This is a genomic window from Polynucleobacter sp. 30F-ANTBAC (assembly GCF_018882385.1).
Lineage (GTDB): Bacteria > Pseudomonadota > Gammaproteobacteria > Burkholderiales > Burkholderiaceae > Polynucleobacter.
The window spans coordinates 519,044-749,729 of record NZ_JACVON010000002.1 but is presented as its reverse complement, the minus strand read 5'-3'; the positions used below and the strand labels follow the sequence as shown (position 1 = coordinate 749,729).

Sequence of the window (230,686 nt, the reverse complement as noted above, 5' to 3'; positions counted from 1 at the left end):
CTAGCTCCCCAATTAAGCCAAACCATTTTTTTGACATTTAAATCGATAAGCATATTTTTGTCACTTCTATATACCCAGCAGGAAAACTCGTGTAATATATACGCAAGTTGCGTATACTAATTGGATGCACGCAACCTTTATAGAACTACCAATTTTCAGCAAGTATCGTAAAGAGTCCAGATGAAAAAACGTGAGTTATTTGCAGAACTATCAGAAGGCATGACAGCCCTAAAAAAAGAAAGGGATGGCAAGCTAACACTTAAAAAATATAAAGTCACATCCAAGCCTGCACCAGAGGTTACCGTTGATGAATTGACCTCACTTAGAGAAAAGCTTGGTCTTTCAAGACCCGTCTTTGCAGACTTTATTCGGACGAACCCAAGAACAGTGGAGAATTGGGAACAAGGTCGAGCCAAACCAAATGCACAAGCTGCTTTAATCATCAAACTGATTAGCAAGTATCCTCAAACATTCAAAATGCTTGCTAGCATCTAGCTTGATAGCCACTCAAGGACAATTCTTGGACCTTGATGGGTAAATCAGTCAGCACTGATGCCAATACCTACGAAGAAGGTTTAATAAGTATTTCTGCAGGGATCCCTAAACCCCTGTGTAAATTCCAGATCATTCGGAGCGTCAAAGGTCGCTTTTTGTTAAGAACCTCATAAACTCGATTTAACTGTCCGATCATTGGCTGCAGGTCTTTCGCCACCAAACCCATTTGCTCCATCCTAAAATGAATAGCTGCAACTGGATCCGGCAACTCAACAACGAGGGTTTTTCTCTCATAAGCCTCAACTAAAGTAACCAAAACATCCAATCGATCTCCCTCAAGAGTACCCTTCTTTGCAAGCATGAGACCCTCGATTTCTCTGAGAGTTGCCTTGTAATCTTTTTTAGTTTTAATGGGTCTAATGTTCATTTTTTCTTAAATAAGTTGTGCATTGATCGTGTCATAAGTTTGATGAGTTCCTATAAAGCGAATATAGACAACTTGATAGCTGGGATTTAACCAAAACTTTTTAATCGTAGCTAAAGCAATTATTCTCATGTAGTTTAGTCCCAAAATGGGACTATTGAAAAGTTAATGTGAATTAAATTTTCAATGCCATGCCCGTTCACCTAAGCAGTATTCTGCTGTAGGAAACATCAGATTTTGATAATTAGAAAGACAAGCTGTTCGCTTGGAGAAAGATCGCTATTGCCACTCTGGGCTAATTCTTGGACCTTGATGGGTAAGCCAATCAGCACTGATGCCAATACCTGCGACGGCCACTAGCTCTGTACCGATATAAAGCAAGGGTAAATCTCTTTGCCACGGCGGGATACCAGCCTCTTGGTAAAGGTTTTTGAGAGTTTTACGGGGCCTTTGCGGATGCACCTTGAACTTCTCGCCCCCATCGCGCGCCATCGTATTGATTAAACCTTTTTTCTTGGCTTCATCAAAGCGCTCTTTTGCAATACCTGGTTTTTGACTGTTACTTGGCAACCTTTTGAAAACCCACTCGCCTGCCTGCTCAGTGTTCGTTTTAGTTTTAGTTTTAGTTTTAGTTTTAGCTTTAGTTTCAGCTTCTGTTTTAACTTCAGCTTCTGTTTCTTTATTTTTCTTCTCTTGAATGGGTTCCTGCGGGGTGATCGTTAATACACCTCGCCAAAGACGGATCAAGCAATCATCATGCTGCCATTGCAGTTGCGCATCCGTTCTAACTTCTAATAAATCTTGCCACCAGGAGGCAAGGCGCTCCGTACTTGGGTAACTCAATTGATGTTGCTGCAACCAACGGCGCAAAGCATTGGACGCTCTCGCTTGATTGGTTTTATAGAGTCTGACTAAATTGGTTTTAGATAAGCCCTCTTTAGTCACAATCAAGCCCAAATCAATGTCCGCCAATTGATGAAGCAACTCTTGGGCTTCAGCGATATGTTTGGCACCTCTAGCCAAGTTAACAATGGCGCCCTGTTGTGTTTTTTCTAACTGAGGCAATAAGGTTTTTCTGACAGCATTTCTGCGATAACTCTCATCCTGATTGCTCGGATCTTCTATCCACTTCAAACGGTGCTTCTTAGCGTAGGCCTCAAGATCCTCTCGACGCATCTCCAGAAATGGTCGCCATACATGGATATGGCTAGAGGTATTTTTTTTGGTTTTTTTAGTGCTTGCACTACTTTTGTTAGCAGGCATACCCGATAAGCCAGCTAAGCCAGCACCACGCATCAACTGAATCAAAACAGTCTCCGCCTGATCATCCAAATGATGCGCCACCAAAAGATCTTCTATTTTGTACTTATGACACATCTCATAAAGAGCTTGATATCTGAGATCTCTTGCTTGAGATTCGATGTTCGAAGCATGCTCAAGTTCCACATTGATGGTGTCGAAATGACAGCCCCATTTTTTAGCAAGCTGTTGGCAATGCTTTTGCCATTGATCCGCCTCTTTTTGAATCCCGTGGTGAACATGGAAAGCATGGACATGCTCGGGACCATGCGCTTGAATCGTTGCATGCAACAAGACAGCAGAATCCAAGCCCCCACTAAAAGCGACAGCCAAACGAGTTGGCTGTTTTGTGGTCGCTTTTTTAGTGGATTTTGTTTTACTTTTCTTTGCTGGTGTCTTTGAATTTGCCATAGCTCATTAAGCGCTGATGACGACGCTCGAGAAGTTCATCCACGCCCATGGTTTGGAATTGGCGAAGCGAATCGGCCAAAGCGCGCTTTAATAAAGCAGCCATTCCAGCATGATCGCGATGAGCGCCACCCAAAGGCTCGCTCACAATCTTGTCAATTAAACCTAACGCTTTCAAACGCAATGCGGTTAAAGCCAATTGCTCAGCTGCTTCCGGTGCTTTTTCAGCCGTTTTCCAAAGGATGGATGCGCAACCCTCTGGAGAAATCACAGAATAGGTGGAGAACTGAAGCATCTGCACCATATCGCCCATAGCAATCGCTAAAGCACCACCGGAGCCACCTTCACCAATGATGGTAGAAATGATAGGTACCCTGAGTTCAGCCTGAACATACAAGTTATGACCAATGGCTTCTGACTGATTGCGCTCTTCTGCATCAATACCCGGGAAAGCACCTGGCGTATCCACAAATGTAAATACTGGAATATTGAATTTTTCTGCCAAACGCATCAAACGTTTGGCTTTTCTGTAGCCTTCTGGGCGACTCATACCAAAGTTACGCATCGCACGCTCTTTCGTATCACGACCTTTTTGATGGCCGATCACCATGCAAGGCATACCGTTAAAGCGCGCCAAACCACCAATCATCGATTGATCATCGGCAAAGTTTCTATCGCCATGCAACTCATGAAAATCTGTGAAGATGTGATTCACATAATCCATCGTGTAAGGACGTTGCGGGTGGCGTGCAATTTGCGCAACCTGCCAAGGAGTCAGGCGAGAGTAAAGGTCTTTCGTGAGTAACTGGCTTTTTTCAGAGAGCTTGCCGATCTCTTCTGAGATATCGACTACAGACTCATCTTGTACAAAACGTAACTCTTCAATCTTTTGTTCGAGCTCAGCGATTGGCTGTTCGAATTCTAGGAAAGTGATTTTCATGGGCTCTATTCTAATATCTCTTAGGGCTTCTACCTAATATTTTGATACTCCAGTGACCGGAAACTCTAAAAACATAAAAAAGGGGCTTTTCAGGTGATTTCTGCCGTTTTTACAGTGTTTTTGTGATTTTTGATGCCTTTTGATACTTTTTTTGATGCTGAGAGGCTTTTTAAGTCGATTAATGGGCTCGGAAGCGCACATTTGAACCTGAGCGATCAATACTCCACCGGAATCGGATCCAAACTGCGCCACATATACCAAGTGGCAATGGTTCGGTAAGGCTCCCAATTTGCCGCAACCTCTTTAGCCTCATTCCTTGAAACAGGCTCGCCACTGAAGTAGGCTTGCGAAATAGCTTTAATCAAACCTACATCATCCAAAGGCAGAACGTTGGGTCTCATGAGGTAGAAGATCAGAAACATTTCAGCCGTCCAGCGACCAATACCGCGAATCGCTGTTAACTGAGCAATCACCGTTTCATCGTCCAATGCATCCCATTGAGCACAATGCAACCCACCGTTCTCAAAGTGATTGGCTAAATCTTGGATGTACTCTACTTTTCTGAGGGAAAGACCCGCATCTCTTAATTCCATCAACTCCAACTTGAGGATGGCTTGAGGCGTGAATTTTCGGCTTTTCTTTTTTGTTGCTAGCAGTACCCGATCCCAAACTGACTGGGCAGCTTTGACTGAAATTTGCTGTCCCACGATCGCTCTAGCCAAGGTCTGGAACGCATCGCCACGAGTGGTTAAAAATCCAACATTGGGATACTTGGGAATGATTTTCCGCAGAATTCGATCTTGCTTCATCAAAGCCGCACAACCAGCCTCCCAGTAGTCCGGAGCCACCAAATCCTCTACCGGCGGCATCACCGGCTCTACGGGCTTGGGTGGTTTGAGCGGCTTAGCTGGCTTAGCTGCTTTTGAGCTAAAAGGCATTAAGCCCGTCTCCAAAGAGTCACGCCACCTGGCTTGTCTTCTAGGACAACACCTTGAGCGAGTAAATCTTGGCGAATTTGATCCGCTTTTGCAAAGTCTTTGGCCTGCTTGGCATCGGCTCGCGCTTGGATAGCCGCTTCGACAGCTACGGTATCGGTCGCCTCTGCATCACGACCACCACTGGCTTGTAAGAAGTCTTGAGGTGCTCGCTCCAAAAGACCTAACAATTTGGCTAATTGTTTAAGCTCTCTCGCCAAATCACGCTGGGTGTCACCTTCTGATTTATTAATCTCATTGGCTAGCTCAAACAGAATCGCAACGGCTTCAGGGGTATTGAAGTCATCGTTCATCACGTTCACAAAGCGGGTACGCCATTCACTTTGTTTGCCGTAATTAGGAATATCGTCAACACTTGAAAGCGCGTTATACAAACGAGTTAGACCCTGCTTCGCCTCTTCCAAATGGGCATCCGAGTAATTCAATGGGCTACGGTAATGGGCTTTGAGGATGAAGAATCGCACGACCTCAGGATCAAACTCTTTCAATACCTCTCGAATGGTGAAGAAGTTACCCAATGACTTGGACATTTTTTCTTCATTCACCCTCACAAAGCCGTTGTGCATCCACGTGTTCACAAACGGCTTGCCTGTTTCTTCTGAGAAAGCACCCTCACTTTGAGCAATCTCATTTTCATGATGCGGGAACTGAAGATCAGCGCCACCACCGTGGATATCAAAATGATGGCCGAGCAATTGGCAGCTCATAGCAGAACACTCGATGTGCCACCCAGGTCGCCCCACACCCCAAGGGGACTGCCACTTGGTATCTTCTGGCTCATCGGCTTTGGCAGACTTCCATAAGACAAAATCCAACGGATCTTGTTTGCTGGTGGCTACCGCCACACGTTCACCCGCTCGCAAGTCATCCAAGGTCTTGCCAGATAAGCGACCATAGTTCTTAAAGTTTCTGACGGCGTAATTCACATCCCCATCATGGGCCTGATAGGCATAGTTGTTTTTAATCAAGCGGGTGATGATGTCTTGCATCTGCGGGACAAACTCAGTGGCTCTTGGCTCATAAGTGGGTCTTTCAATACCTAGCGCATCCGCATCCTCGTGCATGGCGTCAATAAAACGCTGGGTTAACTCTTTAATCGTTTCTTTGTTTTCAACTGCGCGCTTGATGATCTTGTCATCAATATCCGTGATGTTTCGAACATAGGTCACCTCAAAACCAGAGGCTCTCAACCAACGCTGCACCATATCAAATACCACCATCACGCGTGCATGACCTATGTGGCAATAGTCATAAACGGTCATGCCGCACACATAAAGCTTGACCTTGCCAGGCTCTATTGGGGTAAATGGCTCTTTTTGACGCGTTAGGGTATTAAAAATTTGCAACATAGGGGCTTGGTAGATTGTTTATTTTGGGAACTAATTGAGCTGCTTCTGTGAAACCTTCGGACGAGTTAGCAGCTAACTTTGACCTCCGTTTGACCTTGGTTTAAGCCAAGTTTCAAGTAATGAAGCATCATTTGTTAGACTGAAGGTGAAGTATAGCTAATTCAGCACCCATCAAATCAATCATTACCCTTAAAATTATGCTTTTACTGAACCCACTAGCGAGACCCAAACATATGCCATTGAACAACCTTGGTAAAGCGATCCAAGCCAGCATCCTCTCTCTCGCTTGCTTCTATTCAGTAGGCGCCTTATCTCAAACAACAACAGGCCCTCAAAAAGTCACTCGAGAGAGCATTGCCGCCAAAGCAGACCCCTCTCCTTTTGAGTTCAGCCCCAATGCCGTTCAGTCTGCTCAAATGCAGCCGTCCTTAGCCACACCTTTTATTGTTTTGCAAAAGGTGCCAGAGCCTAAGAATAAAAATGCCATTCCTGAAGCCATTTACAAATTAATCAGCGATAAAAAGTACCCCGAAGCCATTTCAGCCATCGAAGCGGAGTTAAAGGTCAATCCTCGCAATGTACAACTCCGATTTGTACGCTCCAGAATTGAAATCGAAATGGGTAATTTGCCAGCAGCCAAAGCAGCCCTTTTAGAGATCACCCAACAATTCCCGGAAATTCCAGAGCCTTACAACAACCTAGCAGTGCTTGAAGCTGAAACCGGTCGCTTAGATGAGGCTAAAGAGTATTTGGAGTTAGCCCTAAAGGTGCAACCGAACTTTGCAACCGCTTACGAGAACCTCGGAGACGTCTACACGCGTCTCGCAGCGAGAGCTTATGGCAAAGCGTTGACGCTGGATAAAAAACTAATTCAAAATCGTCGCAAGATGAAATTAGCTGAAGACATCTTAAAGCCCGTAACCAACTAAAGCAGTTATATCGTTTTATCCATTTTTTAGAGTTGTTTTATTTTTTTACATTGCAATTTATTTCATTGAAAGAAGAAGGAGCTAGCATGGCCAAGGTACAACTACAAACCAGCATGGGCAACATCACGTTAACCTTAAACGATGAGTTAGCGCCAAAGTCCACTGAGAATTTTTTAGCCTATGTGCGCTCAGGCCATTACGACGGCACTATTTTCCACCGTGTGATTGCTAATTTTATGATCCAAGGCGGCGGCATGACTGCAGGCTTGAAACAAAAGCCAACCATGGCAGCGATTGAAAATGAAGCGGACAACGGTCTTAAAAATACCAAAGGTTCTGTTGCTATGGCTAGAACAGGTGACCCTCACTCAGCCACCGCACAGTTCTTTATTAATACAGTTGATAACGACTTTCTTAATTTCTCAGCACCCACTTCTCAAGGTTGGGGTTATGCGGTTTTCGGTGAAGTGACCGAAGGCATGGATGTAGTTGAATTGATTCGCAAGGTCAAGACTGGTAGCTCAGGCTTTCATCAAGACGTTCCTCAAGAAGATGTCACGATTGTTCAAGCTACTATTATTGAAGAGTAATTCATGCACGCGAGCGCCATTCTTATTTCTGATTTACATCTAACACCCTCTATGCCGAGAACGGCAGAGAGGTTTTTTGAGTTTTTAGAAAAAGAAGCTCGCTCGCACGAAGCCTTGATTATCTTAGGTGATCTGTTTGAGTTTTGGGTAGGGGATGATGCCAAAGCACGATCCCCTTTCCATCAAGCAGTCGCTAAAGCGATTAAAGCGTTGAGTCAATCTGGCACGAAGGTTTACTTTATGCCAGGTAATCGGGATTTCTTATTGGGTCAGCAGTATGCTCAAAAAGCACAGATGTCTATTTTGAATGACCCACAAGTCATGGTGATTGCTGAGCAAGCTTGGTTACTCACTCACGGTGATGCGTTATGTACAGCTGATAGCAACTACCAGCTATTTAGAAAAGTCGTGCGCAGCCAATTTGTACAAAAATTATTTTTATTACTTCCAACATTCTTGCGTGTCCGCATTGCCAGCTCTTTGCGCAGCAAGAGTACAGCCAAATACCAGCGAACTCAGAAGTTCACACCAGAAATCAACCAAGTGAAAGGTGATGTCACTTTGAACGCTACAGCAGCGTTGGTCGCATCGCTAGAGTGTCCCAGAATGATCCATGGTCATACGCACCGCCCTGCTTACCATCAAGAGAAATCAGATGGTCAATCATGGGAGCGTTGGGTTTTATCCGACTGGGATTTTGATCACCCAGAAACGGTGTTGCCCAAAGGTAATGCTTTAAGCATCACCTCCGAGGGTATCCGTTCTTTAGATTTGGTTAGAGCTTAGTTAGTTCTAAGTTAGCGCTGGTTATTTAACTTGAGAGTGACCACGTAACTGGGTCACCAATTGCGCAAATAAACGCGGATTACCAGCCATGATCTCACCTGTGTGAAGGTAAGACTCTTCGCCCGCATAGTTACCAACCAAACCACCTGCTTCTGTGATCAATAAAGCACCCGCTGCCATATCCCACGGCTTTAAACCTTGCTCAAAAAAGGCATCTAAACGGCCAGCAGCCACATAAGCCAAATCCAAAGCAGCAGCACCAGGGCGACGTAAACCAGCACATTGGCGTGTCATTTTGGCAAATATCTCCAAGTACGCATCAACATCTTGGTCTTCACGGTAAGGGAAACCTGTACCGATCAAGGCTTCAGACATTTTGAGGCGCCCCGCCACACGCAAGCGACGGTTATTGGCATAAGCACCTGCACCACGTGTTGCTGTGAAAAGTTCATCACGGTTTGGATCGTAAATCACGGCTTGTTGAGTGACACCATCCACCGCCAAGGCAATGGATACAGCGTAATGAGGGAAACCATGAATAAAGTTAGTGGTGCCGTCCAATGGATCGATGATCCATACATGACTCGGTTGACCTTCAAGAGCAGTCCCTTGGATCTCACCGCCCTCTTCAGCTAAAAAGCCGTGATCAGGGAAGGCATCTTTTAAAGTATCGATAATGGCAGATTCAGCAGCCTGATCGACTTCAGTGACAAAATCGTTGTGTTGTTTACGGGTAACCTGAATACGCTCGCTATTCAACGAGGCTCGGTTGATAATATTTCCTGCGCGACGGGCGGCCTTGATGGCCACATTAAGCATGGGGTGCATAGTATTTTTTAAGTAACACAACGAATTGGAGAAGAGCAATGTCCAGCGATCAAGCTGTACGACGAAAACAGATTTTAGCTCGAAATGAGGAATCCTTGGGGCTTTTGAAGAAAAACTGGCCTGTTCGGTGGGTCATGGTTCGCACCAGCCACCCCGGCAATGTGGGATCAGCCGCCAGGGCTATCAAAACCATGGGCTTCTCCAGCCTGCATTTGGTGAATCCTGCCTACCAATATATGGCCAAAAAGGCCGAAGCGATCTCCTTATCCAGCGGCGCATTTGATGTTCTCGAGGGCGCACAAAATCATGAGTCTTTAGTCGATGCAGCCGGAGCCAGTCAATTGGTCTTTGGTTTAACGACCCGTGATCGAGAATTTGGCCCTCCAGCAATTCCCCTCAATGAAGCGATTGACTTAGCTAGTCAGGCACTTTTGATGGATAAACCGGTGGCTTTTGTATTTGGAACAGAACGAACCGGCTTGGATAACGATGATCTTAAGCACTGCACCCACCGAGTTTGGATTGATGCTAACCCAGAGTACCCTTCACTCAATCTAGCCCAAGCCATGATGATTGTGGCCTACTCGATGAGGCAGGGTCTCATGAGAGGACTAGAGATTGACTCAAAGACCACTTACTCAGAAATGTCTTCCGCCAGCCATGTGGAGCTAGCCGATCAAGCAGCGATTACAGCCATGCTCGATCATTGGCAGCAAGGCCTTGAAGCAATTGGGTATCTTGATCCTCAGAACCCTAAAAAGCTCATGCCCAGACTCCAAAGCTTATTTGCCAGGGCCTCTTTGCAAAAAGAAGAAATTGATCTTTTGCGCGGCATTGCAAAACAAATGCTTCAACACGGTAAAATCAAATAATGTCTTTATTCGAACACGTTGATTCCATCATTGCCCGCGATCCGGCGGCCCGCACTCGCTTAGAAGTGATTCTGTGCTACCCGGGCTTGCATGCCGTTTGGTTGCATCGCATCGCGCATTTTCTGTGGCATATTGAGTTGAAATTAGTTGCACGCTTGGTATCCCATACAGCTCGCTTCATCACAGGTATTGAGATACATCCCGCTGTTGTGGTGGGCAAACGCGTGTTCATTGATCACGGCTTAGGCGTAGTGATTGGTGAAACCACCGTGATTGGCGATGATTGCACCATCTATCAAGGTGTTACCTTGGGAGGCACATCACTCTACAAAGGCACCAAGCGTCACCCGACTCTCGAGTCAGGCGTGGTGGTGAGTGCTGGCGCCAAAGTTCTGGGTGGCTTCACTGTTGGTCAAGATGCGCGCATTGGTTCGAATGCAGTTGTTCTTAAAGCTGTTCCAGCAGGTGCTACTGCAGTTGGCATCCCAGCCAGAATTGTTGAAACTTCCGATTCTCAACATTCGTTCACGGCTTATGGCATCACCCCTGAAGATATCGGTAACTGATGAACCCAATTGAGTTGGCCAAGCACACGCCTGCGATGCAGCAGTTTTTGGGCATTAAGGCGGAGCACCCCCACTCTTTAGTTTTCTTTCGGATGGGTGATTTTTACGAGCTCTTCTTTGACGATGCCGAAAAAGCTGCCAAGATTTTAGATATCACTCTCACGCAACGTGGTCAGTCAGCCGGCAACCCTATCAAGATGGCAGGTATTCCATACCACGCTGCCGAGCAATACTTAGCCAAACTCATTCAAGCAGGACAGTCCGTTGCTATTGCAGAGCAAGTCGGTGACCCTGCCACATCCAAAGGCCCTGTTGAGCGACGCGTGATGCGTGTGATCACACCTGGAACGCTCACTGACTCAGCGTTGATGAGCGACCGAGAAGATGCGCCTTTATTAGCGATCGTGCCGTCCACCAAAAAGAGTGCCTGGGGTTTAGCTTGGTTAACCATCACCAGCGGCGATCTAAAACTCACTCAGTGCGCCCCTGAAGAATTGCCGCAATATTTAGCGCGCATCCAACCGGTTGAAATACTTTGTTTACCGGGCTCTGAAAATCAAATCAAAGAGCTTCTCTTAGAATCAAGTGGTAGTGACATCAACTTATCCGGTCACACGATTCCAGATTGGGTATGGACACCCGATGAAGGGCATCGTCGCTTAACCGATATTTTCCAGATGAGCAGTTTGCAAGGTCTTGGCATTGATAACCAAGAACTACAAGCATCTGCCTTAACTGCAGCTGCAGCGGTACTGGCTTATGGTGCCAATACTCAAGGTCTCGGTTGGCACGGCAAGTTACCGCATATTCAGAAATGCCAATTTGAAGAGGATCAAAACTATATTGGGATTGATGCAGCAACCAGACGTAATTTAGAAATCACAGAAACATTACGTGGTGAATCGGATCCTACCCTATTCTCATTATTAGATAACTGCTCCAGCGCGATGGGCAGCCGTCGAATGCGCCATTGGTTGCATCATCCTCTACGTCAACAAGCTGTTGTTATCGAGCGTCACCAAGCCATTGAAACTTTTCTGGCACACCCCTTTGTTCTTCAGGACATCCAACAGATTTTGAAGCAAGTGGCCGATGTCGAACGCATCAGCGCGCGCCTAGCATTAGGCAGTGCTCGCCCAAGAGATTTAAGTAGCTTGCGTGATACTTTAAAAGCGCTACCGGATTTAGCCGCCAAGCTAAATCCTTTGAGTGCAGCCAGTACCTTATTAAAAAAATTAGCTGAAGTTTTAGCATCAGCCCCACCCGTTTTAGATTTACTAGAGCGAGCGATCGCACCAGAACCCTCCGTTGTAATTCGAGAAGGTGGCGTGATTGCGGATGGCTACCATCCAGAGCTCGATGAGTTGAGGCGTTTGGGAGACGACTGTGGCGCGTTTTTACTTGAACTTGAGGCTCGCGAGCGTGAACGCACAGGCATTGCTAATCTCCGTGTTGAATTCAATCGCGTCCATGGCTTCTTCATTGAAGTCACCAATGGTCAAACCGATAAAGTTCCTGAGGACTACCGCCGCCGACAAACACTTAAGAATGCCGAGCGCTACATTACGCCCGAACTCAAGGCGTTTGAAGACAAAGCATTGTCTGCCAAAGAGCGAAGCTTTGCGCTTGAGAAACAATTGTATGAGGCTTTGTTAGCGGAGCTGCAGTCTCACGTGACCGCCTGCCAAACTACAGCTCAAGCATTGGCAGAAACAGATGTCTTATCCTGCTTAGCAGAAAGAGCTCAAACATTAGGCTGGGTGCGTCCACTCCTTCATGAAACCGCCGGCCTTGAAATCAAGGCGGGTCGTCATCCTGTGGTTGAGGGTCAGTTAGCCAAACGCTCAGAGTCCTTTGCTCCAAACGATGCGCAATTTGATAATGCTCGACGCATGCTTCTCATCACCGGTCCGAACATGGGTGGTAAATCAACTTACATGCGTCAAATCGCATTAATTGTTTTACTCGCTTACGTGGGATCTTATGTGCCCGCAGCAAACGCTAAGATGGGGCCGATTGATCGCATCTTTACCCGCATTGGCGCTGCCGATGATTTGGCGAGTGGTCGCTCCACCTTCATGGTGGAGATGACCGAGGCAGCTGCTATCTTGCATCGTGCTACTCCACAGTCTTTGGTACTCATGGATGAGATTGGACGCGGCACATCAACTTTTGATGGTCTGGCATTGGCGTGGGCGATTGCCCAACAATTACTGAGCAAGAATCGATCTTGGACTTTATTTGCGACACACTATTTAGAATTAGCTAGCTTACCTGGCAAGTATCCACAGTGCGCGAATGTTCACTTGAGCGCTGTTGAAAAAGGTCATGGGATTGTTTTCTTACACACGGTTCAAGCTGGTCACGCTAACCAAAGTTACGGCTTGCAGGTCGCTCAGCTAGCAGGCGTTCCTCAAGAGGTGATCAAAGAAGCTCGTAAACACTTGGTTCGTTTAGAAGAAACAGCGAATCAAGAAAGTCGAGCTACTCAGCAATCGGATCTATTTACTCAAACAACTCCGGTTGAGATAGAGATGGATCCTTTGACTGAAAAAGCGTTAGCGCTCCACAAAGAAATAGAGGCCATCCAATTGGATAGCCTCAGTCCGAAAGACGCACTCGACTTACTGTATCAATTAAAAAATAAATAGTTTTTAAGTTAATTTATTTTTTCGATTAATGGAGCGTTGGGCGCTGTTCCTGGTCACGAATAATTTCTTCAAGCTCAGCTTCGTCATCTTCAATATCGGATCCAAAAGCACCCAACGGATGCCCATCTTCCAATTCTTCTTCGGTTGCTTCGCGCACATCAGCAATCTGCAACCAGAACTTTAAAGCTAAACCGGCTAGTGGATGATTGCCATCTAACACCACTTTGTCTTCAGCCAAGTCGGTAACGGTATAAATAAGGGGCTCCTCATCATCGTCATCCGCCTTGATATCTGGATCTAATTCCGCATCAGCCACAGGTGCTTCATCATCCAATAAGCCCTCAAACTGCATACCAACCTCAATGGGCTCCGGAAATCGTGAGCGAGCTTCAATTTTGAGCAAGTCAGGATCATAGTCACCAAAGGCGTCGGTCGGTTCCAATTGAATCGTGGTTTCATAACCCACATCATGGCCATCCACCGCTTCCTCAATCTTCGGGAAAGTGCCTTCGTAGCCACCGTGTAAATAAACCATCGGACCTGCAGATTCTTCGATAAGATTGTCTTGAGCATCCGTCAGACGGTATCTTAGAGAAACAATAGTATTCTTTTGTACTTTCATAATGATGTTATTTTACGTGAGTCTTTACGAAAGCCTACTGAAGTGAGTTTAATCCAGCCATGAAGCCAATATTAACCAATAGTTATATACCGCCCAAAGTACCTCAGCCATTGCCAATTGACGAGCCTTGGGCACTTTTAGGGGGCATCAGTCCCAAGCGCTTCATGAAAGACTATTGGCAGAAAAAACCGCTTCTTGTCAGAGGTGCCATTCCTGCTTTTAAGTTAGCCAAAGCCGCTGGATCCCCCCTCACCAGCCCCCTTTCATTTTCCGATCTGAAAAAGTTGGCTGGACAAAATAATGTGGAGTCTCGTTTAGTTAAGAGCCACCCATGGTCTCTCACGCATGGCCCTCAAAAGACTTCAGCTATCCCATCTCTTCAACAGCCCGATTGGACCATGTTGGTTCAGAGTGTGAATGCCCATCACCCTGCGGCAGAGACCGTGATGTCATGGTTTAGATTTATTCCAGAAGCGCGCTTAGATGATTTGATGATCAGCATCGCTGGAGAAAAAGGTGGCGTTGGTCCTCATATTGATTCTTATGATGTGTTTCTTTTGCAAATGGAGGGACGCCGTCATTGGAAGATTTCCTCACAAAAAGATCTTTCTCTCAAAGAAAACCTTCCGCTCAAAATCTTAAAAAACTTTAAAGCGACGGATGATTGGGTTTTAGAGCCTGGGGATATGCTCTACTTGCCACCCAATATTGCACATGATGGCATCGCACTCGATGCAGGCTGCCAAACGTGGTCGATTGGATTTAGGGCTCCAACTTATAAAGAGCTCATGAATGAAATCTTATGGCGCACAACCGAGGCTCTTGAGAACAATCTAGCCTTGTCAGAGCTTTACAACGATCCCGACCAACAGGCAACCCTCGATCCAGCATTGATCCCTGCTCAACTGATTGATGCTGTTCAACAGCACCTCAATCAACTGAAATGGAGCAAAAGTGACGTCTCTTGTACTTTGGCTAGCATCTTGAGTGAGCCAAAACCACAAGCTGTTTTCAGCCCGCCAAGAGTGTTACTTGATTTATCAAGCTTCAAAAAAGCGATTTCTCAAGCAGGTATTAGATTAGCGCCATCATCTAAGTCACTGTATGACAAGGATTTTTTCTATTTAAATGGCGAAAGTATGAGTGATTCTGATGAGCCGGATTGGTCCTACTGGTGCCAGCTGAGTCAACACAAGCAACTATCAGCTCTACAGTGTATAGATCTTTGTTACTGGATTACCGATGAAGATAGCCCTTGGTTTGAGGCTTACCAATCGGGTTGGTTATGCATCAATTCATCTAAGATCGATAAGGGTTAACTCTAGTATTTTTTATAAATCTATTTATAATCTCCCTCTGATCCCAAAGTGAACTCACCCAAGGATCCGGTCTAAATCACCGTTAGATGATTAGCTAATCTTTTAAGGAAATAAAAAATGAAAAAATCACTATTAGTAGCATCTTTGTTAGCAATTTCTTTGGCAGCTTGTGGCAAAAAAGAAGCTCCAGCTCCAGTAGCTCCAGCAGCAGCTCCAGCTGATGCAGCAGCTCCAGCAGCAGCACCTGCAGCTCCAGCAGCTCCAGCAGCAGCTGAGCCAGCTAAGAAGTAATTCTTACTGAAATAAAAAAGACCACCTTCGGGTGGTCTTTTTTTTACCTGCTGTTTACTTCTTGTTGCTTACTTGCCAACTTGAAGGTCTAAAAGACTTAAGATTTGTTCAGAAACACCGCCTGCTTCAGCAGCACCATTTTCATCTTGAACAGTTACTGTAACTGTGCCAGCAGTATCTTTAACAAGTACACGGTAACGCTTAGCCTTTTTCATATCATCATCGGACTTCTTACTGAACATTTTGTCAAAGAAACCACGTTCATTTGATAACTCTTGCGTATTAACAAAGCGTACATAGTAGATACCTTTGCTGCGATCGCGATCATCCACAGTGAAATTCGAACGATCAAGACCCACACCAACTTCTCGCCAAGCACGATCAAAATTACCAGCAAACTCCAAACGAGGCGTTGGAGTTTTCTTCAAATTAGAAACCTTTGTTGTGCCCGATGCTGTTTTGGCAGCAGCCAATGAAGCTTTAGTAGACTCTTCAGCATAACCCAAACGTTGCATCAAGCGAGCCAAAAACTCGGCTTCAAGCTCAGGATCATTAGCTCGAGTTGTCCACATGGCTTGGTTCTTATCTGAACCAGTCAACTCCTCAGTTGCACCACGATGCGTAATAAATACCTCTGTCTCACCCTTACTATTGACCTCTAAACGTGTACGGAATTTATCACGCTCACCCGTTGAGTAAATAGAATCTAAAACCTTACCAATTGTTCTTCTAATAAAGTCCTGAGGAATCTTGGCACGATTCTCCGCCCAATCAGTTTCCATAATTCCCGTCTCAGGAGAGTCGACCATCAAGATAAAACCAGTCTCCTGCCAGAAATCACGAATGCTTGGATAAAGCTCTTTAGCCGGCTTATTGATAACCAACCAACGACGGCTACCATCACGCTCCACTCTAATACCAGCAACAGTGGGTAAAACAGCTTCTTTACTGGTTGGTTTGGTTTGTACAGCATTGCTGTAACCGGACAACGTAGCGCCACCATCAGGCACCACATAGCGCTTATCACCACCAGCCACTGCCATATCAGGAGGAAACGCCAAATTAGGACCTTTTTTCTCACCGGCTGATTTGTAATCAATGGTGTCACCTGAAAAGGTGCTGGAGCAAGCAGTTAACAAGAGACTAAGAGTTCCAATAAGAACCAATCTTGACTGTGAGGGTAAGCGACGCATATGTTTTCCTAAGTTGTCGAACTGTTAACTATTCTGAGTGTTGCTATCTAAAAATTGAATAAAAATTTACTTAAAACTTTTTACTTCTTAACTAATCCAGCGCCTTTAAGCGCTAGTAGCACCTGTTCTTGAGCGCTAGGCGTTAAAGTGGTGAGAGGCAAACGAATGCCTTCAGCCATTAAACCCATCGCATGAAGAGCCCATTTCACAGGAATTGGATTCGCTTCAATGAACATGGCTTTATGAACTGCTAATAATTGGTACTGAATCTCTCTAGCTTTTGACGCATCACCTGCCATAGCAGCGACACACAACTCGTGCATCAATCGAGGCGCTACGTTAGCTGTCACTGAAATATTGCCATGACCACCCATCAACATAAGTAGCAAGGCAGTTAAATCATCACCTGAATAAACTGCAAAATCCGAACAGCCCGTTGCATTTAAACCAGCAATCAATTGCATGCCACGCTCTAAATTACCGGTTGCATCTTTAACACCTACCACGCCTGGAACTTTTGCCAAACGCAGAATGGTTTCATTACTCATATCGGCAACGGTACGACCCGGCACGTTATACAAAATCACAGGCAGGTCTACTTTTTCTGCAATCGTTTTGAAATGCAAGTACATACCTTCTTGCGTCGGCTTGTTGTAATAAGGCACCACTTGCAAGCTAGCATCTGCACCGACTTTTTTAGCAAAGGCTGTTAACTCAATCGCTTCACTGGTTGAATTACCCCCGGTGCCAGCAATAATAGGAATGCGCTTGGCAGTATGTTCCACTGTGACACGAATCAGTTCGCAATGCTCTTCAACGGAAACAGTCGGAGATTCCCCCGTTGTTCCAACGATCACAATGCCATCCGTACCTTCAGCAATATGCCAGTCGATCAGTTGACGCAAACCCGGCAAATCAAGGCTGCCATCAGGGTGCATGGGCGTGACGATCGCCACTAAACTTCCAGTGATTTTTTTAGCTAATTTAGTCATGTTTTTGATTGTAGCGGAACAGCACAGAGTCTTTGAACACAGGCTGGTTTAGGAATTTGAACAATGAGGTCCTCGTAAGCCAATATTTGCATGTTTTCAGAGAAGCTCAAGAGCTCATTGGGTTTTAATAAAAAGTTAGGATTGCTGGGCTTACCGAATACTTCGTTGCCAACAGCAAAGGTCTCGTAAACCAAAAAACCATTATTATTCAATAGTTTATTTAATTTATGGAGGTGTGGTCGATACAAATAATTGGTGACGACGACGGCATCAAATAAGCCTAAAGAGGATAAATCCCACTGCTCACCCTCAAGATCCAAACAAACGGTCTGGATTGACCCTTGAGGTAAGTTTTGAGCTTTTATCTGGAGGTGCTGGAGTGCCTCTTGATCACGATCAATAGCAACCACCTCAAAGCCCTGCTCAGCCAACCACATAGCATGTCGCCCACTACCGCATGCGTAATCCAATACGCGTGCGCCAGATTTGAATTGATTAGCATGCGCAACAACCCAAGGAGAAGGCGGCACAGTCACTAAATCAAGATGAGATTTAGCTGTAATCAAGCCCCATCGCCTCACGAACGTCACGCATGGTTTCTTGTGCTGACTTACGAGCCTTGTCGCAACCATCTGCAATGATCGCGCGCAATAAACTAGGGTCATCTAAATAGGTTTGAGCTCTTTCCATCATCGGCTGTTGTTCTTTTAGAATGCCATCGATCACGGGTTGTTTACACTCAATACAACCAATGCCAGCACTCTTACAGCCTTTTTCTGCCCAAGCACGAGTCTCTTCACTCGAATAAACCTCATGCAATTGCCATACAGGACAACGAGCCGGGTTACCGGGATCTGTTTTACGAACTCGCGCTGGATCGGTTGGCATTGTGCGAACCTTCTTTTCAACGGACGCAGCATCTTCTCTTAGGGCAATTGTGTTGCCATAAGATTTAGACATTTTTTGACCATCCAAGCCTGGCATTTTGCTTTGCGCAGTTAACAATGCTTGTGGCTCAGCAAGAATAATTTTTCTTGAGCCCTCTAAGTAACCGAATAAACGCTCACGATCGCCCATCGACAAACTTTGAGCATCTGCTAACACCGCTCTAGCTTGCTCTAGGGCCTCGTCATGACCTTTTTCTTGATACTCGGTACGAAGCTCTAGATATAGCTTTGTACGCTTGCTACCCAGCTTCTTAGCAGCTTCTAGAGCTTTCTCTTCAAAGCCTGGCTCACGACCATATAAATGATTGAAGCGGCGAGCCACTTCACGCGTCATTTCCACGTGAGGAATCTGATCTTCACCGACTGGTACGTGCTGTGCACGATAGATCAAGATATCTGCGGCTTGGAGTAAGGGGTAACCCAAGAAACCATAAGTCTGTAAATCTTTTTCTTTGAGTTTTTCAATCTGATCTTTATAGGTTGGTACACGCTCTAACCAACCTAAAGGCGTTCCCATCGAGAGCAATAGAAATAGTTCTGCATGCTCAGGTACTTTACTTTGAATAAATAGTGTCGCTTGGGTTGGATCAATACCAGCCGCCAACCAGTCGATCACCATATCCCAAACAGATTCTTCAATAACCCCAGGTGTCTCATAATGGGTGGTTAGCGCATGCCAGTCAGCCACAAAAAAGTAACACGGGTACTCGGCTTGAAGCTTAACCCAATTCTTAAGTACACCATGGTAGTGACCTAAGTGCAGAGCGCCAGTTGGGCGCATACCTGATAAAACGCGTTCAGAAAACATATATCTCTTATTGAAACACCGACCAAACAGGTCGTAATTGTGTAGGTAAATCTGGCAACTGCCCCAGATCCACATGACTCTCTATAGGATCATGAAAATCAGACCCGCGAGAAGCCATAAAACCATACTGTAACGCTACTTTAGCAAATGTTTGATACTCGGATGAACTATGGCTCCCGGTGACCACTTCAATACCCTCACCACCTAGGTCTTTAAACTGCTCATAAAGCTGTGTCAACTGCAAGGATGTATAGCGATAACGGCCTGGATGGGCAATTACAGCAACCCCTCCGGCACTTTTAATCCACCCCACAGCATTGGCTAAAGAAGCCCACTCATGAGCAACAAAGCCCGGTTTTCCATCAACAAGGTAGTTGGCAAAAACTTCGTTGGTATCTTTGCAAACACCTGATTCCACTAGAAAACGAGCAAAGTGCGTTCTGGAAATTAATTCGGGGTTACCCACGAACTGAAGAGCGCCCTCATAGGCACCCTTGATGCCAGCTTGGTCCAACTGATCCGACATGGCTTTTGCCCGATTGGTTCGACCGTTACGAGTCTGATACAAACCCTCAAGGAGCTCAGGATTCTGAGGGTCAATACCCAATCCAACAATATGAACCGTTTGTTGACACCAAGTGACCGATATCTCGACACCACTGATATAGCGCATACCCAAGTCTTGAGCAGCTTTCTGAGCTCGCTCCTGACCACCCAATTCATCATGATCAGTTAAAGACCAAATCTCAACACCATTTGAATGGGCGCGCTGAGCGAGAACCTCAGGGGTCAAAGTTCCATCAGAAACAACGGAGTGGCAATGCAAGTCGGCATTGATTGTATGCATGACCCTATTTTACTTGGCAATGACCCTCAGTGCTTGAGGATTTATTGCTGCAATTAACCATAAAAGCCAGTCGCTCAAATATTAAATGGAGGTACTTCAACCAAGTTATCCTTTTCAGCGTCATCATTGTTTTGAGATTTTTTTAAATGCCGATCCTTGGCTGCCTTTTGCACTTCTCTGTACTCCATGTATTTGGCAAAGCCAAAAAAGGCCACATAGAATCCTCCAACACACATCAGCTGAATATTAGCTTTTGAAAAAAAATCGCCAGACACCTGTTCCATATTTTTCCCTTTTAAAAATAACTCACCTTAAAACAACCAGTTATAAATTCTATTTCTCTTGTTTTTGCTTATTTTTAAGTTGATAGTATTCAAGACATCTTGCTAAAAATACAAAAACCACAATGAACACTCCAACAATCGTTAACCTAATTTGCTCTTCAGTAAGAGGATCCATTATTTGCCCTTTGGTTTAAGTGAAAAACTCGTTAATAAAATTAAAAATATACTTATAGAAAGTATAAGTGTTATAGCGTACCAATCACGAAAACCTTTAAAAAAATAAGATAAAAATATTTCAGCCAACATGACAGAGCTCATAGCTCTAAAAACAAGTAAAAAATTTACCCAATCAATCACCATCTCATTTCCCCCGTAAAGAGATAGATTAATGATTCAGGAAATACTTGTATGTCAGCCGTACGCTGAAAATTTTGTCAGAGAGTTCTGATTATTTTTAGGTTAAGCGGGTATCAACGATTCGACGAGGCGCATCCAAATACTCTTTGGATTGCATCTCAACAATACGAGAAACCGTGCGATGGAATTCGTTAGCCATCGGACCTTCGGTATAAAGCATTTCAGGCTCTACTTCTGCTGAAATGATCAATTTGACTTTGTGATCATAAAAAACATCAATCAACCAAGTAAAGCGTCTCGCTTCACTTGCAAACTTAGGTGGCATATATGGCACATCTGATAACAACACAGTATGGAATAACTGAGAAATCTCTAAATAATCATTCTGAGACCTTGGGCCACCGCACATGGTTTTAAAATCAAACCAAGCAACTCCACCCGCACGTCGGATCGCTTTAATCTCGCGAGCTTCAATATGTAGCGTTGGATCTTCCGCATCATGTGCTTCAGCTACCGTGTTAAAGACATTGCCCATGATGGCATCCGTCTCTGGACCTAACGGTGTGTAATACGCCTGAACCTGCTCCATCGCTTTCTGACGATAGTCGATACCTGCATCAACATTCATCACATCTAGCTTCTCTTGCAAGAGCGCAATCGCCGGTAAGATGCGATCACGATGCAACCCATCTGGATACAAAAGATCAGGACGGTAGTTAGAAGTCATCACAAACTGCACGCGGTTTTTAAATAGCGCATCCAATAATTTGTACAAAATCATGGCATCCGCCACATCGCTCACATGAAACTCATCAAAACAAATGAGGCGATATTTCTTGGCAATATTTTTACCCAGAATATCTAAAGGATCTGCCTTGCCTCGTAAGTCTTGGAGCTCACGATGCACTTCACGCATGAACTCATGAAAATGCAATCGGGTCTTTTTTTCAACAGGAGAAGCTTCGTAAAAGCAATCCATTAAAAATGATTTGCCACGCCCTACGCCACCCCACATATACACGCCACGTGGCAGCTCAGGGAAGCGCATCATCTTGGCTAATTTGCCACTGCGCACTTCTTTATAAGATAGCCACTGATCTTGGCAAAGTTGCAGACGGTCGATAGCAGCGTTTTGAGCAGCATCACTGCCGTAGCCGCGCTTCACCAACTCTTGCTTGTAAAACTCTGTAACTTTCATGGGACCATCTATATAAAGAATTTGGGGACCTCAAAACATCTGGTGTTTATCGATCCCCAATTTTATTACTGAAAAAAACAAACTTACATGTTCAATGCACGTTTATCCGTAGCTAAAGCAGCTTCTCTCATAACTTCCGATAAGCTAGGATGTGGATGACAAACGCGACCGATATCTTCAGCCGCAGCTTTGAATTCCATCGCAACTGCTGCTTCAGCAATCAAATCAGACGCCGCTGAACCAACAATGTGCACACCAAGAATCTCATCTGTCTGAGCATCTGCCAAGACCTTCACAAAACCATCTGACTGCCCCATGCCTAATGCACGACCATTAGCCGCAAATGGGAACTGACCTGGCTTGTAAGCACGACCCTCAGCCTTAAGCTGTTGCTCTGTTTTACCAACCCATGCAATCTCTGGAGAGGTGTAGATAACCCAAGGAATGCAGTTGTAATCGATGTGAGGCTTTTGACCAGCAATCACTTCAGCAACCAAGACACCCTCATCTTCTGCTTTGTGAGCCAACATCGGACCACGTACCACATCACCGACCGCATAAACGCCAGGAGCAGATGTTGCACAAGTGTGATCATCAATAGGAATAAAGCCGCGCTCATCGGTCTTAAGACCAATCGCTTCAAGGTTTAAACGATCTGTATTAGGTACACGACCAACCGACACGATCAAGCGATCGCAATCAAGCGTCTGAGCAGCACCCGTGCTGTCGGTGTAAGCAACGGATACACCCTTTTTGGTTGTTTTAACATCACCAATTTTTACACCAAGATTGATCTTGAGACCTTGCTTCGTAAACAATTTGTGAGCTTCTTTAGCCGTACCTTCATCACATGCACCAAGGAAAGTGGGCAATGCTTCTAGGATCGTTACTTCCGCACCTAGACGACGCCAAACAGAGCCTAACTCTAAGCCGATAACGCCAGCACCAATCACACCAAGCTTCTTGGGTGTCGCACCAAACTTCAAGGCACCTTCGTTGTCGCAAATTAATTCGTTATCAACGGGCATGCTTGGTAAATGACGTGCTTTAGAACCGGTAGCAATAATGACATTCTTAGCTGTCACAGTGCCGGCATCTTTTCCATCAATCTTTAATTGATAGCCATCAGCACCTTTACCAACAAATGAGGCATGACCTTTTAATAAAGTGACTTTGTTTTTACGGAACAAGAAACCAATACCGCCAGTCATCTTTGTCACGATGTCATCTTTACGAGCAATCATCTTCTTCACATCAATCGTCGCGTCTTTCACAGTAATGCCGTGATCAGATACGTGATGTGCAATATTTTCAAACTCTTCAGATGTTGCCAATAGCGCTTTAGATGGAATACAACCCACGTTCAAACAAGTGCCCCCTAAACGTGGCTCACCTTTAGGATCATCGTAAGCAGCGCTCTCAGCACAAGCCACTTTAAAACCTAACTGAGCAGCACGAATCGCAGCGATATAGCCACCAGGACCACCACCAATAACTACTACGTCAAAATTTTGACTCATATTTTTTCCTTTAGCCGTGTCTCAGGTTAGATATCTAATAAAAGACGTGCTGGATCTTCCAACGCTTCTTTCATTGCCACTAAACCTAACACTGCTTCGCGACCATCAATGATGCGGTGATCGTAAGACATTGCCAAATAGTTAATTGGACGCACAACCACTTGACCGTTTTCAACTACTGCACGATCTTTCGTTGCATGGATGCCCAAGATAGCTGACTGCGGCGGGTTAATGATCGGTGTTGACAACATAGAACCGAAAATGCCGCCGTTAGAGATGGAGAATGTGCCACCAGACAGATCATCCAAGGTCAACTTACCATCACGTGCCTTAGCACCAAACTCAGCAATCTTCTTCTCAATATCTGCCAAGCTCATTTGATCGGCATCACGAAGAATAGGCACAACCAAACCACGTGGTGAACCCACAGCGATACCAATATCAAAGTAACCGTGATAAACGATGTCATTGCCATCGACTGAAGCATTGAGGATTGGATATTTCTTCAAAGCATGCACTGCTGCCTTAACGAAGAAAGACATGAAACCAAGCTTTGTGCCGTGCTCTTTTTCAAACTGATCTTTGTATTTATTACGCATAGCCATCACTGGCGCCATGTTCACTTCATTGAACGTTGTCAAAATGGCATTCGTTTGTTGAGACTGCAATAAACGCTCAGCAATACGCGCACGCAAACGACTCATTGGCACGCGCTCTTCCGGACGACCGCCCAAATTAACTTGAGGTGCTGCTACAGGCGCTGATTTAGTAACAGGCGCAGTACCTGACAAGGTTGCCAATACATCACCCTTTGTCACGCGACCATCTTTACCTGAACCACCAACTTGAGCGGCTGATAAATTGTTCTCAGCCATTAACTTTGCTGCTGAAGGCATAGCCTTGCCACCAGCTGCTGGAGTCGCTACTGGAGCTGGTGTAGGTGCAGGTGCAGCCGCCTCTGCTTTAGCTGCTGGCGCTGGTGCCGCTGCTGCTTTAGCTGCGCTATCAATTTTGGCAATCACCTGATCAGAAACAACCGTACCACCATCGCCAACAACGATTTCTGCCAATACACCTGCTGAAGGTGCAGGTACTTCTAGCACCACTTTGTCTGTTTCGATCTCAATCAAGATTTCATCTTGAGCAACTGCTTCGCCTGCTTTTTTCTTCCAAGTTAGCATGGTTGCTTCAGCAACTGATTCTGATAGTTGTGGAACTTTAACGTCTACGATAGCCATGTTCTTTTCCCTTATTTCTCTTAAATGTGAGTAAATTTATTTTTTCGTTATTAATTTAATCTTGGACTGTTATTTCGTCAGCACAAAACCTTTGAGTTTGGCAAACGCTCCATCAACCAATGATTTTTGTTGATCTTGGTGTAGGTGCGCATAACCACAAGCTGGCGATGCTGAAGCTGGACGACCGGAGTAACCCAACTTTTGACCTTCAGTCATGTTCTCGTGGATATTGTGTTGAATGAAGAACCATGAGCCTTGGTTTTGTGGCTCATCTTGACACCAAACAATCTCCGTAGCATTTGGATACTTTTTCATTTCAGCAGCAAATGCCTTGTGTGGGAACGGATACAACTGCTCAACACGAATCAAAGCAACATCATCTTGCTTCTTCGTTTCACGAGCTTTAACAAGGTCGTAATAAACCTTGCCTGAACATGCCACCACACGAGTAACTTTCTTCGCCTCAATTTTGCTATCCAACTCACCAATCACTGTTTTAAATTCACCTTTAGTAAATTCAGAAACAGGTGATGTGGCATCTTTATTTCTCAATAATGACTTCGGCGTCATGATGATCAGCGGCTTACGGAACTGACGAATCATTTGACGGCGTAACAAGTGGAAAATTTGAGATGCAGTCGTTGGTTGAACCACTTGCATGTTCATATCAGCACATAGCTGCATAAAACGCTCCGGACGGGCTGATGAGTGCTCAGGGCCTTGACCTTCATAGCCGTGAGGCAACATCAACACAAGACCGTTCGCACGACCCCACTTCACTTCACCGGATGCGATAAATTGGTCAATGACCACTTGCGCACCGTTCACGAAGTCACCGAACTGAGCTTCCCAAATAGTTAAGGTATTTGGTTCAGCTGCGGCATAACCGTATTCAAAACCAAGAACAGCTTCTTCTGAAAGAATGGAGTCGATCACAGTAAACGGTGCTTGATTCTCAGCAACATTCTCCAAAGGAATGTAAGTGCCAATATCCCACTTCTCACGGTTTTGATCATGAATCACAGCATGACGGTGCGTAAAAGTACCGCGGCCTGAATCTTCACCAGATAAACGAATCGGGTAACCGCTCGCCACCAATGAAGCAAATGCCATGTGCTCGCCCATACCCCAGTCAACGTTGACCTCACCACGACCCATCGCAGCACGGTTATTTAAAACGTTATCCACCAAGTTATGCGGCTTGAATCCTTCAGGAACTTTGGTAATGCGCTCAGCCAAACGCTTCCACTCAGCTAGTGGAATCGCTGTATCAGCAGAGTCGGTCCATTTCTTATTTAAGAATGGTGACCAATCAACTGCAAACTTACCTTTGAAGTTGGAGATCACTGGATCAACCGTATGCTTACCCTCATCCATCGCAGCGCGATAAGCCTTCGACATCTCATCACCACCACCTGCTGTCAATACACCTTGCGCTTCCAATTTATCAGCGTATAACTTGCGAGTGCCGGGGTGTTGAGCAATCTTTTTGTACATCAATGGTTGCGTTAAAGCAGGCGTATCTTGTTCGTTGTGACCTAACTTACGGAAACAAATAATGTCGATCGCCACATCTTTCTTAAAGGTGTTGCGATATTCAACCGCTAATTGAGTTGCAAAAACAACTGCCTCAGGATCATCACCATTTACGTGAAGAACTGGAGCTTCAATTGTTTTTAAGATATCTGTACAGTAAAGCGTTGAACGTAAGTCACGAGGATCGGATGTTGTAAAACCAATTTGGTTATTGATCACAATGTGGATTGTGCCGCCAGTGTAATAACCACGAACCTCTGCCATGGCTAAAGTTTCTTGAACCACACCTTGACCAGCAATCGCCGCATCACCGTGAACCAAAATAGGCATCACTTGATCACCAGCAACGTCACCACGACGATCCATACGAGCGCGAACAGAACCTTCAACAACTGGGTTAACGATCTCTAAGTGAGATGGGTTAAATGCCAATGACAAATGAACCGGACCGCCTGGGGTTGTGACATCGCTTGAGAAACCTTGGTGATACTTCACATCACCAGCAGGTAGATCCTCTGGCGCTGTGTGATCAAACTCAGCAAACAAGTCTTTAGGCATTTTGCCTAGCGTGTTGACAAGCACATTGAGACGGCCACGGTGAGCCATACCAATCACAATTTCTTGAACACCAGCAGTTCCGGCAGTACGTACCACTTCATCCATGGAAGCGATAAAACTCTCACCACCTTCTAAAGAGAAGCGTTTTTGACCCACATACTTAGTATGCAAATACCGCTCCAAGCCTTCAGCAGCAGTTAAGCGCTCAAGTACCTGTTTCTTTTTCTCAGGAGTGAATGCTGGAGTAGATCTCGCAGCTTCTAACTTTTCTTGCCACCAACGCTTGATCTTTTGATCCGTGATGTACATGAACTCAGCACCAATCGTACCGGAATAGGTTTGACGCAAGTTTTGCAACAACTCACGCAAAGGCATACTGTCTTTACCGAAGAAGGTGTTGCTTGTATTAAAGATGATATCCATATCCGCATCACCCAAACCATAGAAGGCAGGATCTAGCTCAGGAATATCTGGGCGCTCGGTGCGCTTGAGTGGGTCTAAATCAGCCCAACGGTTACCAACGTTTCGGTGAGCAGCAATTAATTGCTGTACAGCCACACGCTTACGGCCTAACTCAGAATCCGCTGAATCATTCACGACACGGATCGGACCTTGCTTCGCACGCTCAGCAAAGGCATTGACTACTGGGGCATGGGGCACATCCTGCTTCGTGCTTCCATCAACAGCTGGTACTAGCTGAACATTATCAAAATAGTCACGCCAATAATCTGAAACAGAACTTGGATTTTCTAAATAGGCTTCGTAGAGTTCTTCTACGTAAGGGGCGTTTCCGCCAAAGAGATAAGAGCTACCTCTGTAGGACTGCATCATATTGCTCACCTTTCATCGGGTATCCCGAGTTTGTAGTGGGTTAAGACCTTCCGCGACACGGCTTCACCGATTAGCGGATTGCGAACGAGTTGTAACTGCAACGAAAAAATTCTCCGTAAACAGAAGCTTAACACGCCTAAACCCTGATTTACCTTACTTTTTCACTAAAAAACACTGTATTCCAAAGCTTTAGACAGCACAGTTAGGTTTTTCCCCTAAAAATCCAAAGGGTAATTACCTCATTTTGTAGGAAATTTCCTACAAGAAAATCTGAATTGTCTGATATTCAAGACGAGAAATCCTATTTACGATTTGATCTCCTTAGATAACTTAACAGGAAATAATGATGAAAATCAAAAATTTAGAAAATCCTAAGGATTTCTTGAGTACTCGCCAAAGCGCGCGTCACCTTCAAGTATCACTGGGTACCGTCCAAAAGATGGTTGAAACTGGCGAATTATTGGCTTGGAAAACCCAAGGCGGTCATCGTCGGATCCTCATGTCCTCACTGGAGCAACTTCTGAAAAGAAGGCGCTTAGGTATTCGTGAGCGATGCGGGGCGCAATTTCTCCTGCTAGCCGTATTTAGGCGTCAGGAAAGTTTTGAGGAATTTAAAAGCCTCTCTGCCCCCTGGAAATCGGAAGTAGACCTCCATCTTTGCTCAGATACCTTGGAAGCATTGATGCAATCAGTTTCGTTGGCTCCGGATGTTATTTACCTAGATTTCGCGATCTCGCCGGTAGAACAGGTGCATTTACTTCATTACCTGAGTAAAAATACGCACACCAAACATATTCCTGTTTTAGTGGAGTCGAACTTCTTAAAACTTCACCCACAGGTTCTTAAAATGGCTTCGGATGATTTCTCTGATAACAAGACTCGCACAGGAAGAAAGCCGTCTCATAACCCAATGATTAGACCCTACCAAAAGGAAGTCTTGTTATTAGAGAATGGGGAGGTTAATCAGAGATTCTCAGAGAAACTTGAGAATCTCATATTAGACTGTATGGCCAAGAAATGCGAAAGGACCTGATCAACAGGCCCTTACATCAAACTAGTTAGTCAATGAATTATTATTAAATAGTAAATTGACTACGGTCTTGACCTTCTATCCATTTAGGAGCTTTACCGCGTCCAGTCCAAGTTTCACCAGTGGCTGGATTGCGGTATTTTGCAGCTACCTTACCGCCAGGTGAGCCAGCCAAACCTTTACGGGCAAAAATATCGGCTGCGGTTAACTTATATTGTTCAATAATTGCTTTTGCTTTAGCAACGCCTTCAGCTTTCTCGCGTGCTTTTGCTTCAATAATTTGCTTTTCTAAAGCTTCTTTTTGAGCCATTAACTCTTGATATGTCGCCATTTTATTTGCCTTATTGAGTAATTTATTCTTAGAGTAGATTAAATAATAATCTTCATATAACCAGTCATATTATATACAAGTATTATTAGTTAATAATATTCTATTTTAATTTTAATTTAAATACCGATCATTAATATTATTTATATATTTTATATAGTCTTTCCATTCCTAAATTCAATCTAAGAATCATTAACCCTAGAGTGACTAACTATTAAAAGGGCATTTTGGTAGCATCCATCATTATTTTTAATCAGGTTAAAAGCGAGTATTTATGGCCCATAGAATTCATTACGCCCCCTTCCGAATTTTAATGAGCACCTTAGCTTTTACCTTATTAGGGGGCATCAGCACCAGCAGCATAGCTCAATCAGGGGCCGATGATTTAGCTAAAAAACTAGCCAATCCCATAGCTGCACTAATTAGCGTTCCCTTTGAATACACCTGGGATACGAAGGCCGGCGTGAATGAGTCGGGCGATAAGAATTATTTAACGCTAAAACCCGTTGTACCAATGAGCATTCATCAGGACTGGAATCTGATTTCAAGAACCGTCATGCCTTTGGTCAAGCAAACAGATATCTCCCCAGGCACACGCCAATCAGGCGTTGCCGATATTACGCAAAGCTTTTTCTTTTCTCCTAAAGCACCTACCAGCGATGGTCTGATTTGGGGTGCGGGTCCGATCCTGAATATTCCTACAGATGTGAATGGCCTCTCAAGCAAGCAATGGGGTGCTGGGCCTACAGGTGTTGTCTTAAAGCAAGATGGTGCCTATACCTACGGCATGTTGGCATTCAATCTATTTGGCATGGGCAACCCTGATCCAGGGATGACCAAGCTAAATAATTTATTTTTGCAACCCTTCCTAACCAAGCAACTGGGTAAAGGCTTATCGGTTTCAAGCAACATCGAATCGAGCTATGACTGGACAAACGATCAATGGAATGTGCCACTCAATTTAAGTGTGGCTCAAGTCATGAAAATAGGAGATCAACCTATCTCATTCTCTCTTGGCGCTCGTTACTATCTTGAGAAATCACCCATGGCCCCTCAGTGGGGAATCAGAGCGGCAGCAACTTTTTTGTTTCCAAAATAAATATTTGATGGCTCATTTTGAGGGATTGCTCCGCAATAACTGATCGAAGAACAACTAGGAATAAACAGTAACTAGTAATGTGTGAGCAAGCATCAAGGCCCAAGATAGCGCCTAAATCAGTCAGTACATATTTCAATATATTTTAAGGATCATCATGAAAAAGCTACTCATTTTGGGCATCAGCATGTTTGCCAGCCAATTGGTATTTGCTCAAGCAGCTACCATCGCCCCAGGCACCCCACTCAACATTTTTGAAGGTAAAAAAGAAGTGGTTGTTCAAACCAGCAATGGCCCAGTGACCATCACACGCGTGATGACAAGTTGCGCTAAGAACGGCGGCACACTACAACCCCTCATACCTCTTCCAGGTGTGACACCTGTTAGCGAAGCTGAAATCATGACTGCATTGGGTGATAAGAATTCTTTGGTGGTAGACATGCGTGATTCAAACGATCGCATCAAGGGTACGATTCCAGGATCTATCAGTATTCCCTACACTGAAGTTGCTATGCGCATGGATGAGCTTGGTTGCAAAAAATTGCCAGCTGGCGGAAAGAAACCATGGGACTGCAGCCAAGCCAAGAAAGTCTATAGCTTCTGCAATGGACCTGTTTGCCCTCAAAGCCCCTTTGCGATGAAAGCAATGGTACGCGACGGTTTCCCAGCAACTAAGATTTATTACTACCGTGGCGGCATGCTTGATTGGGATGCTTTAGGCCTAACAAGTGTCAAAGGTGAGTTTTAATTATTGTTTTTAATTCATTGCAATAAGTTGGCTTAAGTGATTCATCAAAAAAACTATTAGCTTATTTTGATGGTTTCATTTAATCCAACTTTATCTATAGGTAATGAATATGCTGATGAATCCGCTTTAGAAGATCGTCAAAGCTAGGTTGTCCACTGTAATAAAGACTAACAACCTTTTGATATTCAGATTTAAATAAATTTCTATCGCTGACATCACCCAAGATGAAAGCATCATTTTGAGCAATGATCAAATTATCTGCGCTTGAAAATCGCTTTATTTTTCTGCTGTGGTATTTATCTGACTTAATAAAATTAAGTACGGGTTCACAATTCAAAAGACAATAAATATCGTAGTAGTGTCTCAAGAAATTCCTGGGGAATCCAATACCTTGTTTATATTGTCTAAATTTTGTGGAAATAGCTTGGAGCTTTTCTACAAAGGTATATTCTGGCAAGTAGCACAAAACATTTTTAGCACGGTTGTCATCAATACCTGTGACAAACTTGATGGCATGATCATATGCCCAAGAAGATATGTCCACAGACTGATTAGGCGAAGTGTCGTCAAATCCTAATTCTAATAAAACACCGTCTTTTAACCCATTTAAAAATGGCGCTTTAGACAAGTAGTTGATGCGAACCCCACCACTACGCATTTTCTCTTGATCATCAAATGAGTGATCTCTTTGAATATTTTGCACACCAGGAATACTAAGAGCGCTTGCAAACCAGTCATAAAATTCAGATCTTGATTTGATGTGTGATTCTTTGTTTTGATTTTTACCAATCTTAACGTTTAAGCCGACTGGGGGTTCAATTCTAATATCTATGTCTTCGGAGAAACGATAGATTAAGCCAAAGCCCTTAGATAGTGAAGTACCACCTTTTAGTTCAAATTTGAATTTCTGCTGCTGCAAACCCCAAAGAGAATGCATGATCCAATAGTCTTTTTCAACCAGGCTAGGGTCAATCCGCATACTGTCTGATACAGTTGCAATCAACCCATTAAAATCCTTATGTTCATGAAGAAGCATCAAACTCTTTCCAATTGGGCGTGCGATAACCAAGATGAGACTCGTTTCTTGGTTCTTACCGCACCATAAGTCTTGACTGTCCTTTCTAGCGTCGCAATTTCAAACTTACCCAACTGCCTCTCTGCATTAGTCAATACATCATTCTTATCTTCAGCAAGAGACTCAAGATTGTTTAATAGGTCCACGAATAAAAACTCTTTATTTAATTTTTTAGGGTAACTGGGTTTCACTCGAAAATCGAAACTTCGATTTCCAAGCTTGAATAAACCATGACGCTTGTGGTTGTAGACCACAGTCTTGTTATATAACTGCGTGGTTCCTACGCCTAATGAGTTGTAACTATTTGGCGACAATAACAAAAAGTCCCGGTCTTTTAAAAAGGCTGCCACCAAGTCCTCATCTTTAGGCGGCAATTTGCCGAATGTCGAGGTTTTAGGTGAGTAATATAAACCTTGGGCAAGTTTTTCTAAAACACCAGCATTCACCAATTGTTTTAGATGACGATCAATTGCATTTGTTTCACCCAGTAAATCCTCTCTCCTATACACGCACCCCCTCTTTATCTGTGAGCGCAACTTTTCCAAGGCTCCTTCTCGAACCGTGGCTTCTAAACTTGAGGATACTTTAACTGACCTATTTTGCATGAAATTTTTATAAAGTTTCATGCATACTAACATAAAAAATGTAGGCGGGGCTTATTTAGAGGAGCCTCTTTAGACCTGTAGTAATAAAAATGAGGTTTGAAAATGTAAACTATCTACTAGGGACATTTAGTGCACTTGACGGAATAACGTCACTGCATTTTTATTGGCAAAATAATCAATGTAGATCAATTATTTACACTTTTATCTACACCCTAGGTTTACACGCAATTAAAATGTGCATGAAGACTATCAAGTATGCGCTTGGTGTATTGTGCAAATGATGTATGCGACACGTAATAAGTTGAGTGATCGAAAATCCTGATTTCCACCGAGCGCCGATTAGTGTCCAATTAGTGTCCAAAGCAGAAATTTGAAAATTTGTTAGCGGACGCTTTCGCTAGAATATTTTGTTTAATGGTCGGGACGAGAGGATTTAAACCTCCGACCACTTGCACCCCATGTACTGCAAACGCTGTGTTGACGTGGGGTGTTACGACCTTATTAATACTTAACTAAGAAAACTACTTACTTAAGTTAATTGATTTATAAGCACTTTTAATCAATTAAGAGGGTCTCAACTTTGGCGGTCATCAATATTTTGCCAATAGCAGTCATGACTTCTTTTTCTTTACCTTTAAAGCCATGTTCAGTTTGAGCTCTGCACGCAGCACCAGTGAAACCGCTGCCACCAACAACAGTTACCAATGGAATTTGATATTTATCTGAGATAGATTTGGCACCAGAATAGGTGGTGATATGACATGGATCATCACGATGATGAATGAATACCTGTGGAATATTTAACTTTTTATAGTCAAAGTCACCCAGCTCTCGATAAGAATTTCTACCATATGGTTCAGTGATTGAAGCTGTATGAATTGCCCCAGCATAAATATTGGCCTCATGCGTAGGCATAAAAGCAGAAGATACAGTTCCCATGCTGGTTCCCACCAACCAAACTTGATCAATACTTGGCAGTTGCTTCTTCGCTTCTTGAATTAATTTCAAAACATCCTGATGGCGCTTTAATGATGACTGATAAGAGCTTGAACAATATTCACCACTATCAGAACGGCAATCCACAATTAATGAAGCAACAGAATCATTAACTAGATATCTTCTGGCTCTGATTAAAAAGTTACCGGACAACTGAGAGGAAGTCATCACCGAGCCCTCAACAACTGGCCTAACAACAGATGGATGCCCAGGCAAGATAACAGCTAATCGCGTCGGCTTTTTACTGCCGACCTTAAGAGATAAAACACCCTCTTGCTTGACTCCACTACCCAGATCAACGGATATCAATTGTTCATGCAAACCCTCTGCATGAAAAGGAATAGATTGCGCAAAGATACTTGATGTTAGCGAGAAAAAAACTATTAGCAAGAGGGTTTTCATGATGAGCTCACCAGTTAGGTTGGTCGGGACGAGAGGATTTGAACCTCCGACCACTTGCACCCCATGCAAGTACGCTACCAGGCTGCGCTACGTCCCGACGAAATCTTTGATTATTGTATCAACTGGATAGGATCTGAAGCACTGCTTCTAACTCATCCCGTAAGGAGGAGTCACTCGCTGGCTGGGCACTGCTCTCACCCAAGCGAATCCTGGCACCACTGATCGTAAAACCCTCTTCATATAACAGCTCACGGATTCTACGAATGAGAACCACTTCATGATGCTGATAGTAGCGGCGGTTACCGCGACGCTTTTGAGGTTTTAATTGATTAAATTCTTGTTCCCAATAACGCAGCACATGCGGCTTGACGTCACACAACTCCCCTACTTCACCAATTGTGAAGTAGCGTTTAGCCGGAATTGGAGGGAGGGATTCCCCGGCAGTGATGCCGTTAACATGCTTGTCCATAATTGCAACTCGTTAGAGTTTTGGATCGACCTTGTCTTTCAGCTTTTGACTCGCATGGAATGTCACCACACGTCGTGCTGAAATTGGAACTAACTCACCCGTCTTCGGGTTGCGTCCTGGTCTAGCTGATTTTTCACGTAACTGAAAGTTACCGAAACCTGAAATTTTGACATCCACACCAGAATCTAAAGATGAACTGACCGTTTCAAAAAATGCGTCGATCAAATCCTTCGCTTCACGCTTATTTAAACCAACCTGGTCAAATAAGGCGTCTGATAATTCCGCTTTAGTAATCGTGCCCGCTTCACTCATATCAGGTCTCCGCTTTTCTTTAGATTCTTTATAGAATATTAACTGAGTCAATTAACGAATTCTAGCTTGGCATTTTACGCTCATGGCGTCAAGCAAGCTAGAAATCACCGGTTCAATCTGTGCATCCTGTAATGTACCTGATTCATCTGACAATGTGACACGGAATGCCAAACTCTTCTCGGTTACAGCCATACCACCCATACGACCTTCGGAAGGTTTGAACTCGTCAAACAAATCAATTTTCTTAATCAAAGGCTGCTTGGAAGACTTCATAGCATCCATTAATTGTGCGGCCGAAATAGATTGCTGCACCACAACAGCCAAGTCACGAGTTACTTCAGGGAACTTGCTAATCGGCGCAATGCTTGGCAATCCAATTTCTTGGATAGCCGCCCAATCAATTTCAAACATGACCGGTGCACTTGGCAAGCTATAAGCCTGTTGCCACTTTGGATGTAACTCACCCACAAAACCCAGTGAGATTTCTTTACCGCGTCGTTTGATAGTCAGTTCTGCACTGCGACCCGGATGAAGCGCCGGGTGTTCCAATGGCTGAGCTTTAATTTCTAAAGGCGCCAAAAGTGCTTCAACATCGCCTTTAACGTCAAAGTAATCCACTGGGCGATTGGCAATACCCCATTGCTCAGGATTAGCTGAACCATACGCTAAACCAGCGATACGAACAGGCTGATCGTAACCAGCAATACTTAGCTCACCAACTGCAGCATCAGGATTACGTAAAAATACACGGCCCACTTCAAACAAACGAACACGTGTCGCTTTACGATTTAAGTTCTGACGTAAATTTTGTACCAAGCCACCAATCAAGTTGCTGCGCATCACTGAATACTGGCTAGCGATTGGATTAAGCACTTTAATAGGATTGGTATTGCCAGCTAACTGAACTTCTGTGTCCACATCAATAAAGCCAAAGTTCATGACTTCTTGATAGGATCTAGCAGCAACCGCATGACGTAAGCCATGGATGCCACGTTTGGCTTCTTTTGTCCCCAACATGCATTGAGCAGCTATCGGTGGATTGGCTGGAATATTTTCAAAGCCGTAGAGACGCGCCACTTCTTCTATCAGATCTTCTTCAATCTCAATATCAAAGCGATAACTTGGTGCATTAACTAAGAATGCCTCATCACCTTCACGCTGATACGTTAAGCCAATGCGATCAAATAAAGATGCAATCACATCGGCTGTTAAAGGGACACCAATCACACGCACAGCTCTTGCAACTCGCAAGCGCACAGGCTTGCGCTCAGGCAACTGAATCACTTGATCATCAATGGGTGAGAGCTGACCCCCACAAATTTCTGTAATCAAGCCCGATAACATTTCAAGAGCTTGAACAGTTCCCTCTGGATCAACACCACGCTCAAAACGATGGGCTGCATCCGTCGAAAAATTAAAACGACGTGAACGACCTTGGATAGCACTTGGCCACCAAAAGGCAGATTCAACATAAACATCTTGAGTATCTAAACTGACTGATGTGGGGTTACCACCCATGATGCCCGCAAGACTCTCTAAGCCTTGCTCATCCGCAATCACACCAACCGCTTGACCATTGATAGGCGCTACTGAAACAGTTTGGCCGTTCAATAACTCAAGCTCTTCACCCTCACGACCCCAACGAACAGTTAGTCCGCCCTTGAGTTTTTGCAAATCAAAAACATGTGTGGGTTGGCCAATCGCCAACATCACATAATTAGATATATCGACTAAAGCTGAAATGCTTCGTTGGCCAGCCCCTTCTAAACAACGAACCATCCAATCAGGGGTTTTGGCTTTGGCGTTAACGCCTTTAATCACTCGACCTGCAAAGCGACCACACAAATCAGACGCTTCCACTTTAACGGCTACTTTGTCAGCAATGCTTGTTGCTTGAGTTTTGATGGGAGGCACACACAATTTGGCACCAGTAATTGCAGCCACTTCACGCGCCACACCCAAAATCGATAAACAGTCAGCCTTATTTGGCGTTAATTTGATGATAAAAATCGTGTCATCTAATTTCAAGTAGTCACGAATATCTTGGCCAATCGGTGCATCAGCCGGTAACTCCATGATGCCATCGGCTTCTTGAGGAACACCCAACTCGTTACCAGAGCAAAGCATGCCTTGAGACTCGACACCACGTAACTTACCTAATTTAATAGCAAAAGGCTTGCCACCTTCTTCAGATGGTGGCAGCTGCGCACCAACTAGTGCACACGGAATCTTGATGCCAACTCTTGCATTAGGCGCACCACAAACTATTTGCAAAGTCTCGCCACCGGCATTAACTTTGCAAACACGTAAACGATCAGCATCAGGATGCTGCGTAGCTTCTAAGATTTCGGCAACCACCACTTGTGAAAAAGGCGGCGCTAAAGGGCGCGTCTCTTCTACTTCAAGACCCGCCATGGTTAAAGCATGCGACAACTCTTCAGTCGTTAAATTTGGATTAACGTATTGTCTGAGCCAAGATTCTGAAAATTGCATAGTGTTTGCTCAGTCTTAATTAAGCTGGAAATTGAGATAAGAAACGAATGTCGTTTTCGAAGAACAAACGTAGATCATCAATGCCATAACGCAACATCGTGAGACGCTCTAAGCCAGAACCAAAAGCAAAACCAATGTAACGCTCTGGATCCAAGCCCATGTTGCGAAGCACAGTAGGATGAACCTGACCTGCACCAGAAATTTCTAACCACTTACCTGCTAGCTTGCCAGAGCCAAAGGCCATGTCAATTTCAGCTGAAGGTTCTGTGAATGGGAAATAAGATGGACGGAAACGAACTTGAATGGCATCCGTCTCAAAGAAGGTTTTTAAGAAGTCGGTGTAAACACCTTTGAGGTCTGCAAAAGAAACATTCTCCGCAATCCATAAACCTTCTACTTGATTGAACATCGGTGAATGCGTGGCATCACTATCGACACGATAGGTTCTACCTGGAGCAATCACTTTGATCGGCGGCATCACCGCATCTTTGGCATGACGTGCTACGTGAGAACTGGCATAACGAACCTGCATCGGACTTGTATGCGTACGCAACAATAGAGGTTTGTTTTTTTCATCCACACCTTCTACATAGAAGGTATCTTGCATGGATCTAGCTGGATGATTTTCTGGACTATTGAGAGCTGTGAAATTGAACCAATCGTTTTCAATTTCCGGACCATCCGCCACATCAAAGCCAATCGATCGGAAAATTTGCTCAACACGTTCCCAGCTTCGCATTACAGGATGCAAGCTACCCACATCTTGACCACGACCAGGTAAGGTCACATCGATCGCTTCAGCACTTAAACGAGCTTCTAGAACGGCATCCGCTAAAGCTTGACGACGCTCATTGAGCGCAGCCTCTACAGCAGCTTTAACTTGATTGATTTGTGCACCGGCAGCTTTACGAGCCTCAGGCTCTAACGCACCTAGCGACTTAAGACGCTCTGTGAGTAATCCGGATTTACCGAGGTAACGTGCCTTGGCGTCTTCGAGGGCCGCCGAATCGGCGGCACCATCGAAGTCCCGCTTGGCATCCTCGACAACTTGGTCGAGTGAAACCATATGCGGGCCCTACTTACGCAGCTACTACTGTTTTGATACGAGCGACTAAAGCAGCAAAAGCTGGCTTGTCGTTGATCGCCATGTCAGATAGAACCTTACGGTCTAACTCAACACCGGATCTCTTCATACCATTCATGAATACGCTGTATGTAACATCGTACTGACGAACAGCAGCATTGATACGTGCAATCCACAAAGCACGGAATACGCGCTTCTTATTGCGACGGTCACGGTAAGCGTACTGACCTGCACGCATAACCGCTTGCTTAGCAATACGGAATACATTCTTACGACGGCCACGGTAACCCTTGGCAGCATCGATAACTTTTTTATGACGGGCTCTAGCTGTAACCCCGCGTTTGACTCTTGGCATGTGATTCTCCTATTCGTCTGAGGTTAAGCGTAAGGCATCATAGTGCGTACTGATTTCACATCTGAATCATGTACAGCAACTGCACCGCGAAGGTGACGTTTGTTCTTCGTCGTCTTCTTGGTAAGAATATGGCGCTTGAACGCTTGACCACGTTTGATAGAACCGCTTGCGCGAACTCTAAAACGCTTAGCTGCACCGCTTTTCGTTTTCATCTTGGGCATAACTGCTCCCTTTTCACTCATTTGTACGACTTAGGTGGCAATCGACGATTGCACTTCTATTACCCAGACATACTTCTTAATAAGACTTTCGTCTTTCTCCGGTCAAACTTGCATCTGCCGGGTTGCTACAAATTACTGTTGCCAGTAATTATTTCTTCTTGATGGGGGAGAGAACCATCACCATCTGGCGCCCCTCCATCTTTGGAAACTGCTCCACAGTGCCAAACGGCTCTAGGTCAGCTTTCAATCGTTCTAACATGCGCACACCAATTTCTTGGTGGGCTAATTCTCTACCTCGGAAACGCAAAGTGATTTTAGTTTTATCACCCTCTTCTAAGAACTTCGTTAGATTGCGCAACTTAACGTTGTAGTCACCATCATCTGTACCCGGACGGAATTTAACTTCCTTCACCTGGATGACCTTTTGCTTTAACTTCGCTTCGTGAGCTTTCTTAGCTTCTTGGTATTTGAATTTGCCGTAATCCATCACACGACAAACTGGAGGCACTGCCGTAGGGGCAATCTCCACCAAATCTAATTCACTCTCTTCAGCCAGTTTTAAAGCTTCGGGCAGTGAAACAACACCTAATGGTTCACTGTCGTTGCCAATCAATCGTATCTCGGAGGCAGTAATTTCCCGATTGATACGATGTGTTTTCTCAGTAGCTATTTCGCGTTTCCTTTAAAAATTTATAAAAAACCTTACACACCTCAGGCTAGCTGGGGTCCGACCTTCTGGGAAACATCCTGTTGGAGTCGGGCAATGAAGTCGTCGATCGGCATTACACCTAGATCAACACCACCTCTGGCGCGTACGGCCACCGCATTTGCTTCACACTCTTTATCACCTACAACCACGAGATAAGGAACCTTCTGCATAGCGTGCTCCCGGATTTTAAGCGTTATTTTCTCGTTACGCAAATCAGACTCAGCCCTAAATCCTTGTTTTTTGAGGATTTGCTGAACTTTTTGAGCGTATTCCGCTGAATTTCCTGAAATATTCATGATTACGCACTGAGTTGGTGCAAGCCAGGTTGGCATCGCGCCAGCGTGGTTTTCGATCAAAATACCAATAAATCGCTCTAAAGAGCCCACAATCGCCCGGTGCAACATAACAGGTACTTTGCGATCGTTATCCGCTGAAACATACTCAGCACCCAAGCGAAGAGGCATTGAAAAGTCGACTTGCATCGTGCCACATTGCCATGAACGACCGATAGAATCCTTTAAATGGTATTCAATCTTAGGACCATAGAAAGCACCCTCGCCTGGCAACTCTTCCCACTCTTGATTCGATGCTTTCAGAGCATTTCTAAGAGCTGTCTCAGCCTTATCCCAAATTGCATCATCACCCACGCGCTTAGCGGGGCGTAAAGCCAACTTCACAGCAACTTCCGTAAAACCAAAATCTTTATAAACTTCACGAACTGCTTTATCAAAAGCAGCTACTTCGGATTGAATTTGATCCTCAGTACAGAAAATATGACCGTCATCTTGTGTGAAACCACGCACACGCATCAAACCGTGCAAGGCGCCCGATGATTCATTACGGTGGCATTGGCCAAATTCACCAAAGCGCAACGGCAACTCACGGTAACTATGCAAACCGGCGTTGTAAATCTGAACGTGGCCAGGACAGTTCATCGGCTTAAGAGCATAAGCGCGATTCTCTGACTCCGTTGTAAACATATTGTCTTTGTAGTTTTCCCAGTGACCTGATCTTTCCCACAAACCACGATCCAGAATTTGCGGTGCTTTTACTTCTTGGTAATCGTTGTCTTGGTAAACACGGCGCATGTACTGCTCAACTTGCTGCCAGATCGTCCAACCTTTAGGATGCCAGAAGATCAAGCCTGGGGCTTCTTCTTGGAAATGGAATAAATCCAACTGCTTGCCTAATTTACGGTGGTCGCGCTTTTCAGCCTCTTCCAACATATGCAAATAAGCTTCTTGATCTTCTTTCTTTGTCCAAGCTGTTCCATAAATACGCTGGAGCATCTCATTATTACTGTCGCCGCGCCAATAGGCACCAGCCACCTTCATGAGTTTGAAAACTTTTAACTTACCTGTTGAAGGCACGTGGGGGCCACGGCAGAGATCTGTAAAGCCACCTTCCGAATAAAGCGATACATCTTCATTAGAAGGAATACTTTCGATCAACTCTGCTTTATATGTTTCGCCCAAGCCTTTGAAATATTGAACCGCTTCATCACGGCTCACAACACGGCGCTCTACCTTTTCATCTTTTTTGGCAAGCTCAGCCATGCGTTTCTCAATAGCCGCCAAGTCATCGGGTGTAAAAGGACGGCTATAAGAGAAGTCATAGTAAAAACCAGACTCAATCACAGGTCCAATAGTCACTTGCGCTTCTGGGTAAAGCTCCTTAACCGCATAAGCCAATAAGTGAGCTGTTGAATGGCGGATTACTTCAAGGCCCTCAGGGTCTTTATCAGTAACGATCGCTAGATTGATATCGGAGTTGATGAGATAACTGGTGTCAACCAACTGACCATTGACCTTGCCTGCCAAAGCCGCTTTAGCTAAACCAGCGCCAATGCTTTGCGCCACGTCAGAAACGGTTAACGGAGCGGGATACTCGCGCTTCGATCCATCAGGTAATGTGACAACAACCATATCAACTCCAAAAAAGAAGGCACGGTGCTCTGGGATCTTTTTGGAACCTAGGGCTTTCCGCGCCTATATATCGTTACATCGAATTCATTGGTAGGCTCGACTGAATTCGAATCAGCGACCTCTTCCATGTCAAGGAAGCGCTCTAACCAACTGAGCTACGAGCCTAATGAGTCCAATAGTTTATCACTGGTTGCTTATTTTCTTCTTGCTTCTGTCACACCCTTCACCTCAAGCAAAGCGGTCATAGCCGCTTGCAAGCCATCGGTAGAGGGGATTTCAATAGTGAACTGCATACTGGCTAAGCTTTTGCGCGACTGGGTCTTCACACCTGTGACATTGATTTTCAAACGAGAAAACACCTCAGAGATGTCCCGCAGCAGCCCCTGGCGATCCAATGCCATCAGAGCGATATCGACTGGGAATAAAGCCTTGCTTGCGCCATCAGCCGGTTGACCCCACTCGGTTAAGACTACCCGTTCCGGTGCTCTAGCTAATAATTGTTTAAAGGTGCTGCAATCAGTTCGATGGATCGACACACCTCTTCCACGTGTCACAAAACCACTGATGGGATCGGGTGGTACAGGGCGACAACAACGAGACAACTGCGTCAATAACGAATCAACCCCCACCACCAAAACTCCACCATGGGTGGTCTTCGCCTTACTTTTACGCAAAATAATGTCAGGCAACTCCACTTTAGGTGGTTCTGTGCTCTCGTCCTTCGAGCCATCCTTACCTAGCTCTTTATGCCCTTCTTGCTCCGCTTGCTGAGCGGTAAACCATGCACGCACTTTCGAGCGAGCACGATGGGTCGCCAGGTAACCTCTCTCTAAATTGAGCCAATCCATGGAGGGTCCGCCTTGTTTAACCGAAACAACCTCGACCGTTTGCCCATTCTTTAAACGCGTATCCAAGGGCACCATGGCGCCATCGACTCGCGCCCCACGGCAACGATGACCTAAGTCGGTGTGCACAGAATACGCAAAATCGATAGGGGTTGCTCCTTGCTGCAACGGAACCACTTGGCCCAAAGGCGTCAAAACATAAATTTGATCGTCGAGCTCCTGGCCCTTCAATTGGTCCCAAGCATCTTCTTTCCAAGCAATTAACTGTCTGGCCCAAGCAATCCTTTGATCGTATTCATCTTTAGCGCTGATCGTTCCCGAGTAACCTTGCTTCCCAGCTTCTTTGTAACGCCAGTGCGCAGCCAAACCGTATTCCGCTTGCTGATGCATCTCCCGGGTTCGGACTTGAACTTCAAATGCAACGCTCTCTTGATCCATCACCACCGTGTGCAAGGATTGATAGCCATTAGGCTTGGGTCTAGCAATGTAGTCATCAAACTCTTTGGGAATTGGTTGCCACACATGATGAACAATACCCAATGCGGCGTAGCAATCTTTGACATCATCAACCAAGATTCTGAAGGCTCTTACGTCATAGAGCTGTGCAAAATCAATCGCCTTACCTTGCATCTTTTTCCAAATGCTATAAATGTGCTTAGGGCGACCCTGCACATCCGAGGCAATAGCTGCTAGTTTGAGCTCTTCTTGGAGTCGCGCGATGATGTGTTCAACAAAACCCTCACGCTCGATTCTTTTTGAATCAAGTAACTTGGCAATCTGTTTGTAGGTATCAGGCGCTAAGCAACGAAATGCTAAATCTTCCATCTCCCATTTGATTTGCCAAATACCCAAACGGTTAGCCAAGGCAGCATCCACGTCCAAGATGTTTTGGGCCCAAGATGCCTCGACCTCAATTCTTTGCGAGGTAACCCAGCGCAAGGTTTGAACAACCGATGCCAAATGAAGCAGAACCACACGTAAATCATGTGCAAACGCTAAAAGCATTTTTCTCAAGACTTCAACTTGAGCTTGAGCACTTTGACCTAATTGGTTCGATGCCTGCTTGGCAATTTTGATTTGCGCTGCTTTTAAGCCGCGATACCCCAGAATTAATTGAGCCACTTCCTGACCCAACTGTTTCTCTAAAGCATCTTTATTGAGTACAGAATCCAAATGGTCTGCTGCTGTACAGCTAGCCTCATCCAATTTGAGAGTTTGAAGAATATCCCGCACACCCGATGCATGCGCTTTAGGATCCTCACCAAACAATGAATCTAAATTAACTAAAGAACTCACGAGCTATCGCCACCTGATCTGGGGTAATAAAAGCAGGGGCATGTCCCACCCCAGGTATCTCGATACTTCTTGTGCGCGGATGACGGCGGCACATCTCCGTCACCGTTTTAGCTGACAATAAATCGGATTCTGTACCACGAACCACCAAGACATCTGCAGCTATCGCATCGAAGGCCTTCCATGTCATCATTTCACCCATAGCAGCCATCACTTTATTAAGCGCAGCAAAGGGTTTTGAAATATCTGGGTCATAGTGAACCACCCACTCCGATCCATCTTGAATCAAATGAGGTCCGTTGTACTCTTTCCACTGCTCGGGTGTGAAATCACCAAAAGGCGCACAAATGCGATTAAGGTAAATCAACCCCTCTAACTTGCTTGCAAAACGAAACGGCTTACCGACGTAATCACCCAAGCGTTTGAGTGACTCGGATTCTATTCTAGGACCCACATCATTGATGATCATGCGGCGAATCGGCGCATGATCTTGACTCGCCATAAAAATTCCAATCAGGCCGCCCATCGATGTGCCAAACCAATCAACTTTTTTGACTCCCAACTTAGCTATCAAAGTCGACATGTCTGCGACGTATTGTGGCATGCCATACAGCATGGGGTTATCCAACCAATCCGAATCACCACGCCCCACTACATCTGGACAAATCACTCGATAACGGTCACTCATCGCTTTGGCTAAGACATTGAAATCACTGCCGCGTCTCGTTAGGCCATGAACGCAAATCAAGACATTCTGATTCTCAGGGTCTCCCCACTCGTGATAGGCCATCTGGTGCAATCCTGAAGCACTGGCACACTGAACGTAATGTGTTTTACAAAGTGGATCTTGTGGCGTTACTGTTTCTTCAACTGGAATGGGATAGCTTAAGTTAACCACCTCCAAGTTAACTGGCAACGGACTCTCGACCTTCGCCGCAACCAATCGCTTCAGAAAACTTTTTAAGCCGTCTAACATTACTGAGCTACCCAACCGCCATCCATATTCCAAGCCACACCACGAATCTGGGTAGCAGCTGGGCTACAGAAGAAAACTGCTAAAGCGGCCAATTGCTCCGGCGTCACAAATTCACCTGATGGCTGCTTTTCAGAGAGTAACAATTTTTTCGCTTCGTCATTACTCACCTTTTCTTTTTCAGCACGAGCATCCACTTGCTTTTGCACCAAAGGTGTTAACACCCAACCCGGACAAATCGCATTGCATGTCACACCCGTTTGCGCTGTTTCCAATGCAGTGACTTTAGTAAAGCCAACAATCCCATGCTTCGCTGCCACATACGCTGACTTTTGAGCAGACGCCACCAACCCATGAACAGAAGCCAAGTTAATAATGCGACCCCAATTGCGTTGCTTCATACCCGGCAAAGCCAAGCGCGTTGTATGAAAAGCAGATGTTAGATTAATCGCAATAATGGCATCCCAACGATCCACTGGAAAATCTTCAATATTGGCCACATGCTGAATACCGGCGTTATTCACCAAAACATCAACCCCACCAAAACGTTTTTCAGCGGCCCTCATCATCTCTTCAATTTCTGAAGCTTTACTCATATCAGCACCGTGATACTCCACCTCAACACCCCATGCTTTGACTTGAGCAATCGCCGCATCTTTATCACCGAAACCATTCATCACAATATTGGCGCCCTGCTCCGCCAAAGCGATAGCAATACCCAAACCAATACCACTGGTTGAGCCAGTAACTAGCGCTGTTTTACCTTCTAACATTTTCATCATGCCGATGACTCCTAAGATTGATTTTTGATGGGTTGAGACTAATTTTGATAATTTAATTAACTGGGCATTTCAGGTTGCAAGGTCACATGATCAATATCATGCTTTTCTAACAACATTTTATTAATCAGCTCTAGCGTTACAGGCCAATCCTGAAGATCACGAACTTCAACGTGACCGATCAAAGCCGGGTGCCCTGGCGTCATTTCCCAAACATGCAAATCATGCACAGCCAATACACCTTTGACTTGCGACAAGTCATGGCCAACAGCGATGTAATCAATATGATGCGGTACACCTTCCATCAGAAAGTGATACGACTCTTTTAAAACATCTATCGTGGAACGCAAGACCAAGAAACAAACGAATAAAGACAAGATTGGGTCAATTGGCATCCAACCCGTAAAGTGAATCACCAAGCCAGCTATTAAAGCTGCTAAGGATCCCAATAGATCACCCATCACATGAACCAAAGCTGCTTTGGTGTTCACACTTTTCTTATCCTTGGATAAAACCCAAGCCACCACGATATTGATCATCAGACCAATGATGGCGACGATGGTGACTGTCAGACCTTTGACCTCATGAGGGTCATTGAAACGTGTGAGCGCTTCATAAGCAATCCAAACAACCAAGAGCAACATAGCCAAGCCATTCACAAAAGCAGCTAATGACTCAGTCCTACCAAAACCAAAGGAGTGTTTCGCTGACGGCGGTCGCTTGGCAATGATTTGAGCCAAAAGTGCTAAACCCAATGCCGCAGCGTCAGTCACCATGTGACCCGCATCCGAAATCAACGCCAAAGAGTTAGCCCAGAAACCAGCAAATGCCTCAATGCCAGCAAATGTAAAAGTTAATAGAACCGCTATCAATAAAATGGACTTATTGTGTTCTTCTCGATAATGAAGATGTTGCGCGTCCCCCTTCTTGTGCGCATGCAAGTAATCAGGAGGACGTGTTGTACTCATTAGATAGCGCTGGTATCAAGTTGGCAGCCAGTCTTAGCCACCACTTCTTCTTTTGTTACACCAGGAGCCAACTCCACTAATTTCATGCCTTTAGGTGTGACATCTATCACAGCCAAGTCAGTAATGATGCGACTAACCACACCCACGCCGGTTAAAGGCAAGGTGCAATTAGGCAAAATCTTGATATCTTCTGTGCCATCTTTTTTCTTGGCCACATGCTCCATCAAAACGACCACGTGCTTCACGCCGGCAACCAAGTCCATCGCACCGCCCATACCTTTAACCATCTTGCCTGGGATCATCCAGTTAGCTAAATCACCAAATTCACTCACTTGCATAGCACCCAAAATGGCAATATTGATTTTGCCGCCACGGATCATGCCAAATGAATCAGCTGATGAAAAAATTGCTGATCCAGGGAGCGTTGTAATCGTTTGCTTACCAGCATTAATTAAATCGGCATCCACTTGATCTTCCGTTGGGAAAGGGCCAATACCTAACAAACCATTTTCAGACTGCAGCCAAACTTCAATATTGGATGGCACATGGTTAGCCACCAAAGTGGGTAACCCAATACCCAAGTTAACGTAGTAACCATCTTTTAATTCTTTTGCTGCGCGAGCAGCCATCTCGTCACGATTCCATGCCATGATTTTTGCTCCTTAAGCCTGAGTCACAGTGCGCTGTTCGATGCGCTTTTCTGGGTTCTTGTTCAACACAATTCTGTGCACATAAATACTGGGGGTATGAACATCCGCTGGTTCAAACGCACCGTTCTCAACAATCTCTTCCACCTCAACAACCGTTACCTTACCGGCCATGGCGCACATCGGATTGAAGTTTCTGGCTGTGCCGCGGTAAATCAAGTTACCTGCCTTGTCGGCTTTCCATGCCTTGACCAAAGCGATATCGGCTACTAGCGAGCGTTCCATCACATACTTCTCACCATCAAACTCTCGTATCTCTTTACCCTCAGCAACAATGGTACCAACGCCCGTTTTGGTGAAAAAGGCAGGAATACCACAGCCACCCGCACGTAATTTTTCAGCCAACGTACCTTGTGGCGTGAACTCTAATTCCAACTCCCCCGCCAAATACTGGCGCTCAAACTCTTTGTTTTCGCCCACATAAGAAGAAATCATTTTTTTAATTTGGCGTGTTTCTAATAGTTGACCAAGACCAAAACCATCCACACCAGCATTATTAGAAATAGCCGTGAGATTTTTAGCACCCGTATCACGAAGAGCTGCAATCAAAGCTTCTGGAATACCGCACAGACCAAAACCGCCTACTGCAAGAGTTTGCCCATCTTTAACAATGTCAGCCAAAGCCTCACTTGCTGAACCAAAAACCTTATTCATTCAAAACTCCTCATTGAATTAAAACCAAGTGCCTTGCACCTTGATCAGGGCTCATCACTCTTAGGCGCACTGCCTACAAAAGCATTGTTATATAGCATTGGGTTGACGAAAGCTTGACGTGAAAGCACAAAACCAAGCAAGCACGCCAACTTAAAAAATAAAATCATTCAACTTCAATGACTTATGTTAAATTTCCATAGCAAAATAATTTAACAAATTAAAATATAATGCTAATACTAGTACTAGCTTAGCTTATTTTAGGATGACCCCATGAACACTTCCCCTGAAATCCTATCCCAATTTGGTCCAAGAGATTCTATGGACTATGACGTTGTCATTGTTGGAGGCGGACCATCTGGTTTATCCGCAGCGATTCGATTGAAACAATTAGCCACTGAAAAAGGTTCCGATATTTCAGTTTGTGTTCTTGAAAAAGGCTCTGAAGTCGGCGCTCATATTTTGTCCGGAGCCGTCATGGATCCGATCGGCATTAATGAATTAATTCCAGATTGGAAAGCCAAAGGCGCTCCTTTAAATACAGAAGTGTCAGAAGACCGCTTCATGTTTTTAACCGAAACAAAGTCTTTAACAACGCCCAACTGGCTCTTACCTGCTTGCTTTCAGAATCATGGCAACTACATTGTCAGTCTAGCTAATTTCACGAGATGGTTAGGTGCCGAGGCCGAGAGCTTAGGTGTTGAGATTTTTCCAGGCTTTGCTGCTGCAGAAATCATGTACGGCTCAAACGGTGAAGTCACCGGTGTAGCCACTGGCAATATGGGTATTGGCAAAGATGGTGAAGTGACTGATCAATTTCAACTGGGTATGGAGCTACGTGGCAAATACACATTATTTGCCGAAGGCTCTCGTGGCCACCTCGGTAAACAATTAATTTCTAAATTTGCTTTAGATGCAAATAGTGATCCACAAAGTTACGGTATCGGCATCAAAGAGCTTTGGGAAATCGACCCTGCCAAACATCAAGAAGGTCTTGTCATTCACACAGCGGGCTGGCCTCTATCTTCAGACACGTATGGCGGTTCTTTTTTATACCACCTAGAAAACAATCAAGTGGCTGTAGGCTTTGTGGTGGGATTGTCGTACAGCAACCCGTATCTCAGTCCTTTTGAAGAATTCCAACGCTATAAAACACATCCATCGATTCGCACTTTCTTTGAAGGTGGCAAGCGGATTAGTTATGGCGCCAGGGCATTGACTGCAGGCGGTTTAAATAGCTTGCCTAAAACCATCTTCCCTGGTGGCGCATTGATTGGTTGTGATGCTGGCTTCTTGAATGCATCGCGTATCAAAGGCAGTCATGCTGCCATCAAAACCGGTATGTTGGCAGCTGAAGCGGCATTTGATGCGCTACAAGCCGGCAGATCAGCGGATGAGCTAGAAACCTACCCAACTGCTTTTAAGCAGAGTTGGCTACATACCGAACTTAAAAAAGCACGCAACTTCAAACCGTGGATGTCCAAGGGCTTATATCTTGGAACCTTGATGGTCGGTATCGAACAAAAATTATTAGGTGGCAATGTCCCATGGACGATTCATCAACAGCACGCGGATCATGAGTGCTTAAAACCAGCCTCTGCATGTTCGCCAATTGAGTATCCAAAGCCTGATGGGAAAATCACTTTTGATAGATTGTCTTCCGTCTTTATTTCCAATGCGAATCATGAAGAAAATCAGCCGGCTCATTTAACACTCAAAGACACCTCAGTACCAACCGGCATTAACTTACCGTTGTACGATGGTCCAGAACAACGCTACTGCCCTGCCGGCGTTTATGAATACATCCCTTCTGCCCAAGGTCAGCAATTACAAATTAATGCGCAAAATTGCGTGCACTGCAAAACATGCGACATCAAAGATCCCACTCAAAATATTGTTTGGCTAAATCCTGAAGGCGGTGGCGGCCCGAACTATTCGAGCATGTAAGCGGCTTGGGACTTTTTGCTTGTTGGTTGTTTGTTGTTTGTCTTTTACTTAACCTTAACGCGTTGCATGCAGATGTAACCTAAGAAACTCGCTAGCGCAGCCAGACCAAAGACGTGGTCTGGCGCCCAATGCTCCCAAACCCAACCAGCACATAAACCACCCACAGTACCGCCAATGCCGTACGACACAGTCGTATAAAGAGCTTGGCCTCTGGCTTGCAAAGGTCCTGTAAACCAAGTTTGTAGCATTTTGATGCTAGCGCTGTGATGTGCCCCAAAGGTGGCAGCATGCATCAACTGCGCCACGACTAAAACAATCACATTCGGCCAATACGCCATCAAGGCAAAACGTAGCACCGCGATCAAGTAGGTCGCAATCAAGATATGTTTTGTGCTAAATCTGGCGAAGAAATGACTTTGATAGAAAAAGAAAATGACTTCCGCCAAGACGCCAAGCATCCAAAGAAGCCCAATCTCCGCTTTGGAGTAGCCCATCCGATCCAGGTACAAAGAATAGAAGACATAGAAACAGGCATGGGCAAAAATCATCCAGAAGTTAGCCGATAGAAACCACTGCAGATATCGATTCTTTAGAACCACAGAGAACTTGATCACCGCTTGCTCCACCACTTCCATCTTGGGCTCTCGCAGCAACATGGTAAGACCGGTCATGACGATTAAAGCAGCCAAACCAAACCAGGGCAAGCTCTGAATACCAAATGCTTCAAACCAAGCACCGGCACCCATCACCATAGTGATAAAACCAATCGAACCCCATAAGCGCAGACGCCCATAGCGCTGATCAAATCCATTATCTCGATGCAGCGCATGGACTGTGGCAGCCTCACCCAAAGGCATCAAACTGCTGATGACGGTATTGAGTAAGAACATCCAGATCAATAAGGCGATGTAATCTTCTAGAAAAAAAATGGCTGAGAAAATAAAGCATGCAGCAACCGCCGTCATACGCATGATTCCCAAGCGATCGCGACGGACATCCGCTAACCAACCCCACGCAAAAGGTCCCATGATTCGGGTAATTTGAAACATGGACATCAATGCCGCAATTTCAATGGGTCCCATACCGCGGCTTGCAAAGTACAAGCTCGAATACGGCGACATCAAACCAATATAGGCAAAATAGAAAAAGAAGAAGGCTGCGAAAGCCAGTCGTACCAGACCGGTCATCAACAGCCTCTAATTAAGGACGTTGCGCTGGAATACGAGGCGTATCAACATGAACGTCACCGCATTGCGCACGATGACGCAACACATGATCCATGATCACCAAAGCCAACATAGCTTCAGCAATCGGCGTTGCTCGGATACCCACACAAGGATCATGACGACCCTTGGTTTGAACCGTTGTAGGTTGACCTGCACGATCTAGAGATTGCTTTGGAGACATGATGGATGAAGTCGGTTTGATCGCAATCGACACCACAACATCTTGACCACTGCTGATGCCACCAACAACACCACCGGCATTGTTGCTTGCAAAACCATCCGCAAACATTTCATCACCATGCTCGCTACCCTTTTGAGTCACGCTTTTAAAGCCTGCACCGATCTCAACACCCTTAACAGCATTGATACCCATCATGGCATGCGCAATATCCGCATCCAGCTTATCAAAAATAGGCTCACCCACGCCGACCGGAACACCTGTCGCCACGACCGTTAAACGTGCACCACACGAGTCCCCTGCTTTACGCAAGGTGTCCATATAAGTTTCAAGCTCAGGAATGATGGTGGCGTTTGCCGCAAAAAAAGGATTTTGAGGAATGTGACTAGCATCTTCAAAAGGAATCTCAATATCACCCAACTGCGTCATGTAGCCATAAAAGCTCATGCCATAGTGTTCAGCAAGCCATTTTTTAGCCACAGCAGCTGCAGCCACAACAGGGGCTGTTAAGCGGGCTGAAGAACGTCCACCACCACGAGGGTCGCGGATGCCATATTTATGCCAATACGTGTAATCGGCATGGCCTGGTCTGAATGTATCTAAGATATTGCCGTAATCTTGACTACGTTGATCCGTGTTGCGGATCACCAAAGCAATCGGCGTTCCGGTGGTCTTACCTTCAAAGACACCCGAAAGAATTTCTACTTTGTCTTCTTCTTGGCGCTGGGTCACGTGCCTAGAAGTTCCAGGTTTGCGACGATCCAAGTCACCTTGAATATCTTCAACAGATAATGACATCCCTGGCGGGCAGCCATCAATAACAGCGCCTATCGCAGGTCCATGAGATTCACCAAAAGTGGTGATACGAAATAAGTGTCCAAGTGTGCTTCCAGCCATGCCGACATTATCGCATTGGTCTGGGATGAAGGGGGAATTTACCCCCTTCTTTTATTCTAAAAAGATCAAAAATAATGGATCTGTTTTACTCGGCTTACTTAGCTTCCTCCGCTGGCCAATCGCGGATATAGGCTTTGAGCATGGTGTTTTCAAAGCTTTGAGCTTCTACCACTGCTTTTGCAACGTCATAAAAAGAAATCACACCCATCAAGGTGCTACCGTCCATGACTGGCAAGTAACGCACGTGCTTATCCAGCATCATGCGACGCACATCATCCAAGTCGGTATCGGAAGAACAGGTCAAAGGCGCTTGCTCCATCACCTCACCCACATGAGCAGAGCCCAGCGTGCCATGACTCTTAGCTAAAGTTTCAATCACCTCTCTAAAAGTCAGCATGCCTACGAGCTTGGCATATTCCATCACAACCAAAGAGCCGATGTCTTTTTCAGCCATCACATGCACTGCCGCAGAAAGAGATGTCTCTGGAGAAACGGTATAAAGGGTTGCCCCCTTGAAGCGCAAAATGTCACTGACTTTCATGATCATCCTTTCTGATTAAATCTTAACTTTAGTCTATCAGCAGTTCAGAACAGAGGCTAGAAAGTTTTAATTAGTGCTTACCCTCCCTTTTCAACTTGATGAGGGGTATGACTCTTTCATCACTTGGAGCGCTCCCAAGCTCTCACAATCGGCATATTGGCCACGATGGTGGCGCCCGCTAAGGTCACCCACCAAGTCACATAGATCCAAACTAAAAAGAGCGGCAAGATGGCAAAAGCGCCATAAACCGTTTTATAGATCGGGAAATTAGCCGCAAACCAAGCAAATCCAAACTTGGCTGTCTCAAAAACCATACCAGCCCAGGCGGCTCCCCATAGAGCATCCGACCATTTAACCTTTTCATAAGGCAGTATTTTGTAAACCAAAAGGAAAGAGAGGATCGACAGGATGATAGGGAATACAGCCGCCACAAAATTAAAGCCCAGGCTCAACGGTCCAATCCACCCCTTAGAGGCGCTCAAGATCATGGAGCTTAAATAGATGCTCAAGCCTAACAACAGAGGGCCCAAGCCAGTTGCCACTAAATGAATGCCGATTCTTTTAAAGAATGGCCGAGGATTTTGCACATTCCAGATGCGATTAAAGGCATTCTCAACGGTAATTAAAGTGAAAAAGATACCAATGATCAAACCAACAGAACCAAAAATGGTTAACCCTTTGGCCTTTAAGGCAAATTGATTCAAATAGACCAGAATGGGATCGCCGATATTCCCTGGAATTAGATTAACGGAAAGCCAGTTCTGAAAAGAACGCCTCAAACTGAGAAAGCCAGGCATCACTGCCAGCAAAGCAAAGGAAACAGTTACCATGGGCACAATCGACAAAATAGTCGTAAAAGAAAGGCTGGCAGCCATTTCATTGATACGACCTACCTTGGCGCGTTGGCGCATGTAGCTAAAAAAATCGAGAATAGAGTCTTTATGACGAATTACTTGCACGGCTCTATCATAAGCAAGTTAACTAAATGAGTACAAATTTTATGAACAACACGCCTACAAAAAGTGTCGATATTTTGGTTTTGTATTACTCCAGGAATGGAGCCACTCGTCATTTGGCAGAACTTATTGCTGAGGGTATTGAAAGTGTTCCAGGCGCTAGCGCAAGACTAAGAACAGTCCCAGCCGTTTCGGCGGTGTGCGAGGCAAGCGAATCCGATATTCCAGACTCCGGCCCTCCTTATGTTGAAAATAAAGATTTAGAACAGTGTGCCGGTCTAGCACTCGGCTCGCCAACACGCTTTGGCAATATGGCTTCTGCGATGAAGTACTTTTTGGATAACACTACCCAGCAGTGGTTGTCCGGTGCCTTAGCAGGCAAACCCGCTTGCGTCTTTACCAGTACTGGCAGCATGCACGGCGGTCAAGAAAGTACCCTTTTATCAATGATGATTCCGCTCTTTCATCATGGCATGGTGATGCTAGGATTGCCTTATAGCCATCCAGAACTGATGAATACCCAAACCGGCGGATCGCCTTACGGTGTCACGCATTTTGCAAAAGCAGATGGTTCAGCGCCGATCTCTGCCGATGAGAGAAAGCTCGCCATTGCCCAAGGTCAACGCTTGGCTCAAGTGGCCCTGAAATTGGCACAGTGATTAAGACCACCCATTAATAATTATTGAAAGCGCGCCTGACATGACCACTCCAATCCATCTAGAACAAGCCCTTCAACCCAAACCACATTGGCGTTTGGTGGCTTGGTGGTCTTGGTTTGCCTTAATTGTGTTGTGCATTTTGTGGGAGGCTGTTTTAGCCCCCATCAAACCAGGTGGCTCGTGGGCTGTGATTAAAGTCATGCCACTCCTATTTGCTCTTAAAGGTATTTGGCAAGGCCGAAACTACACCATGCAGTGGTCATCCATGCTGGTGATGCTTTATTTCATTGAAGGTGTGGTGCGATTGAATGACCCGGGCTTATCTAGCTATTTAGCGGCACTGGAAATCATTCTGAGTGTGATCACGTATTTTGCATTGTTGGCGTATTTAAAACCTTTGAAGAAAGTAGCCAAGCAGAAAAAATTAGAGCTTGAAAAGCTCGAGCAGGAGCAAGCCGCCAAGGAAGCGGCAGCTCGGGACCTGAAGAATTAAACTATCAAAAAGTTTGCATTAATAAAACTAGAGAAATTCCAATGAGGAAGACATGTCACTCACCGATCAAGAATTAATTAGCCATTTACAAAGCATCGTTGGTGCTGAGCAAGTCATCACCGCCCCTGCTGATTTAGAACCGTACTTGATCGATTGGCGCAAACGCTATCGCGGCCAAGCCATTGCTGCACTGCGCCCTGCGAACACGCAAGAAGTATCTGAGATCGTTAAGTTGTGTGCCGCGAATCTCATTGCGATCGTACCCCAGGGCGGCAATACCGGCCTGTGTGGCGGCGCCACACCCAACGCAACCGGTCGGCAAGTAGTCATCTCACTGCAACGCATGAATAAAGTTCGTGCAGTCGATACCTCAAATCAAACGATCACGGTTGAGGCTGGTGTTGTATTACAAACGCTACAAGAAGAAGCCGCTAAAGCAGATCGCTACTTCCCCTTAAGCTTAGGTGCCGAAGGTAGCTGCATGATCGGTGGCAATTTATCCACCAATGCTGGCGGAACTTCCGTATTGCGCTATGGCAATACGAGAGAATTGTGTCTCGGTCTTGAGGTGGTTTTACCGAATGGCGACATCCTCAATAGCTTAAGAGGTTTGCGCAAAGATAATACCGGCTACGACTTAAGGGATTTATTTATTGGCGCTGAAGGTAGCTTGGGCATCATTACAGCTGCGGTTATGAAATTATTTCCGATCCCTGTGGCGCAATGGACAGCGCTTGTTGCAACACCAAGCGCCGAAAGAGCAGTGGAGTTATTGAATCGCTTTCAAGCAGGCGCCTCGGCACAGCTCACTGGTTTTGAGATGATGTCCGATGAAAGTCTCGCTCTTTTAAAACATTACTACCCTGCTCTAGCCAGTCCATTAGCTGGTGAAAATCCGTATGAAGTTCTTGTCGAAATATCGGACTATGAGAGCTCAGAACATGCGATGCAGCTCATGGAAAATATCCTAGAAGGCGCTTTAGAATCTGGCTGCGCGAGTGATGCAATTGTTGCTAGCAACATTGCTCAGGCTAGAAAATTCTGGGATATGCGCGAGCACATCCCTCTTGCTCAAGCTGATGATGGCCCCAACATCAAGCACGATGTGTCATTACCCATTTCCGCCATTCCAGCATTTATCAAGACATGCAATGCCCTTCTAAAAACCAAGTACCCGACTATTCGTGTGATCAATTACGGTCACTTAGGTGATGGCAATTTGCACTACAACGTGGCTGGTCCTACATCCGCTGAAACCGAAAGTTTTTTCACGACCTACAGTAAAGAGATTCAAGCGATGGTTTACGCTGAAGTTGAGAGGCTCAATGGCTCGATCTCTGCCGAGCATGGTGTGGGACAGCAAAAGGTGGATTACTTACAAGGTCATCGTGGCAATGCTGCTTTTCACTTAATGCAATCCATTAAAAAAGCGATTGACCCCAACAATTTGATGAACCCAGGGAAAGTCATTAATTTGTGATTGCCATGATTGTGAAGTCATAAAAAAACGCCACATCTGTGGCGTTTTTTATTAATGAACAGACTTCTTATTTAGAAGTTGCCTCAATCATGCAGTTTGAAATTTGAGAAAAGTACTTCAAAGCATTTTCAGTAGGTTCAATGTATTTTTTGCGACCATCAGTCTCAATCACATAGGTCACCATGTCTTTGTCGCGCAACTGCTTCAATCGAGCATGCAAGGTCGCTGGAGAACCAATTTCACGCTTAGCAATCGCATCACTAACTAAAAGGCGCTCACCTTGCTGCCATTTAGAGGCGACTTCGTTAAGAAGTTGGTTCTCTGTGGCATCAAGCTTTGGAAAGCTAGGTAGCTCTTCAACTGAACGAACCAAGTTGAGAAAGCGAAAGTAGATTTCTTGTAAATCTTTATTTTTCACTATGAATTTGTCTCCGTTTTGAGGATTTAACTTTCTTTGTATACAAATTATAGGGTAATTTAACAAAAATGACATAAATTTTATAACTACCAATAGAATATAAAATGTTTATTAAAATCATTAACTTAATAAACATTGACTAACCAAATATATCTTAAAAGTTAATCATTAAGCCTTCATTATTGACTCAAAAGCTAATAATTTGGTTTGATGGCACTAATTTGATGAGTTTTTTACAAAACTCTTAAGTAATTTGGTCAAATAAAGATACCTAGTGAAAATAGGTAAGGATAGTCAAAGCTTGAGAGCTTAAAATCACAAAGCTAATTAATGAAAATTAGATGAATTCGCAACAGAGACAGGTCAATCTATAAAAAGAGGAATTATCAATGGCTTCAAAGAAATCAAAGATTGTTTACACGCTCACAGATGAAGCGCCCTATTTAGCAACCGCATCTTTTTTACCGATCATTCGCACCTTCACAGCACCAGCTGACATTGAAGTCGTTGAGAGTGATATTTCAGTAGCCGCCAGAATTATTGCCGCCTTCCCAGAAAAATTAAAAGAAGAACAAAAGATTCCTGATAATTTGAGCGAGCTTGGCAAGATGACATTATTGCCAGACACTAATATCATTAAATTACCAAACATCAGTGCTGCCGTTGGCCAGCTTAAGACTGCTATCAAAGAGTTACAGTCTCAGGGCTATGACATCCCTGACTATCCTGAAGATCCAAAAACAGATGCTGAAAAAGAAATTCGTCAACGCTACTCCAAGTGTTTAGGCAGTGCGGTGAATCCAGTTCTACGTGAAGGCAACTCCGACCGTAGAGCTCCAGCTGCAGTGAAACGTTATGCTCGCAAGAACCCGCACTCTATGGGCAAATGGAGTCAAGCATCTCGCACGCACGTCTCGCACATGCATGGTGGAGACTTCTACTCCAGCGAAAAATCAATGGTGATGCCAAGTGCTTGTAACGTTCGCATGGATTTGGTGACCAAGACAGGTAAGACGATTGTTCTAAAAGAAAAGATAGCTCTTTTAGAAGGTGAAATCATCGACAGCATGTACATGAGCAAAAAAGCCTTGTGCAAGTTCTACGAAGATGAAATTCAAGACGCGTATGAAACACGTGTGATGTTCTCTCTTCACGTAAAAGCCACAATGATGAAGGTGTCTCACCCGATCGTATTCGGTCACGCTGTGAAGATTTTCTACAAAACAGCTTTTGATAAGCATGCTGCCTTGTTCAAGGAGTTGGGTGTTAATGCCAACAATGGTTTAAGTAGCGTTTATGAAAAGATTGCTTCACTACCAAGTTCTAAGCGTGAAGAAATCATCAATGATTTGCATGCTTGCCACGAGCACCGCCCAGAATTGGCGATGGTTGACTCAGCCAAGGGTATTACCAACCTTCACTCCCCTAACGATGTGATTGTGGATGCTTCAATGCCTGCCATGATCCGTATTGGCGGCAAGATGTGGGGTGCGGATGGTCGTCCAAAAGATACTAAAGCAGTAATGCCAGAAAGTACCTTTGCTCGTATCTATCAAGAAATGATCAACTTCTGTAAAACACACGGCAACTTCGACCCAACCACGATGGGTAGTGTGCCAAACGTGGGCTTGATGGCCCAACAAGCAGAAGAGTACGGTTCACATGACAAAACATTTGAAATCCCTGAAGCAGGTGTTGCTCGTGTTGTCACCATTGATGGTGAAGTATTGCTCGAGCAAAACGTTGAAGAAGGCGATATCTGGCGTATGTGCCAATGTAAAGATGCCCCAATCAGAGATTGGGTCAAATTAGCCGTTACTCGCGCACGCCAATCTAATACGCCAGCCGTATTCTGGTTAGATGAGTACCGTCCACACGAAAATGAGTTGATCAAAAAAGTAAATCGCTATCTCAAAGATCACGATACAACGGGTCTTGATATCGAGATCATGTCTCAAACTCGTGCGATGCGTTATACCTTAGAACGCATCATCCGTGGCAAAGATACGATTTCTGTAACAGGTAACATTTTGCGTGACTACCTCACCGACTTGTTCCCAATCCTAGAGTTGGGTACGAGTGCCAAGATGCTTTCAATCGTGCCATTGATGAATGGTGGTGGCTTGTTTGAAACTGGTGCAGGTGGTTCTGCTCCTAAGCACGTTAAACAACTTGTTGAAGAGAATCATTTACGTTGGGATTCTTTAGGTGAGTTCTTGGCTCTGGCGGTTTCAATTGAAGATATTGGTATTAAAAACAACAATAGCAAAGCCAAGTTGTTAGCCAAGACTTTAGATGAAGCAACAGGTCAATTGCTTGAAAACAGAAAATCGCCTTCATCACGTACCGGCGAATTGGATAACCGCGGTAGCCAGTTCTACCTCGCTTTGTACTGGGCACAAGCATTGGCAGCACAAACTGAAGACAAAGAACTTCAAGCGCACTTCGCGCCAATGGCTAAGCAATTAGCCGAAAATGAAGAGAAGATCATCAGTGAGCTCAACGCATCCCAAGGCAAGCCAGTAGATATCGGTGGTTATTTCAAGCCGGACACCAAGAAATTGGAAGCGGTGATGCGCCCAAGCGCGACATTGAATGCGATCATCAGCAGCAAGTAAGTAGATCCCTCATGAAAAAAGCCGGAAGTTTAAAGGACTTCCGGCTTTTTTATTTGGTTGATCGTATTACTGAACGGGAATCATCACTTCATTTCTTCGCCACCAAGGTAAGGTCCAAGGAGGGTTATAACGAGCCAACTGTGCTGGCCCCACTGGAATAAGATTTTCTTGTTTCATCCAAGCTTGCAACTCTTCTGTTCTTAGCTTTAATTTTTCATCATCAACCCAACCTGAAAAAGTAATGAGGGCCACTTTCTTAGCCTTCAACTCTTTGATCTGCACTTGCGAGTTTTTAGGCTTAGGCAGTGTGGCCATGCGATAACTGCTAGGCATGATGAAATAAAGTACCCATTGGCGCTTATCCGATTGAGATGCGGTTTGCTCGACTACAACCGGTGCAGTCATAGCAATTTTCTCTGACTGCTCTTCAATGACCACAGGGGCTGTCATGGCAATCTTTTCAGACTCATTGGATTGTTTTTGATTGTTACCAAAGATGTAGTCAGCCACTAATCGAAAGCCTTTATTAGAAGCCTCACTCAGCGTGCCCTCAACGGTGACTTCCGCAATTAATTGAGCTTGATAGTGACGAATTTCAAATGGTTCTAACTTTTTAATCACTTGAAAGCTTGGTTCTTCAGTTGCCATAGCGGTCGGAGCCTTTAAGCCAATGAAGGCGATAAATAGCGCAAAGATGTAAAAAAGGTTTTTTTGTAAGATCATATTTTTATATTACTTTTCATTAATGATGAAAGTGCTGACCTTCTCACCTTCGCGGTGATAAAAGACGTGCACATCAATTCGATTGGCTTTAGACAGTTTCTCTAAGGCTTCCATGCGCCTTACAAACAAGATAGCTGTTTGTTCCGGATACGACATGAACTGCTCAGCATAAACATCGATGGATTCGCCATTGATCTTTAACGCACGGATATCACGCTTGAAGTATTTATCTTTTTGAACAAAGATCAAACGCTTCATGTATTTATCCAAAATCAATTTATGACCCTGATCATTTATTTTGAAATAGTAGGTTTTAACTTCACTACCTTTGACGCCAGAGTCATCGGCAATCTTCTCCACTTCCCATTTGGCATGGGCCATAGAGCTGATACCTAGAATCAGCATTAAGACGATGGCATGAGTGATCTTTTTAAAATAAGACATCAAGACTCCTGATCAAGGCTTCAATGACAAACTGCCTTGCTTAATGGCTTTTGAAAAGCCTCAGTTCTTTTTACACTTGAATATCATTGGTGAAGATGCTGACCACGCCATTGGTCACTAGACCTTTGAGAATCTTGGCTTCAGCTATCGATAACAGCTTGAGTTTATGGGCTTCAAATTGCTGAATGGGATCAGACTGTAAATTATCCGACTCAATGTCTTCAATCGCCTCATATGTAAAGTGGCATTGCACTTCTTTACCATCCACATGAGCCAAGTAAATAACACCGTCATCTTCTGCTTTAAGGGCAGGACCTATAAATTGAATATTCATACGATGATTCTACTCTTTATAGCCAGTAGAGCATCACAGTTAATCATTTGATTGCGCTATATCAATGTCGATGAGTGGAGTGGTCATGACCCTTAGATGGCTCCGAAGCAGCGGGTGCCGCATGATGATTAGCGATCGGATGGTTATGGAAGTAAATACCGGCATAGATGGACACCCCAATCACCATCAAGGAGCTTAGGATGCCATAGGTCAGGATCTTTCTAATGGCTCCAGAGCCTGCTAAAGAGCTTTTATCTGCCATCAAGTACAAGGCCACCAAACTCATCACAAAGCCAACAGGCACAACCCAAGAACTTCTTTCTGGAGAATCCGGGAAATGCTGCAACCCGCCGGTAAAGAATCCCAAACCAATTGATGCCACGACGCCAACAGCTAATAAGTTTGTCCAAGAATGCTCTTTATCTGGATGAGCATACTTTTCTAGAACTCCACCAATAAGGTAAATCGCAATTCCAATACCAGCAGTAATCAGTGAACGTTGTTCGCTAAACGCACCATGAGTGATGGCTCCAGCGGTAAAGCTAATACCGGTATATTTACAAAGGGTAGAAATATGGTCTAAGGAAAAATTCATGGATGAATTGAAACATTAAACCAACAAGAGTGCTATGACCTTAGAGCCAGTAAGGTAATTAACTCATTACCTTACTGGCTCTAAAGGATTTTTATCCCATAGCCGGGTAATCGATGTAACCCTCTGGACCTGGTGCGTAGAAAGTATTCGGATCAGCCTCATTGAAAGGCGCGTTCGCTTTCAATCGTTGAACCAAGTCAGGATTTGAGATGTAGAGTCGGCCAAATGACACCGCATCGACTCTTCCTGTTTCAACCGCATCAATGGCCATCTGACGATCGTAACCGTTGTTCGCAATGTAAGTGCCCTTGAAAGCTTCTCTTGCCCATTGATAGTCAAAGCCTGGTACATCACGTGGACCACCTGTAGAACCTTCAATAAAGTGGATAAAAGCAATACCGCGTTGATTCAATGCTTTAACTAAATGGCCAAAAACAGCTTGTGGCTTGCTATCAGTGATGTCATTGAATGGCGTTACAGGAGATAAACGGATACCAACACGCCCAGCACCAATTTCTTTAACCACAGCATCCACAACTTCCAATGCAAAGCGGCAACGATTTTCAATCGATCCACCATAGTTATCCGTGCGTTGATTGGTACCATCTCTTAAAAATTGGTCAATTAAGTAACCATTAGCACCATGGATTTCAACGCCATCAAATCCAGCGCGTATGGCATTGGCAGCCCCTTGGCGGAACTGATCAACTACTTGGGCAATCTCTGCTTCTGTTAATGCATGTGGCGCCGGTATATCGACCTTACCATCATGGGTATAAGCCACCACATTCGGCGCTATGGCTGAAGGAGCAATCGGTTCAAGGCCACCCGTTAACCCTGGATGGGTAATACGACCCACGTGCCAAATCTGAGCAATGATTTTTGAACCGGCATCATGAACTGCTTTGGTAATCAATTTCCAACCCTCGACTTGCGCATCGGAATAGATACCTGGCGTTGCCATATAACCTTTACCAGCAGGAGCAACTTGAGTTCCTTCGCTAATAATAAGGCCAGCATTGCTGCGTTGAAGGTAGTACTCGATATTCATAGGGCTGCCTGGAATATCGCCAGCAGCTTCTTCTGCACGGCAACGCGTCAAAGGCGCCATCACAACACGGTTAGCCAATTCAATATCGCCGATACGAATAGCTTGAAATAATTTTTCTGAATGGTTGTTTGACATAAGGAAACTCCGATTTATTTTTTGTTTATTTTTACTATTTTATTTTTGGCGATTTTGTTATCAGCCTGAAGACCTTAATTGTAGTCTTGAAATGAACCTGCTTGCAGGATCGCTTGCCTAGAGGACTCGGCCGTCTTTTGGCGAGAGTCGAGAGCCAACTGAGGTTCACATAACTCGAGGTGCGCCACAATTTGATCAGATTGCATAATGAGCTTGATCGAATCAATCAAACCCATGTCACCGATGAAAGCCGTACGATCAGAATAACGATCGTTTTCTTGATAGCGAAGTGCAATCGGTAAAATTTTTATTTCTGAATGAGCTATGGCTTCAAATAAATTACTTCTAAATTGCAATAATTGACGTCCATCACTGGAAGTTCCTTCAGGAAAAATACAAACTGGCTGATCTTTCTGAAGATGCCACTTAATCTCTTGAATAACTCTTTTTAAATCAGATAGCTTTTCTCTTTTAATAAAGATGGTGCCAATCATTTTGGCAATCCAACCAAAGATAGGCCAACTAGCGACATCTGCTTTTGCAACAAATGTAACTGGTCTAACAGAATTGATCACATGGATATCCAACCAAGAAATATGATTCGACACCATTAAAAATCCATGTTTAGAGTTTAATAACTCTTGATCACCAGCAACTATTACTTTAACTTTTAGTATTTTTAGGAGTTGTTGCGCCCAAGATTGGATCATCAAGGCTCTGGTACCTTGGCTAATCACTATAAAAAAAGGGAGTCGCACGAGTGCGCCAAGAACATGAAGGATAAGCAGTAGAGATTTCATGCCTCAAGCATCTCATATGACTGTGTCATCAATATGACACAGATCTGACATCTTAGTTTCAAATAAGTCGGGCCCAATAGGCTCTCATGAACCAATACAGAGCGATTTGGATTTCCGACGTCCACCTAGGCACATCAGGCTGCCAAGCGAACTACCTCTTGGACTTTTTAAAACACAATGAGGCTGACAAGTTTTATTTGGTTGGCGACATCATCGATGGTTGGCAACTAAAAAAACGATGGTACTGGCCTCAATCACACAACGATGTGGTTCAAAAGTTACTTCGTAAGGCTCGCAAAGGCGCAGAAGTTATATTTATTCCAGGCAATCACGACGAAATGGCTCGTCAATTCTTTGGTATGAATTTGGGTGATATTCGCATTGAAGAAGAAGTGATCCATGTGATGGCAGATGGCCGAAGATTATGGATCACTCACGGCGATTTATTTGACAGCGTGATGCAATATGCCAAATGGCTGGCCTACGTCGGTGACACACTCTATACCTTCATTCTTTGGGTCAATGGTTGGTTCAACAAGATTAGAGCTCGTATGGGTCTTAACTATTGGTCACTCTCTCAATATCTCAAGCACTCCGTCAAAAATGCTGTGAGCTTCATTGCTGATTTTGAAAAAATCATGGCTCGTGAAGCCCGCATTAGAGGGTGTGACGGTGTTGTCTGTGGTCATATCCACAAAGCGGAGATCCGCATGATTGATGACATCCTCTATTGCAACGATGGTGACTGGGTCGAAAGTCTAACGGCCTTGGTAGAGGACATGAATGGTGAACTGAGAATTGTTCACTGGCCAAGGATCCTAGAAGATAAAAAGGAACAACTTAGCGTCAATATTGATGTTGAAATCAATCAAACCATGATCTCGATGCATCCAACTGCACGAACAGATCACATAGAACATAACAATCAAAAAGAGGTGGAGACTGTATGAAGATTATGATCGTAACGGATGCCTGGGAACCACAAGTTAATGGCGTGGTGAGAACCCTCAAACAGACCATGCATGAACTTAAAAAACTAGGTCACGTGATTGAAATGATCACTCCCCTAGAATTTAAAACGGTCCCTTGCCCTACCTATCCTGATATTTCTTTATCGCTATTCCCTAGTAAAAAAGTGAAGCAAAAAATGGCTGCCTTTAATCCAGATGCGATTCACATTGCTACAGAAGGTCCATTGGGCATTGCTGCCAGATCGTATGCTCTTAAAAATAAGCTTCCCTTCACAACGGCCTACCATACTCGTTTCCCAGAATATGTTAAAGCCAGAACGGCTATCCCACTTGCTGTCACATATAAGTTTTTACGTTGGTTCCACGATCCTTCTTTGGCATTGATGGCTCCGACAGAAGTCGTAATTAAAGATCTGAAACACTATGGCTTTACAAACACCGTTCTTTGGACAAGAGGAGTTGATCTCGATATTTTCAAGATGCAAGAATCTCGAGTGCTTGAATCCGAACCTCCGATTTTCTTATGTGTGGGGCGCGTTGCTGTTGAAAAGAATATTGAAGCTTTTTTAGAGCTGAAACTACCAGGATCAAAGTGGGTGGTTGGTGATGGCCCCGCATTGGAAGGCCTCAAAAATAAATACCCGCATGTGAACTACTTGGGTGTTTTGCAGCAAGAAGAATTAGCCAAAGTTTATGCCGCTGCAGATGTATTTGTGTTTCCAAGTAAAACAGATACATTTGGTTTGGTTTTATTGGAGGCTATGGCTTGTGGGTTGCCTGTTGCAGCGTATCCAGTGACTGGACCTATTGATGTTTTAGGCGACTCGGATGCTGGCGTCATGCGCGAGAACCTCCAAGAAGCCTGCTTGCTTGCTTTAAGAATACCTAAGGAATCCGCCAGAAAACATGCGGAGAAGTTTTCATGGAAAGCAGCGAGTGAACAATTCTTGGAGCACTTAAAACCCAAGACCAGTCATACAACTGTCAATTAATAGTCATCTTTCTGACATATAGATTATTTACATTACTTCATATGAATAAGACAAAGACGGAGGTGACCCAATGAAAGATCTACCAAACCCATGGCTATCACTCACTAGCTCGCTAACTAAATCTGAAATAGTTAAAACAAGCATGAAAAAAAATCCATTCCATAAAATCATTCAAGAGAAAATTGCTCGCTTAATACCCGCTGGCGGATCTCAGAAATCTACAGCCCAATCTGAAATGGCTGCACCAGCTGTTCACACAGACTCTTCTAAGCAAAGCCCTATCTCGATCAGCTGGGCTCGTCATCAAGATGAAGTACGTGAAGCTCAACGTTTACGCTACAAAGTGTTTGCTGAAGAAATGGGTGCCACGTTAAAACCTTCTCAAGAAGGTTTAGACGTTGATATTTTTGATGATTTCTGTGAGCACTTGATCATTCGTGACACAGAATCTTTAAAAGTGATCGGTACATACCGTGTGCTACCGCCGCACCAAGCTAAACAAATGGGCTGTTTTTACTCAGACTCGGAATTTGACTTAACTCGTTTACGCCATCTACGTCACAAAATGGTGGAAGTGGGTCGTTCTTGTGTTCACCGTGATTACCGTTCTGGTGGTGTGATCATGGCGTTGTGGAGTGGCTTAGGGCAATACATGAAAAAGAATGATTACGAGATCATGTTGGGTTGCGCTAGCGTTCAAATGGGCGATGGTGGCCACTATGCTGCCAGCTTGTCCACCCTATTGAACTCCAACCACTTAACTGATATTGAATACCGTGTATTTCCACGCTTGGCTTTACCGGTTGAAGAATTAAATAACCAATTGGATGTAGACCCTCCTGCTTTGATCAAAGGCTACTTGCGTTTAGGTGCTAAGGTTTGCGGCAACCCAGCATGGGATCCTGACTTCAATACTGCAGACTTCCTCACCATGTTGCGCATGGAAGATATCCACCCAAGATATGCCAAGCACTTTTTAGGTCAGTAATTCAGCAGCCTGCTTGAAACATAGATCAACAAAAAAGGAGCCCTTCAAAGGCTCCTTTTTTATATCAGTTCAATTTGGTATTCACGGCCAATTTTTTGCCAATCAGCCGATTCTTTCTCTAGACCAAATTGAGTGAGTGGGTTCTTCTTAGACCACTCTTTGGAAACTTTCAGTAAAAAGCCTCCTTCAATTTCTTTGACAGAAATATCAGGAATACCTTCGTCATCTCGTCTACGGCAGATGACGTGTGCCAACCTTAGGCAAAACAACATGCGCCAATCAATATAGGCCGAACCAACTGAAATCTTACCTAATTTGCCGGTGTGTCCCAGCAACAATGCTGCCAATCTCGCTTGATCCAATCTTGAGAAGCCCGGCATATCGGCATGAGAGGCAATATAAGCCGAATGCTTGTGATAGCCGTTATGAGTGATGCTTAAACCAATCTCATGAAGTTTGGCTGCCCAAGAGAGAAGGTGTGTATTGTCTTTACGATCTTCATTTTTAGGCTTAGGAAACTGCTCTAAAAAGTAAACAGCGACATCACTTACTCTTTTCGCCTGCTGTCGATCTATTCCATAACGCTGCATGAATTGCTCAACCGTCACAAAACGCATGTCGTGATGCTGGGATCGACCCATCAGATCATAAAGCACTCCCAAGCGCAAAGCAGCTTCAGTCACTTCCATCCGTTCGATATCTAATTCTTCAAACGCAGCAATCATGATGGCTAGCCCACCTGGTAGTACAGGTTTTCGATCGCCTTTTAAACCAATCAAATTCGAGCGATCAATGAATTCGCTATCTATTAAAGATTTTTTAAGAAGCTGCAAGGCTTCCTTCGTAATGACACCACCCGCACCATTAACGGGAAGATCATGAGGCACGCCATCGAATCCGTTTTGGGCAATTAGCTCTGCAATCGCTCTTGCAGTTCCAGAAGAACCAATTGATTGCTTCCAGCCCATTTTTTTAAATTGTGACGAAATTGCTTGAATTTCTCGTCGGGCTGCCGTCTGAGCTTGCTTGAAACTGTGAGCATCGACCAAGCCATTCGGGAAGTATTCTTGGCTATAGGAGACACAGCCGATATAGAGTGATTCAAGTAACTTAGGTTCATAACCTTCACCAATGATGAATTCTGTTGAACCACCACCGATATCCAATACGAATCTCTTGCCATCGCAGGTAGGTGCATCGTGGGCTGCTCCAATATAAATAAGACGCGCCTCTTCTCGGCCTGCCACAACTTCAATCGGGAAACCCAATAGTTTTTCAGCTTCCTTAATAAAAGCGTCGGCATTACGAGCCACGCGCAAAGTATTGGTAGCTACGACCCTCACCTGTTTGGTATCAAAGTTTCTAAGGCGATCGCCAAATCGATGAAGTGCCTTAAGTCCTCTGGCAATGGACTTCTCATCCAATCGTTTATCTTCAGTGAGACCCGCTGCCATACGAACCGATTCCCTGAGCGTATCAATCGGTTGCACTTGAGTGCCCGAGGCTGACTTAATGACTCTTGCAATCACCATGCGAAAACTGTTCGACCCCAGGTCAACAGCAGCAACGAGCTCTTCTTTGGCAGGAGTTAAAGGGGTTAATGACAAGGTATTGTTCTTTTTTAATTATTTTTAATCTCAATAGATTATGACTTTATTATGACATTGTGATTACAAGCTAAATTCACAAAAATGTCATCTATTTGACATCTTTCATAGTCAAACTAGAGCTATGTCATCAAAGACCCCATTATTAAACCGTGAACTAGGCGTGCTTGAGTTTAACTCTCGCGTACTCCAACAAGCAGAAAATCCAAAAACTCCTTTGCTCGAGCGCTTGAGGTTTGTTTGTATCGTATCAAGCAATATGGATGAGTTCTTTGAAATCCGTATGTCGGGTATCAAAGAGCAGTTAAAAAGTAATCCTAAAGGTAAAACAGCGGATGGCATGTCCATCACGACTGCCTACGATATCGTTGCTCAAAAAGCACACGACTTGGTAGAAAGAAAATACCAACTTTTAAAAGACGACATTCTTCCCAAAATTGCAAAGCAAGGCATCACCTTCCACACGCACGATGAATGGACAGTGGCACAAAGAAACTGGGCAAAAGAATTCTTCAATAGTGAATTGGTACCGCTGTTAACGCCTATTGCCTTAGATCCAGCACACCCATTCCCTAAAGTCATCAATAAGAGTCTTAACTTTTTTGTTACTTTAGAAGGGCAAGATGCATTTGGTAGAAGCGCTGAATTAGCGGTTGTTCAAGCGCCACGATCACTTCCTCGCGTGGTGATGATGCCCAAGAATTTATCAGGAAATACACAAGGCTTTGTGCTGCTCTCTTCTTTTATGCATGCCTTTGTACCGGAATTGTTCCAAGGCATGAAGGTCACAGGTTGTCATCAGTTTAGAGTAACTCGTAACTCGGATTTATTTGTTTCCGAGGATGACATTACGGATTTACGTGCAGCTCTTCAAGGCGAATTGCCCTCTCGCCATCTGGGCGATGCCGTTCGCTTAGAAATCAAATCCGACATGCCTCAGTCTCTTACTGATTATTTATTAGAGGTTGAGAATCTCCACCCTGAAGATTGCTATCGCGTCGATGGCCCAGTTAATTTAGTACGTTTAGTACAAATCCCAGATTTAATTGATCGACCAGACCTCAAGTTCCCAGATCACATTCCTAAAAAATCGGTGACTTTAAATTCTGGAACGGACTTGTTTGAACAATTGTCACAGGAAGACATTCTTTTACATCATCCGTATCAAAGCTTTGATCCCGTATTAGAACTACTCCGATCCGCAGCAAAGGATCCCCATGTTTTAGCCATCAAGCAAACTGTATACAGAACTGGAGATCAGTCTTTGGTGATGGATGCCTTAATGGAAGCAGCTCGTAACGGTAAAGAAGTGACTGTTGTTGTAGAACTCTTAGCTCGTTTTGACGAACAAACCAATATTTCTTGGGCGGCTAAGCTAGAAGCTGTTGGCGCGCACGTGGTTTATGGTGTGGTGGGTCATAAGTGCCATGCCAAGATGCTATTGGTGGTTCGTAAAGAGCTTATTTCGGGCGTTGGTCGACGCAAAGATAAGACTATATTGAAACGATACGGTCATTTAGGTACCGGCAACTACCATCCAAAAACAGCCAAGCTTTATAGTGACTTTGGTTTGATGACTTCCAATCCTGATATTTGCGAAGACATGCACCATGTTTTCATGCAACTAACTGGAACAGGTCGTCGAACGGCACTTAAACAGCTATGGCAATCACCTTTCACCATGCATGATCAGTTAATCGCGCATATTCAAGCAGAAGCGAAAGCAGCAAAGGCCGGCAAAAAAGCTCACATCATTGCGAAGATGAATGCCTTATTGGAGCCAACGATCATTCAAGAGCTCTATAACGCATCACAGGCTGGCGTGAAGATTGATTTAATTATCCGAGGTGTTTGTGCGCTCAAGCCAGGTGTGCCAGGTTTATCAGAGAATATAAAAGTGAGATCGATCATCGGTCGGTTCTTAGAACATCACCGTATTTACTATTTCTACGCTGATGGCGAAGAAGTACTTTATTTATCATCTGCGGACTGGATGGATCGCAATCTTTTCCGTCGTGTGGAAGTCGCATTCCCTATTCTCGATAAGAAATTGAAAGCCCGTGTCATCAAAGAGGGTTTGAAGATGCTGCTCAGAGATAACAGCACAGCATGGCAAATGAATTCGGAAGGGGCTTACGTTCAGCTCAAGCCACGTGCAGGCGTGACACCTTACATCGGACAGAAAGAATTAGTTCAACTTCTCGTTTAAGTTCTTGTCAGAACTCAAGCGAGATTTGGTGAGGATTAAAGAAAAGCGACTACCCTCACCTAAAACCGATTGAATTTTTAATTCACCCTGGTGGCGATTGATAACGTGCTTCACAATCGCCATACCCAAACCGGTTCCACCGGTTTCTCTCGAACGACTGCGATCAATCCTATAAAAACGCTCGGTTAAACGCGGGATATGCTCTTCGGCAATACCTGGCCCTGTATCGGTAACTGAGAATTCAGCACCATGATCGGTGTTTTCCCAAACCACATCAATCTTGCCACCCTCAGGCGTATAGCGTACCGCGTTGAATACCAAATTACTGAATGCCGAATACATCTCAGCCTCATCGCCTAAAATGTTTTTATCTGTTCTATTGGTCAATGTGATCTGATGTTGTCCTTGAGATAGCCCCTCAGCGTCTAGCTTGAGTTTCTCTAACAATTTAGCCATCGGAATAGCCTGAGAGATCGGTGGTTCAGGGTTACCCTCTAGCTTGGCCAAGGTTAGCAAATCATCCACAATTGTCTTCATGCGGCCTGTTTGAATACTCATCAATTCAAGATAACGATCTCTATCTTCAGGGCTTAATTCCAACTCTTGAACAGTTTCTAAAAAACCAGCCAGAACAGTCAATGGGGTTTTTAATTCATGTGAAACGTTGGCGACGAAATCTCGTCGCATCGCATCTGTTTTTTCAATCTGTGATACATCTTGAGACAGAATGAGTTTTTGTTTATCGCCGTAAGGAAATATCTGCACATCTAAGGTGTACTCTTCAAACAAGCCCATATTGGTTAAACGAATCGGATCCCGATAATTCTGGCGAAGAATATATTGCACAAATGCCGGCTTACGGAGAATGTGCGTGATGCGTTGCATGGCATCGCGTCTGGCATTTAAACCAAAGTGTGCGCCGGCAAATGCATTGCACCACTCCATTTGGTCCTCTTCATTGAGCATAACCACACCATTGGGTGAAGCCTGAATAGCCTGAATAAAACGTTGGTGTTGCTGCTCTACCTCAATCACTTGATCACGCCAAGCGCGAGTTAACTTATGTAATCTGTAATAGATTTCACCCCAAATACCCATAGCTCGAGGGATTTCACCATGTTTTGGGGTCAACAGTAGTTTTGATAATTTGGAAGCATGCCAAAGCTGATACGCTAATAAGACCCCTAAGCAGATAACGGCAGTCAACCAACCTGCCGTGCTGCTGACAAGGTCGCCTACCAGCCAAGAAATGACTAAAACAAGGGTCGCTATAAAAAATAAGCGGGTTTGCAATGACAACATACCGCTATCTTAACAAGGCTTGAGAAGATTCAAAAATATTTCAAAAAAGCGACTTAGAATTGTCAAAATTGCCCCCTATGATTCAAAGCATAAGGAATTCGCTTTGACATATATGACTATTAGTAAAACCATCTTTCACCAAGACGCTATTGAGGTTTCTCAAGCGAGTACAAAGCAATCGCAACTGGATTTTATGACCTTCTCTGAAGAGAAGTTCCGACGCGATGTCGTCTACTATGCATTTCTAATAACGAGCTCAAAGTACTTAGAAGTACCTTATCTTCCAAAAAGATTCACTGAAGAAGACCAATAGGCAGAATTAATAAGGATTAGTCATTAAGCCTGTTACAGCCCAAACACCATGCCACTAAACATCAGGAATAGTAGTGACTGAGTTTTACGCTGGAACAGGGTTTTTAGTGAGGCGGTAGCCGCTACCACGAACAGTCTCAATGAGATTTTGGCACTCAGCAGGGGCTAAAGAGGCTCTAAGACGCTTAATATGAACGTCTACAGTTCTTTCCTCAACAAACACATGATCGCCCCAAACTTTATCTAAAAGCTGCCCACGTGAATGAACACGCTCAGGATGCGTCATCAAGAAGTGCAGAAGTCTAAATTCAGTAGGCCCCAAGTCGAGAGTCACTTCCGTGGCCCCATTGCTTGCAGTAACGCGATGAGAGACGGGATCAAGCTTTAAGTGATGGATCTGGACGATTTCATCAGCTAACTGAGGAGCTCTTCTCCTTAGAACAGCCTTAATACGGGCAACGAGTTCTTTCGGAGAGAAAGGCTTGGTGATGTAATCATCTGCACCGGATTCAAGACCAGCAATCTTATCCATTTCCTCACCTCTTGCTGTTAACAAGATAATCGGAATGTCCTTGGTTCGCTCATGACTACGTAATTCTTTAGCAAACTGAATGCCTGATTTACCAGGTAACATCCAGTCAAGCACAACCAAGTCAGGTAGTACTTCTTTCATTAATTGCGATGCTTGATCAGTCTGAAACGCCCTGATGGGGAGAAATCCAGCATGACTCAGATTGACAGCAATTAATTCTGCTATCGAAGGTTCATCTTCAACGATGAGTATGCTGCTTGCCATAATTAGCTATTAGCCTCTTGTGATAACTGCTCGTGAGGGAGATGTCGAACATCTGTACCTTTAACGATATAGATAACAAACTCAGCAATATTCTTAGCATGATCGCCAATACGCTCAACCGCCTTAGCAATAAACAACATGTCTAGTGCAACAGAAATCGTGCGTGGATCTTCCGCCATGTAGCTCACCAATTTACGCACAAAGGCTCTGAATTCTTCATCAATCTGCTTGTCTTCATGAACCACTTCAGCAGCTGCTTTTGTGTCTAAACGGGCAAAACAGTCCAAGCTACGGCGCAATAAAGAAACAGCCATCTGGCCTGATAAACGGATCTCAGCAGTATTGATATTGTGAGATGCGCTATCTTCTAAGATGTGTTTTGTTCTTCTGGCGATACGGTCTGCTTCGTCACCGGCGCGCTCTAAGTTCGTAATGGCTTTAGAAACAGCCATCACCAAACGTAAATCACGAGCAGTTGGTTGACGACGAGCGATAAGCTCCGTGCACAAGGAGTCAATTTCAATTTCATAGTCATTGACTTCACGCTCACGCGCCATGACTTGATCGGCTAAATCACCGTCCAAGTTGGCAAATGCACGCATGGCCATAGCAACTTGTGATTCAACCACACCACCCATCTCAAGCAGCTTTCCGCATACTGAGTTTAGGTCATTATCAAATTGTGACGATAAGTGTTTATCTGGCATTTTTTTCTCCTAATTCTTATTGAGTCGATGGCTTATTTAAATTAACCAAAGCGACCGGTAATGTAGTCTTCTGTCTCTTTACGTTTCGGCTTAATGAAGATCTCATCTGTTTTACCAAATTCAACCATTTCACCCAAATACATATAAGCTGTGAAATCAGAAACGCGAGCTGCTTGTTGCATGTTATGCGTAACAATCGCGATCGTATAGTCTTTCTTGAGTTCATGAACCAACTCTTCTACCTTTGCCGTAGAAATAGGGTCCAATGCAGAGGTTGGCTCATCCAACAACAGGATCGATGGTTTCACCGCTACACCGCGCGCAATACATAAACGTTGTTGCTGTCCGCCCGACAAAGATAGACCGCTTTGAGTGAGTTTATCTTTCACCTCGCCCCATAGAGCAGCTTTGGTTAACGACCACTCTACGCGCTCATCCATTTCTGAACGGGATAAAGACTCATACAAGTTCACACCAAAAGCGATGTTGTCATAAATGGACATCGGGAACGGTGTTGGCTTCTGGAAAATCATACCGATTCGAGAACGGAGCAAGTTCAAATCTTGCTTAGGATCAAGGATGTTTTTTCCATAAAAGTTGATTTGACCTTCAGCACGCTGACCAGGATACAAGTCATACATACGGTTTAAGGTCCGCAATAAGGTTGATTTACCACAACCCGATGGTCCAATAAATGCTGTCACATGCTTTTCAGCAATATCTAAATTGACATTTTTAAGACCCATAAATGAACCGTAATAAAAATTAAGGTTTCTAATTTCAAGGGCATTTTTTAAATTAGCCGGCGCAGTTTGATTTGTAGCGATCATTTTTTATCCTTGAACTTTTTCTCTAAACACCACACGCGTGATGATATTTAAACCGAGAACTACTAATGTGATGAGTAAGGCAGCGCCCCAAGCTAGATCGACCCAATTGTCATAAGGGCTCATTGCAAATTGGAAGATCACGACTGGCAAGTTAGCCATTGGCGCATTCATATTGGTTGAGAAGAACTGGTTGTTCAACGCAGTAAACAACAAGGGTGCTGTTTCACCACTCACACGCGCCAATGCTAAAAGAATGCCGGTGATCACACCGCTTCTAGCCGCTGTTAGTGTCACGCTGTAGGCTACCTTCCATCTTGGCGCACCCAAGGCATAAGCTGCTTCACGCAAACTGCCAGGAACCAATTGCAGCATATTCTCTGTAGTTCGAACAACCACAGGAATAGCGATCAAGGCCAAAGCAATCGTGCCTGCCCAGCCTGAGAAGTGTTTGACTTGAGCCACTAGCACAGCATAAATAAACAAACCAATCACAATCGACGGTGCTGACAACATGATGTCATTCACAAATCGAGTAATTGAAGCAACTTTGCTCTTTGCACCATACTCCGATAAGTAAATGCCAGCCATCACGCCAATCGGTGTACTGATCAATGTACAGCTCACCACGATCATTAAGCTACCCACAATCGCATTGGCTAAACCACCACCCTCAGATCCTGGCGCTGGTGTACTTTGCGTGAACATATTGATATCGATCGCTGAGAAACCTTTAATAAAAAGGATGCTCAAAATCCAAAGAAGGAAGACCATACCTAAAACCATGGCGCCCATGGATAGTGCTAAACCAATCCAATTACTGCGCTTGCGCTTGGCGTAAATAGCAGGGTTTTTAACATTCATCATTATGTTTTTCTCCCTTGACTAGCTTCCATTCTTGCAAGCATTAACTTCGCTAAGGCTAGAACTACAAAAGTAATCACGAAAAGTGCTAAACCTAATGCAAATAATGAAGAGTAATGAAGGCCCGGCTCTGCTTCACCAAATTCGTTGGCCAATGTTGAAGCAATCGAGTTACCTGGCGAGAATAAGGAAGCTGAAAGCTTGTGGGCATTACCAATCACAAACGTCACCGCCATCGTTTCACCAAGAGCGCGACCTAAACCTAACATCACACCACCAATCACACCTGTCTTGGTATAGGGTAGAACAATCTTGTTTACCACTTCCCAAGTTGTGCAACCCATGCCATAAGCAGATTCTTTTAGAACAGGAGGAACAATTTCAAAAACGTCACGCATCACAGATGCGATAAATGGCAAAACCATCATGGCTAGAATCAATCCAGCACACAAAATACCAATACCGTTAAATGCACCAGCAAATAAGTAATGCAACCCAGGCACCTGACCTAATGTATTCGCCAAAGCAGGTTGAATATATTCAGCAAATAATGGGGCAAAAATAAATAAACCGAACATACCGTAGATGATAGACGGCACCGCAGCCAGAAGCTCTACAGCAGTTCCAAGCGGTCTTCTTAGGCGCATAGGGCAAGTTTCAGTTAAGAATACAGCAACGCCAAAACTTAAAGGGACTGCAATCAAAAGTGCAATGAGCGCACTCACCACCGTACCGAAGATAGCGATCAAGCCGCCGAATTGACCATTAATAATGTCCCACTCGATCGTGAAAAAGAATCCAAGTCCAAATTCACGCAAGGCTGGCCACGCATTAATAATCAAAGAAATGATGATGCCGATCAGTGCCAATAGCACGGTCATAGCAAAAAATAAGGTTGACTTGTGAAAGATGAAATCTTGAATCCTTTGAATCTTAAGGATTCTTTCAGCTTGCGGGGTCAACATGTCAGATAACTGACTGGTATCCATATATATCCTAGTATTAAAGGAGATAGGCCACATGGCCTATCTCCTGCTTTACTCAACAACCAACTAATTACTTAGTCTTAATTTGTGTCCAAACGTTCTTACGAATGAAGTCTGTTGTAGCGTCAGGCATTGGAACATAGTCCAAATCTGCAGCCATTTTCTTGCCTTCTTTGAAAGCATAGTCAAAGAACTTCAATACTTCAGCTGAGTTAGCTTTGTTACCTGGCTCTTTGTACATCAAGATAAATGATGCACCAGTGATTGGCCATGATTTAGCACCAGGAGCATTGGTAATGAATGTACCCATACCTGGAACTTTTGACCAATCTGTACCAGCGGCTGCGGCAGCAAATGTTTCATCATCCGGAGCAACATATTGACCAGCAACGTTTTTCAACTGAACGTAAGGCATTTTGTTTTTCTTAGCGTAAGCATATTCAACGTAACCGATAGAGTTCTTGATACGGTTAACGTTCGCAGCAACACCTTCGTTACCCTTACCACCCACAGATGACGCAGCAGGCCATTTAACAGCAGCACCAGCACCAACAACAGATTTCCAATCAGCACTTACTTTAGCTAAGTAGTCAGTGAAAATAGCTGTAGTACCTGAACCGTCAGCACGGTGAACGATCGTGATGTCAGAACTAGGGATCTTAACGCCAGGATTCAACGCAGCAATACGCTTGTCATCCCACTTAGTGATCTTTCCTTGGAAAATATCAGCTAATGTCTGACCATCTAACTTCATTTGACCTGGCTTGATGCCCTCAACGTTCATCACTGGCACAACGCCACCGATAATTGCTGGGAACTGAACTAAACCGTCTTTTTCTAAGTCTTCGAATTTAACTGGGGCATCTGAAGCACCGAAGTCAACAGTCTTCGCTTTGATCTGCTTGATACCACCTGAAGAACCGATCGACTGGTAGTTCAAACCGTTATTTGTTTTAGCTTTGTAAGCTTCAGCCCATTTAGCGTAGATAGGGTATGGGAAAGTAGCACCAGCACCAGTAATATCGGCTGCCATCGCTGTTGTAACTGTTGAAAGTGCAATCGCACCTGCAACTAATGTTTTGGTAAATAAAGATTTCATTTTTTCCTCATTAAATGACGCTCATTGCGACAAGAGTGAAGATACAGAGACATTATGAAAGTTTTGTGACATTTGCGCTAGAACTTGATTAAAACCTCAAGATCTTACCTTATGCTTAATTTATCTATATAAATCAATTCCTTAAATAAAAAAAGCCCTTTATTAAAAGGGCTGTTTTTATTGATTACTTAGGATTTATTCTTATTTATGTCATATTACTTAGAACAAGAGGCACCCTTCTCGTACCAAGGTTTTGACTGATTCACCCATCTAACCACCAATAACATCACGGGCACCTCAATCAAGACCCCCACCACGGTTGCTAAAGCAGCTCCGGAATGGAATCCAAACAAACTAATTGCTGCAGCAACGGCTAACTCAAAGAAGTTTGATGCGCCGATCAAAGCGGATGGACAAGCTACATTGTGCTTCTCACCCACCGCACGGTTGAGCCAATATGCTAAGGAAGAGTTGAAAAATACCTGGATCAGAATAGGTACCGCCAACATCGCAATAACGAGAGGCTGATTAATGATTGCCTCACCTTGAAAAGCAAAGAGAAGAATCAATGTCACCAACAATGCTGTAATCGACCAAGGACCAATTTTTTTCATCACTGAATCAAAAACTTCTGGGCCACGGGCCAGCAATGATTTTCTTAAAAGCTGGGCCAAGATCACTGGGATCACGATATACAAGATCACGGAGGTTAATAAGGTATCCCAAGGAACGGTGATCGCCGAAACACCTAACAAAAATGCGACCAAGGGGGCAAATGCAACCACCATGATGGCATCGTTGAGAGCAACCTGAGACAAAGTGAACAATGGATCACCATTGGTCAAACGACTCCATACAAACACCATCGCTGTACAAGGTGCCGCTGCCAACAAAATCAAACCAGCGATATAGCTATCTAATTGATCAGCGGGTAAGTAAGGCGCAAATATTTCACGGATAAATAACCATGCCAAAAATGCCATCGAGAAAGGTTTCACCAACCAGTTAATAAACAAGGTGACGCCAATACCTTTGAGGTGCTGACGCATTTGGTTCATAGCACCAAAATCCACCTTGACCAACATCGGAATGATCATGATCCAGATCAGAAAACCAACGGGTATGTTGACGTTAGCTACTTCTAACCCACCCAGCAACTGAAAAGCAGCTGGAAACAATTGGCCCAGCGCAATGCCAACCACGATACAGATAAAAACCCATACCGTTAAATAACGCTCAAAAATATTCATGTGATGTACGCCAATGATTAGTTATTTGCAGCAATGTTTTTAAGTTCAGCACTTAATGACATTGAATCTAGTTTTTCTAAAGGTAAGTTCATAAGAATCTCAATACGCTTTTTCAAACCTAATTCAACATCTTTGAATGCCGCACGCTTAGCATCGTCCCCACCCTCAACTGCTGATGGATCAGGATAGCCCCAATGCGCCGTTGCAGGCTTACCCGGCCAGAATGGGCAGACTTCGCCTGCTGCGTTATCGCAAACTGTGATGATGAAATCCATTGGAGGCGCATCCGCCAAAGAGTATTCATCCCAACTCTTCGATCTCAACTTAAATAAGTCATAGCCGTACTTTTCAGCAATTTCAACAGCGAAAGGATTGACCTTGCCACCCGGCGTTGAACCAGCTGAGTAACCAATAAATTTTCCATTAGAAATTTGAGTGGCTAGAACCTCACCCACCACACTGCGTGCAGAGTTGTGCGTACATAAGAAAAGTATGTTGTATGTTTTCATGACGAATAAAAAGTTAAATGATTTATAAAATGAGTAGCTAGCGATCTATTAAGAGCAACACTTATTCTTAGTGGGAATCGAACTAATTGAAACGGTTGCCACACTGCTCATAGATGCTGGCGTACAGCAAGCGCTTGCAGCAACTTCATCAGAGGCCTCATTGAAGACAGGAATACTGTCTAAAGTATGAAATGTTTCCCATGGAATACCCGATGGATCATTGACCCAATACTTATCAGACTTTGCATAACAACAAGCAGCGCCTTCTTCCTCAACTAGATCTGTTTGCAGTTGATCCAATCTCGTTTTCATTTCGACTAAGCCTTCAGCCGCATCCACCTGAATACCTAGGTGATTTAAGCCCTCTGTAGCACCTCTAGCAGAAATCGCAAAGTTCACTTTAGGATCTTCTAATTGCCATTTCGCGTAATCTGCCTTATGAACAGTTGGCTCTGATCCAAACATTTCTGAGTAGAAAGCAACACTCTCTTCCAAACCCTTTACAGCAATGTGAATGTGCATACGTTTCATGATGTTTCTTTCATTTTTGTTTTTGACTTATCGGGTGCGCAAGATTGACCGCCACAACAATTAAAGAGAAGGAAATCCATCAGGGATTGAACCTGTTCCGCGTGAGGCCTGTAGATCAAATTTCTACTTTGGCGCTCCACCAAAATTAAATTCGCTTGATAGAGCTCTTTTAGGTGGAATGAGAGTGTTGCGGCAGGTATGCCTAAGCTCTCTTTGATATCAGAAGGAGTTACCCCTTCAGAGCCTCGTTGCACAATAAGGCGAAAGATATTTAACCTTGACTCTTGACCAAGGGCTAAGAATGATTGAACGGCATCTGTATTTTTCATAATTCCATAATAATGGAATTATGTGACGTTTGTGTGACACTTATTTGACTTATATGAATCTTTTGTGACTTGCCTTATTTCTATTGTTTTAGCAGAAAACTTGCACGACACTCTCGGCTACATAAAGGGAGTGACTATGTATACGTACGAAGAAGCTGTTAAACAATTACAAGAAACTGGTTCAATCAGTTTAATCAATTTCAAAGAATTACCATACGAAGATCTAGAAGAACTTCTAGAAGAAATCAAGAAATGGTGTGTTTATGCCAATGGTAATAAAGAGAAATTAGAGAAAAAATCTAAAAAGAAAGATAAGAAGAAAAAGAAGAAGTAATTAGATTTAAAAAAGATTAGTTTTTGCAAGCCAGCCAATGATTTATTAGCTGGCTTTTTTAATGATTAAAACATTGACCATTAAGAGTTAATTTGAACTAACCAAAAATAACCTACGGCAACTAGGATGATGGCTGCCATCCACTTAAAAGGTCGCACACGATTAACAGAGCTTGCTGAACCTTTAGATTCGGACTTAAGTGTATTTACACTCATCGAAATCTTCGCTTTTTGAAGGAGTGCATAAATCACAACACCTCCAATATGAATGCCCACGATTGCAATTAATAAATTACCCAATGTCTCGTGTAAATCTTCAAATAAATCAGGACCAATTTCTTCAAAAACAAGATAACCACTAAAAGTGACTAATAAGATGACAACTAGAAGCAGATACGCAGCCAGAAACCCAATGGCATGAAACCCTATAAAAGTTTGTGGATCTGAAGTAAAAAGAGATTTGAAATACTCAATAACTTTTTTAACCCTAGGATAAATGGCATTAAATCGTGTGTACTTGCCGCCGACAAATCCCCAAATCAAACGAAACGCCACCAATCCAAACATGGTGTAACCCATAGTCACATGAACGAGGCGAAATTTTTCGCTATCTTGAGTCAGAATAGCCCCTAAAAAACAAAAAGCCAGCAACCAATGAGAGACCATAACGGCCGCATCCCAAGACATCATTCGTTTTGATAATTGAGCAATCATTTGGGTACCTTCACAAAGTCATCGTCATATTGACCTTTATCTGCTGTTGTATGGCAAGCCATACAGTTCGACTTACTTTTCACTTGAGCATGCTTCCAAGTAGCTTGTGAAATTTTTCTATGCTTTTTAATAAACCATGCTGACTCGGTCATACGGTCATGAGGAGGCGCTTCATTAACGCGCTTGTATGTTCCAGCATGTTGATTTAACCACTGACTAACCTCTTTAATTGATTGAGGATCTAAAGAAGCATCTGTACCATAGTGCTTATCTAAGGTTGTCATAATTCTGGCCCAAGATTCTTTAGGAAGAAACGCTGGCGGATAAATCATATGGCAGCTAGCACATTCATTTTGAACAATTTCAGGGACTCTGAGAGGCATCATATTCCCATCAGCCAGGGCGGAACTGCCATAAATAACGAACACAACTATCGTTAATAATTTTTTCATAATTAGAAATGCTATTTCTTAAGATTATTTAAATAAGCCATGACATCGGCTTTTTCCAGAGGTGTGCATTCCCTTGAAAGCACATCCTTACAGTTACGCTTGAACCATTTATTCACCTTAGCTTCATCAGTAAATCGTTTGGCGTTAAATGCTGGCGCTAAGGGTGCAATGGTTTTATCCGTTGAAGCATGCTTGCCATCACTTGTTGGAGGTGCGTTATGGCACGTTGCACAACTCCAGTCTTGCCCATGTTTGGATGTGAAAAACTTTTCCCCCCTAATGGCTGAAGCCACCTGTTTAGCTTCAAGACTGTATTGCTGTTGAAAGCTTTGGGCATCTAAAGCCCATCCGAAATTAGATATCAAACTTAGTAAAGTAACAGCTACTGCTTTTTCAGCAGAAATACTCAAGACTTTTGATTCAATTAGTTGATTGAGATTCGTCATTATTTGCTCTCATTTACATTGATATACTCATAATTTAAGAGCCTAAGATTAAGAGACTCTTAAGAAAATCTAAAAAATCCTCTTTTTAAAAAATACCAATTTAGATTTCTGGTAGATAATGTATACAAATCAGTTACATCGGACATTATTCATGCGGTTTAAGCTCAATCAAATCAGTTACATTTTGGCTATCCTTCCAGGAATGGCAGGAGCTATTGATCTTCACCCGGATGACATCATTGCCCCTCCCCCAGGCATCCAACTACTTCAGATCAACTATCAGCGCAGTGAGCGTAGCGATCGCTATGTGGATGGAGTTAAAACCAGCACCGGTGGCGAAATTGTCAATTCCCAAATGCAACTTAAGTATGGGCGATCTTTTGCACTCAATACAATGCCCGCTTACTTTTATATTCAAGCACCACTGACTGAGATTTCTACATCCGGTAGCGTAGCAGCTGTAAGTTCTAACTCTGGTGCTGGTGACGCCTCTTTTGCTTTTGCTCTTTGGCCTTATGCCAATCGAGAAACTAACAAATATTTTGGCTTTGCTGGATATCTGACGGTCCCAACAGGAACGTATGACAGCCAAAGACGTTTGAATGCGGGAGAGAACCGATACAAGTGGGCACTTCAAGCTGGATACGAACAATCACTCAGCAAACGTATCAATTGGATGGCCGCTGTTGATACGCTTTGGTTTGGTGAAAATGATGATTACTTATCAACACACCAAGTACAAAAGCAAAAAGCCTTGTACAGCGCACAAACAGCATTTATTTATAAATTTAATTCTATCTATAGCAGTGCTGTGGGGTACTTTTACACGACAGGTGGACAAACGAGCATTGATGGCGCTATCCAAGCTGATAGAGTACAAAATCAACGCTATCAAGTCAGCGGCATCGCTAACTATCCATTTGGACGCATTACCCTTCAATACGGTCAAGAACTGAATACCAAGAACGGCTTTATTGAAGATAGCCGCTGGATCATAAGGTACAGCAAGTTCTTTAAGTAATTATCCATTGTCTCAATCAGAAGACTCATAGGGAAAGATATTTATGTCCTTTAAGAATCCAACCCTCAAAGAGCAACTGTTCACGATCATTTTTGAAGCAGATACCCGACTAGGGCAGCTGTTTGATAAAACTCTGATTTATTTGATTCTGTTATCCCTATTAGTGGTGATACTCGACAGCGTTGAATCGATCGCTCAACACTTCCATCAGCCATTTATGATTTTGGAATGGACGTTTACCATTCTATTTAGTGCGGAATACATTGCCAGACTCTACTGCGCACCGCAACGCCTTAAATATGCGCTTAGCTTTTACGGCATCATTGACCTAGTAGCAGTTTTACCAACCTATCTTGCTTTGATCTTCCCAGAACTTCACGCATTGATTGATGTCCGAGTTTTAAGACTGATTAGAATTTTTAGAATATTCAAGTTAACGGAATACTTCTCCGAGTACAACCATTTGGCTGGCGCATTAGCGGCTAGCCGTCGAAAAATATTTGTGTTTTTATCTGTGGTGCTGATGGTTGTGATGGTGATGGGTACTCTTATGTACGTTGTGGAAGGTCCCGAGCATGGTTTTACCAGCATTCCAGTTGCTATTTATTGGGCAATCACCACCATGACCACCGTTGGGTTTGGTGATATCACACCAAAAACTGATTTAGGACGACTCATATCATCCATCATGATGTTGATGGGTTGGGGAACGCTAGCTGTGCCAACGGGTATTGTGACAGCAGAGATGTCTGTGAATCGTGATCGCACACCACCAACCACTCGCATGTGCCACTCCTGCATGAGCGAAGGTCACGGTCACATTGATATGTACTGCAGACATTGCGGCGTCAACCTCATTCCTAAAGAATGATTGCTACAGTCTATTAGTAAGCGATCGGCAACTGGTTCCAATTGGTTGTATAGCTAGGCGATCGGTTATCAGAACGCATGGCCCAAGCCTGTTTCGTTCCCATAGCAGCCGACTTAATGAGGTTGCTACCAAAGCGTGCGTTGATTTCATCCATTGTCTTCATCAGTTGCGCCGATTGACCTTTGGCTTCCATATCTTCAAATAAAGATTGTTGTACAACCGGTTTATCCGCTAACAGATTGAGAACCACGCCCGCCTTTTTGTATCTGAACCCGCCTTTGAATATCTTGCTCAACCCATTCATCGCGGCAGCAGTTAACTCTAATGAGTCATCACTAGGATTGGGTAATGGCACCACAATGCTTTGAGCATACTGCAGCTCGTTTCTCATAAATGGATTGGTTTGAATAAACACGGTGATGGCACCCGTCACAGAATTCTGCAGGCGTAGTTTTTCAGCGGCTCTAGCAATATGGGTGGCAACCGACTCGGATAACTCATTAAAGCTAGTAACTAATTTACCGAAACTGCGCGAAGCAATAATTTGCTGCTTAGGCGGTGATACCTCTTCCAGTTTTAGACACGACACGCCTCGTAACTCATAACAAAGTCGCTCCATCACCACCCCAAATTGCAAGCGCATCACCTGAGGAGAGACCTGCAATAAATCAAATACGGTTTTAATGCCCATGACTTGTAAACGCTTCGCAATTTTTTGTCCTATGCCCCACACTTCCCCAACCGACACCTCGGTCATCCATTGATGAAGGTCTTGTTTGGTCATGGTGCTTAGGTCACAGACCCCCTGCCATTGCTGGTATTTTTTGGCTAAATGGTTGGCAAACTTCGCTAAAGTCTTTGTGGGCGCAATGCCTACGCAAACAGGTAAGCCAGTCCATTCTTTCACGCGATCTTTGACAGATAAACCCAGGTGCGTGGGATCGGTGTAGTGTTTCATGACCGTATCAATTTTTAAGAAACTCTCATCGATACTGTAAACCTCTAGGTTGGGGGTGAACTGACGCAATACGTCTACCACTCGATTACTCATATCCCCATAAAGCGTGTAATTTGATGAGTAAGCGACAACACCGTGCGTTTTAGCGAGGTCCTTGATTTGGAACCAAGGGGTCCCCATCTTCACACCGAGTGCTTTAACTTCAGCACTTCTAGCAACGGCACAGCCATCGTTATTCGACAAGACCACCATGGGTACTTTTTCTAACTGAGGCGCAAAAACTCTTTCACAAGAAACATAAAAATTATTTACATCGACTAAAGCAAATAAATCAGATGACATGTTTAGTTCCTCGTTGAGTGACTGGCATAGCGACGGACAACACCCACGACCACACCCCAAATTTGTAATTCAGAGCCCTCTTCAAATGTGATCACGGGATAGTCTGGGTTTTCAGGGCGAAGTTCAATACGCCCGCGATATTTATAAAGTCGCTTGATGGTGTATTCACCATCCACTACAGCGACCACAATATCTCGATGTTTGGCTTTTAAGGCACGATCAACAACCACCTTATCGCCATCATGGATGCCAGCCACAATCATTGATTCACCTCTCACAGTAAACATGAAAGTGGCTGGCTTATTCTGTACTAAATAGTTATTAAGATCTAAGCCATCTTCTGCGTAATCTCCTGCTGGACTAGGGAATCCTGCTGAAATACGATGGGATAGCAACTTGATCTCAAACGCCTCAAAATCCCCTGCAAAGCCTTCTGGCTCTTGCTTGAGAGTCTTTTGTACGGGAGGATTTCTATTTAAGCCATTCATATAATACTGTATATTTATACAGTATACATAGAATTTGTCAAATTCAACAAGTTGCGCGTCAAGTGATTCGAATAAGAATCACCAGTTGATTGTGAGTGAATACTTCAAAAAATGAGCTAAAAAGACATTAGCCACATTAAGTTTTCCAATCGAAAATTTAATGTGGCTAAGACGGTAATTAGAAATTATTAATTAGATCGAGATTTGATCTAATTTTTTAGTGCAGCAAGGACTAAGAAAACTCTCCTGGCACAGATGGCAAACCAGATAATGCCATTGCTAATTCGTTTTCATCATAAGACTCATTCGTTAACTCACCTGCAAAATATTTTTGGTAAGAAGCCATATCAAAGTGCCCATGTCCACATAGGTTAAAAAGGATAACCTCAGACTTACCTTCACGCTTACACCTAAGAGCCTCTTCAATAGCTCCCTTAACAGCATGATTGGCTTCTGGAGCAGGCACAATACCTTCTGCTCTTGCAAATAAAACACCTGCCGCAAAACATTCAACTTGCGTATAAGCAATTGCTTCAATTAAATCGAGTTCTTTAACATGAGATACCAAAGGCGCCATACCGTGGTATCTTAGTCCGCCTGCGTGAAACCCAGGGGGGGTAAAGTTTGAACCTAAGGTATGCATTTTAGTTAACGGTGTCATATGTGCCGTATCACCAAAATCATAAGCATATTTGCCTCTTGTTAAAGATGGACAAGCAGCAGGCTCAACAGCAACAATTCTTGGCATTTTTCCACCACGTAAACCCTGACCTATAAATGGAAAAGCAATACCTCCAAAATTTGATCCGCCACCAGTACAGCCAACCACAACATCCGGCTCAACATCTGCCATATGAAGTTGCTCAATCGCCTCCAAACCAGTGACTGTTTGATGTAATAAAACATGATTTAAAACAGAACCGAGAGCATATTTAGTGTCGTCTCTTTGAGCAGCAAGTTCAACTGCTTCAGAAATAGCAATGCCTAAACTGCCTGGATGATCAGGTCGCTTACTAAGAACTTCTCGACCATATTGAGTTTCTTGTGATGGTGAAGCGACGCATCTTGCGCCATACGTTTCCATAACAGCTTTTCTATATGGCTTTTGGTCATATGAAACTCTTACTTGAAAAACTAAAACTTCCAATCCAAATAAATTGCCCGCAAAAGAAATGGAGGTGCCCCATTGACCGGCACCAGTCTCGGTAGTTATACGCTTTACACCAGCCTGAGCATTATAAAAAGCTTGAGGAATAGCTGTATTAGGTTTATGACTACCAGCAGGGCTAACACCTTCATACTTATAAAATATCTTAGCTGGCGTTCCCAACGCCTTTTCAAGTCGATGCGCTCTAAATAAAGGAGCAGGTCTCCATAGCTTATAAATGTCTTGTACAGGTTGAGGTATCTCTATTTCTCTCTCTAAGCTGACCTCTTGCATGATGAGATCCATTGGAAATAATGGCTCTAAATCTTGAGGGCTAATTGGCTCCATAGTTCCAGGATGTAAAACTGCTGGCAGCTGTTTTGGTAGATCAGCTTGGATGTTATACCAAGATTTTGGCATTTGGGATTCATCCAATAAATACTTTGTTTTTTCAGACATGACATTTCCTTGAATAACAATTAATTATTAGATAGATATTAGAACAACTTTTGATCAAGAATTAAGTAGGCATTTTCCCGAATTTAGCTAAATGATCATTAGGCCTATCCCAGACTTGAGAACTATCACAATAAATATGCATACTTGGCTTGATATGTGAAGGCTCATCTAAGCTAGCAATTCTTGCAAAGATTAAGTCCGGAAGAATTTCAACATCACTAAATAAAGGGGATCCACAATTAGGACAAAAATGTCTTTCAACTACGTTTCCACTATCACCAGTAAATTTATATGAACTAGTTTTCCCAGTAAATTTGTAATTATTACGGTTTGTAGCAAAAACAGCGGCAGAACCAGTACCACTTGATTTTTGACAGTCTCTGCAGTGGCAATGAGCTGCCATAGCTAGCTCACCATTAAATTCATAACGAAAATTACCACACGCACAACCACCAGATAATTTATAGTTTGCCATGTCATTTCCTAACTAAATTTATAAAGAAAAACCCCCTTCTCTTTTTCCGCAAAGAGAAGGGGGGCACAACTGACCTCGTTTCCCATATTCACAAGGTCACCACCCCTTTAGCAGGAGTGATTGAATACAAGAGTGAAAACAAAAAAACGCTCTTGTAAAACAATTTCTTACTTAATCTCCACCCCTCATATATTGCACATTGAATATATTTGGAGGATTCAATTTTGGATCACTAATCATTTTTAGTTGCAATGCGGTGCAATGTTGATTTTGCACATCTAGCATCGAAGCTGTTGTGTAGATTGCAATACCTGCATTTTTATTTTGTGGTGCATGGTAGGCAGAATCACTAAAACCAACATCCCAACGTTTCCATAATGCGCCTTTTTTGTCATAAATAAGGATCATCGGGAAAATTGATGTTTGAGCATCCATATACATCACACGCTTACCAATAGGACTCGATTTATTCGTAGGAACAGCTTCAAGAACGTGCACTAAACGAGGGCTCCATGGTGCATTAGCAAAACATCCGCTCTTACCACCAAAAGTTGCCATACCATAACCATCTGAATCTTTCGCTTCAGTGTCTTTTAATTGGCTATGACGATAGAAGTGAGTCAACATGACTTTAGATTCAACATACTTCCATTCAGCATCAAGAACTCTGCCGTTATATCCCTCAAAGTCTTCAATCATTAAATCAGAGCCCAAGAATGAATCAGTCGTTTGACCTGTTGGCAAACGTCTAACTCGACGTTGGAAACCAAGATAAAGATAGGAGTCATCCAATTTCGTATCGTCATCAAATCGCTGAATTAACAATTGGGTATTTTTTAAATCTTGTGGAGCCAATACCTTTAAATAAATATTTCTATAAATATTAGATGGGTTAGGCGTTATATCCTCAATAGGATGTTGAGTGGTTCGATGTTTCAAGCTAATAAAGTTAAAATCAAATTCAACTCGCTTCTCTTTTTTACCATTTTTATAGTCAATATATGTCCAGTAAAACGGGAAGATACGTCCGCTATCACCGACCACCTGTGAGTACTTATAGTTGAAGGCTAATTTCTCACCCGCTCTTGGATCATTCTTTTGCGGATTAACTGGAAATGGTCGACCAGCTACATAACCTTCAATAGTTCCAGGAGCAGATCCCAGCTTGACATTTGCAGCATTTTTCTGAGTCGCTGCAACGTAATTAGGGTGCAAAGGCACTGAATGCGCCTGTTCTGTGCTTAACTCTAGGGCACCATCAGAAACCAAATTAAAAGTTCCCGGATCTAGAAAATCCTTAAAGTTATTAACGTTGGATTTGTTGATTACCATGCCAGGTGTAAATCCTGGAATAGTAGGCATTCCTTTTTTATAAGGATTGAACGAAGCTTCTACATCCTCATTAGTTACCGCAAATGCCAAATTAGAAACTAAAGCTAATAGCAATGTTCCTTTAATTAGTGGCTTCATAGATCCCCCTTACTTGTTGTTGATAAATAAATTTCAGAAAAAACGATCAAAATGGATTTGATTAAAAGGTACTTGATGCTTCAACATCAAAGTCTCTTGTAAACTTTTTGTCATTGGCGGCGGCCCCGCAAAGTAAAACTCATAATCTTTAATACACTCTCCCAGCTTCTTTTCTACTGACTCATGAACAAAACCAAATTCGCCAGACCATTTTTGTATGTTTTCTTCAGTCATATCAGATACAACTGGATGAAAAAATATTTTCTTGCCAAATTCTGGTAAATCCGAAATTTGTGACTCAACCACTACATCTTTATAACTTCTACCGCCATAGAAAAAATGTAGCCTTTTATTTTTCAATAAGCCTTGATCAGAAGCGCCTCTAGCAATTGAAACCATTGGCGCCAAGCCAGATCCACCAGCCACGCAAACAATATCTCGCTCGTTGTCACGTACATAAGCCATTCCGTAAGGCGCATCAATTTCAATTACATCTTCTTGAGTAACTTGATTGAATAAAAATTCAGTCCCTTTTCCATTGATAACTTTCCTAATTTGAAATCTCCACTCACCTTTTACATTTGGCAAGTTAGACATGGAATAGGCTCTTTTGATACCTAGATTTGGAAAAGATAAGAGTGCGTACTGACCTGGTTGAAAATGAGCTGGTTGATCAGTTATAAATACAAACTCTTTAATATCATGCGTGATATCGTAAGAATTTAAAAATCTAGCCTTCACTCTTTGTGTTTTTAAAAGAGGTTCGTATTCATTCGATAACCTGGCTTTAATGGATATGTCTGTTATCGGCCTGGTTTGACAGCCAAGATGCACATTTTTTCTAACATCTCTTGCTGTCAAGCCTGGAGGGTTTTCGCATAAAGACTCAACTTGGCCACACAACAACTCAAACTTACAGCTACCACATGCGCCAGCATTACATTCATATGGAAATCCAAGACCTTCACGAAGTGCAGCCAATAAAACAGTGTCCTCTGCGTCATGAGCCACCACTTTGTTTTCGCCATTAATGTTTATTTTATGAGACATGATTGATTTTTATTTGATCAAAATCCCAAAGATTTTCTATAGGCTCGCACAGCAATCTTTGCATCATCAGCGGCATCAGGAACATCAGGAAGACCATGACAATAAGCATCAATCGCTCTATCAGCCAATGCCTCCCATTTATTTATCCATCCTTGAATCACAGCATGATTAGATTCATCTTCCAAAGCCATTTTCACCAAAGTCTCTGACCAACGACGATGGCGCATGGCATCAATCATTTGAGCATCACATAACATTGCCAATAGCTCATCCCCGTTATGTCTAGCTGAATTACTTAAGTTTCTTAGGATTCCTTCTTCTATTGCAGGCTTAGCAACAAGATTTAAAGCAACAAATGCCTCACCCCAATCCCATGTAACTAAAACCTTCTCCATCAGTTCGCGGTAGCCCTGCCATATAGGCTCTCCCTCCCAAAACTGACGTTCTTTTTCCGTAAAACCTTTATCCGGATGGGCTAGTTGTAATTGTTTAGTTCTGTAAGCAGTATGGGTTAACCAACGTAATGAATCTGCCATTTGGAAAAACCCACAGATCGTAATTGTGCTTGCTGGCGCCACTTGAGCAAAATAAGCAGAGGCCATCTGTAAGGTATGGAATAGGTAACGTGCAGGGGCATACCTTAAACCCAATGTTCCTAACCAGCCTGATGCTAAATTTTCATCATGCTCTCGCTTACTAAATTGGTCAAATAAACCATATACATAAGTCTCTTGCCCATCCTGCATCATGTTATAGGTTCTATAAACAACCTCATCTGGATCTCGGAAAGAATTCCAATCAGTATGTTTTAACGCACTTCCATAGGTATTTTTTTTGTACCACTCATTCATGAATGTATTAGGATCTTGCTCATATGGAGCATTCGAATCTCTATCGTGATAATGCAAACGAGTACTAACTATCTCGTACTCACTTGGTTTTCTTCTTCTTGAACTTAAATGACTCCAAGTCTTTAAAGGCTTCAAAATTTCTGCATTTGACATCTGTTTTTCCTTATCAAATCAAACTTTTTTAGTGAGATAAAATCTAATTGCATCAGGCAACGTTTCTACCTGCCCAGCAAAAGAACTTAAATCAACTTCTAAATCATTCATTGTGAATGGGCGACCTAGAGCGCGTTCTATTGTTTCTCTTCTTAGAATCATTTCCCCATCCGTCTCAATTCGCAAATAGGCTCGCTTGTCCTCAACTCTAATTTCCTTATCAGGGTTATCTTCTTGAGCGGCCTCAGCAACTGCGAATGCCAATTCGCCAGAACGCATAATGGGACCAACATTGTTATTAATTCCTGACATATACCCTCTAATTTTTAAGTGTGTGCAAACAAAGGTTCAATACCTTCTACATTGACGTAGACATCTTCACCATCAACCTTAACGGGGTACTCAGCCAAAGCGCAGTCAGAGGGGTTAATTCCCTTACCGGAGCAAACATCAAAAGTCCATAAATGTGCTCTACAAGTAATGATCTTGCCATCAAACTTACCCTCAACAAGTGGAATATCTTGGTGTGGACAAACCCCTTGAAATGCAGAAAGTTCACCACCACTTTTACAAATCAACAGTACCTCTTTTCCGTCAACATCAAAGGAGTCCATCTCCCCTTCCCAGATATCATCAAGAGTGCAAACTTTTTTAAATGCCATTTCTTATTCCCAAATTATTTCTACACATTCCGTAGGCTTTAAACCACTCTCGGAAACCTTCATATTTCTTGCAAAAAAACTTTCTCCAGAACGTCTAACACGTAATATTTTGTTTGGACGATCCTTAACTCGACGACCCACAGAATGATGGGCAGCCGCTTGCGCCACCTCATCCATCGTATTTTCAGAATCAACTGGGACTAACTGCAACACAAAGTCACCTTCAAAGTTGCAGCACAAAGGAAATAAAGCCATCAAATCCTCCTATTAAATTGCTTTTTTAAATTGAGCTGATTTGTATGCTTCTACCCAGCTATAGTTATCAGCATCATCACCAATTTCACCAGGTGACAAGCTCATGAATGCGAGTGCTCCCGCAAGTGTTGGTGGCTGAACTTGACCATCCAAAAATCTATCTACTAATGACTGGTGGCCTGCATAACGCTCAGGCTCTTGCTCAAAACACCAGCGATCTGGCTCAGAACCAAAGTGATAGGTTCGCCCTTTGTAATCCAATGAATAATCTTTTACATTCCAAGATTTTCCAGGAACACCCACAATTGGTAACTGACTCATGTTGCAAACATATGGCAAGGTTTCTGGATAAGTTTTATCCATTTTTCCCTCAACCATATTGTCAATAATCACATCCCAACATTGACCCCATTTATCATTCCAGCCTGGATATTTTTCTTCAAGCCAATCACGTTCTTCAGGGCTCATGCCTGCTGCGGCATTCCACCATAAAGTTGGCCTCCAGAAGTACAAGCCCATCTGCATTGAGTGATGAGTATTCTCAACCTCCTCAAGGAAAATATTCCAATACCATGGTTTCTCAAGACCGAGATCTTCAATGTTTCTAATAAATTGATTAATAATGAATTCATTCATGAACTCTTTGAATGAGGACTTTCTGTGTTCTAGTGGCGTGTAGTAATCCATTGCAGGACCAGTCAATACACTAAACAAACGCCATGAGCGCCAAAAAGCAATATCTAGTTTCTTTTGCGCCTCTTCTTTTTTTCCGTTAGCCAGTAAAACTTTTAAAGCTGCGCCACCAATTTGTGCATGGCGAGATTCATCAGTCTGAATACTTGAAATCAAACTAGAGAATGAGAAATCCCCATTTTCAGCTGCATCAGCAGCTAAACCTAAAAATTGCATATTTGTGAAACCAGTTTCAAAACCAAAGGTCAACATAATCGCGACACTAATAGCATCACGAGTCACCATGATGTCATCAAAGTAATGACGTGCAGCTATTGCTGCCCACTGGTTGGTGTCCATACTCTTATGAGCCCAGTCAAATTGGCGTGACTTATTTACATGCTCATGTGGGAAATAGAGTTGAATTTGACCATGTCGTGTTTCATCCATAGCTCCTAATGTCGCCATATTGCGCATGCCTGGAGCAGGACCAAATCTAGCCATCCGAGCTTCAGCACTACCAGCAGAAAATTCAGCTCGTGGAACTGCGCCATAGTGCAATTTCAAAACAGATTGCCATGAAGGAGCTGCATTTTCATAAATACTACTTCTCTCCAATGCAGCTTTTACTGAGTATGCTCCAGCATCTTTTTCACGCTGGACTTTTACATATTCTGGATATGTTTGCTTGTACGGCTCATCATAAGACATCCATGCATCTGGAGGTATCCCCATTGCCCCAGTCATCTGCTCTGGAAAAAGTTCGTCTTGCTGAACATAACTAGGTGTCCAATTTGTATCTCTAGCAATGTCATACCATTGAGACCTATCTAACTTTGTCATGATTACCCCTGTTAATGAATGATTAAATATAAAAATTAAGTTTTCTTAAAGCAAAAAAATGCCATATATAAAATGGCAAACATACTTAAGACCCCAAATAAATAAGCTGGTGCAAGTGCAATAACTGAAAAAATATCAGCCGAACCAAATTTGTTATCACCAAAACTTAAGCCACGGTTGCTTGAGAAGTTTGCTGAAATATAAAAAATTGTGTTAGCCCATCCAGTGCAAATAAATGTCCAAGCCAGTATTTTTTCTTTTGAGGAACTTAAGTTAATCTGAACCACTACAAAAGCCAAAGCTATAAGCATCAGAGAATTCATCGGTACACCACGATGAACCTTTGCCCATCCTTCTGGAGTTCCACCTATTTCTATCTGTAAAATGAACCCTGGATAAATCTCAAATCCACCGAGGATTGAGACCCAAAGCAATAAACCAGTTCCAAGCGCAACAAACATGATCAACAAGCCATGACCAATCATTGTTTTTTGAATAGAATTAATTGTTGGTTCCAACTGCAAAATAGATTCCTTAAATGTTGATTTGAGTCAATCATTCAACTAATTTGCTTGAGAACCTATCCACTATAGGAATTACTTATCCTAAAAATGTAGTTTTAAAAATTGATGCTCCGTGATTAATGGATTACCCTTAAAAAAACAGGCTATTTAGTCAGTTTTTTACTTGTTAACCCTAATCCATATTTACCCTAATATCGATAACTTACAAAAATAATGAAACTGATGAAGTAGTATGTAATCGAATCAATTATGTTGAAGACAAATGAACTTTTAGGTCTAACTAAATGGTTAGACAAGCATCCACTTTTTCACAGCGGTGATGAAGTAGAAGAGGTGCGCCATAAAGTTGGGCATGTATTTGTCCCACACAACTTAGATGTTCTTGGTCAAGAACAACATTTAAGTGCGAGCATGAATCACTTACAACTCGAGAACACATCGATTAATACTTTGGGTTACGGTGCTGGAGTCAAGATTAACTGTGACCCTTTTGAGAAATTTTTACTCATTATGTTGCCAATGACCGGCTTTATGGATGCCTCTGTAAAGGATGGTGTTGTTCATGCCAATCATGATATTGCTGCGCTCATCAATACAAGCGATCCACTTTCCATGAGCTGGGGGGAGAACTGCAATCAGTTAATTATTAGAATTAATAAGCAGCTTATTGAAAGAACATGTGAAACTTTATTAGGGCACCCAATTAAAGAGGATGTTCAATTTTCATCAACACTTAATATGTCTAACGGTTTTGATATGTACCAAAATATCATTCACCTCTTAGCATCTAATCCCTTTATTTCAGAATCAGCCAAGAGCTTTCCCATAATTACAAAGCAATTAGAGCAATTGCTTGTTAGCTCTCTTTTACTAAATCAAAATAACCAGTACTCTCAAAAACTGTTAAATCCAGAAAAAGTTATAACTCCTCAGTACATCAAAAAGTCTGAGGAATACATGGTTGAAAATGCTGCTGAAAACATCACCCTTCAAGACGTTGCCAATCATGTGGGAATTAGCCTTAAAACACTTCACAATGGCTTTCAAAAATATAGAAACAATAGCCCAAAAAATTTCTTAAAGAATTTACGCCTTGATTTAGTTAATAGAGATTTAAAATTAGCTAGACTTGAGAATGCCAGCACAACTGTCACAGACATTGCTTTACGTTGGGGATTTTTACATTTAAGCCACTTCAGCGAATCTTATAAAGAAAAATTCGGTGAGCACCCTTCAAAGACATTAAAAGGCTAATGTCTTTCTATTTATAAGCACTTACCCAGGGAGTCAATCTTAACCAAGAGTGACATCAACCCTAGTAACTACTAATTATTAATAACATCAGTGATACTTAGTGCTTTTCACTAATTAACTCTTTGAATTAAAAGCCATTTATTGCATAAGTTGCCCTCTTATTGCGATACAGTAGAGTTAATCAAGAATTAAATTAAAAATACTTATGCGCTTATACGACCATCCTTTAAGAGCAGCACTCCACGAAGAGATCCATTCAAGACCCCCTGTTGCTCTATGGCCGAAAGATCGGATCTTGAACCAAGCCTTTTTATTGGATGCTAAAGATCGAGCCAAGCAAATTGCGTGGATCAAGTCTATTTGTACAAAAATGAACCAGCCTGCCGAAGATGAGCATGTCCAAAGTTATCGGATGGTGGAGTTGCAGGCCGCCCCCCATCGCATGATTGTGAAATGGGAGTTGCATGGTGAATTTGCATCCATCTCTGCCGTAGTTCAGCAAAACAGTTTGCTCAACGCCTCTCATATTACAAATCGCCCCCAAATTGAAGCGCAAGTGAATCAGGTTTTAAAGGGCTTGGGTGTTGCACCGATACATGAATCCGGCGGCCTCAGAATTGCTGCTATTGATATTGCTTTTGAAGATCGAGAACTATTTACCGACGCGGAACAAGTCGCTCAACTGTTTTCAGGCAATACCTTATTAGGCAGCAATATTTTGAGCAGTAAAAAAGCTCAGCTATGGACCGATTTGCAAATTAATGAAGATGGCTATATTTCGTATTTAGTACCTCACGCTGGCATGGGCTCAAGGCAAGCCGGTCGTGTAGCAAGGCGCATTACTGAAACTGAAACTTATCGCATGGCTTCCATGATGGCTTTCCCTGTTGCCAAAGGCTTGTCTCATCCTTTGCGACTTGCTGAAGCAGAGCTAGCCAATCTTTCCAAAGAAATCTCTAATGCCCAAAGTAAAGAATCTATTAGCCCTAATCAAGATGGCGAATTCTTACAACGCATTTCAATCCTAGCTTCTAAAATTGAGGAGTGGATTTCAGAGCACGGTTTACGTTTCACAGCAGCCGAAGCCTATAGCCAATTAGTGAACAAGAACTTAGAAGAGCTCAATGAAACGCCTATCGCTGGCGTACAAACTTTATCAGAGTTTATGGATCGTCGTTTTGCACCCGCTATGAGCACTTGCTCATGGACACAACGCCGCCTCAAAGAGTTATCAGATCGAATCTCTAGAACCACGCAAATTTTACGCACGCGCATTGAGTACGTGAATGAAAGTCAAACACAGCAATTACTAGCCAGCATGGATGAGCGCGCTCAATTGCAATTGAGACTCCAAGAAACAGTTGAAGGTTTATCCGTTCTAGTACTGACCTACTATGCCGTCAGCCTAATTATTTATACTGCCAAGGGCGCTAATGTTTTCCATTTAGGACTCTCTCCTGAATTGATTGGTGCGATCTGTACACCAGTTATTGCATTTGGCATTTATCGCATTAACCAAATAAGGAAAAAAAGATTTAAGAAAGCCTAATCGTCATTCTTAATAAAAAATAATGCCTTGAAATAATTAATGCTTCGGCTGATTATTCAAGGCTTTTTTATGAGCACTAAAAAACCACTCACTAAAAATCTTTTCATAACAACTCATAGATTAATGACTACTTTAATTTAACTATCAATACAATAAATAAGATTATTATTGATTGCTTATTGATACTCAGAAAATCTTAAATAGAAAGCAAGACTTCTGGCCGTGATAATTGAACACTCACCATGACTTTTAAAACGATTCTGCTCTCTTTTTGTTTAGTAATTTCTCAGCAATCCCTTGCTGAAGGTTTGGTATTTGAATGCGATCGCGAAAAATTAAACACGATTGATGCAAAGCTATACAACTACTTCAAGCAGCTGGGTATTGATCAAGATTTTTATAAAAAACAATTGAGCTCCGATAAGCTTGAACTTCGCTTAAAGAAGACGACTTTAGAGAACAGTACGCTTTACCTACGCTGGAACCCCCAATTCAATATCCAGGAAGAGCTTATTCAGTTGCCTGCTGCGAATGGCAAAAGGGATGTCCACACTGTTTCTAAAAAAGAAATTGCCTTGGCTTTGATGCAGTCCGGACGTGAAACCATCTTCAAAGGTCCTTCATGCACATTTGAAGCGTTTGAAGATCATGTCAATGTCAGGCAAATGATTGTTGCTTGGGCCGAGCATCTGCACTGGAAGTTTCCTGATGGCTCTTCTGCTAAATGGAATGAGGCCTACTGGGAAAACGGCACGCTTAAACCTGGCAAACCTCTATCAGAAGCAATGAGCGACTTTTTTATCAATGAAGACAGCTGCTCAGTTGGTTGCTATACCGCCACTAAGATTGTCTTTATTCAAGGCATATTGGATTACTACCAAAGAATTAAGCAAGACTCTAAAACCGCTCAAAAGATTAAAGATACGCTTCGAAGCGATGGTGAAGTACTGGTGAATATCGAACCAGAGTTGATGTGGCAATACCTGGAAAAGGATAAGAAAGTACTCTCCAAGCAAGCCAAGCTACTGACAGTTAAACAGAAGGTAGCGCCATTGAACTTTATTCCAGGTGACTGGGTTTACTTTATCAATACCGATCCAAAGAGTTCAGATAAGGCTGGATACGAAGGCTCTAATTCGATTTACATGGGGCGAGCCAAGTTTGATGATTTTTACAATGACAACGGTCATCATTATTTCTACAACGAGAAGTTATCTGAAGTTTATAACTGGCGAAATGGCGTTTTTAGTCGGTCACAAGATTATGAAAAACTTCAATCTTTGCCCCCTGAACTACTCAACAGATTAAGTCTCCCACCTTCTCAGGGCGGCATTGTTTTAAATACAAGGGCCGTACCGCACTATTTTGGCTTTAATTAAAGGGTATCAATGCTACCCATCAGGCTAAGTCTTTGGGCTAAAGCGTGACCACTCATCCAAGCACCCTCCACCGTTGAGTTTCTGAGCCAATCTCCACAAACACTCATGTTCATGTAGGTATCCAGCACAAAGTTAGTCTCACTGGGTGTTTCAAGCCTGGAGTAACGCCATAGATGGGTCTGGTAAAGATCACACTCCACCCCTGTTAGCTCTTTAAAGCCCTCTAACAAGAGCATCTCTGCTTCAGTTTGACTCAAATCGATATGCTCTAACGACCATGCTGAGCTAGCTTGTGCCACCCAAGACTCATAAGGCGATCTACCAGGCTTGTTGCTATCTCGCGCCATCCAAGAAAAGAGATGGTTTTCAACAAAGGCACCATCAAATAATAGATTCAGTGGGTTTTTAAGATACGCCATCAATGTCCAACATGGCAACATCACAACTTGATCACACGTCTCTGTTAATTGATCGGAATGCTCCCCAATTAAGACTTTAGCTTGTGGCGATGGTATCGCTAAAACGACATGATCAAATTCTTGAGGTAATAAACCATGTTCTTTCGACACCAACTGCCAAGTGCCATTTTTATTTTTTGAGCCTCTTTGAGGCTTTTGATGTTTTAACTCTGTAATGGTGTTTAAAAGCGATACGTTCAATGACTCTGCTAAATACTTTGCAGGGGCACTCATCGTAGGCACGCCCACATAACGATGAGTTTCCTTTTTAAGATCAGTGACATTCCCATGATCAAAGGAAACGATCTTGCCATTCCAGGCCTCCACTACGCCAGCGGCTTGCCATTTTTTTAACTCGTCAGAAAAACGTTCATCTTTCACCGTGAAATACTGAGCACCATGGTCAGCACCCCACTCTTGGAAGTACCGATGGCTCATACGACCACCCACACCTCGGCTCTTATCAAAAACAGATACCTCAAAACCAGACTTCACTAACTCTGCTGCACAAGCTAAGCCAGAGATACCTGCGCCAATGATGGCAATTCTTTGTTGGTTCATGAATGCTCTTTATTTTTTAAAATGACTGTTCCGAAATATTTCTTGCTGGAGGAATCTGAATGATCAAATCCCTCGAATAATTTTTGAGTGCATTTTTAATGATCTTATAAATATCTAGATCAAACTCTGGTTGCCCATCCTCCAGTAACTCATAGACTTCATTTTCATCAATGGCTGTTCCCAGATAACACCAATGATCAAATAGGTGTAAATCGTCTTCCTCTTTAATAGCAATGGCACCAGAGTACGGCCATGTATTAATTTTAAGCTTTTGCAGGGCTGTTTTAAGTCTTAAATTATGTATTTGGGATGATTCTTCACCAACACAAGCTCCATTACACTGTTTGACATGATAACCAAAGCAAGAGGCGCCTTGTTGTAATTTTTCAAAGCCTAACAAGCCCTCACAAAGCTGGTTCTTTTTCGCAATAGCTTGTAAAGCGCTGAGCGCCTCTCGCTTGCTATAGAACAAACCATATAAATTATTTTGCTTACCAGATTGCAAATCATGATGGTTAACTAAGTTGAGTTTAATATGCGGCCCCTCAGTCAATGAGCCTGCTGAATCAGCCCCTTCATCCATGCGCCATGCGCAGAGGTCCTTGGATTTTCGGAGTTTGATGTTAAAGCTAGGCAGCTTTTCTTTAATCAGGCGAGACTCCAACAAAAGAGCGCCTAACTCACCCCCTGTCTCAATCCAATCAATATCCCTGACCTGAAGAGATATTTTCATTTCTTTTCGATTAGTTAGTGCCGAATAAAAATGGCCCATCACTCTCGATTTGATATCGATACTTTTACCAATATAAAGAACTTGTTTATTTTCAGCATAAAAAATATAAACTCCGGGCTTATTAGGTAATTCATCGACCATTTCACGATCAATATGCGGAGGCAAGCTTGGTCGTCCTAATAGAAAATGTACTTCTTCTAACAAGCGTTCGCGACCGAACAATGCTTCGCAACGTTGCCAAAATTGGTAAATAAGCTGGGCATCACCCAAAGCTCTATGGCGAGCACTCACATGAAGGTTATGAACTTGTATCAATGTATCTAAATTATGTCTAGCCTGGTTGGGGAATAGGCGCCTTGAGAGTTTGACGGTACACAAGACCTTAGGCTGAAAATAAATCCCCACCCGCTTAAACTCATCTCGAATAAAGCCATGATCAAAACGAGCGTTATGAGCAATGAATATTTTGTCTTTTAGCTCAATGAAAAGATCTTGGGCAATATCTTCGAAACGTGGCTTTGTCGCCACCATTTCAGGGGTAATACCCGTTAGTTGTTGAATATTCTTGGGTATGTAAGTGTCAGGATTAATGAGCGTCGACCACTCACTGATCTCTTGATCATCCAAGGTCAAAATGCCAATTTCAGTGATGCGATCGATGTGCGATCGAGAACCTGTCGTTTCGATATCAACAAAGGCAAAGATGGACTCACCTACAGGCATTTAAGGGGTGCTTTAAGATTTTATGGAGATAACAATTATGCTACCGAGAACAAAAATTTGCTCTGTGTAGCAATACTCTAAAGCCAGTGATTTTGATAAACCCTATCAGGATCGTGGTCATGCATCTGTTTCGCCACATTAAAGGGTCGTCCACCTCTTGGATCCGTACCACGGCCTGCGATATACAACCAATTACCTTGATTGCTATAAACGTCATAATCAATTAGCTGCGACTCAAACCAAGCAGCACCTGCTCTCCAATCGCCACCCATGTCGTAGATCCAGTAACTGGCCACAATCTGACGCATCCGGTTGGACATAAAACCAGTTGACGATAACTCTTTCATTGCTGCATTAACAAATGGCTCCTTGGTTTGACCATTGATCCATTGGTTTAGCTGGCTGAGATTGATCTTGCCCACAGGCTTGTCACTAAGACCTCGACGATGAAAGAGCTTCTTACCGTACTTAAATGGCAAGAATGCGAAATAGTCTCTCCACAGCAACTCAAACCATAACCAATAAGTGCCGTCATTCGCACCATACTGTTTTTCATAGTGATCGAGGTCTTGAGCAATCGATCTAGCTGAAATACAACCCTGCGCCAACCAAGGTGAAAATTTACTTGAGTAATCCATACCCAGTAGCTGATTGCGAGTCTCTTTATAGGTGTCTGGTAAACGACGCTCAAAATATTGCTCCACATGCAATCTTGCTGCTCTTTCGCCACCTTTAAAAATCAATAGTGGTGCCTCAGTTGATTCATGGGCATGGGAATAATTTTGGGAGTTTGGGGTATCTTGTTTTTGAAGGATCTTGCGCAGATCCATCGGCAAAGGTGGGATGCTTGTAGGAATAGCTTCTGGTTTTGCAAACCTAATCTTAGCGTTTTCTATCTTTTGGCGAAAAGCCGTAAAGACATCTGGCATATCTTCTATATCAAACGGTAGATCCTTAGGATCGACCATAGTGGACTGCCAAAACTCTTTGACAAAGACGCCTTGCTTGGTCAACTGGTGAATGTCGCCCTGTTCTTCAGGCGCTTGAATCCTCTGACAATAAACTTCTGCAGACCCGATGGTTTTAATTAAGTTGGGTATAACCACATCGGGGCTGCCTGATAACTCAACCAGGTCAGAACCTCTTTGCTGAAGTTGCAACTTCAGATCGCAAAGGGACTCTGATAGAAACTGCTGCCGATAGGACCCCCTTCTTGGGAAACCCCATTCAGAATCCAGTAGGTCTTTTGAATCATGAATATAAATTGGCAATACATACTCGGCATCGGCACAAGAACTTAAGAAGCCAGGGTTATCCGTTAGACGAAGATCCCCTCGAAACCAATAAACAATTATTTTCACAATGAAATCAGACCCTTAACTTTTTAAACAATCACTCCAATCGATCAATCTCGCCCAGATGAAGTGAATTCACATACTATACAACCGAAAGAAATAGGCGTTATTTATAAGGGCTTTCGGGAGCGCCAGCAAGATTAAGTCAAATCCTTTAAATTAGTCGTATGAGCTCACCCAAACATATGACAATTCCATTATTTCCATTAGGCACGATTCTGTTCCCAGACGGCATCATTCCTTTGAAGATTTTTGAAGCTCGTTATTTAGATATGATCAAAAAATGCTTCCGTGAAGGGACGCCTTTCGGTGTCATTAGTATTATTAAGACCAATAGCTTTGGTTCAGATTCGAATGATCTCGTACCAGTGAACCAGAGCTTCTCAGACATTGGTACGCTAGCGGTCATTGAAGATTTTGATCCAGTTCAACCAACGGTTTATATGACACGATCGGTTGGCACGCAACGCTTCAAACTTTTAAGTGCTGCGCAAGAACCAGACGGTCTTTGGATTGGTCAAGTTGAGCTTCTGGAAAACGATCCTCCTTCACCGATTCCATCAGAGCACCAAAAGGTAGCAAACCTTCTTCATGAAATGATCGAAATGATTCAGAGCCAAACCCTGATTGAAGAACCTTTGTTTAAGGCAGCGACAGATCCTAATGACTGCGGTTGGGTGGCCAATCGCTTAGCGGAGTTATTACCACTCTCTTTATCCGTCAAGAATCATCTACTAGGGCAAATCAATCCCAGAATACGTTTAGATCTCATCACTGAAATTATTGAGGATGATGATTTAAGAAAATTAGTTATTCATTGAGATGAGGCTTGTTGGTGGAGTTATCGGCGGCGTCATCTTCGGGTTCAATGATTTTAAGAGCAGGATGCGCCATCTTTTCACCGTTCCAAAATTGGCCACACCAGCACTCGCCTTGTGGATTAATGATGCAAACGCCTGAACCACAACATCTTGTATCGGGTGCGCTCATAGAAACCTTTTTTGCATTGAATTTAGTGAATACCCCCATTCTAGAGTTTTTAGAGTGTCCGTGCTGTGATGATGGTTATCTCGCATCTCACTCCAAATAAGTCATGATGCAATCTTCATTATTTGATCTTCAAGAAAATCAGCAGACTCTGACAATCTTAGATAAAGATGGTCGAGTCGATTACATGCCAGGATTTTTCAATGAGTCCGAAAGTACCCTTCTGTTCCAGCAATTGTTGCAGTCTTTGGACTGGCAATTTGATCAAATCATGATGTTTGGGAAGCTGATCACCACCAAGAGAAAGGTGGCTTGGGTCGCTCATGAAGGTTGCTCCTACACCTACTCTCAGGTCAAGAAGGAACCACAGGCCTGGACCCCCGAACTTCTAGAAATCAAGGGGCGACTTGAAAAGCTCTGCGGCGGCGTGTTTAACTCCTGCTTACTAAACCTTTATCACACTGGTGAAGAAGGCATGGGTTGGCACAGTGATAATGAAAAAGAATTAGACCCTAACTCGCCCATTGTTTCAGTGAGCTTGGGTGCTTCTCGAAAGTTTTCTTTTAAACACACCACTGACACAGACAAAGTGAATGTGACTTTACAACATGGCAGTGTTTTACTGATGCATCCACCTACACAAAACTACTGGGTACACAGCTTACTAACGACAAAAGTAGCAACACCCCCACGAATAAACCTCACTTTTAGATCGATCCAACATGACACTCACTCCTAAACCAGAATTACTCAAAGTTCTCTACGATGGCGCTTGTCCACTCTGCAGAAGAGAGATTGCTCACGTTAAAGGTTTAGCAGAGAAGGATTCAGATAGCTCACTATGCTTTGTGGATATCAGTCAAAAGTCGTCTGAGACGGTTTCTTATCCGGCTGATCGCGATCAATTGTTAGCGCGTTTCCATGTTGAAAAAGAAGATGGCTCACGCATGGATGGTGCCGCAGCATTTGTGGCGATGTGGGACAGATTGCCGGGATGGCGTTGGTTAGCTAAGTTTGCAAAACTACCAGGTATGCTAGTTATATTAGAGATTGCTTATAAAGGATTCTTGTATATCAGACCAGGCATGCAATCCATTGCAAGACGACTCGATCGTTAACGCATAGAGATCAAATTCGACCGATCTATAGCAATTTTGACGCCTAGACTTCCTGTACCTCGTCTGACAGGTCCTTTTCTTAAGCCAATCTCCAGAGTTTGAATAGCTTGATACTGTGCGCAGGCTTTAATAATCAGCGTCATCAATCTTTCTTGAGTCTCATAGTGCCCATCGGCTGCAATACGATCGATTTCTTCTATTAGAGGGTCATAGTCAAATACAAACTCCATACCATCCTGAGGAATAAGTACCAGCTTTGAATCAATCCACAATGTTAAATCCAGCAAATGATGATCTGGAATCACATCATCCGGACCATACGTGCCAATCTTGGTAGCCAGTTTTAAATCTCTTAATTCGATAGAAGCTTGCTGCAACATGAAGTTAACCTTTGCTTAAGTGGTGATAAATCACACAGTAAAGTGGGATTATTCATCAATTCAGGTCATCGCGTAGGACCTCTCTGAAATAAAGCCTGATTCATGGTCTAATCACTCCCCATGATCACAGTCGTTATTGCCTCGTATCGTTACGGGCATCTTGCAGCACATTGCATCGAGTCTTTACTATCTCAAACGCAAGCACCCTCAAAAATTTTATTCGTTGATGATGGCTGGGGAGACTGTACTCATCTTCCAGAGCTCTACCCTCAAGTAGAGTTTGTTTTGAGACCTGATAATTTGGGTACTGTTGATAATTTTCAAGACATGCTCTCCCGAGTCGCCACGGAATACGTTCTATTCATTGGCGCAGATAACTGGTTAAGGTCTGATGCGATTGAATTACTCTCTCATGCCAGAACAGATATTGTGACCTATGACATTGTGGTCACCGGTGAACTCAAGGAAGAAATATTAGTTCGAGTGCCAGGCGAAACAGAACCGCATCAAGGTGATCTGTATTGGGATCGCCAGAATTTACATCATGGCTCAATGCTCTATCGCACAGCCATGGGTCAGAAGATTGGCTATCAAAAGCGCTTTGAAGATGGGCACCACCCTCAAGAGGACTGGAACCTTTGGGACAAAATGCTGGAGTTGGGCGCTACTGTGGCGAGCCTGAAAGAAGGTTTATTGTTCTATCGCCGCCACCGCGAGAACTTCCTCAAGTATGGCGACCCTAGTCTAACGTCAGGCGTCAGTAGAACCTAAGAGCTATTAAGACGTCTTGGCTTTATTCGATGAGCAAAGTGCCCAAGAAAATACCGAGTTCGCAATGAACTTCTTTTTAGGGGCAGCGTCACGCTTTGCTGCAATTGATTTTTTCTCGCTCGCTATAGCGGCTTTGCTCAAAGCCTTTTCTTTCTTAGGTTTGATCGCTAAAGGATTCAATTTATCTAAATTCTGCTGAACCAACATACCCAAGTTGATGCTGGACATATGCTCCAACATGAATGTCTCCAATGAAGACCAAAGCTCATTCGCTTCAGTGGTCTTAGAGTTGCTGTAGTCAATCGCAATCACAATATCTCTTAAACTGATTTGATCAGCTTCTTTAGCAAGTGTGTAGCCACCACCCGGCCCTCTAAAGCTATTCACCACCTCTGCTTTACGCAATGAGGCAAATAACTGCTCTAGATAAGACAGAGAAATATCACGTCTTTCAGCAATTTCAGCTAAAGAAACAACACCACCCTCTTTAGAGTGAAGTGCCAAATCAATCAAGGCTGTAACAGCTGCACGGCTTTTAGTAGTTATACGCATAAATTCACTATACCTTAACTGCAAAAATTTGCAATTGAGCATAAATTGCCAAAAACCATGTGGGTATAGGACTGAGGTAAATATTGAAAAAATTGATTTTTTTCAACAACTTAAACCATGAACTGGTCAATGACTAACCACTAAGAGGCAGTTAGTCATTTTCATAAAGTGATTACCGATACATGGATTTTTTAACCCAAGAAATCTTCTTCATCATTTTCTTAAAAGCTTCTTGCTTGATTTCTTCACGAATAAAATCAATCATTTGATCTGTTTTATCCGTGTGCTTCTTCGGCGTATCAATCTTGGCAGATGCTTTGAATTCATGAACTTTACGGCCATCCAGAACAAGATATCTAACTGAACATTTGCTAATAGGTAAGTTATAGATTTGGTTGCAAACGATTAATTGCTTGTCCAAGGCACTCGCATGAAAAAGAATATGGCTCTGTAGATCGTCTAATTTTTCAGGCGAGCTAAACAGTGTGAATCCAGTAGAAGGCGCTTCCCACTCAGAATCATCTGAGTACCAAAGCTCCTCAATAGCATCTTGTTCGTTGAGCTTCTTCGCTTCTGCGGTACTCAAGCCATAAAACACACGATAAACCGAATAGTTATCCCCTGGACCATTTTTATTTTCATCAGCAATAAATCGGTTGTTGATCTCAATATTTAGCGCCTCAACTGCAGCGTTGCCGATCAAGGTTAGACGGTTCACGAAAGTTTTAGACATTTTTTCTCCTTTGATATTTTTAAAGGATACAGGATTCACCATTTTTCTTAGTGGAAAAATATAAAAACAGCTTACTTAGAACCAATATTTGATGACCAACTGACATAAATATGTCACATTGGTGTTGCTTAATAGGTCTTTTAAATGGATGAGTCAATGGAATCGAAATACTCAATAAAAGACAATCCTCATAAAGGTAATAAAGGGATCACGCGAGCAATCAAAGCATCCATTAATTCTTGGAATGGTCTTAAATACGCGTTCGAGGAAGAAAGTGCCTTTAGACAAGAATTGGCTCTAGCAGTTGTATTAATTCCAACCGCCCTATTTCTACCCTGCACGCCTATTGAAAAGGTATTGCTGATTGCCAGCGTATTTTTGGTGTTGATTGTTGAGCTATTGAACTCAAGTGTGGAAGCAGCCATTGATCGGATATCGTTCGATATCCACGGTTTATCAAAGCGCGCTAAAGATTTTGGTAGTGCGGCTGTGATGCTCGCACTGATCCTTTGCATGGTAACCTGGTTAATTGTTCTTTTTAATACTTACTTGGCATCGTATTCATTGGCAAACTCATGATTGGCATCACGATGCTCTGTCTCATCTGCACGCACAGCAATCACCACATCTCTTAGAGTTGCATCCGGTGATAACTTCCAGTAATCAATTGCAATCTTCGGCGCGGAGATATTCGGCGTACCACCTTCATCAATCTGCTTGAGATACTCGGTATACGAATAAACAGCTTCTTCTTCGAAATAGCCCACAATGCGATGCGCAGTTCTTGGAAAGAGGACGTAAATAATGAAATAAAAGTTCCAGAAAATAGCCTGAACAAATAAGACCAAGTAACGCTCAAACGCATTAGGTTTAGCAATCTCAATGAAAGTCATGAGATGCATTCTTTCGTTTTCCGCTTCTGCTAATAGCGTTCTGATCTTAGGGCCATACCCGGGTTTCATGCGGCGCAAGCTTGTGAGATGCGTCCACATGCCAGCCACCATCCCAGGAACACCCGCCACCGTCTCGAGTACAACTGCACGGTGACCGTATCGCTTTCTGAAAAACGTGTCTGCAAAAAAGCGCATCACTTTAGTAAAAAAGAGCGCAATTCTGTCAGAGGCACTCTGGGGGTTGTAGTGAAGAGAGATGTTGGTTTTATCGTTCATCAAAGGATCATAGCCTTTAATAGATAAATCTGTTGAAAGCCCTAAAATCTCAAACAAATCGGATCTTCATCTGAGATTGGCTTTGATCAAGCTCAGAATGTCGTCAAACCACTGCCGTAGCTTTGTGAATGGTTGTAAGAGTTTTTTCAGTAAGCTCATTAGGATCAGGTTAAACCTTTTTTCACACTAGCACTACCTTAGCTTAGCTTGCTCTATTAGAATGTCGCATGACTACACAAAGCTATATTCCAGGCAAAGATGCCTCTCTCGAATCCACCATTGCTACCATGCAGAAAAAGCTGGCAGATCGTGGGTTTTTCTTAAATGAATCGTCACTCTTAAACCCTGTTGAGGGTATTTGGTCAACCCACGTGAAAGATCGTGATTGCCCGATGCTGTTTGCCAACGGCAAAGGTGCGACTGAATTAGCAGCCCGAGCCAGTGCATTCGGGGAGTTTTTTGAAAGACTTGGCACTCATTACTTTTGGACTCACTTCTATTTAGGTCAGAAACGCAGCGAAGCTGCCTTTGTTCACTACCCTCAAGAAAAATGGTTCCCCATTGACGGCGAAGCTTGGCCTACAGGCATTCTGAATCCTGAATTACACAATTTTTACAACCCTGATAGTGCAATTGATGCCTCCGTATTAGTTGATTTGAACTCCGGCAATATAGAACGTGGCATTTGCACGCTTCCTTATAAGCGCCTACGAGATGATGAGGTCACTTATTTTCCGGTGAACATCATTGGCAATCTATATGTGAGCAATGGCATGGCTGCCGGTAACACGATGATGGAAGCACGCAGCCAAGCTCTCTCAGAAATCTACGAGCGCCACGTTAAGTACAAGATTATTAGCGAGGGTTTATGCCTTCCTGATGTCCCTGAAGAAGTGATTGCACGTTATCCAAAAATTGCTAGCGGCATTAAAGGTCTTAGAGATGCTGGCTTTGGCATATTAGTTAAAGATGCATCTTTAGGCGGTCTCTATCCGGTGATGAATGTCACCCTACTCCACCCCAAGGATCAAGGATGCTTTGCTAGCTTTGGCGCACATCCTCGTTTTGAAATTGCCCTTGAACGTGCCCTAACCGAATTACTTCAAGGCCGTGCTCTTGATTCGTTAGAGAACTTTGCCGAGCCTGGGTTTGATATGGATGAAATTAACTCTGTATCCAATTTAGAAATCCATTTTGTGGATTCCAGCGGTGTGATCAGTTGGAATTTTTTAAGTAAGCAATCTGACTATACGTTTGTTGATTGGAACTTTAGCTCAACAACAGAAGAAGATTACAACTGGCTTTGCCAGCGCATTGAAGCAGATGGTTGCGATGCTTACGTATCCGACTTTTCAGAGCAAGGTGCGTATGCTTGCCGCATATTGGTACCAGGCATGTCTGAAATTTATCCTGTTGAAGATCTGGAATGGGAAAACAACAGCGTCGGCAATCTTATTCGCCCATCGCTAGTAAGACTATCCACGCTCACAGACGCTGAGATCGAGGAGCTGTACTCAGAGCTTCAAACTCAGAACCTCAATGATGAGCGCCCTCTTTGGGAGATCTTAGGCTTAGCTATCCCAGTAGGAACACCCTGGAAAGAGCTTCGCATCGGTGAATTGAAAACGTTATTGGCTTTAGCCATTGGGGACAAAGAAGGCATCTTAGAAGGATGCGATTGGATCCATCATTACAAGCAACTGAACCCAAGCCGTCGATTGGTTTATCGCTGTATTGAGAACTTGATTCAATTTGATGACCCAGCTACTTATGATCATTCTTTAGAGCTACTCTACGGTAAAGAAACACTCCGCCAAGCCAAAGCACTCCTAGATCAAAGCGAAAGATTTTTTGGCTTAGAAGACTTGGGTGAGAACATGGAAGCCAGCGCTATGCATCAAAGCCTCTTGGCAGCCTATGACAAACTATTTGCATAATGACACTGCAATAGGTTAATTTTTGCCATTCTTTAATCGATTTAAGAGCCACCCTCAATTTATTTTGAGGGTGGCTTTATTTTTATCCATTGCATTACATATTGGCTTTATCTGGATATGGATCCCCGCAAAAGATCCATATCCGAAGAAATTAGAAGATACAGTTGTTGTTCAATTAAATGACCCGAAAGAAATACCAAAAAAGATAGAACCTCTAGAGTCTGCTCTTGCAGCTCAGGATCTAAGCATCAAGAACCCCGCTACTCAAGCAGCTCCAGCCGCTCCCACAGCTGAGGAATGGGCTTTTGCAGCCAAGTACACACTAAAAAATAGTAAAGGCTACAGACACTCTTGGGGACAACAAGTGCGTAGCATGATGGGAACTGCCACTGAAGGAGCAGATCAAGGTCAAGTGCGCTTCAAAATACAAATTGCCCCTAATGGCTCAATAGATAAGGTGGATACGCTGTGGAAAACGTCTGACGTGGCAGAAAAATTAGCGCGTCAAGCTATTCAAACGATGCCACCTCTTCCACCAACACCGACAGGCCAGCCATTGATTTTTGAAAAGACAATTTCATTCTCGCCTTTTGCCGATGATGCCCCACCCATCTATCGAGATGATTGCTTACCAGACCCACCTGCCTTTAATAATCCATTTGCGTGGGATGGCACCTCCCCACAAGAAATCAAGAAAAATAAAACGTTGGAAACCCTCAGCCCTGAGGCACTTGCTGCCTGCTTGAAACAATTACCGCAAGACTCTATTGAGGCAGAAAGTGCCCATGATCAAAGGCAATTGGATCAATGGGGATCCAGTAAATTAAATCAGAGTAAGTAAGAGAGCTTATTAAACTTTGATTATGAAAATACTAATGCCCTCTCTCATCACACTTCTATTAGTTGGATGTGGCACCATTACAGAGCAAAGTATTTACGAAGGGATTAGATACCAACAAAAAGCAAAAGATGTCGGAGTTGAGGCAAAGTCGCAGCCTTTACCATCTTATGATCAGTACAAATAAGAACGTAACGAGAAATTAAAGAAATAAAAAAACCACTCCGAAGAGTGGTTTTGCCTGACAAAAAAACTAAAAATTAGTTTACTTTTGTAATAGAGAAAATAGGCATTTTCTTATCATTTGGAGCTCTAGAAACTTGGTAAGTATCTTCAGCTTTCATTAAATCACAAATATCAGGGAAATTTGAATAAGTAGGAGGAGTAACGCTAGAGTTATCTTTAGTTTGCTCGTTCCAGTTAGCTGACTTGAACATCGAACCAACACTCTCACATGAATCTTTGTGAATTCTCTTCAATTGTAGGCTAGCAGTCTGAGGGTTTTTCTTCAATTTATCAGACATTTCATCAATTATTTTGTTACAAATTTTACCATTTTCATCTTTGTTACGATCCTGGAGAATTGCCATAACAGCAACACCATTAACTTCGCCAACAACACCGCAAGCTCTACGTCCTTTTTGAGCATAAGCAGGAGTGGATAACATTGCAAATACAGCAAACATTGATGTAACAATGGCAATAGGTTTAATAAATTTAATAGTCATAACTTTCCTTTAATTTAAATTAACAGAACTACGCGACAAGTCTATTTGAACCAAAGCACAAAACCTTGCAAATTCCTACATTTTGAGGGATCAATCAAGTAATATGATCTAAGGAATGAAACACTTAATAAGACTCTTGATAATCATTGGATCCTTTACTTTGGGCATGTATCAGGTAGCTTATGCGGAAAAAATTAAAGCTGAATATAGTTATTTTGAAGATAAATTTAATGAAGTTGGAAAAGATGACTTACCGTTTATCGACTTTGCAGACTCAGACAATACCATTAACAAACCCTTTGGAACGCATACACACTGGGTCAAAATTAAGATAAAAGAAAAGTCTAAATCTAGTTTAGTACTCAGAGTTAAACCAACCTATCTTGATAAAGTTGAGTTTTATCAGCAAAAAAAAACCAAAGTTAATCTTATTAAAACTTATGGGGACACAAGAATAGGGTCGCTTGTAGAGTCCAATGACTTGGCTTACAGGTTTGAAATAGAAGAAGATGATTCTATCGACATCTACTACTTAAAAATTAACACAACAAGCAATGTGTATTTTTACGCAGAAATTCTTTCAAGGGATGATGCTGACAATAAGAAATCGATCGAGAGTATTTATATTGGTATATATGTTGGCGTATCTTTTATTTTCATGATGCTGTCAGCTGTATTAGTAAGTAAAAATAAGTCAGTCATCACCATTTTGCTCGCGATTGGAATTCTTTCCAGCACTGCATCATCACTCTTAAGATCTGGAACAATTGACTTTATAACCAAACAAACATTTATACCAAGCAGTCAATTTACAACGGCAATAACTGGCCTATCAATAGTATTTTTTATATTGTTCTTAAATGAATATATAAGGATTCATTTAAATAAAATTTTAATATATAAAATCGCGACTTCTCTGACAGCTATTCTGTGTGCTTATATTGGATACAAATACATTTCAGCAGGAATCATAGATACAAAAACATTTTTATATCTAGCAATTGTAAATTACACCCTAGCAATATACGTGTACTTTAAGTTGGTAATCTGGATGAACAGCTATGCCATCAAAATCATTTCAACATTACTGGTTACCTTAGGTCTTTATAACATCGCTCTAAACTTAGGTTTTCTTGGGGCAATGGCAGATGATACTTATATATTCTTAGGTAGAAATATATTTTTTTATGCCTTCTTTAGTTTTATGATTTTAATTTTCATAAAGGAGGAAAGCATAAAAAAGAAAAATTTGGTCGCGGCAAATCAAAGCAAAGATCTTATAACTAATAAAGAAAAAAATAGGCGATTTGAGCTTGAAAAAGAAATCGGGATACTACTTCATGAAATTAAAACCCCACTTTCAATTATTCAACTATCAATTGACAACCTAAAAAACAACTACAACAATACAGATCCCAGCATTTTTAAAAGATTTAAAAATATTTCTGATTCAGCTGATCAAATTAATTCAATCATCATTAGGTCATTAATGCTTGAAAAAGATAATCACAGTAAAGAGTTAGAAACCTCAAAAATTAAATTAGTTGATTTGATTTCAAAAATTACCTCAAAGCTAGAGTCTAAAAGATTTAATATCACATGCGACAGCAACTTATATGTGATAACCAATGAATTTACATTTGAAATCATAATGAAAAATTTGATTGATAATGCCTATAAGCACTCAGAGCCGAACACAACCATAACGATTAAAGCTCAACTAGCCGAAGAAAATATTTCTAAACAAGTGGAAATTCTCATTGAAAATTTCTTGAATAGTCACCTTAAAGAAATTACTTTATCTAAATTCCAGTCTTCACTTGAAATGCAATCTGGGAAAAATATGGGATTAGGATTGTGGTTAATTAATGAATTATGCAAAACACTTGGCATCAGAATTTTTAATCAAGTAGATCAAAATATTGTTCAATTCAAACTTCTCGTATCCGCATGAGTGATCAGTTTAAATTAGCCATCGTTGAAGACAATCAAACTCTAGCTTCAGAACTAGAGTTGGTATTTTCTCAATCTGATTGGGAGGTATACCTCGCTGATTGCGGCGAGGAACTTGATTACATTATGAGGCATCAAGATATTAAGTTAATTATTCTTGATTTAAACCTTCCAGGCGAGGATGGGATAGACATATTAAAGAGGGTGAAGGCTGCATACCCTTCTATTGGGGTCATTATTCTCACCGCCAGGATTACTAGCAGTAATAAAATTGAAGGTTATGAGGCGGGTGCAGATATTTACATCACAAAACCAGCAAGAGCAAAAGAACTTATTTTTGCCGCTAATAACTTGCTACAAAGGCTAGTTACAGATCGTGAAAAGGCGAAAAATTGTCATGTTCTCGATACAAAATCTTTAAAACTTATCACGAAAATGGGTACGCCAATTAAATTAACTTGGTCAGAATGCAACATTCTTAGGATCTTAGCAATAGCTCCAAGCCATCAGATTGAGACAGAAAAACTAAAATCAGATCTAGGAGATCCCGAAATAACCAAAGAAAAAATTGAAGTCACGATTTCAAGACTTAGATCAAAACTCAAAAACCACCATGAATTATCTGGCGCAGAAACTATCAAAGCAATTTGGGGGAAAGGCTATCAACTTTGCATTTCCCTTGAAGTTAAAATTAATTAATTAATTCTAATTTTTGTTGATTTTTCAATAAGATGAAATATCCAAGTATGGTTGCAATTAAAGAGATCACACCAAAAACTAAAAATGTACTTTGATATCCTAGGCTAACGATAAGTGTGGCTGCCAGAATTGGACCAAAGGCATTACCTAATCGCTCATTGAATCGGTACGCTCCATAAATACCTGATTCGGAGTGTTTTCTAATTAACCCTTCATCAACTACTTGAGCTACAAGACTGCTTTGAGAACTGATACTCATTGCTTGCCCTAATCCAATAAACACAATACAAATTACAAGTGCCCATATGTCTGTAGAGAGACCTAGATAAATCAATCCAATACCTGAAAATATAGCGCCCAAATTCATAAAAAGAACCTGCCGCTTATATGTATTTGCAAATTTTGCAGCGAGAGGAACCAACAACACCATAATGACGGCATAAATCATTAATAATCGACCAGTAAAAGCTTGATTCTTTCCTAGTGTTGCAACAAACATAGGAACCAAATAAAAGCAAACCCCTGCCAAGATCATTTTGGCCGGTATGGCATTTAGAAAACAAATCGCACTAAATCCAGGTGTTTTCAATGCTGCTAATGCTTTGTATGCCGTCATAATTGAATTTTGCGGTTGTACAGTCATCACATTAGCCATAGGTATCAACCATATCAAGGAAGATAAACAAAGGATGGCAGCAACACCAAAAGGCACTCTATTACCGAAATTATCCGCAATAATTCCACCGAGAGATGGGCCGCAAACTGTTGCAACCATGATTGTTCCTACAAGCAGCGCAAATCCTATTGCCCTATCAACCTTAGTTGTATTTTGAATGATGTGATCTTGGACAGATATAAATAAGAGCGCATAAGATATTCCCCCTATCACTCTCGCTATGATCAATGTCTCAAAATTGCTTGCCAAAGCTGCTGTTAAAAACCCGCAACTAGACAATATCACACCAAAGACTAAGGTCTTTTGTCGTCCAAATTTTGCAATAATCCCTGAACTCAAGGGCTGCCCAAATGCAACAACTGTCATGAACACGACGATAGGCAAGCTAATTAATAAGCTTGTCGAATACCCATAACTTAAATTAGACATTTCCTGACTAATTGTAGGCATGACAGTTCTAGTAAATTCTTCAGCTAAAAATATAAGGAATGCTGGCGCACGAATTTTCCTAAGGGCATCGTTGTTATTCTCATGAGAAGCTTTACCAATATTAGCCATCGCCATAACTTCACTGGAGATAAATAAAATGACAAGCAAGACAATCATAAGATCTTGAATATTTTCTGAAATTAATTGAGTTGCAAGATTTGGATTCAATGATGTCACTACTTTCCCAACTTCAACCCCTTCTTGAGATTTAATTGATACAGAAGTAGACTGAGTGCCATCAACCCCCGATAGGAATAATTGCTTATTATTCTTATCAACAATCTTTAAACCTTCTAAGTTTGAATTTTGAGCCAATTGATTCTCAAAATGCTCCTTAACGCCAACCAGCTGGGACAAACTTAACCCTCCCTCATTGACTGCCTTTCCAATAAGACTTACTTCAGTTTTACCGAAAGCTTGCCCCCATTTAACAAGCTCCTTAGGAACTTCTTTAGAAAAAATACTATATGACTCATAGGTGAGAGGGCCACTTACGAACAGCAAGGCCAATCCCATAATAATATTCACAGTTAACTTCTTGGGCTCGCCATTCCTGGAAATATATAAATAGAAAAATAATGTACAAACTAACATTGCAATAAAAAAAGCAACCCCGCCAACCGGCAAGGTCTGAAGCAACATGTTATTAGAAATTTGAGTTAAAAGTGATGATGAGTAACTTAATAAAGCAACAGCTACAACCTCGTCATAAGAGTTAACAATGGCCTGACCAACCAAACGTGAGTCACCATCAGAAATAAAAAAAGGAGATTTTTTATTTACGTTAGCCTGACTTAAAACTTTTCTCTCAAGTTCACCTGAAATTTTATCTAGGTCCTTATTTGAAGACCTTAAGGTTTGGGCTTTTGATCCAAGAATTAAAACTCCCGTGACCAGACTATCAGATTCTTTAATTTCCGCTAAATCACTATCAGCAATTGGTAAATTAGATATATCAAAACCAAGACTCAATGACTGTTCAGCCTGCTTTTTCATCTCAGCGACGTTAATGACAAAACGTTCATTAGATAAATTAGTTACAGACCTCTGAAATTTAAAATAATTCAGGCCCAAGGCAAATGTAATTGAAAACAGTAATATTGCTGCTGTTAACAAAACATACTTCAGTAAGTAATTTTTAGTTTTTTTCATAAATTCAGCTTTTGTATTTTGCCCAATAATATTGGATTAAATAGAAGAATCTAAGCAAGAATTTGCAAGTTTCAGAAAGGTAATCGTGTAAAGATTAAGAATTAAATAGTAAATGATAGATATGCATTGGGAAAAACTAGAATTAGCAGTTGCCAGAGTAAATAAAAAACTTGCGCCCACCCCAATTAAGAGATTATTTACTTATACGGATAGCATTAAAAAAAAGTCCACTCCAATCAATTACTTTGAGTGGGGAAACAGTAAAAATGAAACCATCATTTGCATGGGTGGAGTCGCCAACTCTGCAATGCGTTTTGCATTTTTAGCCCAAGAATTACAACAGAACTATCATGTAATAGCCATGGATTGGGCAGGTAGAGGCGATTCAGGTTGGCTCGAGGAACTTGAAGATTACACACCTGATCAAGCAATTAGCCAACTTAGCCAACTCATGAAGCACCTAAATAAAAAAAGTGCGCATTTAATAGGCTCATCCCTTGGCGGAACAATTGCATTATCGTTCGCAAGCCAAAATCCAAAAAAAGTCAAAACTATTGTGCTAAATGATATTGGCCCTGAAATGTCTCCATCGAGAAGAAAGCGAAGAAGTACTGTGCTTGCCAAGCACTATGTTTTTAGAGAATTCTCAGACCTTGAACGAAAAGTCGGCGCATCTCAAAAAAACGATGGCATAGAAGATAAAGATATTCTTTTGTTTAATGCTTATCACCTAACAAAATGGTCAGAGAATGAAATAGGTAGAATTTATAAACATGATCCAAGAGCAATGCTTGCATATAAAAAATATGCGAGCAAAAAATTAGAGCAATGGGCAGAATGGAATAGTTTATATCACCCAATCCTGCTCATAAGAGGCGCACTCAGCGATGCTTTAACGAATAGCACTGTTAAAAAAATGTTAACAAGTAAAAGTATTAGCTTGTTTAAGGTAATGAATGCTGGTCACACACCATCATTAACCACTAACGATCAAATTAATGCCATTACTAAATTTTATCTCCAACAAAAAATATGAGGGGCATATGATTTCAAGACGCAACTTTATTCTATTCACCACATTAGCAGGTATTACCAATGCAGTATCAGCGGCTCAGAAAAATAAAAAAATTCTGATCATCACCTACAGAGGAGATACTCAAGTTGAACAAGGTTTTAAAGATTATTTTGAAAAAAATAAACTGCCTGTTCAGTTTGAAACCAGAGATCTAGGAAGAGACGTCAATAAAATGGCGGACATAATATCTGAGATCAAACAAATCAAGCCAGATCTTATTCTCGCTTGGGGGACCAGCACAACAATTGCTCTTGTCGGAACATTTAACAATATAACTTCGACTCATATTAATGATATTCCAGTAGTTTTTGCTTTAGTTTCATCTCCAGTTGAATCCAAGATAGTCTCCAATACATCGAATCATGGAAGAAAAAATTTAACCGGTGTTTCCCACATGGCGTCACTTAGATCCCAAATATCCGCTATAAAAGCATATAAAGATTTTAAAAAATTAGGGTTCCTTTACACAAGCACAGAGCAAAACTCAATCAGCACGCTAAATGAATTAAAAACTTTAGCTAAAGAATTTAAATTTCAACTAATTGACTATAGTTTCAATCTTGATAACGGCAAACCAACAAGCGACGGTTATGAGCAGCTAATTCTAAAGATGAAATTGAATGGTGCAGAGTGGCTTTACCTCCCACCAGACTCATTTTTGGGAACTCAGGCAAAAGAAAAGATTATTCCATTTGCTCATCAAGAAAAGATAGCCACATTTGCTTCAACCGAGCAACTAATGGATGCAGGGGCTTTGACTGGATTATTTAGCAAATACTATAACGTCGGCGACTACGCAGGCTTCAAAGCTGGGAAAATACTATATGAAAATATCAGAGCGAGTGACATTAACATCGACACACTGAGCAAATTCTCTTACAACGTTAATATGGATACTGCAAAATCATTAAACAGAATTCCACCCTTAAGTCTTTTCAACTTTATCACCATACATTCAAGTAGTTAAATGAGTCATTTTTATTTCATAAGACACGCGCCGACAATTAACAACATAAAAAACATTCGTTGTGGTGGTGATGTTGATTTACCGTTAATTGAAGATTTTCAAAAATATATCGAAGATTCTCTTTATGAAATTAAAAAGGCCTCAATCTCAAAAATTTATACCAGTCCTCTAATTAGAACAACGTCTACTGCAGAATTTATTGCTCAACAACTAAATACAAATCCAATTATTAGTACTGATGACCGAATAAAAGAAAGGTCACTGGGTAAATTAAATTTTTTAGATATAAATGCTACGCAAGAAATCCTTAGAAATCCGCCAACCGAATATGAAGTTGAAGATAATTTCACTTTTCAGGAAAGAGTTATAGATTTCATCAATCAAATTAAAGAGATTGAATGCCATAATTTAAATACAACTCTAATAGTTAGCAGCAAAGGCATAGCCCGCGTTCTCACCGAACACTTTGATTTCGAGAAAGTAAACGGTGGAAGCGATATCTACGCAAACTGTCAATTAATTAAATTTTTTATCAACCAATAACTTTTCAAATTCCGGATTACTTAATTTTGTTTCAACATCTTGCAATGTCTTTTCAAGAGCATTTGTAAAGGCCCCATAGTAGTGTAGTGAATAAAAGTAGTATCTGGCCACACTGGCTTCAAGCATTCTTTCCCATGACGGTGAAACCTCCTGCATTGCAATCATTCTGCCAGGGAGGAAATTATCAAAAATAATATTTTGCTCATTTCCATTGGCTAATACTGTATTTTTTGTAGTAATTGCCAACTTAAGTCGCTCTAAATCATCTGGATGATGTATCACTATGCTGTAAGAATTTTGCTGACCATTAACCGGCTGATTGGCTTCCCATACAAGACTTTTCCATTGCTCCCGATTAACACAGTCGACTAACTTGACTTCGGCTTTGGGCTCTTGAGCCCAAGCACCTGGATCTTTTGAATCTCTTGCATATTTAAACGTTAAAACTAAAGCTTTATTACTATTTTTTGAAAAGAAACTTTCATGTGACTTTCCATCACCATACCTTTTTAGGATATCTCCAATTGAAATTGAGCTGTATGAATTTGATTTCGAGCTCTCAAAAAACATTAATTTATCGATATTTACATTCTGATGCGCATTTAATCTTTCGAGCATCCTAGACATCATTCCAGTTACAAATATGAACTCACCAGGAACTTTTGTTCCTTGTAATTGACTGAAAGGATATTGCTTTGTTAACGATGGATTATTCTTAATTGCAATATTGACCAAATTTCTATACTTAACTAAACGTTGATTTGCCCTAATATATTGACTATCTATTAGATCCTCCGCCCTAATTCGATATGATTCCCTAAACAATTGCGTTCCAAACTGATCAAAACGATTGTCATCTTTGGGATACTGAGCTTTTGTGGCTCGATATTCTTCCGTTAAAACAGTTGGCGTTAGCACAATGATTACTTCTGTTTTATCTTCAGCATCACTCTTATAACCAAATAAATTGCCAAGCAAAGGAATATCACCCAACAGAGGAACTTTACTTTCGCCTTTGATTGATGTTTTATTAACAAGTCCGCCAATAATTAATGGATTATTGTTATATATTCGAGCGTATGTTTGAATCTTTCGAGTGCTTATCGTAGGCGCTGATGCTAATGTTGCGCCATTTGTATCAGTGATTCTTAAATCAGCACCTGGCACCCTATCAGATACAGTTGCATCAATAATCATGCTTACTTCTTTTTGATCATCCGAAATTTTTGGCCTGATATTTAAAAGAATACCGGTTGGTTGATAACTAAAACTAAAGGCCACACGTGATGCACCACCAGATGAGGGCGCATCAATACTGGTTGCAATAGGAATATCAGTTCCAACGCGAATAACAGCCTGCCTATTATCTAAAGTTAATATACTTGGTCGGGACAAGACCTCTGCTTTATCTTCATCAATTAGTGCATTTATTTTTGCCATAAATTGCTGAGTGGCAGTTGCCGTACTATCAAAAATAAATTGCCCTGCAGGCGTATTTACCCCGGCACTAAGTTGATTGAGCGTCCCCAATGTAAATTTACTTTTTCCAGATTGGTTGCCCCACTGAACACCTAACTCTGATATAGCCTTTTTGCTAATTTCCAGAATCAGTCCTTCAACGTAAACTTGTTTCACCGGCTTATCAATTACTTGATCTAGCACCTTTTTAACCTCTGAATACTGGAAAATATTACTTGGGTGATGCATGATCATGATTTGTGTACCACTGCCACCGGATACTGGACTTGCTAATTGATTGGCATTGTTAGGTATTGCCCCTCCCTTATTACCCTGTTGCTCTGCTCCAGATCCAGAACCAGAACCAAAACCACCCCCACCAAAACCACCATCTGATCCTTGGCTTGGAAGCGGCGCTCCAACCAACCCCATACTATGGTTATCAGGTGGCGGAACTTTCACGATCAAAGGTAATTTGTCATAGGCAATAGATGATGGTAAATTTTTTACAGCACTTTTCTTTGTTTTTGATGCTCCACCCCCACCACCCCCAAAGCCCCCAAAGCCACCAAAGCCACCTGAGCCACCTTCCTCTTCATCCGAACCCTCCTCAGAAGATTTTTTTGAGTCTGATTGGCTTTCTACAACCGTTTCAATAATGGCAGCTGTTCCAGGAGTTTGTAGCTTCTCCACATCAGCCTTAAATGAATCATCAACTGCAAGCTTATCAGTGTCAGTAATAACGGAATACCCCATAGATCTTAGCAAGAACAGGGCAGAGTCAGCATCCGTATATGACAAATTAATAATCTTTGGAACCAATTCACTTAATCCAATATTTTTCTTCATCTTTTTAGTTTCAGAAAAAACTGAATTAATTATTGGATCTAAAATGGCTGCATTTGAATCAGGATTAACTTTAATAGTTTGATTATTTTTCTCAACGCCATGAATCCATAGAAGGGGCAATCTCCTCTCTCTTGGTAAATATCCAAAATAAATTTCACTGTAACCATTTTTTGTTAGTTTTTTAGCGCTAGCAAGTAACAGTAAATTTTGGTGAGGCAACTTCATATTATTTAAGGATAGTGGTGACTTTTTGTACCCCTTTTTTAGTTCCAGCTCTGAGATCACATCATCAATAAAATCAGAAATTTCATTTTCTTTATATTTGGGTAGCTGTAAATATCTACCTGCAGATTCGATACTATTTTTTTGATCAAATCCGCTTGTAATATCTTCTTCTAAATTTGCCTTAATACTTACAATCTTTTCAGGCAGTTCTTTTTCTGTGGCAATTACTTTCACACTCTCATCAGTTGGAGAAGTTTTAAGTTCTTTATCAACTAAGACAACGTTTGCAAAAGAAGAACCTATTAATGAAGAAGTTAGGCAGACTGCGATAGTTTTTTTTAAGATCATTTTTAAACCCATTTTTACTTGCTTACATTCTGCTTTAGCATTGGTCAACTTTCTTGCAAAAGCTTTCGACACTTGATTACGCAGGGGTTATTAATATTGCAACAAAAAATGTCGGCAAATAGTCAGCGCATGGGGGATGCTTATGGAAAAAATTCGCTGAGTAATATCTCTGAAGAAATGAGAAATTGGGTGGCCTGCCCAGCACGATTCGAACGTGCGACCTACGCCTTAGAAGGGCGGTGCTCTATCCAGCTGAGCTATGGGCAGTCTTTATATTGAAGCTGAGATTATAGCGGAGGTCTTGATTTTGTCGGCGGAATCACATTTGCTATGTATTTTCTCTAAAATAGCCCCATGACTAAGATAACGATTTACCACCATACCAAGTGCAAGACCTCTCGCGATGTCTTGGATCTCATTCGCCAATCGGGGGTTGAACCCGAAGTGATTCAATACGTTTTAACCCCTCCTTCAGAAAAAGAGCTGCGCTCTTTAATCAAGTTAACGGGCGGCTCAGTTCGAGATGTTTTGCGCCAAAAAGGCACACCCTATGAGGAGTTGGATCTAGGGAATACCCAATGGTCGGATGATGAATTAATTGGTTTTATATTGGAACACCCGATTCTATTGAACCGCCCTATTGTGAGCAACGGTCAACAAGCAAAGCTATGTCGCCCGATCGAATCTATTCTTGATTTACTACCTCAGAGTTAAGCGCCCTTCAATCGTCAAGCGCTTTTCTCTTTTATGAGTGCTTGGGTGGCAAACCATCTTGTTGGGTTGATTGATTCGCCAGTGATCTCATCAAAGCAAGAATCTCCCCTGGCAAAGCTGGAACCCCATCTTTAAGACTCATTCTGAGCTCAGGCACAAATTTGCTAATTTCTTCTGAGCCATAGAACTTCATGGACCAGTTACTGAAGCGCCTCTTCGGTAATTTATCAATATCTAAAACTTGAATATCTTTATGTCTTGGGTCTGCATTAATGGATGCCCAAATAGGCTGAATGGCGCCCGGAAGACCCTCTAAGATTTGACCGTACACACCGTTATCGTAAAACAACACGCCCGTCACACTGGATCGCTTATTGCGATGGACCGCACTCTCTAGAAGATTCATTAGCGCCAAGATCCCCACGTCCTTACTGGATTTACTGATATAGCTAAGCTCAATCAAGTGCTCTGGATCAAAGCTGGAAAAATTAATTTGAGAATCTTCTAAAAACGACATAAAGAATTAATTTATTAAATATATAAAAATATTAATTATTTTAATAAATTAATTAGACAAAATCATTGGGATTAGCCCTATGTCCAATGCAAATATTAGACAAATTTGATGTGCATCAACATTGATTTATTGTGTGTTAAGTCAATGACTTATCTCAGAAATAGTCCAGTTAACACCTTGCTTGCAAGGTATGCCTGAATTCTATGTATTTGGAGAAAGTTCACTTAAGCAGAAAGCTAAGTGGTCGGAGTACAAGGATTCGAACCTTGGACCCCCTGGTCCCAAACCAGGTGCGCTACCGGACTGCGCCACACTCCGACTAAGACCGAAATTATAACCTACCAGTCCTTGTTTTAGCAAATTGAGAACTTATACCGGAATTACAGAGCCAATTTTTTGTGCCAAATCATGGGCTTGTTGGGCATTTTGCGCCTCAACCATAACCCTCAATAAGGGCTCAGTACCGGATGCTCGAATTAAAACTCGACCGGTGCCATTCAGTTCTTTTTCAGCTGCAGTAACCGCATCCTTGAGCTTCGTATCGGATTGCCAGTCATAACCTGCTTTGTAGCGAACATTGTTAAGCGTTTGCGGAAATAGCGTGACCTTTTGCAATAGCTCAGCCAAACTTTGATGACTTTGCTTCATAGCCGATAGCACTTGCAAAGCTGCCACAATGCCATCACCCGTAGTGTGCTTATCCAAACAGATTAAATGTCCTGATCCCTCACCACCCAATAGCCAACCTTTTTCTTTGAGTTGCTCTAAGACATAACGATCGCCGACTTTAGCGCGCACAAACTGAATGCCTTCAGCCTGAATCGCTTGCTCTACAGCTAAATTAGTCATGAGTGTACCCACCACGCCTTCCACTGTTTCTCCAGCCTCTTTTCTGGCTTTAGCAATCAAATAAAGAAGTTCATCACCATTGAATAAGCGGCCAGTGTGATCAACTAACTGAAGGCGATCAGCATCACCATCCAAAGCAATACCCAAATGCGCTTTTTCTTCTTTGACTTTTTCAATGAGTGCCTTAGGTGCAGTCGCACCTACGCCATCATTGATATTTTTGCCGTTGGGATGGATGCCGATCGACACCACTTCAGCACCCAACTCATGAAACACATGCGGAGCGATGTGATAAGCCGCACCATGAGCACAGTCCACTACCAGCTTTAAACCATTCAAGCTTAGTTGAGTTGGAAAAGTGCTTTTACAGAATTCAATATAACGACCCGTTGCATCGTCCAAACGCTTCGCTTTACCTAAGTGCGCCGAATCAACACAGTTCATTGGTTCGTTCAAAGCCGCTTCAATCTCTAACTCAACCGCATCATCCAGCTTGTCGCCATTTGCAGAAAAGAATTTAATGCCGTTATCTTGGTACGGATTGTGAGAGGCTGAAATAACCACACCAGCTGATAAACGAAGTGTTCTAGTGAGATACGCCACTGCAGGAGTCGGCATCGGTCCGCACAACATCACGTCAACACCCGCTGCGGAGAAGCCTGCCTCCAAGGCAGCTTCCAATAAATAACCTGAAACTCGAGTATCTTTACCAATTAATACAATTGGCTTGCCGTGAGCATGGGTCTCAGAATGGTTGGCCAACACCCGTCCAGCGGCATAGCCCAAACGCATTACGAAGTCAGGGATGATCGGAAACTTTCCAACTTCCCCACGGATTCCATCTGTACCAAAATATTGTCGTGTCATTACTGTATTTTATAAGTATTCTTGGGCAGCGGACCAAATTTTGACGGCATCCATAGTTTCTGCCACGTCGTGAACACGAACGATCTTGGCGCCTCGTTCTATAGCCATCAAAGCCGCGCTAACGCTCGCCGTCACACGATGCTTCATGTCTCGACCGGTGATTTGCCCCAAACTGCTTTTTCTAGAGATCCCCGCCACTACCGGAAAGTCATGCTGACAGAATTGATGGAAGTGAGCCAACATGGTCATGTTGTGGGCCAAGGTCTTACCAAAGCCAAAACCCGGATCAATCGCAATTCGATCTCGCCTAATACCCTCTTCCTCTAAAGCAACACAACGCTCCATCAAGAAACCATTGACCTCATCCATAACGTTATCGTAATGAGGATCGAATTGCATGGTTTGAGGATCTTTTTGCATGTGCATCAAGATCACACCGCACGAACTGTTAGCAACTGCCTCTATGGCATGAGGCTGCCTTAAAGCCCAAATGTCATTAATGCAATCAATACCTAAGTCGATTGCAGCCTTCATGACTTTAGCTTTGTAGGTGTCTACCGATATAGCAACAGGCGCATCCTTTAGAGCTTCCAGCACGGGCATCACACGATCTAATTCTTCTTGTAGCGACAGAGGCTCCGATCCTGGTCGACTGGATTCGCCACCAATATCCAGCATTTCAGCACCATCACCGATCAGTTGCTCGGCATGCCTTAGGGCTGCATCACGGGTGGCATAGTCACCCCCATCTGAAAATGAATCGGGTGTGACATTAAGGATCCCCATCACCAGCGGTGAGGTTCTCTTAGACCAGTCAAAATGAAAACGCCCGCAGCGCCATGCTACGGGCGTGATATGTTGCTTAGACATTAGGCCGCCGCTGGCGCCCCACCTTCAGCAACCACTGGTGTGCCACCAGATGTGCCGCCGCCAGTCGGGGTGCTAGGTGGATACTTTGGAGGACGTGGCGCTTTACCTGCCATGATGTCACTCACCTGGTCTGCATCTATGGTTTCCCATTCAAGCAATGCTTTAACCATGACTTCCACCTTGTCTTTGTTCTGCTCAAGGATATTTTTTGCCACAGCGTACTGTCTATCCAAGATCGCACGAATCTCAAGATCAACCTTCTGCTGAGTTGCTTCAGAAACCGATTTGGCACTCATAGGACCAAACATGCCTGCTTGCTCTGCATCAACATAAACCATGGTGCCAAGAACCTCGCTCATACCATAGCGCGTCACCATGTCGCGCGCCATTTTGGTAGCACGCTCAAAGTCATTGGAAGCACCGGTACTGCTAGAGTTCAAGAAAATTTCTTCTGCCAAACGTCCACCAAACAAAATAGAAATCTCTTCCAACATTTTGTCTTTGTACATGTTGACACGATCATGTTCTGGCAACTGCCATGTCACACCCAATGCCCAACCGCGCGGCATGATGCTGACCTTGTGAACAGGATCTGCCTTCGGCAACATCTTAGCCACCACAGCATGACCTGACTCGTGATAAGCCGTATTGCGACGCTCTTCTTCACGCATCACAGCAGACTTACGCTCAGGACCCATGAAGATCTTATCTTTCGCATCTTCAAAGTCTTGCATGTCCACTGTACGTTTATTACGACGTGCTGCAAACAAAGCTGACTCATTTACTAAATTCGCTAAATCGGCGCCTGAGAACCCAGGTGTACCGCGCGCCAAAACTGCAGCATCCACATCACTGTTGATAGGTACTTTGCGCATGTGCACTTTAAGGATCTGCTCACGACCACGGATATCCGGAAGCCCCACGTGGACTTGACGATCAAAACGACCTGGGCGGAGTAATGCTTTATCAAGCACATCAGAGCGGTTTGTTGCGGCAATCACAATCACGCCACTGTTGGGCTCAAAGCCGTCCATCTCAACCAACATTTGGTTCAAGGTTTGCTCACGCTCATCGTTACCACCACCGGTGCCTGAGCCACGATGACGACCGACTGCATCAATCTCGTCAATGAAAATGATGCAAGGTGCTTGCTTCTTAGCGTTCTCGAACATATCGCGAACACGAGCAGCACCCACACCAACAAACATCTCAACGAAGTCTGAACCTGAAATAGCAAAGAACGGCACCTTGGCTTCACCTGCAATAGCTTTAGCTAGCAAAGTCTTACCAGTACCTGGAGGGCCCACTAAAAGAACACCCCTTGGAATATGGCCACCTAATTTTTGGAACTTGGTAGGATCTTTTAAGAAATCCACCAATTCGAATACTTCTTCTTTGGCTTCATCACAGCCAGCCACATCGGCAAACGTGATGGCATTGGTGTTCTCATCAATCAAACGGGCTTTTGATTTACCGAATGAGAATGCTCCGCCTTTACCGCCGCCTTGCATCTGGCGCATCATCAAAAACCAGAAACCAATAATGAGTAATGTCGGTCCTAAGTAGTAAAGAGCTGAAACCAATAAGCTTTGCTCTTCATCGGCCTTACCAGTTACTTGAACACCAAACTTCATGAGGTCGCCAACCATCCAAATATCGCCGGGGCTAACAACAGAATATTTCTGGCCATCCATGGGTGTCACTTGAATATTGCGCCCCTGAACATCAACTCGTTTTACTTTGCCATTTTTGGCATCTTCCATAAATTGAGTGTAAGTAATGCTCTCACCAGCGCGTGGCTTATCAAATTGTTTGAAAACAGTGAATAGCACGAGGCCCACGATCAGCCACACACCAATTTTCTGTATCAAATTATTATTCACAAAGCCTCCTTAAGGCAGATAGTTCTGTATGTATATGATTCTACTCTCTCCATTTTTCAAGTGCTTAACTCAAGAAATGGGAGATTTCCATGTATTTATTGTGGTTTTAGCCTTAGGCAAGTATTTACTTAAGATGCTTGCCCAGCAAAAAGGTCTCGGCAGACTTATCGCGAGAGGCCTTCGGTTTTCTAGGAGAAACCACTTTAAAGACTTTCTTAAATGATTCAACGATTTGACTGTAGCCACTACCGTGGAAACACTTGATCAAGAGAGCCCCATTGGGCTTTAAGTGGGCTTGCGAAAACTCCAAGGCTAGATCGGCTAAATGCCCCATACGTGCTGAATCGGCAGTGGACACCCCAGACAAATTAGGGGCCATATCTGAGAGAACCAAGTCCACCTGAGGTCCTTGGGCAGGATCCCCCGGCAAAAGGGCTTCAAAACACCTTAAAACCTCTTCCTCACGGAAATCGCCCTGCAAGTACACCACATCGGCAATCTCATCCATCGGCAGAATATCAATGGCCACAATCGTGCCATGAGGCTTTCCATCGGGAACATTCGGGTTCTTTTTGCCAAATTCCACCAAGCGATTACGCGCATACTGCGACCAGCTCCCAGGCGTGCTCCCTAAATCCACGACCACCATACCAGGGCCGATCAATCGATCTTGCTCGTCAATCTCTTTCAGCTTGTAGGCTGCTCTGGCTCGATAGCCTTCTCTCTGCGCCATTTTGACGTAGGGATCATTGAGATGGTCATTAAGCCAATCTTTATTAAATTTATTCTTTGCCACGCTGATCCGCTTCTCTACTTCCTACTCATCCATAAAACTCAAACTGCTTGCTTGAGTACTTTCAATCTTTTGCCTAAAACCCATTTAATGGCATTTATTGGCTTTAATTCGCTATTTTCCGCTGTTTTTACAGCAGATCCCTAATACCCTGTAGTTTAATGGCTTATCATATGGGACTTCCAAAGAAATACCTATGCCAAAACTAGAATTAACTTCAGCCGAACGCTCGGCCCATCGCTCAGACGCTCATGCGTTAAAACCCATTGTCCTCATTGGTGGAGATGGCTTAACGCCAGCCGTCATGAAAGAGGTGAACAATGGCCTCAATTTTCATGGTTTGATCAAAGTTCGCGTTTTCGGTGACGATCGCGAATCTCGCGTTGCTATTTACGAGCAACTTTGTGACGAACTTAATGCCGCACCGATTCAGCACATTGGCAAACTATTGGTTCTTTACAGACCCAAGATTGAAAAAGAAGTTGAAGATAAACGTCGTAGCAAAAAGAGCGGTCCTAAAGTGGTTATGGTGAAGAAGTTCACTCGCAACCCACAACGTCGACCTAAACCTGTTGCTACAACTGTTTTAGGCAATGAGCGTGTAGCAGCTGGCGGTCAAGTCAAGAGAGCCAAGCCACGCCAATCCAGTGTTAAAAAACGCCAATTAGGTTAAACAACCAACAGGTTAATTACTTCGGCTGATCCAGCAAATCGATTGGTCGCGTGATACGCCATAAAAGTACTAGCCCAATTAAAGATTGGGCTAGATACAAGGCACTTGAAACCCCATGAAGACGCGCAAAGGTTTCTGCCAAAGGTGAAAGCATCACCGGGAAACCGAGACCCAAAGCTTCTTCTCTGAGGCTATTCATCATTGGCTGAAGAACAAAAGCAACAATCACAGAACAAATCAGCATGGCTAAAAGATACCAACGAATATTTTTGTAGCGATTGAGACCACGCTTTACCAATAAATTAGCAAACATGATAAGTGCCACACTGAGCACCATGCTGATCGTGCCCTCAATCCTAAAAAGGGCACCAGCGACCATGCCTGCCACTTGGCGATCTGTGAGTGTTGCAAATAAAGTGGGAGCCACGATGTAACCAATCGTGATCAAGGTTCCCACCCAAAGGGCTAATATAAAAACAAAAAGTCTTTGGGCAGTGATATGCATGGTTAACTAATTAAATGTACTTAACGTTCAAAATTTCTACTTCGCGATTGCCGCCCGGTGAAGCAAAGGTCGCTACATCACCCTCTTCTTTACCAATCAACGCTCTTGCAATCGGTGAACTGATTGAAATCTTGCCAGCATCTAAGTCAGCCTCATCATCTCCCACGATTTGATATTCGGCTTTTTTGCCATTTTCTAAATCTTCAATCTCAACCGTCGCGCCAAAAACAATTCGACCACCCACATCCAAGGTGCTTGGATCAATGATTTGAGCTGCTGCCAATTTACCTTCTAACTCTTGAATACGGCCTTCAATAAAAGCCTGCTTTTCTTTTGCAGCATCATATTCAGCGTTCTCAGACAAGTCGCCTTGAGCGCGCGCTTCAGAAATTGAATTAATCACCGATGGACGTTCAACGTGCTTTAAGTTATGAAGCTCTTGCTTTAATAGCTCAGCGCCATGTCGTGTAATAGGAATAGTGCTCATGAATCAAATCCAAATGCTAGTTAATTAAAAACAAATGACTGGTAGCTTGCTACCAGCCATTTTCGTTACCTTAAGTTTATTACTTAGTTTGTTGCCTGTATCTTAATTGAAATTTCACAAAGAAGCATGCAGCCCTTGTAGGTCATACACTTCTAATTGATCAATCGCTTTGATACCAGCTACAGCAGCTTTAGCACCACTGATCGTCGTGTAGTAAGTCACACGATTGGCTTGAGCTGTGGTTCGAATCGATCTTGAATCAGCGATCGCCGTTCTAGTTTCATCAACAGTTGTAAACACCAAAGCAATTTCACCATTTTTGATCATGTCCACAATGTGAGGACGTCCGTCTTTCACTTTGTTAACACGCTTCACTGGAACGCCTGCTGCTTCAATCGCAGCAGCAGTGCCCTGAGTGGCCACAATAGAGTAACCCATCTCATTGAGCATTTGAGCTACTTCCACAGCCTTGGCTTTATCGCTATCTTTAACTGTCAACAACACAGCGCCTGATTTCGGCAAGGTGATGCTGGCCGCCAATTGTGATTTAAATAAAGCCTCACCGAATGTTTTACCAACACCCATGACTTCACCTGTTGAGCGCATTTCTGGTCCAAGAATTGGATCAACACCTGGGAACTTATTGAATGGGAAAACTGCCTCTTTAACTGAGAAGTAAGGTGGAATTACCTCTTCACCAATACCCTGCTCATCCAAACTTTGACCAGCCATACAGCGGGCGGCAATCTTAGCCAACTGCAATCCTGTTGCTTTTGATACATATGGCACCGTTCTAGATGCGCGTGGATTGACTTCTAAAACATAAACAATGTCTTTGCCATCAACTTGTTGAATCGCAAACTGAACGTTCATTAAACCAATAACATTTAAACCCTTGGCCATCGCTGCCGTTTGACGACGCATTTCATCAACCGTGGCTTTCGATAGAGAGTAAGGCGGCAATGAACAGGCTGAGTCACCTGAGTGAACACCCGCTTGTTCAATGTGCTCCATCACTCCACCAATGAATACACGCTTGCCATCTGAAATACAGTCCACATCACACTCGATCGCATCATTTAAGAAACGATCCAAAAGCACTGGAGAGTCATGAGACACTTTGACAGCCTCGCGCATGTAACGCTCTAAATCACGACCGTCATGAACGATTTCCATGGCGCGACCACCCAATACATACGATGGACGAACAACCAGTGGATAACCAATTTCTTCAGCGAGTTTCAATGCTTCTGGCTCAGTACGCGCCGTTCTATTCGGCGGCTGACGCAAACCTAACTCTTGCAATAACTTTTGAAAGCGCTCACGATCTTCAGCAGCATCAATCATGTCGGGGCTTGTACCAATAATTGGTACGCCATTCGCTTCCAGATCAAGTGCCAGCTTAAGAGGTGTTTGACCACCGTACTGAACGATGACACCCTTTGGCTTTTCAATCGCTACGATCTCTAGAACATCTTCTAGCGTTAGCGGTTCAAAGTACAAGCGATCAGAGGTGTCGTAGTCTGTAGAAACCGTTTCAGGGTTGCAGTTCACCATGATGGTTTCATAACCATCATCACGCATTGCAAGCGCAGCGTGAACGCAGCAATAGTCAAACTCAATACCCTGACCAATACGATTAGGGCCACCGCCCAAAACCATGATCTTTTCTTTATTCGTCGGCTGTGACTCACACTCACCATGCTCGGCTTCGTAGCATGAATACATATAAGCCGTATTGGTGGAGAACTCAGCCGCACAAGTATCTACGCGCTTGTAGACAGGTCTTACCTTCAATGCATGGCGTGCTTCACGAACAGCCTTCGCATCCGTTTTTAGCAACTTGGCTAAACGGCGATCTGAAAAACCTTTTTGCTTCACAAAGCGAAGCTCTTGCGCTGTTAAATCTTTTAACTGACGAGTTTGCAATTTCTTTTCAATTTCAATTAACTCACCAATTTGCGCCAAGAACCAAGGATCTATAGCTGTATGCGCAAAGGCATCTGCCTCACTCATACCTAAACGAAGTGCATCACCCAAGTACCAAATACGATCAGGACCTGGCTCACGAATCTCTTGAATGATTTCATCCATATCCGTTGAGATTTCATCAAGACCATCCACGCCCACCTCTAAACCACGCAAAGCTTTTTGGAATGACTCTTGGAATGTGCGACCAATCGCCATCACCTCACCAACAGATTTCATCTGTGTGGTTAAGCGCTTATCAGCTGCGGGGAACTTCTCAAAAGCAAAACGAGGAATCTTCGTCACAACATAGTCAATCGATGGCTCAAATGACGCCGGTGTTTTGCCACCCGTAATATCGTTTTGTAATTCATCTAATGTAAAACCAACTGCTAACTTAGCTGCAATCTTCGCAATTGGAAAACCTGTTGCTTTGGATGCCAAAGCCGATGAACGTGAAACACGCGGATTCATCTCGATCACAATCATGCGACCATCCACTGGATTGATCGAGAACTGAACGTTAGAGCCGCCGGTGTCCACACCAATTTCACGCAAAACTGCCAAAGAGGCGTTACGCAAAATCTGGTATTCGCGATCGGTAAGTGTTTGAGCAGGCGCTACAGTAATCGAGTCACCTGTATGAACACCCATTGGATCCAAGTTCTCAATAGAACAAACGATGATGCAATTATCTTTGTGGTCGCGCACTACTTCCATCTCGTACTCTTTCCAACCCAAGAGAGACTCTTCAATGAGTAACTCACGTGTTGGCGATAGGTCAAGACCGCGCTTACAAATCTCTTCAAACTCTTCACGGTTATAGGCAATGCCGCCACCTGAACCACCCATTGTGAATGATGGGCGAATAATGACGGGGTAACCTGAGCTACCTGTCTCACTCATGATTTGTTGTTGAACAGCATTGGCTTCTTCTAATGAATGCGCAATACCTGACTTAGCAGAACCCAAACCAATCTTGGTCATGGCTTCTTTGAACTTCTGACGATCTTCTGCTTTATCAATCGCTTCTGGTGAAGCACCAATCAACTCACACTTGTATTTTTCTAAAACGCCATGACGGTGAAGATCTAGGGCACAGTTCAGCGCCGTCTGACCGCCCATAGTTGGCAAGATAGCATCTGGTTTTTCTTTAGCGATGATGCGCTCAACCACTTCCCAAGTAATGGGCTCGATGTAAGTGACATCCGCCATCTCTGGGTCCGTCATGATCGTGGCAGGATTACTGTTCACCAAAATGACACGATAGCCTTCTGATCTCAAAGCTTTACAAGCTTGGGCACCAGAGTAATCGAACTCGCAAGCTTGACCGATAACAATCGGGCCTGCGCCAATAATGAGGATACTTTTTATGTCGGTACGCTTAGGCATTCGTCAATCTCACATCAATTTAATAAAGCGATCAAACAAGTACGCAATGTCATGCGGTCCTGGCGATGCCTCTGGGTGACCTTGGAAACAAAAAGCTGGCTTATCCGTCCAAGCCAGACCTTGCAATGAACCATCAAATAAAGACACATGGGTTGGTCTTACATTCGCTGGCAGAGTTGCTGCATCAACAGCAAACCCGTGGTTCTGAGATGTAATCACCACACGACCACTATCCAAATCTTTAACTGGATGGTTTGCGCCATGATGACCAAATTTCATTTTGAGAGTTTTAGCGCCTGCTGCTAAACCCATGATCTGATGACCCAAGCAAATACCAAACGTTGGCATCCCTTGATCAATAAATGATTTGGCTGCTGCAATCGCATAATCACAAGGCTCTGGATCTCCAGGGCCGTTAGAGAAAAAGACGCCATCAGGTTTTAGAGCCATGACATCTGTAGCAGATGTTTGAGCAGGGACAACTGTAATTTTGCAACCGCGCTCAGAAAGCATGCGAAGAATGTTGCGTTTTACACCGAAGTCATAAGCAACCACGTGTTTCAATGGCTTTTTAAGTTGGTTAAAGCCAGGCTTACCTTGATCCGCATTAAGACCCCACTCACCTTCAGTCCACTCGTAAGCAGTTTTCGTGGTGACAACTTTAGCTAAATCTAAACCGGCCATACCTGGGAAACCCTTGGCAGCAGCCAAGGCTTTTTCTGTAATTGCTTGCAATGAATCGCCCAACTTGCCAGCCACAATCGCACCTGGTTGAGCGCCTTTGTCTCGCAAAATACGTGTGAGCTTGCGTGTATCAATCCCTGCGATACCCACAATACCTTCACCACTTAAATAATCGCTGAGTGTTTTTTCAGAGCGGAAGTTAGATGCAATCAAAGACAAGTCTTTGATGATCAAACCAGCAGCATAAATTTTTCCAGACTCGCGGTCTTGATCATTGACGCCCACATTACCAATGTGTGGGTAAGTCAAAGTGACCAATTGATTGGTGTAACTAGGGTCTGTGAGGATTTCTTGATAACCCGTTAAAGCGGTATTAAAAACCACTTCACCGGCTGATTGGCCCACAGCGCCGATGCTATAACCTGGAAAGACTGTTCCATCGGCAAGAGCTAAAACTGCTGGGGATAAGGAAGGAATTAACGGTGGCAGCAAAGGTATTCTCCAAAGCCCTACTGCCATCCGACACACCCCTGACTCGGAAAAGACATCTCCTGTCAAAGTATTTTCGGGAGGTATATGTGTCTTTAAGCGCTAGGGCGGGTATCTATTAATTTAACTACTGAATTGTACCTTATTGGGCAGCGCTTATTGGGAAAACCCTTACTTTGATACCTAAAAGATCGCCAAAATAATAAGCACATTTACCATAAAAATCATATGCTTACAAATAATTAAGGGCTCCGTAGAGCCCTTAATCTGGTTGATGACCAATTACTTAGGAGCAAACAGGGCCTTAATGGCTTCCAATACGCTTTGATCATCCAAAGTGCTTAAGTCGCCAGGATCACGCCCCTCCGCCACAGCTTGGAGAGAACGACGCACAATCTTGCCAGAACGAGTTTTTGGCAAGGCTGTCACAACGTACACACGTGCAGGCCTTGCTACGGCGCCCAATTGAGAATCAACTGTTTTCAAGATTTCCGCTTCCAGAGTCGCGGTATTGTTAGCATCTTTAGGAATAGCAAATCCAATCGCCACCTGGCCCTTAAGTTTGTCTTCAATACCCACAACCGCTACTTCAGCCACATTCGGATGGCTAGAAATACTTTCTTCAATCTCTCGGGTTCCAAGACGATGGCCAGCGACGTTAATCACGTCATCGGTTCTACCTAAAATAAAGTAGTAACCATCTTTGTCTTTAATACCCCAGTCAAATGTGGAGTAAACCAATTTACCTGGAACAGTATTCCAATACGTTTTGACAAAGCGCTCATCATCACCCCAAACAGTTTGCATACAACCTGGGGGCAATGGGCCTTCAATCGCTACAACACCCTTTTGGTCAGGACCAAGCTCAGCCCCTGTTGCATCATCCAAGAGCTTCATGTTGTAACCGTAAACAGGTACTCCTGGAGAACCAAACTTATGCGGCATCACTTCAATGCCGCGTTGCAAGGCTAGCATTGGCCAGCCAGTTTCCGTTTGCCAATAGTTATCAACGATTGGTTTATTGATCGCGCCATGCAACCAAGTAGCAGTCGGCTCATCCAAAGGCTCACCTGCCAAGAAAACAGCGCGCAAACTAGAAATGTCGTATTTCGATAAAAATGCCGGATCTTGTTTTTTCAAGACACGCGCAGCTGTTGGGGCAGAGAACAGGATAGACACTTTGTATTGCTCTACCAACTTCCACCAAATACCTGCATCCGGACGTAATGGCGTACCTTCATACATGATGGTTGCCATGCCGTTGATCAATGGACCATAAATAATGTAGCTGTGACCCACCACCCACCCAATATCGGATGTGGTGAACATGGCTTCGCCAGGTTGGCCACCATAAATATTGCGCATCGATGACGCTAAGGCAACAGCATAGCCGCCCGTATCACGTTGCACTCCTTTTGGCTTACCAGTGGTGCCTGACGTGTAAAGAATATAAGACGGGTCGGTTGCGTCTAACCACTCGCATGGCACTTGCGCATCCATCACTTTGGCACGCTCCGTAGCGTAATCCAAATCACGACCTTCCACTTTGTTGTACTCAACCAATTGACGATCAATCAATAAAACTTTAGATGGCTTATGGGCCGCTAAAGTAATCGCTTCATCCAATAGAGGTTTATAAGGCACAGGCTTACCGCCGCGAGCACCCGCGTCGGCCAAGATCACCATTTTTGGTTTCGCATCATCGATACGAGAAGCCAAACTATGCGATGCAAATCCACCAAACACCACGGAGTGGATGGCGCCCAAGCGCACACAAGCCAACATCGCAAATGCTGCTTCCGCAATCATCGGCATATAAATTAGTACGCGATCACCCTTCACCACACCATGAGCTTTCAGAATGGCTGCCATTCTGTTGACTTCTGTATGAAGTTCCCTAAACGTATAGGTTTTTTCTTGATTAGTTTCAGTTGAAACAGCCACCAATGCCTGCTGATCTGGACGATCTTTTAAATGGCGATCCACTGCATTGTGACAAATGTTTGTTTTACCGCCCACATACCATTTGGCAAATGGTGGATTGCTGTAATCCAAAACCTGATCAAAAGGTTTTTGCCACTCAATCAATTCGGCTTGTTCAGCCCAAAAACCTTGTGGATCTTTTACAGAGCGCTCATGAAAAGCTTTGTAAGCGGACATACATTTCCCCCGATAACATGAAATATGATTTAATAATTTTGATAATCTTACTAGGATCAAATCTTAGTCTGACTAGCATCTGACAGCCTAGGGATTCACCCTAGGTTGAAGACATTAAGTCACCAATTTAATTGGTTTAATTCGCTTTTTTTGAATTTTCAGCCAGCTTTTTATCAGAGTTTGGCTTTTTGCTTGGCTTTTGATTGGATTTTTGAGAACTTGCTTTTGCAACAGTTTGTTTTTTCGAGTCGCTAGCGCTTGATTTTTTTGCTGTTGATTTTTTGGACGTTGATTTTTTTGCCGCGACAGTTTTCTTAATGTCTTTTTCAAGCATCAAAGAAGCATTATTGGCTAAATGAAGAGGCACATCAGAGTTTTTAGCCGACTTCGGAATGATCACTGTCGACCCGGGCTTGATTCTCATTCCTTTTGGAATTCCATTGACTTCACGTATTTGGTTAGCATCCACGCTTAAACGCTTTGCCAAATTATCAACCGTCTCTCGAGCCCCCAGTCGCACAGCAGTCCATGTCGATAGAGGTCCTTTATAGGCGTTCAGGTTTTCTTGAAAAGATTCTGCTCTACCAAACGGCAAAAGAATCTGAGGTTCACTGGCCCCCAAAATAACCGGCTTATTAAAGGATGGGTTCATCGCCTTAAACTCAGGAACAGTCATACGAGCAAATTCAGCAGCCAAATCAACATCAACATCTTTTGAAGTCGTTACCACCACAAAATAGGGGTGATTCTCTAAAACCGGAAGATTGAGACCATAGGATTTGGGATCATCGACGATTTTTTTAATGGCCAGTAACTTGGGCACATAGTTACGAGTCTCATCTGGCATTTTTAAACTTTGATAATCAGTTGGCAAATTCTTCGCCTGATTGCGCTTAATAGCTTTAGAAACATTACCTTCACCCCAGTTATAAGCAGCTAGTGCAAGCTCCCAGTCACCAAACATCTTATAAAGGCGTTGCAAGTAATCCAAAGCCGCATCGGTCGACTGGATGACATCGCGACGCTCATCCCGAAAGATGTTTTGAGATAACTGAAAATGTTTACCTGTTGCAGGCATAAATTGCCACATACCCGATGCTTTTGCACTTGAGAAGGCCTCAGGATTAAAGGCACTTTCAATAAAAGGGAGAAGCGCCAACTCCATCGGCATTTTGCGGCGCTCAACCTCTTCAACAATGTAAAACAAATATCTGGATGAACGAGACATCATTCGATCAACATAATCAGGGCGCTCCGAGTAATAACGAACATGCTTGATTACTAGAGGACTGTCTATACCGTCAAACTCAAAACCATCCCGAATACGGTCCCAAAGATTGTTATAAGGTGCACTTAAACTCCCAACCGAATCTTTATCGATATTGACGCGAGGAGCTCTGCTCGCTGACTTTCTAGATTTGCTAGATTTTGCCGTATCACTCGAACGTGCGCCCTGCCCAGACTCACTTGACCAATCACCCCCCATAGAGGCACAAGCGGTCAACGTCAGCGCAATACTCACAACGCCCCCCATGCGAATGAGGCGCCTTAAGAATCCAGTGGGTGGTGCTTGTAGTGATAACGTGCTTAGCATTATTTAAAAGTATCTTTCCAAGCTCTCAAGGCCGCAAAAACTTCTACAGGCTCCTGAATTTTTGAGGGACTGATAGAGAGGTGTTGTTTGACCGCATCCATCACAGCTATTGCGTCACACCTCAAAAAAGGATTAACGAGTTTCTCATGACCCATGGTTGTTGGCAGAGTTGACTTACCTACTTGTCTTAATGACTCCGCCTTTAATTTCCAACCCAACAGATCTTGATTTTTAGGTTCGACAGCTAGGGCGAATTTTATATTAGATAGTGTGTACTCATGCGCACAATGAACCAAGGTGTCATCCGGTAGATCTTTTAACTTATCAAGCGAGCCTAGCATTTGTGCTGGGGTGCCCTCAAATAGACGACCACAACCTGATGCAAATAAAGTATCGCCACAGAAAAGATGTTTTTGATCACCGATCTCTGCGTAATAAGCGATGTGCCCTGATGTATGCCCTGGAACATCTAAAACCCATAACAAGCATGCTGGACGTTCTAAGTGCACGCTATCGCCTTGCATTAGTGCATCATTTACAAGAGCAATATCTTCTGTTGCCGGCCCATAGACCGTTGGCATAGATTGACCTGACTGCTCTGCCCAAGTCAATAAATCAGCAACCCCGCCAACGTGGTCAGCATGATGATGGGTGATTAAAATAGCCTCTAGGGCTAATTGTTGATCTTTTAAATAGGCAATAACTGGTTCTGCGTCACCCGGGTCAACAACTACGGCACAATGGCTATCCGATAGTAACCAAATATAGTTATCGTCGTAAGCAGCAATTGCTTGAACTTTTATTGAATTTTTATTGGGCATCTCAACAAACAACCTATGAATCAAGCAAGGCCTGAACAAACGAAGCCATCATCTTGGTCATCCTGGGATGAATGGCTTAGCTCGCCCCCAGGACAATACGTCTTGAAGTGGCAACAGGCTCAATTTGACCACATTGTTAGTGATATTTTCGGATATCACGCCCTTCAAATTGGATTACCGCAACTTCAGGGTTTAAAAGAGAACCGTATGCCCTTGCAAATGATCTTGAGAGCCCCTCATGATCGCCCACATGAGCAGCATGCAGCAACTTGGCAAACCATCAGTGGTTTGCCGGATAAGCTCCCTTTCGCCAATCAAAGTATTGATCTGGTTTTACTGCCCCATGTGCTTGAATTTACAGATGATCCGCACAGCGTACTCCGTGAAGTTAACCGCATTCTGATGCCAGAGGGTCGTGTTGTCATCTCTGGATTCAATCCCGCCAGCTTATGGGGTTTAAGACAATATTGCAGTCACTTGATTGGCCAACCCTACCTTCCTAGAGAAGGTCAGTTCATCGATTTATTAAGAATCAAAGATTGGTTAAAGTTATTAGACTTTTCAGTCGACAGAGGTCGATTTGGCTGTTACCGTTTACCTCTAAGAAGTGAAGCAGGCATGTCTAAAATGGGCTTTCTAGAAAAAGCAGGCGACAGATGGTGGCCTGTTTTAGGATCTGTTTTTATGGTTTCTGCGATTAAGAGAGTTTCTACTTTGACGATGGTAGGAAGGATTGATCTCGGTAAACCTGCTAAAAATGCGCAACTCAATCCGGTGTCCAATCTGCAAGGTCACCCGCGCTCCTCCGGAATGGAAAAATTGGAAAGTACAGAATGAGTGAAACATCACAACCGGTTCAAGGTCGCGTCATTATTTACACAGATGGCGCTTGTAAAGGGAATCCTGGTCCTGGTGGCTGGGGCGTTGTTCTTAGATCCGGTGATAAAGAAAAGTTATTACACGGTGGAGAAACCCTGACAACCAATAACCGTATGGAAATGAAAGCGGTGATTGAGGCTCTAAAAGCGCTAAAAATGGCCTGCCATGTTTCCATTTATACCGACTCCAAGTATGTGATGCAGGGTGTCACCGAGTGGATGGGCGGCTGGAAAGCTCGGGGCTGGAAAACAGCCAGCAAAGATCCTGTTAAGAATGTCGACCTATGGCAGGAAATCGATAGCCTTTTAGGTCTTCATGAGATCAATTGGCACTGGGTCAAAGGTCACGCAGGACACCCGGGGAATGAATTAGCTGACGCCCTAGCCAATAAGGGCGTTGAAGAGCATTTAAAAGACCAAGCAGCTAAATTTTAAGAATCTGAACTCCAAAGCACAATTTACAAGCTCAAAAACATCATCACCATGCAGGCTGTTGGGCAATGGCGAGGGCTCCTGAGATATCAGCCGGCGACCCTTAAATGTGCGAAAATTGAACCAAAGACTATAAGGAGATAGCGGGTTCTCAAGAACCCCTTCAGGTATGCCATTTATTGAAAAATTAAAAGCTCGATTATTGGCTTGTAGCTGCCAAGTCATCACACAACTCACTCAATTGATTAAAAAAATTGATATCGTGAAGATTTATGCTTTTTGCATGCTCCATAAAAAGAAAATTATTGCGGGCATTGTCATTCTGTATGGTTTGAATTACGCCTACAACTACTTCTTCCCAGATACAGGCAAAAAAATGCCTCCTCAATTAGTGACAACAATATTAGTTGAGAAAAAAGATATTCCAGTGATCCTCGAAGCAACTGGCAATATCGTTGCTAAAAACATTGTTGATATCCGTCCTCAAACAACCAATGTGGTCAGCAAAATTCACATTAAAGAAGGTCAAGCAGTCAAAGCTGGCGACCTATTATTTACATTAGACGACCGAGCCAGCAAAGCCAACTTCGATAAAGCAAAAGCCTTGGCCGATGATGCAACTCGCCAATACAAACGCTCCTTAGAGCTGATTGAGAAAAAATTTATTTCCCAAGCAGCGGCTGATACATCAAAAGCAAATATGGAGTCAGCCAAAGCGAATGCTCGAGCAGCAGAAGTAGCACTGAGCTTTGACCACATCCGCTCACCGATCAATGGTCGCGCTGGCGTTATCAATGTTTTCGTTGGTAGCCTAGTTCAAGCAGGCACTAACGTATCGACAACCAGTAGCGCCACCTCAACCACGACAACTGGAGCGATGGCAACAATTACGCAGCTAGACCCAATCAATGTTCAATTTACGATTTCGGAAAAAGAAATACCATTAATTTTGGGGAAACGTGAAGAAGGCGATGATCTTAGCGTTAGCGTAGAAGTCAATGGCGCAGACAAACCCGTTGAAGGGAAAGTCTACGTAGTTGATAACCAAGTAGATCCTGCCATTGGTGCGGTTCGCGTTAAAGCAGAACTGAGCAACCAAGCAGGTCTTATGATCCCAGGTCAATTTGTCAGAATCAAACTCAAAGCAAAAACACTTAAAGATGCTTTGGTGATCCCAACTCATGCGGTTGTCACTAACACCAAAGGAGATTTTCTTTATGTTGTCGATAAAGAAAATAAAGTAGATTTAACTCCTATCAAAATCATTCACCAATACCTAGGTCAGAGCGTGATCAGCGGCGTCAATCTTGATGACAAGATTGTGGTTGAGGGCAAACAAAATTTAAGACCTAAAGGTCAAATTAGAGAAACCAAAAGCGCTGAGAAAGCTAAGAGCCAATGAACATCTCAGAATTATGTATACGCCGTCCAGTAATGACGGTTTTACTATCATTAGCTACAGTTGTTGCTGGAACAGTCGCTTATCTCAAAATACCAGTTGCTGCGTTACCAAGTTTTAATACCCCGGTTATTCAAGTCAGCGCCAACCTCCCGGGAGCAAGCCCCGAGAACATGGCTTCATCTGTTGCATTACCGCTTGAAAAAGAGTTTTCAACCATTGATGGTATCAAGGTGATTAGCTCAACTAATACCCTTGGTAGCTCCAGCATCACACTTGAGTTTAACAACGATCGCGATATTGATAAAGCTTCGGTAGATGTTCAAGCTGCACTTTTGCGCGCACAAAAACGCTTACCCATTGAGATGACTAATCCGCCATCGTATCGGAAAGTTAATCCGGCAGATGCGCCTGTGCTGATTATGACTATGACATCTCCATCCATGGATCTGTCGCAAATCAGTGACTATGCAGAGAATTTAATCTCCCCAACCCTATCAACTATTGATGGTGTAGCTCAGGTTTTAGTCTATGGTCAAAAACGTTATGCCGTTAGAGTAGGAGTTAACCCATCTCTTTTAGCTTCTAAAAACTTGACCATTGATGATATTGCTAAAGCCATTAATGCAGCCAATTCGAACACACCCGTAGGTCTTTTAGATGGCCCTCGCCAGCAACTCACCATCTATGCCAATCCTCAAATAGTCAAAGCAAGCGAATATGCTAACTTAGTCATCGCACAACGAAATGGCTTACCTATCAAACTAAAGGATGTGGCTGATGTTCAAGAGAGCTATGAATCCGTAAAAACTTTAGCTGCATTTAATGGCGAACGCTCTATTGCACTCGCCATTCTCCGTCAACCTACTGCTAACTCTGTCAAGGTTGTTGATGCTGTTCAGGAAATGATTCCTAACTTCCAAAAACAAATACCGGCATCTATTGAATTTAATTTTGTCATTGATCGCTCCAAATCTATTCGCGAATCAATTCACGATGTGAACCTCACCCTATTACTCACCATTGGTTTGGTCGTAATGGTCATTTTCCTATTTTTAAAACATCTTTCTGCCACAATTATTCCGGCTCTGAGTTTGCCAATTTCATTAATTGGCGCATTCTCCATCATGTATTGGATGGGTTACAGCTTAGATAATATTTCCTTACTGGGTATTACGATTGCGGTAGGTCTTGTTGTTGACGATGCCATCGTCGTCTTAGAAAATATCATGCGCCATATTGAAAAAGGCGTAGACCCACTCAAGGCAGCTCTTATTGGCAGCCGAGAAGTTGGCTTCACTATCGTTTCAATCTCAATCTCATTGGTTGCTGTTTTTATTCCCATCTTTTTTATGCCAGGCCCTATTGGACTTGTCTTTAGAGAGTTTGCTGTCGTAGTGTCATTGTCAATTTTGGTGTCTGCAGTTGTATCTTTAACACTAGTTCCGATGCTATGCAGTCGTTTTTTACCGAAAGCTCATACAACCCCTAAAGAGTACCCCATCACCCTCCAATTTGATCATTACTTCAATAAAGTTATCGCCACCTATGAAACAGCATTAGATTGGGCGCTTAACAATCAACGCCTGGTTTTGCAAGGCTCTATTGCAACATTCATCATCACGATTGCTTTATTTGTCTGGAGCCCCAAAGGCTTCTTCCCTGAAGAGGATACTGGTCAGATTTTTGTCACAACAGAAGCAGCTGAGGATGTCTCTTTTAATGAGCTAGTCAAGCTACAAGCACAAGCAGCTGAAATTGTGCGCAACAACGTTCATATTGAAGGACTTGTTTCAGTTATCGGTGGCGGTGTTATCTCAGGATCTAATTCAGGTCGCATGTTTGTCAACCTGAAGCCGCGAAGTGAACGCGGCAATATGAAACAGGTCTTAGAAAGTTTGCGTAAAGATCTAAAAGATATTCCAGGATTTGCAGTTTATTTGCGCCCAATTCAGAACCTTCAATTAGGCGGCAAAGTAACAAAAAGTCGTTACCAGTTCATCCTGCAAAGTGTAGGCTTTGAAGGAATCAATGAATGGTCTAACAAAGTGACTGAAAAAATGAGAGCTGATCCAACTATCTTCAAAGATATCACGACAGACTCACAACTAAAAGGTCTTCAAGCTCAAATTGATATTGATCGTGAAAAAGCAGCCAGTGCAGGCGTATCAATCGCCGACATTCGTAACGCCCTTTATTCTGCTTATGGTGAAAGACAAGTCTCCACAATCTACACCAGCGTCAATACTTATCAAGTCATCCTTCAGGCTGCTGACGAGTTCAAGCAGTATGAAACTGACTTAAACGGCATTTACGTTAGAGGCAGAACAAGTGACAAATTAGTTCCTCTATCCAGTGTTGCCAGCTTTAGAAGAACTATTGGCCCGACGGCAGTTAACCACCAAGGTCAGGTACCAGCAGTCACAATTTCATTTAACTTAGCCCCCGATGTCGCGCTTGGTGATGCCACCAAAAAACTAGAGCAGTACGTTAAAGAATTGAAATTGCCACCTTCTATCATTACAAGTTACGGTGGCGATGCGGCGGTGTTTCAAAGCGGCCAATCCAGTCAAGTTATTTTATTGCTAGCTGCAGTTCTAGTTATTTACGTTTTATTGGGTGTTCTTTATGAGAGTTATATTCATCCATTAACAATCTTGGCAGGCTTGCCCTCTGCAGCCATTGGCGCATTAATCTTCTTAAGATTATTTAACTTAGAGCTCACCATTGTTGCAACTATTGGCATCCTACTTCTCATTGGTATTGTCAAAAAGAATGCGATTCTTATGATTGACTTTGCGCTGGAAGTTCAACGCCATCAAAACATGAGTCCACGCGAAGCCATTCGATCAGCGTGTTTACTCCGATTTAGACCCATCATGATGACGACTTTTGCCGCTTTAATGGGAGCCCTTCCAATCGCCCTAGGTCTTGGCGCAGGGGCTGAGTTAAGGCAACCCTTAGGTATCGCTGTAGTTGGCGGCTTATTGGTTTCTCAAGTGGTTACGCTTCTGATCACACCTGTTATTTATCTATATCTGGATAAATATAGTGGCACTGGCCCAATGGAAATCCCAGCAGAAATACTAAAAGATTAAGAAAGTTACCATTTACTATGCGTCAAATTATTCTCGATACGGAAACTACTGGCTTAAATCCACTCACCGGTGATCGTGTGATTGAGATCGGTTGTCTAGAAATGATTGATCGTCGTTTAACAGGCGCTAAGCTTCACCACTACATCAATCCACAGCGCGATATTGATCCGGGTGCTGTAGCAGTTCATGGTCTAACGGTTGAATTTTTATCAGACAAACCTGTGTTTGCCGATGTGGCTGATGAAATCATCAGCTTCCTTACAGGTGCTGAAGTGATTATTCATAACGCACCTTTTGACGTTGGATTTTTAGATGCTGAATTCAGTCTTTTAAAACGCGGAAAAATGACTGATCACACAGAAGCAGTGATCGACACCCTAAAGAATGCTCGTGAAATGTTCCCCGGCAGAAGAAATTCATTGGATGCTCTCTGTGAGAGATTTGGCATCAGCAATGAACATCGCACACTGCACGGCGCTCTGCTCGATGCTGAGCTATTGGCCGAAGTTTATCTAGCGATGACTCGAGGTCAAGAAGATTTCCTAATGGATGAAAGCCATGCAGATAGTGCCAGCGCTCAAGCCAAAAGAAAACCGCTACCCACTAGCCTAACGATTCAATTAGCGAGCATTGATGAGAAAGAAGCCCATGAGGCTTATTTAGAGGGTCTTGCGAAAGCAGCTAAAAAACCAGCGGTTTGGAATAACTAAGACAGCAAAATAAGCCAAACAAAAATAAAATTAATCATTGCCAAAAGTACTGCCCCACTACCAACATCCTTGACTACTTTTGATAGAGGATGTTGTTCAGTAGATATACGATCAATTGTCTTCTCGATAGCTGTATTAAGCAATTCAATCATGATGACGAGGAGACCGCTCGATATCATCAAGATCTGATCAACTTTAGACTGGCCCAGATAAATAGCTCCCACAATCACGAATGGCATTAGGTAACACTCAATCCGAATAGCCTCTTCTGAGCGCCAAGCAAACAAAAAACCTTCAATCGAATACTTCAAAGTATTAAAAATGCGTCGCTGGATGAGATTGGTAATTTTTTTTACTGGCATTGAGTCAATTTGATCGTCTTTTTTTAAGGGTTAGCTCGTTGTCTGGCATCAGCTTAAACATCAACGCCAATACTAAACTGATTGCCCAAGAGAACCAAGCTGTCCATAAAACATGAGAAATAAAATGGGCACCCTGCATCATTCTAGAAACACCCAAGATCAAGCCTAAAAGAATGGCTAAGGAAAAAATGATTTTCGCAAGTTTGGGATAAATAAACCATAAAGCCATTGCCCAGGCAAACCACATAAAGCCACCAGCAGCATGCCCTGCTGGGAAACATTGACCTGTGCCAAACTGACTTAAATGAGTTTCAAACAGACCTGCGTAAGGCACACTGCCACCATAGACATCTAGACTCCATGGGCAGTGCTTATTGGTTAAGTGCTTTAAAAGAGCCACTAAAGCAGGAATCAAGATAACCCCTAAAGAACCTACCCACACATGGCGAGCTGTTAATAAGGTCTTACCTACTTTTAGAGTCCAAATCGCAAATATGATGGATCCCACTCCCAGGGCATACATCGCAGTCTTCATGCCGTGATGCATCACCTGAGTCATGAAGGGGTGATTCCTTAAACCAAATTCTTTTAAGTCTGGGTTGTAGAAAAAATTATTCAACCAAAAATCAATACTTGTTAATTCGAATATAGTTAATAGAACGAGTGCCGCAATAATTAAAATCTGAAATTGCCTGAATAGAAAACTCGAATATTTAACCATGGCACTTTTCAGTTAAATCAAAACTTCTCTGATATACGCTTGTTTTAATATCAAACATGCCTAAAACAGTGTGGAATAAATTGTCATGATGAGCAGGTTTCTTACTTAGCTCAGCCACACAATCATCAATCTTAGGATGATCTAATTTGTAGTTATCGGATAACCACATAAAAAATGGCACTTGAGTTTGATTTTTAGGTGCAATTGAATACGGCAAACCATGCAGATAAATGCCATTCTCACCCAAAGATTCACCGTGATCCGACATATAAATCAATGAAGTAGATTTATCTTTGTGTTTTTTTAGTTGATCAATCGTTTTTGATAGGAATGCGTCCGTGTATCTCACACTATTGTCATAAGCATTAACTATCTCTTGCTGCGAACATTTTGATAAGTCTGATGTATGACAAGCCGGTTGATAATTATCAAACTCTTTAGGGTATCTTGCATGATAAGCAGGGCCGTGATTACCCAACTGATGCAACACAATGACTTGATTGCTCGCATTATGATCGATTTGCCACTCAAGACTATCCAACAAGGCATTGTCGTAACAGCCCCCATCAAAACAATTTTGTGTTGCTGCATGGAGTTTTGCATCTATAAAACCAAGACCCGCACAAACTCCTTTACATCCAGATTGGTTATCAATCCACGTCACTCCAAATCCAACTTTATTGACGACATGAAGTAATGACTCGCTAGATCTAATTTTTTTCTCATCATAATGATGCCTGCCTTCTTGAGAGAACATACAAGGAACTGAGGTGTCTGTATTAGTGCCACAACTTGTAGCATATGGAAAACTATGTATCTTTTGCATCGCAAGTAATGGCGTGGTATTGCGCTCATATCCTGAAAGCCCCCAATTAGCAGCTCGCACAGTTTCACCCACAACAATGACTAATATCTCGGGCTTCTTGGTGATTGAAACATAATCTCTTGCAGCATCATCGCCAACTTTCTTGACTTGTTGATTGACTTCAGCAGTGCTTTGTAAAGCAATCTTGGCAGATGAAAATAAAAAGCTAGTCGGCAATACAAGATGCCTGATTTCTTTATGATTTCTCATGGTTGATGAGAAATTTTTAAATTGCGACAGCAAAGAGCCTAAGGCCAACACCAAAACTATGACAGTAAGTGCCAATTTTTTAGTAATTGTCTTTAAAGCACTGCTGGTTTTAATCTTTAGAAAAATTATTGCAATAATAGGCAAGGTCGCATATTTCAGAAAATGAAATAGCATTGAACTAGTCAATAATTCTTTTGCTTCAGCTGGATTAGTCGTAAATATATTGCGAAGCATGGTGGTATCAAAATGAACGCCATAGGCTTCAGCATAAAAATCTGCCAATACAGTCGCCACCACCAACAGAATAGCAAGCCACTTGCTGAGCCTGCCCCACAACATTAAATTGATAATTAAAAACTGTAATGCTGTTACCGCTACATATACAGACCAGAAAAAAGCCCAACGAGAAGTGGCGGTCCCAGTCTGAGTTTTTAATAACTCATTCCAAAGGATGTCATTCAAAAAGAATGAAAAATAAACACTTAAACCAAAGGCAAGCAACTCAGGGCTTATCTTCCAAGAAAAGATACCTAAAAACGCTCGTGTTGATGAAGGACTAGTTTTAATTTGCATCTGCCGATAATACAGTCGGTTTATTAACTAGGAATTAAGGTTTTATTAAGAATAAATATTTATTAACCTATGAAAAATGGAATCTATATAGATTCCATAGGTATCATTGAATAATAAGGCTTTTTACCCTTATTTTGGTGGAAAAGCCTTGTACCAGTAGCCGTAGGCCCAGCAAGCGACACAGAAAGAGAATAGCCACTCGAGCGTTGAAAAAATGGCCAATGCTGTTGCTGGAACTTTCCATAAGTCATTGCCACTGTAAAACAAGATACTGGCAATCGTTGCCGCCACAAATAAAATTTTGTTGGCAAACATTTTTGCACCAGCATTTTCTTTCTTCCCAGCGATGTTCATCGCTGTCATTATTTTTGTAAATAGGCGATGTGAAGGACATTTGTAGTGTCCAAAGAAACCCCTGATAAAGCCCATGACTGCTAAGATAGGCATGAGGTATGGGTAGCCTAGTAATGCAATGAGGCAAAAAGAAAAAGTTACGAATGCCTCAAAACGAGCGACATTGGCATTAACTGGTGGAATATCAAAACGTAGCATACAGAGTTCTTATAAGATTTATTGGTTTTGGATTCTAGTATCAAAGCACTGTTACGTCACCTATAAAAATAAGCTAATTATTTTAGTAATTGAGTTAATTGACTCATGTCACTGACATACTCAATTGAAGAAACTGTTCCCTGTTGCACTTTGATCACAGTGACCTTAGCAGGTTGACGAGGAAGATATTCAGCATCTTTAGCATCTCTGACCAAGGCAATTAAATACTCCAACTTTTGCATCCTTGGTAACGCCACCATTTTTGTAATGAAACCTGGCATACCGCTGATGTCAGCAATATAGACAGCCTTCTTATCTTTTAATGTGCTGGATGGCAAAGTCTCAAGGGTTTTAGTCATGAGTTCACTGGTGCCCTTCTCCGCCGCAAATAAAATGATTTGCACATCTGCAGGGGCCACAAAGGCTTGCTCGTGTTGATCTTTAAGATTGATGGCCGGCAAGGCGTCACCAACTGACAAGGGGGCTGCAAAAGCACCAAAACTTGCCGCTATTAAGAATATACCTAGTAATTTTTTCATCAGACACTCCAAGACTTTAAATAATACTTATATAAATCAATGGTTTATATAAAAACAAAAGAAATACTGCAAATATTAGGGATTCTTAATTTAGCCTTAATTTTTGGTCTTTATTGTTACAACCATATTAGACATAAAAGGCTAGCAAATGGCTCTTACATTGATGACTCAGCAGTATTCGAAGCATACAGTAATTAATCTGGATATTAATTCTATGGACTCTGGCTACCATTTTGAATGGGTGACCAAAGATCACCCAGATAGAGAGAACCTACAGAGCTTTATTGCTGACACTTTTTATAAGACATATGGCGCTGATGTTCATCACTTTAGCGATATCTTGGTGGGCTGCCGTGATGAAAACGGTCAATGGTTAGCAGCTTTAGGTTTTTCACCGATCACCGATAAAAAAGTATTTTTAGAGCAATACCTTGATATACCTCTAGAGATGGATATTGCTGCACACATTGGTGTAAATACTTTACGCAGTGAAATCGTTGAAGTAGGCAATTTAGCAGCGACCCATGCTGGCGCCGGTAGAGCCTTAATTATCACGATGACACACTACTTAAACAAGCAAGGTTATAAATGGGTAGCCTTTACAGCTACCAATAACCTATTAAATTCATTTAAACGCTTACGCATTAAGCTTGTTCAATTAGCAGAAGCCAATCCTAAGCGCTTGCCTGATGAAGGTAAGAACTGGGGCACTTATTACGACACCAAACCTCAAGTTATGTTTGGAGATATTGCATCAGGCTATGCACAGCTGGATCAATAAATTACCTGATCACCAGGCCGTCATCTCAGGTGCAACTGAAAGCTGGGATAAGGCTCAACTACTTCAAAAAATTGAGAAGTTCTCAACAGCTCTTTTAAACAGGAAAGATCCTCAAGCGCCAGTTGGCATATTGATGGATAACTCACCTGAATGGATTGCTGTTGATTTAGCAACCCAAGCTCTCAACCTCACACTGATTCCACTTCCTGGATTTTTCAGTCCAGAACAGTGGGTGCACACCATTCGTACCAGCGGCATTCAGGCTATTTTTTGTGCCAACGAGGATGTTGCTAGAAACCTGGGTTTTGTCTTTAAAAATAATGTTGTTGGTTCTATTGGTTTGTATGAAAGTGCTAGCTCGATTACTGGCATCTCTGCGCAAGTGCAGCTGAGTCATGTTCAAAAAATAACATTTACCTCAGGAACAACTTCAGCCCCCAAAGGCGTTTGCTTAAGCACCCAACAACAATGGCAAGTAGCAGAAGCCTTAGAAACGACATTGCGCCCACTTGGCATTAAAAAGCATCTCAATTTATTACCCTTGGCAGTTCTTTTAGAAAATATTGCCGGCGTTTACACCGCCCTACTTTGCGGCGCAGAAAATATTTGTTTGCCATTAGCCAGTGTGGGCCTTAAAGGCGCCAGTCAATTTGATGCCCAGGCCTGCTTAAATGCGATTGAAGAGCATCAAGCGGAAAGTGTGATCTTATTGCCACAAATGCTTCAAGCTATCACTCTGAGCTGCGCTAAGAATGATTCTCGCTTAAAGAGCCTCAAGTTTGTGGCAGTTGGTGGCGCCAAGACGCCAGAAGCTTTAATTGTTCAAGCAAGAGAAAAAGGTATTCCGGCTTATGAGGGCTATGGCCTCTCAGAATGCAGCTCTGTTGTCGCCCTCAACACACCATTAGCGAATAAGTCCAATAGCGTTGGCAAAGCATTACCTAATCGAAAAATTAGAATTGCCGTCGATGGTGAAATTGAAATTTCTGGTCAAGGCTTCACTCACTATCTAGGTGAGCCTATTGTTCAAGACGAATGGTTGCAAACTGGGGATATCGGTCACTTAGATGACGAAGGCTATTTATTTATAGATGGTCGCAAAAAGAATATTTTAATTACCAGTTTTGGCAGAAACGTTTCGCCAGAGTGGCCAGAGTCTCTATTGTTAGGCACGAACATCATTGCGCAGGCTGTTGTGATGGGCGATGGTCAAGCTTACTTATCAGCACTACTTGTCCCAATCAGTCCTGCAATTAGTAAAGAACAATTGGAATTAGCCATCTCACAAGTTAATCAGGAACTACCTGATTACGCGCGCATTGGTGCATGGTTCATCGCTGACGAAGCGCTAACGCCAGCGAATGGTCTAGCAACCCCTAATGGCCGCCCTAAACGAGAAGCGATCTTAAAAAAATACCAGAGCAAGCTTTTGTCTTTATACGCAAGCCCTGATTTGACAAACTAATTAGCAATTTTGGAGAATAAATTGAGTTTTTTTACACAACTACAAACATCGACCGAAAATGAACGCCAGGTTCTTTTTGCAGCCCCTATTATTCAGTCAGCATTAAAAGGTGAAATTATTAAAGAGCAATACGTTGCTTTTTTAACGCAAGCCTATCATCACGTGAAGCACACTGTACCCTTGCTGATGGCATGTGGATCGCGTTTACCAGAACATCATAATTGGTTAAGAACGGCGATTGCCGAATATATTGAAGAAGAGCTGGGTCATGAAGAGTGGATCCTAAATGACATCGCAGCTTGTGGCGGTGACGCAGAAAAAGTTAGGCATTCAGCACCTCACGTGACGACTGAAATGATGGTGGCTTATGCCTATCATCAAATTGATCGCGGCAATCCTGTTGGCTTCTTTGGCATGGTTCATGTTTTAGAAGGCACTAGCATTGCCATTGCTACGAATGCTGCCGGTTCCATCAAAGAGTCTTTAGATCTTCCTCCTAACGCTTTTAGCTACCTTAACTCTCATGGCAGTCTTGATTTAGAGCACGTGAAGTTCTTTGAAAGCCTCATGGACCAAGTGAAGGATCCTGATGACCAAGCGACTATCATTCGTTGTGCAAAAAGCTTTTATAAGCTGTATGGTGATATCTTTAGAAGCCTTCCATCAAAAGATGCTATTTTTAACGGATAAATATGCCTCAAAATCGATACAAAGCAGTTCTCACTGGTGCCACAGGCGGCATTGGTCAAGCCATTGCAAGGCAGCTTGCACCGCAATGCGAGCATTTGATTTTATTAGGCCGCAATGAAGCTAAGCTGGCTAGCCTTCAGCAAGAGTTAGCAGCTACTGGCGCAAAGATCGAAGTTCTGGCTGGCGATATAGGTGATACCCATACCCATCAGCGACTTGAAGCTTTAGCTAAGTCTACTGGCGGCATCAATTTATTGATCAACAATGCAGGTACCAGCCAATTTAAGAGTTTCAATGAGCAAAGCTCTGACGAGATTCAAGGTCTATTGAATACAAACTTATTAGCCCCCATGCTCTTAAGCAAATGTTTACTGGATCTTTTACAAAAAGAAGCTAAAGCAGAGATTATTAATATTGGTTCTATTTTTGGTTATATTGGTTTTCCTGGTTTTGCCACTTACTGCTCTAGCAAGTTTGGTTTGCGCGGTTTCTCGCAATCCCTTCGAAGAGAGTTATCAGATACTTCTGTGTCCGTTCGATATTTCGCGCCAAGAGCTACTAAGACCCCCATCAACTCTGATACGGTCATGCAAATGAATGCGGAACTAAAAACAGAATCAGATACACCTGAATATGTGGCTACAGAATTAATGAAGTTTTTACAAACAAACGCCTGGGAAAAGAAGTTAGGCGGCAAAGAAGCATTCTTTGTGTTTATGAATCAGCTTTTCCCTAAGCTTCCAGACAAGGCTATCTTAGGTCAACTACCCATCATTAAAAAATATCTGAAGAAATAAAAAGGAGTTTTATATGACAAACATTCATAAAGTTATCGTTTCATTATTCACCCTACTAGCATTTGCTAGCGGATCTTCGTTTGCTGGTGTAGAAGAAGATGTTGCTGAACTTCAACGCGAGTGGGAAAAAGTAAAGTATCAGTCACCAACAGCGCAACATGAAAAAGGTTTTGAATCTTTGATCAAGTTAGCTGACAAGATGGTTAACCAAAATCCAAATCGTGCTGAACCATTAATTTGGCACGGCATTATTGAATCGAGCTATGCTGGTGCCAAAGGTGGTATAGGCGCATTAGGTCATGTGAAGAGTGCTAAGAAGGCTCTTGAAAAAGCCCTTGAAATCAACCCAAACGCTCTTGATGGTTCCGCATACACAAGCTTAGGCTCACTCTACTACCAAGTACCAGGATGGCCGATCGGCTTTGGCGATGATAAGAAGGCGACTGAGTTCCTTAAAAAGGGTTTAGCGATTAACCCAGACGGCATTGATCCGAACTACTTCTACGGTGACTTTTTGTTCAAAAATGGTGATTTAGCCGGTGCAGAACGCGCACTCCGTAAAGCCCTAGCGGCACCAGCTCGTAACGGTCGCAAAGTAGCTGATGATGGACGTCGCAAAGAAATTAATCAAATTCTTGAGAAAATTGCTGAAAAGCGTAAATAATTGAGTTTGTTGATTCTTTTTAGAAATTAAAGATCTTAGGGTAAAGGGCTAAGCTGCAGTGAGAATTTTATTGGTAGAAGACGATGAATTGCTTGCTTCAGGCTTAGCTTCTGCTCTGACACGTGCCAACCATTTGGTGGATCATGTGAATGATGGTCAAAAGGCTATCGACGCCTTTAAAAACTCTGACTTTGATATGGCCATCCTAGACTTAGGCTTACCTAAAGTAGATGGCACAGAAGTATTAAAAATAATTCGCCAAAAAGGCAATCACATCCCCGTTCTCATTTTATCTGCCAGAGATTCAACGAAAGATCGCATCCTAGGCTTAGATTTGGGTGCTGATGATTACCTGACCAAACCATTTGAGTTAGATGAACTCTTAGCTCGCATCCGAGTTTTGGAGAGAAGGCAAAGTGGTAGCAGCAATAATCTTTTAGAGATTGGTCAATTGGTTTTAGATTTAGCCGCATTTACTGTCACGTGGAAAGGTGAATTACTCGACCTTCAAAGAAGAGAGTTCACTTTAATTAAAAAGCTGGCCGAGAACCCTCAACAAGTATTTAACCGCTCTCAACTAGAGGAGTCACTCTATGGTTGGGGGGATGGCGTAGAGAGTAATACGATTGATGTGCACGTTCATAATCTGAGAAAGAAAATTTCTGCAGAAGCCATCAAAACTATCCGAGGCGTTGGATATCGAATTGGTAAGTTAGACTGATGATCATGAAACAATATTCTATTCGTCAGCGCTTGGTAGTTGGCATTTTGATTTCGATGCTATTTATTTTAGGCGGCATGGGATTTTGGTCTCAATTGGTTGCCGAGCACGAATCAGAAGAAATTTTTAGCGCTCGCCTAGCAACCTCAGCACGTGTTCTTGAATCTTTAGTGGCCCGTCAATTAGAAAAGGCGACCATTACCAACCCCATTATTATTAACCTTCCTAAAGAACTAGAGGAAGCTGATGGCGCCGGGGAAGAAACTGGCCACCCTTACGAAAGCAGAATCGCTTTCCAAGTTTGGCGTAATGATGGCACATTACTAGCTAAATCTGCGTCAGCCCCCAATGAAACTTTAGGATCATTAAAGCCGGGCTTTACCAAACATCTATTGGATGATGAATTGTGGCATGTGTTCACACTCACATCAGGCCAAGTATCTGTATTGGCAGCTGAAAAAAATGCGGTTCGAGAGGAAATGGCTAGTGACTTAGGCGTAGCCATCCTCACCCCTTTGGTTGCGGGCGCACTACTTTTATTAATTGTGGTGAACACCATTGCATTCACCAATCTAAGACCATTACAAGCTTTAGCTGATCTTTTATCCAAGCGCAAACCGCAGTCAATTGAAGCAATCGAGTTACATGAAACTCCTAATGAGTTAAAGCCTGTCATTCATGAACTAAATCACTTACTTCAAAGGGTGAGAGATAACTTTACGAGAGAGCAACGCTTTATCGATGCGGCTGCTCACGAGATTAGAACGCCGATTGCGGCACTACAGATCCACATTCAAAATGCTGTTAATGCTAACAATGATCAAGACAGAAGTAAGTCATTAGAAGAAGCCCTCAAAGGTCTTCGAAGAACAACTCGCTTAGCAGAGCAATTATTAACATTTAGCCGCATGAGTGGCTCTGTTGATAAAGAAAAGGTAACCCTGCTATCCTTAGATGCTATTTGCGAAGATGTGATCCATGCACAAAGCCCTCTTATTCATCAACGAGGCCAAACCATTAAATTCCACAGTAGTGGCGATTATGTGATTCAAGGTGAACAAAGCAAGATTGAGCGCCTCCTTCAAAACCTGATTGATAACGCCTCACACTATGGCACTCAAAATGGCGTCATTGATGTGGCATTAAATGAGAGCAATCAATTCATTGAGTTATCAGTGACCAATGATGGCGCAACCATTCCGGATGCAGAAAAAGAGAAGATTTTTAATGCTTATTACCGAGTTTTAGGTAATCAAGCGACTGGCAGCGGCTTAGGTTTGGCGATTGTGAAAGAAATCGTGAACCAACATCAGGCTAGCATTACTGTTGAAAATAAATCATTTGGAAACGGTACGAAAGTGACTGTTCGATTCAAAACTATCGATACCAGCGAATCAACTTAAACCACTTTAGAGTATTTAGCCTCGGTCTTGCTATCTCTTAAGTGGCGATCAAAGGTCATCGCTACCCTCCTAACAAGAAGGCGCCCCTTGGTGGGAATTACTATTTTCTTATTTTGCCACACCAGCAATCCAGCCTCTTCCAGGCCTTTAAGCTCTTCGATTTCAGCAGCAAAATACGTCTCAAAATTAATTGTGTGATTTTTTGCAAAGCTAACTGTATCCAATTCGAACTGACACATGAGCTCACCAATCAACTCGCGTCTCATGAGGTCATCGGCATTCAACTCTAACCCACGTAAGGTTGGCAATTGCTTTTGATCTAAAAGATCGTAATACTCATCCAAAGTTCTAACGTTCTGAGTGTAGATGTTAGCGACTTTACCAATCGATGAAATACCAAAAGCCAGTAAATCGCATTCTGCTTGAGTCGAATAACCTTGGAAGTTGCGATGGAGTCGCCCATTTTTTTGAGCCATAGCTAACTCATCGTTAGGCTTAGAGAAATGATCCATACCAATGAATACGTAACCCGCACCATCCAACTGATCAATGGTATTGGCGAGGATTTCGAGCTTATCTGCTGCTACCGGTAAATCCGATTCGGATATGCGGCGTTGGGGCTTAAATACGGTTGGCAAATGAGCATAGCTATAGACAGATAATCGATCAGGGTTCATCTGAATCACGGCATCAACTGTATCTTTAAATGTCTCAGGGGTTTGCTTGGGCAAACCATAAATCAAATCCACACTAGCCGATTCAAAGCCATGTTGTCTGGACCAATCCAATACTGCCTGGGTTTCCTCAAATGTTTGAACACGATGAACGGCTTGCTGAACGTCCAAATTAAAATCTTGTACGCCCAAGCTAATGCGATTGAACCCAAGTTCAGCCAACAAAATGATGTCCGCCTCGGTTACTCGACGAGGATCAATCTCAATCGAGTACTCACCCCCTTCTTGTAACTCAAAATGCTCCTTAGTTTGATGCATGAGTTCACGCATTTCAGAGTGGGATAAGAAAGTAGGCGTCCCACCACCCCAATGAAGCTGAGTGACCGGTATTTTCTTACCAACCATCCCCATCAACTCGGTTACCAAAGCCATTTCCTTTGCTAAATACTTGATGTACTTGGCACTTCGCCCATGATCTTTTGTAATGATTTTGTTGCACCCACAGTAATAGCAAATATTCGGGCAAAAAGGCAAATGAAAATACAGCGATAAGGGTTTACTGCTGACTGAGTCACTTTTTAAAACCTGGGCATAATGCGACGCATTGAATGCTTGATGGAAACGATCTGCCGTTGGATACGATGTATATCTCGGTCCATTGATATCAAAACGTTTTAACAACTCGGGTTGAAAAAGCGTTTCTGAACCGTTGCAAACAGGAAGGTCTAAAGTACTCACGGGAGCTATTTTAGCTCCCGTGAGCTTGGTTAAAACGCCTAAAACAATAGGCCGAACCAACTAATTGAAATGTTTTTGATTTAAATCAGTCGTCTGGTTAACCATTCACTGGCATAGAGAAACTAGGACCCTGGGTAATCGAATCTGGCCAGCGCTGAGTTACGGCCTTCATGCGCGTATAGAAGCGCACACCTTCTGGACCATGCACGTGGTGATCGCCAAATAAACTGCGCTTCCAACCACCAAAAGAGTGGAATGCCATTGGCACAGGAATAGGCACGTTAACACCCACCATACCAACTTGGATACGGCTCACGAATTCACGTGCGGTACTACCGTCTCTTGTGAAAATAGCGGTACCGTTACCAAACTCATGGTCGTTGATTAACTGAATCGCTGTCGCTACATCCGGCACCCGCATCACACTCAAAACAGGACCAAAGATTTCATCTTTGTAAATGCTCATATTTGGTTTAACATCGTCAAATAAACAGCCACCCAAGAAGAAACCTTCTTCAGCACCGGCCACTTTTAAGTTACGACCATCGACAACCAACTTGGCACCCTCTTTAACGCCGGCATCGACATAACCCTTGACCTTATCCAAATGGATCTTGGTGACCAATGGGCCCATTTCTGCACCCGGCGTCATACCGTTAGCAATTTTGAGCTTTTGGATACGCTCACTTAATTTAGCAATCAAAGCATCTGCCACGTTACCAACTGCCACAGCAACTGAAATTGCCATACAGCGCTCACCTGCAGAACCATACGCCGCACCCATCAACGCATCGACGGCCTGATCCAAATCGGCATCCGGCATCACCACCATATGGTTCTTGGCACCACCAAGAGCCTGAACACGTTTACCATTTTTAGCTGCTGTCTCATAAATATATGCAGCGATGGGGGTGGAACCCACAAAGCTCACAGCTTTTACATCCGGGTGAGCCAATAAAGCATCCACCGCAGTTTTATCGCCGTGCACAACGTTAAAGACACCTTTTGGTAAGCCTGCTTCTTCTAACCATTTAGCAGCTAACAAGGTGGCCGATGGATCTCTTTCTGAAGGCTTAAGAATGAATGTATTGCCACACGCTATAGCGACAGGGTACATCCACATAGGCACCATGGCAGGGAAGTTAAAAGGCGTAATGCCAGCGCAAACACCTAAAGCTTGACGCATAGTCCAGGCATCCATACCTTTAGCAATTTGCTCGGTGTACTCCCCTTTTAACAATTGAGGGATACCACAAGCAAAATCAACCACTTCTAAACCACGCTGAATTTCACCTTTTGCATCATCAAACGTTTTACCGTGCTCACGGGTAATGGCTTCTGCCATTTCATCCAAACGGGATTCGATGATGGCTTTGAAATTAAACATCACCTTAGCGCGACGAGTCACCGGAGTCGTCGACCAAGCAGGAAACGCTGCTTTAGCAGCTGCAACAGCTCGGCCCACATCATCTGCTGAGGCTAACTCCACTTGGGCACAGACTTGCCCAGTTGCTGGGTTATACACAGAGGCAGTTTTACCGCCAAAATGGATAATTTCACCATTGATATGGTGGCCAATAGTTGCTGACATTTTGTCTCCTACATCATTTATATTATTAGACTTATAACTATATCGAAAATTTAACAAATTGGCATATTTTAGATATTTAAGCATTTTGGGGGTTCTAGCCTTAGCCGGTCCCATGACGGGGTGCGCCATGATCGTAGCCTACCCGATGACAGCTGCCAGCCTTGCAACTACGGCAGCGACGGGTAAAAGCCCGACAGATCATGCCATTTCAGAAAGCGTGGATAAAGATTGCTCTGTTTGGAAGGTTTTGGATGGCAACCCCATCTGCGAAAGACGCCTTAAACCAAATGAAATCCCAGTCCAAGACTACAGCAGTAAGAAAAAGCTAGTTCCAGCTAATTAAAGTAGCCAACTTACTGAAGAGTATCTTTTAAGGCTGGTAAAAAAGGGAGTGGAACCACTTCAATCCCCTCTTCCCGAAGTTCTGCAGTTTCATCCGGTGTAGCCTGACCACGAATACTGCGCTCTGGCGCTTCTTTATAGTGAATTTTTCTGGCTTCCTCGGCAAATTGATTGCCCACATCTTCAGTTTTACCAATGATTTCACGCATGGCATGCATCACAGCCGCCTGAATCTGAACCTGAAGCTGACCTTGCTCCTGACCGGATAAAACCATTGAATTTTCAGCCGTACGAGGTAACTGAGACGATATCTCGCCACCAGCTACGCCTGATCCCATTGTTGTCGGCGACTGATTGTGAGCCTCAGGTTTTGATGCTGGAGGAGCATCTAAATCACGACCCACATGCTTACCAATTCTTGGAGCAGATAAGAGGCGTCGAATCTCTTGGCTATTACAAATAGGACAAACCAACATGCCGTTACTTTGCTGCTCTAAGGCATCTGCCTCAGAGGCAAACCACCCTTCAAAACGGTGATCCAAGGGGCAAGCTAAGTTGTAGACTTTCATAATTAATAAATAAGGATTTTTTTAGATTATTAGAGAGCCGCTCCAGAGTGGCAGCTCTATGAAGTTTTTCTAGCTAAGTGATAGATTGAAATGATAGTCTTCACATCAGTAATTTGCCCAACAGCTATCCACTGATGCATCTCTTCTAGAGTCGCTGCAAAGACATCTAAGAACTCACCCTCATCCAAGCATCGTTCGCCTGCGCGAAGCCCTTTGGCTAAGTAAATATCAATAAACTCGGTTGAGTAAGAAATAACAGGATGAATGCGCCCCAAAAATTCCCAAGAGCTAGCGGTATATCCAGTTTCCTCCAGAAGCTCTCTTTGAGCACATAAAAGCGGGTCTTCACCTAGCTCCAATTTGCCTGCAGGAATTTCAATCATGGCTTGATCGACAGGGTAGCGAAACTGTCGCTCAAGCAAAATCCGCCCGTCATCCAGAACCGGCAAAATAGCAACAGCGCCCGGATGGATCAAATATTCTCGATAAGTTTCCTTGCCATCTGGCAATGCCACGGTATCTTTTTTTAACTTTAGAAACTTACCTTGGTAAGCATCCTCGGATGTCACACACACTTCACGCAGATGGAGATCCGACTCTGATAAATCAGACCACGATTTTTCTGGATAAGCCATGGTGATTAGTTTTGCGCTGACTGACGATGTTTGACTAAAAAACGCCAAGTAAAGCCCGGGAATGCTCCCACTAAAAATAGGCAGACAGTCACAGCGTAGAATTCCCAACGTTTAGAGAATGGATTACCAATCATGCTCTCAAAAATGTAAGCCACAAAACCAACTACGGCATACCAAAATAACATTTCAAGCAAACACCATCCAATATGCTTATCCGCCAAAGTTTTTACAAATAAAAACTTTGGCGAGAAAAAAGAAATATTGGCTGCTACTAGAGCAATTAATATCACTAACCACGATTCTGCGCTTAAACCTGCAGGTGCCATAAATTGCTTCCTGATCTATCCAATGAGTAATGCGATGATCTTAACTGAATTTCAATTAACAGGCGTTGCATCAACTCAGTAGGGTTTTTGACATGGCCGATAAACAAAGTGCCATTAACGTAGCTGGATAAATGCCGCACAACAAAACAAATAAACCATTGAGGGTAAAGAGAGTTTTGGCAACACCACCACCTTCAATCGGGGCGGTCTGAGTAGGCTCATCAAAGTACATCACTTTCACAACTCTTAGATAGTAGAAAGCGCCCACTAGAGATGTCAACACAGCAATAATCGCTAAATAGAGATAACCACCATCCACCAAGGTTTCAAGGATCGATAGCTTTGCGGCAAAACCCACTGTTGGCGGAATACCTGCCAAAGAGAACATCAATACCAGCCCCATAAAAGCCATCCATGGGTTACGACGATTTAAGCCCTTGAGATCATCAAGAGTCTCACACTCATAACCTTGACGAGACAAAATCATCAATAAGCCAAAAGAGCCCAAAGTAGTTAATACGTAAGTCACAGCATAGAAAAGTGCTGCACTGTAGGCGTGCTCATCAAAAATCGACAACATGCCAAGAATCATGAAACCCATGTGAGAAATAGTGGAGTACGCCAACATCCGCTTGATATTGGTTTGCGCAATCGCTGTTAAGTTACCAATGACCAACGACAGAACAGCCAAAATCATGATCATTGGTTGCCAGTCTTGAGTTAATGGTAATAAACCACCCACCAATAAGCGGTACATCAAAGCAAATACGGCTAATTTAGGTGCTCCAGCAATCATGAGTGTGATCGCTGTTGGTGCACCCTGGTAAACGTCTGGCACCCACATATGGAATGGAGCAACACCTAACTTGAATGCCAAGCCTGAAACAATGAATACAACAGCAAACGCTAGCACTAACTTATTAATACGATCATCGCCAACGGCCTTAAGAATCTCATCCAAATCAAGACTTCCTGTAGCGCCATACAACATGGAAATACCGTACAACAAGAAGCCTGATGCCAATGCGCCCAAGATGAAATATTTCATAGCCGACTCAGCAGACAGGGCTGAATCACGTCGCATCGCAACGATGGCGTAAGTTGGCAAAGCCAATAACTCAAGACCCAAATAAAGTGTCAATAAGTTAGAACCTGAAATCATGATGCACTGACCGACTAAAGCTAACAGGGTCAAAACAATGAAATCAACTCTGAATAAACCACGATCCATCAGGTACTTTTTGGAGTAAATCAAGCTGATGAAAACTGCCAAACAAGATACTGATTTAAGAAGGCTTGATAAAGCATCAACCACAAATAAATTATTAAAAGCATGAATGGGCTGGTCAACGGCTTGCAAACCAAAAGCAGCACTTAAGCCAATTAACGTTGCTAAGGTGACGTTATAAGCTAACCCTGTGCCACGAGGAGTGTAAAAAATATCATCATCATTAGCCTGCGGCTCATTCATGAATGCTGTTAGCAACAGCAAACAGGCAACTGAAAGGAGAACTAGCTCCGGCAACATGGCAATCAGGTCAATCGCTTGCATATTTTTTTCTTTCCTAAATCAGGATCAAAGCTTGCTAACTGCAACGTGCTTTAAAAGCTCGATAACAGAAACATGCATCACATCAGTAAATGGTTTTGGATAAACACCCATGCCAATCGTAAAGATTGCCAAGATGCCCATGATTAAAAATTCGCGTTTATTAATATCGGTTAACTCTTCAACATGCTTATTGGTCACTTCACCAAAGAAGACTCGCTTGGTCATCCAAAGAGAATAAGCCGCGCCCAAGATCAAAGCGGTAGCAGCCAAAATACCAATCACAAAATCATAATCAACTGCCGCCAATATCACCATGAACTCACCAACGAAACCAGAGGTTGCAGGTAAACCACAATTGGCCATAGCGAATAACACAGCAAAAGCGGTGAACTTAGGCATCTTATTAACCACGCCACCGTAATCAGCTATTTGACGAGAATGCATACGGTCATACAGCACGCCAATACTTAAGAACATCGCAGCTGAAATAAAACCGTGTGAAATCATCTGAACGATGGCACCCTCAACCCCAAGCGGATTAAAGATAAAGAAGCCTAAAGTCACAAAACCCATGTGCGCAATCGATGAGTAAGCCACAAGCTTTTTCATATCGGATTGCACCAAAGCCACGAGACCCACATAGATCACAGCGACCAATGACAAGGTAATCACAATCGGTGCTAAATACTGACTAGCATCAGGAGCAATCGGTAAAGAGAATCTCAAGAAGCCGTACGCGCCTAATTTCAACATGATTGCTGCCAAAACGACAGAACCACCTGTTGGTGCTTCGACGTGAGCATCGGGCAACCAGGTATGCACAGGCCACATCGGCACTTTCACAGCAAAGGCCATGAAGAACGCCCCAAATAAGAGGACTTGCTCCACAATATCTAAAGGCGCTTTATGCCAAGCCAAAATGCTAAAGGTATCCGTCACGTTATAGAGATACAAAATTGCAACTAGCGTGAGTAATGAGCCGAATAAGGTGTACAAGAAGAATTTAAATGCGGCATAAACGCGATTCGGACCACCCCAAACACCGATGATGATGTACATCGGAATCAATGTGGCCTCAAAAAACACATAGAACAGCATGCCATCCAAAGCTGCGAAGACACCAATCATGAGACCTGACAAGATCATGAATGCCGCCATGTATTGCGCCACATTAACCGTGATCACTTCCCACGCAGCAATCACAACAATCACAGTGATTAAGGCAGTTAAAACAACAAACCACATGGAAATGCCATCAACGCCCAAGTAGTAATTAATGTCATAACGAGGAATCCAAGACACCTGCTCTACGAACTGCATAGCGGCTGTACTGGTATCAAAACCACTAATGAGTGGCAAAGTCACGGCAAAGCTGATCAACGAGCCAATCAAAGCCATGATTCGCACATAGCCTTTGCTATTGTCCGAACCCGTGAACAAAATTATCAAACCAAAAATAATTGGTAACCAAATTGCGTAAGAAAGAATCATGTGGAGGAGCTCTATCTGTTGTCTTATTGAATGCTGCCCAAATGGGTGTACAAAATCCAGGCAATCAAACCGATTAAACCTAAGATCATTGCAAATGCGTAGTGATACAAGAAGCCTGATTGAACTTTACGAACACGACTAGAGAAGTACGCAATCATGTTGGCACTACCATTCACAATCAAACCATCGATTAATTTTTGGTCAGCACCCTTCCACAAGCCAGCACCCAGCAAACGAGCACCTTTTGCAAATACAGCTTGATTAAAGTCATCCAAGTAATACTTGTTATCCAATACCTTCTTCACAGGAGAAAGAACCCGTGCGAAGAAAGCAGGTATTTGAGGTAGCCATAAATAGAAAACTGCAGCAGTCACAATGCCACCGAGCGCCAAATAAAGTACTGGCGTATGCAATGCATGAAATGCCATAGCAACTGGACCATGGAATGCATCAGACAACTCTTTCATGGCCGGATGCTTAACGGCATCAACCAAAATAGAGTCGCCAAAAAACTCACCAAATACCATTGGGCCAATCGCTAAATAACCAATCACAACGGATGGGATGGCCAAAAGCACCAAAGGCAAGGTCACAACCCATGGAGACTCATGAGGTTTCTGACCTGGAGCCAAACCATGATGGTGATCATCATGATGGTCGTCATGGTGATCATCACTGTGATGAGCATCGTGTGCCTGACCAAAGCGCTCTTTACCGTGGAATACTAAGAAATACATACGGAATGAGTAGAAGGCTGTAATAAATACACCCGCCATGACCGCAAAGTAAGCAAATCCAGAACCGTAGATGTGACTTGCAGCTACCGCTTCAATAATGGAATCTTTCGAGTAGAAGCCAGAAAAGAATGGTGTGCCGATCAAGGCTAAAGAGCCAAGCAATGAGGTCAACCAAGTAATCGGCATGTACTTCCATAGACCACCCATGTTGCGCATGTCTTGATCGTGGTGCATACCCATGATCACGCTACCTGCTCCCAAGAACAAAAGAGCCTTGAAGAATGCATGAGTCATTAAATGGAATACAGCAATTGGGTAGGCTGAAACACCCAAGGCAACTGTCATATAGCCCAGCTGTGACAATGTGGAATAAGCCACGACGCGCTTAATATCGTTTTGCACAATGCCCAAGAAACCCATAAACAAAGCAGTGATCGAGCCAATGATTAAGACAAAAGACAAGGCCGTATCAGATAACTCAAACAACGGTGACATACGGCTCACCATGAAGATACCCGCTGTCACCATAGTGGCAGCGTGAATCAATGCAGAAATGGGGGTCGGGCCTTCCATCGAGTCAGGCAACCAAACGTGTAATGGGAACTGAGCTGATTTACCCATCGCTCCGATGAATAAGCAGATGCAAGCCACGGTTAAAAGATTCCAATCGGTACCAGGCAACACTTGCTGCAACATCATTTCTTTTTGAGCAAAGACGTCGTTGTAGCTCATGCTACCGCTATAAGCCAACAACAGGCCAATACCAAGGATGAAGCCAAAGTCACCTACACGATTCACCAAGAAAGCTTTCATATTGGCAAAAATCGCTGTAGGTCGCTTGTACCAAAAGCCAATCAATAAATAGGAGACCAATCCAACAGCTTCCCAACCAAAGAAAAGCTGCAAGAAGTTATTACTCATCACCAACATCAACATGGCAAATGTAAACAATGAGATATAGGAGAAGAAGCGAGCATACCCCTCGTCCTCAGACATATAGCCAATGGTGTAAATGTGCACCATCAAAGATACAAACGTCACCACCACCATCATCATGGCAGTTAAAGGGTCGACCAAGAAGCCAACTTCTAGGCTTAACTCACCTAATTGCATCCATGTGTAAATAGTTTCATTGAACCTAGCACCCGCCATCACATCATTCAAAACCATGAACGATAAGAGACAAGCAATTGCCACACCTAAAATAGTGACGGTATGCGATGCTGTTCGACCAATTAAGTTGCCAAAGAATTTAGTACCAAATAAACCAGCAATCGCAGAACCTAATAAGGGTGCTAATGGAATTGCTAGAAGTACTAGAGGATTTAAGGTTGGAGTTGTCATATGAGATTTCTGCTTAGCCCTTCAGCTGTCCAAGATCTTCAGCATGAATCGTGTCAAGCTTACGGAACATCGTTACTAAGATAGCTAAACCAATAGCAGCTTCAGCCGCTGCAACAGTCAAAATAAAGAATACAAAAACCTGCCCGCTCATATCACCTAAATAGTGTGAGAAAGCGATGAAATTCATGTTGACGGCCAAAAGCATCAACTCAATGGCCATTAACAAAACAATGATGTTTTTACGATTTAAGAAAATACCTACAACACCAATCGCAAACAGGATGGCACCGAGAACAAGGTAGTGGGCTAACGTGATAGTCATAGCTAAGTCCTTTTCCTTTTTCTTATTGCTGATCAGATGAAGAATTTGATGACATAGAAGTCACGATACGCACACGATCTTCTTTACGTGTTCGAATTTGCTCAGCAATATCTTGAGTCTTCTTATCTTTACGACGACGCAAAGTTAAGGCCACTGCAGCAATAATGCCCACCAACAAAATAACACCCGCAACTTCAAAGCTAAATAAATAAGTGGTGTAGAGCAAAATACCCAACGCCTTTGTGTTGTTGGCAGCCACTTCAGGACTGAATGCTGCAACAGGCTGAGCTGTCCCAATAAAGCCACGAATCAAAACAATAGCCATTTCAGCAACAATGATTGCCCCCACAAGGGAAGCCACTGGCAAGTACTTTTGAAAATCCTTACGCAAGTGATCCAAATCCAGATCCAACATCATCACCACAAATAGGAATAAAACCATGACGGCGCCGACATAAACCAAAACCAACATGATTGACAAGAACTCTGCTTCCAGCAACATCCAAATGGCGGCGGCTGTAAAGAAAGAGAGCACCAAAAATAAAGCCGCATGAACAGGATTGCGAGCCGTAATAACGCGCAAAGCAGCTATCACTAAGATTGCTGCAAAAATATAAAAAAGAAGGGTTTTAGGTTCAAGCATCATTTGTATTTAGCATCCGCTGATTTGTTGGCTGCAATCTCAGTCTCATAACGATCGCCAATTGCCAATAACATTTCTTTTGTGAAATACAAGTCACCACGTTTTTCACCGTGGTACTCATGAATGTGGGTTTCAACAATGGCATCCACGGGGCAAGCTTCCTCACAGAAACCACAGAAAATGCATTTTGTTAAATCAATGTCATAACGGGTTGTGCGACGTGAACCATCATCCCGTTGATCGGATTCAATCGTGATTGCCATTGCCGGGCAAACAGCCTCACATAGTTTGCAAGCAATGCAACGCTCTTCGCCATTTTCATAACGGCGCAAGGCATGCACACCACGAAAACGAGGTGACATTGGCGTCTTCTCTTCTGGGTATTGAATGGTATTTTTTGTTTTAAATAAATACTTACCAGTAACAGCTAAACCCTGAAAAAGTTCCTTCAATAGAAGGCTAGATAAAAACTCACGGATACGTTGAAACATCATCTATTCTCCGCCTTATTTCCAAATTGACCAGGGCGACAATACCCAAGCACCCAACAATAAAATCCAGAAGATAGAGATGGGCATGAATACCTTCCAACCTAAACGCATCAATTGGTCATAGCGATAACGTGGGAAAGAAGCTCTTAACCAGATAAAGCAAGACAAAAAGAAGAAGGTCTTACCTGCTAACCAGAAAAATCCAGGGATATCTCTTAAGATTGGAGCATCCACAATTGGTGACCAGCCCCCAAAGAACAAGATCGACGTCAAAGCAGCAATCAAAATCATGTTGGCATACTCAGCCAAGAAGAACATAGCAAAAGCCATACCTGAGTATTCAATCATGTGACCCGCAACAATCTCAGACTCGCCCTCAACCACATCAAATGGATGACGGTTCAATTCAGCAACACCTGAAATAAAGTAGATCAGGAACATTGGCAATAAAGGTAACCAGTTCCATGACAAGAAGTTCAAGCCAATACTCGCAAAGTATCCGCTTTGCTGAGACTTCACAATATCCGACAAGTTAAGCGTGCCCGAAACCACTAATACTGCAGCAAGGCCAAAACCCATGGCAATCTCATAAGAGACCATCTGAGCTGAGGCGCGCATCGCACCTAAGAATGCATATTTAGAGTTAGAGGCCCAACCTGCCAAGATAATGCCATACACCCCGATGGATGTAATAGCCATCACATAAAGAAGACCCGCATTAACATTGGCCAACACCATGTCTGCTTGAAAAGGAATCACTGCCCAAGCAGCAAATGCTGGAGCAATCACCATCACGGGCGCCACAATGTAAAGCACCTTGTTGGCTTTACTTGGCATGATGACTTCTTTAAGTAATAACTTAAGAGCATCGGCAATTGGCTGTAACAAACCTAAAGGTCCTACACGGTTAGGTCCCAAACGAATATGCATCCAACCAATTAGCTTACGCTCCCACAATGTTAAATAAGCCACGCAGCCAAACATGGGGAGAACAATGATGATTATCTTTAATAAGATCCAAACGATTGGCCATAGCATCTCGCCAAATAGAGCAAGGCCTTGCGTATTAATTGCTTGAATTAAATCGCTCATACGCGCTCCACTGACAATTGACCATTCATTGAACCCAAGGCAGCACTTGCAGCAGTGCCAGCCGATAAGCGAACCACGCCATCCATGAGGTGCTTGTCTTCAGTTGCTGGCATAACAACACTAGCTCCCAATTGGGATACCTTAACTGCATCCCCTTCTTTTAAACCTAACTGAACAAATAGATTGCTAGGTAAACCTAGTTTGACTGCTCGCTTAGCATCTTGCGTTAACTGCAATGCTGGCGCGCGGCGCACAATCGGGTCCGTAGAGTGAATCGTCACATCCGTCAAACGTTCAATCGCTGGTGTGAACACACTTGTCACCGCTGGAACAATAGTTGTTTGATTACTTAATTGAGTTTCAAAGTTAGTTGGCAAAGCTTCAGCCAATACCTCATCGGAACTATTGAAGTAGTAGTTTTCTAAACCAAGCACTTGGCCTAACACTCTTAATACTTTCCATGCAGGACGGGCTTCACCAAGTGGGCGAACAGCCGCTTGAACGGTTTGCAAAGTACCTTCAGCATTGATATAACTGCCGGACGTTTCTGTGTAAGGCGTTACTGGCAACAATACGTCAGCCACTTCTCTTAACTCAGCACTATCAAATGCAGTCATAGCAATGACAGTACCGGCTTTAGCCAATGCCGCCTTTGCTAACTGAGGGTCAATGAGATCAGCACCAGGCTCTACACCGAGCATCACCACTGCTTTTAGATCCTTACCAAGAATGCCTTGAACTCCAGAAGTGGAAACTGCCTTCACGAGGTGAGCACCCACTGAGTTACCACCTTCTGGTAAGAATCCCAATACAGCTTGGGTTTGCTCGGCAATGAATTGTGCGTAAGCATGCAATTGCGCAAACTGAGGATGTGCCATAGCAGCAGAACCAAGGAATATAGCTTTACGCTCGCCCGTTAAAAGGCTATCAGCAATGGCTTGTGCATGAGCGCTAACTGTTGCATTACTTGGCGCACCAATACCCTTAGCTTGAGCAACTGCAGATGCCACGCCCGCTAATTCAGCAGGCCAATTCGAAGGCGTTGCCAAAGCAGTTGCTGCGATAGGCATTAACCAATCTTCTGAGCTAGCACCCAAGCGAGTCACTTTAAGGCCACGCTTTGAAGCCGCACGAATACGTGCCGCTAACAACGGTTGATCTTTACGTAAGAAGCTACCGATGAAGAAAGCTCTCTGCAATTGAGAAACATCCGCCACCTTCATACCCAACCAAGGGGCTTTGGATGCTGCTTCAGCAAACCCACTCACATCCTGTTGGCGTAAACGAGTTTCTATGTTGTTAGAGCCCAGATCACGTACAACTTTTTGTAAAAGATATAACTCTTCAACACTCGCCATAGGATGAGCCAGTGCGGCAATCGCATCGGAACCATGGTCGGCTTTGATAGAGTTCAAAGAGCGAGCAACATAATCTAAAGCTGTTTCCCAGTCCGTTTGAATCCATACGTTATCCTGCTTCACCATCGGCGATTTCAAACGATCAGCACCATTCAAACCTTCGTAAGCAAAACGGTCTTTATCACTGATCCAGCATTCATTAAGTGCTTCGTTCTCTAATGGAACTGTGCGTAAAACTTGATTGGCTTTCGTTTGAAGAACAATGTTGCTACCCATAGAGTCATGCGGACTAACCGAACGACGACGACCCAATTCCCAAGTGCGGGCTGAGTAACGGAAAGGTTTGCTTGTTAATGCGCCAACCGGACACAAATCAATCATGTTGCCCGATAACTCAGAGTCAACTGATTGACCAACAAACGAGGTAATCTCTGAATGCTCGCCGCGGTTAAGCATGCCCAACTCCATCACGCCACCGATCTCTTGACCGAATCGAACGCAACGTGTGCAGTGAATGCAGCGACTCATCTCTTCCATCGAAATTAATGGGCCCACATTCTTATGGAACACCACACGCTTCTCTTCTGAGTAACGTGAGGTTGTTTTACCGTAACCAACTGCTAAATCTTGTAACTGGCATTCACCACCCTGGTCGCAAATAGGGCAATCCAATGGGTGATTGATCAACAAAAACTCCATCACCGACTTTTGCGCTTGGATGGCTTTCTCAGAATGCGTGTGAATCTTCATGCCAGGTGTCACAGGCGTTGCGCAAGCAGGCAAAGGCTTAGGAGCCTTTTCTACTTCCACCAAACACATACGGCAGTTAGCCGCGATCGATAATTTCTTGTGATAGCAAAAATGAGGAATGTGCGTACCAACTTTCTTGGCCGCATCCATCACCATAGAGCCTTGCTCGACTTCTACCGATTTACCATCAATTTCGATTTCAACCATCTTTTTTCCCGTAACTCTCTGAGACGCTTAAACGTAAGCCGGCACAATGCAACGCTTGTGCTCAACGTGATACGCAAACTCATCCATGTAATGCTTCAACATGCCACGCACCGGCATTGCCGCAGCATCGCCTAATGCACAAATAGTTCTTCCTTGAATATTGGCTGCCACATCGTTCAAAAGATCTAAATCTTCTGGGCGACCCTGGCCATGCTCAATACGATTTACTATGCGCCATAACCAACCTGTACCTTCGCGGCAAGGTGTGCATTGACCACATGATTCTTCGTGATAGAAATAAGATAAACGCAACAAGGATTTCACCATGCAACGCGTTTCATCCATCACGATCACAGCACCAGAACCCAACATTGATCCCGCTTTAGCGATGCTGTCGTAATCCATGTCGGTTTCCATCATCATGGCACCCGGAATCACTGGCGCAGATGATCCACCCGGAATCACAGCTTTAATTTTTTTGCCGCCTCGCATGCCGCCCGCAAGATCTAAGAGCGTAGCAAAGGATGTGCCCAATGGAATCTCATAATTACCAGGACGCTCTACGTCACCTGAAATTGAGAATATTTTGGTGCCACCGTTATTCGGTTTACCCAACTTAGCGTAGGTCTCACCACCCACAGCAAAAATGAACGGTACAGCAGCAAAGGTCTCGGTATTGTTAATCGTCGTTGGCTTACCGTACAAACCAAAACTGGCTGGGAAAGGCGGTTTGAAACGCGGTTGGCCCTTTTTACCCTCTAAAGATTCAAGCAAGGCAGTTTCTTCACCACAGATATAAGCACCCCAACCATGATGCGCATGCAACTGGAATGAAAACTCTGAACCACAAATCTTGTTACCCAAGAAACCTGCCGCACGTGCTTCTTCAAGAGCTTCTTCAAAGCGCGCATAACCTTCCCAGATTTCTCCGTGAATATAGTTGTAACCCACATCAATACCCATGGCATAAGCAGCAATCGCCATGCCTTCAATTAACGCGTGCGGGTTGTATCGAATGATGTCACGATCTTTGAAAGTACCAGGCTCACCTTCGTCTGTATTACAAACCAAGTATTTGCTACCAGGGAACTGGCGTGGCATAAAACTCCACTTCAAACCTGTTGGGAAACCAGCACCGCCACGACCACGTAAACCTGATGCCTTTACTTCAGCAATCACAGCTTCAGGCGTCGTGCCTTCACTCAAAATCTTACGCAATTGAGCATAACCACCACGGGCAACATAATCTTTTAAGCGCCAGTTATCGCCACTTAAACCAGCCAAAATTAATGGCTGAATATGTCGGTTGTGCAAACTTGTCATACTGCACTCCCTTGCTCTTTAGCTTTTGCTTTTAATTCTTCAATCAAAGCATCTAATTTGTCATTACTCATAAAACTGCACATCGTTTTATTGTTCACGATAGCCACTGGCGCATCACCGCAAGCTCCCATACATTCACCCTCTTTGAGAGTGAATGTGCCACACGGCGTTGTCTCGTTGTAGCCAATGCCTAACTTTTTCTTGAGATACTCACCGGCACGTGTACCACCCGACAACTCACAAGGTAAGTTAGTGCAAACAGCCAGCTTGAACTTACCCACCGGTTTGGTGTCATACATGTTGTAGAAAGTAGCGACCTCTTGCACAGCAATTGGTGGCATTTCTAAAATATCAGCAATCTCTTGAATCGACTCAGGCGTCACCCAACCATATTGGTCTTGAGCTACAACCAAAGCAGCCATCACAGCAGATTGCTTTTGATCAGCAGGGTACTTAGCAATATTGCGATCAATTTCAGCACGGGCTTGTACAGAGAACATGTCGCTCTTATCCTTTTAGCGGTCAATCTCGCCGAACACAATGTCCTGCGTACCAATAATCGTTACAGCATCAGCCAACATATGACCTTTTGCCATTTCATCCAAAGCAGCTAAATGTGCAAATCCTGGGGCACGAATCTTCAAACGATACGGCTTGTTTGCACCATCAGAAATTGCATAAATACCGAACTCACCTTTTGGATGTTCTACAGCTGCATAAGCCTCACCTGTTGGCACGTGAATACCTTCGGTAAATAACTTAAAGTGGTGAATCAACTCTTCCATGTTGGATTTCATATCCACACGTTTTGGACTAGTGACTTTATGGTTGTCACTCATCACAGGACCTGGGTTAGCACGCAACCACGCCACACACTGCTGAATAATTTTGTTGGATTGGCGCATCTCTTCAACACGAACTAAATAACGGTCGTAAGAGTCACCATTCACCCCAACCGGAATATCAAACTTGAGTTGATCGTAGACTTCATAAGGTTGCTTCTTACGCAAATCCCATTCGATACCAGAGCCACGCAACATCGGACCAGTAAAGCCTAATTGCAATGCTCGCTCTGGCGTTACCACACCAATGCCAACCAAACGCTGCTTCCAGATACGATTATCAGTGAGCAGTGTCTCGTACTCATCCACGTAACCAGGAAAACGATTGGTAAAGTCTTCAATAAAATCCAATAACGAACCTTGGCGGTTCTCATTGAGTTTCTTGACGGCTTTTTCGCCACGAATCTTGTTAGCCAAATACTGAGGCATCACGTCCGGTAGATCACGATAAACACCACCTGGACGGTAATATGCAGCATGCATGCGAGCGCCGGAAACAGCTTCATACATATCAAACAGTTCTTCGCGTTCACGGAATGCGTAGAGGAATACTCCCATCGCTCCCACGTCTAAACCATGGCAACCAATCCACAATAAGTGATTGAGCAAGCGAGTAATCTCATCAAACATGACGCGGATGTATTGCGCACGCACCGGTACATCCACTTGCAATAGCTTTTCAATCGCCATCACATACGCATGCTCATTGGCCATCATGGATACGTAATCCAAACGATCCATGTAAGGCACGTTTTGAATCCATGTCCGTGTCTCTGCTAATTTCTCAGTGGCACGGTGAAGTAAACCAATGTGCGGATCGGAACGTTGAATAACCTCGCCGTCTAACTCTAAAACAAGACGCAAAACACCGTGAGCTGCTGGATGCTGCGGGCCAAAGTTAAGTGTGTAATTTTTGATTTCTGCCATGACTTATGCCCCGTAGCTTTCTTCACGAATCACTCTTGGAGTAACTTCGCGAGTCTCAATGGTAACGGGCTGATAGATGACGCGTTTTTGCTCTGGGTCGTAACGCATTTCAACGTTGCCAGAAACTGGGAAATCTTTTCGGAATGGGTGACCAATAAAACCATAATCGGTCAGAATGCGGCGTAGGTCATCATGACCATCAAACAAGATACCAAACAGGTCAAACGCTTCACGCTCAAACCAATTAGCAGAGTTCCAGATGGGTGTCACAGAAGCAACCAATGGGTATCCATCTTCTGGTGCAAATACTCTCAAACGCAAACGCCAGTTATGTTGCACAGACAGCAAGTGGCTGACAACGGCAAAACGTGGACCTTCCCACGTGGCATTGTCGTAATCGCTGTAGTCAACACCACATAAATCGATGAGTTGCTCGAAGCCCAAGCTTGGCTCATCTCGCAATGTTTTAGCAACTTCTAAATAATCTTCAGAACGAACCACCAAGGTCAATTCTCCAAGCGCCTCATGGATACGGGCTACTTTTTTACCAAGCACTTTCTCCAAACGACCTTGAAGCACTGTTAGCAAATCTGTCATATCAAGCCTTTCTCGCAATCGTGCTGGTACGCTTGATTTTGGCTTGTAACTGAATAATGCCGTACATCAAAGCCTCAGCCGTTGGAGGACATCCTGGCACATAAACATCTACAGGAACAATGCGATCACAACCGCGAACTACAGAATAAGAATAGTGATAGTAACCACCGCCGTTAGCGCAAGAGCCCATTGAGATAACCCAACGAGGCTCAGGCATTTGGTCATACACTTTGCGAAGAGCAGGAGCCATCTTGTTACATAAGGTTCCCGCAACAATCATCAGATCGGATTGGCGAGGAGACGGTCTAAACACAACGCCAAAACGGTCTAAGTCATAACGTGAGGCGCCCGCATGCATCATTTCCACAGCGCAACATGCCAAACCAAAAGTCATTGGCCAAAGTGAGCCGGTTCTCGTCCAGTTAATCAGCTTATCGGCTGATGTAGTGATAAAACCTTCTTTTAAAATACCTTCAAGAGCCATGTCTAGTCCTTAATCCCAGTTAAGGGCGCCTTTCTTCCAGATGTAGGCAAAACCAATAACAAACTCCAACAAGAAGATCGCCATTGAAATGTAACCAGGCCATCCAATATCCGTTAAGGCAACACCCCATGGAAAAAGGAAAGCAGTTTCTAAGTCAAAAAGGATGAAAAGTATCGCCACCAAGTAGTAGCGAACGTCGAATTTCATGCGAGCATCTTCAAATGCGTCGAAACCGCACTCATAAGGAGAGACTTTTTCAGCGTCAGGCTTATTGGGGCCGAGAATTTTTCCCAAACCCATGGGTGCTAAACCCACGCCAATACCAACGAGAATAAATAGCAATACCGGTAGATAAGCTTCTAAGTTCAAGAGCGTTCCAATTCTTAACTAAAACAACACTTTATATTTTCGTTAAACTGTCTTTCGCCTATCTGACAAGCGAAAAACAAACCATTTTGGTGCCGTCGGCGAGACTCGAACTCGCACAGCTTACGCCACTACCACCTCAAGATAGCGTGTCTACCAATTCCACCACGACGGCCTACGGTAAAACCCTAATATTCTAGCCCAATGAGGCTTCTTTTTTAAGGTTTTTTTAAGCTTAAGAGTGACTTATTTTGGAATATTTTGACCAGGAACTGCCGCAGGCGGTACAGGACTAGGTGCTGTTTTTGCGGCCTCTGACTCCGCAACAGGTGCTGGAGCGCTTGTAGCTGATAAAACACCCGTATTTTCAGACTTGGTGGAGCTTAAAAGCGTAATTCCAAGAGTGGCAATGAAGAAAATTGTTGCAAAAATGGCTGTTAAGCGTGAAAGGAAGTTGGCTGAGCCTGATGCACCAAATAAACCACCTGATGAACCGCCGCCAAAAGCAGCACCCATATCAGCACCCTTACCCTGCTGAACCAATACCAAAATGATTACACCCACTGCTGTGATAATTTGCACAACAACCAATAATGTCTTAAGCCATTCCATCTGATTCTCCAAAAACTAAATTAAATACCTGCTTGGCACAAAGCCAGAAACTCATGTGCATCCAGAGATGCACCACCCACTAAACCACCATCTATATCTGGCATCGCCAATAATTCTTTAGCATTATCAGCCTTTAGGCTACCGCCGTACAAAATTGCTACTTTTGCGGCGGCTTCTGCATCAAAAGTAGCCAATTGCAACCTTAATTCTCGATGAACCTCTTGAGCGCCAGCAGGAGTAGGTACTTTGCCGGTACCTATAGCCCATACGGGCTCATAAGCAATGATGCAGGAGGCGATCTGCCCTTGAAGCAGATCAATAACCGCTTGAAGCTGCCTTCTGACAACCACTAAGGTTTTACCTTCTTCATACTCTTTTTCAGTTTCACCAACGCAGATAATCGGTGTCATGTGAGCCTGCAAAGCAGCTTTGGCTTTTCTGGCCACCAAGGTATCATTTTCCTGATGGTATTGACGTCTTTCCGAATGCCCCACAATCACATAAGCACACCCTAACTCTTGTAACATGGTGGCACTTACATCGCCTGTAAAAGCACCGTTCGGATGATCAGAAACATCCTGGGCACCTAATGCCACTTTTGTATTTTTAAGCAAATGATGCGCTTGCGGCAAATAAGGGTAAGGCACGCACAATCCAACACGGATAGGCAAATCATGGCAACGCGACTCTAATGTCTGCGTGCCTTGTGTCAGCAAAGTCTCAAGCATTTGCTGATTGGCAGCCAAGCTGCCATTCATTTTCCAATTACCAATGATAGTGAGTGGTCTCATTGATTTCTCTAATTCTTTAGATTTCATCGATTGTTAATACTATTTTGCCAATATGCTGACTTGACTCCATTAGCGCATGAGCTTGCCCTGCAGCTTCCAAAGGAAAAATCTCATGTATCACTGGCTTAATTTTTCCTGACTCGATCAAGGGCCATACATACGCTCTTAAGGCTCTAGCAATTGCCCCTTTAAATTCCACTGGTCTTGCTCTAAGAGTCGATCCTGTGATCGTTAAACGACGGCGCAACACTTGCCCCACGTCAATCTCAGAGGATTTACCCCCTTGGTGAGCAATGATAACAATACGACCATCATCCGCTAAACAATTAATTCCACGATTGAGATAAGACCCCGCCACCATATCCAAGATGACGTTAGCGCCAACTCCTTCTGTATGAGACTTCACCGCCTCCACAAAATCCTGCTCTTTGTAGTTAATGGCTAAGACAGCGCCCAAGTCCAAACAGGCTTTTGCTTTAACAGCATCTCCCACAGTCACAATGACGTCATGACCCAGCGCTGTTGCGATCTGAATCGCCGCCACACCAATGCCACTACTGCCACCATGCACCAATAAAGTCTCAGGTCCACGCCCATCCAAACCCAAGCGAGCGCGATCAAAAACATTACTCCAAACCGTAAAGAATGTTTCAGGCAAGCTGGCCGCCTCAACATCCGACAAACCTCTAGGTACAGGTAAGCATTGCGCTAAAGGCGCAATGCAGTACTCCGCATAAGCACCACCTGCGACCAATGCGCAGACACGATGCCCAACACCTAAACTAAAAAAATTATCAGAATGAGATAAATCACCACCAACAATCTCACCAGCGATTTCCAAGCCAGGTAAATCAGATGCGCCTGGCGGCACTGGATAAAAACCTTGACGTTGCAAAACATCAGGGCGATTGATGCCGGCGGCTCGAACTCGGATTAACACTTCACCAGAACCAACAGCGGGCTCAACCAAACTTGGTCGAGTCACCGCCTTCAGAACATCCGAGCTGCCATATTGGCTAATCTCAACAGCACGCATGCCGTTTATTAAATTACTGCTGTTGATCTTGTTGAACTTCAGCAGGAGCAGCGTCAGCTTCTGGAGCAGCACCATTCAAGGGAGCAATGCTAGTTCCTTCATCAGCACAAGCTGCTTTTAGAGATAAACGTAAACGTCCACGCTCATCCGCCGCCAACAATTTAACGCGTACAACTTGACCTTCTTGTAAGTAGTCTTTGACATCCTTAACGCGCTCGTTAGCGATTTCAGAAATGTGCAACAAACCATCTTTACCAGGAAGAATGTTGATCAATGCGCCAAACTCAAGCAACTTCACAACTGGACCTTCGTAGATCTTACCCACTTCAGCTTCAGCAGTGATGCCCTCAATACGACGCTTCGCTTCTTCCATGCCTTCAGCACTTGTTGAAGCAATCGTGACTGTACCGTCATCCGTAATATCGATGCTTGTACCAGTTTCTTTTGTCAAAGCCTGGATCGTTGCACCGCCCTTACCAATCACTTCACGAATCTTGTCTGGATGAATCTTGATCGTCACCATACGAGGAGCATGAGCAGACAATTCTGTACGAACGCCACCCATAGACTCTTGCATTTTGCTCAAGATATGCAAACGGCCTTCTTTAGCTTGTGCTAAAGCCACCTGCATGATTTCTTTTGTAATACCTTGTACTTTGATATCCATCTGCAAAGCAGTAATACCGTTTGAAGTACCCGCTACTTTAAAGTCCATGTCACCCAAGTGATCTTCATCACCCAAGATGTCAGTCAAAACAGCAAAACGGTTACCGTCCAAAATCAAGCCCATTGCAACACCAGCAACGTGTGCCTTCACTGGAACACCTGCATCCATCATGGCTAAACAACCACCACATACAGATGCCATGGATGAAGAACCATTGGATTCTGTGATCTCAGAAACAACACGCAAGCTGTATGCAAATTCTTCTGCAGACGGCAATACTGGAATCAATGCACGCTTAGCTAAACGGCCGTGACCAATTTCACGACGCTTTGGGCTACCTACACGGCCTGTTTCACCAGTAGCAAACGGAGGCATGTTGTAGTGGAACATGAAACGATCACGTTGCTCACCTTCTAAAGCATCAATAATTTGCTCATCACGTGCAGTACCTAACGTAGCAACGACTAAACCTTGTGTCTCACCACGTGTGAACAATGCAGAACCGTGCGTACGTGGCAATACACCTGTACGAATTTCGATTGGGCGAACAGTACGTGTATCACGACCGTCGATACGTGGCTCACCATTCAACACTTGACCACGAACGATCTTCGCTTCAATTTCAAACATGATGTTGTTAACTTCAACTTCATCAAATTCACCTTCAGCAGCAAGCTTAGCCATTACATCTTTTGTTACTTCTTTCAACTTAGATGAACGAGCTTGTTTTTGACGAATTTGATACGCTTCGCGTAAACCAGCTTCAGCCAATGCAGTTACTTTAGCAATCATTGGCTCATTCTTAGGAGCAGCTTGCCAATCCCACTCAGGTTTACCACCTTCGCGCACAAGATCATTAATCGCATTGATCGCTGTTTGCATTTGCTCGTGACCGTAAACAACCGCACCCAACATGATCTCTTCAGATAACTGGTAAGCCTCTGACTCCACCATCAACACAGCTGCTTGCGTACCCGCCACGATCAAATCCAATTCGCTGGTTGCTTGCTCTGTACGAGTTGGGTTTAATAAATACTGACCATCTTTGTAACCCACACGGGCTGCGCCAACTGGGCCAGCAAAAGGAATACCAGAAACAGCTAAAGCTGCAGAAGCGCCAATCAATGCAGGAATATCTGCAGGCACATCAGGGTTGATCGACACAACGTGAATCACCACCTGAACTTCATTTAAGAAGCCTTCTGGGAACAATGGACGCAATGGACGATCGATCAAGCGAGAAATCAATGTTTCGCTTTCTGATGGACGACCTTCACGACGGAAAAAACCGCCAGGGATCTTACCTGCTGCGTATGTTTTCTCTAAATAATCAACTGTTAGAGGGAAGAAGTTTTGGCCAGGCTTTGCATTTTTTGCACCAACCACTGTTGCCAAAATAACTGTGTCATCCACATCTACTAATACTGCACCACCTGCTTGACGGGCAATTTCACCTGTTTCCATACGAACAGTATGTGAACCCCATTGAAAACTCTTTACTACTTTATTAAACATCGTCATTTATGTATATCTCCAATCAACATTTGCCATAGAAATGCAGCGCTATGGCAGCACTGGAGCGTGGGGGATGACCGAGAAAGGATGCCATTCCAAAGAAAGGCTGAAGATACGAGACTTTACAAGCTGTCTTTGGAATGACACGGGTCCTAACTACGAGCAGCCACCGACCGCTCAAAACGATAATGCCTGCCAAAGTTAACTTAGGCAGGCATTGTCGGTATTACTTACGTAGACCGAGCTTATCAATCAAAGCGCGGTAACGATCTAAATCTTTACCTTTCAAATAGTCGAGTAAACGACGGCGACGGCTAACCATCTTCAACAAGCCACGACGGCTGTGATGATCTTTAGCGTTTGCTTTGAAGTGAGTTGTTAAGTCATTGATACGTGCGGTCAATAAAGCTACTTGAACTTCAGGACTGCCTGTATCGTTTGCTGCGCGGGCATTCGCTTTAACGATTTCCGCTACTTTAGCTGTAACAATAGCCATGTTTATTACTCCATACTTGCGAACATTCGAGCTAAAACTCATTCAATGTTGAGTTCTTACCCAAGATGTCGTGCGAATTGTTGAAAAAACTTCTTAAGCTCTTTCCAGGCAAATACCTAGAAAGAGCCAAGATTATAGCCTAAACAGCCATTTGAGCATTTAATTTGTGCTGACTAGGGTCATGAAGCTTATTTAAAGCTGCCAAATACGCTTTAGCTGAGGCTGCCACAATATCTGGATCCGTACCAACGCCATTCACAATTCTGCCGCCTTTTGAAAGACGGACGGTCACTTCACCCTGTGACTCTGTCCCCGTAGTAATCGCGTTCACAGAATACAAAAGCTGCTCTGCCCCGCTTTTTACCTTGGATTCAATCGCATTCAAGGTGGCATCGACAGGGCCATTGCCTTCAGCTTCAGAAATGAACTCTTCCCCACCTGATTTGAAGATAACCTTTGAAAAAGGGCGTTCCCCAGTCTCAGACCTTTGTGACATTGATATAAAACGATAGTAGTCACTAGCTTCTTCAGCGTTATTACCAACAATCGCAGTGATATCTTCATCAAAAATCTCTGCTTTTTGGTCAGCCAAGGTCTTAAATCTGGCAAAAGCCTCATTCATATCGGCTTCCGTTTCTAACTCAATACCCAACTCTTGCAAACGCTGCTTAAAGGCGTTTCGTCCTGATAATTTGCCCAAAACAATCTTATTGGCAGCCCAACCCACATCTTCAGCACGCATAATTTCATAGGTATCACGAGCTTTTAAGACGCCATCCTGGTGAATACCTGACGCATGGGCAAAGGCATTCGCCCCCACCACTGCTTTATTAGGCTGAACCACAAAGCCTGTAATCTGAGACACCATCTTAGATGCCGGTACGATTTGGGTCGTATCGATGCCAACTGACAAATCAAAGTAGTCTTTACGGGTTTTAATCGCCATAACAACCTCTTCCAATGAGGTATTACCAGCTCTTTCACCCAAACCATTGATCGTGCACTCTACTTGACGCGCACCACCAATTTTGACGCCAGCCAATGAATTTGCAACACCCATACCCAAGTCATTGTGACAATGAACAGACCAAATGGCTTTATCTGAATTAGGGATACGCTCGCGCAAGGTCTTGATAAATTCGCCGTAAAGTTCTGGCACGGCATAACCCACCGTATCAGGCACGTTAATGGTGGTAGCACCCTCGGCAATCACAGCCTCAAGCACGCGGCACAAGAAATCCATCTCAGAGCGGTAACCATCCTCTGGTGAAAACTCAATGTCATTGGTATGGTTGCGTGCAAAGCGAACCGCTGCCTTGGCTTGCTCAAATACCTGATCCGGCGTCATGCGCAATTTCTTCTCCATGTGCAATGGAGAAGTTGCAATAAATGTATGAATACGCTTTGAGTTGGCACCTTTCAACGCCTCGGCTGCTCGACTGATATCGCGTTCGTTGGCGCGAGACAAGGAACAAACGGTGGAGTCCTTGATCACCTGAGCAATCGCAGAAATAGCAGCAAAGTCACCATCGGAACTCGCAGCAAAACCGGCTTCGATCACATCGACTCTTAAGCGCTCAAGCTGTCTGGCAATCCTAACCTTTTCATCTTTGGTCATCGAAGCACCAGGAGACTGCTCACCATCTCTCAAGGTGGTATCAAAAATGATTAATTTATCTGTCATAAAAACTCCCCAACTTACAAAAATTTCAAAATAAAAAACCCCAGTTTGACTGGGGTTCGTGTTGTTTTGCTTGTACTAAGTGTTTAAGCGTGCACAGACCCCAGGTTTTGACCTAGTTTTAGTAGTAGTAGCAGTGACAAGCTGTTGTTCATGTTTACCAATATACACAAAAAATGAATTAATTGTTAGAAAGCATATCTGAGGCTTTCTTCTTTCGCAAGAAGATCTTTTGCCACAACCAGAAAACATAGCCGGATAAGGCATAAGCCACAAACAAACCAAACAAAGCCACAGGAGGGTCACTTGACACCAATACAAAGCCCAAGATGATCAAAATCATCACGCCAAAAGGCGCTCTGTATCGCACATCCAAAGCCTTACCACTGTAAAAGAGAGCATTCGAAACCATCGTAATGCCCGCATAGATGGTTAAGCAAAAAGTCACCCAAGGCAACGCTAACTCTTGAACCGGCAACTTGTTATCAACCGCGAGCCAGACAAAACCAGCAATCAAAGATGCTGCAGCAGGACTCGGTAATCCCTGAAAGAAACGCTTATCAACTGTACCGATGTTGGTATTAAAACGTGCCAAACGCAAAGCAGCGCCTGCGCAGAAAACAAATGCAGCCAACCAGCCCCATTTACCTAAATCTTTCAAAACCCACTCATACGCAATCAAAGCAGGTGCCACACCAAACGAAACCATATCGGTTAGCGAGTCATACTGCTCACCAAAAGCACTCTGAGTATTGGTCATGCGGGCCACACGGCCATCCATACCATCCATGACTAAAGCAATAAAAATGGCAATAGCGGCTATTTCAAAACGCTGATTCATTGATTGAACAATCGCAAAGAACCCACAAAATAAATTCGCGGTTGTGAAAGCGTTTGGCAACAAGTAGACACCACGGTTGCGTGGTCTTGTATCTTCACCGGTATCGCGTGCCATCCAATCAGACTTGCGTAGCGGCGTTGTTTTGCCGGACAAACCGCGAGACGATCTTAGTTTTCTACGTCGAAATATGCTCATAGACTAGGTTTTAGTCCAATCCTGGTAATTTAGCTAGTATGGTGGTTGTCGCAGACACTTTATCGCCAACAGTCACCATTGGCTCAGCTTCGAGAGGTAAATACACATCGACTCTGGAGCCAAAGCGAATAAAGCCGTAACGCTGACCCTTTTTAAGCTTGTCACCTAAATGGGCGTAACAAAGAATACGGCGCGCAATCAAACCTGCCACTTGAACCAAGGTCACCGTATGACCATTGGCATCAAACACAACAGCATTACGCTCGTTTTCTGTCGATGCTTTATCCAAGTCAGCATTAACAAACTTACCTGGAAAATACTCAATTTGTTTAATCGTGCCATTCACCGCTGCACGGTTGGAATGCACATTAAATACGTTCATAAAGACACTGATCTTTAATGCATCGCGACGAGCATACGGATCAAATGTTTTTTCAACAATGATGATGCGGCCATCTGCTGGAGATAAAACCGCATCCTTTACAACCGGTACTAAACGACCTGGGTCTCTAAAAAACTGTAAAACAAACGCAAAAATAATCCAGAAAGGCCATGACCATGCCCAACCACCTGTTGAATGAACAACAAAGAGGATGAAGCCTGCAATGGCTACGTGAGGCCACCCTTCTTTAGCAATGATTGGATGAGGGTAATTTATAGCCATCTTTATTTTCTTTCTGGATATCTTTTAATGTCTGCTTACAAGCTTAATAAATTAGTTCTTGCTTTGATCAACTAATTTATTTTTAGCAATCCAAGGCATCATGGCACGTAACTTACCACCCACCTCTTCAATTTGATGCTCTGCAGTCAAACGACGACGTGAAATCAAAGTTGGTGCACCTGCTTTGTTTTCTAAAATGAAGCTCTTCGCATACTCACCAGTTTGAATGTCTTTCAAACACTGACGCATAGCATTTTTAGTGTCTTCAGTTACAACACGTGGGCCAGTGACATACTCACCGTATTCAGCATTGTTTGAGATAGAGTAGTTCATGTTGGCGATACCACCTTCGTAGATCAAATCAACAATCAACTTCAACTCATGCAAACACTCGAAGTAAGCCATCTCAGGAGCGTAACCAGCCTCAACCAATGTTTCGAAACCAGCTTTGATCAATTCAACTGTACCGCCACATAAAACAGCCTGCTCACCGAACAAGTCAGTTTCTGTTTCTTCGCGGAAGTTTGTTTCGATAATGCCAGCACGACCACCACCGTTAGCAGCAGCGTATGACAAAGCTACATCACGAGCTGAACCTGTTTTATCTTGGTGAACAGCGATCAAGTGAGGCACACCACCACCTTGAGAGTATGTGCCACGAACTGTATGACCAGGTGCTTTTGGAGCAATCATGATCACGTCAACATCGTGACGAGGCACTACTTGACCGTAGTGAACGTTAAAACCGTGCGCAAATGCTAGAGCAGCACCTGCTTTGATATTTGGTGCAACTTCCTTGTTGTAAACGTCAGCGATTTGTTCGTCAGGCAACAACATCATCACAACGTCAGCGCCTTTAACAGCTTCAGCAACTTCTTTAACTTGCAAACCAGCGTTAGCCGCTTTAGACCAAGAAGCGCCATCTTTGCGCAAACCAACCGTTACCTTAACGCCAGAATCATTTAAGTTCTGTGCGTGAGCGTGGCCTTGTGAACCGTAACCAATGATAGTTACTTGCTTACCTTTAATAAGTGATAAGTCTGCATCTTTATCGTAAAAAACTTTCATGCTTTTTCCTATTTTTAATCAGTTTGTTATTAGTTAAAAAAATTACACTTTCAGGATACGCTCACCGCGACCAAGACCAGAGCTGCCAGTTCGAACTGTTTCCAAAATGGCACTGCGATCAATAGCTTCGATGAAAGCATCTAATTTACTACTATCACCCGTTAACTCGATGGTGTACGACTTATCGGTTACATCGATGATGTGCCCACGGAAAATATCCGCTAGGCGCTTCATTTCTTCACGCTCTTTACCAACCGCCCGAATCTTAATCAACATGAGTTCGCGCTCAATGTGTGGGCCATCACTCAAATCAATTAGTTTTACAACGTCCACTAAACGGTTCAAGTGTTTGGTAATTTGCTCGATCACATCATCTGAACCAATTGAAACAATGGTCATCCGAGACAAAGAAGGATCTTCAGTCGGTGCAACCGTTAGGGTTTCGATGTTGTAACCACGAGCAGAGAATAAACCAACCACACGCGATAAGGCGCCCGGTTCGTTTTCTAATAAAACAGAAATAATATGGCGCATTACAGATCCTCACTTCCTAAAAGCATTTCAGTAATGCCTTTACCAGCTTGAACCATTGGCCAAACGTTTTCAGTTGGGTCAGTTTGGAAATCCATAAATACTGTTCTATCTTTCATTTTGAAAGCTTCGCGCAATGCGGGCTCCACATCTGATTTTTTCTCGATGCGCATACCAACGTGGCCATAAGATTCTGCCAACTTAACAAAGTCAGGCAATGAGTCCATGTAAGAGCTTGAGTAACGTTTGTTGTACGTCAACTCTTGCCACTGGCGAACCATACCTAAGTAGCGGTTATTCAAAGAAACAATCTTGACAGGCGTGTCGTACTGCTTGCAAGTGGATAGCTCCTGAATACACATCTGTATGGAACCTTCACCGGTAATCGTCACCACCTCAGAGTCAGGGAATGCTTTTTTGATACCCATGGCATAAGGCAAACCAACACCCATCGTGCCCAAACCACCGGAGTTGATCCAACGACGTGGCTTATCAAATTTGTAGAACTGGGCTGCCCACATTTGATGCTGACCAACGTCAGAACAAATGAATGCATCACCCTTTGTTAATTCCCAAATCTTTTCAACCACGTACTGTGGCTTCACGATTTCAGTATCACGATCAAAACTGAGACAGTCTTTTTTGCGCCACTCGTTAATCTGTGACCACCAAGCATCTACTTTCTTTTGATTCTTACGTGGACCAGCCGCTTTAAGCATCTCAGTCATCTCAACCAATACCTCTTTGAGATCACCGACGATAGGCACATCTACTTTAACGCGCTTTGAAATCACGGATGGATCGATATCGATGTGAATGATTTTTCTTGGCACACTTGTAAAGTGGGCTGGATTACCAATCACTCGGTCATCAAAACGTGCGCCAATTGCAATGAGTACATCGCAATGCTGCATCGTCATATTTGCCTCATAAGTGCCGTGCATTCCCAACATACCCAAGAAATGAGGGTCTGTACCTGGGAAACCACCAAGACCCATCAATGTATTGGTTACGGGGTAACCCAATAAATCAGCGAATACTTTAAGTTCAGGAGCAGCGTCAGAAAGAATCACGCCACCACCGGTATAGATGTATGGGCGTTCTGCTTCCATCAACATAGAAACCGCTTTGCGCACTTGACCGCTATGACCTTTGATCACTGGGTTATAAGAACGCATGTTGATTTCTGCTGGGTAGTTAAAGTGTGCTTTTTGGAATGACACATCCTTAGGAATATCCACTACGACAGGACCAGGACGACCGGTTCTAGCAATGTGGAAAGCTTTCTTAAGAGTCAAAGCCAAATCAGCAGGGTCTTTAACCAAGAAATTGTGTTTAACAATCGGGCGTGTAATACCAACTGTGTCGCACTCTTGGAAGGCGTCTTCACCGATCGCGTTCGTTGGAACGTTACCCGTAATGATCACCATAGGGATCGAGTCCATATAGGCTGTCGCAATACCTGTTACAGCATTGGTCACACCTGGACCAGACGTTACAAGAGCTACACCGACATTCCCAGTGGCACGAGCGTAACCATCCGCAGCATGGACAGCCGCTTGCTCATGACGAACGAGGATATGTTCAAATTTGTCTTGTTTGAAGATCTCGTCATAAATAAATAAGACGGATCCACCTGGGTAACCCCAGACGTATTCCACACCTTCAGCATGAAGGGCATGGACCAAAATTTCGGCACCAATCATTTCAGGGCCATTTGGAGTTTGATTTTTAGCAGGGTTCAAAAGTTCCGCGCTGGTAGTTGTATTCATTTGTATTAGTCCTTTGCAATTTTCGGCAAAAAATTGTTTGGGCTACTCTGGCTCCGTGCTTGTGGCTCGGGTTCGAGTGGCGGTCGCTTGATCCGGGGAAAACCATCTTATGAAAGGCCCGGTAAGTCGAGCTGATTATTTTAGACCATAACGCCTTATTAGGGGTAGGTTTATCAGTCGTTGTCTAATAGAGGCTATGGCTTCTGCAAAAGAATTGTCTGACTTCCTCCAAGGAGTCCAGGCCAAATCCTTCAAACGTACCGTGTTTGCTACACGGGACGAGGAAGCAGCTTTAGATATTGTGCAAGATAGCATGATGAAATTAGCCGAAAAGTACGGTCACCATGAGGTATCTGAGCTACCCCTACTCTTCACCAGAATTCTCCAAAATACAACCTTAGACTGGTTCCGACGCCAAAAAACTCAAAATACTTGGATTAGTTTCTTTTCCTCATTCAAAAAGGGCTCAAAAGATAGTTTTGATGATTTTGACCAGTCAGATCCTCTGGAGTTCCTTGAATCTATTGAAGAAAATATTAATTCTGAGGATGGTTCAGCTCAATTGGAACGCAAACAATTGATTGAAATGTTAGAAATAGCTGTATCTAAGCTCCCATCTCGTCAACGAGAAGCGTTCCTCATGCGTTATTGGGATGATTTAGATATTTCTGAAACTGCCAAACTGATGGGTTGCTCCGAGGGAAGTGTGAAAACACATTGCTCTAGAGCTACCAGCGCCTTGGTAGAATCTCTTAAAAAACAAGGGTTTAAGCCGTGAACACCATCAAAAACCATCAAGAGCATGCCGCCTTTGCTGAAAAGCGCTTGGGAGCACTTGCCCGCGAATTGCTCGATGAAGGTGTCAAACAGCTTCCAGAACAGATTAACGCTCGCCTCAACCAATCCAGAGCTCTTGCTCTAGCTGCTTACCCACACCAAGAGAAATTGGCAACTGAATGGCTTTTTGCTGGCTTCCCGAGGACACTCTCCACTAACTGGGCTTCAAAAATGTGGGGGGCACTGGGAATAGCCCCTATTTTTGCCCTTAGCTTGGCATTATTTGCTATTGCTGGCTGGCAACAGGATGAGCGAATCAAAGACATTGCAACTGTTGATAAAGCCATTTTGACGGATACCGTACCTCCTGAGGCCTATAAAGATGATGGCTATGTCCGCTATTTACTGACCAATGGCAAAGATTTAGTTGTTGAAGAAGACGAAGAAGATATTTAATGATCGGAGTTTTCTTGAGCGCTTTTCGACCCACAAGCTTGAAATACCAAACACAACTTTTTCAACAAATTTGTGCGGCTTCAAATCGCTTTGCTCGCCAACTGATCATGGGACTCTTGCTAATCAGCTTAGGTCTTGGCTTTGCTCAAGCGCAGGCATGGAACGCTCTGAACGAAGAGCAACGTTCGGTTTTAGCGCCGCTTGAAGAAGACTGGTCTTCTTTGAATCAGAATCGCCAGAAGAAATGGGTAGAGGTTGCCAACCTTTACCCCAAAATGAGCGAAGCCGATCGTATAACTTTACAGTCACGGATGTACGAATGGTCAGGCCTATCGAGCAGACAGCGACAAAGAGCGCGCGATAACTATTTAAGAACTTTAAAAATATCACCCGAGAAAAAAGCTGCTGCGTGGGAAAACTACCAACAACTCAGCGATGAAGATAAAAAACTCTTGGCTGAAAAAAGAGCTGCCTCTTCCAAACGTACCACAGTGACTTCACCAGCGCTAAAATAGCGCTTGTGAAACCCTCAGAAAAATTTACCCCTCTTCCAGCTGACTATCTCAGCTCACTGCCCTCACCAACAATCAAACGTCGCATTATTTTGAATCTTTATGAGATGCTGGTGCTAATGGGCGTCGCTGCACTTTTATTTTTAATGCCTCACTTGATCATTGGCGTCATGCTCGAAGTCACTGCGCCAGCGTGGTTTTTGTTAGCCCACATTTATTTAGTATTGGCTTTTTACTTTGTTTGGTATTGGACTAAAACGGGTCAAACACTGGCGATGCAAACCTGGAAAATACAAATGGTTAGCAAAGAGGGGCAAATCTTGAAACGTTCACAGGCGTTAAAACGATACGCGTTGGGATCGCTTTGGCTCATCCCTGCTGCCATTGCTTTATTTATCTCTGTGAGAACAGGCGGCTCCGAAAAAATGGGCACCTACTTCTCCATCATATTTTTTTCTGTGACGCTATTTCTCTGGCCACTCACAGCTTTATTGGATCGTAAAGATCGCCAAACACTACCAGACCGATGGGCTGGCACGCGCTTAGTTCAACTACCCCGCTTGATTCCTCATCCAGTCAGCGGTAGTGAAAAATGATTGCATCAAGCGCTCAAATAGAAGCCCGTTAATTCCAACATCTTTCATTGCTTGACGCATGCATTGCAACCATTGATCTCTCTCGGAGATCCCAATGGGAAACGTCATATGTCGTGCTTTGAGACGTGGATGGCCATACTGTTGAACAAATAAATCAGGGCCACCCATCCAACCACTTAAAAACATAAATAGTTTATCGCCTGAACTCGTCAAGTCTTGTGGATGCATCACTCTAATACCAGCATATGCAGGCTCCAAAGCCATCAAGTCATAAAAACGAGTCACAAGCTCGCGAAGTTTTTCTTCGCCGCCAATTAACTCATAAGTTGTTTTTTGTTCTGACATAACTGATTCAATTCGTTAGTAAATAGATAAGATAACTTTCAAACTTCTCTCAAAATTTCATTGGCGGAACTTCTGGTCATTTTTCTTTGTAGCCAGATACCACCTAACATGCACACAGCACCGCCTAATAGCATGCCATAAACCAAAATCATCCAAGAAGGCTTTAACTGTAACTCAAACACAAAATGAGCCAATGCCCAACCAACAACCAAAGCACCAGCAGCAGCCAACCCCCCAGCAATCAAACCAATGGCCGCTAACTCGGTATAAAAAGAACGGCTGATTTGAGTATTGGTCGCCCCTAAAGTTTTTAATAGGCCCGCATCCTTTAAACGCTGATCTTGAGTAGAGGCTAACGAAGCAGCCAATACCAATCCGCCCGCACAAATCGTTAAGGCAAATAAAAGCTCAATGGCAGCAGAGAGCTTATTCAAAACATCTTGAACTTGATTAAGCGCGGCCTCCACATCCACGACCGTGATGTTCGGGAATTGGCTAACCAAAGAAATATCAACTGGCAAAGCACCGGCAGGAGTGGGTGATTGTTGATAAGCAGTAATCCAAGTTTGCGGCATATCCACCATCATGGCTGGCGGCAAGATCGCAAAGAAGTTCACACGCATACTTCCCCAGTCCAATTGTCGAATAGAGGTCACTTTAGCCTCCACAGGAATGCCTGCAATATCAAAAGCCAGCGTATCTCCTAATGAGAATCCTAAAGTCTTAGCAATCCCTTGCTCCATTGATATTTCTGGCAAGTTCGTTGCCCCATGCCACTGACCTGCCACCAACTTATTTTTATCAGGCATCTCCGAAGCATAAGAAAGGTTAAATTCTCGATCAACCAACCTCTTGGCCCTGGCATCTTGATAGTGATCCGGCATCACCAACTTTTGATTGATGTGCGTGAGTCTACCTCTGATCATCGGGTACAAAATCACTTGATTTACCTGAGCCGCAAAAAGTTTTTCCTGAATAAGATTTTTTTGCTCTGGCTGGATGTTGATTAGAAACCGATTTGGAGCATCCGCTGGCGCTCCAGTTTTCCATGCGCTCAACAGATCCTGTCTCACAACAGCTAAAAGTAGCAAAGCCATGATGGCAATCGCTAATGAAGCAATTTGTAAACCTGTGAATAAACTTCTTCTCGATAAAGATTGCCAAGCAAAGCGCTGGACCACATGACGGCCAAAAATAGAATGCTCTGCTAACTTGGCAAAACCATGTACCGCCACCCAAGAAATAAGAACAAAGACCACAGCGCAAGCAGCAAAACCACCTAAGGTGATTAAAGCCAACTTGAAATCTTTTGCTACCAGAATCAATAAACCAAAGAAACTCATTAAACCTAACAACATTAACAACCATGTGGAGGTTTTGGGAAAAGGAATATCTTTCCTTAGAACACGTAACGGTGAAACATCGCTTAAGGCCATAAGCGGTGGCCAAATAAACCCTAACAACAAAACCACCGATACCAATAAAGACCAAATTAACGGCCAAATCGATGCTGGTGGCAAATCAGCAACCAATAGATCCCCTAGGAATAGCAATAACGCTTGATGCCCGAGCCAACCTAAAAATGCCCCCATCAAGCCACCCAATATCGCCACAACCAAACTTGCTCTGAAGTGCTCGAATAAGACTTGTTTTCTGCTAGCCCCCAAACACTTCCAAATCGCTGCAGGGCTAGATTGTTTGGAGATATAGCGCTTGGATGCTAAAGCCATTGCAACAGCAGCAATCATGGCTGTGAGCATTGCAACGAGTGATAAGAATCGTTCAGCCCTATCCAAGGTTGCCCTCATTAAAGGTTGAGCATTATCAACATCTTCCACTTTCACGCCACGTAACTGCTGCGAGCTAATTTTCTGATCAACCCATATCAAATAATCTTCAACCAGTTTGTCAGAGCCAGAAATGAGAAAGCGATAAGTCACACGACTACCAAACCCAATGAGTTGAGTGGCAGCTAATTCTGAATCACGAATCATCACGCGTGGCGCAAAATTTAAAAAGCCAGCGCCTTTATCCATCTCTTGCGTCAAAACGGCACTGATCTTGAATTGAGATTGACCCAAGCTTAGAAGATCTCCTACTTTGAGATTTAAGCTAGGCAACAAGGTAGGGTCGACCCACACGGTACCGGGCTCTGGAATACCCTGAACAGCCACCCCTTTTGAAACTCCATCTGAACTAATTTTGAGCGTACCGCGCAACGGGTAATTCTCTGTAACCGCTTTTAAAGCCACCAGCTTGGCTTGTTGACCGCCACTGGACATGGTTGGGAAAACAGTTGTTTGGGCCGTATTCAACCCTCTTGATTGAGCCTCTTGAAGAAACAGGGCTGGCAAGGGTTGATCACTCTGAATCAATGCATCGGCAGCAATTAACTGCTTCGCATCACGTTCAAATGCTCGTTGCATCCTATCGGCCAAATAAGCCACACTACTTAAAGATGCAACAGATACAACTAGCGCAACGAAAAGCCAAATAAATTCTATCGACCTCAGAGAGCGAGTTATTGGACTCATAAATCTTTCTTGAATAAGCTATCAATGTAGCTGCTGTCGTTTGAGAAGCTTAAATATAAGCGAAATAAGCCCCGAACGTATGACCTGACATTGAAGGGGCTTTTTAAAATCCCCTCAATAAAAATTAATAGAGTGATAAGCCTTGAGCTGAAACTAGGTTTTTATAAATCTCAAACTCAGCCTTAATCTCTGCTCCAAATTGCTCGGGCGTATTACCCACAATAAAAGAGCCTGTATCAGCGATGCGTTTGCGAACGGCCGGGTCTTTTAAAACCTTCTGAACACCTTGATAGATCTTATCTACTGCCTCTTTTGACATCCCTGAAGGACCCAGTAAGCCGTAATAGGCCATACGATTGACAGGTGTTAAACCGACCTCAGCAAAAGTAGGTACATGCGGCAAATTAGCTAACCGCTTGGGGGCTGCCACCACAATCGGAATCAATCGACCCTCTTTGATATAAGGAATAGCTGAGGGTAAATTATCAAAAATAATAGGTACTTTGCCAGCAACTGTATCAACCAATGCAGGTCCTGCACCACGATATGGCACATGATTGATAACCGCACCACTTAGATTTTTAAATAACTCTGTTTGCAAATGTCCGATGCCACCTGCCCCTGAACTCGAATAGGCGTACTTACCTGGGTGACGTTTAATTAACTCAATAAATGATTTGTAATCTTTAGCTGGAAAGCTAGGGTGCACAGCAAGAACGTTGGGAGTTGCAGCAATATTGGTAATAGCCTGAAAATCTCTGATGGGGTCATACCCAATCTTCTTGTTAATTGCTGGGTTTGATGCTGTTGTCGAAACCGTAGCCATTCCGAGAACATAACCTTCTTTTGAGCTTTTGATGATATCGAGTGCCCCAATTGATCCACCAGCACCAGCTTTATTCTCAACTAGAACTTCTTGACCAAGAACCCGACTCAAAGGTTCAGCAATCGCTCTAGCAATAATGTCAGTACTTCCACCTGGGGCAAACGGAACAATTAAGCGAATAGGCTTATTAGGATAATTATGGGCAAAAGAAAGACTTGCGTTCGATAGTAGAACGATAAATCCAGCCATGACTAAACGACGCAATATCACTAACTTTTCCCTTAATTGAAGTATTTATTTTGAAATATTTGACCACAAAATTTATAGCCAAAATAAATAAATGGTTTCGGTAAATGTTTAACTTGAATGAAAAAGGGCCTAGTTATAAACTAGGCCCTTCTTATTTGGTGCGGCTGGCAGGAATTGAACCCACGACCCCTTGGTTCGTAGCCAAGTACTCTATCCAACTGAGCTACAGCCGCTTAAGACCAATATTATGCCATGGAAATTAAAAACTACATAACTCCTGCCGGTCACCAACGTATTAAAGATGAACTTTTGCATCTTTTGGACACCGAACGCCCGACGATTGTTAAAACAGTCACATGGGCAGCCTCCAACGGCGACCGCTCTGAAAATGCTGATTATCAGTATGGTAAGAAGCGCCTACGGGAAATTGACCGGAGAATTTACTTCTTAACCAAGCGCTTAGAAGATGCCGTTGTAGTTGACCCAGAGACTCGCGAACAAACAGATCAGGTATTTTTTGGTGCCACAGTCACCTTTGCCGATGAAGATGGCACAGAAACAACCGTTGCCATTGTGGGTGTAGATGAGGTCGACATGGATAAAGGCCATGTGAGCTGGATCTCACCGATTGCTAAAGCACTTATCAAAGCTAGGGAAGGTGATACCGTGAAACTGGCAACTCCAACGGGTATGAAAGCGGTTGATATTTTGCGGGTTACTTACCAAAAACTCTTGTAATTCTTAAGATATCCGCATTCTGCCTTAAGCGCCTCATGACCTTAGCGAGATGGTATCGGCTATCAACCTGAATAACAAAGTGAATGGAAACAGCACCCACCTCAGTGAAACGATCTTCCATAGCAACGTGAGCAATATTGGCATCAGCCGAGGTTAGCGTGCCGGCAATCTTTGCTAAAACACCTTTACCATTTTTAACATCGACACGAATGGCCACATCAAAGCTACGCTTAATGTCATCCGACCACACCACATCAATCCAATGCTCTGGATCACGGTGCTGCAAACGCAAAGCTTGACGGCAAACATCGGTATGAATTTGCAAGCCCTCTCCTTTGCCAAGGTAACCCAAGATAGTGTCGCCAGGGATAGCGTGACAACAGGCAGGGAAAGTCACTGATTGACCACCCGCTCCATCAATCATAATGGCTTGACGATGGTGAATAGTCGACTCATCAGCAGGATCCCAATCCGGGGTATCCAAACGCATTTGTGAAGAATGACCTTTATTTTCATAAACAATCATCTCAATACGCTTCGCAATCACAGCTGGGACGCGATGCCCCATGGCCATATCGGCACACAACTCTTCACGACCTTTTGAACCGGTCCAATGCAAAAGCTTTTCCCAAACCTCATCCGTTACCAAAGCGGCATCACTGCCTTGCTGTCTGAGAGCCTGAGATAACAAACGCTCACCCAACTGAATCGCTTCCGAGTAACGGCGGGTTTTTAAGAAGTGGCGAATAGCTGCCCTGGCTTTACCTGTTTTAACAAAAGTGAGCCAGACAGGATTTGGTTGAGAATTAGGCACAGAAGTAATTTCAACAATATCGCCATTCTTCAATTCTGTTCTAAGCGGTAGCTGAACACCATTCACCTTAGCGCCCACACACTCATTACCCAAGTCACTATGAACTGCATAGGCAAAGTCTAAAACTGTTGCGCCTCTTGGCAAAGCTCGGATTTGACCCTTAGGTGTAAAGACGTAAACAGCATCCGGGAACAAATCAATTTTGACATGTTCCAAGAACTCTTGAGAGTCGCCGCTCTTATTTTGTATATCAATTAACGACTGCAACCATTGATGAGCTCTGGTTTGCATTTCTGTTAAATCGTCATCACCTTCTTTGTAGGCCCAGTGTGCAGCAACACCTTCCTCCGCCACTTCGTGCATATCTTGGGTACGAATCTGGAACTCTACTGGCATACCAAAGGGGCCTACTAAAGTCGTATGAAGAGACTGATAGCCATTCAACTTAGGAATCGCAATATAGTCTTTGAACTTCCCGGGCATCGGCTTATACAAGGCATGTAAAACGCCAAGCGCTCGGTAGCACTCGTCCACCGTGTTGAGAGTTACCCTAAAGGCATAAACGTCTAACACTTGAGAAAAGCTCAAGTGCTTCTGACGCATCTTCATATAAATACTGTAAAGCGTTTTTTCGCGCCCACGTAAATCCGATTCCAAACCAGATTTACTTAAAGCCATTCTGGCGGCATCCAAGATTTTCGCCACCATTTCTTTACGGTTACCACGGGCCTTTTTAATCGCATTATTCAAAGTGGCATAACGAAACGGCGCCCAGTTCATAAAGCTTAAGTCTTGGAGCTCTCGATAAACTTGATTAAGACCTAGGCGATGGGCAATCGGGGCGTAAATTTCAGAAGTTTCTAAGGCAACTCTCTTCCGCTTAGCCAAAGCCATCGCGTCCAGAGTTCTCATGTTGTGCAAGCGGTCAGCTAACTTCACCAAAATGACTCGAACATCGCGAGCCATCGCCATGAACATTTTTCTAAAGCTCTCGGCTTGAGCCTCAGCATGGCTTTGGAACTCTAGCTTATCTAACTTCGTTAAACCCTCCACCAGTTCCGCTACTTTGCTGCCAAAGACTTCCACCAACTCCTCACGGGTACTGCCGGTATCTTCAATCACATCGTGTAACAGCGCGGCCATGATGGAAGAGGCATCCAAACGCCAACTGGCGCATAACTCAGCAACGGCTAAGGGGTGGGTAATGTAAGGCTCACCACTCTGGCGATACTGACCCAAATGGGCTGAATCAGCATATTGAAAAGCTTTACGAACTAAAGCTATTTCTTCAGGCTTGAGGTGGGTAATTTTTTCAGTAAGTCCCGCAAGCGAAATGACTTGCGGTTTGGGAGGCTTAGCCGGCTGGGACGTGGGTCCAAATAAATGCCGGCTAGACTGCTCTAGGATGGCGGCTAAGATGCCTTGTGCATCAGGATTGGTAGCCACCGTGTATCACCTCTTAGAGAGGTACTTTAACCAACATATCTCGATCTGTAACGCCAGCAGCAACTTCACGCAAAGCCGTTACTGTTGGCTTATCTTTGGCGTTAACTCGTGGAGCGTGTCCTTGAGCCAATTGGCGAGCGCGATAAGTCGCAGCCAAGACCAATTCAAATCGATTAGGAATTGTTTTTAAGCAATCTTCTACAGTGATACGTGCCATATATTTAACTCAAAAAGTACTAGGAATACCCAAAGGATAACGCACTTGTGAAAAAGTCACCGAAAGTTCGTTTTATGCCAATAATTAAATCAGGTGTTTAAGCCTCAGAGAACGACTTATTGAAGGCCCAACTCAGTAGCTAATTGGTGGTGTTTGGATAACTGAGAACTGGCTCGCAAACGACTCGTGGAGATGATTTGACGCAGTTCAAATAAAGCGGATTCAAATAAATCATTCACCACCAAGTAATCCGCTTCACGAGCATGACTCAATTCATCTTTAGCCGCAGAAACTCTGGCTAATATGGTCTTCTCATCATCTTGACCTCTTTTACGCAAGCGCTCTTCTAAGGCTTGAATCGATGGCGGCAAGATGAATATCCAAATAGTGTCAGAAATCATTTTCTGGATTTGGCGGGCGCCCTGCCAATCAATTTCCAAAAGAACATCTTTACCACTTTGCATTTGCGCTTCAATCCAAGATTTGGATGTACCGTAGTAGTTGCCGTGAACCTCAGCCCACTCTAAAAAATCCCCTGCTTCTTTTCTTTTTAGAAAGTCTTCCTTGGTTAGAAAGTGGTACTCACGACCATTTTCTTCACCAGGACGAGGTGAGCGTGTGGTGCAAGAAATCGATAGTTGAATCGCTGAATCTTTCTCTAGGAGCGCTTTAACCAAAGAAGATTTGCCTGCACCTGATGGTGCAACCAACATCAACATACTGCCTGTGTAACCCATAACGCTCTCCTGAAACTAACTTGTTTACTCGAGGTTTTGCACTTGTTCACGCATTTGCTCTATTAACAACTTCATCTCAATTGAAGCATCACTACTTTCTTGAGATACCGACTTTGAACCTAAGGTATTAGCTTCACGATTGAGTTCTTGCATTAAGAAATCCAATCGCTTACCAACAGGGCCGCCCTTCATAAGAGCTGCCTCAACAACATCCAAATGGGTCTTTAAGCGACTTAACTCCTCGGCCACATCAATACGAACACCATAAAGAACCACTTCCTGCCTAATTCTGTCAGAAATATCGGTTTTAGAGTTGGCATTACCTTGTGCATCAATACCGGTCAATATCTCAGTTAAGCGCTCCGATAACTTGGCTTGATGAGCTGCAACAATCGTTGGAATCAAGGGCTCCATCTTGGCAACAATGGCTCTGATGCCATTCACGCGCTCCATAAGAACGCCACGCAAAGCTGAGCCTTCTTCCTGACGACTCAGCTTAAGAGCTTTGACAGCTTCATTCGCTGCTTCCACCGTGGCATGACGCCACAACTCCTCGTTAGCCTTGGATTCATTGAGAATGCCAGGCCAACGCAGAATTTCACCCATCTTGAGACTTCCAGCATTGGGCATCTCTTTTAAGACAGCAGCCTCAAGGGCTTTTAAACCAATCAGAGCACCTGGATTGAGCAAGTCTGTGGGTGCTTGCGCTGCAGATGCCTCACGCAAGATATTGATTCGAAACTCAACCTTTCCCCTAGAAAGCTGTTTTGTCACTAGCTCTCTAATCCCCATTTCAGAGGATCTGCACTCTTCGGGCGAACGTATGTTCAAATCTAGGAAACGACTATTCACAGAGCGGCATTCCACCGCTACAGTTGCATAGACACCGCCACCCAGATCTAATTGTCTGGAGGCACTACCAAAACCGGTCATACTTTCTATCATTCATCCATTGTAAAGTCCTATCATGACAATATCCAAACGCCCTAGTAATCGCAGCCCTGAAAATTTACGCCCAATCAAGATGATTCGAGGTTTTACCAAGCACGCAGAAGGCTCTGTGCTGATTCAGTTTGGTGATACCCACGTGCTTTGCACGGCCTCTATCCTTGAAAAAGTACCCCCTCACAAGAAGGGCAGCGGGGAAGGCTGGGTAACAGCCGAATACGGCATGCTGCCAAGAGCCACCCATACCCGCAGCGATAGAGAAGCGGCTAAAGGCAAGCAAAGCGGAAGAACCCAAGAGATCCAGCGCCTAATTGGGCGCTCTATGAGAAGTGTTTTTGACCTGAAGCTTTTGGGCGAAAGAACCCTCCACCTGGATTGCGATGTTCTTCAAGCGGATGGTGGCACACGAACTGCAGCCATTACAGGGGCATTTGTGGCAGCAAGAGATGCGGTTAATCAATTACTAGAGAAAAAGCTGATTGCAGCCGACCCTATCAAAGATCATGTGGCAGCTATTTCAGTAGGCATCTACCAAGGTACACCTGTTCTAGATCTGGATTACGCAGAGGATTCCTCATGCGATACCGATATGAATGTGGTCATGACTGGCAAGGGTGGCATGATTGAAATTCAAGGCACGGCCGAAGGTGATGCTTTTTCTAGAGCTGAACTAGATGCTCTATTAGGTTTGGCTGAAAAAGGCATCCAAGAATTAGTCACGTTACAGAAATCTGCTTTAGCTCAAAAATAATGTCGCAAAGAAAAATAGTTTTAGCCTCGAATAATGCTGGGAAAGTGAAAGAGTTCAATGCTCTTTTTACGCCGCTTGGTATTGAAGTGATTCCTCAAGGGGTTTTGGGTATTCCTTCGTGCGAAGAGCCTTTCCCAACGTTTATCGAAAATGCTATCGCCAAAGCAAGGCATGCCAGCAAGCTGAGTGGCTTACCCGCTCTAGCAGATGACTCTGGGATCTGCGTTGACGCCTTAGGAGGGCATCCAGGGGTTTTATCAGCCAGGTTTGCCTTGAGCGATCAAAAGAGAGATCCCAGCGATGCTGACAACAATGCTCTGTTGGTGCAACAACTTTTGGGATGCACCCGTCGTCAAGCGCACTTTACTTGCACACTGGTTTTTTTAAATTCTGAAATCGATCCGGAGCCTCTCATTGCATTAGGTCATTGGCAGGGTGAAATTCTAGAAACGCCAAAAGGTTCATCAGGGTTCGGTTACGACCCCCTTTTCTGGGTGCCTGAACTGAAAAAAACAGCTGCGGAAATGAGCGCTGAAGAAAAGAATCAAATAAGCCATCGAGGCCAAGCACTTCAAAAATTGCTGGCTCAATTGCCTAAAAAGTTAAGTTAATTTTTAAGTAGTCATGCCGAGCTTACTAACTTCTTTGCCACCCCTATCTCTCTATGTCCACATTCCATGGTGCATCAAGAAGTGCCCCTATTGCGACTTCAACTCGCATCAAATTAAGGACGTGGGTGGCGAGCTCGTTAAAAAACAAGGCTTTGATGAGTCACGCTATTTAGAAGCTCTCAAGATCGATTTACAAAGCGTACTCCCCAAAGTGTGGGGGCGTCGCATCCACACGATCTTTATTGGGGGCGGCACACCAAGCCTCCTATCTGAACAAGGGCTCGATCAATTGCTCTCGGATATTCGAGCACTGCTCCCTGTGAATGCCGATGCTGAAATCACCATGGAAGCTAATCCAGGCACCTTTGAAATTGAAAAATTTAAGAGTTTTTCCAAGAGTGGCATTAACCGGATTTCACTAGGCATTCAAAGTTTTAACGATGAAAAACTCAAAGCACTTGGTCGTATTCACGATGGCGCTCAGGCACAACAAGCCATCACTTCAGCATTAGAGTTATTTGATCAAGTTAATCTGGATTTAATGTACGCCCTCCCCGGACAAACAATCGATACGGCATTGGCCGATATTCGCCAAGCCATTAGCTTTAATCCAGCCCATATATCGCTTTACCATCTCACTTTAGAACCTAATACATTGTTTGCGAAATACCCCCCGGTTCTTCCAGATGATGACAGCGCTTTTGAAATGCTTGATGCCCTAATGGCAGAGTTAGCCTTGGCAGGCTATGGTCGCTACGAAGTGTCAGCGTATGCCAAAGCGGGACATCGTTGCCAACACAATTTAAATTATTGGCAGTTTGGAGATTACATTGGTATTGGCGCAGGAGCCCATGGCAAGATCTCTGCTCACAATCAGATTGCCAGACAAACGAATGAACGTCACCCAGACGCTTACATGGACAAGATCTTCAAGCAAGGTCATGCCCTCATTGAAGAGAGACTGCTAGACAAAGATGATTTGCCATTCGAGTACATGCTCAATGTCTTAAGGCTCACGGATGGCGTTCCAAGTTATGAATTCAAAGAAAGAACGGGGCTAGAAATTGCTGCCATCAACAGCATGCTGGAACAAGCTCTCAAAAAAGGGCTTTTAGATGAAGATCCAAGATTTATTAAACCCTCTGCTTTGGGACTTCAGTATCTCAATGACTTGCAAATGCTGTTTTTAAAATAAGTCTTATCCAGCCAACTATTTTGGCTCCTTTTACTCAATTTTGAGCATAAAAAAACCTCCCAAGCATTGCTGCTGGGAGGTTTTATATTTTGGCGGAAGCTGTGAGATTCGAACTCACGGAGGACTCGCATCCTCGGCAGTTTTCAAGACTGCTGCATTCAACCACTCTGCCAAGCTTCCAAAACAGCCGCAATTATAGAGTCATCTTTGCCCGTCTGTCGATTTTTTTCACTTTTTGACCCTTTGACCTTGTTAAAATCTATAAATGTCGAAATTAATTAGCGCTGTAGGCCTCACCTTAGATACGGCTTATCAAAACATCTCTGACCAAGAAATGAGTCAGTTGATTGAGATGGCTATTACAAAAGGCGCCTTTCAAAAACGTGACAGCCTCTTTGCCGGTAAAAATATCAATCAATCCGAGAATCGAGCGGCCCTGCATCCCGCATTGAGAAATGTATCGGGTGACGCCATGTTGGTTGATGGCGTCGATGTCATGCCTCTCGTCAAAGGCGTATGGCAACGTATTGAAGGATTTTGCAATCAACTGATTGGCATCACGGATGTGATTTGTTTGGGTATCGGCGGCTCCGACTGGGGTCCGCGCTTGGTATGTGACGCCCTTCATCAAATCAACCCACAAGATGGCAAAGCCATTCGCCTGCATTTTGTAGCAAACGTGGATAGCGCCGAACTAGCAACAGCCTTATCAAAAGCTCAACCACGCAGTACACGAGTGATCATCACTTCTAAGACTTTTACAACCTTAGAAACTATCAGAAACGCGCAAACAGTCATCAATTGGCTAAAAGCCAACCAAGTGAGCGCCTCGCAAGTTAAGAAATGTTTAATCGGTGTTACCGCCAATCCAACTGCTGCAGAAGAGTTTGGTATTGCGCCAGAGAACATCTATCCATTTTGGGATTGGGTGGGTGGCCGCTTTTCAGTTTGGTCAGCAGTAGGCTTCCCGATCGCCATTAAGTATGGCTTTAAAACATTCAAAGAATTTTTATCAGGCGCTCATGCCATGGATCAGCATTTCGTCAGCGCACCAGCGGCTGAGAATATGCCATTGATCCTTGCTTTGACGCTTATACATAATCAACAAAAACATCAGATTACAGCCAAGGCAATCGTTCCTTATGCGCATGCCTTGAGATTTTTGCCTGAATGGTTGCAACAGCTTGAGATGGAAAGCCACGGCAAGAGTGTGACGAATGATGGCTCGAGTTGCGACCCCACTTCACCAGTTGTTTTTGGTAGTGCAGGCAGCAACTCTCAGCACAGTTATTTCCAAATGCTGCACCAAGGCAATCAAATTATTCCAGTGGACTTTATTGCCATCAAAGAACCGATGAGCGATCTCCCTGAAGCCAAAGAACATCACCAATCCTTAATTGCGAATTGTTTAGCTCAGGCTCAGGCTTTAGCAAATGGCTCTAAAGAAGAGTTTGCTTATGACTCATGCCCTGGCGGCCGTCCTAGCAACTTAATCTGGGTTGATCGATTGGATGCTTATCACTTGGGCGCTCTACTCGCTCTATATGAGCATCGTGCGCTTTGCTTAGGCGCAATCTGGAATCTCAATAGCTTTGATCAGCCCGGTGTTGAGCTAGGTAAAAAATTGGCTAAACCAATTCAGTCAGCTCTAAAAGGCGATAACCCTACTCTCGATGGCATCGATAGCATCACAGCCTCTCGAATCAAGTGGTTGAATACTTAATCGATTCAATCTACTCATCTCCACTTACTCAAACGGCGTCTTTCCATGGAACTATCAGCATCAATTTTTAAAGCTTATGACATTCGTGGTGTCATTGATAAAACATTGGATCCATCGATTGCACGATTAATCGGGCAATCGTTTGGCAGCGCCATTCGCGACCTTGGCGAGAAAGTATGCGTTGTTGGACGTGACGGTCGCTTGTCGGGCCCCACACTCATGCAAGGCCTCACAGAAGGCCTTCTGTCGGTTGGCGTTGATGTCATTGATTTAGGTGTTGTAGCTACCCCAATGGTTTACTTTGGCACCAACATTTTGATTAATAGTCAGCAGGCTAAATCAGGCATCATGATTACTGGCAGCCACAACCCTCCAGACTATAACGGCTTCAAAATGGTTTTAGGTGGCGCTGCTATTTATGGGGAACAAATCCAAGCTTTGCGTGAACGCATCGTTCAAAAGCAATTTGCTACAGGTACTGGTGTTAGAACGGAATACAACATCTTCCCAGAGTACCTTCAAAGAATCATCGGCGACGTTAAATTAAAACGTAAGATGAAAATTGCAGTGGATTGCGGCAACGGTGTTGGCGGTGCCTTTGCTGGTCGATTATTTAGAGAGCTTGGTTGCGAAGTAGAAGAACTGTTCTGCGAAGTCGATGGCACATTCCCGAATCATCATCCAGATCCAGCACATATCGAAAATTTACAAGACCTCATTAAGAATCTACAAACAACCGATAATGAATTGGGTTTAGCATTTGACGGTGACGCTGACCGATTAGGTGTCGTCACCAAAGATGGTCAAGTCATTTTCCCGGATCGTCAAATGATGTTGTTTGCCAAAGATGTTCTATCAAGACATCCAGGCGCTCAAATTATTTACGATGTGAAATGCACACGTAACTTAGCGACCTCTATTAAAGAATCAGGTGGTGAGCCCCTCATGTGGAAAACGGGTCACTCGTTGGTTAAAGCTAAATTAAAAGAAACAGGCGCCCCGCTTGCCGGTGAAATGAGCGGTCATATTTTCTTTAAAGACCGCTGGTATGGATTTGATGATGGCTTATATACAGGTGCCAGGTTATTAGAGATCCTTAGCTCAGAGAAAGATCCTAATGCCACGCTCAATAACCTTCCCAATGCTATCTGTACACCTGAGTTACAGATGCCTTGCGCTGAAGGTGAAGCTTTTACCTTACTAGATAAAATCAAAGCCGGCGCTCAATTTCCGAGTGCTGAATCTGTTAACACCATCGATGGCGTTCGCGTTGAGTATGCCGATGGATTTGGCTTGGCTAGACCATCCAATACAACACCGATTGTTGTGATGCGTTTTGAGGCAGATTCTGAAGAGGCCATTCAACGCATTCAGAATGAATTCAAGCAAGCATTTTTAGCCATTAAGCCTGAAGCCAAATTACCGTTTTAACGAATAGTTAAGCAATCAGTCATTAAAAAAGCAGCCTAGGCTGCTTTTTTAATGACTGATGGAACAACTCATCCATCAGAGTGTAATTTTTTTGATTTCTTTAATTTGATTTTTCTCATTCACCAAGATAACTTTAGGAATAAAAGTCTTGGCATCCGCCTCACTCATGCCTCCATAAGTACAAATAATGAGCAAATCACCCACATGGGCTTTACGAGCCGCCGCTCCATTCAGTGAGATGGCTCCAGAGCCTCTAGCTGCTTTAATGATGTAGGTAGAAAAGCGCTCACCATTATTGATGTTGTAAAGCTCGATTTTTTCAAACTCACGCATATCCGCAGCATCTAATAGATCCTCATCGATACCACATGAACCTTCATACTCTAGATCAGCCTCTGTCACCGTGACACGGTGCAATTTCGCGCGCAACATAATTCTTTGCATAAACTTTCCTCCGGGTGGGAATTCTACCCTGATAGACTCTAATCAGCCTTAAAAAATCCGCTTTAATGTTCATAGAATTAAGGCTGAGGCTAAAAATTGCCTTAATATCTGTCTATGACTACAGAATTATTTGACTACCCATTGCAAGACGCAACAGGCACTACTTGCATTGCTCAAGCTTGGGCAAAAGTTCCTCCAACACTCCATAAAGATCAAAAAAATCAAATAATTCAAGCAATTAAGAGCGAGTTAGTTCGACAAAATGCGGTTTTAGTTGCCCACTACTATGTTGATGGTGATATCCAAGACCTTGCCTGGGAAACCGGTGGCTTTGTTGCCGACTCATTAGAGATGGCCAGATTTGGAAAGAATCACCCTGCTCAAAAATTAATTGTGGCTGGCGTTAAGTTCATGGGGGAAAGCGCCAAAATTTTAAGTCCTGAAAAAACAGTCTTGATGCCCGATTTGGATGCGACCTGCTCGTTGGATTTAGGTTGCCCTGCTGATGACTTCACTAAGTTCTGCGATGCCCACCCCGATCGCGAAGTGGTGGTCTATGCCAACACCAGCGCTGCTGTTAAAGCACGAGCTGATTGGATGGTCACGAGCTCATGTGCTTTAGCTATTGTTCATCACTTAAAAGAACAAGGTAAAAAAATTCTTTGGGCACCCGATCGTCATCTAGGTCGCTACATTCAGGATCAAACCGGTGCAGATATGTTGCTCTGGGAAGGTCACTGCATTGTTCATGATGAATTTAAAGCGATTGAATTAGAGACCCTTAAAGCAAAGCATCCCAATGCCATGATTTTGGTTCATCCAGAATCACCCTCACATGTGGTTGACCTAGCTGATGTCGTGGGCTCTACATCGGCCATGATCAAAGCAGTGGTTGAAGGGACAGCGCAAGAATATATCGTTGCCACTGACAAAGGCATCTTGCATCGCATGCGCCAATTAGCTCCTGGCAAAACACTCATTGAAGCACCAACCGCTGGCAATAGTGCCACCTGTAAAAGTTGCGCTCACTGCCCTTGGATGGCCATGAATGGTCTTCAAGGCATCTTGAATTGTTTAACAGAACAATCAGGTGAAATCATCATCAATGAAGATGTTCGCCTGAAAGCAAAGATTTGCATCGAGAAAATGTTAGATTTCACAGTAAATAATCCAGAGCTATTAGCCAAAGCACAACATGGCTTTGTTAAAAATATCGGCGCTGCTTAAGTAGACAACTCATAAATTTATGTTTGATCACAACGAATCCATCGAGCAAGCGCGTGAGCGCAATATTAAAGATGCCTTATATGAAGATATAGGCACCGGTGACTGGACCGCCATGCTCGTTCCCAACGACCATCCAGTTCAAGCCAAATTAACTGTCAGACAAGTCGCCGTTCTTTGTGGAAAAGATTGGTTTGAAGGATGTCTCTTTGCCTTAGATCCACAGGCTTCGATTCAATGGCACTACGCAGAAGGTGATGAGATGACAGCTAACTCAACTGTTTGCGAAATAACAGCTTACCCAAGAGCCCTTCTATCGGCCGAACGTCCTGCACTTAATTTTCTACAGTCACTCTCTTGGACGGCCACGATTACCCGTGAACATGTCAAAGCTATTGAGGGAGCGAGCCCAAACCCCAAAGGCTGCGCAGTACTTGATACTAGAAAAACGATTCCTGGGCTTCGTCAGGCCCAAAAATATGCTGTTACTGTTGGGGGCGGTCAAAACCAACGTTTAGCTCTTTGGCATGGCATTCTGATCAAAGAGAATCACATTGCTGCGGCAGGTGGCATTAAAGCCGCTTTAAAGGCTGCTACAGACCTCCAATCAGGAGTCGCCATCCAAATCGAGGTTGAAACAATTGAAGAGCTTCAAGAGGCTTTGGAGGCGGGAGCCCAAAATATCCTGATCGACAACTTCACATTGGAACAAATGAAAGAAGCTGTGAAGATCACTGCAGGGAGAGCTCTTTTAGAGGCTTCGGGCGGCGTTAGCTTGGATCAACTGAGATCTATTGCCGCCACAGGAGTAGATCGCATCTCCATTGGTAAATTAACCAAAGATATCATTGCTGTTGATTATTCGTTACGAGTCTCGAACAGCTAGCTGATTTTATTTTTTAAACTAGTTACGATTGAGTGGCGTCAAGATAGTGGGGTAGGCCACTGACCAACTCTGAGGATAATCTCGACTGTAATGAAGACCACGACTCTCTTTACGCATCAGTGCTGATCGAACGATTAATTCCGCACAACTTAATAAATTACGTAACTCCAACAAATCTCGCGTCACTCGAAAGTTAGCGTAATACTCCTGAACTTCGCTTTGCAACAACTCAATGCGATGCAACGCTCTCTCTAAGCGGCGATTGGTTCTCACAATACCGACATAGTTCCACATTAATAAGCGCAGCTCATCCCAGTTATGAGAAATCACAACGCTTTCGTCAGCATCTTCCACACGACTTTCATCCCAAGGCAACACTTCTGGCATATCCGAGAAATGATCCTTTTCAATATCAGCTGCCGCTGATTTACCAATCACCACACATTCCAACAAAGAATTAGAAGCCAAGCGATTAGCGCCATGCAAACCCGTGTAAGTGGCCTCACCAACAGCGTACAAACCAGGTAAATCAGTCTTACCATCCAAGTCTGTCACCACGCCACCACACGTGTAATGAGCGGCAGGAACAACCGGTATTGCTTCTTTAGCAATATCAATACCTAAAGCGGCACAGCGAGCATAAATAGTCGGGAAGTGCTCTTTTAAAAATGGCTCACCCAAGTGAGTCGCATCCAAAAGAACATAGTCCAATCCATGTTTTTTCATTTCAAAATCGATTGCGCGAGCAACGATGTCACGAGGAGCCAATTCGGCACGATCATCGTGCGCCATCATGAACCTTGTGCCATCTGGTAACTTGAGTTGAGCACCTTCGCCACGCAAAGCTTCAGTCACCAAAAAAGTTCTATCTTGGGGGTGGTAGAGGCAAGTAGGATGAAATTGAATAAACTCCATATTGCCGACACGGCAACCTGCACGCCAAGCCATTGCAATCCCATCACCAGTTGCAGTCTCAGGGTTACTTGTATAGCGGTAAACTTTACCAACACCACCTGTCGCTAAAACGACGGCAGAGGCACGAATCGTATCAATTTTGCCACTAGCAATATCTAAAGCGTAGACGCCATAACAGTGTTCACCGGAAGATCTTCTCTTTGTTTTTAAATGCCGATTTGTAATGAGATCTAATGCCATCCAGCGTTCAAGAAGCTTAATATTTGGATGCAATTTAGCTTTATCCAACAACACTTGATGAATGGCCTTACCGGTAGCATCAGCTGCATGAGCAATACGACGATGGCTATGACCACCCTCTCTAGTGAGATGAAGACCTTTTGGGCCAGCAGGATCAGTTGTAAAAGGAACACCCTGCTCAACTAACCAATCAATTGCCGAGGCACTTCTTTCAGCTATGTATCTAGCGGTTGCTTCCACAACTAACCCAGCACCCGCATCAATTGTGTCGCGTACGTGGGCGTCAACGCTATCTTTTTCATCAAGCACTCCCACAATTCCACCCTGAGCCCAAGCTGTTGCTGACTCAGAAAGACCACGCTTAGCCATGATGATCACTTGGCGAGTTTCTGCTAACTCCAAGGCGACCGTCAGGCCAGCTAAGCCAGCCCCAATCACAACAATTGGCAAATCAGAATTGGGAGAAGTTTTCATAGTAGGCTGTTAGCTAAGCTTGCTAGCGTGCTCTCGCGTTTCATGGAAAACAATTTGAGGCCAACGCTCTTGGGTGACTCTCAAATTAACTGCTGAGTTAGCCAAGTAAGCCAAATTATCTGCAGCATCTAAAGCTAACTGGTGACCCGCAGAGGAATTCTCGAAATCTGACATCATTTTTTTATCGTCACAGGTTACCCATCGGGCGCAATTGATGCTTGCTGTCTCAAAGACAGCATCCACACCGTATTCATTCATCAATCGACTTGCTACGACCTCAAATTGCAAAGCACCTACGGCGCCTAGAATTAAGTCACTTCCATTTACAGGTCTAAATACTTGAACGGCACCCTCTTCACCCAATTGCTGAAGACCTTTTTGCAGCTGTTTAATCTTCATCGGATTACGAATCCTAGCCACCCTAAAGAAATCAGGGGCGAAATAAGGAATACCGGTGTACTGCAATAACTCACCTTCTGAAAAGCTATCGCCGATTTGCATATTGCCATGGTTGGGTAAGCCAATGATGTCCCCAGCGTAAGCCTCTTCTACTTGCTCTCGGGAAGATGCCATGAATGTCACCACATTGGATACTTTGACATCACGCTTGATACGCAAATGATTGATCTTCATGCCGCGCTCGAACTTGCCAGAACATACTCTCAAAAAGGCAATACGGTCACGATGAGCAGGATCCATGTTAGCTTGGATCTTAAAAACAAAACCCGAAAATTTATCTTCACGTGGATCGACAGAGCGTACCGTTGCATCACGTTCACGTGGACCCGGGGCCCAGTCTAGAAGAGCATTTAGAATTTCTCTAACACCAAAGTTATTAATTGCTGAGCCAAAAAATACCGGCGTTTGCTGACCGGATAAGAAACGATCCAAAGCGAATGGGTGTGAGGCGCCCTGCACCAACTCCACCTCCATTTTTAACTGTGCCATCTCATCGGGAAACATCTCTGCAAGCTTCGGGTTATCAATACCTTTGATTAACTCAAACTCTTGGTCTGCACGATCACTACCCGCTGCAAATAAAAGAATCTCATCGTTAATTAGGTGATAAACACCACGGAAATTTTTACCCATGCCGATTGGCCATGTCACTGGAGCACACTCAATCTTCAGAACAGACTCGAGCTCATCCAATAACTCCATCGGATCTCTTGTCTCGCGATCCATCTTATTAACAAATGTAATGATGGGCGTATTACGCATCCGGCAGACATTTAATAACTTGAGTGTTTGTTCCTCAACACCCTTAGCAGCATCAATCACCATCAAGGCCGAGTCTACGGCTGTCAATACGCGATAGGTGTCTTCAGAAAAGTCTTGGTGACCTGGGGTATCCAATAAATTAACGACATGGTCACGGTACTCAAACTGCATCACGGAACTAGCAACAGAAATACCACGTTGTTTTTCAATTTCCATCCAGTCAGACGTGGCATGCCGTCCGCTTTTACGTGCTTTAACGGTACCAGCCAATTGGATAGCGCCCGAGAACATCAATAACTTCTCAGTTAAGGTTGTTTTTCCGGCGTCAGGGTGGGAAATAATCCCGAAGGTTCTACGTCTTGCGACTTCTCGGACGATATCGTTGCTGTAATTCATAGGCTTTTCAATCAAATAGCCCTATAGTTTAGTTTAGACAGCCCAAATAGGCATTAATTCACGATTAATCGGGGATAAGGGCTTGGGCTTCAGTCCTTATTCCCTGTTCTATCAGGCAAAATAGAGTTCATGACAACCAAAGCGATAAAAAAAGAAGCTACAGAGCAAAAACATGAGATTAGACCCACTCAGTCTCTTGAATTGCTGAAAGAGCTTCACATCCTCACCAGAGATGGGAAGCTCAATCAAGATACCCGTAGAAAACTAAAGCAGGTTTACCACTTGGTCCAATTTATCGAACCCCTACTTCAAGAGGTTTTAGATAGAAAAGATCATTTAACACTCGTAGATCATGGTGCAGGCAAGTCTTATTTAGGATTTATTCTGAATGATCTATATTGCAAACTTCAATCCAAACCTAGCAGCATCATTGGTATTGAAGTTCGTGAAGAGTTGGTAAAAAGATCTCAAGAATTAGCTGCCAAACTTCAGTTTGGCAATATGCAATTCTTACATCTCAGCGTTGAAGAATCCTTAAACTCTAATTTGATTCCAGATCAAGTTGATGTTGTTACGGCACTTCATGCTTGCAATACGGCAACCGATGATGCCATTCGCTTTGCTTTAACCAAGAAGGCAAAACATATTATTCTTGTGCCCTGTTGCCAAGCCGAGGTCGCTGCTACTTTAAGAAAAAATAAAAGTAGCGCCCTTAAAAATGAACTATCTGAAATTTGGCGACACCCCATCCACACTCGAGAATTCGGTAGCCACATCACCAATGTTTTAAGGTGCTTACAGCTAGAGTCACATGGCTACGATGTCACCGTCACCGAGTTAGTAGGCTGGGAGCACTCCATGAAAAATGAACTAATCATTGCTACCCTGAAAAACCTACCCGGGAAGAAAGCTGCGGATAGAAAAGCAAAGCTTCTCAGTGAGGTTGGTCTTGAAGCACTAGCCGATCGATTTATTTAAACTGAGAGCCTCAATCAACCTACTTTAAAAGATAGCATACTGATTGAAGCTAAATCGATGCCATCCGTAAATATCTCGACACGCTCATCAAGCTCCTGCAGAGCTAAAACGTAGAGTACAGGCCAGTAATGCTCCAGCGTCGGAATGGATAGATTTGCGTCGTCTTGTTCTTGATTTGTAAATGGATCAATCAAAAGATCATGATTTCCCGACAAAAGATTCTTCTTAAAGAACTCATTAAATCGCTCTGCCCAAGGGTGAATTGAGCGAGAACTAAAATCAGCCGTTCTAAGGTTATGAACTACATTACCGCTACCAATAATTAAAACGCCCTGCTCCCTAAGTGGAGCGAGCTTTTTAGCTAACGCATAATGCTCAAATGAGCTAAGAGTAGCATCCAAGCTCATTTGTACAACAGGGATATCTGCATCAGGATATAAATGCTTGAGCACAGTCCAAGTGCCATGATCCAACCCCCACTCTTGCTTGTCCAGCATCACTTCTTTGGGCGCCAATAACTCTTTAATTAAGCCAGCTAAATTAGAGCTTCCAGGAGACAAATACTGCTGATCAAACAAAGCCTGTGGAAACCCTCCAAAATCGTGAATGGTTGGGGGGCTCTCCATTGCGGTCACTTTGACACCCTTAGTTACCCAATGAGCTGAAATCATTAAGATGGCTTTTGGTCGAGATAATTGCTCTCCCAGCAACTTCCAGCGCGGGGTATAAGGATTTGGCTGAATAGCATACATAGGGTTGCCATGGCCAAAGAAAAGAACAGGTAACTTCATCAGAAAAATATTAAAGTAAAAATCATCAAAGATACGACCTTAAGAGAATAAAAAAGGCTGCCAAGGCAGCCTTTTTTATTCTCATTGAAGAGGGAATTACTTGCGCTTGTTTACAGCGTCTTTGAATGCTTTACCAGCTGTGAACTTAACAGTCTTAGCAGCAGCAATCTTGATAGCTTCGCCAGTCTTTGGGTTACGGCCAACACGAGCAGCACGCTTACCTGAACCGAATGTACCGAAACCGATCAATTGAACTTTGTCACCTTTAGTAACAGCTTTAATGATTGTCTCGATTGATGTGTTCAAAACTCTTTCAGCAGAAGCTTTAGAGATGTCAGCATCTTTTGCAATTTTTTCAACTAATTCAGCTTTATTCATTATTTACCTTTCAACATTGGAACTGGGAGTATATACAAACTTTACAAGATAACTATTAAAATTACTTATAAGCCTTGTAATATCGATATTAAATCACATAATCGCTCTAGAAGCTAACACTTATAACGTTCTTTAGGGTTTTACCTATGCCCCATGATGATTTAAGAGGTTATGCACCATTTAAATCACTAAATGCACCAACTATAAATTTATTGGAAACCTTATAAATTAGGCTTTTAAAAACTCAAGGCCGCCCATGTAAGGCTGAAGTGCTTTAGGAATTCTAATGCTGCCATCCGCTTGCTGGTAGTTTTCTAAAATGGCGACGCCGGTTCTGCCAACAGCTAAACCTGAACCATTGAGGGTGTGCACCAACTCAGGTTTACCTTGCCCCACCTTAAAGCGCGCTTGCATTCTTCTTGCCTGGAAATCACCCATATTGGAGCATGAGCTAATTTCACGATACGTGTTTTGCGCAGGCAACCAAACCTCGAGATCGTATGTCTTGGTGCTACCAAATCCCATATCACCAGTACATAAAAGCACTTTTCTGTATGGCAGTTCTAATTTTTGTAAAATTGATTCCGCTTGATTGGTTAACTCTTCCAAAGCGTGCATAGACTCTTCTGGCTTCGTGATTTGAACCAACTCAACCTTTTCAAACTGATGTTGACGAATCATGCCGCGAGTATCTCGACCATAACTACCTGCCTCAGACCTAAAACAAGGTGTGTGAGCCACAAACTTTCTAGGCAAATCTTCAGCAACGGTAATCGTATCGCGCATCAAATTCGTCACAGGCACTTCAGCCGTAGGAATCAAGTAGAAGTTTTCATAACTCGCTTCAATATCAGCATCCTGATCATCGCCACCCACCTTACGAGGCACCTTAAATAAGTCAGCTTCGAATTTAGGCAATTGACCCGTTCCCCTCATGGAGTCTGCATTAACAATCAACGGCACATAAACCTCGTTATAACCAACTGCAATATGGTTATCCAACATGAATTGACCCAAAGCTCTGTGCAAGCGTGCAATTTGCCCGTGTAAGACTGCAAAACGTGACCCTGTTACCTTAACAGCGCTATCAAAATCCAAGCCCAAAGGAGCCGCTAAGTCCACATGATCTTTAATCGGGAAATTAAATTGAGGAATCTCACCCCACTTAAGAACTTCCTGGTTTTGATTTTCGTTCTGACCTGTTGGTACGCTCTCATGCGGAATATTAGGGATATTCATCAAGAAATCATTAAGCTGGGACTGCAGAACAGTTAACTTTTCTGTCAAAGTTTGTAATTCTTGATTAACAGCGACGGATTCTGCCATCTCTTCTGAGGCATCTTCTCCTTTGGCTTTTTTCATACCAATGGCTTTAGCCAATTGGTTTCTTTTTGCTTGGAGCTCTTCAGTGCGACTTTGAACTTGCTTACGCTCAGACTCTAAAGATAAAAACGTGGTCTTATCTAAAGAAAATTTACGGTCAGCCAAACGGCTCACCACCACATCAATGTCTTTGCGTAAAAGCTGAATATCAATCATGAATTTCTCAATATATTTCTAATTTATTTTTATTTGGCCGATCAGCCACTCACTTCACCTTAAAAACTTCTGCGCCCGTTGGCGCAGAAAATTTAAAGGTTTGGGCATCCAGCGTTATATTCGTTTTGATTTTACTCAAATTGATTAAAACAATTGTTCCAAAATTGTCATGTAATTCAAGCCCCACTGGAAGACCATCTTTCATGCCAACCCCAATACGACTATAAGGAATATCTTTTTTAGGTTGTGAAGCTTTGGGCTTTAACTCCAACCACTGAATACCACCCTTATCCTCACCAGCAACAAGATCAAAATGCTCATCCACAGAAGTATTCCCAAAGAGAATCGCTGCAGGACTTGCGGCGAGACCTTGGCCTGCTGGTCGACTGGTTAACTGATTCAGATCTTTATCCCATAAAAGCAGTTGTTTGCCGTCAGCAATTACTTTTTGCTCAAATGGTTTTTTAGTTTCCCAAACAAATTGACCAGGTCTTTGAAAAACAAAATGACCTTGGCTTTTTCTTAATACTTTAGGTTGCGCTTCACCCTGTCTAGCAGGTCGAATTTGCTGTTGTGAAAAGTCACCTTCAGCATTTTTAACATTTACCAAAAAACTTTTGAACTGAGTAACAGCATCAGCAGCTTGGCTATATGCATGCTGCGAAAAACCCACCATCAGAGCTAAGCCACTAGCAGCACACCATTTAGAAATAGTTTTTTTTGCTAAAAAAGACATTAGTTATCGCCTGCCGCTCGAACCAGAATCTCACGATTGCCATTACTACCCATTTTAGAAACTAGACCAGCGCGCTCCATATCTTCAAGTAAGCGTGCGGCTCGGTTATACCCAATGCGCAGATGCCTTTGAACCAATGAAATAGACGCTCGTTTGTTTTCAAGAATAATCGCGACAGCCTGATCATAAAGTGGGTCCGCCTCTCCACTAGCAGAGGCTTCACCGCTACCACCATCCATCTCAGCCTGAGGCTCTAGAATTGATTCAATGTAATTCGGTTCGCCATTTTTCTCTTTAAGCCAAGTCACAACGCGATGCACCTCATCATCGGTAACAAAGGCGCCATGCACACGAATTGGTAATCCAGTACCAGGGGCCATATACAACATATCACCCATACCTAATAAGCTCTCAGCACCTTGCTGGTCCAAAATGGTACGGCTATCAATTCGACTGCTGACTTGGAATGAGATACGTGTTGGCACGTTGGCCTTGATCAAACCTGTAATAACGTCCACGCTTGGACGCTGAGTTGCCAAGACCAAGTGAATACCAGCAGCACGTGCTTTTTGTGCGATACGTGCAATGAGCTCTTCAATCTTCTTACCCACCACCATCATCAAATCAGCCAACTCATCAATCACGATCACGATCACGGGTGCTTTATGAAGCGGTTCAGGATCATCCGGCGTCAAACTGAATGGGTTATAGAGATACTCACCCTTTTCTTCAGCATCAGCAATCTTCTTGTTAAAGCCAGCTAAATTACGAACCCCAAACTTGCTCATTAGCTTATAACGACGGTCCATCTCAATCACCGCCCAATTTAGAGCGTTATAAGCTTGCTTCATGTCTGTAACTACTGGACACAACAAATGAGGAATGCCTTCATAAACCGACATCTCCAACATCTTCGGATCAACCATGATGAGTTTGACTTCGTCCGCTTTAGCCTTAAAAAGCAAAGACAAGATCATGGAGTTGATACCGACAGATTTACCTGAGCCGGTTGTACCAGCCACCAAGCAATGTGGCATTTTTGCCAAATCAGCCACCACTGGAAGACCGGCAATATCTTTACCCAAAGACATTGTTAATAAAGATGAGCTGTCGTTATAGGTGCGAGAACTCAGAATTTCCGTGAGGTGTACCGCTTGACGATTAGGGTTAGGTAACTCCAATCCCATGCATGTTTTGCCTGGGATTGTTTCAACCACACGCACACTCATAACACCTAGAGCTCTTGATAAATCTTTTTGAAGATTAACAATCTGACTACCCTTCACACCAACAGCAGGCTCAATCTCATATCGAGTAATCACTGGGCCTGGGTGCGCGGAAACCACTTTGACTTCAATGTTGAACTCTTTTAGCTTTCTCTCAATCAAACGAGAAGTGAACTCTAGAGTATCTGCTGAGATGGTTTCTTTTAGAGGTGGCACAGGATCCAACAAAGATAGCGGTGGCAACTCTGAGTCTGCTAAATCTGAAAACAATGGCTGTTGCTTTTCGCGTTCCACTCGTTCACTCTTAACTACCGTTAACGGTGCTCGATAAATAGGTACTGGAGGAAGCTCTTCAATTTTGACGCGTTCTTCCTCAACAATTTCTTCTCGCTCCTCAGCTGCCTGCTCACCAATACGGCGATCCTCTTCAGATTCGCGACGCTGGCGTAGACGCATCCATGAAACCTCTAAAAATCGGCCCACCTGCTCAGCAAGAGTTAACCAAGAAAATCTCAAAAATAGAGACATGCCAATAGCAAGGGCAACCAACAGAATCAGAGTAGCGCCAGTGAAACCAATTGCCATTTGCAAAGGGTCGCCTAGCAACTCCCCCAAAACTCCCCCTGGAGGCCTTGGAAGGTCCATGGTCATACTGTGCATTCTGATGGACTCCAGCGCCATACTGGAAAGCATCGTCAAGCCAAAACCTAGAATACGGGGCAATAAAGGCTCTGGCTCAAGCTCGTTACCGGGCAATTTGGCGGCAGTTAACTCTTGCCAGCCTCGAATAGCCCTTTTTAAAAGCAAGATAACCCACCAGTAAGCAGAGGCACCAAAGACATAAAAGAGCATGTCAGCTACCCAAGCACCCAAACGACCGCCAATATTGGCGATATTTGACACCTGATTTGCATGGGACCAAGCTGGATCACCCTTACTGTAGCTTGCTAGAACGGCAAATAACGCCAAAGTTAGCGTCATAAATGCAATCCACTTAACTTCGCGCACCAATTTGCTCATGCGCGATTGTGAGGAACCCTCTTGAGGGGGTGGAGTGGAGGAGGATGCGATTCTAGCCATGTGTTTCCAATTGTAATCAACATGAAACAACGAAACTCTTATAATTGCAATATGACTACAAAAAATATTAAACATGCCAAAGTTTTGATCCTAGGTTCAGGCCCTGCGGGCTATACAGCTGCCGTTTACGCAGCTCGTGCTAACTTGGATCCCGTTTTAATTACAGGTATTGCTCAGGGTGGTCAATTGATGACTACGACTGAAGTCGAAAACTGGCCTGCAGACCCGAATGGCGTCCAAGGCCCTGAATTAATGCAGCGCTTTTTGGAGCACGCTGAGCGTTTTAAGACAGAAATTGTTTTTGACCACATTCATACAGCAGCTTTGACGGAAAAACCGATTCGCCTGGTTGGTGACTCAGGCACCTACACCTGCGACTCACTCATCATCTCCACAGGTGCTTCAGCGCAATACTTAGGCTTACCAAGTGAGGAAGCGTTCATGGGTAAAGGTGTATCTGCCTGCGCTACATGCGACGGCTTCTTCTACCGCAACCAAGACGTTTGCGTGATTGGCGGAGGTAATACTGCCGTTGAAGAGGCTCTTTACTTAGCCGGAATCGCGAATAAAGTAACGGTGATTCATCGTCGAGATAAATTCCGTGCTGAACCTATTTTGATTGACCGTTTAATGGCAAAAGTAGCAGAAGGTAAAGTGGTCATTGAATGGAATAGCCATTTAGATGAAGTATTAGGTGATAACTCAGGGGTAACAGGCGTTCGAATCGCTAATGCCGATGGTCAGAAAAAAGACATCACCCTAAAAGGTGTTTTTGTCGCCATTGGACATAAACCTAATACAGATCTATTTGTAGGTCAGCTAGATATGGAAAACGGCTACCTCAAGACCAAAACCGGTCTAGTCGGCAATGCGACAGCGACAAATATTCCAGGTGTTTTTGCTGCAGGTGACGTGCAGGATCACATTTACCGTCAAGCTATCACTAGTGCAGGCACTGGATGCATGGCTGCATTGGATGCGCAACGCTATTTGGAAACGCTATAAGTTTTAGATTTGCTTGTCATTTAAGCAATCTACTTTCCCAAACAAAAAACCCCATCTTGTCACACAAGATGGGGTTTTTTATTCGGGTTAACTTTTAAACAGCTGATTCGTTGGTCTCACCTGTTCTGATTCGAATAACTTGCTCAATGCTCGAAACGAAGATCTTGCCGTCACCAATCTTGCCAGTATGGGCAGATTTAACAATTGCATCAATCACTGCTTCAACACGGTCATCAGCCACAACCACTTCAACTTTAATCTTTGGCAGAAAATCCACCACATATTCTGCGCCGCGATAGAGCTCTGTATGACCTTTTTGACGACCAAAGCCTTTAACCTCGGTCACAGTCAAACCAGTAACGCCAAGCTCTGCCAAGCCTTCACGTACTTCATCTAATTTAAACGGTTTAATAATTGCAGTTACTTGTTTCATATCGATCTCCTCGTACTTCAATCATACCTAAAAACAATAAATTTACTCAACAACTTAGATCTTAAAATAAATTAAGCTCTAAATTTATTGGTAATAGGGTAACGCCAATCTCTCCCAAAAGCCCTTTGAGTAATTCTTACGCCAATGGGTGATTGGCGCCGCTTGTACTCATTAATCTTAATTAATCGAGTCACCTTTTCAACATCTTCAGCCCGATACCCCTCGGCAATAATTGATTCAATGGACTGATCTTGCTCCATATATTTCATGAGAATGGCATCCAAAATCTCATACTCTGGCAAGCTATCTTGGTCTTTTTGATCGGGACGTAATTCAGCAGATGGTGCTCTTGTGAGAATTCTTTCGGGGATCACTGGGGCCAAACTATTGCGATAGGCACAAAGTCGATAAACCAAAGTCTTGGCAATATCCTTGATAACCGCAAAGCCCCCGGCCATATCGCCATAAAGCGTGCAATAACCTACAGCCATCTCACTCTTATTACCTGTTGTTAAAACAATCCGACCTGATTTATTAGAAATAGCCATTAATAAAGTGCCACGTATCCGCGCCTGAATATTTTCTTCGGTCGCATCAACTGCCTTGTTTTTAAATTCGGTGGATAAAGCACCTTCAAATGCATCGTACATATCTGAAATGGCTATTTCGTCATACTGAACGGATAAATTTTCAGCCATTTGTCGGGCATCAATCCAGGAAATATCAGCGGTATATCGAGAAGGCATCATCACAGCTCGAACTTTCTCTGGGCCTAAAGCATCAACAGCAATCGCCAGAACTAACGCCGAATCAACACCGCCAGATAAGCCAATAATGGCGCCCGGGAATCCGTTCTTGTAAACGTAATCCTTAACCCCCAAAACAAGTGCTTGATACACCTGAGCCTCAATGGAGCCAGCTGGCGTTATGCGCTCACCGGCCAAGTCTCCACCAAGCACTTGAACAGTAGCAAAGTCTTCTTGAAATGCTGGCAAACTAAGGACGACATCCGCTGCTTGATTAAGTGCAAAAGAGGAGCCATCGAATACCAATTCATCTTGACCGCCAACAGCATTAACGTAGACCAAGGGCAAACCTGTTTCCAAAACACGTGCCTTCAGTACATCAACTCTGATATTTTGTTTTTCAAGGTGATAAGGTGAAGCATTAGGAACTACCAGTAATTGAGCGCCAGCATGTTTCGCATGAGCCGCTGGACCAGAGTGCCAAGCATCCTCACAAATAATTAGACCAATCTTTGTGCCATCAATATCAAATACGCAAGCATCCTCACCCGAAACGAAATACCTTACCTCATCGAACACCTCATGATTGGGTAATTTTTGTTTGGCATAACTGGCAATAATCTCGCCCTTGTACAAAACACTGGCCGTATTTTGAAGCCCATGGGTTGTTCGAGAAGGGTAGCCAACCACTACCCTTAAGTCAGGGAAGTTAGCTAATTGTTTAGCTAAATCATGGACAGCAACGTCCACAGCTTGAATAAATGCATCTCGTAACAGCAAATCCTCAGGGGGATAACCCGTGATGGATAACTCTGAAGTAACAAGTAATTTAGCACCCTGCTCAGAGGCCTTTTGGGCAGCCTGCAGAATTAACTCTGCATTGCCAGACAAATCGCCAAGAGTTGGGTTTGATTGAGAGAGGGCAATAAAAAACGGAGACATAGGATGCATTATCCCATTGCCTCCGCTTGGCGTCAGTAGACTAATTACTTCGTCTTGTTATAACGCTCTACGCTATCCATAATTTCTTTTTTGGCAGCGTCGATACCGTCCCAACCCTTAACCTTAACCCACTTGCCAGGCTCAAGATCTTTGTAGTGCTCAAAGAAATGTTGAATCTGCTTCATAACCAATGGATTCAAGTCTTCCATTTTTTGAATATCCGCATACATTGGCAAAATCTTTTCAGTTGGAACTGCCAATAACTTGGCATCGCCACCTGACTCGTCATCCATATGTAAAACACCTAATGCACGGCAAGTGATCACAACACCTGGCGGAATAGGAAATGGCGTCAATACAAGAACGTCAGCAGGATCGCCATCATCAGACAATGTCTGAGGGATATAGCCATAGTTGCATGGGTAATGCATCGCTGTGCCCATAAAACGGTCTACAAAAACCGCTCCAGAGTCTTTATCAACCTCATACTTGATTGGATCTGAATTCATCGGAATTTCGATGATCACATTGAATTGATCCGGAATTTTAGATCCTGGTTGTACGTCATTTAAGCTCATTTTTACTCCATGCTATGCGTTTGAATTGAGGCGAATTTTAACAAAGCAAACCATCAGTTCCCTGACGATTTAAATATGCAGTGCAGCAATATTAGCAAAAGTATGGCATAATCTCGCTTGTAGTACGAATCATCGCCCCCCAGCCAGAGTTCTCATAGAGAGAACAACATGCCTTTTTGATTGTCTGTTGGTCGATGCCTTAATTGACCAACCACAGAAAGGACATCCCTTGATAGGGATGTGCATGACTATGACTATTAGTTTTAAAGAACTGGGCTTAGCCCAACCCCTCCTTCAAGCAACTGAAGCTCTTGGCTATACACAGGCTACCCCTGTACAAGAAAAAGTGATCCCTGCTGCCCTTATTGGTGGCGACTGGATGGTAAGTAGCCAAACAGGTAGCGGAAAAACAGCTGCTTTTTTATTACCCCTATTACACAAATTAATCGCTGCCAACCCAAACGGCAAACCTGTTCCAGGTCGTGCAGAACCTCAAGTTTTGGTTTTATGTCCAACTCGTGAATTAGCACAGCAAGTAAGTGCCGATGCGATTAATTTAGTGAAGTTTGCAAAAGGTATCCGTATTGCAACCATCATGGGTGGCATGCCTTACGGCAAACAAATCTCACAAATCAAAGGTGCCAACCTAGTTGTTGCCACACCTGGTCGCTTGTTAGACCTAAGCAATAGCCGTGCTATCCGTTTGGATAAAGTGCAATGCATGATCATCGACGAAGCAGACCGTATGCTTGATCTTGGTTTCCAAGATGACATCGAAGCCATCCATAACTTGTGCTCTGATCGCGATCAAACCTTGATGTTCTCAGCAACATTTGCGCCACGTATCATGCAATTGGCAACAAGCCTCATGAATAATCCTGGTCGTATTGAATTAGCAAGCGCTCATGACAAACATGAAAACATCGCTCAGACATTGCATTGGGCAGATAGCGTTGCTCATAAACACAAGTTGCTAAGCCATTGGTTATCAGATCCAACAATGGAACAAGCGGTTGTTTTCGCCAGCACACAAGCTGATAGCGAAACAATTGCTGATTCATTGCGTGCTGACGGTCATGAAGCAACAGCACTTCACGGTGCGATGCCTCAAGCGGTACGTAACCGTCGCTTACAGTCATTGCGTAAAGGTCAAACTCGTATCTTAGTAGCAACAGACGTTGCTGCACGCGGTATCGATGTACCAACAATCACCCACGTGATTAACTTTGGTCTTCCAATGAAAGCCGAAGATTATGTTCACCGTATCGGTCGTACAGGTCGTGCTGGCCGTAGTGGTGTAGCAATTACATTGGCTGAACATCGTGATCGCTCAAAGATTCGTGCTATTGAGCAATACACACAACAACAATTACAAGCAGAAGTTATTCCTGGTCTTGAGCCTTCAGAAAAATCACGCAAGCCATCTAGCCGTCCAGGCTCAGGTCGCCCAGGTAGATCTTTTGGCGGCAAAGGTGCTAGCAATGCTTCTAACCGTCAAGGCGAAGGCAAGACTTTCAAACAAAATCATTTTGCTAAGCCGAGTGGTCCTAAGTTTGGCGGTTCAGGTAAGCCGTCTTCAGGTCCTAAATTTGGTGGTTCAGGTAAGCCATCTTCAGGTCAGAAGCGCACATTTGCTTAAATGAAAAAACTTCGCCGGTCTTGGATAGATTTAGATCATGCGGTGCTACATTCGGCACCCTTGATCTGGCAAGACTGGTTAAGTTACCCACTTTCTCTGACTCAATACATTGAAAAGAGAACTCAAAAATCTGTCAGCATTCAAGTTCTAACAGATAAAAATCAATTAGTTTTAAATGATGAGCAAGATCTCTTTAGGAGATCTTTTCGTCATTGTCGCGTCCGAGAAGTCTACTTATGCATTGATGACACACCTGTTGTTTTTGCCAGAAGTGTTCTTCCAACCACAAGCTCAACGGGCATCAATCGAGATTTGCTACAAATTGGAAATAAGCCTCTAGGCGAGGTCCTTTTTAAAAATGGGCAGGCGCCTATTTTGTTAAGGCAAGTCACTGAGATTCCGAGCATTGGATTTGGGCGACGTTCACTTTACCAATTGCGTGGACATCCGATATTAATTACTGAATTCTTTATGCCGGCACTTTTAGACAAAATCATCACATAAAAAAAGACCACCCTAAGGTGGTCTTTTTTTTAATTGCTCTCAATTACAAAACGTAACCGATATGTGCAGAAGCTAAAGCGAACAAAATTGCCAAGCATGTAGCTGCAGCTAACATCACGATCAAGGTAATGATCTTTTTGTTGATTTCGTCTTTACTCTCTTTATGCCATTCATTCATTTGGAGCTCCCTCATCAAAAATTCGTTATGGATCGTATTATCCATGAATCCTGACTTTATTTGATATTTATCAAATTTCTCACTTGATGGATCACTTCCGAAGGCGTCAGTCCAATCGGTCCAACTCCTTGATTTACAAGCACGTCAGCTGCTCCAGAGTGCAAATCTACCGCCAAATAGACCGCCTCTAATACGGATAACTGATGATGCAGGCCTTGGGCTATCACCGCTGCCAAAACCCCAGTCAAAACATCCCCCATGCCACCGATCCCCATTCCGGCATTCCCCTTCTGACAAATCTTGATGGGCTCTCCAGGAACTCCAATTAAAGTCCCCTGCCCTTTTAAAACCACAATGGATTGAGTTAACTCAACTAACTGCAGGAGAGATCCACATCGATCTGCTTGAACCTTCTCTGTTGTTGTATGTAACAACCGCGCTGCCTCACCTGGATGTGGCGTTAAAACAGTGAAACCTTTGGGTCTATTTTGAAGCATCATCAGTAAGCTTGTATCAACCGATAGAAGATTAAGAGCGTCGGCATCGAGAACAACAGGAATGTTTTGTAATAAACCTATTTGTAATAATTCTTTTGCCAAATCACTCTGGCCCAAACCGGGACCTATCACTAACACCTCGGGCGCAACGTCGGCAATCAGATCAGGCTTAGCTCGATTGACCATGAGCTCAGGCTGGTCAATTACCAATGATGGTGCTTGAGAGTCTAAAACCCCCAAAATCACCCATCCTGCCCCTGAATATAGAGCAGCCTGCCCTGCTAAAAATACAGCACCTGACATACCAACATCGCCACCAATGATTAAAACCTTACCACCATGGCCTTTGTGCTCATCAGGGGCTCGCTTTAATCGATTGAGTAGGTTTTGTGTGTTGAGAGGGGTGGCGTCCATAAATGTCAGTCAAAGTCTATACTCTCAGAGTACAACAAAAAGGATATCCTTATGAACTTACATTTATATTTTTGCCCAGGAACCTGTTCTTTTGTTCCGCATGTCAGCTTAGAACTAGTTAAACAAGCTTATGGTCATGACTTTAAATCCACCTTAATTAATTTAAGTAAAGGTGAGCAATTCACACCTGAATACCAACAGATTAATGCTAAAGGTCAAGTTCCAGTTTTAGTTGCTGATAACAACTCATTAACCCAGGTGGTAGCCATTGTGAGTTATCTCCATGAGCAATTCCCTAAGGCCAACATATTTCCAGCAGACTCACTTCAAAAAGCACATGCTCTTTCGATGTTAGCCTGGATGAACAACACGGTTCACCCAACTTTTACAAGAGTATTCAGACCTGAACGATTTAGCGATGAGGCAAGTAAAGATGCTGTAAAAGCAGTCGCTATAGAAACGTTTAAAACATATTTGGCAGATATAGAAGCCATCTGCTCAAAAGGTCAGGCATTTATTTGTGGCGATCAATTAACACCAGCCGATATCTACGCCATTGCATTTATGCGCTGGGCAGGATTAGCCAAAATTGATCAAAAATCGTATCCGCATTACTTACAATATGCAGAACGTTTATCTGAAATGCCAACCATCAAAAACATCATGACAAAAGAAGGTATCTTCTTAAAGACTGGGCAATAAATAGTTCAGTTATTTGGCTAAAACGACAGACTCTCAGTCAAGCTTGACTGAGAGTTAATCTCTAGACCATCTCTTCAAGAGCAAGGCATTGGTAATCACGCTCACGCTTGAAGCTGCCATAGCAGCACCAGCTACGACCGGCGTTAAGTAACCCAGTGCTGCTAACGGAATACCTACCAAGTTGTAGATAAAAGCCCAGAATAAATTCTGCTTTATTTTTTTCCATGTCGCTTTAGAAATTTGAATCGCATCTGGCACCAAGCCAGGGTCACCTCTCAAGAGCGTGATACCAGAAACATGCATAGCAATATCGGTTCCAGTTGACATCGCAATTCCAACATCAGCAGCCGCTAGAGCTGGCGCATCATTTACACCATCGCCCACCATCGCAATGCAAGCGTGAGGCGATTCGGCTTTGAGGTCTTGAATAATCTTCGCTTTATCTTCTGGCATCACTTCTGCATAAACTTGATCGATACCAATTGCTTTAGCCAGTCGCTCAGCAACTAAATGATTGTCCCCCGAAATCATGACTGTTCGAATCTGCATCGCCTGAAGTCGCGCAATGATCTCTGCAACGCCAGGCTTAATTTGATCACCAAAGCTAAAAATAGCTAAAACTTGGTGATGCGTTGAATTAACTAACCAAGAAACACTGTGGCCTTTATTTAATTCACTCTCTGCCAGACCAATGTCCATTGGGTCATACTTATGCGCAGTTTTGAGAAGTGCATGATGACTCAGAAATGAAAACATCTCACCTTGATAACTTCCTTGAATACCAATACCTGGCTGAATCTTTAGTTCGCCAGCTGATTCCGGCACTACCGAGTGCTCTAAACCATAACTTATAACTGCTTTAGCTAACGGATGTTCACTGCCCATCTGCAATCCCATCGCAATCGCCATAATATGCTCATCACTCAAGACATTCGAATGATCAGAGAGCTTTTTAAATAGTTTGAGTTGAGGGTGACCCGTTGTTAAAGTTCCCGTCTTATCAAAAGCAACAACCGTTAAACGATGCGCCAGCTCTAGTGCCTGAGCATCTTTAATTAAGACCCCCAACTTGGCAGCTAACCCTGTTCCCGCCATGATTGCAACTGGAGTAGCTAAGCCAAGCGCGCAAGGACAAGCAATTACCAAAATAGCGACTGAGCGGATTAAAGAAGATTCAAAATCTCCAAATACAAGATAACTAACAATCAAGTTAACCATTGCAATGAGGATGACAGCTGGAACAAACCATGCACTAACTTGATCGACTAACCTCTGAATTGGTGCTTTCTGCCCTTGAGCATCTTCCACCATCCTAATCATTTTCGCTAAAGTACTTTCCTCTCCAATGCCTTTGGCTTGAATTATTAAGCGGCCAGTTACATTCAAAGAACCGCCCGTTACCAAAGAGTTAAGTTCTTTGAAAACCAAATGAGTCTCACCCGTCAGCATGGATTCATCTAGATCACTTGAGCCATCTATAACCAGCCCATCAACAGGAACTCTTTCCCCCGGCAAGACCAATACAAGATCCCCAGGCAATACCTGATCAATAGAAAGGAGACGGTATTCGTGATTTGAATGACCAGGTTTTAAAACCTTAGCCTCGTTGGGCCAAAGAGCTTGTAGTGCAGAGATAGCCTGCGTGGTTTCTTTTTTAGCTTTAGCCTCTAACCACTTACCCAACATAACCAAAGAAATAACAACTGCTGAGCTTTCGAAATAGATTTGATGAGGGTCACCCCATCCAGATTGATGCCATTCATAGAGACTTAAACCATAGGCTGCACTGGTACCTATCGCCACCAATAAATCCATGTTGCCAGAGCCGGATCGCAAACTCTTTAACCCAGCCACATAAAATCTTGCGCCCAAAATAAATTGCACGGGAGTGGCTAATGAGAATTGAGCCCAAACCGGTAACATCCAATGAGTGCCAAAGGGCATCAGCACCATTGGCAAAACTAATGGCAACGATAACAAGATACTTAAGAAAACAGCAAAACCGCCATATAAATTAAATTGGCTTATTGGCTTAGGCTGCTGAACTCGCTCAGAAAGAGATGCCTGAAATCCTGACTTCTCAATAGCCTTAATTAGTTGAGGAAGAATGGTCTCCTGACTTAAATCTGTGACAAGCCTAATTTGTGCTTTTTCTGTGGCTAAATTAACGTTCGCTGCCTCAACCTCATTAATTTTTAATAAAGTTTTCTCAACTCTTGCAACGCAAGAGGCACAAGTCATACCATCAATCTTTAGGGTGACTATTTGGCTCATACAATTGATAATTAGGGTTATTAATGGTTAAGCTTTATTGTCCTCTGATTATGAAAGAAAAGAAGAAATATGCCCATATTTACAGTTAACGGTATGAATTGCGGTCATTGCACCAAAACAATTACAGAAGCCCTCTTGGAAATTGATCCAAGTCTTCATGTGGAAACAGATATTCCCAATAAAACTGTTACGGTAACCCCAGCAAATTCCGTGAATGTAAGTGCTGATATGGACACACTAAAAAATACCATTACTGAAGCCGGTTATGAAGTAACGGCGGTGATGCCATGATGAATATTGAATCAATTATTCAAACCGTTGCCATTTATGCAATACCTGTTATTTTTGCAATCACATTGCATGAGGCGGCTCACGGTTATGCAGCTAAGAGCTTTGGAGATAAAACGGCATTTCTTCTAGGCCGCGTTACGCTTAATCCGATTAAGCACATCGACCCAATGGGAACTATTCTAGTTCCACTACTCCTCTACTTTGCAACAGCAGGTACTTTTCTTTTTGGATATGCCAAACCAGTCCCAGTGCGATTTGGCAACTTAAGACATCCTAAGAAAGACATGGTTTGGGTTGCTCTTGCAGGTCCAGCCTCTAATTTATTTCAAGCTCTGATTTGGGGTGTTGCTTATTTACTCTTAATCAAGCTTGGTGTTAGCGAGCGCTTTTTCATGGAAATGTGTCAGGCAGGCATTTTGGTCAATGTGGTGATGTTTGTATTTAACCTGTTCCCGCTACCCCCATTGGATGGCGGCAGAATATTAGTGGGTGTATTACCCTGGAAACAAGCCTCCTTGGTCTCACGAGTTGAGCCATGGGGCTTTTATATTGTTTTAGCATTATTATTAACCAACGTTATTGGTAATTTGTGGATGAGACCCTTGATGTCTGCCACTTACTGGTTGTTAGATACTGTATTAATACCCATTCGTCTTATTTTTTAACCAAAGGACTTCATGATGAAAAAATTACTATTAGTTCCAGCACTTTTAATCTCGTTACTAAGCCCAATAGCCGCTCAAGCGCAATTTGCCAAAGCAGAAGATGCCATTAAATATCGTGCTGCTACATTTGTTGTCATGGGTGCGCATTTTTCAAGAATTGGTGCGGTTGTTAAAGGAGAGAAACCTTTTAACAAAGAAGACGTGGCAGCTAATGCGGCCGTCGTAGCAAGTTTGGCACATCTACCATGGTCCGCTTTTGGTCCAGGCACAGAAGGTGGTAAATCACTTCCCGAAATCTGGAAAGAATCAGATAAATTCAAAGCTGGTGCAGATAAGATGCAAAAAGCAGTAGCTGAACTCAACACTGCTGCTAAAGCTGGTGACTTAGATACGATCAAAAAAGCTTTTGGAGCCGCCGGTCAGTCTTGCAAAGCTTGTCACGATAACTATCGTAAGAAGTAATATAAAACTCCCATGATCCCGCCAAAAATAATGGCGGCGGTCAAACGTAGCGAAAAATCATCCCTGGCAACAGGGATTTTTTCTGCCCAATTTTTATCACCGGTCACCATAGGTCTGATGAGATCTTGTTTCTTAACAATCCTGTAATAAGCAATTGCGAATACATGGATCAAAATTAAGCCCAACAGAACGGGCTCATTCAAACGATGCAGGCTGGTTAAAGACTCAACCCAAGCAGATGGCACATACTTAACAAAAGGCCCATCAAATGCAATGTCATCCGATGAAAATAATCCTGCCAAGGCTTGAAGAGTGAAAAGAGTGATCAGAACTACAACGGAAACAGCCCCAAGAGGACTGTGGCCCGGTGTTGGACGAGGATCTTTTAAATACTCCACCACTGCCCCAGGACCCTTAATAAAGCTTCCAAAGCGGGCATGGTAAGAGCCTACGAACCCCCATATCAACCGGAAGATCATTAAACCAATCACCAAATAGCCAAAACGCGCATGCCACGTCATCGCATTACCGCCAACTTTGACAGTGATAAAGCTCATTAATACGGTTAATACAAGTAACCAGTGGAAGGTGCGCAGCGGTAAGTCCCAAATACGAGTTTTCATGTTGCTCTCAAATTAGATTACGATAGAAGCTATGAATAAATTTAAAGTTTTTAGTCTTATTGTTGTTGCTACTATTTTAAGCGCTTGCGCCAATCAAGCGGTCTATAGAAATTCAGCGGCACCACTCCAGACTCATAGCTCAGTCGAACTTAATCGCTACCTTGGTCAATGGTACGAAATTTATCGGGTACCCAATTGGTTTGAGGATTCAGACTGTCGAACTGTGACTGCAGAATACAGTTTAAGACCAGATGGCCATGTCAAAGTATTAAATACCTGCCATAAAGCAGATAAAAAAAATGAGGCTGCTGGCATCGCTAAAGTGGTTGAAGGCTCCAACAATACAAAATTGAAGGTTTCATTTTTTAGACCTTTTTATGGGGACTATTGGGTTCTAGACTTGGCTAGCGACTATTCATGGGTAATGGTTGGTGAACCCTCTGGAAAATACTTCTGGATTCTTGCAAGAGAAAAGGTCCTACCCACCTCTCTAGAGTCAGAACTACTCGATAAAGCTGAGAAACTCGGCTATAACCGAAAAGATTTCATTAAACCTAAAAACGATCTGTGAGCTCTAAAACACCTGCTAACTTTATAAGTTAATTGCCAGATCGTTACTTAGAGTACTGAGCTAGTACATCATTGCTGGTTCGCTCTTGACCTTCAGCAAACGCTTTAAAACATAAACCAGAACCAATTTGGTTTTTGATTTTTTTGGCAGCCTTTTGCATCTCATACATCTGGTCAAAGCACTCCATCCTAGAAACAAATAGATAAGTTTCTGTTCGAGTAGGTTGATTGTTTTTTAACCACGTAAACTGCAACGTCCAATGCGTATCACCCTCTACAACAGATTTCTCTTCTTGTAGGGGCGCGCACGCAGCCAAGATAACTGCAACTATCAGAAATAATCTTTTGAACAACAAATTATTTAGCCTTTGCTTTTCTTGAAACTGTCTTTTTTGCTGGAGCCTTCTTTACAGCCACTTTTCTTGATACTGATTTTTTAGCTGCTTTTTTAACAGCTGGCTTTTTAACCGGTGCCGACTTGATAGGAGTGGTTTTAGCCATCGCTAAATCAAAAGCAGCCAGACCATCTTCAGCTGCATCAGCAGCTTGCTTTGCCATCTTTCGGCCTTCTTTAAAAACTTTCTCACCAGCATGAGCCATATCTTTAACAATAGAATTAAGCTTATCAGCTCCCTCTGGGAAGTTTTTGCCAGCATCTTTTAACCAGCTTTCCATTGCAGATCGAGCTTTGGCCAAATGCTTTTCAACCTCTTCAGCAGTTTCATCTTCCATCGACTTAAGCAAAGCTTTAATTTGCTTTTGATAACCACTCACTCGAACGGAAGCTTCTTTTGAGAATTTCTCCTGAAGATCCTTTAAACCATCCAAATCGTTAGCCACTACTTGCTTAGCGTAGGACTTAGCGTGGCTCATGCTAGCTTTAATTTCTGTTACCTGGTGGTTACTAAACTCTTTAGCCGTATCCAGTAAGCGATGCGATAAATCGAATAACTCTTTGGCACGTTCTTGTTGCCATGCCATAAACTCTTTTTGAATCGCCATGTGTTGCTCCTTAAAGGATGTTGGATACTTTTATCCTATACCTAATTAATGACAAAGCCAATCTAATCTTGAAAATACTTTTTTGAGCGAACTCGCTCAATCAATAACTCCGCTTCGCCTCTAGCCTTGACCTGCAAGCAAGCCTGAAACCTTTTTCTGTAAACAAAGGCAATCCCAAATAAGGCAACGCCCATGACAACACCAATCATGGCAATAAGGTCACCCCATAAAGGCTTTAAAAGCAACCCAGCAATAACGGGAAGACAAAACGCTGCAGCCAAGACAAGCACATCTAGGATAGCAACAAGGATCTCAAAAAATGTGTAGATAACCAAACAAATGGTTGTTAATAAGGGCTTTTTCATTAATTAAATTGGAAAATAAGATCTGCTTGGAAATACCTATAACTGTAATCAGGACCACCGAATCCTGCACTATCGGAATAACCTACTTTAGATCTTAAGAAAATCCTATTAAAGATAGGGCTAACCGCCTCCACTTCCAATAACTTTGTGGTCGTATAAGGATCATCGTTAATTTTTTGACGACCCAAACCAGCTAAACCCGATAACTGCCAACCTTGTAATTTTCTTCGCCAACCCATGACCACCATATTTTCATCGTATTCATTTGGATTGAAATAGTTCTCGGTCACCTCATGGCTATTTCTGTATTGACGATGACGCAGCTGTAGATTAACTCCTTGCTCTGGTAACACGTCATAAATCACCTTTGCTCGAAGGTGATTGCGAATATTGTCATCCGAAAACTTTTGCTGAGCCACTAAACCAATTAAAGTCCAATCCGGAGAAAAGCGTTTTTCCAAGCTGGCGCCATAATAATTATGACTAATACCATTGGTTAGGGAGTTTCTAGTTTCAACCCAATCTCTAAATAAAAATGCCTCATAAGAGAGGGTTTGATTGATTGGCGCAGAATAAGTCATATCAGCAATCAATAACTCCCTGCCATACA

General features: G+C 43.3%; 231 protein-coding genes, 7 tRNA genes and 2 pseudogenes (1 of these 240 only partly in view). 76 read left to right on the top strand and 164 right to left on the bottom strand.

Translation table 11 applies throughout. The features are described 5' to 3' along the window. The first annotated feature begins 180 nt into the window (after nt 1-180). A complete protein-coding gene (locus ICN28_RS09315) occupies nt 181-495 on the top strand; it encodes a DNA-binding transcriptional regulator (protein WP_216288139.1) in 315 nt (104 codons plus the stop codon). Between the two features lie 67 nt (nt 496-562). Here ICN28_RS09315 and ICN28_RS09310 read toward each other — a convergent pair whose 3' ends face one another. The 5 genes from ICN28_RS09310 to cysS all read right to left on the bottom strand — a co-directional run bounded on the left by ICN28_RS09310 (nt 563) and on the right by cysS (nt 5,910). After that, entirely contained in the window at nt 563-922 is a 360-nt protein-coding gene (locus ICN28_RS09310) for a type II toxin-antitoxin system HigA family antitoxin (protein ID WP_216288138.1), read from the bottom strand. Between the two features lie 276 nt (nt 923-1,198). After that, nucleotides 1,199-2,629, bottom strand: coding sequence for a tRNA lysidine(34) synthetase TilS (gene tilS / locus ICN28_RS09300; RefSeq protein WP_216288136.1), 1,431 nt, complete (start codon nt 2,627-2,629; stop codon nt 1,199-1,201). Continuing rightward, the gene (locus ICN28_RS09295) at nt 2,595-3,566 is read right to left on the bottom strand and encodes an acetyl-CoA carboxylase carboxyltransferase subunit alpha (protein WP_216288135.1); all 972 of its coding nucleotides are present in this window, start codon (nt 3,564-3,566) and stop codon (nt 2,595-2,597) included. The genes tilS and ICN28_RS09295 overlap by 35 nt, the downstream gene beginning before the upstream one ends. 215 nt (nt 3,567-3,781) lie before the next feature. Then, nucleotides 3,782-4,504 (bottom strand): DNA-3-methyladenine glycosylase, encoded by a 723-nt coding sequence (locus ICN28_RS09290; RefSeq protein WP_216288134.1) that lies wholly within the window; start codon nt 4,502-4,504, stop codon nt 3,782-3,784. Further along, the gene (gene cysS / locus ICN28_RS09285) at nt 4,504-5,910 is read right to left on the bottom strand and encodes a cysteine--tRNA ligase (RefSeq protein ID WP_216288130.1); all 1,407 of its coding nucleotides are present in this window, start codon (nt 5,908-5,910) and stop codon (nt 4,504-4,506) included. Before cysS ends, ICN28_RS09290 begins: the two co-directional genes overlap by 1 nt. A 233-nt stretch (nt 5,911-6,143) precedes the next feature. Between cysS and ICN28_RS09280 the strand changes: the two genes are divergently transcribed. From ICN28_RS09280 to ICN28_RS09270, 3 genes are all read left to right on the top strand, one after another. Continuing rightward, a complete protein-coding gene (locus ICN28_RS09280; RefSeq protein WP_216288128.1) occupies nt 6,144-6,839 on the top strand; it encodes a tetratricopeptide repeat protein in 696 nt (231 codons plus the stop codon). 86 nt (nt 6,840-6,925) lie between these two features. Next, nucleotides 6,926-7,429 (top strand): peptidylprolyl isomerase, encoded by a 504-nt coding sequence (locus ICN28_RS09275; protein ID WP_216288126.1) that lies wholly within the window; start codon nt 6,926-6,928, stop codon nt 7,427-7,429. Between the two features lie 3 nt (nt 7,430-7,432). Continuing rightward, nucleotides 7,433-8,215, top strand: a complete 783-nt coding sequence (locus ICN28_RS09270) for a UDP-2,3-diacylglucosamine diphosphatase (RefSeq protein WP_216288124.1) — start codon at nt 7,433-7,435, stop codon at nt 8,213-8,215. 21 nt (nt 8,216-8,236) lie between these two features. On the opposite strand, the gene ICN28_RS09265 is transcribed toward ICN28_RS09270, so the two are convergent. Then, nucleotides 8,237-9,043 carry an inositol monophosphatase family protein gene (locus ICN28_RS09265; protein ID WP_216288122.1) on the bottom strand — a complete coding sequence of 269 codons (807 nt, stop codon included), beginning with the start codon at nt 9,041-9,043 and terminating at the stop codon, nt 8,237-8,239. A 38-nt stretch (nt 9,044-9,081) separates the two neighbouring features. Between ICN28_RS09265 and ICN28_RS09260 the strand changes: the two genes are divergently transcribed. From ICN28_RS09260 to mutS, 3 genes and pseudogenes are all read left to right on the top strand, one after another. Beyond that, a complete protein-coding gene (locus tag ICN28_RS09260) occupies nt 9,082-9,915 on the top strand; it encodes an RNA methyltransferase (RefSeq protein WP_216288120.1) in 834 nt (277 codons plus the stop codon). Further along, nucleotides 9,915-10,463 (top strand): annotated as a pseudogene (cysE, locus tag ICN28_RS09255) (serine O-acetyltransferase); the annotation flags it as partial. The gene ICN28_RS09260 and the pseudogene cysE, both read left to right, overlap by 1 nt. 17 nt (nt 10,464-10,480) lie before the next feature. Continuing rightward, a complete protein-coding gene (gene mutS, locus ICN28_RS09250) occupies nt 10,481-13,132 on the top strand; it encodes a DNA mismatch repair protein MutS (protein ID WP_216288116.1) in 2,652 nt (883 codons plus the stop codon). 25 nt (nt 13,133-13,157) lie between these two features. Here mutS and ICN28_RS09245 read toward each other — a convergent pair whose 3' ends face one another. Beyond that, complete coding sequence (locus tag ICN28_RS09245) at nt 13,158-13,754, bottom strand: peptidylprolyl isomerase (protein WP_216288114.1); 597 nt, start codon at nt 13,752-13,754, stop codon at nt 13,158-13,160. Nucleotides 13,755-13,813: 59 nt separating this feature from the next. Here ICN28_RS09245 and ICN28_RS09240 point away from each other — a divergent pair, with 59 nt between their 5' ends. Continuing rightward, complete coding sequence (locus tag ICN28_RS09240; protein WP_216288112.1) at nt 13,814-15,073, top strand: cupin domain-containing protein; 1,260 nt, start codon at nt 13,814-13,816, stop codon at nt 15,071-15,073. A 117-nt stretch (nt 15,074-15,190) separates the two neighbouring features. Further along, nucleotides 15,191-15,364: a hypothetical protein gene (locus ICN28_RS09235; RefSeq protein ID WP_216288110.1), complete on the top strand. Its 174-nt coding sequence runs from the start codon at nt 15,191-15,193 to the stop codon at nt 15,362-15,364. Between the two features lie 68 nt (nt 15,365-15,432). Here ICN28_RS09235 and bamC read toward each other — a convergent pair whose 3' ends face one another. From bamC to ICN28_RS09185, 10 genes are all read right to left on the bottom strand, one after another. Next, nucleotides 15,433-16,557 carry an outer membrane protein assembly factor BamC gene (bamC, locus tag ICN28_RS09230; RefSeq protein ID WP_216288108.1) on the bottom strand — a complete coding sequence of 375 codons (1,125 nt, stop codon included), beginning with the start codon at nt 16,555-16,557 and terminating at the stop codon, nt 15,433-15,435. A gap of 80 nt (nt 16,558-16,637) precedes the next feature. Beyond that, nucleotides 16,638-17,549 (bottom strand): 4-hydroxy-tetrahydrodipicolinate synthase, encoded by a 912-nt coding sequence (gene dapA, locus ICN28_RS09225; protein WP_216288106.1) that lies wholly within the window; start codon nt 17,547-17,549, stop codon nt 16,638-16,640. Beyond that, nucleotides 17,546-18,115 carry a bifunctional 2-polyprenyl-6-hydroxyphenol methylase/3-demethylubiquinol 3-O-methyltransferase UbiG gene (locus tag ICN28_RS09220; protein WP_255536202.1) on the bottom strand — a complete coding sequence of 190 codons (570 nt, stop codon included), beginning with the start codon at nt 18,113-18,115 and terminating at the stop codon, nt 17,546-17,548. Before ICN28_RS09220 ends, dapA begins: the two co-directional genes overlap by 4 nt. After that, nucleotides 18,102-19,304: a tryptophan--tRNA ligase gene (locus ICN28_RS09215; protein ID WP_216288102.1), complete on the bottom strand. Its 1,203-nt coding sequence runs from the start codon at nt 19,302-19,304 to the stop codon at nt 18,102-18,104. Before ICN28_RS09215 ends, ICN28_RS09220 begins: the two co-directional genes overlap by 14 nt. A 7-nt stretch (nt 19,305-19,311) precedes the next feature. Further along, on the bottom strand, nt 19,312-20,151 hold the full coding sequence (locus ICN28_RS09210) for a 3',5'-nucleoside bisphosphate phosphatase (protein ID WP_216288100.1): 840 nt from the start codon (nt 20,149-20,151) through the stop codon (nt 19,312-19,314). A 74-nt stretch (nt 20,152-20,225) separates the two neighbouring features. Beyond that, complete coding sequence (locus ICN28_RS09205) at nt 20,226-20,435, bottom strand: hypothetical protein (protein ID WP_216288096.1); 210 nt, start codon at nt 20,433-20,435, stop codon at nt 20,226-20,228. 454 nt (nt 20,436-20,889) lie between these two features. Then, nucleotides 20,890-21,990 carry a cell division protein ZapE gene (gene zapE, locus ICN28_RS09200; protein ID WP_216288094.1) on the bottom strand — a complete coding sequence of 367 codons (1,101 nt, stop codon included), beginning with the start codon at nt 21,988-21,990 and terminating at the stop codon, nt 20,890-20,892. Nucleotides 21,991-22,073: 83 nt separating this feature from the next. After that, entirely contained in the window at nt 22,074-23,510 is a 1,437-nt protein-coding gene (lpdA, locus tag ICN28_RS09195) for a dihydrolipoyl dehydrogenase (protein ID WP_216288092.1), read from the bottom strand. A 26-nt stretch (nt 23,511-23,536) separates the two neighbouring features. Then, nucleotides 23,537-24,748, bottom strand: a complete 1,212-nt coding sequence (gene odhB, locus ICN28_RS09190; protein WP_216288090.1) for a 2-oxoglutarate dehydrogenase complex dihydrolipoyllysine-residue succinyltransferase — start codon at nt 24,746-24,748, stop codon at nt 23,537-23,539. A 69-nt stretch (nt 24,749-24,817) separates the two neighbouring features. After that, on the bottom strand, nt 24,818-27,673 hold the full coding sequence (locus ICN28_RS09185) for a 2-oxoglutarate dehydrogenase E1 component (protein WP_216288089.1): 2,856 nt from the start codon (nt 27,671-27,673) through the stop codon (nt 24,818-24,820). Nucleotides 27,674-28,016: 343 nt separating this feature from the next. Between ICN28_RS09185 and ICN28_RS09180 the strand changes: the two genes are divergently transcribed. Next, the gene (locus ICN28_RS09180) at nt 28,017-28,706 is read left to right on the top strand and encodes a helix-turn-helix domain-containing protein (RefSeq protein ID WP_216288087.1); all 690 of its coding nucleotides are present in this window, start codon (nt 28,017-28,019) and stop codon (nt 28,704-28,706) included. A gap of 43 nt (nt 28,707-28,749) precedes the next feature. On the opposite strand, the gene ICN28_RS09175 is transcribed toward ICN28_RS09180, so the two are convergent. Further along, entirely contained in the window at nt 28,750-29,034 is a 285-nt protein-coding gene (locus tag ICN28_RS09175) for an H-NS family nucleoid-associated regulatory protein (RefSeq protein WP_216288085.1), read from the bottom strand. 310 nt (nt 29,035-29,344) lie between these two features. Between ICN28_RS09175 and ICN28_RS09170 the strand changes: the two genes are divergently transcribed. Continuing rightward, nucleotides 29,345-30,130, top strand: a complete 786-nt coding sequence (locus tag ICN28_RS09170) for a transporter (RefSeq protein WP_216288083.1) — start codon at nt 29,345-29,347, stop codon at nt 30,128-30,130. A gap of 154 nt (nt 30,131-30,284) precedes the next feature. Beyond that, nucleotides 30,285-30,875, top strand: a complete 591-nt coding sequence (locus ICN28_RS09165; protein ID WP_216288082.1) for a rhodanese-like domain-containing protein — start codon at nt 30,285-30,287, stop codon at nt 30,873-30,875. 94 nt (nt 30,876-30,969) lie between these two features. Here ICN28_RS09165 and ICN28_RS09160 read toward each other — a convergent pair whose 3' ends face one another. From ICN28_RS09160 to ICN28_RS09070, 19 genes are all read right to left on the bottom strand, one after another. Beyond that, nucleotides 30,970-31,911 (bottom strand): nucleotidyl transferase AbiEii/AbiGii toxin family protein, encoded by a 942-nt coding sequence (locus tag ICN28_RS09160; protein ID WP_216288081.1) that lies wholly within the window; start codon nt 31,909-31,911, stop codon nt 30,970-30,972. Next, on the bottom strand, nt 31,911-32,555 hold the full coding sequence (locus tag ICN28_RS09510; protein ID WP_223146594.1) for a DUF6088 family protein: 645 nt from the start codon (nt 32,553-32,555) through the stop codon (nt 31,911-31,913). The genes ICN28_RS09160 and ICN28_RS09510 overlap by 1 nt, the downstream gene beginning before the upstream one ends. A 555-nt stretch (nt 32,556-33,110) precedes the next feature. Then, nucleotides 33,111-33,953, bottom strand: a complete 843-nt coding sequence (locus ICN28_RS09150; protein WP_216288080.1) for an alpha/beta hydrolase — start codon at nt 33,951-33,953, stop codon at nt 33,111-33,113. 20 nt (nt 33,954-33,973) lie between these two features. After that, a tRNA-Pro gene (locus tag ICN28_RS09145) sits at nt 33,974-34,050 on the bottom strand. 21 nt (nt 34,051-34,071) lie between these two features. Then, nucleotides 34,072-34,422: a MerR family transcriptional regulator gene (locus ICN28_RS09140; protein WP_216288079.1), complete on the bottom strand. Its 351-nt coding sequence runs from the start codon at nt 34,420-34,422 to the stop codon at nt 34,072-34,074. 12 nt (nt 34,423-34,434) lie between these two features. Then, nucleotides 34,435-34,773, bottom strand: coding sequence for an integration host factor subunit alpha (locus ICN28_RS09135; protein WP_370626484.1), 339 nt, complete (start codon nt 34,771-34,773; stop codon nt 34,435-34,437). A gap of 12 nt (nt 34,774-34,785) precedes the next feature. Then, complete coding sequence (pheT, locus tag ICN28_RS09130) at nt 34,786-37,227, bottom strand: phenylalanine--tRNA ligase subunit beta (protein WP_216288078.1); 2,442 nt, start codon at nt 37,225-37,227, stop codon at nt 34,786-34,788. 19 nt (nt 37,228-37,246) lie between these two features. Next, nucleotides 37,247-38,293, bottom strand: a complete 1,047-nt coding sequence (gene pheS, locus ICN28_RS09125) for a phenylalanine--tRNA ligase subunit alpha (protein WP_216288077.1) — start codon at nt 38,291-38,293, stop codon at nt 37,247-37,249. 13 nt (nt 38,294-38,306) lie between these two features. Beyond that, the gene (rplT, locus tag ICN28_RS09120; RefSeq protein ID WP_089516027.1) at nt 38,307-38,666 is read right to left on the bottom strand and encodes a 50S ribosomal protein L20; all 360 of its coding nucleotides are present in this window, start codon (nt 38,664-38,666) and stop codon (nt 38,307-38,309) included. A gap of 23 nt (nt 38,667-38,689) precedes the next feature. Continuing rightward, a complete protein-coding gene (gene rpmI / locus ICN28_RS09115) occupies nt 38,690-38,887 on the bottom strand; it encodes a 50S ribosomal protein L35 (protein ID WP_216288076.1) in 198 nt (65 codons plus the stop codon). 148 nt (nt 38,888-39,035) lie between these two features. Then, on the bottom strand, nt 39,036-39,557 hold the full coding sequence (infC, locus tag ICN28_RS09110) for a translation initiation factor IF-3 (protein WP_216288236.1): 522 nt from the start codon (nt 39,555-39,557) through the stop codon (nt 39,036-39,038). Nucleotides 39,558-39,598: 41 nt separating this feature from the next. Continuing rightward, the gene (thrS, locus tag ICN28_RS09105; RefSeq protein ID WP_216288074.1) at nt 39,599-41,521 is read right to left on the bottom strand and encodes a threonine--tRNA ligase; all 1,923 of its coding nucleotides are present in this window, start codon (nt 41,519-41,521) and stop codon (nt 39,599-39,601) included. Between the two features lie 88 nt (nt 41,522-41,609). Next, nucleotides 41,610-41,686 (bottom strand) — tRNA-Val (locus ICN28_RS09100). 29 nt (nt 41,687-41,715) lie between these two features. Beyond that, on the bottom strand, nt 41,716-43,662 hold the full coding sequence (locus ICN28_RS09095; RefSeq protein WP_216288068.1) for an HD domain-containing protein: 1,947 nt from the start codon (nt 43,660-43,662) through the stop codon (nt 41,716-41,718). Continuing rightward, on the bottom strand, nt 43,646-44,635 hold the full coding sequence (locus ICN28_RS09090) for an alpha/beta fold hydrolase (RefSeq protein WP_216288066.1): 990 nt from the start codon (nt 44,633-44,635) through the stop codon (nt 43,646-43,648). Before ICN28_RS09090 ends, ICN28_RS09095 begins: the two co-directional genes overlap by 17 nt. Then, nucleotides 44,635-45,405, bottom strand: coding sequence for a 3-hydroxybutyrate dehydrogenase (locus tag ICN28_RS09085; protein ID WP_216288235.1), 771 nt, complete (start codon nt 45,403-45,405; stop codon nt 44,635-44,637). Before ICN28_RS09085 ends, ICN28_RS09090 begins: the two co-directional genes overlap by 1 nt. 65 nt (nt 45,406-45,470) lie before the next feature. Next, nucleotides 45,471-46,379: a cation diffusion facilitator family transporter gene (locus ICN28_RS09080; protein WP_216288064.1), complete on the bottom strand. Its 909-nt coding sequence runs from the start codon at nt 46,377-46,379 to the stop codon at nt 45,471-45,473. Beyond that, the gene (locus tag ICN28_RS09075; RefSeq protein WP_216288062.1) at nt 46,379-47,029 is read right to left on the bottom strand and encodes a CoA transferase subunit B; all 651 of its coding nucleotides are present in this window, start codon (nt 47,027-47,029) and stop codon (nt 46,379-46,381) included. The genes ICN28_RS09080 and ICN28_RS09075 overlap by 1 nt, the downstream gene beginning before the upstream one ends. A 12-nt stretch (nt 47,030-47,041) precedes the next feature. Beyond that, nucleotides 47,042-47,740 carry a CoA transferase subunit A gene (locus ICN28_RS09070; RefSeq protein WP_216288060.1) on the bottom strand — a complete coding sequence of 233 codons (699 nt, stop codon included), beginning with the start codon at nt 47,738-47,740 and terminating at the stop codon, nt 47,042-47,044. Between the two features lie 270 nt (nt 47,741-48,010). On the opposite strand from ICN28_RS09070, the gene ICN28_RS09065 reads away from it, so the two are divergent. After that, nucleotides 48,011-49,684, top strand: a complete 1,674-nt coding sequence (locus ICN28_RS09065) for an electron transfer flavoprotein-ubiquinone oxidoreductase (protein ID WP_216288058.1) — start codon at nt 48,011-48,013, stop codon at nt 49,682-49,684. A gap of 44 nt (nt 49,685-49,728) precedes the next feature. On the opposite strand, the gene ICN28_RS09060 is transcribed toward ICN28_RS09065, so the two are convergent. The 4 genes from ICN28_RS09060 to ICN28_RS09045 form a co-directional block, all read right to left on the bottom strand. Beyond that, nucleotides 49,729-50,871: an MFS transporter gene (locus ICN28_RS09060; RefSeq protein ID WP_216288056.1), complete on the bottom strand. Its 1,143-nt coding sequence runs from the start codon at nt 50,869-50,871 to the stop codon at nt 49,729-49,731. 13 nt (nt 50,872-50,884) lie between these two features. After that, nucleotides 50,885-51,985 carry a chorismate synthase gene (aroC, locus tag ICN28_RS09055; protein ID WP_216288055.1) on the bottom strand — a complete coding sequence of 367 codons (1,101 nt, stop codon included), beginning with the start codon at nt 51,983-51,985 and terminating at the stop codon, nt 50,885-50,887. 94 nt (nt 51,986-52,079) lie between these two features. After that, nucleotides 52,080-52,526, bottom strand: a complete 447-nt coding sequence (locus tag ICN28_RS09050) for a CBS domain-containing protein (protein WP_216288054.1) — start codon at nt 52,524-52,526, stop codon at nt 52,080-52,082. 119 nt (nt 52,527-52,645) lie between these two features. Next, entirely contained in the window at nt 52,646-53,485 is an 840-nt protein-coding gene (locus tag ICN28_RS09045) for a YihY family inner membrane protein (protein WP_216288052.1), read from the bottom strand. Between the two features lie 26 nt (nt 53,486-53,511). Here ICN28_RS09045 and wrbA point away from each other — a divergent pair, with 26 nt between their 5' ends. Genes wrbA through ICN28_RS09030 form a run of 3 tightly spaced genes read left to right on the top strand, consistent with a single transcriptional unit; the run spans nt 53,512 to nt 56,114 of the window. Then, a complete protein-coding gene (gene wrbA / locus ICN28_RS09040) occupies nt 53,512-54,141 on the top strand; it encodes an NAD(P)H:quinone oxidoreductase (protein ID WP_216288046.1) in 630 nt (209 codons plus the stop codon). Nucleotides 54,142-54,181: 40 nt separating this feature from the next. Next, a complete protein-coding gene (locus ICN28_RS09035; RefSeq protein ID WP_216288043.1) occupies nt 54,182-54,634 on the top strand; it encodes a DUF2069 domain-containing protein in 453 nt (150 codons plus the stop codon). A 52-nt stretch (nt 54,635-54,686) separates the two neighbouring features. After that, a complete protein-coding gene (locus tag ICN28_RS09030) occupies nt 54,687-56,114 on the top strand; it encodes an FAD-binding oxidoreductase (protein ID WP_216288041.1) in 1,428 nt (475 codons plus the stop codon). 67 nt (nt 56,115-56,181) lie between these two features. Here ICN28_RS09030 and ICN28_RS09025 read toward each other — a convergent pair whose 3' ends face one another. Next, nucleotides 56,182-56,532 carry a winged helix-turn-helix domain-containing protein gene (locus tag ICN28_RS09025; protein WP_216288040.1) on the bottom strand — a complete coding sequence of 117 codons (351 nt, stop codon included), beginning with the start codon at nt 56,530-56,532 and terminating at the stop codon, nt 56,182-56,184. A 389-nt stretch (nt 56,533-56,921) separates the two neighbouring features. Here ICN28_RS09025 and ICN28_RS09020 point away from each other — a divergent pair, with 389 nt between their 5' ends. Then, nucleotides 56,922-59,150, top strand: a complete 2,229-nt coding sequence (locus ICN28_RS09020) for an NADP-dependent isocitrate dehydrogenase (RefSeq protein ID WP_216288039.1) — start codon at nt 56,922-56,924, stop codon at nt 59,148-59,150. A 66-nt stretch (nt 59,151-59,216) separates the two neighbouring features. On the opposite strand, the gene ICN28_RS09015 is transcribed toward ICN28_RS09020, so the two are convergent. From ICN28_RS09015 to ICN28_RS08990, 6 genes are all read right to left on the bottom strand, one after another. After that, nucleotides 59,217-59,798, bottom strand: a complete 582-nt coding sequence (locus ICN28_RS09015) for a heme-binding protein (RefSeq protein WP_216288038.1) — start codon at nt 59,796-59,798, stop codon at nt 59,217-59,219. Between the two features lie 84 nt (nt 59,799-59,882). After that, nucleotides 59,883-60,317, bottom strand: a complete 435-nt coding sequence (locus ICN28_RS09010) for a hypothetical protein (protein WP_216288037.1) — start codon at nt 60,315-60,317, stop codon at nt 59,883-59,885. Nucleotides 60,318-60,387: 70 nt separating this feature from the next. Next, entirely contained in the window at nt 60,388-60,651 is a 264-nt protein-coding gene (locus ICN28_RS09005; RefSeq protein ID WP_216288036.1) for a DUF1488 family protein, read from the bottom strand. Nucleotides 60,652-60,712: 61 nt separating this feature from the next. Then, the gene (locus ICN28_RS09000; protein WP_216288035.1) at nt 60,713-61,246 is read right to left on the bottom strand and encodes a hypothetical protein; all 534 of its coding nucleotides are present in this window, start codon (nt 61,244-61,246) and stop codon (nt 60,713-60,715) included. Between the two features lie 91 nt (nt 61,247-61,337). Beyond that, nucleotides 61,338-62,432 (bottom strand): alkene reductase, encoded by a 1,095-nt coding sequence (locus ICN28_RS08995; RefSeq protein WP_216288033.1) that lies wholly within the window; start codon nt 62,430-62,432, stop codon nt 61,338-61,340. 74 nt (nt 62,433-62,506) lie between these two features. Next, nucleotides 62,507-63,232 carry a 1-acyl-sn-glycerol-3-phosphate acyltransferase gene (locus tag ICN28_RS08990; RefSeq protein ID WP_216288031.1) on the bottom strand — a complete coding sequence of 242 codons (726 nt, stop codon included), beginning with the start codon at nt 63,230-63,232 and terminating at the stop codon, nt 62,507-62,509. Between the two features lie 86 nt (nt 63,233-63,318). Here ICN28_RS08990 and ICN28_RS08985 point away from each other — a divergent pair, with 86 nt between their 5' ends. The 3 genes from ICN28_RS08985 (at nt 63,319) to ICN28_RS08975 (ending at nt 66,183) form a co-directional block, all read left to right on the top strand. Next, complete coding sequence (locus ICN28_RS08985; protein ID WP_216288029.1) at nt 63,319-64,182, top strand: UDP-2,3-diacylglucosamine diphosphatase; 864 nt, start codon at nt 63,319-63,321, stop codon at nt 64,180-64,182. Next, nucleotides 64,179-65,195 carry a glycosyltransferase family 1 protein gene (locus tag ICN28_RS08980; protein WP_216288027.1) on the top strand — a complete coding sequence of 339 codons (1,017 nt, stop codon included), beginning with the start codon at nt 64,179-64,181 and terminating at the stop codon, nt 65,193-65,195. Before ICN28_RS08985 ends, ICN28_RS08980 begins: the two co-directional genes overlap by 4 nt. A gap of 235 nt (nt 65,196-65,430) precedes the next feature. After that, a complete protein-coding gene (locus tag ICN28_RS08975) occupies nt 65,431-66,183 on the top strand; it encodes a GNAT family N-acetyltransferase (protein ID WP_255536218.1) in 753 nt (250 codons plus the stop codon). Between the two features lie 59 nt (nt 66,184-66,242). Here the strand turns inward: ICN28_RS08975 and ppx are convergent, their stop codons facing one another. Then, on the bottom strand, nt 66,243-67,790 hold the full coding sequence (gene ppx, locus ICN28_RS08970; RefSeq protein ID WP_255536200.1) for an exopolyphosphatase: 1,548 nt from the start codon (nt 67,788-67,790) through the stop codon (nt 66,243-66,245). A gap of 124 nt (nt 67,791-67,914) precedes the next feature. On the opposite strand from ppx, the gene ppk1 reads away from it, so the two are divergent. Then, the gene (gene ppk1 / locus ICN28_RS08965) at nt 67,915-69,999 is read left to right on the top strand and encodes a polyphosphate kinase 1 (protein WP_216288023.1); all 2,085 of its coding nucleotides are present in this window, start codon (nt 67,915-67,917) and stop codon (nt 69,997-69,999) included. On the opposite strand, the gene phoR is transcribed toward ppk1, so the two are convergent. The 11 genes from phoR to ICN28_RS08910 form a co-directional block, all read right to left on the bottom strand. After that, the gene (gene phoR, locus ICN28_RS08960; protein WP_216288022.1) at nt 69,979-71,301 is read right to left on the bottom strand and encodes a phosphate regulon sensor histidine kinase PhoR; all 1,323 of its coding nucleotides are present in this window, start codon (nt 71,299-71,301) and stop codon (nt 69,979-69,981) included. The genes ppk1 and phoR overlap by 21 nt on opposite strands. Nucleotides 71,302-71,698: 397 nt before the next feature. After that, nucleotides 71,699-72,409 carry a phosphate regulon transcriptional regulator PhoB gene (gene phoB, locus ICN28_RS08955; RefSeq protein WP_216288021.1) on the bottom strand — a complete coding sequence of 237 codons (711 nt, stop codon included), beginning with the start codon at nt 72,407-72,409 and terminating at the stop codon, nt 71,699-71,701. A gap of 2 nt (nt 72,410-72,411) precedes the next feature. Further along, the gene (gene phoU, locus ICN28_RS08950; protein WP_216288019.1) at nt 72,412-73,116 is read right to left on the bottom strand and encodes a phosphate signaling complex protein PhoU; all 705 of its coding nucleotides are present in this window, start codon (nt 73,114-73,116) and stop codon (nt 72,412-72,414) included. A 41-nt stretch (nt 73,117-73,157) separates the two neighbouring features. Continuing rightward, on the bottom strand, nt 73,158-73,946 hold the full coding sequence (pstB, locus tag ICN28_RS08945) for a phosphate ABC transporter ATP-binding protein PstB (protein ID WP_216288017.1): 789 nt from the start codon (nt 73,944-73,946) through the stop codon (nt 73,158-73,160). Nucleotides 73,947-73,949: 3 nt separating this feature from the next. Continuing rightward, nucleotides 73,950-74,807, bottom strand: coding sequence for a phosphate ABC transporter permease PstA (gene pstA / locus ICN28_RS08940; protein WP_216288227.1), 858 nt, complete (start codon nt 74,805-74,807; stop codon nt 73,950-73,952). Nucleotides 74,808-74,809: 2 nt separating this feature from the next. Beyond that, nucleotides 74,810-75,796 carry a phosphate ABC transporter permease subunit PstC gene (gene pstC / locus ICN28_RS08935; protein WP_216288015.1) on the bottom strand — a complete coding sequence of 329 codons (987 nt, stop codon included), beginning with the start codon at nt 75,794-75,796 and terminating at the stop codon, nt 74,810-74,812. A gap of 67 nt (nt 75,797-75,863) precedes the next feature. Continuing rightward, a complete protein-coding gene (pstS, locus tag ICN28_RS08930) occupies nt 75,864-76,892 on the bottom strand; it encodes a phosphate ABC transporter substrate-binding protein PstS (RefSeq protein ID WP_216288013.1) in 1,029 nt (342 codons plus the stop codon). 215 nt (nt 76,893-77,107) lie between these two features. Continuing rightward, nucleotides 77,108-78,142, bottom strand: a complete 1,035-nt coding sequence (gene arsB, locus ICN28_RS08925; RefSeq protein WP_216288012.1) for an ACR3 family arsenite efflux transporter — start codon at nt 78,140-78,142, stop codon at nt 77,108-77,110. 17 nt (nt 78,143-78,159) lie between these two features. After that, nucleotides 78,160-78,651, bottom strand: coding sequence for an arsenate reductase ArsC (locus ICN28_RS08920; RefSeq protein ID WP_216288010.1), 492 nt, complete (start codon nt 78,649-78,651; stop codon nt 78,160-78,162). A gap of 48 nt (nt 78,652-78,699) precedes the next feature. Next, the gene (locus ICN28_RS08915) at nt 78,700-79,182 is read right to left on the bottom strand and encodes an ArsI/CadI family heavy metal resistance metalloenzyme (RefSeq protein WP_216288007.1); all 483 of its coding nucleotides are present in this window, start codon (nt 79,180-79,182) and stop codon (nt 78,700-78,702) included. Beyond that, a complete protein-coding gene (locus ICN28_RS08910; protein ID WP_216287999.1) occupies nt 79,179-79,511 on the bottom strand; it encodes a helix-turn-helix transcriptional regulator in 333 nt (110 codons plus the stop codon). The genes ICN28_RS08915 and ICN28_RS08910 overlap by 4 nt, the downstream gene beginning before the upstream one ends. 136 nt (nt 79,512-79,647) lie before the next feature. Between ICN28_RS08910 and ICN28_RS08905 the strand changes: the two genes are divergently transcribed. Then, entirely contained in the window at nt 79,648-79,845 is a 198-nt protein-coding gene (locus tag ICN28_RS08905; protein ID WP_216287998.1) for a hypothetical protein, read from the top strand. A gap of 80 nt (nt 79,846-79,925) precedes the next feature. Here ICN28_RS08905 and ICN28_RS08900 read toward each other — a convergent pair whose 3' ends face one another. The 3 genes from ICN28_RS08900 to ICN28_RS08890 are packed head-to-tail and all read right to left on the bottom strand — an operon-like array spanning nt 79,926 to nt 81,456. Next, nucleotides 79,926-80,558: a cytochrome b/b6 domain-containing protein gene (locus ICN28_RS08900; RefSeq protein ID WP_216287997.1), complete on the bottom strand. Its 633-nt coding sequence runs from the start codon at nt 80,556-80,558 to the stop codon at nt 79,926-79,928. Then, nucleotides 80,555-81,010, bottom strand: a complete 456-nt coding sequence (locus tag ICN28_RS08895) for a diheme cytochrome c (RefSeq protein WP_216287996.1) — start codon at nt 81,008-81,010, stop codon at nt 80,555-80,557. The genes ICN28_RS08900 and ICN28_RS08895 overlap by 4 nt, the downstream gene beginning before the upstream one ends. Nucleotides 81,011-81,021: 11 nt before the next feature. Continuing rightward, on the bottom strand, nt 81,022-81,456 hold the full coding sequence (locus tag ICN28_RS08890) for a DUF1924 domain-containing protein (RefSeq protein ID WP_216287995.1): 435 nt from the start codon (nt 81,454-81,456) through the stop codon (nt 81,022-81,024). A gap of 151 nt (nt 81,457-81,607) precedes the next feature. On the opposite strand from ICN28_RS08890, the gene ICN28_RS08885 reads away from it, so the two are divergent. Then, nucleotides 81,608-82,477 carry a transporter gene (locus ICN28_RS08885; RefSeq protein WP_216287994.1) on the top strand — a complete coding sequence of 290 codons (870 nt, stop codon included), beginning with the start codon at nt 81,608-81,610 and terminating at the stop codon, nt 82,475-82,477. A 43-nt stretch (nt 82,478-82,520) separates the two neighbouring features. After that, on the top strand, nt 82,521-83,348 hold the full coding sequence (locus ICN28_RS08880; RefSeq protein ID WP_216287993.1) for an ion transporter: 828 nt from the start codon (nt 82,521-82,523) through the stop codon (nt 83,346-83,348). 13 nt (nt 83,349-83,361) lie between these two features. On the opposite strand, the gene ICN28_RS08875 is transcribed toward ICN28_RS08880, so the two are convergent. From ICN28_RS08875 to styC, 12 genes are all read right to left on the bottom strand, one after another. Next, nucleotides 83,362-84,648 (bottom strand): Y-family DNA polymerase, encoded by a 1,287-nt coding sequence (locus tag ICN28_RS08875; protein ID WP_216287992.1) that lies wholly within the window; start codon nt 84,646-84,648, stop codon nt 83,362-83,364. 2 nt (nt 84,649-84,650) lie between these two features. Beyond that, the gene (locus tag ICN28_RS08870; protein WP_216287985.1) at nt 84,651-85,136 is read right to left on the bottom strand and encodes a LexA family transcriptional regulator; all 486 of its coding nucleotides are present in this window, start codon (nt 85,134-85,136) and stop codon (nt 84,651-84,653) included. 232 nt (nt 85,137-85,368) lie between these two features. Further along, nucleotides 85,369-86,742: a TrpB-like pyridoxal phosphate-dependent enzyme gene (locus ICN28_RS08865; protein WP_216287983.1), complete on the bottom strand. Its 1,374-nt coding sequence runs from the start codon at nt 86,740-86,742 to the stop codon at nt 85,369-85,371. A 61-nt stretch (nt 86,743-86,803) separates the two neighbouring features. Then, on the bottom strand, nt 86,804-87,217 hold the full coding sequence (locus tag ICN28_RS08860; RefSeq protein ID WP_216287981.1) for a GFA family protein: 414 nt from the start codon (nt 87,215-87,217) through the stop codon (nt 86,804-86,806). 171 nt (nt 87,218-87,388) lie between these two features. Continuing rightward, nucleotides 87,389-88,687 (bottom strand): DUF1329 domain-containing protein, encoded by a 1,299-nt coding sequence (locus ICN28_RS08855; RefSeq protein ID WP_216287979.1) that lies wholly within the window; start codon nt 88,685-88,687, stop codon nt 87,389-87,391. A 33-nt stretch (nt 88,688-88,720) separates the two neighbouring features. Then, nucleotides 88,721-89,737: a 2Fe-2S iron-sulfur cluster-binding protein gene (locus ICN28_RS08850; protein ID WP_216287978.1), complete on the bottom strand. Its 1,017-nt coding sequence runs from the start codon at nt 89,735-89,737 to the stop codon at nt 88,721-88,723. 17 nt (nt 89,738-89,754) lie between these two features. Beyond that, on the bottom strand, nt 89,755-90,741 hold the full coding sequence (locus ICN28_RS08845) for an aromatic/alkene monooxygenase hydroxylase subunit beta (protein WP_216287977.1): 987 nt from the start codon (nt 90,739-90,741) through the stop codon (nt 89,755-89,757). A gap of 18 nt (nt 90,742-90,759) precedes the next feature. Beyond that, on the bottom strand, nt 90,760-91,053 hold the full coding sequence (locus tag ICN28_RS08840) for an MmoB/DmpM family protein (RefSeq protein WP_216287976.1): 294 nt from the start codon (nt 91,051-91,053) through the stop codon (nt 90,760-90,762). Nucleotides 91,054-91,067: 14 nt separating this feature from the next. Then, nucleotides 91,068-91,403 (bottom strand): Rieske 2Fe-2S domain-containing protein, encoded by a 336-nt coding sequence (locus tag ICN28_RS08835; RefSeq protein ID WP_216287975.1) that lies wholly within the window; start codon nt 91,401-91,403, stop codon nt 91,068-91,070. A 3-nt stretch (nt 91,404-91,406) separates the two neighbouring features. Further along, nucleotides 91,407-91,658 (bottom strand): toluene-4-monooxygenase system B family protein, encoded by a 252-nt coding sequence (locus ICN28_RS08830; RefSeq protein ID WP_216287974.1) that lies wholly within the window; start codon nt 91,656-91,658, stop codon nt 91,407-91,409. 12 nt (nt 91,659-91,670) lie between these two features. Next, nucleotides 91,671-93,173: a YHS domain-containing protein gene (locus ICN28_RS08825; RefSeq protein ID WP_216287973.1), complete on the bottom strand. Its 1,503-nt coding sequence runs from the start codon at nt 93,171-93,173 to the stop codon at nt 91,671-91,673. A 35-nt stretch (nt 93,174-93,208) separates the two neighbouring features. Next, a complete protein-coding gene (styC, locus tag ICN28_RS08820) occupies nt 93,209-93,691 on the bottom strand; it encodes a styrene-oxide isomerase StyC (RefSeq protein ID WP_216287971.1) in 483 nt (160 codons plus the stop codon). Nucleotides 93,692-93,946: 255 nt separating this feature from the next. Between styC and ICN28_RS08815 the strand changes: the two genes are divergently transcribed. The 3 genes from ICN28_RS08815 (at nt 93,947) to ICN28_RS08805 (ending at nt 97,879) form a co-directional block, all read left to right on the top strand. Beyond that, entirely contained in the window at nt 93,947-94,951 is a 1,005-nt protein-coding gene (locus tag ICN28_RS08815; protein WP_216287969.1) for an AraC family transcriptional regulator, read from the top strand. A 205-nt stretch (nt 94,952-95,156) separates the two neighbouring features. Then, entirely contained in the window at nt 95,157-96,500 is a 1,344-nt protein-coding gene (locus tag ICN28_RS08810; RefSeq protein WP_216287968.1) for a DUF3422 domain-containing protein, read from the top strand. Nucleotides 96,501-96,742: 242 nt separating this feature from the next. After that, nucleotides 96,743-97,879 (top strand): hypothetical protein, encoded by a 1,137-nt coding sequence (locus ICN28_RS08805; protein ID WP_216287967.1) that lies wholly within the window; start codon nt 96,743-96,745, stop codon nt 97,877-97,879. Here ICN28_RS08805 and ICN28_RS08800 read toward each other — a convergent pair. The 3 genes from ICN28_RS08800 to ICN28_RS08790 form a co-directional block, all read right to left on the bottom strand. Next, nucleotides 97,876-98,898 (bottom strand): NAD(P)/FAD-dependent oxidoreductase, encoded by a 1,023-nt coding sequence (locus tag ICN28_RS08800; RefSeq protein WP_216287966.1) that lies wholly within the window; start codon nt 98,896-98,898, stop codon nt 97,876-97,878. The two genes, ICN28_RS08805 and ICN28_RS08800, sit on opposite strands and share 4 nt — an antisense overlap. Before the next feature lie 16 nt (nt 98,899-98,914). Next, entirely contained in the window at nt 98,915-100,354 is a 1,440-nt protein-coding gene (locus ICN28_RS08795; protein ID WP_216287965.1) for a 3'-5' exonuclease family protein, read from the bottom strand. A gap of 77 nt (nt 100,355-100,431) precedes the next feature. After that, on the bottom strand, nt 100,432-101,715 hold the full coding sequence (locus ICN28_RS08790) for a DASH family cryptochrome (protein WP_216287960.1): 1,284 nt from the start codon (nt 101,713-101,715) through the stop codon (nt 100,432-100,434). A gap of 179 nt (nt 101,716-101,894) precedes the next feature. Between ICN28_RS08790 and ICN28_RS08785 the strand changes: the two genes are divergently transcribed. After that, nucleotides 101,895-102,530 carry an LON peptidase substrate-binding domain-containing protein gene (locus ICN28_RS08785; RefSeq protein ID WP_255536199.1) on the top strand — a complete coding sequence of 212 codons (636 nt, stop codon included), beginning with the start codon at nt 101,895-101,897 and terminating at the stop codon, nt 102,528-102,530. Here ICN28_RS08785 and ICN28_RS08780 read toward each other — a convergent pair. Further along, nucleotides 102,520-102,699 (bottom strand): hypothetical protein, encoded by a 180-nt coding sequence (locus ICN28_RS08780; protein WP_216287955.1) that lies wholly within the window; start codon nt 102,697-102,699, stop codon nt 102,520-102,522. The genes ICN28_RS08785 and ICN28_RS08780 overlap by 11 nt on opposite strands. Nucleotides 102,700-102,802: 103 nt before the next feature. On the opposite strand from ICN28_RS08780, the gene ICN28_RS08775 reads away from it, so the two are divergent. Together ICN28_RS08775 and ICN28_RS08770 are read left to right on the top strand one after the other, a co-directional pair. Continuing rightward, entirely contained in the window at nt 102,803-103,435 is a 633-nt protein-coding gene (locus ICN28_RS08775; RefSeq protein WP_216287953.1) for an alpha-ketoglutarate-dependent dioxygenase AlkB, read from the top strand. Next, a complete protein-coding gene (locus ICN28_RS08770) occupies nt 103,419-103,814 on the top strand; it encodes a thiol-disulfide oxidoreductase DCC family protein (protein WP_216287951.1) in 396 nt (131 codons plus the stop codon). The genes ICN28_RS08775 and ICN28_RS08770 overlap by 17 nt, the downstream gene beginning before the upstream one ends. Here ICN28_RS08770 and ICN28_RS08765 read toward each other — a convergent pair. Continuing rightward, the gene (locus tag ICN28_RS08765) at nt 103,811-104,194 is read right to left on the bottom strand and encodes a dihydroneopterin aldolase (protein ID WP_216287950.1); all 384 of its coding nucleotides are present in this window, start codon (nt 104,192-104,194) and stop codon (nt 103,811-103,813) included. The genes ICN28_RS08770 and ICN28_RS08765 overlap by 4 nt on opposite strands. Nucleotides 104,195-104,314: 120 nt before the next feature. Between ICN28_RS08765 and ICN28_RS08760 the strand changes: the two genes are divergently transcribed. Further along, a complete protein-coding gene (locus tag ICN28_RS08760; protein ID WP_216287949.1) occupies nt 104,315-104,965 on the top strand; it encodes a glycosyltransferase in 651 nt (216 codons plus the stop codon). Between the two features lie 6 nt (nt 104,966-104,971). On the opposite strand, the gene ICN28_RS08755 is transcribed toward ICN28_RS08760, so the two are convergent. Next, complete coding sequence (locus ICN28_RS08755; protein WP_216287948.1) at nt 104,972-105,517, bottom strand: Rrf2 family transcriptional regulator; 546 nt, start codon at nt 105,515-105,517, stop codon at nt 104,972-104,974. A 172-nt stretch (nt 105,518-105,689) separates the two neighbouring features. Beyond that, nucleotides 105,690-106,250 (bottom strand): hypothetical protein, encoded by a 561-nt coding sequence (locus ICN28_RS08750; protein ID WP_216287947.1) that lies wholly within the window; start codon nt 106,248-106,250, stop codon nt 105,690-105,692. Nucleotides 106,251-106,406: 156 nt separating this feature from the next. On the opposite strand from ICN28_RS08750, the gene ICN28_RS08745 reads away from it, so the two are divergent. Then, entirely contained in the window at nt 106,407-106,829 is a 423-nt protein-coding gene (locus ICN28_RS08745; protein WP_255536198.1) for a diacylglycerol kinase, read from the top strand. Here the strand turns inward: ICN28_RS08745 and ICN28_RS08740 are convergent. Further along, nucleotides 106,796-107,419, bottom strand: a complete 624-nt coding sequence (locus ICN28_RS08740; RefSeq protein ID WP_216287945.1) for an alternative oxidase — start codon at nt 107,417-107,419, stop codon at nt 106,796-106,798. The genes ICN28_RS08745 and ICN28_RS08740 overlap by 34 nt on opposite strands. Nucleotides 107,420-107,646: 227 nt before the next feature. On the opposite strand from ICN28_RS08740, the gene ycaO reads away from it, so the two are divergent. The 3 genes from ycaO to ICN28_RS08725 are packed head-to-tail and all read left to right on the top strand — an operon-like array spanning nt 107,647 to nt 110,381. Further along, nucleotides 107,647-109,356, top strand: coding sequence for a 30S ribosomal protein S12 methylthiotransferase accessory factor YcaO (ycaO, locus tag ICN28_RS08735; protein ID WP_216287943.1), 1,710 nt, complete (start codon nt 107,647-107,649; stop codon nt 109,354-109,356). Nucleotides 109,357-109,378: 22 nt separating this feature from the next. After that, nucleotides 109,379-110,197 carry an energy transducer TonB gene (locus ICN28_RS08730; protein WP_216287941.1) on the top strand — a complete coding sequence of 273 codons (819 nt, stop codon included), beginning with the start codon at nt 109,379-109,381 and terminating at the stop codon, nt 110,195-110,197. Between the two features lie 34 nt (nt 110,198-110,231). Then, nucleotides 110,232-110,381, top strand: a complete 150-nt coding sequence (locus tag ICN28_RS08725) for a hypothetical protein (RefSeq protein ID WP_216287938.1) — start codon at nt 110,232-110,234, stop codon at nt 110,379-110,381. Nucleotides 110,382-110,454: 73 nt separating this feature from the next. On the opposite strand, the gene ICN28_RS08720 is transcribed toward ICN28_RS08725, so the two are convergent. Next, nucleotides 110,455-110,922, bottom strand: coding sequence for a hypothetical protein (locus ICN28_RS08720; protein WP_216287937.1), 468 nt, complete (start codon nt 110,920-110,922; stop codon nt 110,455-110,457). A gap of 166 nt (nt 110,923-111,088) precedes the next feature. On the opposite strand from ICN28_RS08720, the gene ICN28_RS08715 reads away from it, so the two are divergent. Both ICN28_RS08715 and ICN28_RS08710 read left to right on the top strand, forming a co-directional pair. Further along, entirely contained in the window at nt 111,089-112,876 is a 1,788-nt protein-coding gene (locus ICN28_RS08715) for a 7TM-DISM domain-containing protein (protein ID WP_216287935.1), read from the top strand. Beyond that, the gene (locus ICN28_RS08710; RefSeq protein ID WP_216287933.1) at nt 112,873-113,574 is read left to right on the top strand and encodes a response regulator transcription factor; all 702 of its coding nucleotides are present in this window, start codon (nt 112,873-112,875) and stop codon (nt 113,572-113,574) included. Before ICN28_RS08715 ends, ICN28_RS08710 begins: the two co-directional genes overlap by 4 nt. Here ICN28_RS08710 and ICN28_RS08705 read toward each other — a convergent pair. Further along, complete coding sequence (locus ICN28_RS08705; RefSeq protein ID WP_216287931.1) at nt 113,567-115,891, bottom strand: MFS transporter; 2,325 nt, start codon at nt 115,889-115,891, stop codon at nt 113,567-113,569. The genes ICN28_RS08710 and ICN28_RS08705 overlap by 8 nt on opposite strands. Nucleotides 115,892-116,012: 121 nt before the next feature. Between ICN28_RS08705 and ICN28_RS08700 the strand changes: the two genes are divergently transcribed. Genes ICN28_RS08700 through ICN28_RS08690 form a run of 3 tightly spaced genes read left to right on the top strand, consistent with a single transcriptional unit; the run spans nt 116,013 to nt 118,476 of the window. Then, nucleotides 116,013-116,927, top strand: coding sequence for an alpha/beta hydrolase (locus ICN28_RS08700; protein WP_216287929.1), 915 nt, complete (start codon nt 116,013-116,015; stop codon nt 116,925-116,927). Nucleotides 116,928-116,934: 7 nt separating this feature from the next. After that, complete coding sequence (locus ICN28_RS08695) at nt 116,935-117,933, top strand: ABC transporter substrate-binding protein (RefSeq protein WP_216287927.1); 999 nt, start codon at nt 116,935-116,937, stop codon at nt 117,931-117,933. Next, nucleotides 117,934-118,476: a histidine phosphatase family protein gene (locus ICN28_RS08690; RefSeq protein WP_216287926.1), complete on the top strand. Its 543-nt coding sequence runs from the start codon at nt 117,934-117,936 to the stop codon at nt 118,474-118,476. On the opposite strand, the gene ICN28_RS09685 is transcribed toward ICN28_RS08690, so the two are convergent. Both ICN28_RS09685 and ICN28_RS08680 read right to left on the bottom strand, forming a co-directional pair. Continuing rightward, nucleotides 118,450-121,428 (bottom strand): hypothetical protein, encoded by a 2,979-nt coding sequence (locus ICN28_RS09685; protein WP_216287924.1) that lies wholly within the window; start codon nt 121,426-121,428, stop codon nt 118,450-118,452. The genes ICN28_RS08690 and ICN28_RS09685 overlap by 27 nt on opposite strands. Nucleotides 121,429-121,546: 118 nt before the next feature. Next, nucleotides 121,547-121,623, bottom strand: a tRNA-Arg gene (locus tag ICN28_RS08680). An 87-nt stretch (nt 121,624-121,710) separates the two neighbouring features. On the opposite strand from ICN28_RS08680, the gene arsC reads away from it, so the two are divergent. Then, nucleotides 121,711-122,070: an arsenate reductase (glutaredoxin) gene (gene arsC / locus ICN28_RS08675; RefSeq protein WP_216287914.1), complete on the top strand. Its 360-nt coding sequence runs from the start codon at nt 121,711-121,713 to the stop codon at nt 122,068-122,070. 31 nt (nt 122,071-122,101) lie between these two features. Here the strand turns inward: arsC and ICN28_RS08670 are convergent, their stop codons facing one another. The 6 genes from ICN28_RS08670 to ICN28_RS08645 all read right to left on the bottom strand — a co-directional run bounded on the left by ICN28_RS08670 (nt 122,102) and on the right by ICN28_RS08645 (nt 127,852). Next, nucleotides 122,102-122,587, bottom strand: coding sequence for a BLUF domain-containing protein (locus tag ICN28_RS08670; protein WP_216287912.1), 486 nt, complete (start codon nt 122,585-122,587; stop codon nt 122,102-122,104). 241 nt (nt 122,588-122,828) lie between these two features. Then, a tRNA-Pro gene (locus ICN28_RS08665) sits at nt 122,829-122,905 on the bottom strand. 51 nt (nt 122,906-122,956) lie between these two features. Next, nucleotides 122,957-124,303 (bottom strand): phosphoglucosamine mutase, encoded by a 1,347-nt coding sequence (glmM, locus tag ICN28_RS08660; RefSeq protein WP_216287910.1) that lies wholly within the window; start codon nt 124,301-124,303, stop codon nt 122,957-122,959. Between the two features lie 9 nt (nt 124,304-124,312). Next, nucleotides 124,313-125,173, bottom strand: a complete 861-nt coding sequence (folP, locus tag ICN28_RS08655) for a dihydropteroate synthase (RefSeq protein ID WP_216287908.1) — start codon at nt 125,171-125,173, stop codon at nt 124,313-124,315. Next, a complete protein-coding gene (gene ftsH / locus ICN28_RS08650; RefSeq protein WP_216287907.1) occupies nt 125,173-127,056 on the bottom strand; it encodes an ATP-dependent zinc metalloprotease FtsH in 1,884 nt (627 codons plus the stop codon). Before ftsH ends, folP begins: the two co-directional genes overlap by 1 nt. A gap of 124 nt (nt 127,057-127,180) precedes the next feature. Continuing rightward, on the bottom strand, nt 127,181-127,852 hold the full coding sequence (locus ICN28_RS08645) for an RlmE family RNA methyltransferase (protein WP_216287906.1): 672 nt from the start codon (nt 127,850-127,852) through the stop codon (nt 127,181-127,183). A 193-nt stretch (nt 127,853-128,045) separates the two neighbouring features. Between ICN28_RS08645 and ICN28_RS08640 the strand changes: the two genes are divergently transcribed. Continuing rightward, nucleotides 128,046-128,522, top strand: coding sequence for a YhbY family RNA-binding protein (locus ICN28_RS08640; protein ID WP_216287905.1), 477 nt, complete (start codon nt 128,046-128,048; stop codon nt 128,520-128,522). 16 nt (nt 128,523-128,538) lie between these two features. Here the strand turns inward: ICN28_RS08640 and ICN28_RS08635 are convergent, their stop codons facing one another. From ICN28_RS08635 to gloB, 7 genes are all read right to left on the bottom strand, one after another. Beyond that, nucleotides 128,539-129,027 carry a DUF4149 domain-containing protein gene (locus ICN28_RS08635; protein ID WP_216287898.1) on the bottom strand — a complete coding sequence of 163 codons (489 nt, stop codon included), beginning with the start codon at nt 129,025-129,027 and terminating at the stop codon, nt 128,539-128,541. A 10-nt stretch (nt 129,028-129,037) separates the two neighbouring features. Beyond that, nucleotides 129,038-129,514: a transcription elongation factor GreA gene (greA, locus tag ICN28_RS08630; protein ID WP_216287897.1), complete on the bottom strand. Its 477-nt coding sequence runs from the start codon at nt 129,512-129,514 to the stop codon at nt 129,038-129,040. Between the two features lie 114 nt (nt 129,515-129,628). Then, nucleotides 129,629-132,874, bottom strand: coding sequence for a carbamoyl-phosphate synthase large subunit (carB, locus tag ICN28_RS08625; protein ID WP_216287895.1), 3,246 nt, complete (start codon nt 132,872-132,874; stop codon nt 129,629-129,631). A gap of 9 nt (nt 132,875-132,883) precedes the next feature. Next, nucleotides 132,884-134,077 (bottom strand): glutamine-hydrolyzing carbamoyl-phosphate synthase small subunit, encoded by a 1,194-nt coding sequence (gene carA, locus ICN28_RS08620; protein ID WP_216287893.1) that lies wholly within the window; start codon nt 134,075-134,077, stop codon nt 132,884-132,886. 252 nt (nt 134,078-134,329) lie between these two features. Further along, complete coding sequence (locus ICN28_RS08615; RefSeq protein WP_216287891.1) at nt 134,330-136,207, bottom strand: propionate--CoA ligase; 1,878 nt, start codon at nt 136,205-136,207, stop codon at nt 134,330-134,332. A gap of 136 nt (nt 136,208-136,343) precedes the next feature. Beyond that, a complete protein-coding gene (locus ICN28_RS08610) occupies nt 136,344-137,801 on the bottom strand; it encodes a transglycosylase SLT domain-containing protein (protein ID WP_255536196.1) in 1,458 nt (485 codons plus the stop codon). Then, nucleotides 137,801-138,622, bottom strand: a complete 822-nt coding sequence (gene gloB / locus ICN28_RS08605) for a hydroxyacylglutathione hydrolase (protein ID WP_216287890.1) — start codon at nt 138,620-138,622, stop codon at nt 137,801-137,803. The genes ICN28_RS08610 and gloB overlap by 1 nt, the downstream gene beginning before the upstream one ends. Nucleotides 138,623-138,637: 15 nt before the next feature. Between gloB and ICN28_RS08600 the strand changes: the two genes are divergently transcribed. The 5 genes from ICN28_RS08600 to dnaQ all read left to right on the top strand — a co-directional run bounded on the left by ICN28_RS08600 (nt 138,638) and on the right by dnaQ (nt 145,139). Beyond that, nucleotides 138,638-139,459, top strand: a complete 822-nt coding sequence (locus tag ICN28_RS08600) for a class I SAM-dependent methyltransferase (protein ID WP_216287889.1) — start codon at nt 138,638-138,640, stop codon at nt 139,457-139,459. Then, entirely contained in the window at nt 139,456-139,935 is a 480-nt protein-coding gene (gene rnhA / locus ICN28_RS08595) for a ribonuclease HI (protein ID WP_216287888.1), read from the top strand. The genes ICN28_RS08600 and rnhA overlap by 4 nt, the downstream gene beginning before the upstream one ends. 166 nt (nt 139,936-140,101) lie before the next feature. After that, on the top strand, nt 140,102-141,334 hold the full coding sequence (locus ICN28_RS08590) for an efflux RND transporter periplasmic adaptor subunit (RefSeq protein ID WP_216287882.1): 1,233 nt from the start codon (nt 140,102-140,104) through the stop codon (nt 141,332-141,334). After that, nucleotides 141,331-144,429: an efflux RND transporter permease subunit gene (locus ICN28_RS08585; RefSeq protein WP_216287881.1), complete on the top strand. Its 3,099-nt coding sequence runs from the start codon at nt 141,331-141,333 to the stop codon at nt 144,427-144,429. The genes ICN28_RS08590 and ICN28_RS08585 overlap by 4 nt, the downstream gene beginning before the upstream one ends. Nucleotides 144,430-144,446: 17 nt before the next feature. Continuing rightward, nucleotides 144,447-145,139: a DNA polymerase III subunit epsilon gene (gene dnaQ, locus ICN28_RS08580; protein WP_216287880.1), complete on the top strand. Its 693-nt coding sequence runs from the start codon at nt 144,447-144,449 to the stop codon at nt 145,137-145,139. Here dnaQ and ICN28_RS08575 read toward each other — a convergent pair. From ICN28_RS08575 to ICN28_RS08555, 5 genes are all read right to left on the bottom strand, one after another. Continuing rightward, nucleotides 145,136-145,501 carry a diacylglycerol kinase gene (locus tag ICN28_RS08575; protein WP_216287879.1) on the bottom strand — a complete coding sequence of 122 codons (366 nt, stop codon included), beginning with the start codon at nt 145,499-145,501 and terminating at the stop codon, nt 145,136-145,138. The genes dnaQ and ICN28_RS08575 overlap by 4 nt on opposite strands. Nucleotides 145,502-145,505: 4 nt before the next feature. Beyond that, nucleotides 145,506-146,120: a phosphatase PAP2 family protein gene (locus tag ICN28_RS08570; protein WP_216287878.1), complete on the bottom strand. Its 615-nt coding sequence runs from the start codon at nt 146,118-146,120 to the stop codon at nt 145,506-145,508. 94 nt (nt 146,121-146,214) lie between these two features. Beyond that, entirely contained in the window at nt 146,215-147,870 is a 1,656-nt protein-coding gene (locus tag ICN28_RS08565) for a phosphoethanolamine transferase (RefSeq protein WP_216287877.1), read from the bottom strand. A 129-nt stretch (nt 147,871-147,999) separates the two neighbouring features. Then, complete coding sequence (locus tag ICN28_RS08560) at nt 148,000-148,422, bottom strand: DUF4395 family protein (RefSeq protein ID WP_216287876.1); 423 nt, start codon at nt 148,420-148,422, stop codon at nt 148,000-148,002. A gap of 77 nt (nt 148,423-148,499) precedes the next feature. Then, a complete protein-coding gene (locus tag ICN28_RS08555; RefSeq protein WP_216287874.1) occupies nt 148,500-148,961 on the bottom strand; it encodes a hypothetical protein in 462 nt (153 codons plus the stop codon). Nucleotides 148,962-149,109: 148 nt separating this feature from the next. On the opposite strand from ICN28_RS08555, the gene ICN28_RS08550 reads away from it, so the two are divergent. From ICN28_RS08550 to ICN28_RS08520, 7 genes are read left to right on the top strand one after another with little or no spacing between them, the layout of a single operon-like run. After that, nucleotides 149,110-149,742, top strand: coding sequence for a thermostable hemolysin (locus ICN28_RS08550; RefSeq protein ID WP_216287873.1), 633 nt, complete (start codon nt 149,110-149,112; stop codon nt 149,740-149,742). After that, the gene (locus ICN28_RS08545; protein ID WP_216287872.1) at nt 149,723-151,207 is read left to right on the top strand and encodes an AMP-binding protein; all 1,485 of its coding nucleotides are present in this window, start codon (nt 149,723-149,725) and stop codon (nt 151,205-151,207) included. The genes ICN28_RS08550 and ICN28_RS08545 overlap by 20 nt, the downstream gene beginning before the upstream one ends. 21 nt (nt 151,208-151,228) lie before the next feature. Beyond that, a complete protein-coding gene (locus tag ICN28_RS08540) occupies nt 151,229-151,897 on the top strand; it encodes a TenA family transcriptional regulator (RefSeq protein WP_216287871.1) in 669 nt (222 codons plus the stop codon). A 2-nt stretch (nt 151,898-151,899) separates the two neighbouring features. Next, a complete protein-coding gene (locus tag ICN28_RS08535) occupies nt 151,900-152,694 on the top strand; it encodes an SDR family oxidoreductase (protein ID WP_216287870.1) in 795 nt (264 codons plus the stop codon). 13 nt (nt 152,695-152,707) lie between these two features. Next, complete coding sequence (locus ICN28_RS08530) at nt 152,708-153,358, top strand: hypothetical protein (RefSeq protein ID WP_216287869.1); 651 nt, start codon at nt 152,708-152,710, stop codon at nt 153,356-153,358. Nucleotides 153,359-153,416: 58 nt separating this feature from the next. Beyond that, on the top strand, nt 153,417-154,079 hold the full coding sequence (locus tag ICN28_RS08525) for a response regulator (RefSeq protein WP_216287867.1): 663 nt from the start codon (nt 153,417-153,419) through the stop codon (nt 154,077-154,079). A gap of 5 nt (nt 154,080-154,084) precedes the next feature. Then, nucleotides 154,085-155,482, top strand: coding sequence for an ATP-binding protein (locus ICN28_RS08520; protein WP_255536194.1), 1,398 nt, complete (start codon nt 154,085-154,087; stop codon nt 155,480-155,482). On the opposite strand, the gene hemN is transcribed toward ICN28_RS08520, so the two are convergent. Next, nucleotides 155,479-156,894, bottom strand: a complete 1,416-nt coding sequence (gene hemN / locus ICN28_RS08515; protein ID WP_370626477.1) for an oxygen-independent coproporphyrinogen III oxidase — start codon at nt 156,892-156,894, stop codon at nt 155,479-155,481. The two genes, ICN28_RS08520 and hemN, sit on opposite strands and share 4 nt — an antisense overlap. A 97-nt stretch (nt 156,895-156,991) precedes the next feature. Further along, complete coding sequence (locus tag ICN28_RS08510) at nt 156,992-158,485, bottom strand: CoA-acylating methylmalonate-semialdehyde dehydrogenase (protein WP_216287859.1); 1,494 nt, start codon at nt 158,483-158,485, stop codon at nt 156,992-156,994. 127 nt (nt 158,486-158,612) lie between these two features. Between ICN28_RS08510 and ICN28_RS08505 the strand changes: the two genes are divergently transcribed. Beyond that, complete coding sequence (locus ICN28_RS08505) at nt 158,613-158,828, top strand: hypothetical protein (RefSeq protein WP_216287858.1); 216 nt, start codon at nt 158,613-158,615, stop codon at nt 158,826-158,828. A gap of 10 nt (nt 158,829-158,838) precedes the next feature. Here ICN28_RS08505 and ICN28_RS08500 read toward each other — a convergent pair whose 3' ends face one another. From ICN28_RS08500 to ICN28_RS08360, 29 genes are all read right to left on the bottom strand, one after another. Then, nucleotides 158,839-159,396, bottom strand: a complete 558-nt coding sequence (locus ICN28_RS08500; protein ID WP_216287857.1) for a DUF1178 family protein — start codon at nt 159,394-159,396, stop codon at nt 158,839-158,841. Nucleotides 159,397-159,452: 56 nt separating this feature from the next. Then, nucleotides 159,453-160,031, bottom strand: a complete 579-nt coding sequence (locus ICN28_RS08495) for an NUDIX domain-containing protein (RefSeq protein WP_216287855.1) — start codon at nt 160,029-160,031, stop codon at nt 159,453-159,455. A gap of 5 nt (nt 160,032-160,036) precedes the next feature. Next, nucleotides 160,037-160,357 carry a DUF2818 family protein gene (locus tag ICN28_RS08490; RefSeq protein WP_216287853.1) on the bottom strand — a complete coding sequence of 107 codons (321 nt, stop codon included), beginning with the start codon at nt 160,355-160,357 and terminating at the stop codon, nt 160,037-160,039. Between the two features lie 70 nt (nt 160,358-160,427). After that, nucleotides 160,428-161,909, bottom strand: coding sequence for an NADH-quinone oxidoreductase subunit NuoN (gene nuoN / locus ICN28_RS08485; RefSeq protein WP_216287851.1), 1,482 nt, complete (start codon nt 161,907-161,909; stop codon nt 160,428-160,430). 24 nt (nt 161,910-161,933) lie between these two features. After that, nucleotides 161,934-163,400: an NADH-quinone oxidoreductase subunit M gene (locus tag ICN28_RS08480; protein WP_216287849.1), complete on the bottom strand. Its 1,467-nt coding sequence runs from the start codon at nt 163,398-163,400 to the stop codon at nt 161,934-161,936. A gap of 23 nt (nt 163,401-163,423) precedes the next feature. Next, on the bottom strand, nt 163,424-165,481 hold the full coding sequence (gene nuoL, locus ICN28_RS08475; RefSeq protein ID WP_216287847.1) for an NADH-quinone oxidoreductase subunit L: 2,058 nt from the start codon (nt 165,479-165,481) through the stop codon (nt 163,424-163,426). 13 nt (nt 165,482-165,494) lie between these two features. Continuing rightward, entirely contained in the window at nt 165,495-165,803 is a 309-nt protein-coding gene (gene nuoK / locus ICN28_RS08470) for an NADH-quinone oxidoreductase subunit NuoK (protein ID WP_216287838.1), read from the bottom strand. Nucleotides 165,804-165,825: 22 nt separating this feature from the next. Continuing rightward, nucleotides 165,826-166,449 (bottom strand): NADH-quinone oxidoreductase subunit J, encoded by a 624-nt coding sequence (locus tag ICN28_RS08465; RefSeq protein ID WP_216287834.1) that lies wholly within the window; start codon nt 166,447-166,449, stop codon nt 165,826-165,828. Further along, nucleotides 166,446-166,937 (bottom strand): NADH-quinone oxidoreductase subunit NuoI, encoded by a 492-nt coding sequence (gene nuoI, locus ICN28_RS08460; RefSeq protein ID WP_216288219.1) that lies wholly within the window; start codon nt 166,935-166,937, stop codon nt 166,446-166,448. The genes ICN28_RS08465 and nuoI overlap by 4 nt, the downstream gene beginning before the upstream one ends. Before the next feature lie 15 nt (nt 166,938-166,952). Next, on the bottom strand, nt 166,953-168,029 hold the full coding sequence (gene nuoH / locus ICN28_RS08455; protein WP_216287829.1) for an NADH-quinone oxidoreductase subunit NuoH: 1,077 nt from the start codon (nt 168,027-168,029) through the stop codon (nt 166,953-166,955). Then, on the bottom strand, nt 168,026-170,344 hold the full coding sequence (nuoG, locus tag ICN28_RS08450) for an NADH-quinone oxidoreductase subunit NuoG (RefSeq protein ID WP_216287828.1): 2,319 nt from the start codon (nt 170,342-170,344) through the stop codon (nt 168,026-168,028). Before nuoG ends, nuoH begins: the two co-directional genes overlap by 4 nt. Nucleotides 170,345-170,371: 27 nt before the next feature. After that, complete coding sequence (gene nuoF / locus ICN28_RS08445) at nt 170,372-171,667, bottom strand: NADH-quinone oxidoreductase subunit NuoF (RefSeq protein ID WP_216287827.1); 1,296 nt, start codon at nt 171,665-171,667, stop codon at nt 170,372-170,374. Beyond that, nucleotides 171,664-172,167 carry an NADH-quinone oxidoreductase subunit NuoE gene (gene nuoE, locus ICN28_RS08440; protein ID WP_216287826.1) on the bottom strand — a complete coding sequence of 168 codons (504 nt, stop codon included), beginning with the start codon at nt 172,165-172,167 and terminating at the stop codon, nt 171,664-171,666. The genes nuoF and nuoE overlap by 4 nt, the downstream gene beginning before the upstream one ends. 15 nt (nt 172,168-172,182) lie before the next feature. Continuing rightward, on the bottom strand, nt 172,183-173,436 hold the full coding sequence (locus tag ICN28_RS08435; RefSeq protein ID WP_216287825.1) for an NADH-quinone oxidoreductase subunit D: 1,254 nt from the start codon (nt 173,434-173,436) through the stop codon (nt 172,183-172,185). A 3-nt stretch (nt 173,437-173,439) separates the two neighbouring features. Next, a complete protein-coding gene (locus tag ICN28_RS08430; RefSeq protein WP_216287823.1) occupies nt 173,440-174,033 on the bottom strand; it encodes an NADH-quinone oxidoreductase subunit C in 594 nt (197 codons plus the stop codon). Between the two features lies 1 nt (nt 174,034). Next, nucleotides 174,035-174,517, bottom strand: coding sequence for an NADH-quinone oxidoreductase subunit B family protein (locus ICN28_RS08425; RefSeq protein ID WP_216287822.1), 483 nt, complete (start codon nt 174,515-174,517; stop codon nt 174,035-174,037). 9 nt (nt 174,518-174,526) lie between these two features. Then, nucleotides 174,527-174,886 (bottom strand): NADH-quinone oxidoreductase subunit A, encoded by a 360-nt coding sequence (locus ICN28_RS08420; protein ID WP_216287820.1) that lies wholly within the window; start codon nt 174,884-174,886, stop codon nt 174,527-174,529. Between the two features lie 87 nt (nt 174,887-174,973). Further along, nucleotides 174,974-175,058: transfer RNA gene (locus tag ICN28_RS08415), tRNA-Leu, on the bottom strand. A gap of 71 nt (nt 175,059-175,129) precedes the next feature. Beyond that, nucleotides 175,130-175,495 carry a preprotein translocase subunit SecG gene (gene secG / locus ICN28_RS08410; RefSeq protein WP_216287816.1) on the bottom strand — a complete coding sequence of 122 codons (366 nt, stop codon included), beginning with the start codon at nt 175,493-175,495 and terminating at the stop codon, nt 175,130-175,132. Between the two features lie 20 nt (nt 175,496-175,515). Next, the gene (tpiA, locus tag ICN28_RS08405; RefSeq protein ID WP_216287807.1) at nt 175,516-176,286 is read right to left on the bottom strand and encodes a triose-phosphate isomerase; all 771 of its coding nucleotides are present in this window, start codon (nt 176,284-176,286) and stop codon (nt 175,516-175,518) included. A 16-nt stretch (nt 176,287-176,302) separates the two neighbouring features. Beyond that, nucleotides 176,303-177,322 carry an NAD(P)H-quinone oxidoreductase gene (locus ICN28_RS08400; RefSeq protein ID WP_216287805.1) on the bottom strand — a complete coding sequence of 340 codons (1,020 nt, stop codon included), beginning with the start codon at nt 177,320-177,322 and terminating at the stop codon, nt 176,303-176,305. A 13-nt stretch (nt 177,323-177,335) separates the two neighbouring features. Beyond that, nucleotides 177,336-179,510 (bottom strand): polyribonucleotide nucleotidyltransferase, encoded by a 2,175-nt coding sequence (pnp, locus tag ICN28_RS08395; RefSeq protein ID WP_216287803.1) that lies wholly within the window; start codon nt 179,508-179,510, stop codon nt 177,336-177,338. Nucleotides 179,511-179,730: 220 nt separating this feature from the next. After that, nucleotides 179,731-180,000 (bottom strand): 30S ribosomal protein S15, encoded by a 270-nt coding sequence (rpsO, locus tag ICN28_RS08390; RefSeq protein ID WP_216287801.1) that lies wholly within the window; start codon nt 179,998-180,000, stop codon nt 179,731-179,733. 139 nt (nt 180,001-180,139) lie between these two features. Further along, nucleotides 180,140-181,684 carry a 2-isopropylmalate synthase gene (locus tag ICN28_RS08385; protein WP_216287796.1) on the bottom strand — a complete coding sequence of 515 codons (1,545 nt, stop codon included), beginning with the start codon at nt 181,682-181,684 and terminating at the stop codon, nt 180,140-180,142. A 178-nt stretch (nt 181,685-181,862) separates the two neighbouring features. Further along, nucleotides 181,863-182,717, bottom strand: a complete 855-nt coding sequence (gene pssA, locus ICN28_RS08380; RefSeq protein WP_216287794.1) for a CDP-diacylglycerol--serine O-phosphatidyltransferase — start codon at nt 182,715-182,717, stop codon at nt 181,863-181,865. A 10-nt stretch (nt 182,718-182,727) separates the two neighbouring features. Next, complete coding sequence (locus tag ICN28_RS08375; RefSeq protein ID WP_216288217.1) at nt 182,728-183,375, bottom strand: phosphatidylserine decarboxylase; 648 nt, start codon at nt 183,373-183,375, stop codon at nt 182,728-182,730. Nucleotides 183,376-183,432: 57 nt separating this feature from the next. Then, entirely contained in the window at nt 183,433-184,449 is a 1,017-nt protein-coding gene (gene ilvC / locus ICN28_RS08370) for a ketol-acid reductoisomerase (RefSeq protein ID WP_216287791.1), read from the bottom strand. 42 nt (nt 184,450-184,491) lie between these two features. Continuing rightward, entirely contained in the window at nt 184,492-184,983 is a 492-nt protein-coding gene (gene ilvN, locus ICN28_RS08365; protein WP_216287790.1) for an acetolactate synthase small subunit, read from the bottom strand. After that, nucleotides 184,983-186,752 (bottom strand): acetolactate synthase 3 catalytic subunit, encoded by a 1,770-nt coding sequence (locus ICN28_RS08360; RefSeq protein ID WP_216287789.1) that lies wholly within the window; start codon nt 186,750-186,752, stop codon nt 184,983-184,985. Before ICN28_RS08360 ends, ilvN begins: the two co-directional genes overlap by 1 nt. Nucleotides 186,753-186,948: 196 nt before the next feature. Between ICN28_RS08360 and ICN28_RS08355 the strand changes: the two genes are divergently transcribed. From ICN28_RS08355 to ICN28_RS08340, 4 genes are read left to right on the top strand one after another with little or no spacing between them, the layout of a single operon-like run. Further along, nucleotides 186,949-187,530 (top strand): RNA polymerase sigma factor, encoded by a 582-nt coding sequence (locus ICN28_RS08355; protein WP_216287787.1) that lies wholly within the window; start codon nt 186,949-186,951, stop codon nt 187,528-187,530. Further along, on the top strand, nt 187,527-187,985 hold the full coding sequence (locus tag ICN28_RS08350) for a DUF3619 family protein (protein ID WP_216287785.1): 459 nt from the start codon (nt 187,527-187,529) through the stop codon (nt 187,983-187,985). The genes ICN28_RS08355 and ICN28_RS08350 overlap by 4 nt, the downstream gene beginning before the upstream one ends. Nucleotides 187,986-187,999: 14 nt before the next feature. Then, entirely contained in the window at nt 188,000-188,500 is a 501-nt protein-coding gene (locus tag ICN28_RS08345) for a DUF3106 domain-containing protein (protein WP_216287782.1), read from the top strand. Between the two features lie 5 nt (nt 188,501-188,505). After that, nucleotides 188,506-189,093: an RDD family protein gene (locus ICN28_RS08340; RefSeq protein WP_370626476.1), complete on the top strand. Its 588-nt coding sequence runs from the start codon at nt 188,506-188,508 to the stop codon at nt 189,091-189,093. On the opposite strand, the gene ICN28_RS08335 is transcribed toward ICN28_RS08340, so the two are convergent. The 4 genes from ICN28_RS08335 to ICN28_RS08320 form a co-directional block, all read right to left on the bottom strand. Then, nucleotides 189,049-189,438 carry a group II truncated hemoglobin gene (locus ICN28_RS08335; RefSeq protein WP_216287781.1) on the bottom strand — a complete coding sequence of 130 codons (390 nt, stop codon included), beginning with the start codon at nt 189,436-189,438 and terminating at the stop codon, nt 189,049-189,051. The two genes, ICN28_RS08340 and ICN28_RS08335, sit on opposite strands and share 45 nt — an antisense overlap. A 38-nt stretch (nt 189,439-189,476) precedes the next feature. Then, nucleotides 189,477-191,972 carry an ABC transporter permease gene (locus ICN28_RS08330; RefSeq protein ID WP_216287780.1) on the bottom strand — a complete coding sequence of 832 codons (2,496 nt, stop codon included), beginning with the start codon at nt 191,970-191,972 and terminating at the stop codon, nt 189,477-189,479. Between the two features lie 124 nt (nt 191,973-192,096). Next, the gene (locus tag ICN28_RS08325) at nt 192,097-193,062 is read right to left on the bottom strand and encodes a tripartite tricarboxylate transporter substrate binding protein BugE (RefSeq protein WP_370626483.1); all 966 of its coding nucleotides are present in this window, start codon (nt 193,060-193,062) and stop codon (nt 192,097-192,099) included. Nucleotides 193,063-193,203: 141 nt separating this feature from the next. Then, nucleotides 193,204-193,280, bottom strand: a tRNA-Arg gene (locus ICN28_RS08320). A 28-nt stretch (nt 193,281-193,308) separates the two neighbouring features. Here ICN28_RS08320 and greB point away from each other — a divergent pair. Beyond that, nucleotides 193,309-193,785 (top strand): annotated as a pseudogene (greB, locus tag ICN28_RS08315) (transcription elongation factor GreB); the annotation flags it as partial. Here greB and ICN28_RS08310 read toward each other — a convergent pair. The 4 genes from ICN28_RS08310 to ICN28_RS08295 form a co-directional block, all read right to left on the bottom strand. Then, nucleotides 193,763-196,045 carry a RelA/SpoT family protein gene (locus ICN28_RS08310; RefSeq protein ID WP_216287778.1) on the bottom strand — a complete coding sequence of 761 codons (2,283 nt, stop codon included), beginning with the start codon at nt 196,043-196,045 and terminating at the stop codon, nt 193,763-193,765. The pseudogene greB and the gene ICN28_RS08310 sit on opposite strands and share 23 nt — an antisense overlap. A gap of 13 nt (nt 196,046-196,058) precedes the next feature. Next, nucleotides 196,059-196,262: a DNA-directed RNA polymerase subunit omega gene (rpoZ, locus tag ICN28_RS08305; protein WP_215286832.1), complete on the bottom strand. Its 204-nt coding sequence runs from the start codon at nt 196,260-196,262 to the stop codon at nt 196,059-196,061. 116 nt (nt 196,263-196,378) lie between these two features. Then, on the bottom strand, nt 196,379-196,999 hold the full coding sequence (gmk, locus tag ICN28_RS08300) for a guanylate kinase (RefSeq protein WP_216287777.1): 621 nt from the start codon (nt 196,997-196,999) through the stop codon (nt 196,379-196,381). A 24-nt stretch (nt 197,000-197,023) separates the two neighbouring features. Further along, nucleotides 197,024-197,944: a YicC/YloC family endoribonuclease gene (locus ICN28_RS08295; protein ID WP_216287776.1), complete on the bottom strand. Its 921-nt coding sequence runs from the start codon at nt 197,942-197,944 to the stop codon at nt 197,024-197,026. A gap of 22 nt (nt 197,945-197,966) precedes the next feature. Here ICN28_RS08295 and rph point away from each other — a divergent pair, with 22 nt between their 5' ends. From rph to hemW, 3 genes are read left to right on the top strand one after another with little or no spacing between them, the layout of a single operon-like run. Then, nucleotides 197,967-198,698 carry a ribonuclease PH gene (gene rph / locus ICN28_RS08290; RefSeq protein WP_216287775.1) on the top strand — a complete coding sequence of 244 codons (732 nt, stop codon included), beginning with the start codon at nt 197,967-197,969 and terminating at the stop codon, nt 198,696-198,698. Next, on the top strand, nt 198,698-199,309 hold the full coding sequence (gene rdgB / locus ICN28_RS08285) for an RdgB/HAM1 family non-canonical purine NTP pyrophosphatase (protein WP_216287774.1): 612 nt from the start codon (nt 198,698-198,700) through the stop codon (nt 199,307-199,309). The genes rph and rdgB overlap by 1 nt, the downstream gene beginning before the upstream one ends. A 13-nt stretch (nt 199,310-199,322) precedes the next feature. Continuing rightward, nucleotides 199,323-200,504 (top strand): radical SAM family heme chaperone HemW, encoded by a 1,182-nt coding sequence (gene hemW, locus ICN28_RS08280; RefSeq protein ID WP_216287772.1) that lies wholly within the window; start codon nt 199,323-199,325, stop codon nt 200,502-200,504. Nucleotides 200,505-200,594: 90 nt separating this feature from the next. Here hemW and ICN28_RS08275 read toward each other — a convergent pair. After that, nucleotides 200,595-200,684: transfer RNA gene (locus ICN28_RS08275), tRNA-Ser, on the bottom strand. Nucleotides 200,685-200,769: 85 nt separating this feature from the next. Between ICN28_RS08275 and pgi the strand changes: the two genes are divergently transcribed. Further along, on the top strand, nt 200,770-202,227 hold the full coding sequence (gene pgi, locus ICN28_RS08270; RefSeq protein WP_216287770.1) for a glucose-6-phosphate isomerase: 1,458 nt from the start codon (nt 200,770-200,772) through the stop codon (nt 202,225-202,227). Between the two features lie 45 nt (nt 202,228-202,272). After that, nucleotides 202,273-203,658, top strand: a complete 1,386-nt coding sequence (locus tag ICN28_RS08265) for a phosphomannomutase/phosphoglucomutase (protein ID WP_216287768.1) — start codon at nt 202,273-202,275, stop codon at nt 203,656-203,658. Nucleotides 203,659-203,733: 75 nt separating this feature from the next. On the opposite strand, the gene panD is transcribed toward ICN28_RS08265, so the two are convergent. Continuing rightward, entirely contained in the window at nt 203,734-204,102 is a 369-nt protein-coding gene (gene panD, locus ICN28_RS08260) for an aspartate 1-decarboxylase (protein ID WP_216287766.1), read from the bottom strand. Between the two features lie 114 nt (nt 204,103-204,216). Between panD and nadA the strand changes: the two genes are divergently transcribed. Together nadA and nadC are read left to right on the top strand one after the other, a co-directional pair. After that, on the top strand, nt 204,217-205,329 hold the full coding sequence (gene nadA / locus ICN28_RS08255) for a quinolinate synthase NadA (RefSeq protein WP_216287761.1): 1,113 nt from the start codon (nt 204,217-204,219) through the stop codon (nt 205,327-205,329). A 19-nt stretch (nt 205,330-205,348) separates the two neighbouring features. Beyond that, on the top strand, nt 205,349-206,212 hold the full coding sequence (gene nadC, locus ICN28_RS08250) for a carboxylating nicotinate-nucleotide diphosphorylase (protein ID WP_216287759.1): 864 nt from the start codon (nt 205,349-205,351) through the stop codon (nt 206,210-206,212). Between the two features lie 18 nt (nt 206,213-206,230). On the opposite strand, the gene nadB is transcribed toward nadC, so the two are convergent. After that, nucleotides 206,231-207,841 carry an L-aspartate oxidase gene (gene nadB, locus ICN28_RS08245; RefSeq protein WP_216287756.1) on the bottom strand — a complete coding sequence of 537 codons (1,611 nt, stop codon included), beginning with the start codon at nt 207,839-207,841 and terminating at the stop codon, nt 206,231-206,233. A 9-nt stretch (nt 207,842-207,850) separates the two neighbouring features. Then, nucleotides 207,851-209,458 (bottom strand): peptide chain release factor 3, encoded by a 1,608-nt coding sequence (locus ICN28_RS08240; RefSeq protein ID WP_216287754.1) that lies wholly within the window; start codon nt 209,456-209,458, stop codon nt 207,851-207,853. A 129-nt stretch (nt 209,459-209,587) separates the two neighbouring features. Here ICN28_RS08240 and ICN28_RS08235 point away from each other — a divergent pair, with 129 nt between their 5' ends. Next, entirely contained in the window at nt 209,588-210,436 is an 849-nt protein-coding gene (locus ICN28_RS08235; protein WP_216287752.1) for an SAM-dependent methyltransferase, read from the top strand. A gap of 14 nt (nt 210,437-210,450) precedes the next feature. Here ICN28_RS08235 and ygiD read toward each other — a convergent pair whose 3' ends face one another. The 5 genes from ygiD to ICN28_RS08210 form a co-directional block, all read right to left on the bottom strand. After that, nucleotides 210,451-211,227 carry a 4,5-DOPA dioxygenase extradiol gene (gene ygiD / locus ICN28_RS08230; protein ID WP_216862396.1) on the bottom strand — a complete coding sequence of 259 codons (777 nt, stop codon included), beginning with the start codon at nt 211,225-211,227 and terminating at the stop codon, nt 210,451-210,453. A 96-nt stretch (nt 211,228-211,323) separates the two neighbouring features. Continuing rightward, nucleotides 211,324-211,605 carry an HU family DNA-binding protein gene (locus ICN28_RS08225; protein WP_216287751.1) on the bottom strand — a complete coding sequence of 94 codons (282 nt, stop codon included), beginning with the start codon at nt 211,603-211,605 and terminating at the stop codon, nt 211,324-211,326. 228 nt (nt 211,606-211,833) lie between these two features. After that, nucleotides 211,834-213,144 carry a serine--tRNA ligase gene (serS, locus tag ICN28_RS08220; RefSeq protein WP_216287750.1) on the bottom strand — a complete coding sequence of 437 codons (1,311 nt, stop codon included), beginning with the start codon at nt 213,142-213,144 and terminating at the stop codon, nt 211,834-211,836. 49 nt (nt 213,145-213,193) lie between these two features. Next, the gene (locus tag ICN28_RS08215) at nt 213,194-213,880 is read right to left on the bottom strand and encodes an outer membrane lipoprotein carrier protein LolA (RefSeq protein ID WP_216862395.1); all 687 of its coding nucleotides are present in this window, start codon (nt 213,878-213,880) and stop codon (nt 213,194-213,196) included. Then, a complete protein-coding gene (locus ICN28_RS08210) occupies nt 213,880-216,186 on the bottom strand; it encodes a DNA translocase FtsK (protein WP_216287746.1) in 2,307 nt (768 codons plus the stop codon). The genes ICN28_RS08215 and ICN28_RS08210 overlap by 1 nt, the downstream gene beginning before the upstream one ends. Nucleotides 216,187-216,237: 51 nt before the next feature. Between ICN28_RS08210 and trxB the strand changes: the two genes are divergently transcribed. Beyond that, nucleotides 216,238-217,191 (top strand): thioredoxin-disulfide reductase, encoded by a 954-nt coding sequence (trxB, locus tag ICN28_RS08205; protein WP_216287744.1) that lies wholly within the window; start codon nt 216,238-216,240, stop codon nt 217,189-217,191. Nucleotides 217,192-217,285: 94 nt separating this feature from the next. Here trxB and glnK read toward each other — a convergent pair whose 3' ends face one another. From glnK to ppa, 3 genes are all read right to left on the bottom strand, one after another. Beyond that, nucleotides 217,286-217,624: a P-II family nitrogen regulator gene (gene glnK, locus ICN28_RS08200; RefSeq protein ID WP_216287742.1), complete on the bottom strand. Its 339-nt coding sequence runs from the start codon at nt 217,622-217,624 to the stop codon at nt 217,286-217,288. Nucleotides 217,625-217,695: 71 nt separating this feature from the next. Beyond that, complete coding sequence (locus ICN28_RS08195; RefSeq protein WP_216287740.1) at nt 217,696-219,312, bottom strand: NAD+ synthase; 1,617 nt, start codon at nt 219,310-219,312, stop codon at nt 217,696-217,698. 44 nt (nt 219,313-219,356) lie between these two features. After that, on the bottom strand, nt 219,357-219,890 hold the full coding sequence (ppa, locus tag ICN28_RS08190; protein ID WP_216287738.1) for an inorganic diphosphatase: 534 nt from the start codon (nt 219,888-219,890) through the stop codon (nt 219,357-219,359). Between the two features lie 244 nt (nt 219,891-220,134). On the opposite strand from ppa, the gene ICN28_RS08185 reads away from it, so the two are divergent. Beyond that, on the top strand, nt 220,135-221,529 hold the full coding sequence (locus ICN28_RS08185) for a DEAD/DEAH box helicase (RefSeq protein ID WP_370626475.1): 1,395 nt from the start codon (nt 220,135-220,137) through the stop codon (nt 221,527-221,529). Next, a complete protein-coding gene (locus ICN28_RS08180; RefSeq protein ID WP_216287727.1) occupies nt 221,530-222,033 on the top strand; it encodes a chorismate lyase in 504 nt (167 codons plus the stop codon). Between the two features lie 43 nt (nt 222,034-222,076). On the opposite strand, the gene ICN28_RS08175 is transcribed toward ICN28_RS08180, so the two are convergent. Together ICN28_RS08175 and ICN28_RS08170 are read right to left on the bottom strand one after the other, a co-directional pair. Beyond that, nucleotides 222,077-222,256: a hypothetical protein gene (locus ICN28_RS08175; protein ID WP_216288240.1), complete on the bottom strand. Its 180-nt coding sequence runs from the start codon at nt 222,254-222,256 to the stop codon at nt 222,077-222,079. 11 nt (nt 222,257-222,267) lie between these two features. Further along, nucleotides 222,268-223,122: an NAD(P)H-hydrate dehydratase gene (locus ICN28_RS08170; protein ID WP_216287725.1), complete on the bottom strand. Its 855-nt coding sequence runs from the start codon at nt 223,120-223,122 to the stop codon at nt 222,268-222,270. A 51-nt stretch (nt 223,123-223,173) separates the two neighbouring features. On the opposite strand from ICN28_RS08170, the gene ICN28_RS08165 reads away from it, so the two are divergent. Beyond that, a complete protein-coding gene (locus tag ICN28_RS08165) occupies nt 223,174-223,824 on the top strand; it encodes a glutathione S-transferase family protein (RefSeq protein WP_216287723.1) in 651 nt (216 codons plus the stop codon). Between the two features lie 54 nt (nt 223,825-223,878). Here ICN28_RS08165 and ICN28_RS08160 read toward each other — a convergent pair whose 3' ends face one another. Continuing rightward, complete coding sequence (locus tag ICN28_RS08160; protein WP_216287722.1) at nt 223,879-226,098, bottom strand: cation-translocating P-type ATPase; 2,220 nt, start codon at nt 226,096-226,098, stop codon at nt 223,879-223,881. Nucleotides 226,099-226,167: 69 nt separating this feature from the next. Here ICN28_RS08160 and ICN28_RS08155 point away from each other — a divergent pair, with 69 nt between their 5' ends. From ICN28_RS08155 to ICN28_RS08145, 3 genes are read left to right on the top strand one after another with little or no spacing between them, the layout of a single operon-like run. Beyond that, nucleotides 226,168-226,389, top strand: coding sequence for a heavy-metal-associated domain-containing protein (locus ICN28_RS08155; RefSeq protein WP_216287721.1), 222 nt, complete (start codon nt 226,168-226,170; stop codon nt 226,387-226,389). Continuing rightward, nucleotides 226,389-227,054, top strand: coding sequence for a site-2 protease family protein (locus ICN28_RS08150; protein WP_216288211.1), 666 nt, complete (start codon nt 226,389-226,391; stop codon nt 227,052-227,054). Before ICN28_RS08155 ends, ICN28_RS08150 begins: the two co-directional genes overlap by 1 nt. A 12-nt stretch (nt 227,055-227,066) precedes the next feature. Continuing rightward, nucleotides 227,067-227,516 (top strand): cytochrome c, encoded by a 450-nt coding sequence (locus ICN28_RS08145; RefSeq protein ID WP_370626474.1) that lies wholly within the window; start codon nt 227,067-227,069, stop codon nt 227,514-227,516. Here the strand turns inward: ICN28_RS08145 and ICN28_RS08140 are convergent. After that, on the bottom strand, nt 227,501-228,139 hold the full coding sequence (locus tag ICN28_RS08140; protein ID WP_216287720.1) for a cytochrome b/b6 domain-containing protein: 639 nt from the start codon (nt 228,137-228,139) through the stop codon (nt 227,501-227,503). The two genes, ICN28_RS08145 and ICN28_RS08140, sit on opposite strands and share 16 nt — an antisense overlap. 31 nt (nt 228,140-228,170) lie before the next feature. On the opposite strand from ICN28_RS08140, the gene ICN28_RS08135 reads away from it, so the two are divergent. Beyond that, nucleotides 228,171-228,710, top strand: a complete 540-nt coding sequence (locus tag ICN28_RS08135; RefSeq protein ID WP_216287718.1) for a lipocalin family protein — start codon at nt 228,171-228,173, stop codon at nt 228,708-228,710. Between the two features lie 43 nt (nt 228,711-228,753). Here ICN28_RS08135 and ICN28_RS08130 read toward each other — a convergent pair whose 3' ends face one another. The 4 genes from ICN28_RS08130 to ICN28_RS08115 all read right to left on the bottom strand — a co-directional run. Then, complete coding sequence (locus ICN28_RS08130) at nt 228,754-229,065, bottom strand: hypothetical protein (protein WP_216287716.1); 312 nt, start codon at nt 229,063-229,065, stop codon at nt 228,754-228,756. A gap of 1 nt (nt 229,066) precedes the next feature. Further along, the gene (locus ICN28_RS08125) at nt 229,067-229,711 is read right to left on the bottom strand and encodes a phasin family protein (protein WP_216287714.1); all 645 of its coding nucleotides are present in this window, start codon (nt 229,709-229,711) and stop codon (nt 229,067-229,069) included. Between the two features lie 62 nt (nt 229,712-229,773). After that, nucleotides 229,774-230,076: a hypothetical protein gene (locus ICN28_RS08120; RefSeq protein WP_216287711.1), complete on the bottom strand. Its 303-nt coding sequence runs from the start codon at nt 230,074-230,076 to the stop codon at nt 229,774-229,776. Then, on the bottom strand, nt 230,076-230,686 hold the 3' portion of the coding sequence (locus tag ICN28_RS08115) for a hypothetical protein (protein ID WP_216287709.1). Its footprint extends 337 nt past the window's final position; only the last 611 of its 948 coding nucleotides appear in the window; its start codon lies off the right edge, out of view — the gene reads right to left on this strand; it ends in the stop codon at nt 230,076-230,078. The genes ICN28_RS08120 and ICN28_RS08115 overlap by 1 nt, the downstream gene beginning before the upstream one ends.

Bases quoted from the DNA above. Each gene is read 5' to 3' on its own strand.
- ICN28_RS09315 (WP_216288139.1), top strand. From the start codon at position 181: ATGAAAAAACGTGAGTTATTTGCAGAACTATCAGAAGGCATGACAGCC.
- ICN28_RS09310 (WP_216288138.1), bottom strand. From the start codon at position 922: ATGAACATTAGACCCATTAAAACTAAAAAAGATTACAAGGCAACTCTC.
- tilS (WP_216288136.1), bottom strand. From the start codon at position 2,629: ATGGCAAATTCAAAGACACCAGCAAAGAAAAGTAAAACAAAATCCACT.
- ICN28_RS09295 (WP_216288135.1), bottom strand. From the start codon at position 3,566: ATGAAAATCACTTTCCTAGAATTCGAACAGCCAATCGCTGAGCTCGAA.
- ICN28_RS09290 (WP_216288134.1), bottom strand. From the start codon at position 4,504: ATGCCTTTTAGCTCAAAAGCAGCTAAGCCAGCTAAGCCGCTCAAACCA.
- cysS (WP_216288130.1), bottom strand. From the start codon at position 5,910: ATGTTGCAAATTTTTAATACCCTAACGCGTCAAAAAGAGCCATTTACC.
- ICN28_RS09280 (WP_216288128.1), top strand. From the start codon at position 6,144: ATGCCATTGAACAACCTTGGTAAAGCGATCCAAGCCAGCATCCTCTCT.
- ICN28_RS09275 (WP_216288126.1), top strand. From the start codon at position 6,926: ATGGCCAAGGTACAACTACAAACCAGCATGGGCAACATCACGTTAACC.
- ICN28_RS09270 (WP_216288124.1), top strand. From the start codon at position 7,433: ATGCACGCGAGCGCCATTCTTATTTCTGATTTACATCTAACACCCTCT.
- ICN28_RS09265 (WP_216288122.1), bottom strand. From the start codon at position 9,043: ATGCACCCCATGCTTAATGTGGCCATCAAGGCCGCCCGTCGCGCAGGA.
- ICN28_RS09260 (WP_216288120.1), top strand. From the start codon at position 9,082: ATGTCCAGCGATCAAGCTGTACGACGAAAACAGATTTTAGCTCGAAAT.
- mutS (WP_216288116.1), top strand. From the start codon at position 10,481: ATGAACCCAATTGAGTTGGCCAAGCACACGCCTGCGATGCAGCAGTTT.
- ICN28_RS09245 (WP_216288114.1), bottom strand. From the start codon at position 13,754: ATGAAAGTACAAAAGAATACTATTGTTTCTCTAAGATACCGTCTGACG.
- ICN28_RS09240 (WP_216288112.1), top strand. From the start codon at position 13,814: ATGAAGCCAATATTAACCAATAGTTATATACCGCCCAAAGTACCTCAG.
- ICN28_RS09235 (WP_216288110.1), top strand. From the start codon at position 15,191: ATGAAAAAATCACTATTAGTAGCATCTTTGTTAGCAATTTCTTTGGCA.
- bamC (WP_216288108.1), bottom strand. From the start codon at position 16,557: ATGCGTCGCTTACCCTCACAGTCAAGATTGGTTCTTATTGGAACTCTT.
- dapA (WP_216288106.1), bottom strand. From the start codon at position 17,549: ATGACTAAATTAGCTAAAAAAATCACTGGAAGTTTAGTGGCGATCGTC.
- ICN28_RS09215 (WP_216288102.1), bottom strand. From the start codon at position 19,304: ATGTTTTCTGAACGCGTTTTATCAGGTATGCGCCCAACTGGCGCTCTG.
- ICN28_RS09210 (WP_216288100.1), bottom strand. From the start codon at position 20,151: ATGCATACAATCAATGCCGACTTGCATTGCCACTCCGTTGTTTCTGAT.
- ICN28_RS09205 (WP_216288096.1), bottom strand. From the start codon at position 20,435: ATGGAACAGGTGTCTGGCGATTTTTTTTCAAAAGCTAATATTCAGCTG.
- zapE (WP_216288094.1), bottom strand. From the start codon at position 21,990: ATGAAAGTTACAGAGTTTTACAAGCAAGAGTTGGTGAAGCGCGGCTAC.
- lpdA (WP_216288092.1), bottom strand. From the start codon at position 23,510: ATGAGTCAAAATTTTGACGTAGTAGTTATTGGTGGTGGTCCTGGTGGC.
- odhB (WP_216288090.1), bottom strand. From the start codon at position 24,748: ATGGCTATCGTAGACGTTAAAGTTCCACAACTATCAGAATCAGTTGCT.
- ICN28_RS09185 (WP_216288089.1), bottom strand. From the start codon at position 27,673: ATGATGCAGTCCTACAGAGGTAGCTCTTATCTCTTTGGCGGAAACGCC.
- ICN28_RS09180 (WP_216288087.1), top strand. From the start codon at position 28,017: ATGATGAAAATCAAAAATTTAGAAAATCCTAAGGATTTCTTGAGTACT.
- ICN28_RS09175 (WP_216288085.1), bottom strand. From the start codon at position 29,034: ATGGCGACATATCAAGAGTTAATGGCTCAAAAAGAAGCTTTAGAAAAG.
- ICN28_RS09170 (WP_216288083.1), top strand. From the start codon at position 29,345: ATGAGCACCTTAGCTTTTACCTTATTAGGGGGCATCAGCACCAGCAGC.
- ICN28_RS09165 (WP_216288082.1), top strand. From the start codon at position 30,285: ATGAAAAAGCTACTCATTTTGGGCATCAGCATGTTTGCCAGCCAATTG.
- ICN28_RS09160 (WP_216288081.1), bottom strand. From the start codon at position 31,911: ATGCTTCTTCATGAACATAAGGATTTTAATGGGTTGATTGCAACTGTA.
- ICN28_RS09510 (WP_223146594.1), bottom strand. From the start codon at position 32,555: ATGCAAAATAGGTCAGTTAAAGTATCCTCAAGTTTAGAAGCCACGGTT.
- ICN28_RS09150 (WP_216288080.1), bottom strand. From the start codon at position 33,953: ATGAAAACCCTCTTGCTAATAGTTTTTTTCTCGCTAACATCAAGTATC.
- ICN28_RS09140 (WP_216288079.1), bottom strand. From the start codon at position 34,422: ATGGACAAGCATGTTAACGGCATCACTGCCGGGGAATCCCTCCCTCCA.
- pheT (WP_216288078.1), bottom strand. From the start codon at position 37,227: ATGCAATTTTCAGAATCTTGGCTCAGACAATACGTTAATCCAAATTTA.
- pheS (WP_216288077.1), bottom strand. From the start codon at position 38,293: ATGGTTTCACTCGACCAAGTTGTCGAGGATGCCAAGCGGGACTTCGAT.
- rplT (WP_089516027.1), bottom strand. From the start codon at position 38,666: ATGCCAAGAGTCAAACGCGGGGTTACAGCTAGAGCCCGTCATAAAAAA.
- rpmI (WP_216288076.1), bottom strand. From the start codon at position 38,887: ATGCCCAAGATGAAAACGAAAAGCGGTGCAGCTAAGCGTTTTAGAGTT.
- thrS (WP_216288074.1), bottom strand. From the start codon at position 41,521: ATGGTTGTTGTCACATTACCTGATGGATCGAAGCGCGAGTATCCCGCT.
- ICN28_RS09090 (WP_216288066.1), bottom strand. From the start codon at position 44,635: ATGTTAGACGGCTTAAAAAGTTTTCTGAAGCGATTGGTTGCGGCGAAG.
- ICN28_RS09085 (WP_216288235.1), bottom strand. From the start codon at position 45,405: ATGTTAGAAGGTAAAACAGCGCTAGTTACTGGCTCAACCAGTGGTATT.
- ICN28_RS09080 (WP_216288064.1), bottom strand. From the start codon at position 46,379: ATGAGTACAACACGTCCTCCTGATTACTTGCATGCGCACAAGAAGGGG.
- ICN28_RS09075 (WP_216288062.1), bottom strand. From the start codon at position 47,029: ATGGCATGGAATCGTGACGAGATGGCTGCTCGCGCAGCAAAAGAATTA.
- ICN28_RS09070 (WP_216288060.1), bottom strand. From the start codon at position 47,740: ATGAATAAGGTTTTTGGTTCAGCAAGTGAGGCTTTGGCTGACATTGTT.
- ICN28_RS09065 (WP_216288058.1), top strand. From the start codon at position 48,011: ATGAACACTTCCCCTGAAATCCTATCCCAATTTGGTCCAAGAGATTCT.
- ICN28_RS09060 (WP_216288056.1), bottom strand. From the start codon at position 50,871: ATGACCGGTCTGGTACGACTGGCTTTCGCAGCCTTCTTCTTTTTCTAT.
- aroC (WP_216288055.1), bottom strand. From the start codon at position 51,985: ATGGCTGGAAGCACACTTGGACACTTATTTCGTATCACCACTTTTGGT.
- ICN28_RS09050 (WP_216288054.1), bottom strand. From the start codon at position 52,526: ATGAAAGTCAGTGACATTTTGCGCTTCAAGGGGGCAACCCTTTATACC.
- wrbA (WP_216288046.1), top strand. From the start codon at position 53,512: ATGAGTACAAATTTTATGAACAACACGCCTACAAAAAGTGTCGATATT.
- ICN28_RS09035 (WP_216288043.1), top strand. From the start codon at position 54,182: ATGACCACTCCAATCCATCTAGAACAAGCCCTTCAACCCAAACCACAT.
- ICN28_RS09030 (WP_216288041.1), top strand. From the start codon at position 54,687: ATGTCACTCACCGATCAAGAATTAATTAGCCATTTACAAAGCATCGTT.
- ICN28_RS09020 (WP_216288039.1), top strand. From the start codon at position 56,922: ATGGCTTCAAAGAAATCAAAGATTGTTTACACGCTCACAGATGAAGCG.
- ICN28_RS09015 (WP_216288038.1), bottom strand. From the start codon at position 59,798: ATGGCAACTGAAGAACCAAGCTTTCAAGTGATTAAAAAGTTAGAACCA.
- ICN28_RS09010 (WP_216288037.1), bottom strand. From the start codon at position 60,317: ATGTCTTATTTTAAAAAGATCACTCATGCCATCGTCTTAATGCTGATT.
- ICN28_RS09005 (WP_216288036.1), bottom strand. From the start codon at position 60,651: ATGAATATTCAATTTATAGGTCCTGCCCTTAAAGCAGAAGATGACGGT.
- ICN28_RS09000 (WP_216288035.1), bottom strand. From the start codon at position 61,246: ATGAATTTTTCCTTAGACCATATTTCTACCCTTTGTAAATATACCGGT.
- ICN28_RS08995 (WP_216288033.1), bottom strand. From the start codon at position 62,432: ATGTCAAACAACCATTCAGAAAAATTATTTCAAGCTATTCGTATCGGC.
- ICN28_RS08990 (WP_216288031.1), bottom strand. From the start codon at position 63,232: ATGAAATCTCTACTGCTTATCCTTCATGTTCTTGGCGCACTCGTGCGA.
- ICN28_RS08985 (WP_216288029.1), top strand. From the start codon at position 63,319: ATGAACCAATACAGAGCGATTTGGATTTCCGACGTCCACCTAGGCACA.
- ICN28_RS08980 (WP_216288027.1), top strand. From the start codon at position 64,179: ATGAAGATTATGATCGTAACGGATGCCTGGGAACCACAAGTTAATGGC.
- ICN28_RS08975 (WP_255536218.1), top strand. From the start codon at position 65,431: ATGGCTGCACCAGCTGTTCACACAGACTCTTCTAAGCAAAGCCCTATC.
- ppk1 (WP_216288023.1), top strand. From the start codon at position 67,915: ATGTCATCAAAGACCCCATTATTAAACCGTGAACTAGGCGTGCTTGAG.
- phoR (WP_216288022.1), bottom strand. From the start codon at position 71,301: ATGTTGTCATTGCAAACCCGCTTATTTTTTATAGCGACCCTTGTTTTA.
- phoB (WP_216288021.1), bottom strand. From the start codon at position 72,409: ATGGCAAGCAGCATACTCATCGTTGAAGATGAACCTTCGATAGCAGAA.
- phoU (WP_216288019.1), bottom strand. From the start codon at position 73,116: ATGCCAGATAAACACTTATCGTCACAATTTGATAATGACCTAAACTCA.
- pstB (WP_216288017.1), bottom strand. From the start codon at position 73,946: ATGATCGCTACAAATCAAACTGCGCCGGCTAATTTAAAAAATGCCCTT.
- pstA (WP_216288227.1), bottom strand. From the start codon at position 74,807: ATGAATGTTAAAAACCCTGCTATTTACGCCAAGCGCAAGCGCAGTAAT.
- pstC (WP_216288015.1), bottom strand. From the start codon at position 75,796: ATGGATACCAGTCAGTTATCTGACATGTTGACCCCGCAAGCTGAAAGA.
- pstS (WP_216288013.1), bottom strand. From the start codon at position 76,892: ATGAAATCTTTATTTACCAAAACATTAGTTGCAGGTGCGATTGCACTT.
- arsB (WP_216288012.1), bottom strand. From the start codon at position 78,142: ATGAATATTTTTGAGCGTTATTTAACGGTATGGGTTTTTATCTGTATC.
- ICN28_RS08920 (WP_216288010.1), bottom strand. From the start codon at position 78,651: ATGAAAACATACAACATACTTTTCTTATGTACGCACAACTCTGCACGC.
- ICN28_RS08915 (WP_216288007.1), bottom strand. From the start codon at position 79,182: ATGAAACGTATGCACATTCACATTGCTGTAAAGGGTTTGGAAGAGAGT.
- ICN28_RS08910 (WP_216287999.1), bottom strand. From the start codon at position 79,511: ATGAAAAATACAGATGCCGTTCAATCATTCTTAGCCCTTGGTCAAGAG.
- ICN28_RS08905 (WP_216287998.1), top strand. From the start codon at position 79,648: ATGTATACGTACGAAGAAGCTGTTAAACAATTACAAGAAACTGGTTCA.
- ICN28_RS08900 (WP_216287997.1), bottom strand. From the start codon at position 80,558: ATGATTGCTCAATTATCAAAACGAATGATGTCTTGGGATGCGGCCGTT.
- ICN28_RS08895 (WP_216287996.1), bottom strand. From the start codon at position 81,010: ATGAAAAAATTATTAACGATAGTTGTGTTCGTTATTTATGGCAGTTCC.
- ICN28_RS08890 (WP_216287995.1), bottom strand. From the start codon at position 81,456: ATGACGAATCTCAATCAACTAATTGAATCAAAAGTCTTGAGTATTTCT.
- ICN28_RS08885 (WP_216287994.1), top strand. From the start codon at position 81,608: ATGCGGTTTAAGCTCAATCAAATCAGTTACATTTTGGCTATCCTTCCA.
- ICN28_RS08880 (WP_216287993.1), top strand. From the start codon at position 82,521: ATGTCCTTTAAGAATCCAACCCTCAAAGAGCAACTGTTCACGATCATT.
- ICN28_RS08875 (WP_216287992.1), bottom strand. From the start codon at position 84,648: ATGTCATCTGATTTATTTGCTTTAGTCGATGTAAATAATTTTTATGTT.
- ICN28_RS08870 (WP_216287985.1), bottom strand. From the start codon at position 85,136: ATGAATGGCTTAAATAGAAATCCTCCCGTACAAAAGACTCTCAAGCAA.
- ICN28_RS08865 (WP_216287983.1), bottom strand. From the start codon at position 86,742: ATGTCTGAAAAAACAAAGTATTTATTGGATGAATCCCAAATGCCAAAA.
- ICN28_RS08860 (WP_216287981.1), bottom strand. From the start codon at position 87,217: ATGGCAAACTATAAATTATCTGGTGGTTGTGCGTGTGGTAATTTTCGT.
- ICN28_RS08855 (WP_216287979.1), bottom strand. From the start codon at position 88,687: ATGAAGCCACTAATTAAAGGAACATTGCTATTAGCTTTAGTTTCTAAT.
- ICN28_RS08850 (WP_216287978.1), bottom strand. From the start codon at position 89,737: ATGTCTCATAAAATAAACATTAATGGCGAAAACAAAGTGGTGGCTCAT.
- ICN28_RS08845 (WP_216287977.1), bottom strand. From the start codon at position 90,741: ATGTCAAATGCAGAAATTTTGAAGCCTTTAAAGACTTGGAGTCATTTA.
- ICN28_RS08840 (WP_216287976.1), bottom strand. From the start codon at position 91,053: ATGTCAGGAATTAATAACAATGTTGGTCCCATTATGCGTTCTGGCGAA.
- ICN28_RS08835 (WP_216287975.1), bottom strand. From the start codon at position 91,403: ATGGCATTTAAAAAAGTTTGCACTCTTGATGATATCTGGGAAGGGGAG.
- ICN28_RS08830 (WP_216287974.1), bottom strand. From the start codon at position 91,658: ATGGCTTTATTTCCTTTGTGCTGCAACTTTGAAGGTGACTTTGTGTTG.
- ICN28_RS08825 (WP_216287973.1), bottom strand. From the start codon at position 93,173: ATGACAAAGTTAGATAGGTCTCAATGGTATGACATTGCTAGAGATACA.
- ICN28_RS08815 (WP_216287969.1), top strand. From the start codon at position 93,947: ATGTTGAAGACAAATGAACTTTTAGGTCTAACTAAATGGTTAGACAAG.
- ICN28_RS08810 (WP_216287968.1), top strand. From the start codon at position 95,157: ATGCGCTTATACGACCATCCTTTAAGAGCAGCACTCCACGAAGAGATC.
- ICN28_RS08805 (WP_216287967.1), top strand. From the start codon at position 96,743: ATGACTTTTAAAACGATTCTGCTCTCTTTTTGTTTAGTAATTTCTCAG.
- ICN28_RS08800 (WP_216287966.1), bottom strand. From the start codon at position 98,898: ATGAACCAACAAAGAATTGCCATCATTGGCGCAGGTATCTCTGGCTTA.
- ICN28_RS08795 (WP_216287965.1), bottom strand. From the start codon at position 100,354: ATGCCTGTAGGTGAGTCCATCTTTGCCTTTGTTGATATCGAAACGACA.
- ICN28_RS08785 (WP_255536199.1), top strand. From the start codon at position 101,895: ATGACAATTCCATTATTTCCATTAGGCACGATTCTGTTCCCAGACGGC.
- ICN28_RS08780 (WP_216287955.1), bottom strand. From the start codon at position 102,699: ATGAGCGCACCCGATACAAGATGTTGTGGTTCAGGCGTTTGCATCATT.
- ICN28_RS08775 (WP_216287953.1), top strand. From the start codon at position 102,803: ATGATGCAATCTTCATTATTTGATCTTCAAGAAAATCAGCAGACTCTG.
- ICN28_RS08770 (WP_216287951.1), top strand. From the start codon at position 103,419: ATGACACTCACTCCTAAACCAGAATTACTCAAAGTTCTCTACGATGGC.
- ICN28_RS08765 (WP_216287950.1), bottom strand. From the start codon at position 104,194: ATGTTGCAGCAAGCTTCTATCGAATTAAGAGATTTAAAACTGGCTACC.
- ICN28_RS08760 (WP_216287949.1), top strand. From the start codon at position 104,315: ATGATCACAGTCGTTATTGCCTCGTATCGTTACGGGCATCTTGCAGCA.
- ICN28_RS08755 (WP_216287948.1), bottom strand. From the start codon at position 105,517: ATGCGTATAACTACTAAAAGCCGTGCAGCTGTTACAGCCTTGATTGAT.
- ICN28_RS08750 (WP_216287947.1), bottom strand. From the start codon at position 106,250: ATGTCTAAAACTTTCGTGAACCGTCTAACCTTGATCGGCAACGCTGCA.
- ICN28_RS08745 (WP_255536198.1), top strand. From the start codon at position 106,407: ATGGAATCGAAATACTCAATAAAAGACAATCCTCATAAAGGTAATAAA.
- ICN28_RS08740 (WP_216287945.1), bottom strand. From the start codon at position 107,419: ATGAACGATAAAACCAACATCTCTCTTCACTACAACCCCCAGAGTGCC.
- ycaO (WP_216287943.1), top strand. From the start codon at position 107,647: ATGACTACACAAAGCTATATTCCAGGCAAAGATGCCTCTCTCGAATCC.
- ICN28_RS08725 (WP_216287938.1), top strand. From the start codon at position 110,232: ATGCCCTCTCTCATCACACTTCTATTAGTTGGATGTGGCACCATTACA.
- ICN28_RS08720 (WP_216287937.1), bottom strand. From the start codon at position 110,922: ATGACTATTAAATTTATTAAACCTATTGCCATTGTTACATCAATGTTT.
- ICN28_RS08715 (WP_216287935.1), top strand. From the start codon at position 111,089: ATGTATCAGGTAGCTTATGCGGAAAAAATTAAAGCTGAATATAGTTAT.
- ICN28_RS08710 (WP_216287933.1), top strand. From the start codon at position 112,873: ATGAGTGATCAGTTTAAATTAGCCATCGTTGAAGACAATCAAACTCTA.
- ICN28_RS08705 (WP_216287931.1), bottom strand. From the start codon at position 115,891: ATGAAAAAAACTAAAAATTACTTACTGAAGTATGTTTTGTTAACAGCA.
- ICN28_RS08700 (WP_216287929.1), top strand. From the start codon at position 116,013: ATGCATTGGGAAAAACTAGAATTAGCAGTTGCCAGAGTAAATAAAAAA.
- ICN28_RS08695 (WP_216287927.1), top strand. From the start codon at position 116,935: ATGATTTCAAGACGCAACTTTATTCTATTCACCACATTAGCAGGTATT.
- ICN28_RS08690 (WP_216287926.1), top strand. From the start codon at position 117,934: ATGAGTCATTTTTATTTCATAAGACACGCGCCGACAATTAACAACATA.
- arsC (WP_216287914.1), top strand. From the start codon at position 121,711: ATGACTAAGATAACGATTTACCACCATACCAAGTGCAAGACCTCTCGC.
- ICN28_RS08670 (WP_216287912.1), bottom strand. From the start codon at position 122,587: ATGTCGTTTTTAGAAGATTCTCAAATTAATTTTTCCAGCTTTGATCCA.
- glmM (WP_216287910.1), bottom strand. From the start codon at position 124,303: ATGACACGACAATATTTTGGTACAGATGGAATCCGTGGGGAAGTTGGA.
- folP (WP_216287908.1), bottom strand. From the start codon at position 125,173: ATGTCTAAGCAACATATCACGCCCGTAGCATGGCGCTGCGGGCGTTTT.
- ICN28_RS08640 (WP_216287905.1), top strand. From the start codon at position 128,046: ATGCCAAAACTAGAATTAACTTCAGCCGAACGCTCGGCCCATCGCTCA.
- ICN28_RS08635 (WP_216287898.1), bottom strand. From the start codon at position 129,027: ATGCATATCACTGCCCAAAGACTTTTTGTTTTTATATTAGCCCTTTGG.
- greA (WP_216287897.1), bottom strand. From the start codon at position 129,514: ATGAGCACTATTCCTATTACACGACATGGCGCTGAGCTATTAAAGCAA.
- carB (WP_216287895.1), bottom strand. From the start codon at position 132,874: ATGCCTAAGCGTACCGACATAAAAAGTATCCTCATTATTGGCGCAGGC.
- carA (WP_216287893.1), bottom strand. From the start codon at position 134,077: ATGGCAGTAGGGCTTTGGAGAATACCTTTGCTGCCACCGTTAATTCCT.
- ICN28_RS08615 (WP_216287891.1), bottom strand. From the start codon at position 136,207: ATGTCCGCTTACAAAGCTTTTCATGAGCGCTCTGTAAAAGATCCACAA.
- ICN28_RS08610 (WP_255536196.1), bottom strand. From the start codon at position 137,801: ATGCTAAGCACGTTATCACTACAAGCACCACCCACTGGATTCTTAAGG.
- gloB (WP_216287890.1), bottom strand. From the start codon at position 138,622: ATGCCCAATAAAAATTCAATAAAAGTTCAAGCAATTGCTGCTTACGAC.
- ICN28_RS08600 (WP_216287889.1), top strand. From the start codon at position 138,638: ATGAATCAAGCAAGGCCTGAACAAACGAAGCCATCATCTTGGTCATCC.
- rnhA (WP_216287888.1), top strand. From the start codon at position 139,456: ATGAGTGAAACATCACAACCGGTTCAAGGTCGCGTCATTATTTACACA.
- ICN28_RS08590 (WP_216287882.1), top strand. From the start codon at position 140,102: ATGCCATTTATTGAAAAATTAAAAGCTCGATTATTGGCTTGTAGCTGC.
- ICN28_RS08585 (WP_216287881.1), top strand. From the start codon at position 141,331: ATGAACATCTCAGAATTATGTATACGCCGTCCAGTAATGACGGTTTTA.
- dnaQ (WP_216287880.1), top strand. From the start codon at position 144,447: ATGCGTCAAATTATTCTCGATACGGAAACTACTGGCTTAAATCCACTC.
- ICN28_RS08575 (WP_216287879.1), bottom strand. From the start codon at position 145,501: ATGCCAGTAAAAAAAATTACCAATCTCATCCAGCGACGCATTTTTAAT.
- ICN28_RS08565 (WP_216287877.1), bottom strand. From the start codon at position 147,870: ATGCAAATTAAAACTAGTCCTTCATCAACACGAGCGTTTTTAGGTATC.
- ICN28_RS08560 (WP_216287876.1), bottom strand. From the start codon at position 148,422: ATGCTACGTTTTGATATTCCACCAGTTAATGCCAATGTCGCTCGTTTT.
- ICN28_RS08555 (WP_216287874.1), bottom strand. From the start codon at position 148,961: ATGAAAAAATTACTAGGTATATTCTTAATAGCGGCAAGTTTTGGTGCT.
- ICN28_RS08550 (WP_216287873.1), top strand. From the start codon at position 149,110: ATGGCTCTTACATTGATGACTCAGCAGTATTCGAAGCATACAGTAATT.
- ICN28_RS08545 (WP_216287872.1), top strand. From the start codon at position 149,723: ATGCACAGCTGGATCAATAAATTACCTGATCACCAGGCCGTCATCTCA.
- ICN28_RS08535 (WP_216287870.1), top strand. From the start codon at position 151,900: ATGCCTCAAAATCGATACAAAGCAGTTCTCACTGGTGCCACAGGCGGC.
- ICN28_RS08530 (WP_216287869.1), top strand. From the start codon at position 152,708: ATGACAAACATTCATAAAGTTATCGTTTCATTATTCACCCTACTAGCA.
- ICN28_RS08520 (WP_255536194.1), top strand. From the start codon at position 154,085: ATGAAACAATATTCTATTCGTCAGCGCTTGGTAGTTGGCATTTTGATT.
- ICN28_RS08510 (WP_216287859.1), bottom strand. From the start codon at position 158,485: ATGTCAGCAACTATTGGCCACCATATCAATGGTGAAATTATCCATTTT.
- ICN28_RS08505 (WP_216287858.1), top strand. From the start codon at position 158,613: ATGATCGTAGCCTACCCGATGACAGCTGCCAGCCTTGCAACTACGGCA.
- ICN28_RS08500 (WP_216287857.1), bottom strand. From the start codon at position 159,396: ATGAAAGTCTACAACTTAGCTTGCCCCTTGGATCACCGTTTTGAAGGG.
- ICN28_RS08495 (WP_216287855.1), bottom strand. From the start codon at position 160,031: ATGGCTTATCCAGAAAAATCGTGGTCTGATTTATCAGAGTCGGATCTC.
- ICN28_RS08490 (WP_216287853.1), bottom strand. From the start codon at position 160,357: ATGGCACCTGCAGGTTTAAGCGCAGAATCGTGGTTAGTGATATTAATT.
- nuoN (WP_216287851.1), bottom strand. From the start codon at position 161,909: ATGCAAGCGATTGACCTGATTGCCATGTTGCCGGAGCTAGTTCTCCTT.
- ICN28_RS08480 (WP_216287849.1), bottom strand. From the start codon at position 163,400: ATGATTCTTTCTTACGCAATTTGGTTACCAATTATTTTTGGTTTGATA.
- nuoL (WP_216287847.1), bottom strand. From the start codon at position 165,481: ATGACAACTCCAACCTTAAATCCTCTAGTACTTCTAGCAATTCCATTA.
- nuoK (WP_216287838.1), bottom strand. From the start codon at position 165,803: ATGACTATCACGTTAGCCCACTACCTTGTTCTCGGTGCCATCCTGTTT.
- ICN28_RS08465 (WP_216287834.1), bottom strand. From the start codon at position 166,449: ATGATGCTTGAACCTAAAACCCTTCTTTTTTATATTTTTGCAGCAATC.
- nuoI (WP_216288219.1), bottom strand. From the start codon at position 166,937: ATGTTTCAACGTATCCGTGAGTTTTTATCTAGCCTTCTATTGAAGGAA.
- nuoH (WP_216287829.1), bottom strand. From the start codon at position 168,029: ATGAGCGATTTAATTCAAGCAATTAATACGCAAGGCCTTGCTCTATTT.
- nuoG (WP_216287828.1), bottom strand. From the start codon at position 170,344: ATGGTTGAAATCGAAATTGATGGTAAATCGGTAGAAGTCGAGCAAGGC.
- nuoF (WP_216287827.1), bottom strand. From the start codon at position 171,667: ATGACAAGTTTGCACAACCGACATATTCAGCCATTAATTTTGGCTGGT.
- nuoE (WP_216287826.1), bottom strand. From the start codon at position 172,167: ATGTTCTCTGTACAAGCCCGTGCTGAAATTGATCGCAATATTGCTAAG.
- ICN28_RS08435 (WP_216287825.1), bottom strand. From the start codon at position 173,436: ATGGCAGAAATCAAAAATTACACACTTAACTTTGGCCCGCAGCATCCA.
- ICN28_RS08430 (WP_216287823.1), bottom strand. From the start codon at position 174,033: ATGACAGATTTGCTAACAGTGCTTCAAGGTCGTTTGGAGAAAGTGCTT.
- ICN28_RS08425 (WP_216287822.1), bottom strand. From the start codon at position 174,517: ATGGCTCTTGAAGGTATTTTAAAAGAAGGTTTTATCACTACATCAGCC.
- secG (WP_216287816.1), bottom strand. From the start codon at position 175,495: ATGGAATGGCTTAAGACATTATTGGTTGTTGTGCAAATTATCACAGCA.
- tpiA (WP_216287807.1), bottom strand. From the start codon at position 176,286: ATGAGACCACTCACTATCATTGGTAATTGGAAAATGAATGGCAGCTTG.
- ICN28_RS08400 (WP_216287805.1), bottom strand. From the start codon at position 177,322: ATGCGTGCTGTTGAGATTAGCCAATATGGCAGCTCGGATGTTCTGAAG.
- pnp (WP_216287803.1), bottom strand. From the start codon at position 179,510: ATGACGATGTTTAATAAAGTAGTAAAGAGTTTTCAATGGGGTTCACAT.
- rpsO (WP_216287801.1), bottom strand. From the start codon at position 180,000: ATGGCTATTGTTACAGCTAAAGTAGCGGAAATCGTTAAAGCGAATGCC.
- ICN28_RS08385 (WP_216287796.1), bottom strand. From the start codon at position 181,684: ATGACAGATAAATTAATCATTTTTGATACCACCTTGAGAGATGGTGAG.
- pssA (WP_216287794.1), bottom strand. From the start codon at position 182,717: ATGAGCATATTTCGACGTAGAAAACTAAGATCGTCTCGCGGTTTGTCC.
- ilvC (WP_216287791.1), bottom strand. From the start codon at position 184,449: ATGAAAGTTTTTTACGATAAAGATGCAGACTTATCACTTATTAAAGGT.
- ilvN (WP_216287790.1), bottom strand. From the start codon at position 184,983: ATGCGCCATATTATTTCTGTTTTATTAGAAAACGAACCGGGCGCCTTA.
- ICN28_RS08360 (WP_216287789.1), bottom strand. From the start codon at position 186,752: ATGAATACAACTACCAGCGCGGAACTTTTGAACCCTGCTAAAAATCAA.
- ICN28_RS08355 (WP_216287787.1), top strand. From the start codon at position 186,949: ATGGCTTCTGCAAAAGAATTGTCTGACTTCCTCCAAGGAGTCCAGGCC.
- ICN28_RS08335 (WP_216287781.1), bottom strand. From the start codon at position 189,438: ATGTCAGAACAAAAAACAACTTATGAGTTAATTGGCGGCGAAGAAAAA.
- ICN28_RS08330 (WP_216287780.1), bottom strand. From the start codon at position 191,972: ATGAGTCCAATAACTCGCTCTCTGAGGTCGATAGAATTTATTTGGCTT.
- rpoZ (WP_215286832.1), bottom strand. From the start codon at position 196,262: ATGGCACGTATCACTGTAGAAGATTGCTTAAAAACAATTCCTAATCGA.
- gmk (WP_216287777.1), bottom strand. From the start codon at position 196,999: ATGGGTTACACAGGCAGTATGTTGATGTTGGTTGCACCATCAGGTGCA.
- ICN28_RS08295 (WP_216287776.1), bottom strand. From the start codon at position 197,944: ATGATAGAAAGTATGACCGGTTTTGGTAGTGCCTCCAGACAATTAGAT.
- rph (WP_216287775.1), top strand. From the start codon at position 197,967: ATGACAATATCCAAACGCCCTAGTAATCGCAGCCCTGAAAATTTACGC.
- rdgB (WP_216287774.1), top strand. From the start codon at position 198,698: ATGTCGCAAAGAAAAATAGTTTTAGCCTCGAATAATGCTGGGAAAGTG.
- hemW (WP_216287772.1), top strand. From the start codon at position 199,323: ATGCCGAGCTTACTAACTTCTTTGCCACCCCTATCTCTCTATGTCCAC.
- pgi (WP_216287770.1), top strand. From the start codon at position 200,770: ATGTCGAAATTAATTAGCGCTGTAGGCCTCACCTTAGATACGGCTTAT.
- ICN28_RS08265 (WP_216287768.1), top strand. From the start codon at position 202,273: ATGGAACTATCAGCATCAATTTTTAAAGCTTATGACATTCGTGGTGTC.
- panD (WP_216287766.1), bottom strand. From the start codon at position 204,102: ATGCAAAGAATTATGTTGCGCGCGAAATTGCACCGTGTCACGGTGACA.
- nadA (WP_216287761.1), top strand. From the start codon at position 204,217: ATGACTACAGAATTATTTGACTACCCATTGCAAGACGCAACAGGCACT.
- nadC (WP_216287759.1), top strand. From the start codon at position 205,349: ATGTTTGATCACAACGAATCCATCGAGCAAGCGCGTGAGCGCAATATT.
- nadB (WP_216287756.1), bottom strand. From the start codon at position 207,841: ATGAAAACTTCTCCCAATTCTGATTTGCCAATTGTTGTGATTGGGGCT.
- ICN28_RS08240 (WP_216287754.1), bottom strand. From the start codon at position 209,458: ATGAATTACAGCAACGATATCGTCCGAGAAGTCGCAAGACGTAGAACC.
- ICN28_RS08235 (WP_216287752.1), top strand. From the start codon at position 209,588: ATGACAACCAAAGCGATAAAAAAAGAAGCTACAGAGCAAAAACATGAG.
- ygiD (WP_216862396.1), bottom strand. From the start codon at position 211,227: ATGAAGTTACCTGTTCTTTTCTTTGGCCATGGCAACCCTATGTATGCT.
- ICN28_RS08225 (WP_216287751.1), bottom strand. From the start codon at position 211,605: ATGAATAAAGCTGAATTAGTTGAAAAAATTGCAAAAGATGCTGACATC.
- serS (WP_216287750.1), bottom strand. From the start codon at position 213,144: ATGATTGATATTCAGCTTTTACGCAAAGACATTGATGTGGTGGTGAGC.
- ICN28_RS08215 (WP_216862395.1), bottom strand. From the start codon at position 213,880: ATGTCTTTTTTAGCAAAAAAAACTATTTCTAAATGGTGTGCTGCTAGT.
- ICN28_RS08210 (WP_216287746.1), bottom strand. From the start codon at position 216,186: ATGGCTAGAATCGCATCCTCCTCCACTCCACCCCCTCAAGAGGGTTCC.
- trxB (WP_216287744.1), top strand. From the start codon at position 216,238: ATGACTACAAAAAATATTAAACATGCCAAAGTTTTGATCCTAGGTTCA.
- glnK (WP_216287742.1), bottom strand. From the start codon at position 217,624: ATGAAACAAGTAACTGCAATTATTAAACCGTTTAAATTAGATGAAGTA.
- ICN28_RS08195 (WP_216287740.1), bottom strand. From the start codon at position 219,312: ATGTCTCCGTTTTTTATTGCCCTCTCTCAATCAAACCCAACTCTTGGC.
- ppa (WP_216287738.1), bottom strand. From the start codon at position 219,890: ATGAGCTTAAATGACGTACAACCAGGATCTAAAATTCCGGATCAATTC.
- ICN28_RS08185 (WP_370626475.1), top strand. From the start codon at position 220,135: ATGACTATGACTATTAGTTTTAAAGAACTGGGCTTAGCCCAACCCCTC.
- ICN28_RS08180 (WP_216287727.1), top strand. From the start codon at position 221,530: ATGAAAAAACTTCGCCGGTCTTGGATAGATTTAGATCATGCGGTGCTA.
- ICN28_RS08175 (WP_216288240.1), bottom strand. From the start codon at position 222,256: ATGGATAATACGATCCATAACGAATTTTTGATGAGGGAGCTCCAAATG.
- ICN28_RS08170 (WP_216287725.1), bottom strand. From the start codon at position 223,122: ATGGACGCCACCCCTCTCAACACACAAAACCTACTCAATCGATTAAAG.
- ICN28_RS08165 (WP_216287723.1), top strand. From the start codon at position 223,174: ATGAACTTACATTTATATTTTTGCCCAGGAACCTGTTCTTTTGTTCCG.
- ICN28_RS08160 (WP_216287722.1), bottom strand. From the start codon at position 226,098: ATGAGCCAAATAGTCACCCTAAAGATTGATGGTATGACTTGTGCCTCT.
- ICN28_RS08155 (WP_216287721.1), top strand. From the start codon at position 226,168: ATGCCCATATTTACAGTTAACGGTATGAATTGCGGTCATTGCACCAAA.
- ICN28_RS08150 (WP_216288211.1), top strand. From the start codon at position 226,389: ATGAATATTGAATCAATTATTCAAACCGTTGCCATTTATGCAATACCT.
- ICN28_RS08145 (WP_370626474.1), top strand. From the start codon at position 227,067: ATGATGAAAAAATTACTATTAGTTCCAGCACTTTTAATCTCGTTACTA.
- ICN28_RS08140 (WP_216287720.1), bottom strand. From the start codon at position 228,139: ATGAAAACTCGTATTTGGGACTTACCGCTGCGCACCTTCCACTGGTTA.
- ICN28_RS08135 (WP_216287718.1), top strand. From the start codon at position 228,171: ATGAATAAATTTAAAGTTTTTAGTCTTATTGTTGTTGCTACTATTTTA.
- ICN28_RS08125 (WP_216287714.1), bottom strand. From the start codon at position 229,711: ATGGCGATTCAAAAAGAGTTTATGGCATGGCAACAAGAACGTGCCAAA.
- ICN28_RS08120 (WP_216287711.1), bottom strand. From the start codon at position 230,076: ATGAAAAAGCCCTTATTAACAACCATTTGTTTGGTTATCTACACATTT.